At 44.0% G+C, this 230,686-nt stretch carries 243 protein-coding genes, 2 pseudogenes and 2 riboswitches (2 of these 247 only partly in view); of the genes and pseudogenes, 173 read left to right on the forward strand and 72 right to left on the reverse strand.

Features of this window, described 5'->3' with window-relative positions:
* On the forward strand, positions 1-1,232 hold the 3' portion of the coding sequence (locus LG330_RS02465; RefSeq protein WP_404407140.1) for a YdiU family protein. Its footprint begins 217 nt before the window's first position; only the last 1,232 of its 1,449 coding nucleotides appear in the window; its start codon lies off the left edge, out of view; its stop codon occupies positions 1,230-1,232.
* A 218-nt stretch (positions 1,233-1,450) separates the two neighbouring features.
* On the opposite strand, the gene LG330_RS02470 is transcribed toward LG330_RS02465, so the two are convergent.
* Positions 1,451-1,987: a TetR/AcrR family transcriptional regulator gene (locus LG330_RS02470; protein ID WP_404407141.1), complete on the reverse strand. Its 537-nt coding sequence runs from the start codon at positions 1,985-1,987 to the stop codon at positions 1,451-1,453.
* Positions 1,988-2,104: 117 nt separating this feature from the next.
* Between LG330_RS02470 and LG330_RS02475 the strand changes: the two genes are divergently transcribed.
* Positions 2,105-3,583 carry an MDR family MFS transporter gene (locus tag LG330_RS02475; RefSeq protein WP_404407142.1) on the forward strand — a complete coding sequence of 493 codons (1,479 nt, stop codon included), beginning with the start codon at positions 2,105-2,107 and terminating at the stop codon, positions 3,581-3,583.
* 45 nt (positions 3,584-3,628) lie between these two features.
* Here LG330_RS02475 and ltaE read toward each other — a convergent pair whose 3' ends face one another.
* A complete protein-coding gene (gene ltaE / locus LG330_RS02480) occupies positions 3,629-4,651 on the reverse strand; it encodes a low-specificity L-threonine aldolase (protein ID WP_404407143.1) in 1,023 nt (340 codons plus the stop codon).
* 151 nt (positions 4,652-4,802) lie between these two features.
* Between ltaE and LG330_RS02485 the strand changes: the two genes are divergently transcribed.
* The 6 genes from LG330_RS02485 to LG330_RS02510 all read left to right on the forward strand — a co-directional run bounded on the left by LG330_RS02485 (position 4,803) and on the right by LG330_RS02510 (position 7,915).
* Positions 4,803-5,837, forward strand: coding sequence for a DUF2332 domain-containing protein (locus LG330_RS02485; RefSeq protein ID WP_404407144.1), 1,035 nt, complete (start codon positions 4,803-4,805; stop codon positions 5,835-5,837).
* A 46-nt stretch (positions 5,838-5,883) separates the two neighbouring features.
* On the forward strand, positions 5,884-6,099 hold the full coding sequence (locus LG330_RS02490; RefSeq protein WP_404407145.1) for a hypothetical protein: 216 nt from the start codon (positions 5,884-5,886) through the stop codon (positions 6,097-6,099).
* Positions 6,100-6,118: 19 nt separating this feature from the next.
* Positions 6,119-6,286, forward strand: a complete 168-nt coding sequence (locus tag LG330_RS02495; protein WP_404407146.1) for a hypothetical protein — start codon at positions 6,119-6,121, stop codon at positions 6,284-6,286.
* Positions 6,286-6,726: a DUF1801 domain-containing protein gene (locus tag LG330_RS02500; RefSeq protein WP_404407147.1), complete on the forward strand. Its 441-nt coding sequence runs from the start codon at positions 6,286-6,288 to the stop codon at positions 6,724-6,726. Before LG330_RS02495 ends, LG330_RS02500 begins: the two co-directional genes overlap by 1 nt.
* Entirely contained in the window at positions 6,723-7,112 is a 390-nt protein-coding gene (locus LG330_RS02505) for an RDD family protein (RefSeq protein WP_404407148.1), read from the forward strand. The genes LG330_RS02500 and LG330_RS02505 overlap by 4 nt, the downstream gene beginning before the upstream one ends.
* A 101-nt stretch (positions 7,113-7,213) precedes the next feature.
* The gene (locus LG330_RS02510; protein ID WP_404407149.1) at positions 7,214-7,915 is read left to right on the forward strand and encodes a GDSL-type esterase/lipase family protein; all 702 of its coding nucleotides are present in this window, start codon (positions 7,214-7,216) and stop codon (positions 7,913-7,915) included.
* Positions 7,916-8,114: 199 nt separating this feature from the next.
* On the opposite strand, the gene LG330_RS02515 is transcribed toward LG330_RS02510, so the two are convergent.
* The gene (locus LG330_RS02515) at positions 8,115-8,684 is read right to left on the reverse strand and encodes a hypothetical protein (RefSeq protein ID WP_404407150.1); all 570 of its coding nucleotides are present in this window, start codon (positions 8,682-8,684) and stop codon (positions 8,115-8,117) included.
* Between the two features lie 166 nt (positions 8,685-8,850).
* On the opposite strand from LG330_RS02515, the gene LG330_RS02520 reads away from it, so the two are divergent.
* Both LG330_RS02520 and LG330_RS02525 read left to right on the forward strand, forming a co-directional pair.
* Positions 8,851-9,678 (forward strand): phosphatidate cytidylyltransferase, encoded by an 828-nt coding sequence (locus LG330_RS02520; protein WP_404407151.1) that lies wholly within the window; start codon positions 8,851-8,853, stop codon positions 9,676-9,678.
* Between the two features lie 98 nt (positions 9,679-9,776).
* Positions 9,777-10,202 carry a DUF5392 family protein gene (locus tag LG330_RS02525; protein WP_404407152.1) on the forward strand — a complete coding sequence of 142 codons (426 nt, stop codon included), beginning with the start codon at positions 9,777-9,779 and terminating at the stop codon, positions 10,200-10,202.
* Between the two features lie 266 nt (positions 10,203-10,468).
* On the opposite strand, the gene LG330_RS02530 is transcribed toward LG330_RS02525, so the two are convergent.
* Positions 10,469-11,602, reverse strand: coding sequence for a M14 family metallopeptidase (locus LG330_RS02530; RefSeq protein WP_404407153.1), 1,134 nt, complete (start codon positions 11,600-11,602; stop codon positions 10,469-10,471).
* 82 nt (positions 11,603-11,684) lie between these two features.
* Positions 11,685-11,966, reverse strand: a complete 282-nt coding sequence (locus LG330_RS02535; protein ID WP_404407154.1) for a hypothetical protein — start codon at positions 11,964-11,966, stop codon at positions 11,685-11,687.
* 125 nt (positions 11,967-12,091) lie between these two features.
* Here LG330_RS02535 and LG330_RS02540 point away from each other — a divergent pair, with 125 nt between their 5' ends.
* Together LG330_RS02540 and LG330_RS02545 are read left to right on the forward strand one after the other, a co-directional pair.
* The gene (locus LG330_RS02540) at positions 12,092-12,304 is read left to right on the forward strand and encodes a hypothetical protein (protein WP_404407155.1); all 213 of its coding nucleotides are present in this window, start codon (positions 12,092-12,094) and stop codon (positions 12,302-12,304) included.
* A complete protein-coding gene (locus LG330_RS02545; protein WP_404407156.1) occupies positions 12,301-12,921 on the forward strand; it encodes a pyridoxamine 5'-phosphate oxidase family protein in 621 nt (206 codons plus the stop codon). The genes LG330_RS02540 and LG330_RS02545 overlap by 4 nt, the downstream gene beginning before the upstream one ends.
* 270 nt (positions 12,922-13,191) lie before the next feature.
* Here the strand turns inward: LG330_RS02545 and LG330_RS02550 are convergent, their stop codons facing one another.
* Positions 13,192-14,076 (reverse strand): LysR family transcriptional regulator, encoded by an 885-nt coding sequence (locus tag LG330_RS02550; protein ID WP_404407157.1) that lies wholly within the window; start codon positions 14,074-14,076, stop codon positions 13,192-13,194.
* Positions 14,077-14,177: 101 nt separating this feature from the next.
* Here LG330_RS02550 and LG330_RS02555 point away from each other — a divergent pair, with 101 nt between their 5' ends.
* The 4 genes from LG330_RS02555 to LG330_RS02570 all read left to right on the forward strand — a co-directional run bounded on the left by LG330_RS02555 (position 14,178) and on the right by LG330_RS02570 (position 18,148).
* Positions 14,178-15,170: a YeiH family protein gene (locus LG330_RS02555; RefSeq protein ID WP_404407158.1), complete on the forward strand. Its 993-nt coding sequence runs from the start codon at positions 14,178-14,180 to the stop codon at positions 15,168-15,170.
* Positions 15,171-15,255: 85 nt separating this feature from the next.
* Complete coding sequence (locus LG330_RS02560; RefSeq protein WP_404407159.1) at positions 15,256-16,041, forward strand: nucleotidyltransferase domain-containing protein; 786 nt, start codon at positions 15,256-15,258, stop codon at positions 16,039-16,041.
* Positions 16,038-16,508, forward strand: coding sequence for a GNAT family N-acetyltransferase (locus LG330_RS02565; protein WP_404407160.1), 471 nt, complete (start codon positions 16,038-16,040; stop codon positions 16,506-16,508). The genes LG330_RS02560 and LG330_RS02565 overlap by 4 nt, the downstream gene beginning before the upstream one ends.
* Positions 16,509-16,597: 89 nt before the next feature.
* Positions 16,598-18,148, forward strand: coding sequence for a flotillin family protein (locus LG330_RS02570; protein ID WP_404407161.1), 1,551 nt, complete (start codon positions 16,598-16,600; stop codon positions 18,146-18,148).
* A gap of 44 nt (positions 18,149-18,192) precedes the next feature.
* Here LG330_RS02570 and LG330_RS02575 read toward each other — a convergent pair whose 3' ends face one another.
* Both LG330_RS02575 and LG330_RS02580 read right to left on the reverse strand, forming a co-directional pair.
* A complete protein-coding gene (locus tag LG330_RS02575; RefSeq protein ID WP_404407162.1) occupies positions 18,193-18,480 on the reverse strand; it encodes a hypothetical protein in 288 nt (95 codons plus the stop codon).
* Positions 18,481-18,582: 102 nt separating this feature from the next.
* Positions 18,583-19,182, reverse strand: a complete 600-nt coding sequence (locus LG330_RS02580) for a hypothetical protein (protein WP_404407163.1) — start codon at positions 19,180-19,182, stop codon at positions 18,583-18,585.
* A 385-nt stretch (positions 19,183-19,567) separates the two neighbouring features.
* Here LG330_RS02580 and LG330_RS02585 point away from each other — a divergent pair, with 385 nt between their 5' ends.
* The gene (locus LG330_RS02585; protein WP_404407164.1) at positions 19,568-21,238 is read left to right on the forward strand and encodes an SLC13 family permease; all 1,671 of its coding nucleotides are present in this window, start codon (positions 19,568-19,570) and stop codon (positions 21,236-21,238) included.
* Positions 21,239-21,306: 68 nt separating this feature from the next.
* On the opposite strand, the gene LG330_RS02590 is transcribed toward LG330_RS02585, so the two are convergent.
* Positions 21,307-22,877 (reverse strand): IS3 family transposase gene (locus tag LG330_RS02590; RefSeq protein ID WP_404403530.1). Its coding sequence is split into 2 segments (ribosomal slippage): positions 21,307-22,214 and positions 22,214-22,877, totalling 1,572 coding nucleotides; the frame shifts between segments, so codons are not numbered across the junction.
* A 130-nt stretch (positions 22,878-23,007) separates the two neighbouring features.
* Here LG330_RS02590 and LG330_RS02595 point away from each other — a divergent pair.
* Positions 23,008-23,556 (forward strand): GNAT family N-acetyltransferase, encoded by a 549-nt coding sequence (locus LG330_RS02595; RefSeq protein WP_404407165.1) that lies wholly within the window; start codon positions 23,008-23,010, stop codon positions 23,554-23,556.
* Positions 23,557-23,849: 293 nt separating this feature from the next.
* Positions 23,850-24,482, forward strand: coding sequence for a sodium:solute symporter family transporter (locus LG330_RS02600; RefSeq protein WP_404407166.1), 633 nt, complete (start codon positions 23,850-23,852; stop codon positions 24,480-24,482).
* Here the strand turns inward: LG330_RS02600 and LG330_RS02605 are convergent.
* Positions 24,431-25,189 carry an STAS domain-containing protein gene (locus LG330_RS02605; protein ID WP_404407167.1) on the reverse strand — a complete coding sequence of 253 codons (759 nt, stop codon included), beginning with the start codon at positions 25,187-25,189 and terminating at the stop codon, positions 24,431-24,433. The genes LG330_RS02600 and LG330_RS02605 overlap by 52 nt on opposite strands.
* Positions 25,190-25,454: 265 nt before the next feature.
* Here LG330_RS02605 and LG330_RS02610 point away from each other — a divergent pair, with 265 nt between their 5' ends.
* The 4 genes from LG330_RS02610 (at position 25,455) to LG330_RS02625 (ending at position 30,766) form a co-directional block, all read left to right on the forward strand.
* Complete coding sequence (locus LG330_RS02610; protein ID WP_404407168.1) at positions 25,455-26,906, forward strand: PTS mannitol transporter subunit IICB; 1,452 nt, start codon at positions 25,455-25,457, stop codon at positions 26,904-26,906.
* 199 nt (positions 26,907-27,105) lie between these two features.
* Positions 27,106-29,199 (forward strand): BglG family transcription antiterminator, encoded by a 2,094-nt coding sequence (locus tag LG330_RS02615; RefSeq protein ID WP_404409474.1) that lies wholly within the window; start codon positions 27,106-27,108, stop codon positions 29,197-29,199.
* Positions 29,196-29,627, forward strand: coding sequence for a PTS sugar transporter subunit IIA (locus LG330_RS02620; RefSeq protein WP_404407169.1), 432 nt, complete (start codon positions 29,196-29,198; stop codon positions 29,625-29,627). Before LG330_RS02615 ends, LG330_RS02620 begins: the two co-directional genes overlap by 4 nt.
* A complete protein-coding gene (locus tag LG330_RS02625) occupies positions 29,627-30,766 on the forward strand; it encodes a mannitol-1-phosphate 5-dehydrogenase (RefSeq protein ID WP_404407170.1) in 1,140 nt (379 codons plus the stop codon). Before LG330_RS02620 ends, LG330_RS02625 begins: the two co-directional genes overlap by 1 nt.
* 211 nt (positions 30,767-30,977) lie before the next feature.
* Here the strand turns inward: LG330_RS02625 and LG330_RS02630 are convergent, their stop codons facing one another.
* Positions 30,978-31,628 carry an SDR family NAD(P)-dependent oxidoreductase gene (locus LG330_RS02630; protein ID WP_404407171.1) on the reverse strand — a complete coding sequence of 217 codons (651 nt, stop codon included), beginning with the start codon at positions 31,626-31,628 and terminating at the stop codon, positions 30,978-30,980.
* Positions 31,629-31,909: 281 nt separating this feature from the next.
* On the opposite strand from LG330_RS02630, the gene LG330_RS02635 reads away from it, so the two are divergent.
* The 5 genes from LG330_RS02635 to LG330_RS02655 all read left to right on the forward strand — a co-directional run bounded on the left by LG330_RS02635 (position 31,910) and on the right by LG330_RS02655 (position 36,123).
* Positions 31,910-32,266 carry a DUF4870 domain-containing protein gene (locus LG330_RS02635; RefSeq protein WP_404407172.1) on the forward strand — a complete coding sequence of 119 codons (357 nt, stop codon included), beginning with the start codon at positions 31,910-31,912 and terminating at the stop codon, positions 32,264-32,266.
* A 569-nt stretch (positions 32,267-32,835) separates the two neighbouring features.
* On the forward strand, positions 32,836-33,645 hold the full coding sequence (locus tag LG330_RS02640) for an alpha/beta fold hydrolase (RefSeq protein ID WP_404407173.1): 810 nt from the start codon (positions 32,836-32,838) through the stop codon (positions 33,643-33,645).
* A 16-nt stretch (positions 33,646-33,661) separates the two neighbouring features.
* Positions 33,662-34,612 carry a diguanylate cyclase gene (locus LG330_RS02645; protein WP_404407174.1) on the forward strand — a complete coding sequence of 317 codons (951 nt, stop codon included), beginning with the start codon at positions 33,662-33,664 and terminating at the stop codon, positions 34,610-34,612.
* A 99-nt stretch (positions 34,613-34,711) separates the two neighbouring features.
* Positions 34,712-35,548, forward strand: coding sequence for a VOC family protein (locus tag LG330_RS02650; RefSeq protein WP_404407175.1), 837 nt, complete (start codon positions 34,712-34,714; stop codon positions 35,546-35,548).
* Positions 35,549-35,610: 62 nt separating this feature from the next.
* The gene (locus LG330_RS02655) at positions 35,611-36,123 is read left to right on the forward strand and encodes a methylated-DNA--[protein]-cysteine S-methyltransferase (protein ID WP_404407176.1); all 513 of its coding nucleotides are present in this window, start codon (positions 35,611-35,613) and stop codon (positions 36,121-36,123) included.
* A 27-nt stretch (positions 36,124-36,150) separates the two neighbouring features.
* Here LG330_RS02655 and LG330_RS02660 read toward each other — a convergent pair whose 3' ends face one another.
* Entirely contained in the window at positions 36,151-36,411 is a 261-nt protein-coding gene (locus LG330_RS02660) for a GlsB/YeaQ/YmgE family stress response membrane protein (RefSeq protein WP_404407177.1), read from the reverse strand.
* Positions 36,412-36,598: 187 nt separating this feature from the next.
* On the opposite strand from LG330_RS02660, the gene LG330_RS02665 reads away from it, so the two are divergent.
* Positions 36,599-37,444 carry a GNAT family N-acetyltransferase gene (locus LG330_RS02665; protein ID WP_404407178.1) on the forward strand — a complete coding sequence of 282 codons (846 nt, stop codon included), beginning with the start codon at positions 36,599-36,601 and terminating at the stop codon, positions 37,442-37,444.
* A gap of 46 nt (positions 37,445-37,490) precedes the next feature.
* On the opposite strand, the gene LG330_RS02670 is transcribed toward LG330_RS02665, so the two are convergent.
* Both LG330_RS02670 and LG330_RS02675 read right to left on the reverse strand, forming a co-directional pair.
* Positions 37,491-37,724 carry a hypothetical protein gene (locus LG330_RS02670; protein WP_404407179.1) on the reverse strand — a complete coding sequence of 78 codons (234 nt, stop codon included), beginning with the start codon at positions 37,722-37,724 and terminating at the stop codon, positions 37,491-37,493.
* Between the two features lie 108 nt (positions 37,725-37,832).
* Positions 37,833-38,093, reverse strand: a complete 261-nt coding sequence (locus LG330_RS02675; RefSeq protein ID WP_404407180.1) for a hypothetical protein — start codon at positions 38,091-38,093, stop codon at positions 37,833-37,835.
* A 263-nt stretch (positions 38,094-38,356) separates the two neighbouring features.
* Between LG330_RS02675 and LG330_RS02680 the strand changes: the two genes are divergently transcribed.
* Positions 38,357-39,595, forward strand: coding sequence for a Bcr/CflA family multidrug efflux MFS transporter (locus LG330_RS02680; protein ID WP_404407181.1), 1,239 nt, complete (start codon positions 38,357-38,359; stop codon positions 39,593-39,595).
* Positions 39,596-39,619: 24 nt separating this feature from the next.
* Here the strand turns inward: LG330_RS02680 and LG330_RS02685 are convergent, their stop codons facing one another.
* Both LG330_RS02685 and LG330_RS02690 read right to left on the reverse strand, forming a co-directional pair.
* A complete protein-coding gene (locus LG330_RS02685; RefSeq protein ID WP_404407182.1) occupies positions 39,620-39,997 on the reverse strand; it encodes a VOC family protein in 378 nt (125 codons plus the stop codon).
* On the reverse strand, positions 39,994-40,182 hold the full coding sequence (locus LG330_RS02690) for a hypothetical protein (RefSeq protein WP_404407183.1): 189 nt from the start codon (positions 40,180-40,182) through the stop codon (positions 39,994-39,996). Before LG330_RS02690 ends, LG330_RS02685 begins: the two co-directional genes overlap by 4 nt.
* 281 nt (positions 40,183-40,463) lie before the next feature.
* On the opposite strand from LG330_RS02690, the gene LG330_RS02695 reads away from it, so the two are divergent.
* Complete coding sequence (locus tag LG330_RS02695) at positions 40,464-41,006, forward strand: isochorismatase family cysteine hydrolase (RefSeq protein WP_404407184.1); 543 nt, start codon at positions 40,464-40,466, stop codon at positions 41,004-41,006.
* A gap of 5 nt (positions 41,007-41,011) precedes the next feature.
* Positions 41,012-41,194, forward strand: coding sequence for a DUF6366 family protein (locus LG330_RS02700; protein WP_404407185.1), 183 nt, complete (start codon positions 41,012-41,014; stop codon positions 41,192-41,194).
* 48 nt (positions 41,195-41,242) lie between these two features.
* Here LG330_RS02700 and LG330_RS02705 read toward each other — a convergent pair whose 3' ends face one another.
* A complete protein-coding gene (locus tag LG330_RS02705; protein ID WP_404407186.1) occupies positions 41,243-41,902 on the reverse strand; it encodes a haloacid dehalogenase type II in 660 nt (219 codons plus the stop codon).
* Between the two features lie 124 nt (positions 41,903-42,026).
* Between LG330_RS02705 and LG330_RS02710 the strand changes: the two genes are divergently transcribed.
* Positions 42,027-42,431 carry a hypothetical protein gene (locus tag LG330_RS02710; RefSeq protein WP_404407187.1) on the forward strand — a complete coding sequence of 135 codons (405 nt, stop codon included), beginning with the start codon at positions 42,027-42,029 and terminating at the stop codon, positions 42,429-42,431.
* A gap of 223 nt (positions 42,432-42,654) precedes the next feature.
* Here the strand turns inward: LG330_RS02710 and LG330_RS02715 are convergent, their stop codons facing one another.
* On the reverse strand, positions 42,655-42,846 hold the full coding sequence (locus tag LG330_RS02715) for a hypothetical protein (RefSeq protein WP_404407188.1): 192 nt from the start codon (positions 42,844-42,846) through the stop codon (positions 42,655-42,657).
* Between the two features lie 272 nt (positions 42,847-43,118).
* Here LG330_RS02715 and LG330_RS02720 point away from each other — a divergent pair, with 272 nt between their 5' ends.
* The 18 genes from LG330_RS02720 (at position 43,119) to LG330_RS02805 (ending at position 58,831) form a co-directional block, all read left to right on the forward strand.
* The gene (locus LG330_RS02720; RefSeq protein ID WP_404407189.1) at positions 43,119-44,141 is read left to right on the forward strand and encodes a hypothetical protein; all 1,023 of its coding nucleotides are present in this window, start codon (positions 43,119-43,121) and stop codon (positions 44,139-44,141) included.
* Positions 44,134-44,826, forward strand: a complete 693-nt coding sequence (locus tag LG330_RS02725; protein WP_404407190.1) for a DUF2306 domain-containing protein — start codon at positions 44,134-44,136, stop codon at positions 44,824-44,826. Before LG330_RS02720 ends, LG330_RS02725 begins: the two co-directional genes overlap by 8 nt.
* A gap of 41 nt (positions 44,827-44,867) precedes the next feature.
* On the forward strand, positions 44,868-45,890 hold the full coding sequence (locus tag LG330_RS02730; RefSeq protein ID WP_404407191.1) for a phosphotransferase enzyme family protein: 1,023 nt from the start codon (positions 44,868-44,870) through the stop codon (positions 45,888-45,890).
* A 78-nt stretch (positions 45,891-45,968) separates the two neighbouring features.
* A complete protein-coding gene (locus tag LG330_RS02735) occupies positions 45,969-46,481 on the forward strand; it encodes a divergent PAP2 family protein (protein ID WP_404407192.1) in 513 nt (170 codons plus the stop codon).
* Between the two features lie 146 nt (positions 46,482-46,627).
* Positions 46,628-47,068: a MarR family winged helix-turn-helix transcriptional regulator gene (locus LG330_RS02740; protein WP_404407193.1), complete on the forward strand. Its 441-nt coding sequence runs from the start codon at positions 46,628-46,630 to the stop codon at positions 47,066-47,068.
* 152 nt (positions 47,069-47,220) lie between these two features.
* Positions 47,221-48,174, forward strand: coding sequence for an ABC transporter permease (locus tag LG330_RS02745; RefSeq protein WP_404407194.1), 954 nt, complete (start codon positions 47,221-47,223; stop codon positions 48,172-48,174).
* A gap of 13 nt (positions 48,175-48,187) precedes the next feature.
* Positions 48,188-49,108, forward strand: coding sequence for an iron chelate uptake ABC transporter family permease subunit (locus LG330_RS02750; RefSeq protein WP_404409476.1), 921 nt, complete (start codon positions 48,188-48,190; stop codon positions 49,106-49,108).
* The gene (locus tag LG330_RS02755) at positions 49,109-49,867 is read left to right on the forward strand and encodes an ABC transporter ATP-binding protein (RefSeq protein WP_404407195.1); all 759 of its coding nucleotides are present in this window, start codon (positions 49,109-49,111) and stop codon (positions 49,865-49,867) included.
* Positions 49,868-49,882: 15 nt separating this feature from the next.
* On the forward strand, positions 49,883-50,821 hold the full coding sequence (locus tag LG330_RS02760; RefSeq protein WP_404407196.1) for a siderophore ABC transporter substrate-binding protein: 939 nt from the start codon (positions 49,883-49,885) through the stop codon (positions 50,819-50,821).
* A gap of 113 nt (positions 50,822-50,934) precedes the next feature.
* Complete coding sequence (locus tag LG330_RS02765) at positions 50,935-51,768, forward strand: SDR family oxidoreductase (RefSeq protein ID WP_404407197.1); 834 nt, start codon at positions 50,935-50,937, stop codon at positions 51,766-51,768.
* A gap of 327 nt (positions 51,769-52,095) precedes the next feature.
* Positions 52,096-52,947, forward strand: a complete 852-nt coding sequence (locus LG330_RS02770; RefSeq protein WP_404407198.1) for a MurR/RpiR family transcriptional regulator — start codon at positions 52,096-52,098, stop codon at positions 52,945-52,947.
* 48 nt (positions 52,948-52,995) lie between these two features.
* A complete protein-coding gene (locus LG330_RS02775; RefSeq protein WP_404407199.1) occupies positions 52,996-53,838 on the forward strand; it encodes a transporter substrate-binding domain-containing protein in 843 nt (280 codons plus the stop codon).
* A 26-nt stretch (positions 53,839-53,864) separates the two neighbouring features.
* Positions 53,865-54,533, forward strand: a complete 669-nt coding sequence (locus LG330_RS02780; protein ID WP_404407200.1) for an amino acid ABC transporter permease — start codon at positions 53,865-53,867, stop codon at positions 54,531-54,533.
* Between the two features lie 12 nt (positions 54,534-54,545).
* Positions 54,546-55,268 (forward strand): amino acid ABC transporter ATP-binding protein, encoded by a 723-nt coding sequence (locus tag LG330_RS02785; protein ID WP_404407201.1) that lies wholly within the window; start codon positions 54,546-54,548, stop codon positions 55,266-55,268.
* A gap of 322 nt (positions 55,269-55,590) precedes the next feature.
* Positions 55,591-56,268, forward strand: coding sequence for a response regulator transcription factor (locus tag LG330_RS02790; RefSeq protein WP_404407202.1), 678 nt, complete (start codon positions 55,591-55,593; stop codon positions 56,266-56,268).
* Positions 56,265-57,641 carry a sensor histidine kinase gene (locus LG330_RS02795; protein WP_404407203.1) on the forward strand — a complete coding sequence of 459 codons (1,377 nt, stop codon included), beginning with the start codon at positions 56,265-56,267 and terminating at the stop codon, positions 57,639-57,641. Before LG330_RS02790 ends, LG330_RS02795 begins: the two co-directional genes overlap by 4 nt.
* The gene (locus LG330_RS02800) at positions 57,638-58,192 is read left to right on the forward strand and encodes an SCO family protein (RefSeq protein WP_404407204.1); all 555 of its coding nucleotides are present in this window, start codon (positions 57,638-57,640) and stop codon (positions 58,190-58,192) included. Before LG330_RS02795 ends, LG330_RS02800 begins: the two co-directional genes overlap by 4 nt.
* A gap of 96 nt (positions 58,193-58,288) precedes the next feature.
* On the forward strand, positions 58,289-58,831 hold the full coding sequence (locus LG330_RS02805) for a FixH family protein (RefSeq protein WP_404407205.1): 543 nt from the start codon (positions 58,289-58,291) through the stop codon (positions 58,829-58,831).
* A 43-nt stretch (positions 58,832-58,874) separates the two neighbouring features.
* Here LG330_RS02805 and mbcS read toward each other — a convergent pair whose 3' ends face one another.
* Positions 58,875-60,458 (reverse strand): acyl-CoA synthetase MbcS, encoded by a 1,584-nt coding sequence (gene mbcS, locus LG330_RS02810; protein WP_404407206.1) that lies wholly within the window; start codon positions 60,456-60,458, stop codon positions 58,875-58,877.
* A 211-nt stretch (positions 60,459-60,669) separates the two neighbouring features.
* Between mbcS and LG330_RS02815 the strand changes: the two genes are divergently transcribed.
* The 6 genes from LG330_RS02815 to ftsW all read left to right on the forward strand — a co-directional run bounded on the left by LG330_RS02815 (position 60,670) and on the right by ftsW (position 68,036).
* Complete coding sequence (locus LG330_RS02815; RefSeq protein WP_404407207.1) at positions 60,670-61,212, forward strand: sigma-70 family RNA polymerase sigma factor; 543 nt, start codon at positions 60,670-60,672, stop codon at positions 61,210-61,212.
* On the forward strand, positions 61,205-62,266 hold the full coding sequence (locus tag LG330_RS02820) for a hypothetical protein (RefSeq protein WP_404407208.1): 1,062 nt from the start codon (positions 61,205-61,207) through the stop codon (positions 62,264-62,266). Before LG330_RS02815 ends, LG330_RS02820 begins: the two co-directional genes overlap by 8 nt.
* Positions 62,267-62,350: 84 nt before the next feature.
* The gene (locus LG330_RS02825) at positions 62,351-62,980 is read left to right on the forward strand and encodes a YitT family protein (protein WP_404407209.1); all 630 of its coding nucleotides are present in this window, start codon (positions 62,351-62,353) and stop codon (positions 62,978-62,980) included.
* 277 nt (positions 62,981-63,257) lie between these two features.
* Positions 63,258-64,358: an S-layer homology domain-containing protein gene (locus LG330_RS02830; protein WP_404407210.1), complete on the forward strand. Its 1,101-nt coding sequence runs from the start codon at positions 63,258-63,260 to the stop codon at positions 64,356-64,358.
* A gap of 136 nt (positions 64,359-64,494) precedes the next feature.
* Positions 64,495-66,795 (forward strand): EAL domain-containing protein, encoded by a 2,301-nt coding sequence (locus LG330_RS02835; protein ID WP_404407211.1) that lies wholly within the window; start codon positions 64,495-64,497, stop codon positions 66,793-66,795.
* A gap of 107 nt (positions 66,796-66,902) precedes the next feature.
* Entirely contained in the window at positions 66,903-68,036 is a 1,134-nt protein-coding gene (gene ftsW, locus LG330_RS02840) for a putative lipid II flippase FtsW (protein WP_404407212.1), read from the forward strand.
* 64 nt (positions 68,037-68,100) lie between these two features.
* Here ftsW and LG330_RS02845 read toward each other — a convergent pair whose 3' ends face one another.
* The 6 genes from LG330_RS02845 to LG330_RS02870 all read right to left on the reverse strand — a co-directional run bounded on the left by LG330_RS02845 (position 68,101) and on the right by LG330_RS02870 (position 74,702).
* Positions 68,101-69,435 carry an ABC transporter permease gene (locus LG330_RS02845; protein WP_404407213.1) on the reverse strand — a complete coding sequence of 445 codons (1,335 nt, stop codon included), beginning with the start codon at positions 69,433-69,435 and terminating at the stop codon, positions 68,101-68,103.
* Positions 69,432-70,124: an ABC transporter ATP-binding protein gene (locus tag LG330_RS02850; protein WP_404407214.1), complete on the reverse strand. Its 693-nt coding sequence runs from the start codon at positions 70,122-70,124 to the stop codon at positions 69,432-69,434. Before LG330_RS02850 ends, LG330_RS02845 begins: the two co-directional genes overlap by 4 nt.
* Positions 70,125-70,195: 71 nt before the next feature.
* Positions 70,196-72,184 carry a DUF6449 domain-containing protein gene (locus tag LG330_RS02855; RefSeq protein WP_404407215.1) on the reverse strand — a complete coding sequence of 663 codons (1,989 nt, stop codon included), beginning with the start codon at positions 72,182-72,184 and terminating at the stop codon, positions 70,196-70,198.
* Positions 72,156-73,061, reverse strand: a complete 906-nt coding sequence (locus tag LG330_RS02860; protein WP_404407216.1) for an ABC transporter ATP-binding protein — start codon at positions 73,059-73,061, stop codon at positions 72,156-72,158. The genes LG330_RS02855 and LG330_RS02860 overlap by 29 nt, the downstream gene beginning before the upstream one ends.
* Positions 73,058-73,441 (reverse strand): GntR family transcriptional regulator, encoded by a 384-nt coding sequence (locus tag LG330_RS02865; protein WP_404407217.1) that lies wholly within the window; start codon positions 73,439-73,441, stop codon positions 73,058-73,060. The genes LG330_RS02860 and LG330_RS02865 overlap by 4 nt, the downstream gene beginning before the upstream one ends.
* Positions 73,442-73,721: 280 nt before the next feature.
* A complete protein-coding gene (locus LG330_RS02870) occupies positions 73,722-74,702 on the reverse strand; it encodes a nuclease-related domain-containing protein (RefSeq protein ID WP_404407218.1) in 981 nt (326 codons plus the stop codon).
* A gap of 307 nt (positions 74,703-75,009) precedes the next feature.
* On the opposite strand from LG330_RS02870, the gene LG330_RS02875 reads away from it, so the two are divergent.
* The 5 genes from LG330_RS02875 to LG330_RS02895 all read left to right on the forward strand — a co-directional run bounded on the left by LG330_RS02875 (position 75,010) and on the right by LG330_RS02895 (position 79,261).
* Positions 75,010-76,488: a glycoside hydrolase family 32 protein gene (locus LG330_RS02875; RefSeq protein WP_404407219.1), complete on the forward strand. Its 1,479-nt coding sequence runs from the start codon at positions 75,010-75,012 to the stop codon at positions 76,486-76,488.
* Positions 76,489-77,100, forward strand: a complete 612-nt coding sequence (locus LG330_RS02880; protein ID WP_404407220.1) for a flavin reductase family protein — start codon at positions 76,489-76,491, stop codon at positions 77,098-77,100.
* Between the two features lie 308 nt (positions 77,101-77,408).
* The gene (locus LG330_RS02885) at positions 77,409-77,612 is read left to right on the forward strand and encodes a helix-turn-helix transcriptional regulator (protein ID WP_404409478.1); all 204 of its coding nucleotides are present in this window, start codon (positions 77,409-77,411) and stop codon (positions 77,610-77,612) included.
* The gene (locus LG330_RS02890; RefSeq protein WP_404407221.1) at positions 77,609-78,205 is read left to right on the forward strand and encodes a hypothetical protein; all 597 of its coding nucleotides are present in this window, start codon (positions 77,609-77,611) and stop codon (positions 78,203-78,205) included. Before LG330_RS02885 ends, LG330_RS02890 begins: the two co-directional genes overlap by 4 nt.
* An 87-nt stretch (positions 78,206-78,292) precedes the next feature.
* Complete coding sequence (locus LG330_RS02895) at positions 78,293-79,261, forward strand: phosphotransferase (RefSeq protein WP_404407222.1); 969 nt, start codon at positions 78,293-78,295, stop codon at positions 79,259-79,261.
* 126 nt (positions 79,262-79,387) lie between these two features.
* On the opposite strand, the gene LG330_RS02900 is transcribed toward LG330_RS02895, so the two are convergent.
* The 4 genes from LG330_RS02900 to LG330_RS02915 are packed head-to-tail and all read right to left on the reverse strand — an operon-like array spanning position 79,388 to position 83,199.
* Positions 79,388-80,395 (reverse strand): FecCD family ABC transporter permease, encoded by a 1,008-nt coding sequence (locus tag LG330_RS02900; protein ID WP_404407223.1) that lies wholly within the window; start codon positions 80,393-80,395, stop codon positions 79,388-79,390.
* Positions 80,392-81,390 carry a FecCD family ABC transporter permease gene (locus LG330_RS02905; protein WP_404407224.1) on the reverse strand — a complete coding sequence of 333 codons (999 nt, stop codon included), beginning with the start codon at positions 81,388-81,390 and terminating at the stop codon, positions 80,392-80,394. The genes LG330_RS02900 and LG330_RS02905 overlap by 4 nt, the downstream gene beginning before the upstream one ends.
* Before the next feature lie 54 nt (positions 81,391-81,444).
* On the reverse strand, positions 81,445-82,368 hold the full coding sequence (locus LG330_RS02910; protein WP_404409480.1) for an iron-hydroxamate ABC transporter substrate-binding protein: 924 nt from the start codon (positions 82,366-82,368) through the stop codon (positions 81,445-81,447).
* Positions 82,369-82,389: 21 nt separating this feature from the next.
* Positions 82,390-83,199: an ABC transporter ATP-binding protein gene (locus LG330_RS02915; RefSeq protein ID WP_404407226.1), complete on the reverse strand. Its 810-nt coding sequence runs from the start codon at positions 83,197-83,199 to the stop codon at positions 82,390-82,392.
* A 201-nt stretch (positions 83,200-83,400) separates the two neighbouring features.
* Between LG330_RS02915 and LG330_RS02920 the strand changes: the two genes are divergently transcribed.
* On the forward strand, positions 83,401-84,444 hold the full coding sequence (locus tag LG330_RS02920; protein WP_404409482.1) for an NAD(P)/FAD-dependent oxidoreductase: 1,044 nt from the start codon (positions 83,401-83,403) through the stop codon (positions 84,442-84,444).
* Between the two features lie 338 nt (positions 84,445-84,782).
* On the opposite strand, the gene LG330_RS02925 is transcribed toward LG330_RS02920, so the two are convergent.
* Entirely contained in the window at positions 84,783-84,974 is a 192-nt protein-coding gene (locus LG330_RS02925; protein ID WP_404407228.1) for a hypothetical protein, read from the reverse strand.
* A 135-nt stretch (positions 84,975-85,109) separates the two neighbouring features.
* Here LG330_RS02925 and LG330_RS02930 point away from each other — a divergent pair, with 135 nt between their 5' ends.
* The 3 genes from LG330_RS02930 (at position 85,110) to LG330_RS02940 (ending at position 86,436) form a co-directional block, all read left to right on the forward strand.
* Positions 85,110-85,952: a putative RNA methyltransferase gene (locus LG330_RS02930; protein ID WP_404407230.1), complete on the forward strand. Its 843-nt coding sequence runs from the start codon at positions 85,110-85,112 to the stop codon at positions 85,950-85,952.
* Between the two features lie 104 nt (positions 85,953-86,056).
* On the forward strand, positions 86,057-86,248 hold the full coding sequence (locus tag LG330_RS02935) for a hypothetical protein (protein WP_404407232.1): 192 nt from the start codon (positions 86,057-86,059) through the stop codon (positions 86,246-86,248).
* Positions 86,248-86,436 carry a hypothetical protein gene (locus LG330_RS02940; protein ID WP_404407234.1) on the forward strand — a complete coding sequence of 63 codons (189 nt, stop codon included), beginning with the start codon at positions 86,248-86,250 and terminating at the stop codon, positions 86,434-86,436. The genes LG330_RS02935 and LG330_RS02940 overlap by 1 nt, the downstream gene beginning before the upstream one ends.
* A 613-nt stretch (positions 86,437-87,049) precedes the next feature.
* Here LG330_RS02940 and LG330_RS02945 read toward each other — a convergent pair.
* From LG330_RS02945 to hmpA, 4 genes are all read right to left on the reverse strand, one after another.
* Positions 87,050-87,214, reverse strand: a complete 165-nt coding sequence (locus LG330_RS02945; protein ID WP_404407235.1) for a YvrJ family protein — start codon at positions 87,212-87,214, stop codon at positions 87,050-87,052.
* A 63-nt stretch (positions 87,215-87,277) separates the two neighbouring features.
* On the reverse strand, positions 87,278-87,499 hold the full coding sequence (locus LG330_RS02950; protein WP_404407237.1) for a DUF2922 domain-containing protein: 222 nt from the start codon (positions 87,497-87,499) through the stop codon (positions 87,278-87,280).
* A gap of 33 nt (positions 87,500-87,532) precedes the next feature.
* Positions 87,533-87,751, reverse strand: coding sequence for a DUF1659 domain-containing protein (locus tag LG330_RS02955; protein ID WP_039807028.1), 219 nt, complete (start codon positions 87,749-87,751; stop codon positions 87,533-87,535).
* 261 nt (positions 87,752-88,012) lie between these two features.
* A complete protein-coding gene (gene hmpA, locus LG330_RS02960; protein WP_404407239.1) occupies positions 88,013-89,218 on the reverse strand; it encodes an NO-inducible flavohemoprotein in 1,206 nt (401 codons plus the stop codon).
* A 178-nt stretch (positions 89,219-89,396) separates the two neighbouring features.
* Between hmpA and LG330_RS02965 the strand changes: the two genes are divergently transcribed.
* From LG330_RS02965 to LG330_RS02985, 6 genes and pseudogenes are all read left to right on the forward strand, one after another.
* On the forward strand, positions 89,397-89,834 hold the full coding sequence (locus tag LG330_RS02965) for an Rrf2 family transcriptional regulator (protein ID WP_039807032.1): 438 nt from the start codon (positions 89,397-89,399) through the stop codon (positions 89,832-89,834).
* 113 nt (positions 89,835-89,947) lie between these two features.
* Positions 89,948-90,103: a hypothetical protein gene (locus LG330_RS02970; RefSeq protein WP_404407241.1), complete on the forward strand. Its 156-nt coding sequence runs from the start codon at positions 89,948-89,950 to the stop codon at positions 90,101-90,103.
* Positions 90,060-90,425: pseudogene (locus LG330_RS18540) on the forward strand (protoglobin domain-containing protein); the annotation flags it as partial. The gene LG330_RS02970 and the pseudogene LG330_RS18540, both read left to right, overlap by 44 nt.
* 21 nt (positions 90,426-90,446) lie before the next feature.
* Positions 90,447-91,242, forward strand: a pseudogene (locus LG330_RS02975) (methyl-accepting chemotaxis protein).
* 168 nt (positions 91,243-91,410) lie between these two features.
* Complete coding sequence (locus tag LG330_RS02980) at positions 91,411-92,853, forward strand: NAD(P)H-binding protein (protein ID WP_404407243.1); 1,443 nt, start codon at positions 91,411-91,413, stop codon at positions 92,851-92,853.
* An 11-nt stretch (positions 92,854-92,864) separates the two neighbouring features.
* Positions 92,865-93,065, forward strand: a complete 201-nt coding sequence (locus LG330_RS02985; RefSeq protein ID WP_404407245.1) for a hypothetical protein — start codon at positions 92,865-92,867, stop codon at positions 93,063-93,065.
* Here LG330_RS02985 and LG330_RS02990 read toward each other — a convergent pair.
* From LG330_RS02990 to LG330_RS03020, 7 genes are all read right to left on the reverse strand, one after another.
* Complete coding sequence (locus tag LG330_RS02990) at positions 93,046-94,203, reverse strand: SidA/IucD/PvdA family monooxygenase (RefSeq protein WP_404407246.1); 1,158 nt, start codon at positions 94,201-94,203, stop codon at positions 93,046-93,048. The two genes, LG330_RS02985 and LG330_RS02990, sit on opposite strands and share 20 nt — an antisense overlap.
* A 16-nt stretch (positions 94,204-94,219) precedes the next feature.
* Positions 94,220-94,567 (reverse strand): hypothetical protein, encoded by a 348-nt coding sequence (locus LG330_RS02995; RefSeq protein WP_404407248.1) that lies wholly within the window; start codon positions 94,565-94,567, stop codon positions 94,220-94,222.
* 12 nt (positions 94,568-94,579) lie between these two features.
* Entirely contained in the window at positions 94,580-94,849 is a 270-nt protein-coding gene (rpsN, locus tag LG330_RS03000; RefSeq protein WP_404407250.1) for a 30S ribosomal protein S14, read from the reverse strand.
* A gap of 115 nt (positions 94,850-94,964) precedes the next feature.
* Entirely contained in the window at positions 94,965-95,330 is a 366-nt protein-coding gene (locus tag LG330_RS03005; protein WP_404407252.1) for a YidH family protein, read from the reverse strand.
* A gap of 92 nt (positions 95,331-95,422) precedes the next feature.
* Entirely contained in the window at positions 95,423-95,803 is a 381-nt protein-coding gene (locus tag LG330_RS03010) for a hypothetical protein (RefSeq protein ID WP_404407253.1), read from the reverse strand.
* A 123-nt stretch (positions 95,804-95,926) separates the two neighbouring features.
* The gene (locus LG330_RS03015) at positions 95,927-97,054 is read right to left on the reverse strand and encodes an NADH-dependent flavin oxidoreductase (protein ID WP_404407255.1); all 1,128 of its coding nucleotides are present in this window, start codon (positions 97,052-97,054) and stop codon (positions 95,927-95,929) included.
* A 101-nt stretch (positions 97,055-97,155) separates the two neighbouring features.
* Complete coding sequence (locus LG330_RS03020) at positions 97,156-98,100, reverse strand: M23 family metallopeptidase (protein ID WP_404407257.1); 945 nt, start codon at positions 98,098-98,100, stop codon at positions 97,156-97,158.
* A gap of 427 nt (positions 98,101-98,527) precedes the next feature.
* On the opposite strand from LG330_RS03020, the gene LG330_RS03025 reads away from it, so the two are divergent.
* From LG330_RS03025 to LG330_RS03055, 7 genes are all read left to right on the forward strand, one after another.
* Positions 98,528-99,571 (forward strand): fatty acid desaturase, encoded by a 1,044-nt coding sequence (locus tag LG330_RS03025; protein WP_404407258.1) that lies wholly within the window; start codon positions 98,528-98,530, stop codon positions 99,569-99,571.
* 122 nt (positions 99,572-99,693) lie between these two features.
* Positions 99,694-100,827: a sensor histidine kinase gene (locus LG330_RS03030; RefSeq protein ID WP_404407260.1), complete on the forward strand. Its 1,134-nt coding sequence runs from the start codon at positions 99,694-99,696 to the stop codon at positions 100,825-100,827.
* Positions 100,824-101,423 carry a response regulator gene (locus LG330_RS03035; protein WP_404407262.1) on the forward strand — a complete coding sequence of 200 codons (600 nt, stop codon included), beginning with the start codon at positions 100,824-100,826 and terminating at the stop codon, positions 101,421-101,423. Before LG330_RS03030 ends, LG330_RS03035 begins: the two co-directional genes overlap by 4 nt.
* Positions 101,424-101,752: 329 nt before the next feature.
* Positions 101,753-103,474, forward strand: coding sequence for a thiol reductant ABC exporter subunit CydD (cydD, locus tag LG330_RS03040; protein ID WP_404407264.1), 1,722 nt, complete (start codon positions 101,753-101,755; stop codon positions 103,472-103,474).
* On the forward strand, positions 103,467-105,179 hold the full coding sequence (gene cydC, locus LG330_RS03045; protein WP_404407266.1) for a thiol reductant ABC exporter subunit CydC: 1,713 nt from the start codon (positions 103,467-103,469) through the stop codon (positions 105,177-105,179). The genes cydD and cydC overlap by 8 nt, the downstream gene beginning before the upstream one ends.
* Before the next feature lie 272 nt (positions 105,180-105,451).
* Positions 105,452-107,605, forward strand: coding sequence for an ATP-dependent helicase (locus tag LG330_RS03050; protein ID WP_404407268.1), 2,154 nt, complete (start codon positions 105,452-105,454; stop codon positions 107,603-107,605).
* A 209-nt stretch (positions 107,606-107,814) separates the two neighbouring features.
* Positions 107,815-108,639 (forward strand): GNAT family N-acetyltransferase, encoded by an 825-nt coding sequence (locus LG330_RS03055; protein ID WP_404407270.1) that lies wholly within the window; start codon positions 107,815-107,817, stop codon positions 108,637-108,639.
* A gap of 37 nt (positions 108,640-108,676) precedes the next feature.
* On the opposite strand, the gene LG330_RS03060 is transcribed toward LG330_RS03055, so the two are convergent.
* Complete coding sequence (locus tag LG330_RS03060) at positions 108,677-110,101, reverse strand: NAD-dependent succinate-semialdehyde dehydrogenase (RefSeq protein ID WP_404407272.1); 1,425 nt, start codon at positions 110,099-110,101, stop codon at positions 108,677-108,679.
* A 109-nt stretch (positions 110,102-110,210) separates the two neighbouring features.
* Here LG330_RS03060 and LG330_RS03065 point away from each other — a divergent pair, with 109 nt between their 5' ends.
* The 6 genes from LG330_RS03065 (at position 110,211) to LG330_RS03090 (ending at position 116,646) form a co-directional block, all read left to right on the forward strand.
* The gene (locus tag LG330_RS03065; protein WP_404407274.1) at positions 110,211-110,855 is read left to right on the forward strand and encodes an MOSC domain-containing protein; all 645 of its coding nucleotides are present in this window, start codon (positions 110,211-110,213) and stop codon (positions 110,853-110,855) included.
* Between the two features lie 16 nt (positions 110,856-110,871).
* A complete protein-coding gene (locus tag LG330_RS03070) occupies positions 110,872-111,786 on the forward strand; it encodes a DMT family transporter (RefSeq protein WP_404407275.1) in 915 nt (304 codons plus the stop codon).
* 76 nt (positions 111,787-111,862) lie between these two features.
* Positions 111,863-112,087 (forward strand): hypothetical protein, encoded by a 225-nt coding sequence (locus tag LG330_RS03075; RefSeq protein WP_404407277.1) that lies wholly within the window; start codon positions 111,863-111,865, stop codon positions 112,085-112,087.
* Positions 112,088-112,207: 120 nt separating this feature from the next.
* Positions 112,208-114,070, forward strand: a complete 1,863-nt coding sequence (locus LG330_RS03080; RefSeq protein WP_404407279.1) for an LTA synthase family protein — start codon at positions 112,208-112,210, stop codon at positions 114,068-114,070.
* A 15-nt stretch (positions 114,071-114,085) separates the two neighbouring features.
* Positions 114,086-114,928, forward strand: coding sequence for a DUF1206 domain-containing protein (locus tag LG330_RS03085; protein WP_404407281.1), 843 nt, complete (start codon positions 114,086-114,088; stop codon positions 114,926-114,928).
* Between the two features lie 338 nt (positions 114,929-115,266).
* Positions 115,267-116,646 carry a Glu/Leu/Phe/Val dehydrogenase gene (locus LG330_RS03090; protein WP_404407283.1) on the forward strand — a complete coding sequence of 460 codons (1,380 nt, stop codon included), beginning with the start codon at positions 115,267-115,269 and terminating at the stop codon, positions 116,644-116,646.
* 157 nt (positions 116,647-116,803) lie between these two features.
* On the opposite strand, the gene LG330_RS03095 is transcribed toward LG330_RS03090, so the two are convergent.
* Positions 116,804-118,069: a S8 family peptidase gene (locus LG330_RS03095; protein ID WP_404407285.1), complete on the reverse strand. Its 1,266-nt coding sequence runs from the start codon at positions 118,067-118,069 to the stop codon at positions 116,804-116,806.
* 387 nt (positions 118,070-118,456) lie between these two features.
* Between LG330_RS03095 and LG330_RS03100 the strand changes: the two genes are divergently transcribed.
* Complete coding sequence (locus LG330_RS03100) at positions 118,457-118,972, forward strand: DUF1648 domain-containing protein (RefSeq protein ID WP_404407287.1); 516 nt, start codon at positions 118,457-118,459, stop codon at positions 118,970-118,972.
* Between the two features lie 334 nt (positions 118,973-119,306).
* Here LG330_RS03100 and LG330_RS03105 read toward each other — a convergent pair whose 3' ends face one another.
* From LG330_RS03105 to LG330_RS03115, 3 genes are all read right to left on the reverse strand, one after another.
* Positions 119,307-120,419 (reverse strand): RNA-guided endonuclease TnpB family protein, encoded by a 1,113-nt coding sequence (locus tag LG330_RS03105; protein ID WP_404407289.1) that lies wholly within the window; start codon positions 120,417-120,419, stop codon positions 119,307-119,309.
* An 11-nt stretch (positions 120,420-120,430) separates the two neighbouring features.
* Positions 120,431-120,829 (reverse strand): IS200/IS605 family transposase, encoded by a 399-nt coding sequence (tnpA, locus tag LG330_RS03110; RefSeq protein WP_404407291.1) that lies wholly within the window; start codon positions 120,827-120,829, stop codon positions 120,431-120,433.
* Between the two features lie 202 nt (positions 120,830-121,031).
* Complete coding sequence (locus LG330_RS03115; RefSeq protein ID WP_404407293.1) at positions 121,032-121,466, reverse strand: peptidylprolyl isomerase; 435 nt, start codon at positions 121,464-121,466, stop codon at positions 121,032-121,034.
* 139 nt (positions 121,467-121,605) lie between these two features.
* On the opposite strand from LG330_RS03115, the gene LG330_RS03120 reads away from it, so the two are divergent.
* The 8 genes from LG330_RS03120 to LG330_RS03155 all read left to right on the forward strand — a co-directional run bounded on the left by LG330_RS03120 (position 121,606) and on the right by LG330_RS03155 (position 129,737).
* Positions 121,606-122,529 carry a proline dehydrogenase family protein gene (locus LG330_RS03120; RefSeq protein ID WP_404407294.1) on the forward strand — a complete coding sequence of 308 codons (924 nt, stop codon included), beginning with the start codon at positions 121,606-121,608 and terminating at the stop codon, positions 122,527-122,529.
* Between the two features lie 56 nt (positions 122,530-122,585).
* Positions 122,586-123,134, forward strand: coding sequence for a superoxide dismutase family protein (locus LG330_RS03125; protein ID WP_404407296.1), 549 nt, complete (start codon positions 122,586-122,588; stop codon positions 123,132-123,134).
* Between the two features lie 350 nt (positions 123,135-123,484).
* Positions 123,485-124,471 (forward strand): LacI family DNA-binding transcriptional regulator, encoded by a 987-nt coding sequence (locus tag LG330_RS03130; RefSeq protein WP_404407297.1) that lies wholly within the window; start codon positions 123,485-123,487, stop codon positions 124,469-124,471.
* A 152-nt stretch (positions 124,472-124,623) separates the two neighbouring features.
* On the forward strand, positions 124,624-126,057 hold the full coding sequence (locus tag LG330_RS03135; protein WP_404407299.1) for a PTS transporter subunit EIIC: 1,434 nt from the start codon (positions 124,624-124,626) through the stop codon (positions 126,055-126,057).
* A gap of 13 nt (positions 126,058-126,070) precedes the next feature.
* Positions 126,071-127,537: a glycoside hydrolase family 32 protein gene (locus LG330_RS03140; RefSeq protein WP_404407301.1), complete on the forward strand. Its 1,467-nt coding sequence runs from the start codon at positions 126,071-126,073 to the stop codon at positions 127,535-127,537.
* A 158-nt stretch (positions 127,538-127,695) separates the two neighbouring features.
* A complete protein-coding gene (locus LG330_RS03145; RefSeq protein WP_404407303.1) occupies positions 127,696-128,178 on the forward strand; it encodes a DUF4306 domain-containing protein in 483 nt (160 codons plus the stop codon).
* Between the two features lie 107 nt (positions 128,179-128,285).
* Positions 128,286-128,732, forward strand: coding sequence for a DUF4385 domain-containing protein (locus LG330_RS03150; RefSeq protein WP_404407305.1), 447 nt, complete (start codon positions 128,286-128,288; stop codon positions 128,730-128,732).
* 123 nt (positions 128,733-128,855) lie between these two features.
* Positions 128,856-129,737 carry an EAL domain-containing protein gene (locus LG330_RS03155; protein ID WP_404407307.1) on the forward strand — a complete coding sequence of 294 codons (882 nt, stop codon included), beginning with the start codon at positions 128,856-128,858 and terminating at the stop codon, positions 129,735-129,737.
* Positions 129,738-129,775: 38 nt separating this feature from the next.
* Here LG330_RS03155 and LG330_RS03160 read toward each other — a convergent pair whose 3' ends face one another.
* On the reverse strand, positions 129,776-130,120 hold the full coding sequence (locus tag LG330_RS03160) for a DUF3307 domain-containing protein (protein ID WP_404407309.1): 345 nt from the start codon (positions 130,118-130,120) through the stop codon (positions 129,776-129,778).
* Positions 130,121-130,225: 105 nt separating this feature from the next.
* On the opposite strand from LG330_RS03160, the gene LG330_RS03165 reads away from it, so the two are divergent.
* The 8 genes from LG330_RS03165 (at position 130,226) to LG330_RS03200 (ending at position 139,419) form a co-directional block, all read left to right on the forward strand.
* Positions 130,226-131,356 carry an HD domain-containing phosphohydrolase gene (locus tag LG330_RS03165; RefSeq protein ID WP_404407311.1) on the forward strand — a complete coding sequence of 377 codons (1,131 nt, stop codon included), beginning with the start codon at positions 130,226-130,228 and terminating at the stop codon, positions 131,354-131,356.
* 12 nt (positions 131,357-131,368) lie between these two features.
* On the forward strand, positions 131,369-133,213 hold the full coding sequence (locus LG330_RS03170; RefSeq protein WP_404407313.1) for an adenylate/guanylate cyclase domain-containing protein: 1,845 nt from the start codon (positions 131,369-131,371) through the stop codon (positions 133,211-133,213).
* On the forward strand, positions 133,210-133,578 hold the full coding sequence (locus LG330_RS03175) for a response regulator transcription factor (protein WP_404407315.1): 369 nt from the start codon (positions 133,210-133,212) through the stop codon (positions 133,576-133,578). Before LG330_RS03170 ends, LG330_RS03175 begins: the two co-directional genes overlap by 4 nt.
* A gap of 3 nt (positions 133,579-133,581) precedes the next feature.
* Entirely contained in the window at positions 133,582-136,341 is a 2,760-nt protein-coding gene (locus LG330_RS03180; RefSeq protein WP_404407317.1) for an ATP-binding protein, read from the forward strand.
* A gap of 132 nt (positions 136,342-136,473) precedes the next feature.
* Positions 136,474-137,436, forward strand: coding sequence for an acetamidase/formamidase family protein (locus LG330_RS03185; protein ID WP_404407319.1), 963 nt, complete (start codon positions 136,474-136,476; stop codon positions 137,434-137,436).
* Between the two features lie 221 nt (positions 137,437-137,657).
* Entirely contained in the window at positions 137,658-137,936 is a 279-nt protein-coding gene (locus LG330_RS03190) for a hypothetical protein (RefSeq protein ID WP_404407320.1), read from the forward strand.
* Entirely contained in the window at positions 137,905-138,462 is a 558-nt protein-coding gene (locus LG330_RS03195; protein ID WP_404407322.1) for a GNAT family N-acetyltransferase, read from the forward strand. The genes LG330_RS03190 and LG330_RS03195 overlap by 32 nt, the downstream gene beginning before the upstream one ends.
* A complete protein-coding gene (locus LG330_RS03200; RefSeq protein WP_404407324.1) occupies positions 138,463-139,419 on the forward strand; it encodes a Gfo/Idh/MocA family protein in 957 nt (318 codons plus the stop codon).
* 20 nt (positions 139,420-139,439) lie between these two features.
* On the opposite strand, the gene LG330_RS03205 is transcribed toward LG330_RS03200, so the two are convergent.
* Positions 139,440-140,309, reverse strand: a complete 870-nt coding sequence (locus LG330_RS03205) for an EamA family transporter (RefSeq protein ID WP_404407326.1) — start codon at positions 140,307-140,309, stop codon at positions 139,440-139,442.
* 69 nt (positions 140,310-140,378) lie between these two features.
* Here LG330_RS03205 and LG330_RS03210 point away from each other — a divergent pair, with 69 nt between their 5' ends.
* Positions 140,379-140,918 carry a GNAT family N-acetyltransferase gene (locus LG330_RS03210; protein WP_404407328.1) on the forward strand — a complete coding sequence of 180 codons (540 nt, stop codon included), beginning with the start codon at positions 140,379-140,381 and terminating at the stop codon, positions 140,916-140,918.
* A 9-nt stretch (positions 140,919-140,927) separates the two neighbouring features.
* Here LG330_RS03210 and LG330_RS03215 read toward each other — a convergent pair whose 3' ends face one another.
* A complete protein-coding gene (locus LG330_RS03215) occupies positions 140,928-141,302 on the reverse strand; it encodes a hypothetical protein (protein WP_404407330.1) in 375 nt (124 codons plus the stop codon).
* Positions 141,303-141,432: 130 nt separating this feature from the next.
* On the opposite strand from LG330_RS03215, the gene LG330_RS03220 reads away from it, so the two are divergent.
* Positions 141,433-141,804: a sulfurtransferase gene (locus LG330_RS03220; protein ID WP_404407331.1), complete on the forward strand. Its 372-nt coding sequence runs from the start codon at positions 141,433-141,435 to the stop codon at positions 141,802-141,804.
* 1 nt (position 141,805) lies between these two features.
* Positions 141,806-142,102 carry a rhodanese-like domain-containing protein gene (locus LG330_RS03225; protein WP_404407333.1) on the forward strand — a complete coding sequence of 99 codons (297 nt, stop codon included), beginning with the start codon at positions 141,806-141,808 and terminating at the stop codon, positions 142,100-142,102.
* A 148-nt stretch (positions 142,103-142,250) separates the two neighbouring features.
* Here LG330_RS03225 and LG330_RS03230 read toward each other — a convergent pair whose 3' ends face one another.
* Together LG330_RS03230 and LG330_RS03235 are read right to left on the reverse strand one after the other, a co-directional pair.
* On the reverse strand, positions 142,251-143,207 hold the full coding sequence (locus LG330_RS03230) for a D-2-hydroxyacid dehydrogenase (RefSeq protein WP_404407335.1): 957 nt from the start codon (positions 143,205-143,207) through the stop codon (positions 142,251-142,253).
* A gap of 11 nt (positions 143,208-143,218) precedes the next feature.
* Positions 143,219-143,725, reverse strand: coding sequence for a metallophosphoesterase family protein (locus LG330_RS03235; RefSeq protein ID WP_404407337.1), 507 nt, complete (start codon positions 143,723-143,725; stop codon positions 143,219-143,221).
* A 73-nt stretch (positions 143,726-143,798) separates the two neighbouring features.
* Between LG330_RS03235 and LG330_RS03240 the strand changes: the two genes are divergently transcribed.
* Together LG330_RS03240 and LG330_RS03245 are read left to right on the forward strand one after the other, a co-directional pair.
* Positions 143,799-144,518, forward strand: a complete 720-nt coding sequence (locus LG330_RS03240; protein ID WP_404407339.1) for a GNAT family N-acetyltransferase — start codon at positions 143,799-143,801, stop codon at positions 144,516-144,518.
* Positions 144,519-144,587: 69 nt separating this feature from the next.
* A complete protein-coding gene (locus LG330_RS03245; protein WP_404407341.1) occupies positions 144,588-145,136 on the forward strand; it encodes a YtxH domain-containing protein in 549 nt (182 codons plus the stop codon).
* Between the two features lie 134 nt (positions 145,137-145,270).
* On the opposite strand, the gene chrA is transcribed toward LG330_RS03245, so the two are convergent.
* The 3 genes from chrA to LG330_RS03260 all read right to left on the reverse strand — a co-directional run bounded on the left by chrA (position 145,271) and on the right by LG330_RS03260 (position 147,467).
* Complete coding sequence (gene chrA / locus LG330_RS03250) at positions 145,271-146,440, reverse strand: chromate efflux transporter (protein WP_404407342.1); 1,170 nt, start codon at positions 146,438-146,440, stop codon at positions 145,271-145,273.
* A 13-nt stretch (positions 146,441-146,453) separates the two neighbouring features.
* Positions 146,454-146,762, reverse strand: coding sequence for a PadR family transcriptional regulator (locus LG330_RS03255; RefSeq protein WP_404407344.1), 309 nt, complete (start codon positions 146,760-146,762; stop codon positions 146,454-146,456).
* A gap of 393 nt (positions 146,763-147,155) precedes the next feature.
* Positions 147,156-147,467, reverse strand: coding sequence for a DUF3243 domain-containing protein (locus LG330_RS03260; protein WP_404407345.1), 312 nt, complete (start codon positions 147,465-147,467; stop codon positions 147,156-147,158).
* A 174-nt stretch (positions 147,468-147,641) separates the two neighbouring features.
* On the opposite strand from LG330_RS03260, the gene LG330_RS03265 reads away from it, so the two are divergent.
* Both LG330_RS03265 and LG330_RS03270 read left to right on the forward strand, forming a co-directional pair.
* Positions 147,642-148,664 carry a ThiF family adenylyltransferase gene (locus LG330_RS03265; RefSeq protein WP_404407347.1) on the forward strand — a complete coding sequence of 341 codons (1,023 nt, stop codon included), beginning with the start codon at positions 147,642-147,644 and terminating at the stop codon, positions 148,662-148,664.
* A 254-nt stretch (positions 148,665-148,918) separates the two neighbouring features.
* A complete protein-coding gene (locus tag LG330_RS03270) occupies positions 148,919-150,103 on the forward strand; it encodes an MFS transporter (RefSeq protein ID WP_404409484.1) in 1,185 nt (394 codons plus the stop codon).
* Here LG330_RS03270 and moaC read toward each other — a convergent pair.
* Positions 150,100-150,600, reverse strand: coding sequence for a cyclic pyranopterin monophosphate synthase MoaC (gene moaC, locus LG330_RS03275; RefSeq protein ID WP_404407349.1), 501 nt, complete (start codon positions 150,598-150,600; stop codon positions 150,100-150,102). The two genes, LG330_RS03270 and moaC, sit on opposite strands and share 4 nt — an antisense overlap.
* A gap of 60 nt (positions 150,601-150,660) precedes the next feature.
* Between moaC and glp the strand changes: the two genes are divergently transcribed.
* The 11 genes from glp (at position 150,661) to fdhD (ending at position 161,412) form a co-directional block, all read left to right on the forward strand.
* Positions 150,661-151,917, forward strand: a complete 1,257-nt coding sequence (gene glp / locus LG330_RS03280; RefSeq protein ID WP_404407351.1) for a gephyrin-like molybdotransferase Glp — start codon at positions 150,661-150,663, stop codon at positions 151,915-151,917.
* Positions 151,911-152,426, forward strand: coding sequence for a molybdopterin-guanine dinucleotide biosynthesis protein B (gene mobB, locus LG330_RS03285; protein WP_404407353.1), 516 nt, complete (start codon positions 151,911-151,913; stop codon positions 152,424-152,426). Before glp ends, mobB begins: the two co-directional genes overlap by 7 nt.
* Entirely contained in the window at positions 152,419-152,868 is a 450-nt protein-coding gene (locus LG330_RS03290; RefSeq protein WP_404407355.1) for a molybdenum cofactor biosynthesis protein MoaE, read from the forward strand. Before mobB ends, LG330_RS03290 begins: the two co-directional genes overlap by 8 nt.
* Complete coding sequence (locus LG330_RS03295) at positions 152,865-153,095, forward strand: MoaD/ThiS family protein (RefSeq protein WP_404407357.1); 231 nt, start codon at positions 152,865-152,867, stop codon at positions 153,093-153,095. The genes LG330_RS03290 and LG330_RS03295 overlap by 4 nt, the downstream gene beginning before the upstream one ends.
* Positions 153,092-153,700, forward strand: coding sequence for a molybdenum cofactor guanylyltransferase (locus LG330_RS03300; RefSeq protein WP_404407359.1), 609 nt, complete (start codon positions 153,092-153,094; stop codon positions 153,698-153,700). Before LG330_RS03295 ends, LG330_RS03300 begins: the two co-directional genes overlap by 4 nt.
* Complete coding sequence (gene moaA / locus LG330_RS03305; RefSeq protein WP_404407361.1) at positions 153,687-154,694, forward strand: GTP 3',8-cyclase MoaA; 1,008 nt, start codon at positions 153,687-153,689, stop codon at positions 154,692-154,694. Before LG330_RS03300 ends, moaA begins: the two co-directional genes overlap by 14 nt.
* Before the next feature lie 15 nt (positions 154,695-154,709).
* Positions 154,710-155,216: a molybdenum cofactor biosynthesis protein B gene (locus LG330_RS03310; RefSeq protein WP_404407363.1), complete on the forward strand. Its 507-nt coding sequence runs from the start codon at positions 154,710-154,712 to the stop codon at positions 155,214-155,216.
* 336 nt (positions 155,217-155,552) lie between these two features.
* Positions 155,553-158,516: a formate dehydrogenase subunit alpha gene (gene fdhF, locus LG330_RS03315; RefSeq protein ID WP_404407365.1), complete on the forward strand. Its 2,964-nt coding sequence runs from the start codon at positions 155,553-155,555 to the stop codon at positions 158,514-158,516.
* A complete protein-coding gene (locus LG330_RS03320; RefSeq protein ID WP_404407367.1) occupies positions 158,509-159,216 on the forward strand; it encodes a DUF1641 domain-containing protein in 708 nt (235 codons plus the stop codon). The genes fdhF and LG330_RS03320 overlap by 8 nt, the downstream gene beginning before the upstream one ends.
* Before the next feature lie 49 nt (positions 159,217-159,265).
* Entirely contained in the window at positions 159,266-160,540 is a 1,275-nt protein-coding gene (locus tag LG330_RS03325) for an OFA family MFS transporter (RefSeq protein ID WP_404407369.1), read from the forward strand.
* A gap of 59 nt (positions 160,541-160,599) precedes the next feature.
* Positions 160,600-161,412 (forward strand): formate dehydrogenase accessory sulfurtransferase FdhD, encoded by an 813-nt coding sequence (gene fdhD / locus LG330_RS03330; protein ID WP_404407371.1) that lies wholly within the window; start codon positions 160,600-160,602, stop codon positions 161,410-161,412.
* A gap of 35 nt (positions 161,413-161,447) precedes the next feature.
* Here the strand turns inward: fdhD and LG330_RS03335 are convergent, their stop codons facing one another.
* Positions 161,448-161,834, reverse strand: coding sequence for a sporulation protein (locus LG330_RS03335; RefSeq protein WP_404407373.1), 387 nt, complete (start codon positions 161,832-161,834; stop codon positions 161,448-161,450).
* A 47-nt stretch (positions 161,835-161,881) separates the two neighbouring features.
* A complete protein-coding gene (locus LG330_RS03340; RefSeq protein WP_404407375.1) occupies positions 161,882-163,099 on the reverse strand; it encodes an MFS transporter in 1,218 nt (405 codons plus the stop codon).
* A gap of 148 nt (positions 163,100-163,247) precedes the next feature.
* Here LG330_RS03340 and LG330_RS03345 point away from each other — a divergent pair, with 148 nt between their 5' ends.
* From LG330_RS03345 to LG330_RS03385, 9 genes are all read left to right on the forward strand, one after another.
* A complete protein-coding gene (locus tag LG330_RS03345; protein WP_404407377.1) occupies positions 163,248-164,060 on the forward strand; it encodes an STAS domain-containing protein in 813 nt (270 codons plus the stop codon).
* Between the two features lie 455 nt (positions 164,061-164,515).
* Positions 164,516-164,779 (forward strand): metal-sensitive transcriptional regulator, encoded by a 264-nt coding sequence (locus LG330_RS03350; RefSeq protein WP_404407379.1) that lies wholly within the window; start codon positions 164,516-164,518, stop codon positions 164,777-164,779.
* Between the two features lie 57 nt (positions 164,780-164,836).
* Positions 164,837-165,313 carry a DsrE/DsrF/DrsH-like family protein gene (locus tag LG330_RS03355; protein WP_404407381.1) on the forward strand — a complete coding sequence of 159 codons (477 nt, stop codon included), beginning with the start codon at positions 164,837-164,839 and terminating at the stop codon, positions 165,311-165,313.
* A 30-nt stretch (positions 165,314-165,343) separates the two neighbouring features.
* On the forward strand, positions 165,344-166,123 hold the full coding sequence (locus tag LG330_RS03360; RefSeq protein WP_404407383.1) for a sulfite exporter TauE/SafE family protein: 780 nt from the start codon (positions 165,344-165,346) through the stop codon (positions 166,121-166,123).
* 544 nt (positions 166,124-166,667) lie between these two features.
* Positions 166,668-168,233, forward strand: a complete 1,566-nt coding sequence (abc-f, locus tag LG330_RS03365; RefSeq protein ID WP_404407385.1) for a ribosomal protection-like ABC-F family protein — start codon at positions 166,668-166,670, stop codon at positions 168,231-168,233.
* Between the two features lie 57 nt (positions 168,234-168,290).
* The gene (locus LG330_RS03370) at positions 168,291-168,674 is read left to right on the forward strand and encodes a DUF302 domain-containing protein (RefSeq protein WP_404407387.1); all 384 of its coding nucleotides are present in this window, start codon (positions 168,291-168,293) and stop codon (positions 168,672-168,674) included.
* Between the two features lie 62 nt (positions 168,675-168,736).
* Entirely contained in the window at positions 168,737-169,228 is a 492-nt protein-coding gene (locus tag LG330_RS03375) for a GNAT family N-acetyltransferase (RefSeq protein ID WP_404407389.1), read from the forward strand.
* Positions 169,229-169,275: 47 nt separating this feature from the next.
* A complete protein-coding gene (gene asnB / locus LG330_RS03380) occupies positions 169,276-171,111 on the forward strand; it encodes an asparagine synthase (glutamine-hydrolyzing) (protein ID WP_404407391.1) in 1,836 nt (611 codons plus the stop codon).
* A gap of 50 nt (positions 171,112-171,161) precedes the next feature.
* A complete protein-coding gene (locus tag LG330_RS03385) occupies positions 171,162-171,329 on the forward strand; it encodes a hypothetical protein (protein WP_404407393.1) in 168 nt (55 codons plus the stop codon).
* Between the two features lie 75 nt (positions 171,330-171,404).
* Here LG330_RS03385 and LG330_RS03390 read toward each other — a convergent pair whose 3' ends face one another.
* Positions 171,405-171,896 (reverse strand): GNAT family N-acetyltransferase, encoded by a 492-nt coding sequence (locus tag LG330_RS03390; RefSeq protein ID WP_404407395.1) that lies wholly within the window; start codon positions 171,894-171,896, stop codon positions 171,405-171,407.
* A 124-nt stretch (positions 171,897-172,020) separates the two neighbouring features.
* On the opposite strand from LG330_RS03390, the gene LG330_RS03395 reads away from it, so the two are divergent.
* From LG330_RS03395 to LG330_RS03405, 3 genes are all read left to right on the forward strand, one after another.
* The gene (locus tag LG330_RS03395; protein ID WP_404407397.1) at positions 172,021-172,386 is read left to right on the forward strand and encodes a VOC family protein; all 366 of its coding nucleotides are present in this window, start codon (positions 172,021-172,023) and stop codon (positions 172,384-172,386) included.
* Between the two features lie 115 nt (positions 172,387-172,501).
* Entirely contained in the window at positions 172,502-174,016 is a 1,515-nt protein-coding gene (locus LG330_RS03400) for a UDP-N-acetylmuramoyl-L-alanyl-D-glutamate--2,6-diaminopimelate ligase (RefSeq protein WP_404407399.1), read from the forward strand.
* Positions 174,017-174,124: 108 nt separating this feature from the next.
* Positions 174,125-174,757, forward strand: coding sequence for an HAD family hydrolase (locus tag LG330_RS03405; protein WP_404407401.1), 633 nt, complete (start codon positions 174,125-174,127; stop codon positions 174,755-174,757).
* 265 nt (positions 174,758-175,022) lie between these two features.
* On the opposite strand, the gene LG330_RS03410 is transcribed toward LG330_RS03405, so the two are convergent.
* Genes LG330_RS03410 through LG330_RS03420 form a run of 3 tightly spaced genes read right to left on the reverse strand, consistent with a single transcriptional unit; the run spans position 175,023 to position 176,902 of the window.
* A complete protein-coding gene (locus tag LG330_RS03410; RefSeq protein WP_404407403.1) occupies positions 175,023-175,562 on the reverse strand; it encodes a M15 family metallopeptidase in 540 nt (179 codons plus the stop codon).
* On the reverse strand, positions 175,559-176,392 hold the full coding sequence (nei, locus tag LG330_RS03415; RefSeq protein WP_404407405.1) for an endonuclease VIII: 834 nt from the start codon (positions 176,390-176,392) through the stop codon (positions 175,559-175,561). Before nei ends, LG330_RS03410 begins: the two co-directional genes overlap by 4 nt.
* A 30-nt stretch (positions 176,393-176,422) precedes the next feature.
* On the reverse strand, positions 176,423-176,902 hold the full coding sequence (locus LG330_RS03420; protein WP_404407407.1) for a hypothetical protein: 480 nt from the start codon (positions 176,900-176,902) through the stop codon (positions 176,423-176,425).
* A gap of 148 nt (positions 176,903-177,050) precedes the next feature.
* Between LG330_RS03420 and LG330_RS03425 the strand changes: the two genes are divergently transcribed.
* The 6 genes from LG330_RS03425 to LG330_RS03450 all read left to right on the forward strand — a co-directional run bounded on the left by LG330_RS03425 (position 177,051) and on the right by LG330_RS03450 (position 183,193).
* Positions 177,051-177,977: an AEC family transporter gene (locus LG330_RS03425; protein ID WP_404407409.1), complete on the forward strand. Its 927-nt coding sequence runs from the start codon at positions 177,051-177,053 to the stop codon at positions 177,975-177,977.
* Positions 177,978-178,036: 59 nt separating this feature from the next.
* Positions 178,037-179,065: a lactonase family protein gene (locus tag LG330_RS03430; RefSeq protein WP_404407411.1), complete on the forward strand. Its 1,029-nt coding sequence runs from the start codon at positions 178,037-178,039 to the stop codon at positions 179,063-179,065.
* 586 nt (positions 179,066-179,651) lie between these two features.
* Entirely contained in the window at positions 179,652-180,032 is a 381-nt protein-coding gene (locus tag LG330_RS03435; RefSeq protein WP_404407413.1) for a hypothetical protein, read from the forward strand.
* Positions 180,033-180,186: 154 nt separating this feature from the next.
* Positions 180,187-181,122, forward strand: a complete 936-nt coding sequence (locus tag LG330_RS03440; RefSeq protein WP_404407415.1) for a manganese-dependent inorganic pyrophosphatase — start codon at positions 180,187-180,189, stop codon at positions 181,120-181,122.
* Positions 181,123-181,292: 170 nt separating this feature from the next.
* Complete coding sequence (locus LG330_RS03445; RefSeq protein ID WP_404407417.1) at positions 181,293-181,955, forward strand: uracil-DNA glycosylase; 663 nt, start codon at positions 181,293-181,295, stop codon at positions 181,953-181,955.
* Between the two features lie 236 nt (positions 181,956-182,191).
* On the forward strand, positions 182,192-183,193 hold the full coding sequence (locus tag LG330_RS03450; RefSeq protein WP_404407419.1) for a sodium:calcium antiporter: 1,002 nt from the start codon (positions 182,192-182,194) through the stop codon (positions 183,191-183,193).
* A gap of 40 nt (positions 183,194-183,233) precedes the next feature.
* Here the strand turns inward: LG330_RS03450 and LG330_RS03455 are convergent, their stop codons facing one another.
* The 3 genes from LG330_RS03455 to LG330_RS03465 all read right to left on the reverse strand — a co-directional run bounded on the left by LG330_RS03455 (position 183,234) and on the right by LG330_RS03465 (position 186,210).
* Positions 183,234-183,911, reverse strand: a complete 678-nt coding sequence (locus tag LG330_RS03455) for an amino acid ABC transporter permease (protein ID WP_404407421.1) — start codon at positions 183,909-183,911, stop codon at positions 183,234-183,236.
* 25 nt (positions 183,912-183,936) lie between these two features.
* A complete protein-coding gene (locus LG330_RS03460; RefSeq protein ID WP_404409486.1) occupies positions 183,937-184,776 on the reverse strand; it encodes a transporter substrate-binding domain-containing protein in 840 nt (279 codons plus the stop codon).
* Between the two features lie 444 nt (positions 184,777-185,220).
* A complete protein-coding gene (locus tag LG330_RS03465) occupies positions 185,221-186,210 on the reverse strand; it encodes a Gfo/Idh/MocA family protein (protein WP_404407423.1) in 990 nt (329 codons plus the stop codon).
* A gap of 192 nt (positions 186,211-186,402) precedes the next feature.
* Here LG330_RS03465 and LG330_RS03470 point away from each other — a divergent pair, with 192 nt between their 5' ends.
* The 18 genes from LG330_RS03470 to LG330_RS03555 all read left to right on the forward strand — a co-directional run bounded on the left by LG330_RS03470 (position 186,403) and on the right by LG330_RS03555 (position 203,124).
* Positions 186,403-187,035, forward strand: coding sequence for a FusB/FusC family EF-G-binding protein (locus tag LG330_RS03470; protein WP_404407425.1), 633 nt, complete (start codon positions 186,403-186,405; stop codon positions 187,033-187,035).
* Positions 187,036-187,070: 35 nt separating this feature from the next.
* Positions 187,071-188,060: a DUF4003 family protein gene (locus tag LG330_RS03475; protein ID WP_404407427.1), complete on the forward strand. Its 990-nt coding sequence runs from the start codon at positions 187,071-187,073 to the stop codon at positions 188,058-188,060.
* Between the two features lie 31 nt (positions 188,061-188,091).
* On the forward strand, positions 188,092-188,796 hold the full coding sequence (locus tag LG330_RS03480) for a type 1 glutamine amidotransferase (protein WP_404407429.1): 705 nt from the start codon (positions 188,092-188,094) through the stop codon (positions 188,794-188,796).
* Between the two features lie 544 nt (positions 188,797-189,340).
* Positions 189,341-189,438, forward strand: a riboswitch (SAM riboswitch).
* A 77-nt stretch (positions 189,439-189,515) separates the two neighbouring features.
* On the forward strand, positions 189,516-190,631 hold the full coding sequence (locus tag LG330_RS03485; RefSeq protein WP_404407431.1) for a methionine biosynthesis PLP-dependent protein: 1,116 nt from the start codon (positions 189,516-189,518) through the stop codon (positions 190,629-190,631).
* On the forward strand, positions 190,628-191,797 hold the full coding sequence (gene metC / locus LG330_RS03490; protein WP_404407433.1) for a cystathionine beta-lyase: 1,170 nt from the start codon (positions 190,628-190,630) through the stop codon (positions 191,795-191,797). Before LG330_RS03485 ends, metC begins: the two co-directional genes overlap by 4 nt.
* 94 nt (positions 191,798-191,891) lie before the next feature.
* Positions 191,892-192,689, forward strand: a complete 798-nt coding sequence (locus tag LG330_RS03495) for an SDR family NAD(P)-dependent oxidoreductase (RefSeq protein ID WP_404407435.1) — start codon at positions 191,892-191,894, stop codon at positions 192,687-192,689.
* Positions 192,690-192,702: 13 nt separating this feature from the next.
* Positions 192,703-193,890 carry a cation:proton antiporter gene (locus LG330_RS03500; RefSeq protein ID WP_404407437.1) on the forward strand — a complete coding sequence of 396 codons (1,188 nt, stop codon included), beginning with the start codon at positions 192,703-192,705 and terminating at the stop codon, positions 193,888-193,890.
* A 288-nt stretch (positions 193,891-194,178) separates the two neighbouring features.
* Entirely contained in the window at positions 194,179-194,562 is a 384-nt protein-coding gene (locus LG330_RS03505; RefSeq protein WP_404407439.1) for a GntR family transcriptional regulator, read from the forward strand.
* Positions 194,559-195,464, forward strand: coding sequence for an ATP-binding cassette domain-containing protein (locus tag LG330_RS03510; protein WP_404407441.1), 906 nt, complete (start codon positions 194,559-194,561; stop codon positions 195,462-195,464). The genes LG330_RS03505 and LG330_RS03510 overlap by 4 nt, the downstream gene beginning before the upstream one ends.
* Complete coding sequence (locus tag LG330_RS03515) at positions 195,436-195,591, forward strand: hypothetical protein (RefSeq protein WP_404407443.1); 156 nt, start codon at positions 195,436-195,438, stop codon at positions 195,589-195,591. The genes LG330_RS03510 and LG330_RS03515 overlap by 29 nt, the downstream gene beginning before the upstream one ends.
* 4 nt (positions 195,592-195,595) lie before the next feature.
* On the forward strand, positions 195,596-196,177 hold the full coding sequence (locus LG330_RS03520; RefSeq protein ID WP_404407445.1) for a hypothetical protein: 582 nt from the start codon (positions 195,596-195,598) through the stop codon (positions 196,175-196,177).
* Positions 196,174-196,914, forward strand: coding sequence for a hypothetical protein (locus LG330_RS03525; RefSeq protein ID WP_404407446.1), 741 nt, complete (start codon positions 196,174-196,176; stop codon positions 196,912-196,914). The genes LG330_RS03520 and LG330_RS03525 overlap by 4 nt, the downstream gene beginning before the upstream one ends.
* A gap of 92 nt (positions 196,915-197,006) precedes the next feature.
* A riboswitch (SAM riboswitch) is annotated at positions 197,007-197,123 on the forward strand.
* Between the two features lie 114 nt (positions 197,124-197,237).
* Entirely contained in the window at positions 197,238-198,539 is a 1,302-nt protein-coding gene (locus tag LG330_RS03530; protein ID WP_404407448.1) for an O-acetylhomoserine aminocarboxypropyltransferase/cysteine synthase family protein, read from the forward strand.
* A 13-nt stretch (positions 198,540-198,552) separates the two neighbouring features.
* The gene (locus LG330_RS03535) at positions 198,553-199,623 is read left to right on the forward strand and encodes a homoserine O-acetyltransferase (protein WP_404407450.1); all 1,071 of its coding nucleotides are present in this window, start codon (positions 198,553-198,555) and stop codon (positions 199,621-199,623) included.
* A 52-nt stretch (positions 199,624-199,675) separates the two neighbouring features.
* The gene (locus LG330_RS03540; protein WP_404407451.1) at positions 199,676-200,650 is read left to right on the forward strand and encodes an aliphatic sulfonate ABC transporter substrate-binding protein; all 975 of its coding nucleotides are present in this window, start codon (positions 199,676-199,678) and stop codon (positions 200,648-200,650) included.
* Positions 200,651-200,663: 13 nt separating this feature from the next.
* Positions 200,664-201,437: an ABC transporter permease gene (locus LG330_RS03545; protein ID WP_404407453.1), complete on the forward strand. Its 774-nt coding sequence runs from the start codon at positions 200,664-200,666 to the stop codon at positions 201,435-201,437.
* 14 nt (positions 201,438-201,451) lie between these two features.
* Positions 201,452-202,189, forward strand: a complete 738-nt coding sequence (locus tag LG330_RS03550; RefSeq protein WP_404407455.1) for an ABC transporter ATP-binding protein — start codon at positions 201,452-201,454, stop codon at positions 202,187-202,189.
* Between the two features lie 77 nt (positions 202,190-202,266).
* Positions 202,267-203,124 (forward strand): dimethylarginine dimethylaminohydrolase family protein, encoded by an 858-nt coding sequence (locus LG330_RS03555; protein WP_404407456.1) that lies wholly within the window; start codon positions 202,267-202,269, stop codon positions 203,122-203,124.
* 39 nt (positions 203,125-203,163) lie between these two features.
* On the opposite strand, the gene LG330_RS03560 is transcribed toward LG330_RS03555, so the two are convergent.
* A complete protein-coding gene (locus tag LG330_RS03560) occupies positions 203,164-203,295 on the reverse strand; it encodes a hypothetical protein (protein WP_404407458.1) in 132 nt (43 codons plus the stop codon).
* Between the two features lie 358 nt (positions 203,296-203,653).
* On the opposite strand from LG330_RS03560, the gene LG330_RS03565 reads away from it, so the two are divergent.
* On the forward strand, positions 203,654-205,237 hold the full coding sequence (locus LG330_RS03565; protein WP_404407460.1) for a long-chain-fatty-acid--CoA ligase: 1,584 nt from the start codon (positions 203,654-203,656) through the stop codon (positions 205,235-205,237).
* Positions 205,238-205,840: 603 nt separating this feature from the next.
* Here the strand turns inward: LG330_RS03565 and LG330_RS03570 are convergent.
* Positions 205,841-206,380: a YceI family protein gene (locus LG330_RS03570; RefSeq protein ID WP_404407462.1), complete on the reverse strand. Its 540-nt coding sequence runs from the start codon at positions 206,378-206,380 to the stop codon at positions 205,841-205,843.
* A gap of 233 nt (positions 206,381-206,613) precedes the next feature.
* Between LG330_RS03570 and LG330_RS03575 the strand changes: the two genes are divergently transcribed.
* Both LG330_RS03575 and LG330_RS03580 read left to right on the forward strand, forming a co-directional pair.
* On the forward strand, positions 206,614-207,720 hold the full coding sequence (locus LG330_RS03575; RefSeq protein ID WP_404407464.1) for an FxLYD domain-containing protein: 1,107 nt from the start codon (positions 206,614-206,616) through the stop codon (positions 207,718-207,720).
* Between the two features lie 9 nt (positions 207,721-207,729).
* Entirely contained in the window at positions 207,730-208,875 is a 1,146-nt protein-coding gene (locus LG330_RS03580; RefSeq protein ID WP_404407466.1) for a S1C family serine protease, read from the forward strand.
* 237 nt (positions 208,876-209,112) lie between these two features.
* Here LG330_RS03580 and LG330_RS03585 read toward each other — a convergent pair whose 3' ends face one another.
* Both LG330_RS03585 and LG330_RS03590 read right to left on the reverse strand, forming a co-directional pair.
* Positions 209,113-209,427, reverse strand: a complete 315-nt coding sequence (locus LG330_RS03585; RefSeq protein ID WP_404407467.1) for a winged helix-turn-helix transcriptional regulator — start codon at positions 209,425-209,427, stop codon at positions 209,113-209,115.
* Between the two features lie 66 nt (positions 209,428-209,493).
* Positions 209,494-210,408: a ketopantoate reductase family protein gene (locus tag LG330_RS03590; protein WP_404407469.1), complete on the reverse strand. Its 915-nt coding sequence runs from the start codon at positions 210,406-210,408 to the stop codon at positions 209,494-209,496.
* A 168-nt stretch (positions 210,409-210,576) separates the two neighbouring features.
* On the opposite strand from LG330_RS03590, the gene LG330_RS03595 reads away from it, so the two are divergent.
* The 7 genes from LG330_RS03595 (at position 210,577) to LG330_RS03625 (ending at position 219,584) form a co-directional block, all read left to right on the forward strand.
* Complete coding sequence (locus LG330_RS03595) at positions 210,577-212,079, forward strand: methyl-accepting chemotaxis protein (protein ID WP_404407471.1); 1,503 nt, start codon at positions 210,577-210,579, stop codon at positions 212,077-212,079.
* 78 nt (positions 212,080-212,157) lie between these two features.
* Positions 212,158-213,096: a DUF1002 domain-containing protein gene (locus LG330_RS03600; RefSeq protein WP_404407473.1), complete on the forward strand. Its 939-nt coding sequence runs from the start codon at positions 212,158-212,160 to the stop codon at positions 213,094-213,096.
* 445 nt (positions 213,097-213,541) lie between these two features.
* Positions 213,542-214,561, forward strand: coding sequence for an ABC transporter ATP-binding protein (locus LG330_RS03605; RefSeq protein WP_404407474.1), 1,020 nt, complete (start codon positions 213,542-213,544; stop codon positions 214,559-214,561).
* Positions 214,533-215,561, forward strand: a complete 1,029-nt coding sequence (locus LG330_RS03610) for an ABC transporter ATP-binding protein (protein ID WP_404407476.1) — start codon at positions 214,533-214,535, stop codon at positions 215,559-215,561. Before LG330_RS03605 ends, LG330_RS03610 begins: the two co-directional genes overlap by 29 nt.
* The gene (locus tag LG330_RS03615) at positions 215,554-217,194 is read left to right on the forward strand and encodes an ABC transporter substrate-binding protein (protein WP_404407477.1); all 1,641 of its coding nucleotides are present in this window, start codon (positions 215,554-215,556) and stop codon (positions 217,192-217,194) included. The genes LG330_RS03610 and LG330_RS03615 overlap by 8 nt, the downstream gene beginning before the upstream one ends.
* A 457-nt stretch (positions 217,195-217,651) precedes the next feature.
* Positions 217,652-218,656: an ABC transporter permease gene (locus LG330_RS03620; RefSeq protein ID WP_404407479.1), complete on the forward strand. Its 1,005-nt coding sequence runs from the start codon at positions 217,652-217,654 to the stop codon at positions 218,654-218,656.
* Positions 218,657-218,687: 31 nt separating this feature from the next.
* Positions 218,688-219,584: an ABC transporter permease gene (locus LG330_RS03625; protein ID WP_322422202.1), complete on the forward strand. Its 897-nt coding sequence runs from the start codon at positions 218,688-218,690 to the stop codon at positions 219,582-219,584.
* Between the two features lie 37 nt (positions 219,585-219,621).
* Here the strand turns inward: LG330_RS03625 and mscL are convergent, their stop codons facing one another.
* The 3 genes from mscL to LG330_RS03640 form a co-directional block, all read right to left on the reverse strand.
* Positions 219,622-220,002, reverse strand: a complete 381-nt coding sequence (mscL, locus tag LG330_RS03630) for a large-conductance mechanosensitive channel protein MscL (RefSeq protein WP_404409488.1) — start codon at positions 220,000-220,002, stop codon at positions 219,622-219,624.
* A gap of 90 nt (positions 220,003-220,092) precedes the next feature.
* Positions 220,093-220,887, reverse strand: a complete 795-nt coding sequence (locus LG330_RS03635) for an alpha/beta fold hydrolase (RefSeq protein ID WP_404407481.1) — start codon at positions 220,885-220,887, stop codon at positions 220,093-220,095.
* A 67-nt stretch (positions 220,888-220,954) separates the two neighbouring features.
* A complete protein-coding gene (locus LG330_RS03640; RefSeq protein WP_404407483.1) occupies positions 220,955-221,299 on the reverse strand; it encodes a CHY zinc finger protein in 345 nt (114 codons plus the stop codon).
* Between the two features lie 374 nt (positions 221,300-221,673).
* Between LG330_RS03640 and LG330_RS03645 the strand changes: the two genes are divergently transcribed.
* From LG330_RS03645 to LG330_RS03670, 6 genes are all read left to right on the forward strand, one after another.
* Positions 221,674-223,434, forward strand: coding sequence for a LytS/YhcK type 5TM receptor domain-containing protein (locus LG330_RS03645; protein WP_404407485.1), 1,761 nt, complete (start codon positions 221,674-221,676; stop codon positions 223,432-223,434).
* Between the two features lie 2 nt (positions 223,435-223,436).
* Positions 223,437-224,156 (forward strand): LytR/AlgR family response regulator transcription factor, encoded by a 720-nt coding sequence (locus LG330_RS03650; protein WP_404407487.1) that lies wholly within the window; start codon positions 223,437-223,439, stop codon positions 224,154-224,156.
* Between the two features lie 138 nt (positions 224,157-224,294).
* Positions 224,295-225,752: a carbon starvation protein A gene (locus tag LG330_RS03655; protein WP_404407489.1), complete on the forward strand. Its 1,458-nt coding sequence runs from the start codon at positions 224,295-224,297 to the stop codon at positions 225,750-225,752.
* Positions 225,753-225,915: 163 nt separating this feature from the next.
* On the forward strand, positions 225,916-226,470 hold the full coding sequence (locus LG330_RS03660) for a methyltransferase family protein (protein WP_404407491.1): 555 nt from the start codon (positions 225,916-225,918) through the stop codon (positions 226,468-226,470).
* Positions 226,471-226,487: 17 nt separating this feature from the next.
* Positions 226,488-227,987 carry a phytoene desaturase family protein gene (locus LG330_RS03665; RefSeq protein WP_404407492.1) on the forward strand — a complete coding sequence of 500 codons (1,500 nt, stop codon included), beginning with the start codon at positions 226,488-226,490 and terminating at the stop codon, positions 227,985-227,987.
* Between the two features lie 252 nt (positions 227,988-228,239).
* Complete coding sequence (locus tag LG330_RS03670; protein WP_404407494.1) at positions 228,240-228,722, forward strand: hypothetical protein; 483 nt, start codon at positions 228,240-228,242, stop codon at positions 228,720-228,722.
* Between the two features lie 49 nt (positions 228,723-228,771).
* Here the strand turns inward: LG330_RS03670 and LG330_RS03675 are convergent, their stop codons facing one another.
* Complete coding sequence (locus tag LG330_RS03675) at positions 228,772-230,337, reverse strand: BCCT family transporter (RefSeq protein WP_404407495.1); 1,566 nt, start codon at positions 230,335-230,337, stop codon at positions 228,772-228,774.
* Between the two features lie 150 nt (positions 230,338-230,487).
* Here LG330_RS03675 and LG330_RS03680 point away from each other — a divergent pair, with 150 nt between their 5' ends.
* Positions 230,488-230,686: the 5' end (the start) of a class I SAM-dependent methyltransferase gene (locus LG330_RS03680; RefSeq protein ID WP_404407497.1), read on the forward strand. The gene runs 410 nt beyond the window's last position; the window shows 199 of its 609 coding nt (coding positions 1-199); its start codon is at positions 230,488-230,490; the stop codon falls past the right edge of the window.

Below are 230,686 nucleotides of genomic sequence, written 5' to 3' on the forward strand. Positions count from 1 at the left end.
TCGCACAGGCATATGCAGGACACCAGTTTGGACAGTTCACCATGCTTGGAGACGGTCGTGCATTATTATTTGGAGAGCAGATCACCCCGGCTGGAGAGCGGAAAGATATTCAGCTGAAAGGGTCGGGACGCACTAAATTCTCACGCGGTGGTGACGGACGGGCGGCGCTTGGACCGATGCTCCGCGAGTATATTATCAGTGAAGCCATGCACGGTCTCGGCATTCCAACGAGCCGAAGCCTTGCAGTGACGCTGACCGGTGAAACAGTTATGCGCGAGCGGTTGCTGACAGGTGCAGTTATGACGCGTGTAGCATCAAGCCATTTGCGTGTGGGTACGTTCGAATATGCAGTCAGACTGACGGAGACTGACAATGTTAAAGCGCTCGCAGATTATGCGATTGAGCGTCATTATCCGAAGGTGCTGGACACTGACAATCCATACCTCGGCCTGCTGAAGGAAGTCATGAAAAATCAGGCTGAACTCATTGCGAAATGGCAGCTTGTCGGCTTTATTCATGGCGTAATGAATACAGATAACATGACAATCAGCGGTGAATCCATTGATTATGGACCTTGTGCCTTTATGAATGAAAACGATCCGTCAACAGTATTCAGCTCAATTGATGTGCAAGGGCGATACGCATACGGAAATCAGCCGCATATTGGCGGTTGGAATCTTGCAAGGTTTGCAGAAAGTCTTGTACCGGTGATGCATGATGATCAGGAAAAAGCGATTGAGCTTGCTCAGAATGAAATGAATCAGTATAAGGATCTTTATTTTAACGCGTGGCACAGTGGTATGCTTAAAAAGCTTGGACTGTTAAGCAAAGAAGCTGATGATGAGAAGCTGATTGAGCAGCTGCTGAACCTGATGCACAAAAACAAAGCTGATTTTACGAATACATTCAGAAAACTGACGCTCGGTGAAGTGCCGATTGCCGGTGAAGAATTTGCTGATTGGCTGAAGCGCTGGAATGAGCGTCTTGAGCGTCAGGAGGCGTCACCGGAAGAAGTTAGTAATTTGATGAAGCAGCATAATCCAAATGTGATCCCGCGTAATCACCGCGTGGAAGAAGCGATTGCGGCTGCTGTTGAGCGTGAGGATTTGAGCGTGCTGAACCGCCTGCTTAATGTATTGCGGGACCCTTACGCGTATAGCGATGATCAGGCGCCTTATTGTTCGGGACCGGATCCGGATGCAGGACCTTACCGGACTTTTTGTGGAACGTAATAGAAATACACGAAAAAAGCTGCCTTTAGCGGGGCAGCTTTTTCGTGGAGATAGGAGGCAGGATGGCGAGTCTTTTGTCACGATCTGCGGAACAGGGGTGGTAATTTCATGGACTACCTTGAAAATGTCCTGAACTATGCCATTAATCTCCTGAACACCTCACGTAATCTCCTGAACCTCCAGCATCATTTCATGAACCAACCAACCTCCCCAACACCTCACCCCATCAACCGCTCAAAATAAACATCCATCTCCTCGGCCGTATAAGCCTTATCCTGTCTGAGCCACCACATATGGAGCATCGCAATCGTCCCTGAGTGGAATTCTGCATACATATCAAGCGGCACATCCAGTTTACCCGCTTCAGCGCTTAACAAAATCAGGTCCCGCTCAATATTCTTCTTAAAGGACTGCTGCAGCCGATTAGCCAGATACACATCATTCTGGTTTGCTAAAAACACATGCTCAAGCTCTTCAAGATAGTCAAGCTTCTGCATCATCGTAAAGGGCTTTGTCAGCCTGAGTGCTCTCTCAGACTCATCCAGCCTGTCATCAAGTCTTCCAAGCTCTACAATAAATAAGTCATATTTGTCTGTGTAATGAGAGTAGAACGTCGACCGGTGAACCATTGCATCTTCACAGATCTTCTGGACGGTGACATCTTCAAAGGTCATACCTGGTTTATTCAGTAAACGGATCAGGGAATCAAACAGCAGTTTCCTCGTTCTCTTCACTCGCAAATCTTCTTTTTTCATAGACATTTCTCCTACACTGTCGTTTATCTGTACATTATAGGTAAATTGATCATACAAAACCAGTAAAGAATCCTATATGATAAACTCTGTGATTTTTATATAGAAAGGATGATTCGAATGACAGAATCTTTTCAGCATATAAGAAAAGGTCCTATGGTAGCGGTTATGCTGATGGGTGCCTTTTTTGCATTACTAAATGAAACGCTGCTTGCAACGGCGCTGCCTGAGATTATGGTGCATTTTGATATTGGTGCGCATCAGGTACAGTGGCTGACGACAGCATTTCTGCTGACAAACGGAATCATGATTCCAATCTCAGCGTTTTTCATCGGTAAATTTACAACGAGGCAGATTTTCATCACAGCGATTACAGTATTTACGTTTGGTACGGCAGTCGCTGCTTTTTCCGATTCGTTCGCACTGCTGCTTGTCGCAAGAATTGTGCAGGCGATGGGTTCAGGTGTCATGATGCCCCTGATGATGACGGTGCTTTTAAATATCTTCCCGGTTGAAAAGCGTGGAACGGCAATGGGGCTGATGGGGCTTGTGATCTCATTTGCACCGGCGATCGGACCAACATTGTCCGGTTTACTGATAGAATATTATAACTGGCGGATGCTGTTCTACGCGGTGCTTCCAATTGCAATACTCACATGGATTATGGCGTTTATCTTTATTAAAAACGTGACGGAGCAGACGAACCCGCGTGTGGATGTTATCTCAATTGTGATGTCATCACTCGGTTTCGGCGGATTATTGTACGGTTTCAGTACAGGATCTGAGCGCGGATGGGATGATGCACTTGTCATTTCATGTGTAGCTGGCGGATTCCTGATTATCGGGTTATTCGTATGGCGTCAGCTTAGACTCCAGACACCTCTACTTGAATTCAGAGTATTTAAGAATAGAGATTTCTCGATTGGTTTGGTGGTTTCAGTATTTGTCATCATTGCGATGATCAGTGCGGAGACGATTCTGCCAATGTATATGCAAACCGCAAGAGGGCTGAGTGCGCTAGATTCAGGGCTCATGCTCCTGCCAGGGGCCATTGTAATCGGGATTATGTCCCCGATTACAGGGATTTTGTTTGATAAATTTGGTGTGAAAAAGCTTGCGATTCCGGGCATGCTGATTGTCGTTGTGACGACATTTTTCTTTACAACGCTTGATGCAACGACTTCAGTTACTACGATCACCATTGTATATGCGATCCGTATGTTTGGATTATCGTTTGGGATGATGCCTGTGATGACGCACGCATTAAACCAGATTCCTGCAAAGCTGAATGCTCATGGTTCAGCAATGGCAAACACAATGCAGCAGGTAGGCGCTGCGATCGGAACGGCGATTCTGATTACGATTATGACTCAGGCTTCACTTAACTTTGAGCCTGATATGTCCAATTATGCAGAGCTTGGCGCTGAACAGCTTGAAGCAGCAGTATCAGCTGATGCATTGTATTCCGGATACGGGCTGACATTTACAGTTGCAACCGGTATGGCGCTGATTGGCGCGGTGCTTGTGTTATTTTTAAAAGAGAGAAGAAAAGATGCTGTAAAAGCGGAGTCTGTTGAAGAAGAAAGAATGACTTCCTAATAAAAAGGTGTCCGGCGCTGAGAAATGCCGGACACCTTTTTAAAGTTATGCGCTCATGATTTTCTGAACCACTTTTAACGTCTTATCAATGTCTTCTTCTGCCACCCCGTTGTTCGTTACAAACCTGACAATGCCAGGCCCAAAGCCGCCTGCAATAATCCCATTTTCTTTCAAGTGCTCAAGAAATACTGCCGTTTCAATCCCTGAATCTGAAAGGTTCATCAGGATAATGTTTGTTTCCACTTCATTATCAATGACAACCCCTTTAATATTCAGGAGGCCATCTGCCAGTTTCTTTGCATTGGCGTTATCGTCTTTCAGGCGTTCTGCATTCTCAAGCGCAATTATCCCCGGTGCTGCGATCACGCCGACCTGTCTAAGCCCTCCGCCAAGGCGCTTACGCCATTTACGTGCATGTTGTATAAACTCATGTGACCCGGCAATAATGGAGCCTACCGGTGCACCAAGTCCTTTTGATAAGCAAAATTGAACGGTGTCAGTGTATTGCGCGTATTCTTTTACAGAAATCCCGGTTGCAGCCTGGGCGTTAAAGAGGCGTGCACCATCTAAATGAACCGGGACCTGATGCTTTTGCGCAATTTTATGAACGTCCTTCATATTTTCAAGCGGCAGGACTGCACCGCCCGCTTTATTATGTGTATTTTCAAGTGTAATCAATCCCGTCTCAGGTTCATGAATATCCGCACCGCGAATTGCAGCTTCAACCTCGGCCGGGTTCATTGCACCGCGTGCCCCTTTAAGTGTTTTGATCTGAACACCGGCAAGCGCGGACATTGCAGCGGCTTCATATAAAAACAGGTGAGCCTGTGATTCCATAATGACTTCCTGTCCCTGTCTGCAGTGAACGAGCCCGGCAATCTGATTTCCCTGAGTACCGCTTGTCACAAATAGCGCATTTTCTTTTCCAAGCACTTCAGCTGCCAATCTTTCTAAACGGTTAACTGTCGGATCCTCACCGTATACATCATCACCAACCTCAGCATCATACATTGCTTTTCGCATTCTTTCATTCGGTTTTGTCACAGTGTCACTTCGTAAATCAATCATCTGTATCCCTCCTGAAACGTGGTCTCTGTTTTTTAGCATACGCTGTTGGTTCAGTACGGGCAAGCAAACGAAATGTGAATTTCCATATGCAGGATTTTACACATGCTGTATAGAAGAAGACACTTTAACAGGGGGAAAGGGGAGGATACATATGAACAGTCAATTATCACAGGCATTTAAACAGTTTGCCATTGAACAATGTGAAGGATCAAGCCCTTTTTACAAAGCATTATCGTTAAATATCGCAGAAGATTCAGAGCTTCTTCAAATCTGTCAGGATGCCAGAGAGGGTCAGCCTGTACCCAATCTTCTTTTTGGTGCAGTGCAGTATTTGCTGATGAAGGAGCCTCATCATGTTTTGAGAGCCTTTTATCCGAGTTTGACGGAAAAGCCGGAAACAGGTCAGTCTCCTTTTCCAGCCTTTAAAGAATTCGTGCTGACCCATCATGAGCAGATCCGTGATTTGTTAAAAACGCGCCGTGTTCAGACGAATGAAGTGAGAAGGTGCGCTTATTTATATCCTGTCTTTGTCTCTTTATATCGGGAAGTTAAAAAGCCGCTGTCACTGATTGAAATTGGAACGAGTGCAGGTCTTCAGCTGTTATGGGATCAGTATGCTTACTCGTATGGTGAAGCGCTATATGGAAATCAGGCTTCAATGCTGACTTTATCAGCTGAAGTCAGAAATGGCCGCCTGCCTGATTTATCAGCAGGCATCCCACCGGTCAAAAGCCGGATTGGCGTTGATCTGAATATTAGTGATCTCACGAATGAAGATGATCGTCTCTGGTTAAAAGCGCTGATTTGGCCTGAGCATCATGACAGAAGGAGAAACTTTGATCAGTCTTCTGTCATTCTAAGAGAAAACCCGCCACAGCTCATAGAGGGTAATGGAGTCGACTTACTGCCTGAGCTCGCTAATCAGACAGAGCAGGATACGCTGCTTTGTGTTTTTCACACGCATGTAGCGAACCAAATGCCGGCACATGTAAGAGAAGACTTGATGGAAAAAGTTGAAGCGCTTGGTGACATGAGAGATACAGCACATATGTTTAATAACATCACAGACGGGAAGCTGCGAGTGGATCTGTATGTGGATGGGCGCTGTAAGAGATACGTAGTCGGGGAGACAGATGGACACGGCAGATGGTTTGAATGGCGCGAGGGAAAATGGCAGGGGAGCTGAATCTTTTTCAGTGCCGCGTCGTATATGAATGTAGGAGTGATCACGAATGCGTGCTTTAGTTCTGATTGTTGGCGGAATCCTGTTTATTGGTTTGGCAGGAGTACTGGTTTATTTTTCATATTTTCACGAAAGGATCGGTCCTGTTGGCAATGGCTTGGTAATGCTCTTTTTGCTGCTTGTAACAATCGCTGCAGCTTTAACTGGGCTGGCGTCTCTTTATATAGGCAGCTCTTTGTTGATGCAAAAAAGAAAAGCGAAATAGTCAGGGGTGTTCTTTTGAAATGAAAAAATTTGAATACCGGATTGAGTACATTGAAGTAAGGTCAAATTACCGGGAAGAGATAGAGCGCTATATCATTAATATGCTCAATAAAATGGGCAGCGAAGGCTGGGAGCTTGCAGGCGTAAACGGGACCATGCTTTATTTTAAGCGGGAGGTGCAGGGGTAGTGGCATATGAACAAAAAACGAAAGAACACGATGGCAGTGTAATTGAATTTATTGAAGCAGTGGACTCTCCTAAAAAGCGGGAAGATGCATACAGGCTGCTTGAGATCTTCGAGGAAACCTCAGGCTATGAAGCGAAAATGTGGGGACCAAGCATCATTGGTTTCGGTTCTTATCATTACAAGTATCCAACCGGTCACGAAGGTGATGCCCCGCTTGTAGGCTTTTCACCGAGGAAGGCAAAGATCAGCTTGTATTTTGCCACAGGAGATGCTGAGCGTGAGGTGCTGCTGAAGGATTTCGGGAAGCATACTTCGGGTAAAGCATGTGTGTATATTAATAAGCTTGATGATGTACATACGGACGTGCTGAGGGATTTAATCCGACAGTCCATTGAATTTTTACAAAAAACGTATCCGGCGGAAGGAGCAGATCAAACATGAATGAGGTAACAAAAAGACGACTGAAAGCCATTTTAATCGACTTAGCGGTATCAAGTGCTGTCACAGCAGGTGTTGAATATGCTTTAAGAAAGAAAATCAAAAATGAAGCCTTCCATGCATTAGTCACACCAACTGCAGTGATGTGGGGACTTGAACTCGCTCAGCTGAAGAGCTGCGGACAGACAGTCGGCTACCGTGCAATGGGGCTGAAGCTTGAAAGTGAAGACGGGTTCCCGCTAACGACTGAACAGCTGTTAAAGCGGATGGCATACCGTGATACTGTGGGTGGATTCAAATATTTTAAAGACAAAGAGGCGTATGAAGGTATTGATGGCAGAAGCATGGCGCATGACCGATATGCAGCTGTTGTTGTAAACGAGAAATAAGGTAATCAGACCCGCTTAATATAACGTTTTAATGACAAAACGAGTCAACGCGTTTGATCAGAGCCTCCCGGGGAATCCATAGTCCTTAGGAGGTCTTTTATATGAATAAAGTGAAAATATCGATCCTAGCACTGATTGTGCTTGCAGCAGGTGCCGGCGGACTATGGATATATGATTACAATACACCTGAACGCGGCGAGGAACTTGTGGCACTTGGAGATTCCTTAACCTACGGGATTGGTGACCATTCAGGCGCTGGGTATGCAGAAAATCTTGAAGAAGTCGTGAATAAACATCGCGATGAACCGCTGACAGTCTATAATTATGGAATACCGGGTCAGCAGACAGATGGATTGCTTGCCCAGCTTGAGGATGAGGAAGTGAAAGCCACGCTGAAAAACGCAGAGTATTTTACTGTATTTATCGGCACAAATGATTTGATCAAAACAAACGGTGGTGACCTGAATCCTTTATATGATGATCGTATTCAGACGGGTAAAGAGGATTATGAAAATAACCTTGAAGAGATCTTATCAATCATTCGTGAAGAGAATCCGGAAGCGCCGATTTTGTTTTTAGGACTGTTCAATCCCTATCCTGAAAACGAGGAAATTCAGCAGATTATAAATGACTGGAATGACTTAAGCAAAAGTATGGTGGAGGAATATCCACGCGTGAAATTTATCGCAACAGATGGCATACTGAAAGAGAAAAGCACAGAGTATTTCAGCGATGCCCTTCATCCGAATAAAAAAGGGTATGAACTGATTACGAAAAGAATGATTGAAGAATATGATTTTTAAAAGAAAAGATTGGGTTGGAATTGATATTTAAACCATCTCTAGATAGAAACTCATCTTAGTGTAGCGGAGTGTAAGGCGGTGACTCCGGGACGATTAGAGGGAAGCTGAGACCCCGCAAGGCTTGCCTGAGGAGGCTCAGCAACCTCCGTCCGGAAAGCGTCCGCCTGAAGCGCAGCGAAACGATTGAAGAGGCTGAACATTATATTAATGTCCCAGCCTCTTTTTTACGTCCGGATACAGGCTCATAAGCAGTCAGCAGTCCTTCATAAATTAACACTGTCTTTTCAGATTTCCTGAAGTCATCCGGTTCAACAAGTGCAGGAAGCTTATCCCAGAGTTTCACGCCTGCCCGGTGCAGAATCTCTGCAACAAATTGCGAGCAGAAGTAAGAGCCATGCGGTTCAAACGGCTCTTTAAAAGCCACACCGAACACACCAAGCAAATTATAAATCGTTTTGCGGTCCTTTTTTTGAAATAAACGAATCATTCTGGTGATTTTTTCGTATTGACGGGTAGTGATGGTCATTTCATATACAGCACAGGTGGTGTGAGGGAACTTTTTATAGGTGCCCTTCAGCACATTTTCCTGGACGAAACCACCATTAAAGGGGTTATTAGGATTTTTGCGGCCAAAGCTATATAATTGAATCAGCTCCCGGTCTAAAGAAAGGGAAGAATGATTGTAAGGCGCTTTTGTATAGCGTTTAATCGTTTTGGTAAAAGCGGTGCCGGTGTCTGTTAGTAGTATATAAATCTTTTGATCATCCAAAGAAGTTGTCACTCCCTTCAGGAAAGTTGAGGTGAAGCAGTTGAATGATGTGTTGCATTACATATATTTTATTTTCTTACTACTTATTTCGGTGAGTCTCGTTGTTTCAGTTATAACATACTTTCATAAAAGGAAAAATAAGGGCAGCGATAAATATGATGAATTAATGATCAGAACAAAGCTGTGGTGGGGTATGGCGATTATCTTTGTGCTTTCAATGGCTTTCCACCCGACGGTCTCGCTGATCTCACTGATGCTCTTATGCTTCCTGGCACTTCGTGAGTATTTTTCAATGCTTGAAACGAGGAAGCAGGATAGAAGAATTTTCATCTGGGCTTACCTTGCAATACCGTTAAACTTTTTCTGGATTTATATCGGCTGGTATGGCATGTTTATTGTTTTTATTCCAATCTATGTATTCTTATTCCTGCCGCTCGTAAGGATCTTCAGAAATGGCAGCGCCGGCTTTTTAAAATCTGTCAGCATGACGCAGTGGGGGCTGATGCTGCTTGTATTTGGAATCAGTCATCTTGCGCTCTTTGCGATGATGCCTGAGATTACAAGACATGACGTACGGATTGCTGAGCAGTACGGGGCATTGATGGTGCTCTATTTAGTCCCGCTCACGCAGGCAAATGACGTTATTCATTTACTTGTATCGAAGAAATTCGGTAAAAAGAAAGTATTGGCCTCCGCCAATCCTGATCTGACGTGGGAAGGGTTTATTGCAGGGATAGCGGGAACCGTTCTGTTATCTGTCATCATCGCCCCCTACATCACACCAATGTCACTCAGCTTCAGTATCTTTTCAGGTCTGCTCATTGCCGTAACAGGGTTCTTTGGAACAGTTGTGATGGCTGTGCTGAAACGCAACTTCTTTTTGAAAGAAACAGTGAATGGACGGGTAATTGAAAGTAAGACAATAAACAAGGTTGATAGCCTGACGTATACAGCGCCTGTGTTTTTTCATATGGTTTATTATTATATTTTTTAAGGCAGAAGAGCAGCTTTAAAAAGACAGCTATTTTGACGTTAAACAATAGAAAAAAGTATAATTAAAATATGATATTAGACAAGACAGGAGGGGTAAGCATGATGGATAAAAAGCTTGAGCAATACCCACCGTATATTCAGCAGGAATTATCCAAGCTGAATGACAAAATAGAGCCAATCACAAAACAGTTTTTAAAATACAGACTTTGGGGCACACCGCTTGTGATCGTATCTGTACTGAACCTGTTTTTAATCATACTGCCGTTTGGCGTATCAAGTGAAATTATACCGGCAGTTCTCCTGTTTGCTGTACTTGGCGCGGTTGGAATGGCATTGTCAAAAGAAGCGAAGTTAAAGCGCACGGAAGTCGTGAACCAGACTCAGGACTTTATGCTGAAGAGAATCGCAGAGAGCGATAGTGATTATAAGGATGAATACCTGAAACGTGTGAGAAATAATGCGTTGCAGGGTGTTGATCTGTTTATTGAGTTTTTACAGAAAGAACGGAGAGGAAACTGGGGGTAGAGGCTGATCATTGCATGTGACCCGAAATGGTGCGGATGTGACCTTAAATCGGCTTGAATGTGATCCGAAAATTTCATGATGTGACCCGAAAATGCAGGTTGAGCGGGAATCTGACCTGAGACTGGTTGAATGTGACCCGGAATTTTCCGGATGTGACCCTAATTTCAGCGAACGTAATCCGAAAAGCACACTCCAGGCCCACACCGAAAAGCTATCTCTAATCAAAAAAGGGTTTCCCCAACAATCCGGGGAAACCCTTTTTCACATTAGCCACTAATCGTAAACAGTCCTTCATTCTGCAGCAGACTCTTCATCGCTTTACGCCCTTCAGTTAAAACAGCCAGGCGCCATTCCTGATCTTCCGGGTAAAACATGGCTTTAAACTCATCAAGAATTGCCTGTCTGTCTTTTTCCTCCACGGCACCATCATGATGAAGTCTGTTCTCCAAAATGATCGTCATAAATTCACGCAAAGAAGCACTCATACTCGTTCCGAATGTACCGAACTCAAACAACGCTGAGAACAGATACGTATCCGGATAATGACGGTTTTTCATCGCATGAAAATGATGCGTTGAATCACCTTTTGTCACTTCTGGCGTGAACTGATTAATGTTTTTCATGCCATACGTGTTTTTCAGCTCTTTTAACGTCCGGCCGTCATCTTCACTCATCACCATGGTGACTTCATTTGTCGGTCCCAGCGCTGTATGCCAGTCCATGTGTATGACTCGCGGATATTCATATAGCAGCTTTTCCTGAATCGCCTGGAGAAACTGGGCGTTTTCCTCTTTTTCCTTACCGCCATAATAGACGCCTGTCGGAAATTCGTATTGGCCCATTCCTTTTGCTGTCGTAAGTCCGTTGTAACCTTCAGACACGAGTCCCTTTGCAAGTTTCGTCTGCAGGTCAATCCTTGCGAGACGGTAATTATCGATAATCCCGTTTGGCAGGAATACCTTCATTACATTTTCATAGTGTTCATTTACATCCTGCGGTACCTGTTCAGGGTCAACAAGATAGTTGCGGTTCAGGTCCACATTATTTTCTGTTACACGGCGGAAATTCCGCATGCCCCATGGATTCACAGCATGAATCAGACAGATGCCTGTGCGCTTCGGATCCATCTGATTCGCCATTTCCTGCACAAATACATCAAGCATCACAGCACCTGCATAGCCTTCAATCCCGTGCTCGCCGGCCGTCATCAGTAATACTCTTTCGTTCGTTTCTGTGCCTGGTGAATAAATCATATCAATTGTATTATCCTCTTCTTTACCAATCGGCCGCGTTGTCAGCTCTGCGTCAGGCCAATACAATCTGATTTTATCAAGATTGCTCCGAAAGGTTTCTCTGGATTGCTCATATGTATCCGGAAAATACTCATCAATGGTTTTCATGGTCTGCATCCTCTCCTGTAAAAGTTTATTATTTCCTGCTTTCCACTTTTCAGGATTTATAAACCACGGTACTGATGCAGACTCAGAAAGTCAGCGCAGGAATGACGAGGAAGTAAATTAACACCGTTACATAAAATATAGAGGGTAACAGCGTTAAAATCATGCCAATTACTTTGGTTTTGTTAAAAAACATCAGAATGGCGCCAATCAGCCAGACTGCGATAAATGTAAGAAATCCGGGAACGGGAAACAACTCATTTTCATAGTTTTCCCCGATAGCGCCTGAAGCTAAAAATAACGTCACCGGTACTGTGATGATCCCCGTTAATACAATATGAATCCAACGGAAAATTGAATAACTCATAGTCCGCTCCTTTTACATGTTTTCTTCTATTATTCACCGGATCCCTGTTATTGTAAATGAAGAGGCCCTGTATTTGGTGAAACTTAAATATATCAAGTACGTAATATAACAAAGGGGTGATCAGCATGAAAAAATATTTAATCTTTATAGGCAGTTTAATTCTTTTACTTGCTGCTTATCAAATCGGAACAGGCTTTTGGCTGACCTTTACATATGAACCTGGTTCAGGAACCCAGTCGATCGCTGAAAATATGCCGTTTGTGAATAGTCTTGTTGTACTGGTTTCAGCTAGTGCTGCATTTCTGCTTTCACAAAAAGTGGGGAGAAGAACAGCATGATCGGAGATATTCAAACAGAAGAACAATTGAGAGCATACTTAGGTGAGCCCAGCCAGCTTGTGCAAAATAAAGTGATTGACCACCTTGATGAGCATTGTCGCGCGTTTATCAGCAGGTCACCATTTTTGACCATTTCTACAGCTGATGAAACTGGATATTGTGATGCTTCCCCAAGAGGAGACGCACCGGGCTTTGTGGTCGTTGAGGATGATCAACACCTGCTGATTCCGGAGCGGCCGGGAAATAAGCGGGCGGATTCGCTATCTAACCTGCTGAAAAATCCACGTGTTGGATTGCTGTTTATGATTCCAGGTCTGGGAGAAACGCTCAGGGTCAATGGAGAAGCGGTTCTTGTAACAGATCCGGCTGTGCTTGAGAAGATGGCTGTAAATGGAAAGAATCCTCTTCTTGCCATTCGGATCCAGGTAGATGAATGCTTTATTCACTGTGCAAAAGCTTTCATTAGATCAGGTCTGTGGAAGCCTGAATCCTGGCTTGAAAAGGACAAACTTCCAAAGCCCGCTAAAATGATTCAGGCGCATGCAAAGCTGCCTGATCTGACTGAAAAAAGCGTGGAAGAGAAACTGAAAAACAGTTATGAGAATAAGCTGTATTAAAAGGTGAGCAGGCGGGATGCCTGCTTATTTTTTTATGGTATGTTACTGATGCTATTGTTCGCAAACACCGGGGGGCCGATAATTGGATCAAATCTCGAGATATATGTATCAGCGACTGAATTAATTGAATTATCCATTGGAGTAATTCAACCAGCGCCGATTTGAGTGTAGGTAATTGATACACCGCGACGAATAATTGACTCGCCATGGATCCACGATTGTATCACCGCCAGCCATAATTGAACGCTACGCCACTCGAAGCCCTCCTGGTCAGAAACAAAACTTACTAAACTTTCTCATAAGCAACCGCAAAAACTCCTGCAGGGCTTTCGTCTGAAAAGCCGACACACGAACCGTAGAGAACGTCCGCTTATACGGAAGTCCATCAACCTTAATCACTTTAAGTGTCCCGTACTCGATCTCTTTTTGAATCGCAAGCTTTGATAGCAATGTCAGACCGAGCCCGGATTCTACTGCCTGCTTGATCGCCTGTGTGCTGCTGAATGTCAGCATGCGTGCCGGTGTCATGCCGAGCTGTCTGAAAACAACTTCAGCTGCCTCTCGTGTTCCGGAACCGTGTTCTCTGCACACCCATAATTGTTCAGCCAGTTCAGCAGGATCCGCGGAATCAGTCTGCCTGTCAGCCGCTCCAACAACAACCATTTCATCCTCGGCAAATGCTTCAATGGTAAGAGATCTGCTTTCTTTTACATGACCTTCGACAATCCCGATATCGAGCTGATTGTTTTTCACGAACTCAACAATATGTGCTGTATTTCCGATTGTGACAACGGGTTCAACCTCAGGGAAAAGCTGATGAAGCTTTGCGATGAGCAGGGGCAGGGCGTATTCACCAAATGTGTAGCTTGCTCCGATCTTAAGTGGACCTGCTGCATGATTTGTCAAATCATCAACGATTCGCTGCATCCGGCCGTAAAGATTCTTGATTTCAATGCAATGCTGATAGACGACTTTACCAGCCTGATTAAGACGGACATATTTATTTGTCCGCTCAAGTAGTGTAGCGCCGATCTCTTTTTCAAATGATTTGATATGCTGACTGACTGCTGATTGTGTCAGGTGAAGTTGTTTTGCTGCCTGTGAAAAGCTCTGGTGTTCTGCAACAGCAATAAATACAGCGAGCTGCTGATCCATATCGGCCACATCCTTTTATCAGTAATACTTATAGTTATCATAATTATAATTAATTTTTCTAATCATACAACCAGGCGTATAGTATAGACTGGGGTGAGATGATGAATGTGTCTTCAAAAACAGCCTGGCTAACGGGCGTGTTATTTACATTTTTAATTGCGGGTCTCGGATATTTTCTGGCGATGGTGCCAGGGTTTGACCGTGCAGGACAGCTTGCAGCAGCCATTGTCCTCGCGGTATTTTACAGGCAGATCTTCGGGTATCCCGATAAATTAAGAAATGGGATTACCTTTTCAACTAAACGGCTGCTTCGTGCAGCGATTGTTTTATATGGATTGAAGTTAAATATAGAAATCGTACTGCAGGACGGATTTGGTTTGCTGCTAAGGGATGCAGCAGTCATCGTTTTTGCGATCGCAGCAACGGTCTGGCTTGCGAAGGTCTTTAAAGCAGATAAAGCGATCTCGATGCTTGTTGCTGTAGGAACCGGCGTGTGCGGAGCGGCAGCGATTGCGGCAGTTGCACCGATTTTAAAAGTGAAAGAAAAAGATACGGCGATGAGTGTGGGCATCATTGCGCTGCTTGGAACGATATTTGCGATTATTTATACGTTATTACGTCCAGTTTTGCCGTTATCGGATATTGAATACGGGATGTGGGCAGGACTCAGTCTTCACGAGGTAGCCCATGTGGCACTTGCAGGAGAGCCGGCAGGGGAAGATGGTCTTGCAATGGCGCTTCTCGCAAAGCTTGGGAGAGTATTTTTACTGATTCCGCTGTGCTTTATTCTGATGTACTGGATGAACCGGAAGTCAGCGGATTCTGCTGAAGCAAAAGTCAGCTTTCCATGGTTTCTGATTGGATTTTTATTAATGAGTATTGCTGGAACATATATAATTGGGCCTGTCATTCCGATCTCCACCGAAATACTTGAGTTTGTTTCAGGTCTTACAACATGGCTGCTCACAGCGGCAATGGTCGGTCTTGGGCTCAATGTAAGCCTGCAGGATATCCGCAGCCGTGCTATGAAGCCATTTTTAATTATTTTGGCTGTGTCTGTCGTGTTATCAGTATGGACGTTTTTTGTTGTTTAAACTTAAAAAAGGTAGTAGTTGGAAACCCTGTTCGTTACAATATACTGAACAGGGTTTTTATTTTGTTTGAAAGGCAGTGGGGGAAATGAATGTTCAGATGGAAGCAGCTGAAAAAATAACTGAATCTTTAAAAAAAGACCCTTTAGTTAAAGCAGTTGTGCTGAAGGGTTCGCTTGGGAGAAAGGAAGGCGATGAGTTTTCGGATCTGGATTTGTATTGCTTTGTGGATCCGGAGCATAAGGATGAATTTTTATTAAGAAGAGTGGAACACCTGGCAGTTTACAGGCCTATGCTTTTTCACGAAAGTCTATTTATTATTGCACCACAGATTATCACGGTTTACGACAACCTGCTGCATGTGGATCTTTTTACCGTCACTGAAGAAACGTTTAAAACAACCGATTATTTTACGGTTTTACATGATCCGGAAAACCTGCTGGAACAGTTTAAAGCTAAGCAGCATCTTACTTTGTCGGATGAAGAAGTAGAGATGCAGGCATTTGATATAGGATGGTTTTTATTTCAGTACCGGAAAGCGTGGAATAGAGGAAATGATATATGGGCTGTAGAGGCACTTCACTTGATGACGAAGTATCTGACGCGTGTACTGTTACATCGATACGCACCGCATCGCGCGCAGCTTGGCATGAAGGATGCGATGAGGTCACTGCCGGCGGAGCCTTTGCGTGCACTAACAGAAATATTGGAAACCATTACGCCTGAAAACCATGAGCGGGCCATGCGTAAGACCATTGAACTGTTAAAGGCTGAATCTCTCTGGCTTAAAGAAGCGCTTGGAGAAGAGTCTAAGGCATATCCATTTATTAAAAAGATGATTGAAGTGCTCGATGGGGAGCGTGTCAGCAGTTGACCAGGGTTGCACTGAAGCATTATTCAGACGGCTATCAGGAAGAGCTGACAAATTTTCTTCTATCAAAAGAGCAGGAGCAATTTACAACACTCCCGGCAGATCAATTGGTGCGTCTTACCGAGGAACAGACGCCGGTTGTGATCACGGCAGATCAGAAAGCAGTCGGCTTTTTCGTAATGGAGCAGTCCGAGCGCTTGAAGCATTATACGGACAATGAATGTGCGTATTTGCTGGCGTCCCTGTCCATTACCAAGAGCCATCAGGGAAAGGGCTATGCGAGACAGGCAATGGAGCTGCTGCCTGAATGGGTTGGAAAAGAGTTTCCTGCATGCAATGAAATTGTGCTTTCAGTTAACCTGAAGAATAGTGCTGCATTCAGGCTGTATGAACGAACAGGGTTTGAAGACACCGGCAGGAGAATAACGGGGCCTGTTGGAGAGCAGCGTGTGATGAGTTTGAAATTATAATATGATCATTTTCGCTAAAAATGGAACCACTTCTCTATTCAACCGTACATATAGTTAGAACATTCAAATTTTATTAGGGAGGATACATAATGGAATTATTTGCAGCATTATCGATTATTATTACAATTTTGATCGTGCTGGCGATCGCGGGAGCAGTTGTATTCATTTATTACAAAATCCGCTACCGGACAGCACGTTCAAATCAGGCGCTGATTATTACAGGGCCGAAGCTTGGGGATCCGAAAAAGGAAACGAATATATTTACAGACAATGAAGGACGTTCGATGAAAATTATCCGTGGTGGCGGACACCTGCTGCGTATGCATCAGACAGCTACACCGGTTGAATTGACATCATTCCAGCTGAAGCTGACGACACCGCGTGTTTATACAAATGGCGGAGTACCAATTGTCGCTGATGCTGTAGCGATGGTAAAGGTCGCTGATACACTAAAGGGGATTGCAAACTATGCGGAGCAGTTCCTTGGAAAGAAATCTGAAGAGCTTGAGGATGAAATCGCAGAAGTATTGAGTGCCAATCTTCGTGCGATCCTGTCTAAAATGACAGTTGAGCAGATCAATGAAGATCGTGAATCATTTAACAAACAGGTAACTGAAGTCGCACAGAAGCAGCTTGATGATATGGGATTCCGTATCACATCACTCGGGCTGACTGACCTGCGTGATGCTGACAGTGAGAATGGATACTTAGAAAACCTTGGACGTCCGCGTATCGCAGAGGTCCGGAAGCTTGCTGAAATTGCTGAAGCCAACTCTGAAAAAGAAACGCGTATCCAGCGTGCCAATTCAGATAAGGAAGCGAAGGAACAGGAGTATATGCGTCAGACTGAAATTGCTGCAGCGCAGAAGGATAAAGATCTGAAAGATGCAGCCATCAAAGAAGAAACAGAACGTGCTCGTGCGAAATCAGAGCAATCTTATACGCTCGAAAAAGCCAAGCTTGATAAGGAAGTTCAGCAGGAAGAATTAATGCTGATTGCGAAGCGTAAAGAAGAAGAGCTGCGCATCCAGCAGGTGGAACGTTCACGTCAGGTAGATATTGAAGAGGAAGAAAATAAGATCCGTAAAGCAAAAGCGGATGCCGACTACTACTCTGTTACGCGTCAGGCAGAAGCAGATGCAAGAAAAGCGGAAATCGACGGGGAAGCAAAAGCCCACATTAAACGTGAAGAAGGTCTTGCAGAGGCGCAGGTTATTTTAGAGCGCGGTAAAGCAGAAGCAGAGTCAAGACGACTGCTGACTGAGGCAATTGCTGAACATGGCGAAGTGATTCTTGCAGAGAAGCTGATTGAAATGCTGCCAATCTTTGCAGAGAAGGTTGCAAAACCGATGGAAAATATCGATTCAGTTAAAATTCTGGATACAGGGGGCGGCAATGGGGTTTCCTCTTACGGCAAGAGCGTGACGCAGACAATGATTGAGATCCAGGAGCCGTTAAAAGAACTGACTGGCATTGATGTATCCAAGCTGTTATCAGATATGGTGAACCGTGGTAACACGCATACAGTGGTGACCAATCAGGGTGAAAATCAGACAGCTTCAGAGGCTGCACCGGCTAAAGAAACAAATCAGACAACTGAAAAACCGTCTTCAGATGGATCAACTTCTTCTGAAGAATAAGCGTGTTAGAAGCAGTCTCATCGTGAGGCTGCTTTTTCATGGTTCTAAACAGGTTCCCTTCTGACCTTTTTTAGATATGCTATCACCGTTGTTTTCAGAGAAGCATAGGAACCAACCGCTGCATATCCATAAAACCAACCCATGAAAATACCTGCCAGCAGACTCTCACGGTGGCTGATAAAAATAGAAATTGACATTCCAAAAACTAATGCAATAAAAGGAACTGCAGGCTTTGAGAGTCTGAAAAATCTTTTTGTCAGTTGTGTCAAAATCATAATAACCGGAACTGCAATGACGGCGTCCCAAAAGTTTGTGTGGATCTCAGGAAACATACTCACGGCCTTTTTAGGATTCGTATGGAGTAATTTTATCTAACCTAAACATAAAAAATGCCGCGCTGCATCAGGCAGTCAGGCGGCAGGTACCTATACAAATTAATGATCTTCCTTCACAAAAAACAACACCAGCACCGACCCTGCAATCGGAATCCACGCCAGACCTTTTCTCTTTGCATCAGGGTAAAACCTGTGAATCGCATATACAGATAACCACCATAAAATAAACCAGTCCACCGTCATCACTGATACCAGACTGGACTCCATAAAGGCTTCACTGTACCCGGCGAGAGATACCCCCTGTAAAAGAGTAAGCAGATTACCAATAAAGATAATCAGCAAAAGGATCAGCCAGATTTTTGACCGCAGAATGCGCAGGATCCATCCCTGCGTTCTCAAATCCCGTTTTTTCGGCCGGTCGCCGAATGCAAACCATGGTAGCAGGGCAAACGCACCACCGGCAAATGCTGCGAGCGAAAACGGCCATGCAGGCCACTTCTGACGGTCATTGCGTAACAAAATTGTAAGAAAAACCAATGGGAAAATACCTAATGAGTTAAAAATCGTGAGGACAAGCGGATCAATGGCATCCAGGTTTCCTGAGAATACCTGCTCTATCACCGGGTCAGAACCTTCAGAGCCGGGAGCCAGGAAAACCGCATATACTAAGAGCAATAACCAGATCACGATAAATTTCATCTCATCACCTCTTTTTCATATCATACTTGAAAGAAGTGAAAGGAGGCGAACAATAGGCGGTTAATAGAATAGAAAAAATCCTTCCGCAAAAGCGAACGGATGTTAGATTAGCCACATTGAAAATTGTCCGTCAGCATATACATCAGCGTTTACACATAAAAGCCATTCTAAGTCCCATGCTGATTGAAATGAATCGAAAATCTGCTGCTGAGCCAACGCGCTCAGTAAAAATCAGAAAATGGATGAAAGACAATCTGCTAGTCAGATGAATACAGACTAGTTAAAAAGTCTACTTTTAGGGTTGACAGGCATATTTCCTTACTCCTCCTAAAATCATGTTATAATGCTATGAATGAAAGCGTTTTAATGACTAGGGGTGATGTGAATGGAAAATGTTAAACGATTATGGCAAAGGTCATGGGACAGTCATGACCGAATCAAAGAGCTGATGCTTTTTAAGCCGAATATGGGGCAGGATGGTCCAACAAGTGATGATCCTGACAGAATGGCAAAGGCTTCAGGAAAATTAACCGGCACGTACAGACAGCCTTCACCTGAGAAAAGAGATTTTTCTACAAAACAGAAGGTGGGTCTCTTTTTAGGGCCGCTGCTGTTTGTGATGCTGATGATGTTCTTTAACCCGGACGGTCTGGCGCCGGAAGCGAAAGGGGTACTTGCGGGAACTGTCTGGATTGCAACCTGGTGGATTACAGAAGCTATTCCGATTCCCGCGACTTCTCTATTACCGGTTATTCTGTTTCCGCTTGCTGCAGGAGTAGGAGTGGGGGAGGTTACACCGAATTATGGAGATCCACTCGTGTTTTTATTTCTTGGGGGATTTATTATTTCTTTAGCCCTCGAAAGGTGGAATCTTCATAAAAGGATTGCACTTAGTATCATTTCATTCGTTGGTACAAGTACAAGCGGCATTATGCTTGGCTTCATGGCAGCGACCGGCTTTCTTTCTATGTGGATTTCAAATACTGCAACAGCCATGATGATGGTACCGATCGGGACAGCGATCATTTTCCAGATGTCTTCATTAATCAGTGAAGGATCTGTTAAGAACGCTGAAGGTGAAAAGGATAAGTTTGCAAAAGGCTTAATGATTGCGATCGCTTTTTCAGCATCTATCGGAGGAATTGCAACGATTATCGGGACGCCGCCTAATACGATTCTGGCTGCTCAGCTGAGAGCAATCTATGATATTGACCTGTCATTTGCCCAGTGGATGCTCTTTGGTGTTCCATTTGCAGTGATCATGATTTTATTTGCCTGGGTTTACCTGATCAAATTTGCTTTTCCAATGGAGCTAAAAAACATTCCAGGAGGAAAAGAGGTTATTAAAAAAGAACGAGCTGCACTTGGGAAAATGAGTGCTGATGAAAAACTGGTTGCAGTTGTGTTTGGTGCGACTGCACTGGCATGGATTTTACGCTCATTTGTCCTGCAGGAATATGTAAGTCCTGCAATTGACGATACAATGATTGCCATTACAGGAGCACTCGTCTTGTTCCTGATTCCATCTTTTCAGTATCAGGGCGTTAAACTGATGAACTGGGAGACGGCGAAGAATGTGCCGTGGGGAATTCTGCTTCTCTTTGGAGGCGGCCTTGCGATTGCAGGAGGCTTCGGTGCAACCGGACTTGATGTTTGGATCGGTGAACAGCTCACAGTGCTGCAGGGTGTTCAGTTTATAGTGATCATTGCCGTTGTGTCACTGGTGGTTGTGTTCCTGACGGAGATTACATCCAATACAGCGTCAGCTACCATGCTGATGCCGATTATGGCAGCACTCGCAGTCGCTGTGGATGTTCACCCGTTTGCTGTAATGGTACCTGCAGCTGTTGCTGCTTCATGTGCATTTATGCTGCCGGTCGCAACCCCGCCGAATGCAGTTGTATTTGGATCAGGGTACCTGAAAATGATTGATATGGTAAGAGCGGGTATCTGGATGAACTTTGCTGCCACAATTGCACTGGTTGCATTTGTCATCCTGCTGCTGCCACTTGTCTTTGGGATCGACCTGACGTCATTCCCGGACGCATTGAGATAAAATAACAGCTGTCCTGAGAATGAACTGCGCCCTGTCAAGTAGACAGTAAAAAAGAAAAAAGGTTAGAACTACGCTACGGCCTGGTATCGATACTCCATCGGTGCCAGGTTGTTTAATTTTTCTTGATAACGTCCCTCGTTGTAAAATCGCATATATTGATCGATGTCGTTGACTAATTCTTCATAGCTCTTGTACGGTTTCAATGCATATTTCTCGCATTTGAAGTGACCGAAGAAGCTCTCTATCGGCGCGTTGTCGATACACTTCCCGACACGGGACATACTCCGCGTGATCCCTGCCTCTGTCGTGATGTAGCGATATTCTTTCGATGTATACTGCGACCCTCGGTCACTATGGAGTAGAGGCATTGCGTCTGGGTTCGCTTCGATGGCCGCCTTCAGCGTATCCATCACCAAAGGGTTGTTGTTGAAGTGACCGATCTTATAGGCTACGACAGACCCGTCGTACAAGTCCTTGATCACACTTAAATAAGCCTTGTGCCCAAGACCGTAATGGAGGTGTGTGATGTCCGTCACCCATTTCTGATTGGGCTGGCTCGCTGTGAACGCGCGATTCAAGATGTTGTCCTCGATGTTGACGTAGCTGGTCTTCGTACAGTAGCCGTTCGACCGGCGGATAAAGGATTTCAGGTCGAGCTTGATCATCAGACGACGGATCCGTTTGCGATTGTACTGCTTCTTGAACTGACGGTTGATGAACAAGGTGATCCGTCGGTAGCCTAGGATCCCTTGATGTTTGTTGAACATCTTCTTGATCTCCCCGAGTAGCCATTCATTTTCTTCCTCTTGGTCAGTCGGTGTATGGTTCAGCCATTTGTAGTAACCGGATCGCGACACGCCGACCAGCTGGCAAAGCAGTTGAATCGGTGTCTTCGTCTCCTCATGGTAATCATGGATCGCCTGGAACCGATGTAGATGACTGCCTATTCGCGCATTCTGTCCCTCCTTTCGATCTCCTTCAGCTTTTTTAAGAGGCCGTTCTCCGCCTCAAGGTATTGATTGCGATGGTCCAGTTCTTTGATGCGGAGCTTCAGTTTCTCTACTTCTGTCAGGTCCGGCTTAGACTCCAGGGATTTCCCGCGGCGATCGTGAAGTGCCGTCTCTCCGTCAGCCTGATATTTCCGTACCCATCCATAGACCTGTTGATACGAAACCTGATATCTCTCCGCAGCCCCGTGATAGTCAAGGTCGTGGGCGATTGCGAATTGGACGATCTCTATCCGTTCCTCAAATGTCGTCTTTCGTCCTCTGTTCATCTCTCTACTTCCTTTACTAGTGGATTTTATATCTTTTCCACTAGTGTAACGCTTTATCCACCTTCGTAAAACAGAGGAGGTTGAGATGTTGAAACGAGCACAGGTCTCACTGAGGCTACCGTGACCCGCCAGATAATAGTCCACTGCCTGTCGTTTCAATTCTTGGGAGTACTCTTTCCAGGTCTTCGATTCCTTTAATCCGTCGATTCCATCAGATTGATATCTACGGACCCACTCTCGGATGGTCGTCTGGGCAACACTGAATTCCTTAGAGACCACATTCGTCGGCTTCTTCTCATCTAAGACACATAACACCACTTTCAATCTTTCATCTAACATATGATTAGTTACTCGTTTAGACATAAAAATGCCCCCTTCATAGTAGTAGAGAATTTTTATTATTTCTCTGTCTACTTTGAAGGGAGCATATCAGAATACTGTCAGGCAGCTTTTTTGTATAATAGTATTAACACGATAAAAGCAGGGTGAAAATATGAATATCAGACCGCTACAGGAAAACGATCTATCGTCACTCGATGATATGATCCTGAAATGCCAGACAGCATTAATTTCAAATGAGAATGTAACAGACAAAGAATGGCTGATCGAAAAAGAAACAGAGCGTTTACGTAAAGTTGCAAGAAGAATCCTTCTATCTGATAAGGAAACCATGTTCGTAGCTGTAAAAGGCGGTCAGGTGCTTGGAACGATTGCCTGCATGACTCCTGGAGAGTTGATTACATGCGGTCTGGAACCTGAGGATGGGGTTTATGAAGTTGGCAGTATATACATACATCCTGATGATCAGCGTAAAGGAATTGGCCATGCACTTCTGCAGCATACACAGAGATGGCTGCTTGAAAAAGGTCATTCGAAATTTTATCTGGATGCCGGATTTGTCAGCTCTCAGACCTATTGGAAAAAGCGGCTTGGTGAGCCTGATATTTTGCTTGAGGATTACTGGGGCGGCGGTTTTAACCATATGATCTGGATTGGAAAATTAAAAAAATTAAAAAAATCTGTCACTCGTATAGACAAATGATTGCAAAATTTTCAGATACATTATAGAATCATAGAAATGGCTGGTGCTCTATTATGGAGCAGTGGCCATTTTTTATTTCCTTCTAAAAACCCCCTCATATTAAAGATTTCTGAAATAACAGTTCGTTTATCTATTATAAGTTAATAACCTTACAAACCCTTTGGTCTGATCATCTTTTCTGTTAGTTGGAAAGCAGTGATTGTATACATTCAAAACATCTTTGTTTTAGCAATATAATGTTCAAAGTTAAGTTTTCCAAAAAATTTAAAATAATGATTGACGGTGTTATTCCTTTGATTACGATTATTTATGGTACCAGTCTCAGACGGATGGGGGCATTTTCACCAACTCATTTTATCCGTAACCGCTATGGCGTGAAAGCATCGATTATTGCTGCTTTATTTATGATTCTTGTTTCAATCATGTATGCACTCGGTCAGATGACCGGGATTGCTGTTACATTTGAAACGCTGCTTGGAATTCCTTATATGACGGGGCTGATTGTTGGCGGTCTGATTATTGTCGGATATGTAACCATTGGTGGTATGGCTGGTGCGACAAATAACGCAGCGATTCAGATGGTGATTATCGCACTGATGTTTATCGTGCCGCTTGCAGCAATCATGAAGGCAGTAGGAGGCAGCGGATGGTATTTTCCGCCACTGCTTTATGCAGATATGGTCCCTGCGATGATGGATGCAGTGCCAACCTTCTTTGACTATCAATTTTCACCTAAATGGTATTTTGCGATCATTCCGGCCCTGACAATTGGAGCGCTTGGACTGCCTCACCTGGCCATGCGTGTGTATACTGCATCCAGCTTAAAAAGTGCGCGTTCAGCAATGGTATGGTTTGTGCCGGCAGCTTTTTATGATCACTTTTCGAGCGAGATAATGTATTGCAGCCCCTCGTATACACTTTTATAGATCTTCACTCTCCGCCCGAGACCAGTCATCTGAACGGCGAGTGATGGCGGCACACCTACAATCATACACTCCGTTCCGATCAGTCGCAGGCAATCAATCAGCTTCTGGAACTGGACGGTTGTGCTGTTTTCTTCATCGAAATGAATTTTGTTTACATTGATCAATGCATAATTAATTTGATGTGCTGCACATTCCTGCAGAACATCACTAACCAGCGCATCAAAGCGTTCATGATTAAATGTTCCGATTAATGGGAGCGCAATCGCATTATGCCAGACTCTCATAATGGGAGTCGATAAGTCTTTGATCAGCTTCTCTTTAGTGGCATCTTCTTCAGCTTTAGTTGTAACGTCCATTAACATAATGACGTAACCCTGCAGCATCTCATCAAGGTAAAGGGGCGTAATTACGATATCTGTCACGACGACCTCTTTAATTGTAATTCTTGCACGATGCGTATGGGTGATCTGCTGCATAACCCGCTGCTGGTAGCCCGGCTGTGTATGAAACAGGTCCATATTTTTGCCAATCATTTCCTGGCTGCCTGAAAGTCCATACAGTCTGGCCACATCATCTAAAAGATCAGCAGCTTTTTTGTTCATCCATTGTATGTGATAAGTGGGATCAGCCAGCAGAATGGTTTCTCCGATACTGTCCAGCGCATGCAGCGGGGATATGGTTTCAGGTATCGTTCCATATACAGTCATCATCTTCTCTCCATCCATTATTATATCGAGATTATTATACGCTACCTTGATCAATATGCATAAGTTAATATCGCACCCTACTCATTCTTCTTAAGACTTCCCCATAAAAAGAGATTTTCCTTCTTTTAAATCACTGTTAATTAAAAAATGTCCACCTTACGTATGACAAAGTTGAATTTTCTATTCATTGTTTTGTGTAAGTAAGCGCTTTATTATTAAATTAACAACATTACCTAAGCCAAAAAATATTAAGGAGGAAAACAAAATGGCGGAAAATAAGTCAGGTATTAAAGCAAAGATTCAGAAGTTTGGTTCCTACCTAAGTGGTATGATTATGCCGAATATGGGTGCCTTCATCGCCTGGGGGTTAATTACGGCATTGTTCATTCCGACCGGATGGCTGCCAAATGAAGATTTAGCGACTGTCGTCGGTCCAATGATTAATTATCTTCTTCCATTACTCATCGGTTTCACTGGTGGACACATGGTCTACGGTATTCGCGGTGGGGTGCTCGGTGCAACTGCAACAATCGGTGCCATCGTCGGAACAGATATTCCAATGTTCCTCGGAGCGATGATGCTCGGACCGCTTGGTGGTTTCCTGATCAAACAGGTGGATAGACTGTTTGAAGGAAAAGTAAAACAAGGTTTTGAAATGCTGATCAATAACTTTACAGCAGGTATTCTTGGCGCAATACTTACACTAATTGCTTACACAGGTGTTGGTCCAGTTGTACAGGGACTGAATCAGGTAATGGCTGCGGGTGTTCAGGTGATCGTGAATGCGAACCTGTTGCCACTGGCGAGTGTGTTTGTAGAACCTGCGAAAGTGCTGTTTTTAAATAATGCAATTAACCACGGAATTCTCGGACCGCTTGCACTGGATCAGGCAGCGGATGCAGGTAAATCAATCCTGTTCATGGTTGAATCAAACCCTGGACCAGGTCTTGGAATCCTGCTTGCTTATATGGTTTTTGGAAAGGGTATGGCAAGAGTATCAGCTTCAGGAGCTGGTGTGATCCACTTCCTTGGAGGAATTCACGAGATCTATTTCCCTTATATTCTAATGAAGCCGATCTTAATTATTGCAGCAATCCTCGGTGGTGCAACTGGTATCATGACATTCACATTATTTGATGTAGGACTTGTTGCAACACCATCACCAGGTAGTATTTTCGCTTATCTTGCAATGACACCACGTGGAGATTATCTTGGTATGTTAGCAGGCGTATTTGCAGCAACTGCAGTATCATTTGCTTCAGCAGGCTTTCTGTTAAAGTTCACTAAGTCTACTGAAGAAGATGGTGCACTGACAGAAGCAACTGAACGTATGCAGGAAATGAAAGGTAAAAAGAGCCAGGCTGCTTCTCATTTAACTGGAGGAGCTCAGGAGCCGGTAGCTGCTGATACTTCACTTGCAGGACTTGGCGAGGTAAAGAAAGTCATCTTCGCATGTGATGCCGGAATGGGCTCAAGTGCAATGGGTGCTTCACTGCTCAGAAATAAATTCAAGAAAGCAGAGATCGATATCCCGGTTTCAAATACTGCAATCAATCAGATCCCGGATGATGCAGATATCGTCATTACCCACAAGGACTTAACTGACCGGGCAAGAGATAAGCGTCCAGACGCAAGGCACATTTCAGTCGATAACTTCCTTGGCAGTCCAAAGTATGATGAACTGGTAAACGAATTAAAGAAGAATGAATCTGCTTAATTAATCAATAGTTTTAAAAGTAGCATGATTGATCCTGTACAGCTGACGATTGGAGAGTAAGGGGGCGACTCCTGTGGCAGGAAGGGTCAGGTGAGACAGAGCATGGCTCAGCGCCTGGCCATGGAAAGCGTCCCCCTGAAGCGGAAATCGACAGCCAATTTAAAAGAGCTTATTCAAAAGGAGGTGCCTGGGCGTGTACATGACAGGAAGAGAACGCAAAATGCTTCATATACTGCTGACCGCTCAGCACCAGTATACGACGCTTACAGAGCTTGCTGACCATCTTCAGGTGAGTCAGCGGACTGTCCAGCGTGAGATTCAGAAGCTTGAAGATATCTGTAATCATTTTAACCTGAAAATTGATAAACTGGCAGGAAGGGGCATGAGACTCACTGGTGACAGCGCAGATTTCGAAAAACTGGAATCTGCGCTGCTCCAGGTTCCTTCGTCAGAGCTTGATCCCGGAGAAAGAAAAATCCTGCTGCTTCATTATCTGATGAAAGAGAATTCAGTCGTAAAGCAGTCCGGCCTTGCAAGTGAATTCCAGATGACAAATGCTGCACTCAGCCAGCTGCTTGATGAACTGGAAGAGTTTCTGAATCCTTACGGGGTGACGATTATCCGGAGAAGAGGGTATGGCATTGAGCTGTCCGGTGATGAAAAAGCAAAGCGGCGATCACTTGCAAACTTAATGATGGAGGAGCTTGAGAGCTCGTCCATTTATTCAATTCACGAAGGCCAGCTTTTCAACCAGCGGACGCTTGATCACCGTGTTTTTTCAATTGTATCGAAAGAAGAGTTTGATCAGGTCGACAGGCTGATCAAATCAGAAATCAGTGAGCTTCCGTATCCATTAACAGACAGTGCCTACGTGTCATTACTGCTGCATATCTGCTTATCACTGGAGCGGATTCGTGCTGGTGCGACAGTTGAACATCAAGAGAAGCTGCTGGGTGAGTTAAAGCAGCTGCAGGAATATGAGGTTGCAAAAAGAATAACACACGTGATTTCAGATGCATTCAACCTCGAAATAGAAGAACAGGAAGTCGGCTATATCACGATTCATTTAAAAACAGCGAAGCGGCGCTTCCAGGAGCAGTTTGTTGATCAGCTGACTGATCCCGAGCTCGCAGTAACGGTGCATCAGCTCGTCCGTGCCATTTCTGACCGGATGAATGTGAATCTGATTGATGACCCTGATCTGATAGAGGGGCTGATCGCCCATATTGAACCGGGCATCCAGCGTGCGAAGGAAAAGAATTATACCTATAATCCGCTCACGAAAAGAATCAAAAAAGAATACCCGGAGCTGTTTGAAGCAGTCAGAGCAGGTCTGACAGAGGTGCTGCCAGCCTATGAATTTCCTGACGGTGAGATTGCATTTCTCGCGCTTCATTTCGGCTCAGCCCTTGAAGGCGTCACAGGGCCGGATTCATTAAATGTATTAGTCGTCTGCGCAAGCGGAATAGGAACTTCCAAGATGATTGGCAGCAGGCTCAATAAAGAGTTCGATGAATTCAAATCCATCACACTCTCAAGTATCAGTGAAGTAGAGAAGCATCTTGAAGAAACGCATTACGATCTGATTGTCTCAACAGTTGGCCTGAGTGGACTGGCAGAGGATTATCTGCTCGTCAATCCACTGCTGCCACAGCAGGATGCAGACCGGATCAGGACAGCGATCCAGACAATAAAGCCAATGAAAAAACCTTCAGCGCTGAAGCAAAAGCCGGATGATCCAGTCCCGTTTTTACACAGGCTGAAGCTGATGAATCAATACGCAACCTCAGTCGAACAAATTTTGAGACAGTTCAGGATTGAAACGGTTGATCTTAATAAAAAATTCGAAAAAGTATTAAGTAAAATAGATGCATCACTTTATGAAGAAGAGTTGATTCATAAAAAGGGGGCTGTCGCAAAAAGTCTGGCTGAGCGGGAATCACTCGGAGGGATGGCGATACCTGATACAGGCCTCGCCCTTTACCATTGCAGAGATCAGGCAGTGCGGCAGCCGGTCTTCAGGCTTTATGATCTGACATCGCTCTATATGTTAAAAGGGATGGACGGGGAGCCAACAGAAGTCAGCCGGTTAATTCTGATGATTTCACCTGCAGATCCGGACCATAAAGGTGCTGAGGTACTAAGCTCAATCAGCGGAAGCCTGGTTGAAGAGGCATATACGATGCACCTGATCAGAAACGGTAACCAGCAGGAAGTCTTTCAATTCCTGCAAAAAACACTGAACCAGTTTTACACAATAAAATCACATCAACTAATGGAGGGTTCATCATGAGTGAAATTTTTAAAAAGGAAAACATCTATTTAAATGAAAGTGCATCTTCTAAGACAGAAGCGATTGAAAAAGCAGGTCAAGTTCTCGCTGAAAAAGGCTATGTTGATGCTAATTACATCACAAGTATGCTTGAACGTGAACAGATTTCTACTACTTATATCGGTAATAAAATTGCGATTCCGCACGGTACTGAAGACTCTAAAAAGCTTGTAAAACAGTCCGGTATTTCAGTGCTTCAGCTCCCTCAAGGTGTCATGTTTGATGATAATGAAGTTAATATCGTCGTAGGGATTGCAGGAAAAGACGGCGAGCACCTTGAGATTCTGTCTAAAATCGCGATTACATGCTCAGAGGAAGAAAACGTGGAACGCCTGATCAATGCAAAATCAGAAGAGGAGATCATCGCCATTTTCGAGGAGGCAGAATAATGAAGGCTGTACATTTTGGAGCGGGTAATATCGGCCGCGGCTTCATTGGCGCTATTCTTCAGCAATCCGGCTATGAAGTGACATTTATCGACGTGAACGCTGAACTTATTGACCGACTGAATCAGGACAAGGCTTATGACGTGGTGCTTGCAGACGAAACGAAGGAATCATTTACTGTCACCGGCGTGAGCGGGATTAACAGTAAAGAACACCCTGAGCATGCGGCAGCTGCACTGGCTGAAGCAGACCTCGTCACAGCATCAGTCGGACCGCACGTCCTTCCTTTTATCGCGCCTGTGATCGCGAAAGGACTCAGTGCAAGAGAAGCAGGATCTGAAGTAAATGTGATTGCATGTGAAAACATGATTGGAGGAAGCGACCAGCTGAAAAGCGAAGTGGAAAAGCATCTGTCAGAAGATGAGGCGGCACGTGTATTCGCTGCATCAGGTTTCCCAAATTCAGCCGTTGACCGGATTGTCCCGATTCAGCATCACGATAATCCATTAACAATTGAAGTCGAACGCTATTTTGAATGGGTGATTGAAACAGCAAACCTGAAAGGCAGCAAGCCGGAATTAACAGGCGCGCTTTTTGTAGAGGACCTTGTACCGTTTATAGAAAGAAAGCTGCTGACCGTTAATACAGGTCACGCTTCAATCGCTTATAACGGCTTACTGAAAGGGTATAAAACCGTTAAAGAAGCAATGGACGACCAGGAAATTATAGACGTTCTTGAAGGTGTGCTGAGTGAAACGAGTACATTTTTAACAGGAAAGTTTGATCTTGATAAAGAACAGCATCAGATGTATGTCAGAAAAATTATTGAACGCTACAAGAACCCTTATATTTCAGATGGCCTTGACCGTGTAGGGCGGGCGCCATTGAGAAAGCTTTCAGCAGGAGACCGCCTGACATACCCGGCAGTCGGACTGGACAGGCAAAACATCGTGCCCGTGCATCTTGAAAAAACCATTGCAGCAGCGCTCACATTTAATATGTCAGAAGACCCCGAAGCCGTTCAGCTGCAGGAATGGATCTCACAGGATGGCCCGGCAGCAGCACTTGAAAAAGCCTCTGGCATTCAGGCAGGCAGCAGCATGAGTAAACGCATTATTCAGTATTATGAACAGGTGAAATAAGTGAGAAGACAGCATTGATGGGGTGCTGTCTTTTTTTGTTGAGCTCAGCAGGCAGTCTGCTGGATACAGGGGGGACGGAGGTCACTGTATCAATTATGCAGAATATGGGATAATGATACAGCAACCTCCGTCCCCGCTGTATCGCGCAGGTGAAAAAAATCATTACGTAAAAAAGCCGGTCTAGTGACCGGTTTTTCGTATATTGGCATATCTAATCTCTGTCAAATGTCCATTCGTCCTGATCGCGTTTTTCAGTCATTTCAACCAGCTTTTCAGCAATATTGTCAGGTGGAAAATGCGTGCCTTCTTTAACAAGTCCGTTAATCGTCAAAGTTCCGGCATAGATATTCTTTCCTTTCAATTCCTGGTGAATTGATATGGCCAGCGCTCTGAGTGCGGCTTTTCCGATTGAAACGGAAGTGAACTTTTTCATCGGCTTTACGCCAAGACCGCCGCCTGTAAACAGGATGGAGCTTCCTTCATTTAAAAAAGGTAGAACTGATTGATAAGCAACCAGTGCGCCAATCACATCCACCTGCAGATCACTGGCAAATTCAATTGGATCCATTTCTGAAGGGAGTTCATTTCTAAAAGTAAAGGCGTTATAAAGCAGTGCATCAATGCGGCCGAATGTATCATAGGTGAACTGGATTGCTTTTCTGATGCTTTCATTTGCAAGGACATTCCCCTGAACGGCGATGGCTTCAATGCCTTCCTGATTCAGTTCTTCAGTATAAATGTTAAGTTTTTCTTCATTGCGTGCGATCAACGCGACTGCATATCCATTTTGACCGAATTTCCTTGCTGCACTCAGACCGATACCGGGGCCCGCGCCAATGATACAAATCACTTTTTCCGCCATGATGTTCATCTCCTTCAGATGTCAAAAAACAAAAATTTCCTCTTGATCTGACTTTAGCACCTGCGGGATAGGGGGGCAATTTTGGGTGTGTCGTGAAGTGTGCCTATCAGGTGAAAATGCTCATCAAACTAAGAATAAAGTCATAAAATCATGTAAAATTCGACCTTGTTCGATCGGGTTCGCATTGACGAACAGAACAGCCTGTTTTATAATTAAAGACAGAATATTTAGTTAATTTATGCAGCGCTCATTCTAAGCCCAAATCGAAAGGAGAGGGAATTGTGGTACAGGGCACGCCGGGCATGAAGAAATCATCAACTGGTCTCCAGGAAAACGTGGGTGGTTTACTGGCTTATCTGGTAGGTTTTATCAGTGGAATTGTGTTGCTGTTAGTGGAAAAGGAAAATGAAACAATCAGGTTTCATGCGATGCAGTCGATCATTGTGTTTGGTGCAATTTTCATTTTGAGTATTGTGCTCAACTTTATTCCGGTTATCGGGTTTATTATTAGTCTGCTGATCGGTCCAGTAGCGCTTGTGCTTTGGCTTTTATTAATGTTTAAAGCTTACCAGGGAGAGCGTTATCATTTACCGATGGCGGGGAAAATGGCTGAGGATCAGATACGCAAAATGCATTAAAATCTCCTATTTATAGTACCTTCTATGGAAGGTACTATTTTTTCCATGTTTTCACAAAAATGATACAGTAGTCCATCCGACTGTTCCAAACGCTGATGCTGCAGTGAGAGCGATTTCTAATGGCTCTATCAATGATGCGGATATTTCTTTATGAGATACACTTGCAACGCAGCAGACGCGACCTTATGAAAGTGAATAATTAGAAGAAAAAAAGGGTGCGACATAAGTTGTCTCACCCTTTTTTCCGTTCCGCTGCGCTTCAGGCGGACGCTTTCCAGACGGTTGATGCTGAGCCTTCTTAAACTTCATCTAATCCCTCCAGAAATATGTAATAACAAATCTCTTATATGATTTGTTGCTATACGTTTCGGTTTGCGAAAATATTCTATGGGGGTGAATTTAGTATTTTTTTCTATTCATTCCAAGTTAAGAGATTTATCAATAAATTAATTGATTAAAACATGTGTGATTGGTGATTTACATATTCTTAAAATTAAGCGGATATAGTAAAATAGTATTAAGGAAGACAAATGTAAATGATGGATGAGCGATAAAAGGAGTGGTTCATGATGAATACAGATATCTTAAAAAGGAATCATGTCAGAGTGACCGGAAAAGGCAGGCAGCCAATTGTGTTCGCACACGGTTTTGGCAGTAGTCAGGTGGCATGGGAGCAGGTCGTGCAGGTATTTGGAGAAGACTACAAAGTCATTTTGTTTGATTATGTCGGCTCCGGAAATGCGGATAAAAGTGCGTATTCATCTGAACGTTATCACTCGCTTCATGGCTATGCAGAGGGTATGATTGAGGTTTGTAAAGCGCTCAATTTGAAAGATGTGATTGTCGTTGGTCATTCTGTCAGCGGGATGATCAGCATGCTCGCAGCCGGGAAGGAACCTGGCTTATTCAGACAGCTGATGATGCTTGCGGCTTCCCCGAGATATTTGAATGATACGGGATATCATGGAGGATTTGATCAGGAAAACATCGACGGCATGCTTGATATGATGGAGAAGAATTTCAATGAATGGGCGAAGTATCTTGCGCCTGTTGCGTCAAAAAATGAAGATCGTCCGGAACTTGCATTAGATTTTGAAAAACAGCTCTTATCAAACGATCAGACGATTGCAAGAGAGTTTGCTGAAGCGACATTCCTGGTTGATCTGCGTGAGGAGCTCAAGTACACAGAAGTTCCTGTGGTCGTGATGCAGCCGAGCGACGATACGGTTGTGCCGCATGAAGCTGCTCTATATCTGGCAGAAGAGTTTCCTGAGAGTGAGCTTGTGATACTGAAAGCAACAGGTCATAACCCTCATATCAGCCATCCGGAAGAAGTGGTAAAATATATTAAAAAGTATATTGCAGTAGAGGCGGTATAACGCAGGGGGGATGAGCATGGATACGCAGCTTTATTACGCACCATGCGGTTACATCATAACAGAGCTCGACGGGAGAATCCTCGAGGCAAATGAAATGATTAGTAATCTTGTTGGAGAAAGCAGCAGAGATTTGAAGCAGCGTCATGTAACATCATTATTCACGATGCCTTCAAGAATGTACTTTCAGACTTATTTTTCACCAATTATGTCAACACACAAAAAAGTGGAAGAAATGTACCTGACACTTCAAACGGCTGACGGACAAGTGCCTGTTCTGATGAATGCGCAGGAAAGAGATGATCAGTACGAATATGTATTTGTGAAAATGCAAACGAGAGACGATTTTGAAAATGAATTGATCTCAGCGAAACGCCAGGTAGAAAAGATTCTTGAAGATACAGATTATGCAAATGGAGAGTTACAGAAACTCCTTACTGAACTTGAGTATAAAAGAGAAGAAATTACGAAAGCTAACTCAAGGCTTGAGAATCTTGCAATGATTGATCCGCTAACAAGTGTGAAGAACAGGCGTTATTACGAAGACGTGCTGACAGCATTTTTAATCAGATTTAAAAGTGAGGATTTCACTTTTTCATATTTAATTTTAGACATTGATCACTTTAAAAACGTGAATGATCAGTATGGACATGCTGCAGGGGATCAGGTACTTCAGGAGCTTGCCAGGAGACTTGAGCAGGAAATTAGAAAAGAAGATGTGCTTGTCCGTTTTGGCGGAGAGGAATTTGTCATTCTGCTGACGGATATCAATGAAAGACTTGCATTGAAAATTGCAGATAGAATACGTGGCAATATTGAGAATAGCGAGTGGCCACACTGTCAGATCACCGTTTCGATTGGTGTGTCAGGTGTAAAACCGGCAGATACGAAGGATACAATCTTTAAGCGGGCAGATGAAGCGCTCTACTTCTCAAAGAAGAATGGACGGAATCGTGCCACATTAAATTAATGATGTTCTGTAGAAGAAAGCAGGAGAATCATCTTGCTTTCTTTTAGTTTGTAAAATATAATTAGTTACATAAAGTAACTGAAAGAGAGGAGTATCATCATGACATTTCATTCACCACCGGCAACCTTCGTGGAAGAGGTAGCGATTAACGTAACGGATCTTGGACGATCAGTTCAATTTTATACAGATATCATCGGATTTAAAGTGCTGTCAGAGAAGCAGGATGAAGTTCAACTGACAGCTGACTGTTGTACGTCTCTTCTGAAGCTGATCGAGCCTGAAGGCGCACGCTCAAAAGAACCACGTACAACAGGGCTTTATCATTTTGCAATTCTTTTGCCGACGAGAGGAGACCTTGCAGCAATCATTGAACATTTAGCTGCTCATAAAATTCAGCTTGGCGCATCAGATCATCTTGTCAGTGAAGCACTGTATTTATCAGATCCTGATGGCAATGGGATTGAAATATACAGGGACCGCGGGGAGGAAGAATGGGAGTGGAGTCAGGATGAGGTCAAAATGACTGTGGACCCACTTGATTTTGAAGCAGTACTTGGAGCGGAGCACGGTCACTTCCATCAGCTTCCTGAAGATACGAAAATGGGGCATATCCATCTTCACGTTGCGTCATTATCTGAAGCGGAAGCATTTTACCGCAAGCTTGGCTTTGAACCGGTATGCCGCTACGGTCAGCAGGCACTGTTTATTTCAACGGAAAAGTACCATCACCATATCGGCTTAAACATCTGGAATGGTGCAGGGGCACCGCCACCATCTGAAAAATCTGCAGGTCTTGTGCATTATACACTGATCTATCCAGATGAATCTTCACTTCAATCAGCAGTGAAAAACGCTGGCGCAAAGCAGGTAAATGAAGGATGGTTCGTACAGGATCCTTCAAGAAATGGCATTCTATTAAAAACAGCTTCTTCATGAGGCTGTTTTTTCATGGGAAAGTCCCATGTATAATAGTATAAAAAAGCGCAGGTGAATGAACCATGAAAACAATTTACTGGTCAGAGTTTAATAAGGGAAAAGATACTTATCAACTTGCCGCTACTGAAGGAAAAGTCTGTTATATCGGAGGACCTAAAGAAGGTTATGCAGTGCTTGAGAAGTGGACAGCAAAACAGTACAAGGGTGCGATGTTAATTGAAAGCACTGCAGAGATGCAGCCTTTTATTCATGAATTTGAAGCTTATTTTACCGGAGAAAAAAGAACTTTTGAGATGCCAATCGAGCCTAAAGGAACCCCTTTTCAGCAGGAGGTCTGGGAAGCACTGCTTGAAATTCCTTACGGAGAAACGAGAACCTATGCTGATATTGCAGCACGCGTAGGCAGACCAAAGGCCTTTCGGGCAGTCGGCACAGCGATCGGGGCGAACCCGCTGTTAGTCGTTGTTCCATGTCACCGCGTCATTGCTAAGAATGGCGGGCTCGGCGGGTTTAGTGCAGGCCTTGATGTGAAAAGAGTGCTTCATCAGGTGGAAGGCATTCAAATAAATGCATAATAAAAAAGCTGGCCTCAGCCAGCTTTTTTATTTTTTCTTCGCAGCTCTCAAAATCAGACTTAGTAAGAATACAAAAATAATTGCACCAATCAGTGCCGGAATAATATGAATACCTGCAATCTCTGGTCCGAAATTACTGAATCCGCCAAGCAGTTCGCCTGCGATCCATGATCCGATAATACCCGCAATAATATTTCCAATGCAGCCCATTGGTACATCCTTACCAAGAATCAGCCCGGCAAGCCAGCCGATTAGCCCACCTACAATTAAGTAAAGTATAAATCCCATTGTCATTCTCCTTTCCTGCACATCATCTTTTTTATACATACCCATTTAAAGAAATGAATATGTATAAGGGGGAGAAAAAAGGTCGGTTTTTATTTTCTGTAAGCGGATGGAAAGTGTCTGCATACACGTTTTGAAATCGTCTATGTTAGGATAGATGCAATCATATCTTTAAAAGAGGAGTATTAGGATGAAAGAATTAACTACTGATCAGTTTTATATAGTCATACCTCTTTTATCAGATGAAGGTTCTGTAGAAGTCAGAGCGGTGATAGAAGGCGTGAACGAGGGAAGGGTGTTTGTGGATCAGGTACAGGAACCGGCCTCTGCTGTTGTGTGGCTTGGGAATCTGGATGGCATTTTTGTGCTCGGTGAAGAAAGAAACCCCCTCTTCATATCGAAGCTCAGAGAATGCATTGATCTGGTGATTGGGCCTGCTTCAATCGCTGCCGGTGTGCATGAGGCTGAAGTGTTGTCCTATCACCCTAACTGGGATTTAGTACTTGATGACGTTTTTGGTGACCGGACGAATGAAAAGTGGGAGCAGTTCATTTACCGTTATCCTGCAAAAACCTGTAAAGCGCCTGAATGTCCGGAAGGCTTCCGGGTCGTTCCAATTGAAAAAGCGCTGACACAGGCAAGCAGCTTCAGTCAGTCATGTATTCTGGAGAAGATCTATACCTTCTGGTCTTCAGAAGAAGACTTTTATGAAAATGGTCTTGGGGTTTGTGTGATGAAGGGTCGTGAACTTGCCTCAATCTGTATGACGGGATTTCGTGCAGGAAATGTGCATGCGATCGATATTGAGACTTACAAGGCTTTTAAGAAAAGAGGACTTGGTACGATTGCAGCTAAAGCTTTTGTAAAAGAGTGCCTGGCGCATGACGCGGTGCCTTACTGGGACTGTGCTGCTGATAACGTGCCATCAGTCAGAACGGCTGAAAAAGCAGGCTTTCTGCTGCAGGGCATTTACAGAGGGATTGCATTTGAATTTGACCCTAAGCGGGTATTTCAGGTCAATACAAGACAGCAATAAAAAGAACTGCTTCTGATAAGGAGCAGTTCTTTTCTTATGAATGTAATTACCACTGCTGATAATAGTATGGGTACCCTCCATAATAGCCGCCATAAGGTGGGAATAGGGTACTTGCAAGCAGACCGCCCGCTAAACCGCCAAGAAAAGGTGCTCCCCAGTAAGGCCGCGGGCGTGGGCGGTAATAATTCGGTCTTCCATACGGACGTGGTCTGCCATAATAATTTCTTTCCTCATGAGCCATACGTTCAAAATCTGCAGGATGAATAAAATGCGGGTTCATGATCTTCCTCCTTAAGTCGAATTCTCTATATCATACGCGGAGGAAAACAGGTGGCATGGGTAATCATCATGAATCCATCAAAAAAACCGTGCCTATGCACGGTTTGGGTTATGATGCTAAATAAATAATGCTAAGACCAATTGCTGTCGTAATTAAGAAGCTGACATTACCAAGCATAAGCATGCTTTTGTTAGCGCCGGCTCTTTGTATATATGCTTTCACATAATCTGTTATGACCCAAAAGAAAAACAGGAATGAAATCGCAAAAATTTTCGGTTTTGGCGTTTCGTTTAAAATCAGATAGTAGCCAAGGACGCCAGCAAGAATAAGTCCGACATTGATCATAATAAAGTGTTTTGTATTTTTCACGGCGTGTATCCTTTCCTTTGACTGTTATTCAAAAGAATAACTGAAACATTATTATACGCCTGAATTTTATGAAGGACAAGGTGCTGAAGTAACTAAAGAGCTGTTTTAGAGGGATTCTGCTAAATTGTTCAATTTTGATTTTTGAAATCACAGAGTTTTATAGGATGACTCGCTCAATGTAAATTTGTAAAAGTTGATTCTCTTGTATAGGTAAGTTTGCAGAAGAGGTGTATAATAGGCATCATGTTTCGGAGATCGAATAAATGAAAGGTCTGATCATGATGAATACACTATCCGGTTCAAAACGGACGCGGCTCGCATTGATGCTTGGTGCACTTGGTGCGATGGGTCCTTTAACAATTGATATGTATCTGCCTGCCTTCCCAACGATTGCAGCAGATTTAATGACAAGTGCATCTTCTGTACAGCTCAGTCTGACCGCCTGTCTGCTCGGACTTGGTCTCGGGCAGTTAATTAATGGCCCGTTAAGTGACGTACATGGAAGAAAGAAGCCACTTGTGATTGCACTGATGGCTTATGCGATTGCCTCATTTGCCATTGCATTTTCACCAAATATATATGTGCTGATCGCACTGAGATTTCTGCAGGGGTTCTCTGCTTCAGCGGGCATTGTGATCTCCCGTGCGATTGTCAGAGATTCATATAGCGGGAGAGAACTGACCAAGTTTTTTGCACTCTTAATGCTGATCAGTAATCTGGCGCCGATCTTAGCGCCGATTGTCGGCAGTACCATTTTGCTGTTCACTGACTGGAATGGCATTTTTATCGTCTTAAGCGTAGTGGGATTATTGTTGTTTGCACTCATTACAATGCGTATGGAAGAAACATTGTCTGAAACATCAAGAGTACCGAGCAATATTGGTGCGACAGTGAAAAACTTTAAGTCATTGATTACAAATCAACAGTTCCTTGGCTACTCACTCGCACAGGGCTTTATGATCGCAGGGGTATTTGCTTATGTATCAGGCACACCGTTTGTCTATCAGAACATTTACGGATTTTCAGAGCAGGAATTCAGTTATTTGTTCGCGCTTAACGGAATCGGGCTGATTATTGGTACACAATCTGTCGGCCGGATGTCTCATAGATTTTCAGAAAGACAATTCCTGTTTTATGGTTTATCGCAGGCTGTAACGGCAGGAGCAGTTCTGACCATTACGGTTCTGCTGGATGGACCATTCTTCTTTGTGGCACTGCCATTGTTTTTCTTTGTTATGTCAATTGGAATGGTTGCTACGGCTTCCTTTTCATTGGCTATGCAGACGCAGGGACATATTGCAGGAAGCGCATCTGCATTTCTTGGAATGCTGCCGCTTGTCCTTGGTTCACTGGCTGCGCCACTGGTTGGTATCGCAGGGGAATACTCTGCCGTACCGATGGGCTTAATTATTTTAAGTGCAAGTCTGCTCGCACTTGTTGCGTACTTTGGACTGGCGCGCCGTGCTGAGAAGAAGGCGGATGAATTGTTTAGAGAAAGATAGGATGTAAAACCAAAAACCATCTGCCTAACCATTGGGCAGATGGTTTTTCTTCATTTCACAGAGTTCATGAACGTTTCCAAAAGGATCGGTGAAAGCAGCGTATTTACTGAAATCATTTTCATTGGGAACGGTATGTAAAAATATAACACCCTTACTCATTAACCTTGCCATGTCATTCTCGATATCCTGTGTTTCAAATACAAAAACAGTTCTGGCTTCTCTGGAATAATCACCCGGAGAAGTATCACGATCTGCCAGATAAAAATGAACTTTTGTACCTTCTGTCATCATTTCGAGATGATAGGAATCTTCTTTCACTAACGTCCATTTTAAAACATCACTATAAAATGATTTTGCAATTTGAAAATCAGTAACGAAGACCGTCAGCATATGAAGTTTCATGTAGCAGCCTTCTTTCTTCGTTCTGCATTTCTAACAGTCGCAAACGTAATCATGGCTCCTAAAAATAAAATCGTATTGATCGTCATGACAATTCCATCATAGGCACCATCAAATACGGAAAGATTGATAAGAAAAGAAAAATGCATGAATGTGATCAGTACAATCAGTATGTTCAATGGATTCATTCTTTCACATCCTTTCCAGGCTTAATACGTACAGTGTAGCATGACTATCAAACCATTTTCACTATGCTTATGGTTTAGTTAAATGCCAGTGTTGTTTCTGCACAGCTGGTGATTCTCGCTGCAGGGGACGACTCCTGCGGGCTCACTGTCCGGCCGCGGAATGCGTCTCCTTTTAGTGGAAATCATCAGCCAACTTATTGGAAGTCATATTTAATAGATTCATATTTCGTGTTTATTATAAGCACCTAAGTGAAATATTGGTAATAAGGAGTGAGGATAAAATGAAGAAAACCGCTTTGTTACTAATAGATATGATGAATCACATGGAATTTGAAGGAGGAGAGGACCTGCTGAAAAACACGATGCCGATGGTTGATCGCCTCGTTGCGCTAAAAAAACGTGTGAAGGAAAAGGATATCCCTGTTATCTATGTGAATGATAACTTTGATCACTGGCAGGACAATACAGATGCTGTAGTAGAGGAATGTCTGAACTCAAAAGGGAAGCCTGTAGTAGAAAAAATACGGCCTGAAGATGACGATTATTTTATTATCAAACCTAAGCACTCAGGATTCTTTGGAACACAACTCGATATTCTGTTAAAACAGCTTGAAGTTGAGCGGGTCATTATTGCCGGTGTCGCAACTGATATATGTGTCCTTTTTACAGCAAATGATGCACATATGCGTGAATATGAAATCTGTGTGCCGGAAGATTGCTCAGCAGCAGAAACACAGGAAGCACATGACAGCGCAATGAGAATCATTGAACAATCACTTGATGGCGATATACGTGCGGGTGAAAAAATCCCGATTGGGGAGTGAATACAATGGAAAATGAAACAGCGAAAGAAAAACGCGAACGACTTCAGCGTGAAGAGCTGAACCCTGAGACAAACACAACGACAGAAGCGCCATCAGAAAGGCCCGGCAGAACAGGAATTGGAGCAAAAGGTTATCTGATCATGCTGGCAGTTGTTATCGTTGCAGCCATCATCTATCTGCTGGTGTGAAATTTCAGATAAAGAACCCGCGCGAAAGCTGGCTTCACGCGGGTTCTTTTACCATTTCAATATGCCGCTTAAATCCTTATAAACTGCTTCAGGCGCCAATTGCAATTCCTCTACAGGAAGCCCGCTCCGGTTAATCCATGCAGTGTGAAAGCCAAAGCTCTTAGCCCCTGAAATGTCCCATCCGTTTGAAGACATAAATAAGACCTCTTCACGTTTTACCCCTGCTTTTTCAAGCGCATATGCATAAGCAGCAGGTGATGGTTTATACTGCTTGATCTCATCAGCACTAATCGCATCAGTAAATAGAGATTTCAGTCCTGAAAAATCCATCAGCGGGTCCAGCATATTTTCAGACCCGTTTGAGAGCACAATCAGTTCTTTACCCTGCAATTGCTGCAATACTTCTTCAACCTCATCATAATGCTTTAGCTGACGGTATTGCTCGAGCATATGCTCCACCTGGCTCTCATCAATGGACTGGCCGTTTTCTTTCACCGCATAAACTAATGAATCCCGCGTAACCTGGTCAAACGGCTTGTAGCGGCCCATTACCTGCCTGAGGAAAAAATACTCAACCTGTTTTTTTCGCCATGTCTGACTGATTGCTTCGCCATGGTCAGGGAAAAGTTCCTCTAATTCCTTCATGACTGAGTGAACATCAAATAGCGTGCCATAAGCATCAAATATGTAAGCTTTTATGTCCGGCATCCTGTATCATCTCCTTCCCATATATTTGCCCGATGATCAACTAAAATAACCCAAAAGTCCTGCAACTTTTTAAAACTTCATTCGTCTGTTAATTGAAGAAAAATTTTCAAGGAGAGCATCCATCATGAGAAAACCCGTCATCATCGCACTCGTCTTGTTTTTTGGTCTTGCAGGTATGATTTTCGCATCTAATCAGTTTGAAAAAAGCCGTGTTGCTACTGTTCAGCTTTGGGACGAAGACTTGCAGGTATATGAGGAAGTATCTATGGTGCTGAATGATCAACAGCAAAAAGATCTCAGAGCGGTGTTAAACAGCTCTGATTATAAACCCCGCCAATCCGAGATGGCCGTTGTCGCGGATATGAAAATTACATTTACATACGACGATCAGCGCAACGAAAGTATTTATCTGTGGAAAGAAAGCGGACAGTTCACAAGATTCACAAGTTCAGAAAAAGAAGGAACATTCATTCTGAAAGATTCTGAAGCGAAAAGGACAGTTGAAGAAATCCTGACACGCCAGGAGTGAAAGAGATGACCGCAGCTCAAAAAGGCATAACACCATTCGGTCTGACAATATTATCCGGGAAATATGAAAGTAAATAATCTGTTTTTGAGCGAAAGAAAATCCTGAATCACTCCGATTCAGGATTTTTTTCTTGATCTTTTTCGCCCATAAATTTCAGGGCAATTGCTGCGAATACATCACCTAAAATGGTGAATAAAGCGGCCACAATAAAACCTCCAATATGTCACACTGTATTTTCTTCATCATCACTGGACTGCTTATCAGCATACTGCCAGAGGAAGTAGACAATCCATGCTGCAATGACTGGTGACATGGCCAGCAGGCTTCTGCTTTCAGGCAATATGTAGAGCAGTACAATACTAAGAATAAACGTCGGGAGTACGAGCATCAGATATTTCACTTTAGGATCCATCATCATGTTTCCTCCTCTTGAATAAAATTATTATAACATTTTGACAATAGAATTTCGAATGGAAGCGTTTTCTTTTTCAGGTAGGCGCTTGGTGGTTCGGAGGTTGAGTAGGTGTGTTCGGAGAAAAACAGGTCATGTTCGAAAGTAATTCAGCCATGATCGGCGTATTATGTAATTTGACCTATTCTTCTATCAGGAAATCCAGAAATTAAATTCCTTTTTTAAACAATAAATGGTTAAATAGAATTATATAAACGATTCAGGAGATGACCTCAATGGTCTTGCGTCAAACACGTTTTTCAAAACCGGCACTCGCAATATTATTTTTTCTGATTACAACCAATATCATGCTTTATCAGCCTGCTATCCAAAGGAAATTATCTATTTCCCTTGAGCGTGGTGTCGTACTGGGTTCCATGATTGATTTACTAGTTGTGATGCCATTACTTGCATTTGCAGCATTCCGCATCGAAAAGAAGCATGTGATCGGAGTTTTACTATTAGGATTACTTATGGTCAAACTGCTTGTTCCTGCTTCTTTTCAGGAGATGGTCACCCCGGTTTTTTACACAGGGTTAGCTTTTGAAGGGCTATTATTAGCAGCTGAACTTAGTATTTTAATTCTTGTTTTATGGAAGCTGCCCATAATTAAGGAAAGTGTTCGGCAAGCGGAAGCTCCTCTTCTTTTTGCAGCTGTCCATGCAGTCTCAAAAAATCTTGGTCATTCATTTATTTTGCGTGTATTTGTGCACGAATTTCTCATTTTCTATTACGCGATTGCGGGCTTTTGGAAGAAGCCGTACAGTCATGCCGGTACAGTGACGATGCATAAAAAAACGAGCGTGATCGCTATTCACTTGATGCTCATTCACGCGATTATTCTTGAAACAATTGGTCTTCACTGGTGGCTGCACAGCAAGTGGCCTATTCTCTCTTTTGTCCTGCTCTTACTGAATGTCTACTCAATTCTTTTATTTCTGGCGGAGATGCAGATTGCCCGCTTAGTACCATTTGAAATTAAAAACGGAAAACTCTATGCTGCGCAGGGGATCCGCCAGCAGCTGACAGCTGAAGTTTCAAATATTGATTACGTTGAATGGACAGAAGTGACTCACAAGGACACACCATTGTTTGCTTATCAGGATTTTGAAAAGCCTGTTCCTCAGTTCACGATTTACTTTAAGGAGCCAGTTGAAATGAAACTCTTTTACGGAAAGACGAAAATGATTACCATAGCATCTTTTTGTGTAGATGAACCTGAAAAAGTAAAACAATTAATGGAGCGGTACCATGTTTAAAATTATTCTGATCCTGCATATTATCGGAGGTTTTACAGCGCTCGCAGTGTTTTTGATTCCGCTTGTTACGAAAAAAGGCGGGCGTATTCACCGGGTTTCAGGATGGATTTTCACTGCTGGTATGGCCATTGTCTCAATCAGTGCATTCTATATGGGAATCGCGAGGCTGTTAGACCCGTTATCTGATTCATCATTAAGGGCTTTTTCTATCTTCTTGTTATTTATCGCGGTACTGAGCAGTTCAACTGCCTGGTATGGGTTACGGGTGCTTCGTTTTAAAAAGCGTCGTACACGTCACAGAGCGTTTGTAGATTTTGCTTTTTCATTTGGATTACTGCTCTCAGCCGGGGCTGTATCGATCTATGGTTCTTCAACCGGAGATCCGCTGCTCAGCTGGTTTCCACTGCTTGGGATTGCGCTTGCAGTGATCCAGCTGAAGTACTGGCTGAGCAAGCCGTCCGAGCGGATGCACTGGTGGTATGAACATATAGGAGGCATGATGGGCTGCTCAATCTCAACAGTCACAGCTTTCACGGTTTTTGGTGCACCGCGTCTTTTGCAGGTGGAGTCTGTCAGTCTGTTATTATGGTTTTTACCAACAATCCTTTTAACGCCAGTCATCATTGCATTTACTGTGTACTATAAAAAGAAATTCGCTCCCCGTCCCGGGACGGAGGCAGCCTGAAAAGAGATCCTGTACACTTTGATTAAAAAATGGAGGCAATCATGGAACAGTCAGTTGAACGATTATTTTCACAGAAACGACTATCAGAAGCAGCATCACGTTTTCAGGCAGACGCCAGTAAGGCTAAGAACCTGAACGGCTTTGAGAACTATGTCTATGAGGTTTACAAAAGCGGAAAGCCCTACGTACTCAGACTGACCCACTCATCTCACAGAACAATATCAGAGGTTGAAAGTGAACTCATCTGGATTAATGACCTTCACAGCAGGGGCATCAATGTTTCTCTTGTGAATCAGTCAGTGAACGGAAATCTGGTGGAAGCGATTGAAGCAGAGGATACATACTTTTATGCCTGCCTGTTTAACAAAGCACCCGGTGCATCAGTCAAAATGGATGATTCGTTCTTTGACGTTCCTCTTTTTGAAAAGTGGGGAGAGATCACAGGTGAATTACATACAGCAGCGAAGGATTTTGACACGGCACGCATTGACCGTCCGCACTGGTATGATGATGATCTGATTGAGCTTGAAAAGTATCTTTCAGAACAGGATCAGCAAATCATAGAAGGAAACCGTGAACTCGTTAATCAAATCAGGCAGCTTCCTGACCAGAAGGCTGTCTACGGCTTAATCCACTCTGATATTCATATGGGTAATTTCTTTGTGCACGAAGGAGAGCTACACTTATTTGATTTTGATGACACCATGTATTTTCATTACATCAGTGATATCGCGATCCCGCTCTATTACATGACGCTCTGGAAAAACAGAGAGCTGCCGCTTGAAGAGCGATCGGCACAGGGAGAAATATTCCTGAAAGCTTTTCTGAAAGGGTACACACGAAAAAGTGGGATTAGCCAGGAGTGGATTGAAAGGCTGCCGCTGTTTTTGAAAATGAGGGATTATACACTGTATGGGGTTTTTCATAAGCAGGTGGACCTTGAAAAGGCGAGTGAGCGTGAGCAGGCGCTTGTGAAAAGTCTGCGTGAGCGTTTAATCAGCGGAGAGCCGATTGTAGAATTGGATTATGTGAAAATTTTTAACGAGGTTGGCCAGGAAGTCTGACTGAGAATAGAATATTTCTCCTCAATAAGGGTATGGTTACTAACAGAATCCATACATATCTGACAGGAGGAGAAGTTGATGAACAGAGGCGTTGTGACTTCATTATCAGCGATTGGGATTGCCCAGGCGCTAAAAATTGTTACGCATAAGAAACTAACAGGGAAATGGGAATTGAAGCCGCTTGTACAGACTGGCGGCATGCCAAGTTCTCACTCAGCGGGGGTTGCTTCGCTGGCGGCATATGTGGCTGCAAACAGAGGAACCAGACATATTGAAACCGCCCTGGCCATTGTCTTTGGAACCATTGTGATGTATGACGCACAGGGTGTAAGAAGGCATACAGGTGAAATTGCGAGACTGGTGAATGACCTAGAGGATCATTTTGAAATTATTTCAGACGATTACCCAAGTCTTCAATTTGAAAAGCGTGAGAAAGAGCTGAAGGAACTGCTTGGTCACCAGCCGCTAGAAGTGCTGGCTGGAGGGATCTTTGGTGTGCTTTACGGGGTGGCTTCAGCTAAGCTTGAAGACCGTAAGTTTAAAAAAGAAGAGCCAAAACCAATGATCGCCCGTGATTTTAAAAACGAATAACGTCAGCTCCGCAGCGATAGTTGTTTATAGTAAACAGCATATTCGCTGCGGTTTTTGTATTTTTACAAATATTTATCAAAAATCTACTTGCACTGAGAACGATTTTCATTTACTATCAGATGTGGGAAGGCAAAAGGATGGATTTTATGAATGGCAAACAATATTTCCTCAACGATTCTCTGGGCTATAAGCTGTTTCATGCTTCGAGACTCATGAACAGCCGGTTAAACCGGAATTTTAAAGAAAATGGTTTTAACCTTACATATGAACAATGGCAGATTCTTACGCGGCTTTATGAGCGGGATGGTCAGACACAAAATGACCTTGCAGCTCAAAACGAAAGAGATCAGGCGAGTGTATCGAGGCTGATCGATAACCTGGTTAAGCGTGGTTATGTGAAAAGGGAGGTTCACCTGTCGGACCGGCGTGTGAATAAGATCTCACTAACTGCAGAGGCGCAGCGCGTACAAAAAGATCTTGAGGCATTAGCAAAGAAAACCATCGCCCAGGCATCAGACGGACTATCTGAAAAAGAGCTTGCACAGATTTTATCAGCGCTTGATAAAATCAGATCAAATTTGGCATGAGCTTTTTTGCGTCAAACACTTGTTGGAACAAGTATTATTTTTGCTGCATTAGTTGTCTAAACAAGTATTTGACGGAGAGAAGACTCTCTCTTTTTTTAGACTACAGTGAGAATAATTATCATTTTCACTTTAAAGAAAGTCGGGTTCCAATCATGAAAAAACGATATCTGGCCAGTGCACTCGTTCTTTTCGCTGTAGGATCTCTGTTTGTCGGGGTTTCATCTATTTCCCCAATGGATTTATTTGATTTGTCAGAGGAACAGCTGCACGTTTTATGGAACAGCCGTCTGCCGCGTTTAATGAGTATATTGCTTGCGGGAGCGGGGATGAGTGTGTGCGGGCTGATTATGCAGCAGCTCTCACGTAATAAATTTGTATCACCAACGACTGCGGGGACAATGGACTCTGCAAGACTCGGTGTGCTGGTATCACTCATGTTATTTACCAGTGCATCACCATTGTTAAAAATGAGTATCGCATTCCTTTTTGCTTTACTCGGCACGTTTATATTTATGAAAATTTTAGACCGTATTAAGTTCAAGGATGTCATTTTCGTACCGCTCGTCGGTTTGATGTTCGGGAATATTATCAGCTCGATTACAACCTTTTTCGCTTATGAGCGGGATCTCATTCAGAATATGTCTGCCTGGATGCAGGGCGACTTTTCGCTAATCGTGACCGGCCGCTATGAACTGATGTTTTTAAGTATTCCTTTCATGATTGCCGCATACATATTTGCAAATAAGTTCACGATTGCAGGAATGGGTGAGGACTTTGCAGTCAGCCTCGGGTTGAAATACAGAACGGTTGTCAATACAGGCCTTGTGCTTGTTGCCTTTGTTACTTCATCTGTCTTGCTGACAGTCGGGATGATTCCTTTTCTTGGACTGGTTGTACCGAATATTGTCAGTCTCTATCAGGGGGATAACCTGAAAAAGAATCTGCCTCATACAGCAATGCTCGGGGCACTATTCGTTCTTGTCTGTGACATTCTCGGACGAATTGTCATTTACCCGTATGAACTGCCGATTAACCTGACCGTTGGTGTACTTGGTAGCGGAATCTTTGCGTGGCTGCTGATAAGGAGGCGATCACGTGAAGCATAAACTAATTCTCACAATGCTGGGTATCCTTGCTGTCACGATGATTGTCATTTATATGACGATCGCATCAGGCGGCAACTGGGATTATATCCTGCCGCGCCGTGGAATGAAGGTGCTTGCGATGGTCATTACAGCAACTACAATTGGAATTTCAACTGTCATGTTCCAGACCATGACTAATAACAGGATTCTCACCCCGAGCATTATGGGGATGGATTCACTTTATATGCTGCTTCAGACAGCACTTGTTTTTATTGTCGGGTCAGGCAGTGCGCTCATTATGACCCGCAATTTGAATTTTGTCGTATCCGTCCTGCTCATGATGGGTTTTGCCATGCTGCTATATAAGCTGTTGTTCAAAAAGGAAGGATCAAACCTGTTTTTCCTTTTGCTGCTCGGGCTGATCTTTGGAACATTTTTCTCAAGCATTTCAACCTTTATGCAGGTGCTGATTGATCCAAATGAGTTTCTGATGATCCAGGACCGGATGTTTGCAAGCTTCAACAATGTCAGCGCTGATCTTGTATGGGTGGCACTCGGCTGTATTGCAGCAACAGTGATCTGGATGTGGAAGGATCTAAAATATCTCGATGTCCTGTCACTAGGACGTGACCAGGCACTGAACCTGGGTGTGGATTATGAGCGTGTTGTCAGAAAGCTGTTTTTAGTGACTGCTGTGTTTGTTGCAATTTCCACTGCACTTGTCGGGCCAATTTTATTCCTCGGGCTGCTCGTTGCCAACGTCACGTATGAAGTCATGAAAACCTATCGTCACTCCTATCTGATGACTGCTTCTGCTTTAATCGGCATTATCGCAGTGATCGGCGGTCAGCTGCTTGTAGAAAGAGTGTTCAGCTTTACAACGACACTCAGCGTCATCGTGAACTTCATCGGTGGTGTGTACTTTTTATACTTACTATTAAGGGAGCGATCTTAAATGGTTTCAGCCAGTAATGTAGTGAAATTTTTCGGTAAAAAGAAAGTCGTACAGGACGTCTCAATTCAGGTCGAAAAAGGAAAAATCACCTCTCTGATCGGTCCAAACGGTGCCGGTAAAAGTACATTGCTATCGATCGTCAGCAGACTGATGACGTCTGATGCAGGTGAAGTTAAAATCGATGAGCTGGATGTCGCTAAATGCCGCGGCAGTGAGCTTGCAAAAAAGGTATCAATCTTAAAACAGGCCAACCATATGACACTGAAATTAACCGTCAGGGAGCTTGTCTCATTTGGACGATTTCCCTACTCACAGGGCAAGCTGACAGCTGAAGATGAACGCTTTGTGGACGAAGCAATTGCATATATGCAGCTTGAAGACATGCAGCACTCCTACCTGGATGAGCTGAGCGGTGGACAGAAGCAGCGTGCGTTTCTCGCGATGGTGATTGCACAGGATACAGAATATATCCTGCTTGATGAACCCCTCAACAACCTTGACATGAAGCATGCGGTTCAAATGATGAAGGTGCTCCGCCGCCTGGTTGATGAGCTGGGTAAAACGGTGGTCATCGTAATTCATGACATCAACTTTGCCTCCTGCTACTCAGACAATATTATTGCGATGAAAAACGGCCGCGTGGCCAGGGAAGGTACAGTCAATGACATCATCAAACCGTGTGTACTGAAAGAAATTTACGATATGGATATTAATATAGAAGATGTAAATGAAAATAAAATCTGCGTGTATTACGCTTAAAAGGACGGATCAGATATGAAAAAACTACTATTTCCAGTCATCGCAGGTGCACTCGTACTTGGTGCCTGCGGATCAGAAGAAAATGCTGAAACAACAACCGGCTCCGCAGCTGAAAAAGAAGAAATGACCATCACGCACTTATTAGGTGAAACTACAGTCGAAAAGAGTCCCGAATCAGTTGTCGTTTTTGACTTCGGCACACTTGATACACTTGATGCTCTCGGCGTTGAAGTGGAAGGTGTCCCTCAGACTAACATTCCATCTTACCTTTCAAAATACGAGGGAGATGACTATGAAAACGCAGGCGGACTGAAAGAGCCTGATTTTGAAGCGATCAATGCAATGGATCCTGATCTGATCATCATCTCAGGACGCCAGGCAGATCTTTATGAAGAATTCGAAGTGATCGCACCGACGATCTATATGGGCGTTGACACTGAAAACTATATGGAATCATTCGAGGAAAACGTCAATACACTGGCGGAGCTTTTCGAAAAAGAAGAAGCAGCTTCTGAAAAGCTTAACGAAATTAACGCGTCAATAGATGAATTAAATGAACAGGTCACTTCTCAGGACCTTGAAGCATTGGTGACACTTGCAAACGATGGGAAAATCAGTGCATATGGTGCAGGCTCGCGTTTTGGCATCATCCATGATGTATTCGGCTTTACCCCTGCAGATGAAACGATTGAAGTATCCACACACGGTCAGAGTATTTCATATGAATACATTGTCGAAGAAGATCCACAGTATATCTTTGTAGTAGACCGCGGCGCAGCAGTCGGCGGGGAATCGTCAGCGAAGCAGGTTGTTGAGAATGAATTCATCGAAGGCACACAGGCCTACGAGAACGGCAACATCATCTACCTTGATCCAAACTACTGGTACCTGTCAGGCGGCGGATTAGTGTCCGTTCAGGAAATGGTAAACGAAATTCAGTCAGGTATTGAATAAATCAGTCAGCTCCTCTGCAATGCAGGGGAGTTTTATCGTGGGTTCAAAAAAGATTCCACCTGAGATCTCTGTTATACTGAACAAAACTTTCAACGCTAAAGGAGTGTCTACATATGAAAACAGCATTAGTTACAGGAGCCAACTCAGGTATGGGGCTCACAACAACAGTTGAACTCGTAAAGCAGGGCTATCACGTGGTCATGATGTGCCGCAACACGCGCCGCGGAAAAGTGGCGTGGATCTCAGCGAAAGAGCAGACACGCTCAGAGGAACTGACATTAATGCAATGTGACCTCAGCAACCTTGAAAGCATCAGAACTTTTGCAGAGGAGTTCAAAAAGAAATTTTCGAAACTGGACGTTCTTGTTAATAATGCAGGGGTAGTTTCTTTAAAACGCAGGCTGACAGACGACGGCTTTGAATCACATCTTGGTGTAAACCACCTCGGTCATTTCCTCCTGACCAATCTGCTGCTGGATGAACTGAAAGCCGCGGAGCAGGGCAGAGTCGTAACAGTCAGCTCAGGCGCGCATAAATGGGGCAAAATCGATTTTGACGATCCTCATTTTGAAAAGGGCTATAACGTTGCAAAAGCATACGGTCGTTCAAAGCTTGCTAACATTCTTTTCACAAAAGCACTGGCAAAGCGTCTTGAAGGCACTGCTGTAACAGCCAATGCCGTGCACCCGGGCGCAGTTTCAACGAATATCGGCATTGACCGGAAAACTGAGTTCGGTAAAAGTGTGCATAAGGTGCTGAAGCCGTTTTTCCAGACAGCTGAAGAAGGCGCCGCAACAGCTGTATACCTTGCTGCAGCGCCGGAACTTTCGGAGGTCAGCGGGAAGTACTTTTACCAGATGGAAGAGATCGATGTGTCAGAGGACGCGTCAAATGAATGGCTGGCTGAAGAACTGTGGGGCTGGAGTGAGGAACGCGTGGGATTGTAAATAAGTTTGAGTGACCCCGTCTGTGTGGTGCAGGCGGGTTTTTCTTGTGTGTGGGAGGCGGCCGCGGAGTGAGTGAAAAGTCCCGAAGTGTCGAACAACCGGTGTTTTGTGTCGAAGTAGACTATTTAAAACGCGAACAATAGGGAGTGAACGTCGAACATTCATTATTTCCCATCGAACTTTAACTATTTCCCATCGAACCCCATGCTCTATTAGTCGATAACCCGATAAATTCAGAAAATTCCCCCAACACACTTGCAGGAATTCCTGCAAAAAGTTACAATGTAACTAGTTTATTGGTGCAAATCATTTTTTGGAGGCTATGAAATGCAGGATATACTGCAAAAATTAGAAAATTCTTATTCGAAACTAAGTGCAGGACAAAAGAAAGTAGCTCAATTATTTTTCGACAACCCGAGCGTCATTGCTTTTTCATCTGCACTGGAAGTAGGAAAAATGGTCAACGTGAGCGAATCGACTGTCATTCGTTTGACTCAGAAGATTGGGTATAAAGGTTATCCGGAAGCACAGCATCAGATTCAGCGAAAGCTTGCTGAAGAGCGTTTTTATGCCGACCAGAGTGGTCAGACAGAGAACCGGAGTGAGGATCAGGCATTTTTACACAGTCTGCTTGATGCGGATATTGCAAATATTGAAAAGCTCAAGCAATCACTGAAGGAAGAAGACCTGCTGAGGGTAGTTGATATCATCAGTCATGCGAAAAAAGTGTACGTAACGAGTAACCTTTTCAGCTACGGTCTTGGACATTTATTTACCCAGTGGATGAGTATGGTGCTTGATAACACTGAGATGCTGATGCAGGGTGATGTGCAGTATTATCAACAGCTGTCAAAAATGGATGAGTCGAATGTTGTCATTGTCCTCGCATACCCCCGCTACACAAAAAATATTATTGAGACCGTCAAAACCGCTAAATCCCAGGGTGCAACAGTGATTTCGATTACTGATTCAAAGGACTCTCCGGTTGCAGACCACTCAGATATTTTACTGGAAGCGGCAATGAATGCGAATTTGAGAATTGATTCATTTACTGCAGTAGTGGCATTATTAACCTCCATTATGAGATTTGTATCAGTAAAAGAGCATGAGAAAGTCAGTGCGAACTTAGAACGTGTTGAGAAAATGTACGAGAAAAAAGAAATTTTTTACCGTGACTAAAGGTTTTTAACCTTTAAAAATAAAACACAAAAAAGGGGAGCATTACTTATGAAAAAGAAGGTATTGTTTGGTTTATCATTATCAGCAGCAATGGTACTGGCAGCATGTGGAAGCGATGATTCAGCTGAAGATTCAGGTAACGCAGAAGGAGGGTCATCTGAAGCAGGCAGTGAATTCAATCTGCTTGAAGAGGGGCAATTAACGTGGGCATCAAGCGGGCTTTACAAGCCATTCAACTACGAAGAAGGTGGAGAGCTGAAGGGCTTTGACGTTGAAATCGGTTATGCGTTAGCTGAGAAAATGGGTCTCGAACCAAATCCGATTACAACACCTTGGGAAACGATTCTGCAGGGACTTACAAGTAACCGTTTTGATGCGATCATCGGCAGTATGGCGATTACCAATGAGCGTGCAGAACAGGTAGATTTCTCGGATCCCTATTATTACTCAGGCGGGATGATCTTTGTCAATGAAAACAATAGTGACATCACGTCGCCAGAAGACCTTGAAGGCAAGACAATCGGTGTAGTTGCACAGAGTACGTATGACGAAGCTGCACAGGAATACACAGATAACATTCAATACTATAACAGTGATGTTGTAGCACTGAATGATTTAACGATTGAAGGGCGACTTGATGCCGTTATTACAGCTGACGTAGTTGGTTATGAAGCGCAGGCACAGGGGCTTGAGATCAAAGAAGTCGGTGACCCGCTTTGGATTGAAAAAGCAGCTGTAGCTGTTAATAAAGATAATGAAGCACTACTTGAAGCGATCAATGAAGCTTTAGCTGAGATCGTTGAAGATGGTACGTATGATGAGATCTCAAATGATCTATTTGGACGTAACCTGTTAGAAACAGAAACTGAAGGCATTGAAATCTTAGAATAAGTCCATGAGAGTAGGAAGGTGTTAGTATGCCAGAGTTATTTGGAACACTCATTGATGTGTTTACAAGAACGCTTTCCGGCTTTTTGGACGCCACTGTCATTACCCTTCAATTAACAGCAGTCGGGGTTATCCTCGGCTGTCTGTTGGGGTTATTCTTTGCGCTTCTGAAATTGTCGAAAGCAAAACCGCTTCAAATGATCGCAAACTTTTATATTACTGTGATTCGCGGGACACCGCTGATCGTACAGATTATGTTTTTATATTTTGGAATCACTGAAATCATTACACTGTCCAACTTTTGGGCAGGGGCAATCGCGCTTGGTGTGCACAATGGTGCCTATATCGCGGAAATTTTTCGTGGCGCAATTCAGGGTGTGGATAAAGGACAGACTGAAGCCAGCTTCTCGCTTGGTATGACGAAGTCCCAGACGATGAAAAGAATCGTCTTCCCCCAGGCCCTGCGCCGCTCAATTCCACCGCTTGGCAACCAGTTCATCATTGCGCTGAAGGACTCTTCTCTTGTGTATGTCATTGGGGTAGCTGAATTATTCTCTCTCGCAAACAGAGAAGCTGCCCAGTCCTTCCAGCCGTTTGAAACCTATTTAATCGTCGGACTGTATTACTTAGTCCTCGTTATGATCTTCACATACCTGCTGAGATGGTATGAAAATAAACTCGATTTTGATAAAGACTAAGGAGGGTCGCATATGATTAAAGCGAAAAATATTCATAAATCATTTGGTGACCTCGAAGTATTAAAAGGCATTGATCTTGAAGTCCAGCCATCAGAAGTGGTTGTACTGGTCGGCGTCAGCGGATCCGGTAAAAGTACACTGCTGCGCTGCTTCAACTTTCTTGAAATGATCAATGACGGTGAAATTACGATTGATGGCACCACCGTGAATCATAAAAAAGACAACCTTTCAAAAGTCCGCGCAGAGGTCGGCATGGTGTTCCAGCATTTTAACCTGTTTCCTCATAAAACGGTGCTTGAAAATATCATCGAGGCGCCAATGCAGGTGAAGAAAAAGAAGAAGGATGCTGCAATCAAGCATGCCAAAGAGCTGTTGGCTAAAGTCGGGCTGTCAGACAAAGCTGATGTCTATCCAAATAAGCTCTCAGGTGGTCAAAAGCAGCGTGTGGCAATAGCGCGGTCGCTTGCGATGGAGCCTAAAGTGATGCTGTTTGACGAACCGACGTCAGCACTTGACCCTGAGCTTGTTACTGAAGTGCTTCAGGTTATGAAAAACCTCGCTGAAGAAGGCATGACAATGGTTGTTGTCACCCATGAAATGCGCTTTGCGCGCGAGGTGGCAGACAGAATTATTATGCTCGATCAAGGTGTGATCATCGAGTCGGCTGATCCGAAGACGTTTTTTGAGAATCCGACTAATGAACGGACGAAGCAGTTTATTCAGCTGGTAGAATAGAATAAAGTAAGTATAGTGAGGGCCGCTGCGCGGAGTCAGGATTTCTGGCTTTGTGTGGTGGTTTTTTCGTGATAGATGGATGGGTGAAAAGTACCGAAGTGTCGAACAATCGGTGTTTTATGCCGAACAATCCGTTTGAACGTCGAACGTGACTGTATCAAAAGCGAACATATATAATTTCCCATCGAAGTCAGGAAATTTCCCGTCGAACCAACCTTTCACCCCAACCGCCATCCCCACCAAAAACCCCAACTTCACTCAAACTTCACACAAAACTGATACAATAGCGTTATCATTTTAACTAAAGCAGGTGAATCAACAGATGTCCGGCTATAAAGTGTTAATCGTTGAAGATGAGCAGCCGATGAGAGAGCTGATTGCTTCTTTTTTAATAGAAGAACATTATGAAGTCGTCCAGGCGGCAAACGGGGTTGAAGCGTTGCAGCTTTTTAGGCGTGAGCAGCCGGATGTGATGGTTGTGGACATTATGATGCCGTTTATGGACGGCTTTGAGCTGCTTGAGGAAGTCAGAAAGGTGTCTGATCTCCCATTTATTTTCCTGTCTGCCAGAGGGGAAGAGCTGGATAAAGTGAAGGGACTGCGGCTTGGAGCAGACGATTACATGGTAAAACCGTTTCATTCAGGTGAGCTGATCGCAAGAATTGAGACAGTGATCAGACGCGCGGGCGGCAAGCAGTCATCGCAAACGATAACGTCAGGCTCTCTGACACTTGACCTTGATTATATGGAAGCAAAAATTGCGGGCAGACTTGTCACGCTGACCCGAAAAGAGTTCCGCCTGCTCGAGCTTTTAATAAAACATGAAAACCACACAGTGACCAGATCAAGAATGATGGAGCTGATCTGGGGGCCTGATTACCCGGGTTCTGAGCGGACAGTGGATACACATATGAAAACGCTACGGATGAAGCTGCCAGAAGAGAGCGGACGGATAAAGACGGTACGCGGTGTCGGGTACCGGTTGGAGGCGCCAAAGTGACATTTAGCAGAAAGATCCTACTATTACTGATTGGAAGCATTGGAATTACGCTGCTGGCAGCCTTCATTTTCCTTCACTTCACTTATCGTGACCTTTATTTATCAACGGTAAGAGAATCTGTTGAGTCGCAGGGACAGCGGACTGCCGCTCACTATCATTCTGGTGAGCTGACTGAAGAGATTATTGAAAAGATTCACTGGTACAATGTGGTGTCAGAATATGAAGTGGTTGTGGCAGATGATCTGGATGAGCTGAATCGTCTATTTCCATATGAAATAGATGATGAAATGCTTGTAGAGGCGTCTGATCGGGACGCCTTGCTCGCGGGTCAGTCGATGATGAAAGAAGGGTACGTTGATCATTATGGACGTCAGGTAATTGGCGGTGTACACCCGATTACAGACGGTACTTCAACGGCAGGGTATGTGTATATTTTCGTGCCGCTTGAAGGGCTTGCGCAGGTGTTTGGCAGCAGTATTCCTTTGTTAATTGGCGTTGGGGTATTGTTTTTCATTATTCTCAGCCTGCTTGTCGGCAGAATCCGGCAGTCGCTTTTCAGACCGCTTGCCTCGATTGAATCTTTTTCGAAAAAAGTGTCAGAGGGAGAGTATGAGAACCGGCTTGAAGTCAGACAGATGGATGAGATCGGACAGGTATCGGCTGCGCTCAATCAGATGAGTGAGGCGCTGCAGCATCAGGAGGACCGGCAAAAGGAGTTTCTCGCTGATATCATGCACGAAGTCAGGACGCCGCTCACTTACATCCAGGGCTATACAGAGCAGCTGAAAAAATCTGATCAGGATAAAGAGATCATCCTGTCAACAATCGAAAGTGAAGTGCAGCGGGTGAATTCTCTGCTATCCGATCTGGTTGAGCTGAACCGCCTGCAGGAAGGGTATGCGGAGTTTGACAGGCAGCCGATTGCAGCAGCAGACCTCCTATATGAGACAGTACAGGTTTTTTCATTACCGGCTAAAGATAGATCGCTCACTTTTAAAATAGAAGCGGATGAAGAGCTTGTGATGATACAGGATACGAAAAGGCTGCAGCAGATTTTTTATAATCTGATTGAAAATGCGGTGAAGTATGCGCCGGCGGGTTCGGTCATTACGCTTACGTTAAAAGAAACAAATCAGCAAATGAGACTGTCAGTGGAGAATGACTCAACCCTTTCAGCGAAGGAAAAAGAGCGGATCGGAGAACGTTTTTATAGAGCGGACCGGGACCGCAACCGTCAGACAGGCGGCACAGGTCTTGGGCTCGCAATTGTAAAAGAGCTTGTCAGACTGATGGACGGTGAATTTAAGATAGACCTGAATACACATGCATTTAAAATAGATATTAAAATGCCGAAAGAAGGACAGACCGTATGAAAAAATGGATGTTACTAATCGCAGTTTCTTTACTGCTTGCAGCTTGCGGCAGTGAGCCGGATGGGCCTCCTGTGAGCGGATTTACTTATACAGATCAGCATGGGGAAGAATTCAGCAGCAGTGAGCTTGAAGGCAAAGTATGGATTGCGGATTTTATTTTTACAAATTGTGATACCGTGTGTCCGCCTATGACTTATAAAATGGCTGACATTCAGTCTACCCTGAAAGAACAGGGGCTTGAAGCTGAGATTGTATCATTCAGCGTGGACCCTGAAGTGGATACGCCTGACAAGCTGGCTGAGTTTTTAGCTCAGTTTACAGAGGACGACAGCAACTGGCATATGTTAACCGGCTATGGGCAGGAGGAGATTGAAACTTTTGCGCGTGAGGAGTTTCAATCACTTGTAAATAAACCTGAGGACGCAGATCAGGTCCTGCATGGGGTTACGTTTTATGTAATGGATCAGGAAGGCAGAATCTTCAGCGAGTACAATTTTACCGAGGAAGGCGTTGTCGGTAAAATTACGGATGATGTAGAGGCATTACAGTAAGGCTGTGAATAAAATGTGAAGGTTAGGGCGACTTCACCTTCATTTCACATAAGGTGTTTATACTAAAGCTATTGTTGATGTAAAGGAGAAACGGATATGAAAAAATGGATGATCGGATTAGCAGCAGCAATGATGCTTGCTGCGTGTTCTCAGGAAGAGGAGCAGACGTCTTCGGATGAAATGCCGCAAATGGTAGAGGTTGAGATCTCAGTGCCTGAAGATGCGGTGCCTGGAGAAGAAACAGTCGTGCAGGCCGAAGTAACGCAGGGCGGGGAAGCGGTTGAAGATGCACATGAAGTATTGTTTGAGATCTGGAATGACGCTACCGGAACTGAAAGTGAGCGTGTAGAGGGTACGCATACTGAAAACGGGGTCTATGAAGTTACTTATACATTTGAAGAAAGCGTCTATACCGTTCAGGCACATACAACTGCGCGTGATATGCACGTCATGCCAAAGACACAGTTCCACGTAGGCGAGCCGACTGACGAACAGATTGCAGCGGCTGAAGAGAATGCTGAGAATCAGGAAAGCAGTCATATGGATAGCGATGAGGATCATGACCATTCTGAAGAAGACCACAGTCATGATGAAGAGGATCATAGCCACGACGAAGAAGAAGGTCACGACGGTCATTAAAAAAATGCCTGGTACGCAGCAATTGCTGCGTACCAGGCATTTTTTATGATTTATGCTGTTCCTTCTCTCTCAATTCAATTCTGCGGATCTTTCCTGAAGTCGTCTTCGGAAGCTCGGCAATAAATTCGATTTGTCTCGGATATTTATATGGTGCTGTCATATCTTTTGTATGATTCTGCAGCTCTTTTACAAGTGCCTCATCACCAGTGGCATCATCATCTCTTAGCACCACATATGCTTTTACGATGCTGCCGCGGATCTCATCCGGTGCTGCAACCACTGCACATTCACGAACAGCCGGATGCTTCAGCAGGGCATCTTCTACTTCAAATGGTCCGATCGTATAGCCTGAGCTGATAATAATGTCATCACTGCGGCCTTCGAACCAGAAGTAGCCATCCTCATCGCGGGATGCCTGGTCGCCTGTTAAATACCAGTCACCTCTGTAAGCGGCCTGTGTACGCTCATGGTCTTGATAGTATTCAGTGAAAAGGGCAGGGCAGTCTTTATGAACCGCAATATCCCCAACTTCTCCAGTCTTGGTCGGCTGACCATGCTCATCAATGATTTCAACGTTATTGCCAGGTGTCGGCTTACCCATTGAACCGGGCTTTACTTCCATACCTTGAAGTGTTCCGACAAGCAGTGTGTTCTCTGTTTGTCCGTAGCCGTCACGTACAATGACGTTAAAAGCGTTCTTGAATGCTTCAATAACAGGGCGGTTCAGTGGTTCACCTGCTGATACAGCGCTGCGCAGCTCAGGCAGGTTATATGAGCCTAAGTTTTCAAGCTTTGCCATCAGGCGGTATTCAGTTGGTGTACAGCAAAGCACGTTAATCTTTTCTTTTTCAAGGTATTCCATATAGGTTTCAGCATTAAAGCCTCCGTGGTAAACGAATGCTGTAGCACCAAGTGTAATCGTCGATAGGAATGGACTCCAGATCCACTTCTGCCAGCCCGGTGCCGCAGTCGCCCAGACAAGATCGCCTTCCTGTACGCCAAGCCACTCTTTTGCAGCAGTACGCACATGAGCATAACCCCATGCATGTGTATGGATAACCCCTTTAGGATTACCCGTCGTCCCTGATGTATAAGGAAGAAACGCTGTATCGTGGCGTGAAGTCGGCTCGCCGTCATAGTCAGTCGCCTGCTCACCGGCAAGTGATTCAAGCGACTCCCAGCCGCTTTCAGTGCCGCCGACGATGAATTTATTATGTAATGCATGAAGATCTTCATCAATTGCATTTACCTCTGAAGTTGTCTCATGAAATGCAATGACCCCTTTTGCATCTGAATGCTTCATGCGGTAAGCAAGGTCCTTTTTACGCAGCATCTCAGAGCAAGGAATCGCAATGATGCCGGCTTTCAGACACGCCAGATAGCTCATATAAGCTTCCGGAATACGCGGTAAAATGATCAATACTTTATCACCCTTCGTAATCCCTTTGCTTTTCAGCGCAAGTGCAAACTGATTCGTACGTTCTACGAGTTCCTTGTAAGAAACGTCACGTCTGTTCTGCCTGTCATCAAGCCATTTGATCGCAATTCTCTGATCATCTGATGCGAACTGATCCAGTTCTTTTGCGATGTTGTACTGCTCCGGTGCGATTAAATTTTCAGCATTCATACCCATTCCCCCGATCGTTATTCTCTGTTGTGTTTGGCGATTGAACGCTCGCTCAGCGCACGTTTTTACTCTGATTATTGTAAACGTTTACAAAAACATCCGTCAAGATCGTATTGGGAATTTTCAAGCAAATCACATCTGTAAAATAAATGAATCAGTGTTAAAATAACGATCGTCTAACTAGTAACAATTTAAAAGAGGAAGTGAGTGAATGGATCATTCTTCTGTCAGAAAACGCGATGGCTTAGAAGCCGTAATGAACGAATACGGCACAGCAGTCAAGCGGTTTATCTATACATACGTGAAGAATTGGGAGACAGCAGGCGACCTCTCCCAGGACGTTTTCGTCACCGTCTATGAAAAGTGGGAAACGTTCGAAGGCAGGTCGTCTATGAAAACGTGGATTTTTAAAATTGCAGCAAATAAAGCAAAGGATCACCTGAAAAGCTGGAATCACAGGAAAGTCAGTCTGTTCGAACACTCATTTGAAAATGAAAAAGCAAACCGGCTGTCACTTGAAGAAGAGGCTGTACTGAAGGAAGAGAAGCAGCACCTTTTAGCGATGATGATGGAAATGCCGGTGAAATACCGCGAACTCTTACTCCTTCACTTTGAACACGAACTGTCCTATCAGGAAATCTCGGATATTTGCAGCTTACCGGTTCCAACAGTCAAAACGCGTATCAGACGTGGTAGTGAAAAGTTGAGAAAATCCTACGTATACCAGGAGAGGAGGGGAACTGGTCATGAGTAAACATAAGTTTCCGGATCGACTGAACTGGCCTGATCAATCAGAATTTTCAAGTGAAGATAGGAATGCAGTGTGGGATAAGATTAAGCACAATGAGAAAAAGCGGTCAGCAAAATGGCTGCCTTACAGTCTGTCTGCCGTTGCAGCGGCTGCAGCGATCTTTTTAATCGTGCAGATCACGGGGGTGGAAGAGCAGGCGCCTGTGGATCAGCTAGAAGAAGTTGATAAGGTTGAAGAGGGCATAGAGGAAAGCGTTAATCCAGTTGAAGAACAGGAAGTTGATTTGAGAGATTTTGAAATTGGTGATGAATTAAAAGGATGGACTGTTACAGATATATATTCTTCTGAAGATAATGATGGGTATTCTTATGTAAAGTTTGATAAAACAGTTGATCTGACAGGGATTATCCAACCATATCCTGAAGATGCGTCCTGGCCAATATTTGTCCCTGATTCATCTGGAAGTGAGATATTTCCAATTGATTTAGAAGAGAGTCAGCTTAGATTGCAGAGAAGATTGAGTTTCTATGAAAATTACTTTGAATTTGAAGGTACGTCAAATGAGAGTGTGAAGCTGCGATTCAATGGTATATATATTTACTTTGATCGTGAAACAGGTGAGCATAATTCAGAAGCGCTTTTAGAAGTGCCTATTGGACCTCCGTACTTGCAGTTTGATGAAAGTTCTATTAAGGAGAAACCACTTTTTGATGGTGTTACAAATTCTTTGGAGATAGCAGACAAAGTAATAAATAACGAACTATTGCCGCATGAGCTCACCCCTTCAGAAATCGTAACTATATTGGATGGAATAGGTTATTACAATCAGAAGATTTTCTTTGCGACTGAGGAATTGCATGAAACATATCAATTGGTAGGAGAAAAGATATCACCTACGGGTCAAGGGTTACCTAAAGAAGCTTTGGTAATTGAGGTAACATTAAGTGAAGATCAGGTATATATAGGGATGATTAATGCCGGACAGCAATTAACAGAGTTATTTAGGTTTGAAAAACAGGAGAATATGTGGAAGATTACTTATCTTCACGAGGATTAATAGAAGAGAAAATCTTTTAGTGGTACGGACCTCTTCTCCGTGTTAAGATATTCTGGTAGATCTATAAGAAGAAGAGGTGCAATCTTGAAAAAAGGTTTTATTATAGGGATTTTTTATCTGCTTGGATTACTGCTGCTGTCATTTGGAATCAGTATGATGATCGTTGCGGATCTTGGCGTTGGACCATGGGATGCATTGTATGTTGGATTATCTGAAACAATCGGTTTTACGGTTGGGACCTGGGTGTTTATACTTGGAATCATTTTGATTCTGTTAAATGGATATTTGATGAAGAAAATGCCGGACTTTCTGGCGATTATTACGATTTTCCTGATCGGGGTATTTATGGACTTCTGGCTGCTTGTGGCATTTGCAGGAGTTGACGCATTGTCAATGCCGATCAGAGCAATGATGCTGGTTGCGGGTGTATTAATGATCGCGCTTGGTATCACATTCTATCTTCAGGCGAACTTCGCAAGAAACCCGATTGACAGCCTGATGATGGCAATTAAAATGCGTACAGGTAAAAGCCTGGCATTCTCAAAAACAATTATGGAAGTCAGCGTGCTGGTTATCGCATTCTTATTCGGCGGACCAATCGGACTCGGTACAGTGATTGTGGCATTTGGTATCGGAACACTGATCCAGCTATTCATCACGCCGGTTACAAATACACGTAAACGACTGACGAATGAAACGGAAGTTGTGCTTTAAAATCATGCCAAAACCTGATTTTAATAAACACTAAGTTTAGCGGAGCGTAAGGCGGCGACTCCGGGACGATTAGTTGGAAGCTGAGACCCCACAGCCGAAGGCGAGGAGGCTCAGCAACAACCGTCCGGAAAGCGTCCGCCTGAAGCGCAGCGAAACGTTTTAAAGAAGAGATGGGACACAATTGTCTCATCTTTTTTCATGCAATAAAAATTTTGAAAATTCAAATTTTTATGTGCTGAAAATGTTATAATAATGAACAAAAGGAGGCGTATTTCCCATGAAAAAGTTCGGGATTTTAGCAGCGGCTTCCATTCTGTTATTTTTACTTTTTCCTAACCAGGCAAAGGGGGTTGTGTCATTCGATGATGTGCCGATGGATCACCCGTTTGTATGGGAAATTATCTACCTTCATGAACAGGTGATCATCGACGGGTATCCTGATGGAACGTTCAGACCTGCGAACAATGTCACACGGTCACAGGCAATGAAAATGATTGGGGAGGGGATTTATCTTTACAAGGAGCAGCGGCCGACACCATTTAGCGATGTGCCCGCAGATGCTTATTATTCAGGTTACGTGATGTCAGCCCATGAGCTAGGCTATATTAATGGTTACAGTGACGGTACCTTCAGACCGCATAATCATCTGACAAGAGGGCAGGCAGCTTTAATTTTCGCCCGCGCATTTAAATGGGCAAAAGCATCAGCCTCAGAATTCAGTGATGTATCAGGTGACAGTGAGATGGCCAGAGCAATTGCCAAGATGAAAGAGCATGGTGTAACAACAGGTTATCCGGACGGTACTTTCAAGCCTTATCAGAATATTACCCGCGGTCAATTTGCTGCTTTTCTTGCCCGTGCGCTTGAGCCGACATTTGTTCCGCAATATGAAGCGCTGCTGGATACTGCAAATGACATTCTTGTTCACCTACAAAATGAAGAATTTGGTGAACTCCCTGCTTATATGGGAGAAGGGTCACTTACGTTTTGTCCTTATGCAGGAAATTGTATTGACCACGGAGGTGTGCAATTCACTGCAGCAGAGCTCGATGGTTTTATGGATGACCCGACCGTATATGACTGGGGAGATCAGGATGGATCAGGATTTCCAATTGAACTGACTCCGGCAGCCTATTACGATGAGTGGCTGATGGATGCAACATATGAAGAAAAATACCGGTATGACCGCTCAAAACATTTTTCAACACAGGAGCTGATCAGACAAAAGTACCCTGCAGGAAGAGTAGTAGAATATTACTTTGAAGGCACTGAAGAATTTGACTATATGGACTGGCAAAGTCTGAATCTTGTCTTTGAGAAAAACAGCAGTGGTGAATGGAAACTGATTGCAATCATTAACGACCGCTGGACGATTTGAAGAATATAAGAATGTTAAAGCCTGGTACAACTTTGTATCAGGTTTTTTTACAGTTATTTGTTATTGACTAAATATTCACATCACGTAAAATAAATACAAAGTACTATTTTTAGCTCGTAGGATTGGGGGTGGGAGGATGAAGCTTCAAACACAGACATTAGTCGTGATTATAGGCAGTATGTTTTTATTTTTAATTCTGCTGACCACATTGATTCGACCGATGTTGTTGTCAGACGCATTGGCTATGGATGAAGAAAGCATGTATAAGGATATGGAGCGGATTGAGAATGCGATCCGGCTGGAGCAGGACCTCCTCACCCGTCTGAATCAGGACTGGGCGCAATGGGATGATATGTACGAGTTTGCCACTGGAGAAAGGCAGGATTTTGTTGCTTCAAATGTAGATGAAAATACATTCATGAACAACCGGATCTGGCGCATGATCATTGTCAGTGAGGAGGATGAGGTGTTGCTGGACCGGAGTTATGGTTTAAGCGAAGAAGCAGACCAGCTTAGTGAACAGTTAAATCGTCTGACCCCCTCATTAAATAATTATCTGATCGGTGCTGAAGATTCATTTTTTATTGCATCTGTTCAGCGGATCCTGCCTACATCAGGGATTGGTGATGCTGCAGGAAAGGTTATTCTGGTGCGGGATATCAGTGGGAACTATATTAAGCGGCTTGGGTATGACCTGTCTCTTGATCTGACTGCAAATACCGGAGCGGGAGTTGAGGAAAACAGGTTTGTCAGAACGGTCAGTGAAGAGCGGATGGAGGGTCAGCTGACGATTCAGAGTACCAATGGAGACAGTCATTTGATTTTAACAATCGATAAGCCCCGCAGCTATTATTTGTCTAAAAGAGACGTCATTACAAATTTCGTTTTATATCTACTCGTACTATTAGCGGTTATTGCAATTGTGTTGTACTTCATGCTCGACAGACTGATGATTTCAAGAGTAACAAGTCTGTCAAAGCAATTAAACCAGATACGACAGACGAGAGAGATCAGTTCCAGAGTAAAGTGGAAGCTGCATAATGGGGATGAAATCCATCATCTTGGCCAGTCGATCAACGGCATGCTCGATTCCGCTGAAGAGTCTCACAGAGAAATCACTGACATGGCGCTTCATGATCAGTTAACCGGACTGCTGAATCGTTATGGCGTTATCGAAGCATTTCACAGATTAACGGATCATAAGGAAACGCATATTGCCTTTATGTTTTTTGACCTCGATGGATTCAAAAGGATCAATGACTCCCTCGGACATAAAATGGGAGACACGCTGTTAAGAAAAGTAGCGAACCGTCTGACTGAATTTGTTGATCATGAAAACGAAGTGATCGCAAGGATGGGAGGGGATGAATTCCTGTTGCTTGTACACAGTCCGGATCCTGAGCACCTGCAGCAGCGTGCGGCATATATGGTGCGGGAACTGAAGCAGAATTATAAACTGAGTGAGATCAAGACATTTGTCACATCCAGCGTAGGAGTCGCAGTCTACCCGGATGATGGGGAATCGTTTGATGAAGTATTGCAGGCTGCGGATATCGCTATGTATGAAGCAAAGCGGAAAGGGAAGAATCAGGTCGTCTACTACCACAGTCTTGCAGAGGATCTGGAATACAAAAACACCCTGACACTTGAGAATGATCTGAAGTTTGCGCTGAAAAATGGTGAGCTTTATTTAGATTATCAGCCGATCTATACAGGCTTTAAAGAGAGCATGACAGGTGTGGAAGCGCTGATCAGATGGGATCATCCTGTAAAAGGAAGGATTCCTCCTAACGTGTTTATTCCGATTGCTGAAAATGGAAGCTTTATCAGTGATATTGGAGAATGGGTGCTTGAAGAAAGTATTAAGCAGTCGGTGAAATGGCGTGAAAGTGGTCTTGGTCAGATCGGCGTCGCTGTAAATGTATCCAAGATGCAGATGAGAAACAAGAACCGCTTCCTTGAGAAAATGGATCTGTTACTTGAACAGTACCAATTCCCACCGGAACAGCTGCAGATTGAAATTACAGAAAGTGATATTTTCTTTTTCGACGGTGAGATTATTGAGTTCGCTAAAGAGCTGCGGGAAAAGGGCGTCAGAGTCGCACTTGATGACTTTGGAGTAGGGACCTCGACCTTATTTAATCTGAAAAATATGCCTGTCAATGTTGTCAAAATAGACCGATCATTTATTCAGCATGTGCCTTCAGAGGAATTTGATTGCAAGCTGTTAAAGGGGCTTTATCAGGTGCTTGAAGGAATCGGGATGTATGTGATTACAGAAGGTGTGGAAACAGCGGAACAGGCTGAGTTTATCAGACATCACAGCAACTCAAAAATTCAGGGCTATTACTTCGGCAGACCGATGAAACCGGAACAGATTGCACTATTAATGCAGCAGGAATTAGCTTATCAGCAGACAGCTTCTGATCGAAAATGATCAGAGGCTGTTTTTGTATCCAAATGCCTGAATCGAAGAAAAAGTGTAACTTTCCTGATCCTCACACGCACTAATGACTTTATGCCACTGTATTTGAGGAGAGGACCATGAAGAAGCTTTTACATTCATTTCATTTACCATTATTAATTTTCACCATCGGACTTGCTTCTTTCGGTCTTGTAATGGTCTATAGTGCAAGTTATTTTGTTGCACTCGAATCTACCGGGGATGCTGCTTCATTTGCAAAAAGGCAGGGATTATGGTTTGTGCTGGGGCTTGGCGTATTTTTCTTTGTTTCTATGTTCAAGTTCACTGCTTATAAAAAACTGATGCCGGTCATTTTAGCGGTCACGATTTTTGCATTGTTGCTGATCTTTATTCCCGGTATAGGAACTGAAAGGAATCAGGCGCTGCGCTGGATCTCAATCGGGCCGCTTGTCATTCAGCCATCTGAGCTCGCAAAAATCGCCATTCCTTTATACGTGAGTTTTTTACTGGTACATAAGAAAGATCAGTTACATGATTTTAAGAAAAGTATTTTACCTTCTATGATTATCGTGCTGATGATTGCATTTTTAATTATGCTGCAGCCGGATCTTGGAACGGTCATTTCACTTGCGGCAGGGTACCTTGCGTTATTGATTGCTGCCCAGGTGCCGATCAGGTATCTACTGTTATTTGGAGCAGGGGGTGTGCTGTCAGTCACCATTCTGGCCATTACAAGTCCGTATAGACTTGAACGGTTAACAAGCTTCAGGGCGCCATTTGATGATCCGGACGGGGCAGGTTATCAGCTGATTCAATCGTGGACTGCAATGGCAAACGGCGGCTTTACAGGGGCAGGCTTTGGGGAAAGTGTGATGAAGCTTGGCTATCTGCCTGAATCACATACGGATTTTATTATCGCGATTATTGCTGAAGAGTTCGGTTTTATCGGAACGGGCGGTGTTATTATCGCGTTTGCAGCTTTCCTTGTGATCGGATTCTCTATTGCAATGAAATCAACACATCCTGTTGGGCGAATTCTCGGAATCGGCATTACGATTCAGATTTCCACTCAGGCGATTATGAATCTTGCCGCAGCAGGCGGTATCATGCCGATCACAGGCATCCCGCTGCCGCTTGTCAGTTATGGCGGCAGCTCACTGCTGATTACCATGACGCTGCTCGGTATTTTAATGAACATTCATAGAATGACTTATAACCGGCAGGTAAGGGAAGAAGTTCAGGAAGCTGCTTAGGTCGACTAAAAAACGAGGCTGATGTTCCCCTGGAAAAAGGGGAATGACAGCCTCGTTTGTTTTACTATACTTCACGCCGCATCGCCTTCAATACGTCAATCTCAGTCGCACGCTTCGCCGGTCTTAAGCCGGAAAGCATTGTCACTGCCAGACAGATCACGACCGCAATCAGCACAAGGCTGAACGGAATCGATGAAAACTGCAGTCCGGCAGGTAGTTCTTCCTCAAAAGCAGCTTCAAGAATCATCGGCAGCGCCAGGTTGACACCGATACTGATGACATATGAGACTGCAATTCCAATCACCGCACCAACAAGCCCGATATACGTGCTCTCAAGGAGGAAGATTCTCTTGATGACTTTAGGGCTCGCACCAATTGCCTTCATAATCCCAATGTCAGGCGCGCGTTCTGTTACAGCCATTGTCATCGTATTGAAAATCCCGATTGATGCGATCAGTATCGCAATTGTACCGATAAAGATCAGACCGGCTTTTGCAATATTAAACAGCGTATTGATCTGACCCATTTCACTGACAATCGAATAGACGAAATATCCTTCTTCTTCTAGAGAAGTCATTACGCTTTTAACGGCTTCAAGATCATCTGCATAGACAGTCGCACTGTCATAGCCGGTATCTTCCTCCGCTTCAGCAGGGTCAGTCAGCATCGCTTTTGACGTGCCGGTAATGCCTTCAAGCTCGGCAAGCTTTTCATCAGTGATGTATACGCTCTGATCCCATGCCCACTCACGGCCCGGCTTTTCAAGCACGCCGGTCACTGTCACAGGAACCGTTTCAGTGATTTCCTCGCCATCTTCCATTCTTTTGAACTCAAGATCGAAACTCTGACCGATGATATCACCTGAAAAGCGCTGCTCAGGGATGAGGTGACCGTCTTCACCGTATTCCGCTTCTTCGGGGTTAATATCATCTTTCATCAAATTTAATGCAAAATGGTAGCCGACAGCGACTTCATCTCTTGCTTCCGGAACTGCGCCTTCACTTAATTCAATCCCGGCGTTATCCATTGAGGGGAAGTGGCTTTGAATGGTCTGTGTATTGATTTCATAACCTTCTGTTACATAGCGTGTTTCCTGTCTGATCTGTTTCTGACGTGTAACAGCATTCACGCCATCCAGCGTTTCAATCTCTTCAACATCTTCATTCGTCAGACTCTCTGCATTCCCATTCCCAGCGTCTTTACCTGCAACTTCAATCTGCGTAACATCAGGGGACTCGATTGTATCTTTGATGACCGTATCGTGCAGCCCGAACGCAACCGAGGCAAGTACGATCAGGAACGCTACACTCATCGCAGATGCAAGGATCGTCATAAATACACGCATTCGGTTTTTCTTCATATTCTGCCTGATAAAACGGAACTGATCCTTCAGCTTCATACGAACACCCCGCTTCGAATCAGCTCACCATCAGCGATTTCAATCGTCCGGTCGCCGATCTTTGCCACTTCATCATCGTGCGTGATAATGACAAACGTGATGCCGCGCTCTTTATTCAGCTTTTTAATAAATGCCAGCAGATCCGCTTCCGTTTCACTATCGAGACTGCCAGTCGGCTCATCCGCTAAAATCAGCGGCGGCTCAAGAATCAGCGCTCGTGCAATACTGACCCGCTGCTGCTGACCGCCTGAAAGTTCACTTGGATAATGATCCTTAAAGTTTTCGAGTCCGACAGTCTTTAGCATTTCAAGCGTCATCTGCTTTCTTGCCTGTTCAGACATTCCTTTTAAAATCAGCGGCAGCTCTACATTTTCATAGGCTGTCATACTCGGAATCAGCTGGAAGCTCTGAAAAATAAAGCCCATATTTTTCAGCCTGAAATCTGCAAATTCCTCTTCTGTAAATTCACTGACCTTTTCATCTAAAATGACAATTTCACCCTCAGAAGGACGGATGAAGCCGCTGATTAGATTTAATAATGTAGATTTACCTGAGCCGCTGCGGCCGATGATCGATACAATCTCACCTTCAGCTACGTGAAAGGAAATATCCTTCAATACATCAAGCCGTGATTGCTGACCCTTTTTACCCAGTGTGAAATGGTGGCTGACCTGGTTAATTTCGATCATAATAAAACTCCTTTTTCTCATTTTTGGCATAAATAAAGAAGGGATCCTGAAAACAGATCCCTTTCATTCAATTAGTCGAACTGTCTTGTGATAAATTCCGGTGCTTCAGACTCATTAATACCGAGGAAGCTGTAGCCGTCATTTACACGGTAGAAAATCACATAATCTCCGTAGCTATTGGAATCGCCAAGATCAAATAGTTCTTCGATTTGCTCCTGATCTGTGATTGTGATCATCGGAACATCTAACTCCTCCGGTGAGATTCTGTTTTCATATACAACGGTATCTACTTCCCGGAAAAATTCGTCGCCTTCAGATTTAGCAACCGTCACTTCTTCAAGGTTCTCAGGAAGAAACAGTGCATCACCGTAGCCGTTCTCATCCATCCACTCAATCGTATTCTCGTGGTCTTTTGTAATCCCTGCATGATAATCATATGGCAGGTTCATAGAGAACTGGAGTTCACCTGCAGACTGTGGACTCCAGTCAAGTGCCAGTTCCTCAGAAGGGAGAACCTCAAGATCAGCTTTCATTGCAGCGATCAGGCTTTCCATCTCTTCTTCATCGGCGATTCTGATTGGCTCGCCATTAGCATTTGAATAGAACAAAATATAGTTTAAATCATCTCTTTTTGTCGCTAAATACACTGGATCATACGCTTCTTTAAACGCCTGCGTACTTCTTAATTCAAGCGTCACTTCTTTTAAGAAGTCGTGGTTCACATTGTATTCTCTTGATAAAGTGCTGCCGTCTTCAAGCGTATAATCGATCGTCACCGAGCTCCAGTCACCTGATAATCTGTTGTACGTGTGATCAACAAGCTGATCGTGAACAGCAGTCACCATTTCAATCGCTTCAGGATCACTTAACGAAGGTGCCTGCATCCCTTCAATGTGCATATAGTTATTTCGTGAATTCGGACTCATAATTTCTACAGATTCAACTGCACTTGCTTCAGGCACCTTATTTTCATAAAAACCGGCTACAAGGTTTACCGGGATAATCAGCAGCGTAATCATGACGCCGTACAGGACAAATCCCTTCCACGGCCAAGATAGGCGCAGCGTTTTCTGAAGGATCATCTGTAATACGGTGTAGGCAATAAACGCACCAAGCACATACCCGACAACCGTCCACATAAAGCTGCCCTGCTGAATTTCTGTAAAATAAAAGCCTGAGATCAGCATGACAAACAGTGTCAGGCTATAGAGGAACACATAGCGGAAAAACGGAAACACAATCGTCTGATCAGTCGCTTCAGAAGGCCGCTTCGCATAAGCAAAGTAAGAGAAGGCTACAAGCGCAGCAGCAATTAGTGTATAGACCAGATACTCAAGGAGGCTGAATGGCGTCTGTGTTAATTCAATCAGTCTGCCAAAGAAAATCCCGTTCGTCAGCAGCGTTTCAGTATAAGTCGTCAGTGCCAGACCCTGCACGTAGTACTGCAGATTCGTCAGCGCAAGCAGAATAATCAGTGCCGGTACAATAATGACTGTATACGTCAGCGCCCCGTGCAGCAGCGCGTTCCCAACAAAAATCCCAATTGCAACTGTCAGAATAAACATAAACAGCATAATCAGATAAGACAGCCCGATCCAGCTGAAAATATCAGAAATCGCATAGAACTGATCAGTCAGGAAAGGATACAGTACAGCTGTCAGAATCCCTGTAATCACAAGCGGTACAAATAGCGTAATCGCCCCTGTAATATACACATTCGTCAGGATCGTTCCTCTTTTAAAAGGAAGACTGTGGAAGAAATCCGTTGCTGATTTATTCGTCATAAAGTTCAGCAGAATAATCCCGATCAGTACTGGAAATGAGCAGAATGCCATCAGCTGGAAAGGGAGGGAGAAGTCCATTAGTGGATTCAATACATCTCCATACATACTTGAATATCCTGCATAGAACTGATCATTTCTGAATGTCATTTCACGAATAAACATACTGAGCGGCAGCATAATCGCAAGCGCGAGTGATAAGAATACACCGATCCATGTAATTGCCCGCAGCTGCTGTCTGAACAGCCCTTTATTCCACAATAAGATTCCGGATTTCATAGCCAACACCTCCCAGCTCATAAATAAAGATTTCTTCAAGCGTCAACGGCAGCAGATCAAATATCGCCGGGTTGAAGCTTTTTACATAAGGTAGAATTTCTTCTTCGCGCCCTTTTACTATAATCAGCAGTACACTGCCGCGCTTCTCATAGTGCAGCACATCAAGGCCGCTCAGGAATGCATCTTTTTCAGGCAGCTGCTTAAAAGCGATCTGAAGCTTATGAATATCTGTCTTCAATTCATCCAGATCCCGTTCAAATAACAGTCCGCCATTATGCATAATCCCAACGTAATCACAGAAATCCTCCATCTCACGCAGATTATGCGAAGACACAATCAGCGTCAGCCCACGGTCCGCCACATCCTGCAAAATCGCATTCTTCATCTGCTGGCGTACAACCGGATCCAGCCCATCAAACGGCTCATCTAAAATCAGGACATCCGGCATTGCAGACAGGGTGAGGATAAATGAAGCCTGGCGCTGCATTCCTTTAGACATTCTCGTCAGCTTCTTATCAGGATTCATTCTGAAATGCTTAGTCAGCTGTTGAAACCTTTTTTCATTCCAGCGCGCATACACTTCTTTATAAAAGCCCGCCATATCATTCAAAGAAGTCTGGTGCAAAAAGTGCGGCTGATCCGGGATAAACAGCACATGCTGCTTTGTTTCGGGTGTTTCAAAAACCGCCTTATCAGCAATTTTTACTTCACCACTATCATATTTGTAAATGCCGGCAAGTATTTTAAGGAGGGTCGTTTTACCGGCACCGTTTGATCCGAGCAGTCCATAAATAGATCCCTTTTTCACATGGAGTGTGAGATTCTCAACAGCCTGCAGATCATCAAAACGCTTATTAACTGCGGTTGCCTGAATCATTTGTCACCCTCCCTTTCCGCCACTTCAATTTTTTGAATCAGATGAATGAGATCATCCTTCGATCCGCCCAAAAATAAAAACTCACTCACTATTTTTTCTAAGTCCTGTCTCAGCATCTCCAATCTCTCCTCATTCCCCTCATTCTGTAACGGTGCCACAAAACTGCCTTTTCCAGGAACGGAATAAATAAATCCCTCGCGCTCAAGCTCACGGTAAGCTTTCTGTATCGTATTCGGATTAATCGTCAATTCCTGTGCCAGACTCCTGACAGACGGCAACTGCTCATCCTGCTGCAGCAAATCCCGAATCATCAGCGTCTTCAGCTGATCCATCAACTGCTCATAAATCGGCACCCGGCTGCGCGTATCCAACGTAAACATCCGCACCCTCCTCCAAATATTAGTGTATTATCTGTACTACTTATTGTAATACGGTTGATACGCTTGGTCAATAGGGGGTTGGAAATATTTTTAAGCCTTTGATGCAGTTGGGAAACTGGGGGTTTGTTTGTGGGTTCGATGTTCAACATAGTGTGTTCGAGGGTAAACTGCGGGTGTTCAACGTTCATCGCCACATGTTCGACACTAAATTACAGTGGTTCAACACTAAATGGTGAACGTTCGCCACTTCGGGTATATTGACTCATAAAAAAAGCACCAATTAATTGGCGCGAAAGGGTTTCTTCATACGGTAAAATCTCTTACTTGTCTTATGGAACGGCTCCAGGCCGGCATTAATCATCAGGATTCTTGCTGTTCCGGGGCGTGCTAACTTCAATATTATGCGTGCCTGCTTATTCGCAATAGAATCAGATACAAAAGTGAGGTAAACAAATAGAGTATTCATATACGTCTCATCGTCAGGCTCTCCGCACACTGAGCAACGAAAGCGCCGTCCTGACCAAATACAGAACAACTCAGAACAATGATTACACCATACGCCGGGGATCAGCTGACTTTGATGAATATTGAACCTGTTGAAAGTATGGTAGATTTTTTCATTCACTGTATATGTTTTTAGTGATTCTGCAAGTTCAAGTAATGCATACGGATTCATTTTCCGGGGAAGGTTCGCCTCGCACAGTGTTCTCAATTTCATTGTAAATCTCTCAACGCGGCAAATTTCTTTAGGCAGAAGTGTCCTAGAACCGACAGCTTCTAAATGGACGCTGGGATGTGTGAATGGGATTAAAGAATAAATGGGGAGGTCAATGTTCATTTTTTTCAAAATCTTAGATAAACCTTTTTGGTGTCTTTCTGTTTGAAGTGAAGGGTGAGTGGAAGTAAAAATAGAGCCATCGGGTTCATGACGATACATCTGTTCGTTTTCCAGATCCAGCTTTACGTGTCCTTTTAAGTGCTTTGTTTCGATCGTTAATGCAAAAGAGGGTGTTAACACTAAGTGGTCGATTTGAATTGTTTCACCGTCATAAGGGAAAATCAGATTTAAACCAATCAGAAATTCATCAGATCCAAAAGGGAGCAGTAGTTGATCAATACGTTTTTCACCAAATTCACCAGCTCTGATGATAGAAGATTCTTTTAAAAGGGCGGCTTTAGCGGGATGATCATCCGGCAAATGTCTTGAGAGAAGTTCATAGGCATGCGCACGGATTGAGGGTTTTCTTTCATAAAAAATCAATAGTACTTCCTCCAATTCTATTTAGTTTCAACAAGCATATATGATTCTTATGCTAATTACACGAGTTTTTTAAAAGTATCATTGGATGTACTTTGTTGGGTAAATATACCCGAAGTGTTGAAGTTTAATTTTAAGCGTCGAACATTGAGCGATGAGTGGCGAAGATGGAGTGGTGAACGTCGAACATCGTGTGTTAAGTGGCGAACAGCCCATGTTAAAGACGGAACCCCCAACCCAACCCCCAATTTCCCAACTGCATCCCACTAAGTGCTAAAATAAACTCAACAACCCGAAAGCAGGTGACGTAATGGAGAAGGAGATTCAAATTGCAGAGGCGTCGATTCAGGAGAAGGAGCAGGAAGCGCGGGCGCATCACTGGTATCCGCGGTTTCATGTGGCGCCGCGGGCGTATTGGATGAATGATCCGAATGGTTTTTCTTATTTTAATGGAGAGTATCATTTGTTTTATCAGCATCATCCGTTTTCACCGGAGTGGGGGCCGATGCATTGGGGACATGCGGTGAGCAGGGACCTGGTGAATTGGGAGCACCTTCCTGTGGCGCTTGCACCGAGTTTGCGGGACGATGCGGATGGATGTTTTTCGGGCAGCGCGATTGAGGTGGATGGAAAGCTGGTTGCGATGTATACGGGAAATGTGTGGACAGGTCCGGATCATGATACGGATCTGAAGCAGGTGCAGATGATTGCGGAAAGCAGTGACGGCATTCATTTTACAAAATGGGAGAAGCCCGTGATCACTGAGGTACCTGAAGGAGATATTCACCCATTCCATTTCAGGGATCCGAAGGTGTGGAAACGTGATGGTACATATTACTGTGTGCTTGGGTCGAGGACGAAGGATCATATGGGACAGGTGCTCCTTTACAAGTCCAATGATCTTAAAAGCTGGGATTTCGTAGCCGTTTCAGCGAAAAAAGAAGAGAATGGAGGATTCATGTGGGAGTGTCCGGACTTCTTTCATTTAGGGGAGAAGGACGTTCTTGTGATGTCGCCTCAGGGCGTGAAGCCTGAAGGTGACAAATTTCATAATCTCCACCAGGCAGTTTATGTCCTTGGTGAGCTGGACTATGAAACCGGGAAATTTACACATGAAGATTTTCATATGCTGGATGCAGGTTTTGATTTTTATGCGCCTCAGACACTTGAAGATCCTGAAGGCAGGCGCGTGATGATCGGCTGGATGGATATGTGGGAGAGCGAGATGCCAACGCAGGCGCATGGATTCTGCGGGGCGATGACAATTCCGCGTGTGCTTGTGCCTGACGGTGAACGCCTGCTCGTTCAGCCGCTGCCGGAACTTGCTGAACTGAGAAAAGAAGAAATGTACGTTGAAAATGAACCCATTTCATCTAAACAAACGTTTGATTCAATCAGCGGCACATGCCTTGAGATGAAGCTTGAAGTCAATGTGAAGGATGCTGACGCGTTTAACGTAAACTTCCGTTGCGGCAATGACGAGAAAACGGTTCTGAAATGGTCCAGACAGGAATCAGCAGTCACACTCGACCGTACTGCATCCGGTGCAGGGGTCAGCGGGACGAGAACAGTGGAAGTGAAGGAGCAGGACCGCTTAACGCTCCATTTCTTCCTTGATCAGTCATCTGCAGAAATCTTTATCAATAACGGTGAGGCTGTGATGACGGCACGGATTTATCCGGACGAGACGTCAGACGGAATTGAGTTTGAAGCAGGTGGTGAGGCTGTGATTGAGCGGCTTTGGAAGTGGGATTTGAATTCAGCTTTTTCATCAAAAGGAGGAATTTAATTGTTATCCATCAACCCTGAAAACCAATCAGAACGCGACAACTATAAACTTCTGACAGGCGGAATCATTCCCCGTCCAATCGCGTTTGTCACGACTGAGTCTGAGACTGGCGTGCTGAATGCAGCGCCATTTAGTTATTTTAATATTGTATCTGCTGACCCGCCGATGATCTCGGTGTCAGTTCAGCGAAAAGCCGGTGAGCAGAAAGATACGGCACGAAACGCTGAGTTTAAAAAAGAATTTGTCGTCCATGTTGTGGATGAATCGAACGTGGAAAAGGTGAATCAGACGTCAGCCAACTTGCCGGCTGATGAGAGTGAAGTTGAACTGGCCGGACTGACCCCTGTTGAAAGTGAAGTGGTGAGTGTGCCTGGTCTGGAGGAGTCCAGATTCAGAATGGAATGTGTCCTGGAGCAGAACGTCCAGCTGGGCGGACATGATGGAAAGCCTGCCGCAGACTTGCTGATCGGTCGGATTGTGCGGTTTCATATTGATGAAGCGATTTATGAAAAGGGACGTATCCATGCCGATAAGCTGATGGCTGTGAGCAGGCTCGCCGGTAGTAATTACGCGAAGTTGGGTGAAGTATTTTCGCTGGAGAGACCGAAATAATAGTATTGATGATGACCGGGGAGCGGGGTGCTTGCCGGTTTTTTTGTGTTTTTTGGAAAAGTGATTTATAGGTCTTTTTACACGATACGTCGAACAAGACTGATTGAGCGTTGAACTATAGTCGCTGAGTGTCGAAACTTTCTGTTTGAGTGTCGAACAACATTGCTTAAACGTCGAACACCACATGTTTTGCGTTGAAACCACTCACCAGCAAGTTAATAGAACCAACTAAATGTAAAACCAACTTTACAAAATGACAAGTCTACTTAACAATTTAACTAACATATATTGGAGGAGATTAAATGGCGATCAGGAATCGGGTGAAGGAGCTCCGTGCGAGGGATGGACTGACGCAGGGCGATCTCGCTAAGAAAATTGGTGTCACTAGGCAGACGATTGTGTCGCTTGAAAAGGGGAGTTATACGCCATCACTTCTGCTCGCGTTAAATATTGCAGAAGTGTTTGGAGAACCGGTGGAAGCTATTTTCACAAAAGAGGAGGAAGTTCAGTGAAACGGGTTTTGATTGAAACGATATGCAGTGTCATTTTTTACGTGTTGCTCGCGGTAGCGGTTAGCAGTACGATTCATACGATGAAGGAAATTGATGATGGATATGAGGCGATTGCCGTTGATGACGTACTTGGAAAGTCTGTAGGAGTATCAACTGAGATGACAATCGGGTCTTCAGGGATCAACTTTGAGGCCGTGCAGGAAGTCACGGACGAGGAATCCGGAGAGACAGCGTTTGAAACAGTCAATGTATCAATGAGTCCCATTCCATGGCTGCTTTTGTTTATTTTCACGATTCCATGGATGATCTACAGCTATAAAACACGCGACCGCTCCAGATCGTTCAATGCATTTGCGATGAATATGACAGAATTTCAGGAATCAGATGAGCGGGAGATTCAGATTACACGGAGTGCAACGAAGGCTGCGTATAAATCAGTGGGGGTCGCTGTTCCACTTTTAATTGCAACAATGGTAATTCAGCCGTTCCTGTGGGACACACTGCCGGCATATCCTGTATATCTGCTTGCAGCAGCGATCATCATCCCAACCTTTGTATACGGTCTTGTCTGGATAAAAGAATACAAAAGGTAAAAAGTTGAGTGTGATTTATAAGAAGGAAGGATTTTTGACGAAAATCTAGAATAACTAAGGTATTACGTCTGAAAGGATTGAGTCAATATGATCCACATCAAACATTCACTGATCGGAGAACAAACGATACAAGATCTGGCTCATGATTATGATCTTCCACACGTCACGGAATGTCTGTTTTTAGCGCGCGGTCTGAACGATACGTATGTGCTGAAAACAAATGAAGATAATTATATTTTCCGCGTGTACCGTAAAGGGTGGCGTGAAGAGGATGCGATTTTATTCGAGCTTGAAGCGATCGAGTTTGCTCAACATGAAGGCATTCATTCATCCGTTCCTGTAAAACGGAAAGACGGGCATTATTTAACTAAAATTGAAGCGCCTGAAGGAACGCGTTTTGGCGTTATGTTTACTTATTCTAAAGGAGAACGTCCTGAAATTACGGAAGAAAACAGCGGCAGAATCGGCCGTGCGCTCGCAAATTTACACAATGCAACGGACAGATTCAAGCCGACTTACAGCAGAGGGTACGAACTGAACGTGAATCATTTATTAAAAGCGCCTGTTGCAATTATTATGAAGCGGCTTGGTCATGCGCTCACTGAAGAGCAGGAGACGTTGCTGCACGAAGTGGTCAGTAAGGTAAAGGAAGTGGCTGAAAATAAAGAGCTTTCCTATGGATTCTGTCACGGCGACTTCCATAATTTTAACTTCCATTTACATGATGGAAATCTAGAAGCGTTCGATTATGACTGCTGTGGTACAGGGTACCGGGCTTACGACCTGGCTGTATTCTGGTGGAACCTTAAAAATAATTATCCGCAGCAGGAAAAGACGTGCTGGCGCTCATTTTTAAATGGATATGAGAGTGTGCGGAAGATAGATGAAGTCGACAAAAAGGCTCTTCCATACTTTGTAGCTGCCCGCCGGATCTGGTTTATGGGTGTGCTCGCTGCAAATGAAGATGTCTGGGGTCGTGCGTGGATTAATGAACAGAATATGAATCACTTTTTCGGTCAGCTTGCATCAGATGTGCGAGGATTCAAGAGTGAATAGATGAAAACCCGCTGGATGGACCAGCGGGTTTTCATCTTTAGATATGCCAGGTGGAGGGGGAGGTCTTTTTACATGATTCTGAGAACCATCGAGATTTTTCTAAGAACCACCACCAACAACCAATAATCACTTCTTCAACAGCAGCCACACAAAGTAAGGAGCCCCAATAATCGCCACAATCACCCCTGCAGGAACACCGCCAGGCTCAATAATGTTACGCCCGATTGTATCAGCGACAAGCAGCAGCCAGCCGCCGATCAGCATAGCGAGCGGAATAAATAGCTGGTTACGCGGACCGACAAGTGATTTTGCAATGTGCGGTGCCATCAAACCGACAAACGCGATGCCGCCGGTGACTGATACTGCTGCTGCAGCAAGTGCCACGGCAGCGAGCATCAGAATGATCCGATCTTTATTCACGCCGACACCAGCGCCGACAGCCACCGGTTCACTTAAATTTAGAATGTTAAGCTTCTGCGCACTGAACAAAACAAACGGAATCAGCACAAGGAGCCATGGAACCATTGCCCACACAAACGGCCAGTCAGTTCCCCAGACACTTCCCGCCAGCCACGAAGCGATGAAGTCTACTTTTTGGCGGTCAGTAGAAGAGATCAGGACAACCATCAGCCCTGAGAGCGCCATCGAAAAGCCAACACCCACAAGGATTAGGCGAATCGGCTGAAGCCCTGTGCTTTTCTCGTATGCAAATAAATAGATCAATATAGCAGTAACGAGTGCCCCTGCAAATGCAACAGCAGGAATCATATAAGCAAATGAATCTGCTTCAAGCGGTGCGTACAAAAAAAATACAGCGACTGCAGCCCCGGCACCGGAGTTGATTCCGATAATTCCCGGGTCTGCGAGGTCATTACGCGTGATACTTTGTAAAACTGAACCGGAAACAGCGAGCGCCATCCCTGCAAGCAGCGTGATCAGCATACGCGGCAGTCTCAGTTCAAATAACACAAACTCATCCTTGAATTCCCCCTGGCCAAGCAGGGTAGGGAGGATACGACTGTAGGAAACCGATGAGTAGCCGAAGCCGATACTGACAATCATCGTCAGCACAACAATCAAAATAAAAGTAATCATTAAGATTCTCTGTTTTTTCAAAAGCTGCGGATCAATCATGCAGACATCGACACTCCTTTCCGTACAACGTATAAGAAGAAAGGAAGGCCAAGCATCGCAACAATTGCGGCTACAGGCGTTTCAAACGGCGCATTAATCAGCCGGCCGAATGTATCGGCAAACAGCATGAACGAGCCGCCGATCAGCACGCACATCGGTAAAATAAAGCGGTAATCCGTTCCGACAATCGCGCGTACAATGTGAGGGACAAGCAGCCCTGCAAATGCAATATTACCTGCAAGTGCAACGGCAGAGCCTGCAAGAAGCACAGTTAACACGAAAAACACTGCTTTTACCTGACCTGTTTTAGAGCCGAGTCCAACAGCGACTTCCTCGCTCAGACTGAGGATCGTCAGCTGTTTTGAGAATAAAACCGCAGCAATCATACCACCTGCAGTAATCGGAATCAGCAGTTCAAGCTGTGTCCAGGTGGTGCCGATCAGTCCGCCGGCAGTCCACTGGGCCACATTTTGAGAAAGCCTGAATGTCAGTGCAATCCCTTCTGAAATCGCAAAAAGAAACGCTGATACAGCAGCACCTGCAAGAACGACACGGATCGGTGAAAAGCCGCCGCGTTTCAATGAAGCAATCCCGAAAACCAATCCGGCTCCGACAGCAGCTCCGATAAAGCAGGCAATGATAATCCCCATATAATTAATCCCCGGTATAAAAGCAAAAGCAGCTGCAAGCGCAGCATTAGCACCGGCAGTTAAGCCGAGCAGACCAGGGTCCGCCAGTGGGTTTCTCGTCATTCCCTGCATAATTGCACCTGATACAGCGAGAGAGGCGCCAACGACAACAGCTGCAACTTCGCGCGGAAACCGGATTTCAATTAATACAAGGGAGGTGGCACTGCGATCTCCTGTGAAGGCAGCACGGAATACATCCCTAAGTGTTGTATCTGCAGCCCCAAATGTGACGGCTACTGTAAACATTGCGATCAGGAATATACCTGCAATGATAAATCTGAGCCCGATCGATTTTTTCTTATCCATTGAATTCACTCATTTCATGCGAAAAAAGGCTGCAGCATCTGCAGCCTTTTCCGGTCATTCATTACCTAAGAAGTTTTCCTCGAAGAATTCCAGCTGATATTCAAGCGTAATCGGATCGTTGAAATAGAACTTTTCAGCATCTGCTACAAACGCATTTCCATTTTGAACAGCAGGAATGTTTTTATACGTTTCTGTCTCCATAAATGAGTTATCAGCATCAGCAACGCGGCTGACGATCAGATAATCACCGACAAAATCAGGCAGTACTTCTGAAGATAAAGTATAGTAGCCAGGCTCAAGCGCTTCTTCCTGTACTTTTTCAGGCATGTTCAGACCCATTTCCTGATACAGAATTTCTGTACCGCGTGCCCAGTTATCGCCGAATACATAAAGCTGCTTATCAAAGTTTTCGATGACAGTAACTGTTGCATTCTCACCGATTTCAGCTTTGATTTCTTCACCTGTTTCAGCAGCACGCTGCTTGAAATCTTCTACCCATTCAGTTGCTTCTTCTTCTTTATTCAGTACTTTTCCAATTTCAATATGCTGCTCAAGGTAATCCAGTGCACCGTATGTAAAGGTCACAGTTGGTGCGATTTCACTGATCTGATCAAGGTTTGGTTCACTTGCAAGTCCGATAATTAAATCAGGCTCAAGCTCAATGATTTTCTCAATATTTTCAGCAGATACTTCTTCAGCGTCTCCGAAGTCATAGTTAGGACTTGAAGCAGACCATGAATCAACACCGACAATATCGTCATCAAGGTGAAGGACATTTCCTGCATATGTGGATAACACGACGATTCTTTCAGGATCAGCCGGCACCTCTACAGGACCGTTTTCAGACTCATACGTAATCGTTTCTTCTGCTGAAGAACCTTCAGCAGGCTCTGTGTTTTCAGAAGCTGAATCCTCGTCAGATCCGCAGGCTGCAAGTGCAAATGCAGCGATTGTAAATGGTAAAAGTGTTTTCTTCAGGCTTTTCATGTTCATTCTCCTCTATTGGTTCACTGCGATCTTTTCAGCAGCTTTCACTAAGTTATAAGTCAGACACATTGGTTTATTTGTAACAGGGTCGCGACCGATTGTTGCATCTATATTGAATACTTTTCTCAGGACATCAGGCTGGATGATTTCTTCACAGGTACCGGTTTTAACGATTTCACCGTCTTTCAGCGCAATGAGGTAATCTGCAAAGCGTGCAGCCTGATTCAGGTCATGAAGGACCATAATGATTGTGCGTCCCTGTTCCACGTTCAGGCGCTGCAGCAACTCAAGCACTTCAAGCTGGTGGGCCATATCAAGGTAGGTTGTCGGCTCATCCAGGAAAATAATATCTGTTTCCTGAGCGAGTGCCATCGCAATCCAGACGCGCTGGCGCTGACCACCTGATAGGGAATCGACGGCACGGTGCTTAAATTCAATCGTATCGGTGACCTCAAGTGCCCAGTTCACAATTTCAATATCTCTTTTCGTTAACCTGCCAAGGCCTTTCTGATGAGGGAAGCGGCCGTATGAGACAAGTTCTCCTGCAGTTAATCCGGCAGCGCTTTCAGGTGTTTGCGGAAGGATCGCCATTTTCTTTGCCAGTGCTTTTGTACCTTCCTCTGAAATCGGCTTACCATCTAAAATCGCATTTCCTGACTGATGGTTGATGATACGGGTCATTGCTTTTAAAAGTGTTGATTTACCGCAGCCGTTTGCACCAATAATTGTCGTGATTTTCCGGTCAGGAATCTCTATGCTCAAATCTTTTACGATTGTTTTCTCGCCATAACCGATTGATAAGTCCTGTGTATATAGACGCATATAAAGGTGCCTCCTATTTAATACGTATGATAATGATTCTCACTAGCAACAATCCAACTATAATCACCTGCTACAAAATTGTCAATGTCATTTCTGTGAAGCATATGCTACAATAATCAGAGAATTATAAATGAGAATGAGAATCATTAACTTATACATCAACGTTCACGGGAGATTTCAACTTGAAAATCAGGAGTGAAGATCATGGAGAAAAAAATATTTGACGTGACAATTATCGGTGGAGGTCCTGCGGGATTATACTCAGCATTTTACAGCGGGCTGCGTGGAATGACAGCGAAAATTCTTGAGTATCAGCCGCATTTAGGCGGAAAAGTAAACGTGTATCCGGAGAAAATGATCTGGGATGCAGGGGGCATGCCGCCTGTTACAGGTGCAAAAATGGTGGAGCAGATGGTCGAACAGGGACTCACATTTAACCCGGAAGTTCATTTGAATGAAAAAGTTGAGTCCATCAGTAAAAATGAAAACGGTCACTTTATCGTAAAAGCTGCGAGTGGAAATGTACATATTTCTAAAACGGTCATCGTAGCGGTCGGAAGTGGAATTTTAAATCCACAAAAGCTGCAGATCGAAGGGGCAGAGCGTTTTGAAGTATCCAATCTTCATTACACAGTGCAGTCGCTGAAGAAGTTTAAAAATAAGACGGTCCTGATCTCAGGTGGCGGAAATACAGCAATTGACTGGGCGAATGAGCTTGAGCCGGTTGCGAAAAAAGTATATATCACACACCGCAGCTGTAACTTCAAGGGGCATGAATCGCAAATCGGTCAGCTGATGAACAGCACAGCTGAATGTCTGTTGAATACACAGATCACGAAGCTGCATGCAAATGAGGCACACGATGCAATTGACCGTGTAGAGCTGACGCACAGCATTACCAATGAGTCGAGTTCACTTGAAGTGGATGATGTCATTATCAATCACGGCTATGAAATTGATGCTTCACTCATTAAAAACAGTGAACTGCCAATCCAGATGGTCGACGAGTATTTCATTAAAACGGAGTCCGGAGGAGGTTCAAGTGTGCCGGGTCTTTATGCTGCAGGGGATATTTCGAAGCATGATGGCAAGCTGAATCTGCTGATGGGTGCCTTCCATGATGCAGCGAATGCAGTGAACCAGGCGAAGCGTTACATTACGCCTGATGCAGGAGCAGCTGCGATGGTTTCTTCACATAATGATGTATTTAAGGAAAAGAACCGTGAACTGGTGAAAAATATATAGGTTGATGAAGAGGCTGGGACATATATTTGTCTTGGCCTTTTTAATCGTTTCGCTGCGCTACACTGGACTTTCGATAATCAGAAACCTGTTTTATCAATTATAATTTAAGTTAAACATGTAATTATCCACAATCCCTCCACCAAAAACCCGAATATTCAAGTCATCCACATGTGGATAAAGTAAAGAGGTTTCACTTGTTTTTTCAAGGATTTTTGGTGGATATGTGCATAACAGGTGTGAATAACTGATGAGCCTGTGCATAATAATATTCGTCTGATCCCAGAATTTATCTCTCATACATAAAAAATTGCCTGAAGAAAGCTCTTCAGGCAATTTTTTTAAATGCTGTTATTCTTGCTGATCCCGGAATCGTCCCGTACAAGGCCTTTCGTTTTTGCTTCGTGCAGCTGAGTTTTCAGTAGTGGATCATCGTGTTCATGATTGTTATAGTTATCTTTTTCATCTTTACCAGTCATCTTGTTCAGCACGTCTTTAACCTTTTCGCCGAAATCCTGATGCTTGTTTTCCATTGTGAAACACTCCTTAGGATTTTGCTTTTCATTTACCCGCTCAGCGGTTCGACAAACATTTGTCACATTTGAAATGAAGAAAACATTTCTGTCGCTTTTTGTTATGATAAAGAAAAATTGATCGGAGCGTTTTGTATGAAATTAAAGAAGAGGGAAGCAGCTGCAATCAGGTTCAGAGAGCAATTTCCGCATCTGCTGTGTCCTGTATGCGGGGAAAAGCTTGGTGTGGAAGAACTGATACTGGTCTGCGTGCACAACCATCAGTTTGATATTGCCAGGAATGGCTCGCTTCATCTATTAACGAAAAATATTAAAACGAAGTATACGAAGGATCTGTTTGAGGCGCGACATTATTTCATGTATGAAGCAGCGTTTTTTGAGCCTGCGATTGATGAGGTTATTACGTATTTGAGAACGAAGAAGCCCGGCGTCATTCTTGATGCGGGCTGTGGTGAAGGGACTCATTTAGCTCAAACGGTTGAGTCACTTGACGGCTTTACAGGCGTTGGGGTTGATCTTGCGAAAGACGGAATCCAGACTGCAGCGCGTTTTTATGAACAGGCGTTATGGGTTACGGCTGACCTTGCAAAGGCGCCGGTAGAAAGCGGGTCAGTGGATTATCTACTGAATATATTGTCACCGGCAAATTACCGTGAATTTGCCAGACTGTTAAAAGAGGATGGGGAAGTCATTAAAATTGTTCCGCGCTCCGGTTATTTACAGGAGCTGCGACGGCACTATTTTGGCAGCGGATATGAAAATGATGAAACAGTTTCTACGTTTTATGAGCAGTTCGATGTAATTGAAAAGATGACTGTGACAGTCGTTCAGCGGCTTGATCAGCAGGCGATCACAGCGCTGGTTCATATGACACCGCTCAGCTGGCGTGCTGAGCCTGAAAAAGTGGCATCTTTTAAAGCTTTGACCCAAACGGATATGACGCTTGATGTGGAAATATTAATCGGGCGGAATAAATGAAATGAATCAAAACCTTGAACAATTACAGGAGTGAGCACTTTTTTGCGTGAATCTGTGTCATACTGTATCTATCTGAAAAAGCTGATTAAAAAGGAGCGTCAACATTGTCATTTGTGATCCGTTTTGTTATTTACACAGCCATTTATTTTGTATTCTCAGCGCTATGGGACCTTGCACTTGCTGATCAGATTAACTGGGGACCAAACGCAGTCCAGTCTGTGATGTTTGGATTCTTCTTTACGATGTTAATGTGGTATTTTGAGGTTAAAAGACGTAAGAAGGAGCAGCAATCGTAATGAAAAAACGCGCAATGGGCGTCTTCATTGTTGTTTTCAGTCTGCTTGGTATTTTTGATCTGATTCAAAATGGAGAAGTGTTATTTCTCGTGAATATTGTTGCGGCTGCAGCTTTCGCATTTGCTTATTACCTGCTCTGGAAAAAGATGGGCTGGTATAAAGCGCCCGGGGAAAATAAAAGAACCTGAAACGGCTTTCCGTTTCAGGTTCTTTTAATGTCCAGCTCCAGGCGCTAGCTCCTCGGGTCACAAGCCACGCATCGGTAAACGGGAAAGGTCACCCGTTTTCCGCTCCGCGTCTTATGCCCGTCGCAGCTGAACGAGCGCCTTCCGCTTTTCGATGGTGTCCAGCTTCAGCAGGCAGGTCCTCGAGTCATAAGCCACCTTGAGAAAATGGGAAAGGTCACCCATTTCTCTCAGGTCGCCTTATGCTTGTCGGGTCTGAGCAAGGCGCTTCCGCTTTTCTTCTTGTCCAGCTTCAGAAGGCAGGTCCTCGAGTCATAAGCCACAATGAGAAAATGGGAAAGGTCGCCCATTTCTCTCATTGCGTCTTATGCTTGTCGGACCTAAACGCCTTCTTACGCTTTTCTTTTTGTCCAGCTTCAGGCGCTAGCTCCTCGGGTCATAAGCCACGCATCGGTAAACGGGAAAGGTCACCCGTTTTCCGCTCCGCGTCTTATGCCCGTCGCAGCTGAACGAGCGCCTTCCGCTTTTCGATGGTGTCCAGCTTCAGCAGGCAGGTCCTCGAGTCATAAGCCACCTTGAGTAAATGGGAAAGGTCACCCATTTCTCTCAAGGCGTCTTATGCTTGTCGGACCTGAACGCCTGCTTCCGCTTTTCTGTGTTCAGTTAATCCGTGAATGGATTGGATCACTGCTTCAAGCTTGGCTTCAATCCGGTGAAGTAAATACAGCGTCACAATGATTGGGAAACCAACATCACTGATAAAAGAAATCCACTGCTCCATTCCTTCAGCTCCTTTCGCAAAATTGAAAAGACGATCAGCCCTGAAGCCGACCGCCTTTTCTGATTAAACGCCTAATTCAACTGCTTCAACGCCTCTTGATACAACGCGTGCGCTCTTGATGCCTGTAAGCGCGCCTGATGGAGAGATAAACAGATTCTCATCAATCACCGCCTGCATCGCAGCCTGAACTGCTGCCGGATCAACCGGCTCAAGCGGGTTATCGACTGTTAAAGAAGCGTTTTTGCCTTCTTCAGTGATAAATACAAGTTCTAGTGTTTTATTCATGTAAGTTCCTCCTTTCTAAATTGATTTTGCTAATTAGATCGTTACAGCACCTGTTTCGATGTGGCCGATCTCAATAAGTGGGTAGCCTGATAGAGAAGCAAGTGCGACTGAAGTGTTATACATCTGTTCTGCCGATGCATTCAGGCGGACTCTGCTGTATGTCTTACGTTTTGTAAATGGCTTACCTGCTTCGTTCAGTCCTGCATCAAACAGCAGGCTGATTCTGACGTTGTCTGTAGTTACGCTTGGCATGCTGATCACCTCCTTTCACTCACTAGATCGTAAGTGGAGGGGGAAAGGGATACCCCTTTTTAAAAAAGTTGTCGGGTTTGGGAGAGGACGGGATAGCTTTCGGGTCAGATCGGGGAAATTTCGGGTCAGGTCCGGCATTTTTGAGGTCACATCGATCCATTTTCGCGTCACATCAGACAAATTCACGGTCACATCCACTCACCACGATCAAGCCACGCAAAAAAGCCCCCGCAACACGAGGGCTTTCACGTTCAACATCATTTACACAGTCTGCTCAGTCTTAATCGCCATCGCAGGACCGAAGAATTCGAAGTTAATCTTTTCAGCAGGCACACCGATTGAAGTCAACGATTGAATCACGGCCTCCATAAATGGAACCGGGCCGCATACGAAGAATTCACCTTCAAGGTTTGCTGCCTGCTTTAATACTTCAGCATTGATAAACCCTGTGAAGTCTCCATCAAGTCCTTCCTGTTCGTAGACAATATAACTTTTTCCGTTAGAAAGCTTTGATACGGTGTCTTGAACGTCCTCACCAAAAGCGCGAACGTCCTGATTACGTGCAGCATGGATAAAGGTAACTGGCCGATCTGCGTTTTTTTCAGCGATTGATTTTAGCATCGTATACATTGGTGTGATTCCAACACCGCCGCTGATCAAAGTAAGCGGGTGTTCCTCGTGAATATTGCAGAAGAAATCTCCTGCAGGTACGCTCAGTTCAAGAGTATCTCCTTCTTTTAACTCGTCATGAAGGAATGTTGATACGCGTCCATTTGGATCCATCTCTGCTTCTTTTTTAACAGAAATTCTGTAATAGTCAGGTGTATAGGCAGTAGACAGGCTGTATTGACGGTTCAGCAGATACTCATCACCCGGAATTTTCGTGCGGATCGTGACATACTGTCCAGGCTTAAATGCAGGCAGATTTTCTCCGTCAGCAGGCTTCAGGTAAAAAGAAGTAATTAATGAGCTTTCCTGTTCTCTTTTAGCAATGATAAAGTCTTTAAAACCTTCCCAGCCTCCGTCAGCTGAAGCGGCTTCATCATACATTTCCTCCTCGATTGAAATGAATGCATCTGCAATGACACCGTATGCTTCACCCCATGCCTGCAGGATCTCGTCAGTTGCGGCATCACCAAGTACGTCTTTGATCGCCTTCAGCAGATACTCTCCTACGATCGGATAGTGCTCTGGCAATACGCCGAGACTGCGGTGTTTGTGGGCGATTTTTTTAACGGCAGGAATAATGGCTTCAAGCTGATCAATATGAACAGCAGCTGCATATACCGTATTAGCAAGCGCTGTCTGCTGGCGTCCCTGCTTTTGATTTGCATGGTTAAAAATATTTAGCAACTCAGGGTGCGCTTCGAACAGCATTGAATAAAAACGGGTTGTGATTTCAGTTCCTTTTACTTCAAGTGCAGGGACAGTGGCTTTTACCGTATCGATTGTCTGTTGAGATAGCATGTAATCAATCACTCCATTAAAGATGTATTTTTAATATATCTTAATGATAAGGCATCTAATTTTAAAAGCAATATAGAAAATACATCTTTAATAAAATAGACACATCTAATCTTTCGTTTTGGCAGTCATGTGTCTTTATATGTATAATTAAATCTTAATCATAGATAGGGTGAGGTTAATGAAATTAACTTTATATACAGATTACTCTCTGCGCGTGCTGATCTATCTTGGCGCAAAAGAAGAGGGAGAGCTCTCTAACATTCAGGAAATCGCTGATGCTTATCAGATCTCGAAAAATCATCTGATGAAAGTCACACATGAGCTCGGCAAGCTGGGCCTCATTGAAACGATTAGGGGGAGAAAGGGCGGGATCCGCCTTGCAAAAAAACCTGAAGAGATCAATGTAGGAAAAGTGGTCAGAAAAACAGAGGATCATTTTGAACTGGTCGAATGCTTTCAGCCCGGCGGAGGAAATTGTGTCATTTCCCCGGTATGCGGACTAAAGCACGCACTTGCAAAAGCGTTGCAGGCTTATTTAAAAGTACTGGATGAATATACACTTGCTGATCTCGTGCATAATCCACTCGAGCTGCGCAGCCTTTTTCAGAATGATTAATAGACAAAGTCTCTTTTATGAGGCTTTGTTTTTTTATGATAAATAGGGTATAGGAATAAAGAATTATTATATAATAAAAGGACTATTATCATAATATAAGTGAGGGTATATGAATGCTAACATTTAAAAGAAAAGAAATTTCCCATTACAACGCGCCAATGACTTATCCTGCAAAAGGAGAGATTGCCAATACAAAACGAGAGTTCGCAGACAGACTATTTTTATATGGGATTCAAACAGGAACACGTGCAAAAGCTGCAGGAGCTTAGTCCTGTCATCACTTTCATTCTGGATGATATTCTGGAAAATGTGCTCGACCATTTAATGAAAAGCCCGGAGATGGCAAAGATTGCTTCAGAATCATCAACACGTGAACGCTTGAAAAAGGTATTTGCCGACTACTTCAGAAGCTTACTCAGCGGAAAACTGGATGATGAGTATTTTGCGATGCGTAAAAGAATGGGAGAAACACACAACAGATTCGGTGTACCGGTTACATGGTTTCTTGCAACCTATGCATCTTTCCAGACACTGCTTATTCCAAAAGTAGTAGAGAAGCTTCAAAAGGACCCTGACGAGCTGCAAAAATCACTTTTAGCGATTACACATGTGATGAACCTTGATTCACAGCTTGTAACAGACCATTATATGACGATCAGAATGAACGCGCTTGAAGAAGCCAATCAGCGTAATGAACAGCTGCAAATGGAGATTGCTTCTGTCAGCCAGGAAGTTGCAGCCTCTGTAACACAGGCTGAGCATACGGTGATCAGAACAAGTGAAAGTGCAGCGCAAATTTTAGAAGAAACCGGTCAGACAGAGAAGTCCAGCAAAAACCTTGTAGGTCTGGCAAAAGATAATGCAAAGCTGATGAATGAAATGGAAAGACAATTTGTTCAGTCTGCTGAAAAGGTAGGATTGTCAGTAGAAGGGATGAACAATTTAAAAAATACCTCTGAAGAAATTATAAAAATGACGCAGGGCATTGAAGCCATCGCTGACCAGACAAACCTGCTGGCATTAAACGCCTCCATTGAAGCGGCAAGAGCGGGCGAACACGGAAGGCTTTGCGGTTGTAGCAAGTGAGGTCAGAAAGCTTGCTGAAAATGCAAAGGCACTGAGCGGTCAAATTAATGGATTGATTGATCAAAACAATAAAGGCATTCAATCCCTCGTTGTACAGATGAAGGAACTTAATGAGGAAAACCATGCTTCACAGGATAATGTGAAACGGGTCAAAACCGGATTAACAACCTTCCAGGTGGAGATGGAAAACTACCTTGAGATGTTCGGCCGCAACAAAAAAGACCTTGAAACAATCGTAACCTCTATTCAGGAGATCAACGAAACAACAACCGGACTTTCATTGGCAACAGAACAGCTTGTGAAGAAGGCAGAGCTTAAATAAAAATAATTCTACTCTATGTGAAAACATAGTGCAGCGAAACGGTTAAAGACTGAGACACCTTCGTCCCGGTCTTTTTTCTATGCAAAAAAGCATCTGCTCTTGATTGTTAGTACCTGGATATTACCGGGTATACATATTAGATATGACGAATAAAAGGAGAGCGATTTTATGGGAAACAACAGACCGGTCGTTGCACTGACAGGGGCAACAGGTTATATAGGCGGAAACCTGCTTGAGCAGATTCAGGAAAAAGCAGATGTGATTGCCCTTTCAAGAAGCGGTGATGATAAAGAAAATACAGAACGTGTTACCTGGCGTTCTGCTGACTTCTTTTCGATGAAGGATGCTGAAAAAGCGCTTGAGGGAGCAGATTATGCGATTTACCTTATTCATTCCATGAAGCCTGCAGCTAAATTAACACAGGCGAAATTTGAGGATATGGACCTGATTCTGGCAGATAACTTTGCTCGTGCAGCGAAAAAGCAGGGAGTAAAGCAGATTATTTACCTGAGCGGGATTGTTCCTCAGAATGAAGAGCGCAATAAATTGAGCCGGCATTTACGCAGCCGTCTTGAAGTGGAAAAGGTACTTCGTGCATATGGAACGCCCGTTACGACCATTCGTGCGGGACTGATTGTCGGGCCAAAAGGATCTTCCTTCCCGATCTTATCCAAGCTCGCAAAAAGACTTCCATTTATGCTGCTGCCAAAATGGACACGTACCAAAACACATACAATTGCCCTGAAAGATGTGGTGGGGTCATTGAGTAAAAGTGTAGGTAATAAGGAAGTGGAGGACCGGTCAATTGATGTCGGAGGACCGGAAGTCATGACATATAAAGATATGATGATTCAGACTGCTGAAGTGATGGGCAAGAAACCGAGAGTGATCGATGTTCCGTTAATGACGGTCAATTTGTCGCGTTTATGGGTCATGCTTGTGACAGGCGCTTCTAAGGAGATGGTTTATCCACTGGTGGAAAGCCTTCAGCATCCAATGGTAGCTAAAAATAAAGTTGAAGGAATCAGTGACGGTCAGATCTCTTTTAAAGAAGCTGTTAAAACTGCTTTAAAAGAGGAAGAGGAATCATCAGGTGCACCGGATTATCTGAAACCTGATCCAATTGGAAAAGATGTCCGCTCTGTTCAGCGCGTCATGCTGCCGGAAGGTAAAAATGCAGAGTGGGCTGGTGAGGAATATATGGACTGGCTGGCTACGTTTGCGAAGCCGCTTCTGTGGACAGAGGTCGATTCTCATAAAAAGGGTCAGGTGTTTCTGCTCAGCAAAAATAAGCCTTTACTTGAGCTGTCATATGCCCCTGAGGAAAGCGATCAGTACAGGGCACTCTATAAAATAACAGGCGGCCGGTTTGCTTCGGTCACAGAAAACAGCCGTGGAAGAATTGAGTTCAGACAGATTCCTGACACGCAGGAATGTATCATTGCAATTCACGAATATGAACCAGCGATGCCATGGTTTATCTATAAATATACCCAGGCCAACGTACACCAGATTGTCATGTACCTATTTAAAAAGCATCTGGAAAGATTGATGAAAAGTGCACGTCACCATGAGGATTCCGGTGCTGAAAAAGAAGTCGTGGAAGCATAGGAGGGATTCAAATGTTCAAGCAGGGGTGGAAGCTCGTTTTGCTCATTATCTCAATCTTCTTCTTTTTCCTGGCAGCAGTCAGCCTGCTTTTAACCAGTGCAGAAGAGACCGCGTTTTTAGGCGGTGTATTCGGAACCAATATTCTGCTTAGTATCGCATTATTGTTTATGATTCTCTATATTGCTGCCAGGTTTAGAAGAAAGCTGCTGTGATTCGATCTGCAGCTTTCATTGCCCCAATCACATTTCTTGAAGAAGGACCAAGCTCAAGTTCAGCAAGTGGTCCCGAGACAAATAAATGATCGCACCACTCAAGCTGGTGATTGACAAGAGGGAATCCGCAGTGTGCGCACTGCAGGTTCTCTTTTTTGATTAGGTTAGCCAGAAAATCAGCAGACATGACATCAGGGGCAAACCCTGTTGCAAAATAAATCGTTCTGACCTTCAGCTGTTTTCCAGACTGAGTGATCAGAATAAACTGATTGTTCTTATACTCAATATCTACGATTTCATCAATCAAAAGACGATAGGCATCTTTTTTTCTGAAGTGATGAAGCTTTTGATTCAGCTCAGCTGGTATTGATCCTTTATGTCTTGTCTGCTGGATCGTCCGCCGCTTTTCCTCTGCGTTCATTTTACTGAAGCCATCCATATATTTTGGCCCGAGCCAACCAGGGTCACTGTCAAAGTCGTGCACCCTGTAACCGTGTCTGGTGATCTGAGTAACCTGCCCCGGAGATTGTTTAGACAGCTTAATCGTTAAATGGGCGGCGCTGATTCCACCGCCAACCACTGCTATCGGACCTTCTGGTGCTGCTTTTCTGTTATCAAAGACATGTGAGACTCGGGAAGGAGCCAGTTTTTTAGCTTTGTGACCCCATTCAGGTAAAAACAGCCGACGGTTTATCCCGGTTGCGATCACAAGGTTTTTTGTATAAAACCGGTCACCTTTTTTTGTCTGAACCATCCAGTGATCGCTTTCTCTGACGACTATGCTCATTAAACCAGTATGCCAGCTTTTACATAATGCAGTCTCCTCTATGACACGATCACAATGCTCGTTAAACAGATGAAGGGACGGCCGGCTGTATGGACCGTAAAAGTCGGTTTCAGTGCCGGCTTGTTTTCCATATTGCTTCAGGCTGAATGGTTTAATGTCCAGATGGTGGACCCCGGGTGAGCGCAGGTAGGGCATATCGATAAACGCTGTACGCTCCTTCCAGTCAGCAAGCGGCTCAGGGTTGGGATCAATGATTTTTAGTTGATCCGGCTTTATGATGTTTTGTTTTATAAGATGTGCAGCGATCGTACAGCCATGTATACCGCCCCCGGCAATCAGCCATTCAAACATGTTCTCACCTCTACCTCTATACAGTCAGCAGAAAATACTGGGAAGTGACAGCACCCGGGTGTCGCTTAACAGGTGTTTTCTCTTCCCACTTCAGACGTTTTAATTTCTGGTTAATCTGTTCATCAATATGAATTTCAATCTTTTTCATCCGCATTATGACCTGTTCAAAGGTCAGATCGAACTGCTGAGCTGCAAGTGTATGTGGGGAATGCTGTACAAGCTTTTGAAGAAACTCTTCTTTTGTTTCACATTGAGCAGCAATCTCTTCTTCAGCTTCAGTAACAAATGTATATAATGATTGATCAAAAGGAGAGAGGGATCGTACACAATCTCTCTCCAGAATCTCCAGTAAATAAGGGTTCATCAGACACACTCCTTACCAGCTTGATTTTTTAACCCCGGGTACCTGACCTTTGTGGGCATACTCTCGAAAAGCAATTCTGGACATTTTGAACTTTCTCATGAACCCGCGTGGACGGCCTGTTACTTCACAGCGACTCTTCAGTCTTGATGGAGCTGAATCTCTTGGAAGTTTTGCTAGCGCCGCGTAGTCACCGGCTTCTTTTAATTCTCTTCTTCTCTCTGCATATTTTTCAACAAGTGCCTGACGCTTTTTTTCCTTTACTACTTTTGATTTTTTAGCCATTGATAAAATCTCCTTTTTAAATCGTAACGATTACGTTTTATAAATGTAAGTTAATCATATCCTAAAATCGATTGCAAGCATAAAAAAATACCCTTTTTAAAAAGGGCAGAAGCAGTTAGAGGCTGAACACAAAATAAATCGCAAACAAAATCGCTACAATCAGCACGAATACGCCAAGCAAAATCACTGTATATCTTGAAGAATGGAATGATTGATTATTAATCGATCTAGCATTTTTAAAGTAAGAAATCATGGCAAGAATAATCGTTAGGATGCCGAGAAATACTGAAAAGAAGCCGATAAAGTTTATAAAGGAATCTGTGTTATAAGCGCCGGAGGTTTCAATTGTGTAGTGAAGGTTCGTGACCAGAAATCCGATTCCGATCAGTGCGATAGCAGTTCTGATCCAGGCAAGCATCGTCCGTTCATTGGCAAGGTGCTGCTGAATCAGTATTTTTTCAATATCAGGATCTTTAGCCATAAGGTCACCTCTTTTAATAGACTCAGTTAGTAAGATTCCCTTTTTAGCAATTAAAAAACAAAAACTCCTGCCTCAAAAGACAGGAGCATCCTTTATTCCTCATGCTTCATAAATGCCAGAAGTGCAAAGAGGAAAAAACTAGCCAGCAGTGTAACACCGCCGCCGATATATACGATAAAGTAAAATGGCTGTGGTACGTTGAAAATATCCAGGATCATTCCGGATGTTAATCCGATGGTTCCGATGATCGCAGTATACACGTGAGCAGTTGCAAGTTTTACTGACATGGGCTTAAATACACGGTAGTAGACCGCCCATGAGAATAATGACAGCCAGCCGACAACGAGGATGTGGGCGTGAGCTGCTCTGAAGGCATAGTCATAAGAGCCTGCCATGTGTCCACCAATCCCGGCACCGATTAAGCCGAAGATTGCGGCTGTTTTTAACAGTAAGTTACTGTGTTTTTTGTGCATGAAATTCCGCTCCTTTTTACATCATCATCCTCTTATTCTAACGGGAATCAGCAGCGGGTGCTATGAATCTATATGACAAATTAAAGAAAAATCCCCACTCCGGGTAAGAGTAGGGATGAGTCATTATGCGTTTTGGTGTTCCTTTACAGGGAACCAGCCTTTAGTATTTACAATTGCCTGCCATAGTGGTTCAGGGACAGTGAGTGTTTCACGGTCATCTACTGACAGTGATGTTCTGATCTCACTTTCACGTCCTGCTTCAACCTTCTGAATCCATTGCGGCTCTACAATGATTTCACGGCCGAGCGCGATAAGCGGCACGCCGCCTTCCATTGCTTTTTCCACATCATCTGGCGTATGAAGTGATCCAACGCCAATGATTGGCAGTTTGTCGCCGACGCGGTCCTGGATCAGCTGAACGCGTGATGCTGTATCAGAATCATCGCGCATTGATCCCTGATGGAAGTCCTGAACAGATACATGCAGGTAGTGAAGGTCTTCCTGTGCAAGACGATCTGTAAATGTCAGCGTGTCTTCCATTGTGATACCAGGCTCTTCACGTTCTTCAGGTGACAGACGATACCCAACGATAAATGATTCATCGCCGAACGCTTTTACCGTTTTATTTACTTCATCAATGACTGCAAGCGGGAATGTCATACGCTTTTCAACAGATCCGCCCCATTTATCTTCGCGTCTGTTCGAATGAGGTGAGAAGAACTGCTGAATCAGGTACGTATTTGCTCCGTGAATTTCCACGCCATCAAATCCTGCTTCGATTGCACGGCGTGTTGCATCACCAAATGCCTTAATGATTGTTTCAATTTCATCATTTGTTAGCTCGCGTGGTGTCATTGCCCCTTCACGTACAGGTGCTACAGCACTTGCACTTACTGTCTGATTGTCAGGAAGCAGTTCAGGCGGTGACATTCTGCCAGCATGGAAGATTTGTAAAATGGCTTTTGCTCCTTCACCTTTAATCGTATGAGCAAGCTTTTTAAGACCTGGGATCAGATCATCGCGGTGTGCACCAATTTCACCATGGAAGCCTTTGCCGTCATCCGTTACATTGGCTACTGCAGTCAGGACTGCCCCAACGCCGCCGGAACGGACGCGGTAATATTCAATCTCCTCGTCAGTAACTTCACCGTTATCCTTTGAAGAAAAGTTTGTCATAGGCGCCATCAGCACTCTATTTTTAAGCGTAATTCCATTTTTAAATGTAAATGATTCTAAGAATTTTTTAGTCATGATACTTTTCCTCCTTCATCGATCGAAAATGTCATGTCACGAGATCCATTATAATCGGTCTTTCGGGTAACTAAAAGAAACCTGCTCAGGTAATGTGCAGGTCAGCTTGATTCCCATTTTCTAAGAGAAGGAGTTGGATCGTATGCCCATTGATTTTTTCCATTATCAATATACAATCCGTAATGCAGATGCGGAGGGAATTTGCCACTCGTTCCTTCTTTTCCATAACCGGAGCTTCCGACGTAGCCAATCAGGTCACCGGCCTTTACAATGTCACCCTGCTTCAGCCCTTTTTTAAAGCTGGAGAGGTGAGCGTAATAGTGATAAACGTTGTGAATGTCTCTAAGTCCAATCCGCCATCCTCCATAATCGTTCCATCCGAGCGCTTCAATCTTTCCGTAAGTCGTGGCTAACACAGGCGTTCCGTAGCCTGCAAAAATATCAGTTCCTTCGTGCATTCTCCGTCCACCCCAGCCCCTTTTGCCACCCCAGGTAGATCTGTAGCTGTATAAATAATCTTTTTGCAGCGGAAACACATGGGTGTAAAGGTCGAGCGTGTTAAATTGCTGATATAGCTCAGCGATGGTCATGATCTGACTGACGGATTCTTTTCTTTCATAGTAAGCATTTAAAGCATCCTTAAAAGAACCATAGCTGTTAATATAATCTGCTAATGATCCGAAAATATCCTCTGGGTCGTTCGGGTCAGCCTTGCCGTCCCCGTTTGCATCCTGTCCGATTCCTCCAAAAAACCCGATGAAATAGGGTGACAGATTTGATTGATCGGGATGAAGCGGACCGAACCACCGATCCTCAGGGATGGTAAGAGCAAGCGGACCCTCTTTTTTCTCAATGTCCTGTCGGAGCGGCTGAATATTCCGCTCAAACTGATCAATCGCTGCAAGATAATACCACGGCACGCCCTGGTGATGATAGGCAGTGTAATAAGTCAAACGTTCGTTTAAAAGTGTCTGCCGGTTTTCCTCAGCCATTGCTGTTGAATAAAATAGCAAGAAGCTAAACGCAGCAGCTAAAAAAGTCTTCATATGGCTCACCTCGGAAGTAGTATATGCAATTGAGGTGAATTCAAGCGTGTTTTTTGCTTTAGGTTTGCGATGTTAGGGGTTGGGAGGATGTCGCTGTTTTTAGTAGAGATGTAGGAGTTTTGTTCGGAGTTTTCATGATACACATAGGGAGTTGCAGCAATCACGTGCTCAAGTTGTAGCAATCTTCACCGGTGTTGTTGCGATACACCAGGGTAGTGGTAGCAATCACATGCCAGCTTGTAGCAATTAGCTGGAGAAATTTGCTGTGTTGGTATATTTCCGCGTCTTATGCTTGTCGGGTCTGTTCAAGGCGCTTCCGCTTTTCGATATATGACAAGTGTCATATGTTATTCCTTACACTCATGACTTATTTTGTTTCGGGGAAAGCTTTATGATGAGGTCATAAGAGTTACAAAAGGAGGAAAACATGAGTAAACAAAAAACAGCAGAGCTGCGTAAAAGTGTCTCTCCTTACGAAAAAGCAGATATGAAAGCAAGTATTAGACAAATGATTAACACGATACCGCCATTTTTTATTTTATGGTTTCTGGCGTACCAGAGTCTTGAGATTTCTTACTTCTTAACATTAGGTCTTGGCATTGTTGCGGCAGGGTTTGTCGTGCGAATCTTTATTATTTTCCATGATTGCTGTCACGGATCATTTTTCAAAAATAAAAAACTGAATAACCTTGTTGGGACATTATCCGGGATTGTGACGATGTTCCCGTATGAAAAGTGGAAGCGTGAGCATTCGATTCACCATGCGACAAGTGGTAATCTTGATAAGCGCGGAACTGGCGATATCTGGATTATGACAGTGGAAGAGTATAAAAAAGCTTCACGGAAAGAGCGTCTTTCTTACAGAATGTATCGTAACCCGCTTGTGATGTTTGGACTCGGACCGATTTATCTGTTCCTTGTGACAAACCGTATGAATAGAAAAGATGCGCGTAAAAAAGAGCGTAAGAACACATATATTACCAATGCGTCAATTGTTGTTTTATACACGGGTATGATTTTATGGCTTGGCTGGGAAGCCTTCCTTCTTGTACATGGTCCAATCATGTTTATCTCAGGGTTCCTTGGGATCTGGCTGTTTTATGTACAGCACCAGTTCGAGGATTCTTATTTCGAGGATGAATCTGAATGGGATTATGTGAAGGCTGCTGTAGACGGAAGCTCTTTTTACAAGCTGCCACGTGTGCTTCAGTGGGTGACTGGTAATATTGGTTATCATCACGTACACCATTTAAGCCCGAGAGTACCGAACTATCATCTTGAAAAAGCGCATGAATCAACACCGCCGCTTCATCAGGCGACCACGATTACAATGCGTTCAAGTTTGGAATCAATTAAATTCCGACTGTATGATGAATCACGTAAAACATTTGTCAGCTTCAGCGAAGTGAAGAGACAGATTAAAAAAGAAAAAATGTCGATTGAACTTCGCCGCATGCAGACGAGATCTTAAATTGAAGCGCCTGGAGGGTTTATGACCTTTCGGGCGTTTTTTCAATTGTGCGGGCGCAGACGTTTCTTCTGATCTGGCTTTCATCCGTGCTATACTAAAATCGAGAGAAAGGCGGAATGCTTGTGCAGAAATGGTATAATATTTTCCCGCAAAATACAGGCTTGAATATATATATTTGGATTATCTTTTGTATGCTGCCTTTTTATTTTATTTTCAGGTCGTCCGGCTGGGTGGAAATTTCAGCCGGCGTCGCGATGATTCTGGTGTTTTTTGCAGCTTACCGCCTCACTTATTTAACAAAGGGCTGGGTGAACTACGTCTGGGTGGGGATTGCGATTGCGATCAGTATTGCGATGACGATTCTGTTTGGATTCGTGTACTTTGCGATTTTCCTGTCATTTATGATCGCAAGCGTCCAGCATAAAGTAGGATTTTTCACACTGTATGGCATTCTTGTCGGTTCTACAGTGATCACCGTCAACATTGCATTCTTTACGCAGGATCAGCTGTTTTTCACGCAGTTTCCATTCGTACTGATCAGTGTGATTGGTGTGATTTTGCTGCCGCTTAATTCTTACAACAGAATGAAAAGAGAGAAGCTTGAAGGGCAGCTTGAATATGCACAAAAGCGGATTTCAGATCTGATGGTCATGGAAGAACGTCAGCGGATTGCCAGAGATCTGCATGACACGCTTGGGCAGAAGCTCTCGCTGATCGGTCTGAAGAGTGATCTCGCTGCCAAGTTAATTACGGCAAATCCTGAAGGTGCTAAAAGTGAGCTGAACGATATCAATCAGACAGCGCGGACTGCACTAAAAGAAGTGCGTGAGCTGGTATCAGATATGCGCGGAACGAAGCTTGATGAAGAGGTTACCCATATCCGTGAACTGCTTCACGTGGCACAGATTAAACCTGAAGTAAAAGGTAATCCGGTGCTTGAGAATGTACCGCTTTTAGTGGAAAATGTAGTGAGCATGTGTTTGAAAGAAGCTGTAACCAACGTTGTAAAGCACAGCAGCGCCACGCGTTGTAAAGTCATGATTGAACAGCTTCCTAAAGAATTAAAAGTGACTGTTGAAGATAATGGGAAGGGCTTTACGCTCGACCGTTCAATAGAAGGAAACGGGCTAAGGGGCATGAGAGAGCGCCTGGAGTTTGTAAATGGAACGCTTGATGTAGAAAGCGGACTCGGTACAACCATTACGATTTGTGTGCCGACGATCCTGAAGCAGGTGTCTAAGGAGGAAGCGCTATGATAAAAATTGTGTTAGCTGAAGATCAGACAATGCTGCTAGGAGCGCTTGGCTCCCTGCTTGATCTTGAAGAGGATATTGAAGTGATCGGAAAAGCAAAAAACGGTGAAGAAGCCGTTGAAGTGGTCAAGTCACTGAAGCCGGACATTTGTGTTATGGATATTGAAATGCCACTGAAAACAGGTCTTGATGCAGCTGAAGAACTAAAAGATGAACCTTGTAAAATCATTATCCTGACAACCTTTGCAAGACCGGGCTATTTTGAAAGAGCCAGGAATGCAGGTGTTAGTGGCTATTTGCTGAAAGACAGCCCAAGTGAGGAACTGGCGCGTTCGATCCGTACCATTATGGACGGGCGCAGAATCTACGCCCCTGAACTCGTTGATATGGCATTAACAGAAGCCAATCCGCTGACAGAGCGCGAACGCGAAGTTATGGAACTCATCGCAGAAGGAAAAACAACGAAGGAAATCGCAGGTACACTCTATATCACGAACGGCACCGTCCGAAACTATATCTCAGTCATACTAGACAAGCTGGAAGTCTCAAACCGAATCGAAGCCATCTCCCGCTTCAGAGAGAAGGGCTGGTTTAAGTAATATCATTTGTTCCAGTGTAAAAGAAATAGTATTGTATTGTTCACTTCAGAGGTGAGCGAAGCGTAAGGCGGCGACTCCAGTGGGAGTAGACGGACAGGTGAGACCCCGCAAGGCGAAGCCTGAGGAGGCTCACCGCCGTCCCCACGGAAAGCGTCCGCCTGAAGCGCAGCGAACCGGTTACTATCACCATCATCAATTCCTACATACAAATGTGCTCAAACAATCCTAACACATGAAAAATCACGTATAATCATATATAATAAAAATAAATCTATATGTGAAATAATTCACAATATCGTCAATAATTAATGATCGGAGAGATTTGATCTATGAATCAACTTTCGCAATATGCGAAGCAATATAGAGGCACACAACTGCTGATGGTCCTGATCGCCCTTTTGACAGGAACTAGTATCATAGCACAAGCCTACTTTATCGTCAGAATTGTAGACGAAGTATTTTTAAAAGGGGCAGCCCTTACTGACGTTGCGCCGCTTTTCGGCTGGCTTGCCGCTTCACTCATTGCACGTGCCATGCTGACTTATGCAAGCGGTCGTACAGGCGCATGGCTTGCTGCAAAGGTCAAGCAGACAATCCGTGAAAAGCTGCTTGAAAAGTATGCCGGAAACCCGGTGCAGGCTTCACTTCAGGGACAGTCTGGACGCAAAGTCAGTGTGCTGATGGACGCAGTCGATGAGGTCGACAGTTATTTCAGTAAGTATATACCGCAGCTCACTTTAACGGCATTTATTCCGCTGATGATTATTATCACAGCGTTTTGGCAGGACTGGATTACCGGAACAGTGTTACTCGTGTCAGCGCCATTTATTCCATTGTTTTTTATCATCATCGGAATTAAAACGCAAAAGAAGTCTGAGGAGCAGCTTGAGCAGCTCTCAGCCTTTTCAGGGACATTCCTTGATACGCTTCAGGGGCTGACAACATTGAAGCTGTTTGGACAAGCGAAAAAGCAGCGGGATACAATCGAAGACAGCAGTCTGAAGTTCAGGGATGCAACGCTTGAAGTGCTGAAGATTGCCTTTATCTCGTCTCTTGCACTTGAATATATTTCAATGCTTGGTGTGGGGCTTGTCGCACTCGAACTTGGACTGAGACTGATTTACTTTGAGAGTGTCACATTTTTCACAGCATTTTTCATGCTTGTGTTGGCACCCGAATTTTACGTAGCGATCAGAGAGCTTGGAAATGCATTTCACACAGGACGCGGCAGTATCGGTGCTGCTAAATTGATTGATGAAGAGCTGTCAAAGGAAGAAGACCGTGTGAACTGGGGCAGCGAAAAGCTGTCAAACACGCAGCCGCCGCACATTCAATTTGACCAGACTGTTTTTCAATACAGCAAGGAAGGGTTTGGCCTCGGACCATTGCAGGCCGATATTAAACCTTATGAAAACATTGCGCTGATCGGAAAAAGCGGGTCAGGAAAGTCCACCGCACTGAATCTGCTCAGCGGGCTGATTGCACCAACATCAGGAGCCGTCAAAATAAATGGGAAAGATCTTTCCGATTATGAGGAAGAAAGCTGGTTTGATCAGCTCAGCTACATTTCACAGCAGCCGTTTATTTTCTCAGGAACGCTCGCTGATAATATTGCAATCGGCAGTAAAAAAGAGGCAACGCGGTCAGAGATAGAAGCTGCTGCTGAAAAAGCAGGCTTAACGCCGCTGATCGAAGCGCTCCAAAAAGGACTTGATACACCGGTTGGAGAAGGCGGAAGAGGACTTTCAGGCGGAGAGAAGCAGCGTCTTGCACTTGCGAGAGCGTTCCTTAAACAGCCTTCAGTCATTCTATTTGATGAACCGACAACAGGCCTTGATTTGAAAACAGAGCAGATTTTGACTGCTTCTATGGAAAAGCTGTCAAAGGGTGCAACAGTGATCACCGTTGCCCACAGACTCTATACGATCAGAAATGCTGACCAGATTCTGATGCTCGAAGACGGGCAGCTTAAAGTAAAGGGACAGCATCGCGAATTATTATCAGAGCCTGCCTATCAGGAAATGGTACAGGGAGGTGGCACAGATGCGTGAGCTTAGTATTGTATTAAGGCAAATTGCAGCTGAAAAGAAAAATGTCTGGTACTCCGTTCTGTTCGGTTATGTGGGCGGGGTGACGGCAGCGGGTCTTTTTGCAGCGAGTGGGTTTTTAATTTCTGAAGCTGCATTGATGCCCCCGGTCTATACGCTCACTTTACTGATTGCTTTTATTAAGGTGTTTGGTCTGGTGAAGGCCGGATCGAAGTATGGTGAACGGATGGTTTCTCACCGTGCGACATTTAACATTCTGGCCGGAATCCGCGTCCGCTTTTTTGAAAAGCTTGAACCGCTGGCCCCCGGTATTTTTCAGAAATTCAGAAGCGGTGATTTACTGGCGAGGATTACAGGTGACGTAGAAAGTCTGCAGAACTTCTTTTTACGCGTCTATTACCCGCCGATTGTATTGATCTTTGTATTCTTAAGTGCCATGCTTTTCACCACTTTTTATTCATTCTGGTTCCCGTTGATCTTTGCAGCAGGACTACTGTTAACAGGACTTTTGATTCCGGCAGCATTTGCAATGCGCAGACAGAAGATTGAAGAGAAAGTGAGAGAATCGCGTGCTGCACTTTCAACGGATACAGCTGAAGTACTTTACGGTTTCAGGGATTTAAAGATTTATCAGCAGCTTGACGAAAAGGGCGCATCACTTCACAAATCATCAGCTGCCTATATCGCGAATCAGGAGAAAAGCAGCAGTCAGAGTATGTTTAACCAGTCTGTCAATCAGGCAGCAGGACTGTTAATCTCATGGGTTGTACTTGCTGCAGGTGTCTATCTCGTGCAGCAGGAGCAGCTTGATGGGGTATTCCTTGCAATGCTTGTCATGCTGTCGCTGAATATTTTTGAAAATGCAGCACCAATGGCTGTGCTGCCACCGCATTTAGAAGACAGCAGAAAAGCTTCGTCACGTTTAAATGAAGTAACAGATATGGAACCTGTCACTGCATCAGAACCGTATGAAACACTCACGGATGAAGCGCCGGCGATCTCCTTCCAATCAGTTTCCTATACGCATGAAGGAGAGGAAAGGCCGGCAGTTGATGAAACTTCCTTTGAGATAAAAGCGGGTTCAAAAACAGCGATCGTCGGGGCAAGCGGCTCCGGTAAGTCAACGATCTTCCAGCTCCTGCTCGGCGTACTCAGAACGAATGACGGCGACATTACGCTCCAGGACCGGCCAATCCGTCATATTAAATCTGAAGACATCTGGGAAAAAGCAAATGTTGTCATGCAGGAAAATCACTTTTTCTTCGGAACGATCAGAGATAACCTTCACATCGCAAGAGAAGGGCTGACGGATGAAGAAATGCTGTGGGTGCTTGAAAAGGTTAAACTTTCAAGGTTCACACTTGATGACCCTGTACTCGAAAAAGGGGAGAACCTGTCGGGCGGAGAACGTCAGCGTCTGGCGATTGCACGGGCACTGCTCAGAAAACGCAGTTTATGGCTGTTTGATGAGCCGCTCAGCTCCATTGACAATGTGACGTCCGCTGAGATCATGCGTTACCTTGAAGAGCGCACAGAAGACGCGACAGTTTGCCTGATCAGCCACCAGCTGAATGGTCTCGAGAAAATGGACCAGATTATTGTGATGGACGGCGGGCGAATCACTGAAAAAGGGTCATACGAAGAATTAATGGCTGCCCGCGGTATGTTTTATGAAATGAAGAAAATTGAACAGGAAATTTTAGTGTAGAAAGCCGCCGATGAGGCGGTTTTTCTTTTTAGATCGTGTGGTGCAGGGCAAGGGCGGATGTCGGTGTTTTTGCTCGAGATGTAGTAATCCGGCCCGGAGTTGCCCTGATCCACCCGGGAAGTTGTCTCAATTTGCCGCCGGGATGTAGCAATACCGCCAAATGAATGACATATCCTCATCTGAACCAGGCTCAACATGACCAACTCCCCCTGCTCAAAATGCAAAATCAATGGTACGATAACCGTAGAATAGTTTACAGGAGACGAACAGACATGGCAGATTATTTTACTAGAAAAAAGCGTGAGATTGGCGTCAATCTGAATGAAGTGCAAAAGCAGGCTGTTCTCCATGGGAACGGTCCGCTTCTTCTGCTTGCCTCACCGGGGTCAGGTAAGACCACCACCATTATGATGCGGATCGGTCATCTCATTGAAGAACGCGGAATAGATCCTGCGCGGATTAAAGGTGTAACATTCAGTAAAGCGGCTGCCGATGACATGAAGCAGCGCTACAAAAGAATGTTTCCCACGTTGCCGGAAGTGGATTTTTCAACGATTCACAGCCTTGCCTTTGCAGTAGTGCGTGATTACCTCAGAAAAGAACATAAAGCCTGGCAGCTGATTGAGGGGCCGGTTGAAGATCCATCAGATTATACAGCGAATAAAAAGCTGCTGCTGCGCACATTGTTCCAGCGTTTTAATAAGGAAGCGATGACAGATGATCAGCTTGAGGAAATGTCCAATTATATCAGCCTGATTAAAAACAAGCTGCTTCCGAGAAAAAAGTGGAGCTCAGTTTTGTGTGAAGTGACAAACGCTGAACAGATTGCAGCCGAATATGAAGAAATCAAACGGAAAGATCCTGGGAAGCTGCTGCTTGATTATGATGATATGCTTACACTTGCGCTTGAAGCTTTTGAAAATGATCGAAAGCTTTTGAAAAAGTATCAGCAGCGGTATGATCACCTGCTGACAGATGAGAGTCAGGATACGTCACTCGTTCAGCATGCGATCGTTGAAAAGCTGGTTGAGCCTCATCAGAATCTGTGTGTCGTAGCGGATGACGACCAGTCGATCTATACGTGGCGGGCAGCAGAACCGCAGTATTTGCTTGATTTTAAAAAGGTTTATCCTAAAGCTGAAATTCTGATGATGGAGCAGAATTACCGTTCAACGCCTGAAATCGTAAACGCAGCAAACGAATTTATTAAACGGAATAAAAACCGTTATGAAAAGAACATGTTTACTGAAAACGCAGAAGGTGAACCTGTCAGTATTAAGGTGTTCCCTGACTATGAAGATCAGGCAGCATACTTAGCGCAGGAGCTTTCAAAGCTTGATGATTACAGGGATGCAGCTGTGTTATACAGAACGAACAGTTCATCTATTCTGATTATGAATGAGCTCGAGCGTGCGCGGATCCCATTTTATATGAAGGATTCAGATGTACGGTTTTTCAGCCACTGGATTGTAGAGGATATCCTTAATTTTATGCGCCTTACATTTAACAACAGCCGTACGGACCTTTTTGAGAAAATCTCAATGAAGTGCCTGGGCTATGTGACGAGACAGCAGCTGTTTGAGCTGAAAAAACAGCCGGAGGAAGGCAGTGTGTTTGACCGCCTGCTCAACCTCAGCTCGCTCAAAGATTATCAGCGAAAACAGATTAATGGACTGAAGCGGGCTTTTGAAAGAATGGAAGGCGGGGAACCTTACCGAGTGATTCGTCTGATCAGAGAGCAGGCAGGCTATGACCGTGCGCTTGAAAAAATGAGTGAAAACCTTGGCTTTTCGATCGAGTATTTACATGATGTGCTTTCAACACTTGAACAGATTTCACAAAAGGAAACAGGCATGGTTGCTTTTGCAAATCGCCTGAAGCAGCTGGAATCATTGCTGAAAACATCGAAGTTTAATAAACACGAAAATGCCGTTACACTTTCAACGCTCCACAGCTCTAAAGGTTTGGAGTTCAAAAAAGTGTATATGCTGGATCTGATTGCTGATGTGATTCCGTCTAAAAATGATGTGAAGGAACAGGAAAAGGGGAATAAGGATCCGATGGAAGAGGCTGCTCGCCTGTTTTACGTTGGTATGACGCGGGCTGAAAAGGAGCTTGAGCTGCTTTCCTACAGAAACAGAGCAGGCAGTAAAACGAATCCCTCACCATTTTTGCTGAGAGTCAACAAAATTATTAATCCGACTGAACAACAGCAGGTGGATGAGAGCAGAATTCCGCAAAATCCGAATGCTTTAAGAAGAGTATCTGACCTGGAAGTCGGTCGGAAAGTAAAGCACCGTGTATTTGGTACAGGGCGTATCGAAGGGTTCTCAGAGGATGGTCTTGAAATTAAATTTTCCAAAGGCACAAAGCGTCTGGCGCTGGACCTGTGCCTGACGATGGGATTGCTGGAGCCCGCTGAATAAAAGGACTGTCACCACACGACAGTCCTTTTTTCAATCTTTGCAGGAAATCACAGCAGGTAAATGGAAGATATAAGGGAGGGGTGAGAGCATGCGTGAAATAGTCGGAAAGTGTACTAGATGTGGAAAAACGGTGTATTGTGCGGATGGCTTCCTGGATGGAATTTATCATGAGAAGGACCTTTACTGTCATCCATGCTGGGAGGAAATGAATGATGAAGACAGCTGAACAGGCAGCAAAAAAAATTGCTGCAGCGAATAAAGAAGCTTCTCAATACGTCGGGTATTGCGGAACGGAAGCAGAAGAAATTGAAAAGACAATGAATGAAGAAATTGCAGAAGAACATATTTACTGGTCAGGAGAGGACCTTTTAATACTTGATTATGAGGATGGAGCGGGTGAAATGTGGGGGCCGTTTATTGATAGCAGCGCGCCTGACTGGTCACAAAGAGCAAACCGTCTGATGAATATGATCCCTGCAGAGACAGTACTTTATGGCTTTTACGGTCATGAAAATATCCGGGCAATCGAATGGATGCGAAGTCTCGGTGCTGAGCTAAAAGGGGAAGAAGTCATATTAAAGGCCAGCAGGTTCACGCCTGAAAAAAATGAAGGATCAATTCAGATCAAAACATTATCAGATCAGGAGTTCAATGAGTTCGAGAGCCTGCACAATCAGGTGTTCCCGGAGACATACTATGACGCAGAAACCATCCTGAAAAGAACCAATCCAAATCGCCCATTACTCGCAGCACTCGATGCCGGACAGTTGATCGGCTATATTTATGCTGAGTCAGATCCTGAATTTGGTGAAGCATCAGTGGAATACCTGGCAGTAAATGAAGCTGCGAGAGGAAAAGGAGCTGGCTACACACTGCTCAGAACCGCTATGCAAAAGCTGTTTGAAGAACAGCAGGTAAAAGAAATCAGCCTCTGCGTCAGCAAATCCAACCAAACCGCCATCAGACTTTACCAGCGGGCGGGGTTTTATATTGAAAAAGAACTGTTGTATTTTAAGAAGGATTTATCTATTTAAAAAGGTGAGGCGAAATTCGCCCCACCTTTAAAATCTTCTATTCATCCATCCCAACTGAAATGAACTTCGTCTCAAGAAACTCCTCAATGCCCTGATGACCACCCTCACGACCAAGCCCGCTCTGCTTAAACCCGCCAAACGGTGCTTCCGGAGCAGAAGGCAGACCATCATTTAAACCGACAATCCCAAATTCAAGCTGTTCACTGATTCGAATTCCCTTTGAAATATTTTCAGTGAACACATAGGCTGCAAGCCCGTAAATAGAATCATTCGCGCGCTCTATCGCTTCATCTTCCGTTTTAAAAGTCGTGATCGGTGCAACCGGTCCAAAGGTTTCTTCCTTCATACACAGCATGTCGTCTGTCACACCGGATAATACAGTCTGTTTGAAGAACAGTCCGTCGCGCAGCTCTCCGCCGGTTTCAACTGATGCGCCTTTTTCTTTCGCATCTTCAATATGCTTTTGCACCTTTTCAACTGCATCCTCGTCAATCAGCGGTCCAAGGTCCACGCCTTCTTCAAGCCCGTCTCCAAGTCGCATTGCTTCAACTTTTTCAGTAAAACGTTTTGTGAATGCGCCGGCAATCTTCTCGTGCACATAGATCCGGTTTGCGGAGACGCATGTCTGACCTGCGTTTCTGAATTTCGTCGCAATGACGCCGTCTACTGCTTTTTCAAGGTTAGCATCATCCATGACGATGGTAGGTGCGTGACCGCCGAGCTCCAGCGAGATTTTCTTCATTGTATCTGCTGCGCCTTTCATGAGTGTTTTACCAACTTCAGTTGATCCTGTAAATGTCAGCTTTCTGACACGTGTATCCTTAAGCCATGCTTCACTGATATCTGATGACTTTCCTGTTACGACATTTAATACGCCATCCGGAATCCCTGCTTCTTTCGCCAGCTGCACAAGACGGAATGCTGTCAGCGGTGTGGCGGTAGCAGGTTTAATTACAGCAGTACAGCCTGTAGCGAGTGCCGGTGCTACTTTTCGAGTAATCATCGCTGCCGGGAAATTCCATGGCGTAATGACAGCTGTAACGCCGACAGGCTGCTTATGAACGAATAGTCGTCTGTCACCTTTTGAAGATGGAATCGTTTCACCGTATACGCGCTTTCCTTCTTCTGCAAACCATTTAATAAATCCGTTCGCATACGAGATTTCTCCTGCAGCTTCCTTCAGCGGTTTGCCCTGTTCAATGGTCATTAAGCGGGCCAGTTCATCTGTATGTTCATCGATTAAATCAGCCCACTTCATTAATAGCGCACTGCGTTCGTACGTGTTGCGTTGTGACCAGTCTTTAAATGCATGATGTGCTGCATCTACTGCCTTTTTAGCCTCTTCAGTTCCGCCTTTAGGGACAGTTGCAATGGCTTCAGTCGTTGCCGGGTTGATTACATCAATTGTTTCGAGATCCTGTCCGGCTTCCTGACCATTAATAATAAGGTGATATGTATCCATATTAATCACTCCTGAATGTTTGATTTACTCTATCTCTACCCTGTTCATTTTCAGTTCAATCTAAAAGTGGGGTATACTATATATATTTGCTACACATGGGGAGGAAGCAATGGCTACTTACAATGTACGTGCGATCCATACTGCTAAAATTAAGGAACTGACATTTGGACGAAAAACATTTCCGAGTGCGCTCTTAAAGCAGCCGATCCAAAAAGAAATGTTTTTAACTTATACAGGTCTTGCTGAAGACGAGCAGACGCCTGAACACCACGGCGGAACTGAAAAAGCGCTTTGTTTATATCCGCATGACCATTACCCGTTTTGGGATGGGTGGATGGAGATACATGATGGGGCTGCGCTTTTTGGAGAGAATATTACCACTGAAGGGATACATGAACGCAACACGCATATCGGTGACAGGTTTGAATTTGGAGAAGCGGTGATTGAGGTTACAGAACCCAGACAGCCCTGCTTTAAAATCGCCGCCAGATACAATAAGCCTGAACTGATTGTCCGGATGAGGGAATCAGGCTTTACAGGCTTTTACTTCCGCGTATTAAAAGAGGGGTACATAAAGCCGGGGGATAAGTTGATATTGCTTGAACGCGATCCGGCCGGGGTGACGGTACAGGATGTGAACGAGCTGTTGTTTTCATCTGCCCCGACTGTTGAACACTACAATAGTGTGCTCGAAGCCGAGGCACTCTCAAAAACATTAATACCAAAACTAATTCAAAAACGTAATCAATTATAAGAAATCAGGTGAAATTGTGACACAATCCAATGCGTATATATGGCTCGTGTCCATTATGGTGGCATGGGGACTGAATGTAGTTGCCCTGAAAGTGTTAGTGGACGAATTTTCCCCGGTGGCAATGACTTCAATGCGCATTCTGACTGCCGGTGCTGTTGTGCTTTCAGTGATCGCACTGCAAAAGCAGCCGGTCATGCCAGGCGTAAAAAATATAGGCGTTATCCTGTTGATCAGCCTTTTTAATATTGTTGGCCATCATTATTTTTTATCAGTCGGACTAAAAGGGACGACTGCTGTTAATACCGGTCTGATTCTCGGTCTGATTCCGATTCTGACTGCCATTGCAGCAGTTGTATTCCTAAGAGCAAGACTGACATTGCTGAAATTTTTTGGGATTATTATCGGCTTTGCAGGTGTTTTTCTCGTCATGGCAGCAGGCAGCAGTGGAGATATTCAGGTAGCACCCGGTGACTGGTACATTTTGATGGCTGCAGTGACGCAGGCAATCAGCTTTGTTTTGATAAAAAAGATTTCAACTGACCTTAACGTGTTTGTCCTGACTGGCTGGATGATGGTGTTTGGGGCGGTTATGCTTGCTGTAATCAGTCTGTTGACAGAGCCGGGTGGTTACCAGACGTTAATGCAGGGTGAAGCATATCACTACATGATCTTTTTCAGTTCAGCCTTTATCGCCACAGGTATAGGACATATGATTTACAATAACGCAATTCGATTAATCGGACCGAGTGAATCGGCTGTATTTACCAATTTGAATTTACTGTTTTCAATTACAGGTGCCGCACTTCTTTTAGGTGAACCGATCTACTTGGGACAGATTGCCGGTTTTACACTGATTGTAGCGGGCGTGCTTGGAGGCAGTGGTTTTATGGATCATTGGTTCCAGAAAAAAAACATCCCGAAGCCAAGGTGAAAAAATCTCCCATACCAGCGAGCTATTCGGTGAATTAAAATCCACAATTGGCCGTGTATCCGATCAGGTTGAAAGTGTGACAGGCTCAATAAATGAAGTCATTCAGTCCACACAGGTCATGAATTCGTCTATTGAAAGCATTGCCTCTGTATCAGAAGAATCTGCAGCCGGCATTGAAGAAGTATCAGCCACTTCCCAGCAGTCTAGCGCTTCGATGGAGGAAGTCAACCGTAGTGCGCGTTCTCTCAAGGAGGAAGCAGTTCAGCTAAACGATTTGCTGAAGCAGTTTAAATTAGCGTAATAAAATATATGAAAAAAGCCGTTCAGATCTGAGCGGCTTTTTTCTGTAAAATTCCATATTTCATGCAGGTTACAACTACTTTACAGAGGGTAAAGGATAACACAGAAGGGAGGTCGTACATTGAAAAAGATATGGCTGATGTATGGAGACTATCTAGTTTTTATACTTGTATTATTAGTAAAAATGATCATCGTAGGACCTGCTACAGGAACTTACTTTGGTGTGAATTTATTTTTTGTCAGTCTTGGTGCAATTATACTTATTTCATTTTGGTCTCTGTGGATTTCGCCACGTATCAGAAGATGGATTTTATTTTATCTGAGTATACTAATGACGGTTTTGATTGCGTCTAATATATGGTACTACCGTTATTTCACCGACCTTTTATCCGTCGCATTAATCATTCAGATCCCTCAGATGGGTGCAGTTGGCGGCGGTCTTGAGGATTTGATTTATCCGGCAGATTTTCTGCTGTTTGCAGATATATTTATATGGGCGGCTTTATTATTGAAGGACAGAAAAAGAACGTTTTCTGACTATCCGGCTAAAAGAAGATCGAAGGCGGCTTTAATCGCTGCTGTGTCAGGAACTGTGCTGTTTTTTACACCGCTGGCAGTGAATGCGGCTGACCGGGATGAATGGCTCGTACAGGATTCATTAGGTAATATGCGGAATTACTTTAAGCTCGGGATGATTGGTCACCACATACTTGATATCGGAAGGGAACTGGATGATCAATTCATTGAAGAAAAAACGCTGAACCCTTCTCAGTTAAGCGAAATGCAGCGTTTCTTTGACAGTAATCGTGGATCAGCAGGTGAGACCCCTGTTGAAGGTAAGCCTAATGTCATTGTGATTCAGCTGGAATCATTTCAACATTCAGTGATTGATCAGGAAATTGATGGCCAGGAGATCACACCGTTTCTAAATGATTTTAAAGAAGAAGTCATGTATTTTCCTAACTTTTATCATCAGACACATCAGGGAAGAACATCCGATGCTGAATTTATCCTGAACACTTCGTTTTATCCAATGAAGGCGGGGTCAGTTTATACAAGATATCCCGATCATTCTTACGATTCACTGCCTGAAAAGATGGAATCCGCAGGCTATGAAACTGCGGCTTTTCATGCGTTTGAAAGAACATTCTGGAACCGCGATGAAGTATATGAAAACTTCGGATTTGATCATTTTTACAGTATTGAGGATTTTCCTGAAGGTGATGTGATCGGTCTGACATTGAATGATGAAGATTTCTTTTTATCCTCAGTCGACCGCATGCTTGAAATGCAGGATCCTTTTTATGCATTTTTAGTGGCATTAACAAGCCATACACCATATGATTTTCCCGAAAATAAAAAAGAACTGAAGCTTGATAGTCTGGAAGAAGAAATTATTCAGAATTACTATCATAATATTCATTTTGTCGATCGGGCATTTGGTTCAATGGTTGAAAAGCTGAAAGATGAAGGGATCTGGGATGATGCACTAGTCGTAGCTTATGGTGATCATGACAGCGGCCTGCAGGAGCCGGGGAGAGATATGGCTGAAATGGCTGAAGCAGAAACGACTGTTGATTACTTAAATCTTGGAAGAAAGGTTCCTTTATTCATGAAGCTGCCGGGAATGGATGAGGGCAGCGTGATAGAACAGACTGGCGGTCAGGTGGATATTGCGCCAACCATTTTATCCTTACTGGGATTGGACAAAGGGTATATGATGGGGCATTCTCTGCTGAGTGAAGATCCAAGGCTAACAGTATTCAGAGAAGGATCATTTGTTTATGACGGTTATTATTATAAAGCGGACCTCACCAGTGAGCGGGAAAATGGAGAATGTTATAACCTCGAAACAGAGGAGATGGCAGATCAATCAAATTGTTCACAGATGCTGTATGAAGCAGCTTCACATTTGAGAATGTCAGATACGATTATTAAGAAAAACGGTGTTGGTCAGCTTCAGGGACAAACGATAGAAGAATAGAAGGAGAGGAACATTATGAGTCAGTTGACAATGAAATCAAATGAAGCTTCAGAAGAGGTGAAACCATGGGTCCGACGGATGGGCAGATTTGGTTATATGTCTAAAGGAGCAGTGTACGGAATTGTTGGTATTCTTGCCTTACTTGCCGCGCTCGGTGTTGGGGGCGGGGAGACGACTGATACATCGGGTGCCATGCAGCAGGTTGCCTCACTGCCATTTGGAGAGATTCTGCTCTGGATTGTTGGCATCGGGTTATTCTTCTATGTCCTGTGGGAAATCGTGCGTGCCATATTTGATCCACAGCGTAAAGGAAATGACGCAAAAGGAATTGCGACAAGACTCGCTTATGCAGTCAGTGGGGTGATCTATGCCGGACTTGCACTGTCTGCCATACAGATTGCGATGAATGCAAGAAGTGGAGGAGGGAATTCTGAGCAGACCATTTCCGCGATGCTTCTTGGACAGCCTTTCGGACAGTGGCTTGTAGGTATATTGGGTGCAGGTGTTATTGTATTTGGTCTCTATAACATATATACAGGGTATAAAGAGAAGTTTATGAGCAAGCTGATCATAAAGGATATGAGTGAAAGTGAGAAAAAGCTGGCGCGTAAATCCGGAAAAATCGGACTGATTGCCCGCGGAGTCGTATTATCTATGGTAGGCTTCTTCTTCATTCAAACAGCAATGTCTGCGAACCCTGACGAATCAAAAGGACTGGATGGTGCACTCGGAGAAATCGCCTCCCAGGCATATGGTCAGGTACTACTTGGCCTTGCAGCCCTCGGACTGATTCTCTATGCAGTATACGAAATCATTCGCGGACGCTATGCAAGAATGAACTTTGGTAAGGGTGAATAGAAAAGCGCAGGCGCCTTGGTCAGACCCGACAAGCATAAGACGACCTGAGAGAAATGGGTGACCTTCCCCATTTTCTCAGGGTGGCTTATGACTCGAGGGTCTAGGCGCTGAAGCTGGACAAGAAGAAAAGCGTAAGCGCCTTGGTCAGACCCGACAAGCATAAGACGACCTGAGAGAAATGGGTGACCTTCCCCATTTTCTCAGGGTGGCTTATGACTCGAGGGTCTAGGTGCTGAAGCTGGACAAAATATCTACCTTCACCTTCGCATCACTTTACATCACCATGCAACTTAAGGTACCGTCATAATAGAGTCATAACATTTCAAGGGGGAATGGATATGCAATACCAGACAAGAGCAATCGTACAGGAATCGCTTGATGCATTAATGGATGACAAGATGTTTTTAACTGATCTTCAAAATGGACCAAGAAAGAAAGCGTTCTCATCTCTCGGAGCGGTCTTATCCACTCCAAACAAAATACATAAATCTTTTCTCAGAATCGTATTGGAAAAGGGTGAGATTGTCCGTATTCCGGCCTTCAGAGTTCAGCATAATAATGCGATGGGACCGTACAAGGGTGGGATCAGGTTTCATGAATCTGTAAACGAAGAAGAAGTAATTAACCTTGCTTTTCTAATGACCCTGAAAAATTCACTTCATGATGTTCCATTTGGTGGAGGGAAAGGTGGAGTAGTTGTTAATCCACGTGAATTTTCTCCAAAGGAATTGAATCTGATTTCTAAAAAATACGTCCAGTACTTTGCGGATGTCATAGGTCCTGATAAAGATATCCCGGCTCCTGATATGGGTAGCGGTGAACGTGAAATGGACTGGATGATGGGTGAGTACAAAAATATTAAGCCGGGTCAGCCTTACAGAGGGAGCTTTACCGGTAAAAGTGTGATTAACGGTGGCTCCCTTGGCAGACGTGAAGCAACGGGCAAAGGCGTATACTTTACATTCCGCTACCTCATGTCTGACTTTATCAAAAAGCAAAAGTCATGGCTTGAAAAAACCGGAAGTCCCTATGCTAAAACAGCACTGGACCTTTATGAAAAACCTTTGAAGGTCGCTGTGCAGGGGTTTGGTAATGTAGGTTCAGTTACTGCGCTGGAAGCTCATCAGTGCCAGCAGCTCCAGAATAAAGTAATTGCGGTAAGCGATCGGAACTGCACACTCTATAATGAAGATGGACTGAATATCCCGGCGCTTGTATCTTTTACGGAAACTAACCAGGGGGACCTTCCGCACACTGAAGATCAGCTGAGCGAAAGCGGCATTAAAGCTGAAATTCTTCATCGGGATGAAGTGCTGACAATGGACGTTGACGTATTAATGCTGGCAGCACTTGAAGAACAGGTTCATAACGGAAACAAAGAAAACATTAAAGCAAGAGTGATCGTAGAAGGTGCAAACGCCCCTGTAACGGCTGAAGCAGATAATTACCTGAACGAAAAAGGAGTGATCATCGTTCCGGATATTCTCGCCAATGCCGGCGGTGTAATTGTTTCCTATTTCGAATGGCTGCAGGGAAGAGAAACACAATTCTATTCAGAAGAACAGATCTACAAAAAGCTTTACGATAAAATGCAGGGAACGATGGAAACCATTCTCCCTAAATACTTTGGAGACCCGCATTCTCTACGTGAAAACTGCTATATCCATTCAGTCATGAAGCTTTCAACGATTCTTTATAAGCAGGGGAAACTGTTTTAAACAATAAAAAAAGGGCTGTCCTATGAAGCGATTCTGCTTCGTTTGGACAGCCTTTAAAATATGTGTAAAGGGGGTGAATTAGAGTGTTGCTATGCTGAATTTGGCAAACGCGAGGGGCAACCCGCTATATGCCTGACCTGTTTTCCGTACAGATCAATTAGTTTACTTTTGCAAAACCGAAACCTGAAGCGTAATCATCGCCATAACCAGCGCCGTATCCGCCAAGGATATCGTTAGCAGCTGCACGGTTTTGAAGGAGTGTACGCAGTTGCGTATGAGAGTAACCAGGGTTGGCAGCCCATACCTTTGCAGCAAGACCTGCTACGTGCGGTGTAGCCATTGATGTACCACTGATTGTGTTATAACCGCCACCAGGCCATGTTGAGTAAATTGAAGCACCTGGAGCTGAAATTTCAACGTCACCCTGCTGGATTACATAATCACCATCAGTTGCAGCGTATCCACGAGAAGAGAAATCTGCTACTCGGTATGTACCGTTTTGCTGACGATTTTCAAGAGCAGCTACTGCGATTGCATTTGTCAGTGCACCAGGATATCCGATAGAGCCCTGGTTTGGACCTGAGTTACCAGCAGCAGCAACAACTAGTACGCCTTTGCTGTAAGCATAGTTGACTGCATTTGTGATCAGTGAATCCTGACCTGCAGAACCAAGAGACATATTGATGACTGTTTTAGTTCTTGTAGCTGAAGCCTGGTCAGCTGCATGACGGATCGCCGCTGCGATATCATCTGAGTAACCTGATCCATTGTCACCTAACACTTTGTAAGCCCATAGATCTGAATCCGGAGCAACGCCGTAAATACCGGCTTTATCGCTACCGCCATCTGCAAGAGCAGAACCGGCTACGTGTGTACCGTGACCGTTTGCATCATTACAAGCGCCGTTTACAAGCGGCGTCGGCTGTGTGAAATCCTTACACTGTTCTACAGTGTTAACAAGATCATAGTGGCTTGTGAAAACACCTGTATCAAGTACTGCGATATTTACACCCGCACCACCTGAAGTAGTTGTCTGGTTAGGATTATTGTAAATCGCTTTAATTCCCCATGGTGTTTGCTGAGTCGGATACTCCCCAGCCATTGTTTCATACTCGCTTGCACGAACATCCGTTTCAAGCTGTAATTCCTGAACCTTTGTTACTTTAATATTTTTATTCTTCTGGAGTGCGTTGAACTGCTTTTCATTCATTTCAGTAGAAAAGCCGTTTTCGCTTAGTTCCCAGCGTGGTTCATACTTTTCTTTCAGAGACTGCTTTGCGTTCATTGCAGAAGGACCAGTTGCTTCTACATAGACTCTGAATGTTTCCTGACCGCGTTCCTGATCAGGTGCAGCGCCTGCAACTGAAGGAACTGATAAGCTTGCTGCAAGTAATAGACTCATAAGCATACTTCTTTTCTTCATTCTCCCGACTCCTTTTTTTCGTAATATTTTGTGAACAATTTCATCCTATCAGAGAAATCCGATGTTGTTTATCGGGAAAATTTTCTCGTATTCTGATACATGCTGAGGGTATTTTAAATAGATTAAGTGACCAAAATGTATAGTTTTTATGTAATTAAATCCATTATTTTTAAAATATAATGTCTATATCGATCTGAATTTACATAAAATAACCTTTATTTTTTGGGAAAATGTCGATAAAAAAGAAAAAAACGCTGAATATTCATTCATAAAAATATCGGGAATCGAAGGATTTGAGATTAAAATCTTTCATTTTAAAGCAAATGGGAACGTTCTTTAAGCATAATCGTATAATAGAGTAAGAGGATTTAAAGAGGGGGGATTAACTTGTTTCACACTAACAGGCCTGTGATTGAAGTCGAAAAGCCAATTTGGGCAAAAGCTTTCAGTCTGATTTCATTGATTTTATTAATTGCAGCCTCTATCTATCTGGCTTTGTCCTGGAATGACCTGTCTGATGTAATACCGATCCATTTTAATGCAGCGGGTGAAGCGGATGGCTATGGCGGTAAATGGAGTGCAATCATGCTGCCGGTAATCGGTTTTGTCATGTGGGGAGGTTTAACTGCGCTTGAAAGGGTGCCTCACACCTATAACTACTTGGGGAAGATCACAGAAGAAAACGCTGAAAAGCAGTATCTGAACGGTGTATTAATGATGAATGTCATCAAGAACCTCTGCGTGTTATTATTTGCTTATATTACATATGAATTGACTTTGATCGGCACTGGAGGAAATGCAAACCTGACAGCAGGAGTCATGCCTGTTTTTCTGACTTTGCTTTTCGTTTCCATGGGGTGGTTCATTTACAGGTCGATTAAGTTATCCAGCTTCAGGCGCTAGCTCTTCGGGACATAAGCCACACAGCGATAAAGGGAAAGATCGCCCTTTTTCGTTCCGCGCCTTACGCTTTTATTTGAGGAGGGGATCATTTGTTATTCAGCTTTTTCGGTGGAAGTTATGTGCCTGACTGGTTTTATATTGTTGCAGGTGTTTTAATGATTCTCTTTATGATATTAGTGTATTGGTGGACAGACACAGAGTGAACTACTCCCACCACTTACCACCCCTACGGGTCGCTTGAAGTGGGGGCTTCTCGACTTATCGTTGCTTTTATTAGCCAACGAAAAATGACCGAGCTAACCCTCTTGTTCCAAGAGTTTGTATCTCTTATTATTTAGACACTAGCTAATAAGAGAATGCCTTGTTTTTTTATATTGAGTGCTGAATTGACATCTCTGTCGAGATTTAGACCACACGAACAAGCGTACGTTCGAATGTTCATAGGCATTGGTCGGGTATTGCCACAATTCGAACAAGTTTTTGTAGAAGGGAACCATTTATCTATTTTGATCAGTTGTTTTCCTTGTTCTTTTAGCTTGTATTGTAAGAAGGAGATGAACATCCCCCAACCATTGTCAGCTACACTTTTGCCGAATTTTAGTGATTGTGACATCCCTTTCATGTCTAGGTTTTCAATGATGACGGCATCATAGGTAGTCACCAATTCTTTAGACTTGTGGTGGAGAAAATTCTTGCGTTGATTGGCGACTTTTTCTTGAATTTTGGCAACCCTGATGCGTTGTTTATTCCATTTCGAAGAACCTTTCTTTTTGCGAGAAAGTTTGCGTTGCTCTTTGGCTAGTTTTTCAAGCATTTGTCGATAGAATTTAGGGTAATTGGCTTTCTCACCCTCACTGTCAACAAACAATCCATGCATCGTAAAATCTAATCCAACCACATTTTGAATGTCTTTGGCTTCGATCTCCTTTTCGTACTCTGTCAAAATAGAAACATAATATTTCCCCGATGCAGTCATAGATAGGGTGCAAGATTTAATAATATATTCCGAAGGAATTGCTCGATGTTGTTTGATTTTGACATTTTTAAGTTTAGGTAACTTGATATGACCATCCAACAGCTCGATATTACCGTTTACGACATTGGTTGTGTAGCTTTGTTTATGTCGCTTTTGTTTGAATTTCGGAAACTTGGCATTCCCTTTGAAGAAGGCTTTATATGCCTTATCTAAATTTAATTGTGCGTTCGCCAACGCTAGTGAGTCTACTTCCTTTAGCCATTCATACTCCTTTTTGTACTTGGCAGGGGTGGGGTGTTTTACTGATTTCAATGCTTCTTTATCATCTTTTAGGTTTTCATAGGTTTCTTTTCGTTCAGCTAACATTTTGTTGTAGACAAAACGAACACAACCAAATGTTTTACGGATAATCAAAGACTGTTCCTCTGTTGGGTACAAACGAAATTTATACGCTTTGTTTTGTTTAGCCATATCGAATCACCTCACTTTATCCCTTGATTTTCGATATATTTTTTAACTACCTCAATAGGCGAACCACCAGTGGTCAACAAACAAAAACTCCTTGACCAAAACATTTCTTTCCATAGTTTCTTTCGTACAAAAGGAAATTCTTTTTTGATCAGCCTTGAACTGGCACTTTTGTATGCATTGATGAACTTTGATAGTTCAGTATTAGGATGAGCTTTGAACAAAATATGAACGTGGTCAACATCGTGATTCCATTCCACCAAAGTGATGTTGTATTTCTTACCCAAGGATATAAACTTTTCTTTTGAATAATCTGAAATGTTGTCATCAATGACTTTCCTTCTATATTTCACAACCAATACCAAATGATAATACATTAAGAACACTGAATGATTATTACTATCTAAATTCATTATTATATCAGCCCTTATACGTTATAAGACTGATTATACCATATTAACATAAAAGACAGAAAATTCTGGCTATTATCCAACCGAAATTCATCTCCCCCTTACCGTTGGGCTACGCCCTTCACACGCTTGAAGAGGGAGACTTCTTTCGAAAATTCGTTAAAAAAACCGCTCCGGGATCCCGGAGCGGTTTTGCTTTGATTGATTAGCCGTTTACACGAATTTCGTTAATGCCAGCGCCTTGTTCCATACCTTGTGCATGCTCAAGACCTTCAGTCACTTTACCGAACACTGTGTGCACGCCATCTAAATGAGGCTGTGCTTCATGTACGATGAAGAACTGGCTGCCACCAGTATCTTTACCAGCGTGTGCCATTGATAGAGAACCCGGCTGGTGACGGTGCGGATTGCCTTCAGTTTCACATTTGATTGTGTAACCGGGGCCGCCAGTACCGTTTTTATTCGGGCATCCGCCCTGACTTACGAAACCTGGAATCACGCGGTGGAAGTTAAGACCATCGTAAAATCCTTCGTTTGCAAGCTTTTCGAAGTTTTCAACTGTGCCCGGTGCTTCTTCCGGATAAAGTTCAAAAGAAAGTTTATGTCCATTCGTTAAATCAATATAACCTGTCTTTGCCATCGTTAAGCACTCCTTTAATGTTTAGTCCAATCCCTATTTTATCACGCAGTGCCTTTAAAGGAAAATTTCACACCTGATAGTTTTTATAGAAGTAATTAGGGAATTAAGAAAGGACTTACTGAATAAAGGAGGCTATATCATGATCATTGTAACTGCATTGAATCAATTTTTTACGACGCTTGCTTACAATCAGCTATTCATAGATATTTCAAGGAAAGTCGGGATGGATCTCGGCGGCTCACATTTTGTCGGTGGTGAAAAAACCGCTGATATGGTTAAACAGGTTAAAAAGCTTAACAGTAATGGTATTGGCGCAACGATTGACTGTCTTGGTGAATTTGTAAAGACAGAAGAGGATACACGGAAATATGTCGACAACTGCTTCAAAGCGATTCATGCGATCAGAGATGAGCAGCTGAATGCACAGATCTCACTGAAGCTTTTCAGTGTAGGGCTTGAAGTGAGTAAAGACACAGCTGTGGGTAATATGAATGAAATTTTAACAGAAGCAAAAAAATATGATGTATTTGTCACGATTAATATGGAAGAATACAAAAACTGTGAAGACATTATTTCCGTTTTTGAAACGCTGAAGGAAAAGCACGATAACGTAGGCATTGCACTGCAGGCGAACCTTTTCAGAACAGAAACGGATGTTGAAAGGTTGGACCGCTTCTCACCGGCGATCCGATTTGTTAAAGGAGCCTATATCGAGTCCCGTGACGTGGATATTAACAATAAATCCTACGTGGATGAGAACTATAAGAAGCTTGTTAAAAAGCATCTGCTGAAAGGAAACTACACGCAGGTAGCAACGCACGATAATGATATGATCGATTTCGTAAAGGATCTTGTAAAAGAGCATGATATTCCGAAAGATCAATTTGAGTTCCAGATGCTGCAGGGCATGAGAGAAGAAAAGCAAAAAGAACTCGCTGAAGAAGGCTGGAATATGGTTGTGTACGTTCCGTTTGGGAAAGACTGGTACACTTATTTTATGAAGCGGCTGGCGGAACGTCCGGCTAATATCGGTTTTACACTCATGTCTATGGCAAGAAGATAGTTTAATTTTGGTGAAAATGGGACAGCCTATTCATTAAGAATAGGAGGTCCTTTTTGATGAAAATGTACACGATTGGTCTTGTCATCAGTTTTTTTGCAGCTGCACTCGGCGGATGTCAGATGCTTCAGGAAAGTACAGTTCCTGTTACTGCAGTTCCGGCAATCGAAGCAAAAATGGTAGACAGTGATGGTAAAAATATTGGGACAGCAGTACTCAAGGAAGAGAAGGAGGGCGTATTGATTCAGCTCTCTGTCAAAGGACTCGAACCGGGAGAGAAAGCAGTCCATATTCATGAAACCGGTGTATGTACACCACCTGAATTTGAATCTGCAGGCGGCCACTTTAATCCAGCAGGAAAACAGCATGGATTTAACAACCCAAAAGGTTATCACGCAGGTGATCTGCCAAATCTTAAAGTCGAATCGGATGGAAGCATTGACCTTGAACTAATGGTAAAAGAACTGACGCTTGAAAAAGACAGTGAGTTTTCACTGCTTGATGAAGATGGCAGTGCAATTGTGATTCACGAAGGTCCGGATGATTATCAGACAGATCCTGCCGGGAATTCGGGTGCAAGGGTTGCGTGTGGAGAGATTAATGGATAGCAGCGGGGATGGAAGATGGCACTTTGTGTCGTCTTCTTTTTAGTGTTCTGAGCCAGAGCGTTCAAATAAATGTGGAGGTGTCGCAATTAATCAGAGTGGTGATTCAATTACTGGTACACCTGATCCAATTAACCGGTATGGAAAGCGGCTGTGATTCAATTCTGGTGAGAGGTCATTCGAAAAAAGCATGAGGTGTATCAATTACCCGCCGCCATGATCCAATTAACCATACCCACCATACCCAGACCACAGTGAGGTCCTCTATGAAGTATAGCTCCGTCCAGACCCACTTACCTAAATCACCGTTTTCCGTTATGCTTAATCCAAAGACACGATACGGAGAGGATTCTATGAAAGTCACGATCAATGAAATTGCAAAAGAAGCGGGCGTTGCAAAAAGCACGGTTTCCCGTTATTTAAACGGGGGCCGGATCAGTCAGAAAACGAGCGATAAAATCAGGCGCATCATAGAAGAACATAACTATGAGCCGAATTCATTCGCCAGAAGTCTGAAGTCCAAAAAAACCGGATTTGTAGGCGTAGTTGCACCTGCTTTAGACTCGTTCGTCACGTCCAAAATTCTAATCAGAATGGACGAAGAACTGCGGGAGCGTGGTTATACGACATTAATCAGCAACACCAGCCACAGCATTGAAAGAGAAATTGAAAGCCTGCAGAACCTTCAGCGTCAAAAGGTAGACGGAATGATCCTGTTTGCAACTGAGCTGACACCTGCACATTTTGAGCTGATTGAAACGCTGACTGTACCGCTGCTTGTGATCGGTCAGGAGACAGACCGCACGCACTGCATTGTTTTTGATGATTATCAGGCGGGTTATAAAATGGGGGAATACATGGCTCTAGCCGGGCATAAAAACATTTCATATATCGGTGTAGACGAAACGGATATTGCTGTCGGTCAGCGCAGAAGAAAAGGAATTGAAGATGGCTGCACGGAAAATGGTGCGGAGCCAATCCAATTTTTTAAAAGCGGCTTTGATTTTGACAGTGCTATGCTTGCAGCAGAAAAATGTCTGCGGAATTCACAGGCGTCTGCCATCATTTGCGCAACAGACACGATTGCTTTAGGTGCAATGAGGGTCATCAGGGAAAAGGGATATCGTATTCCTGAAGATCTATCAATCAGCGGGTTCGGTGGATATACAGTATCGAAAATGATTCATCCATCGCTAGTGACAGTAGAGTTTGACTATCTGGAAACCGGCAGGATGGCAGCTGCAACGATTGTTAACCTGATGCAGTCAGATGAAGTGGATCAGCTTCAAAGGCCGCATTTTACAATCCGAAAAGGTGAAAGTGTAAAAGGGAAAAAATAGCGCTTACAAAAAGTCTTGCATTTTTAGATATTCTGTTTTAAACTCAAATTATAGAACCGGTTCCACAACAATCGGTTCTTATAAAAAGACTGAAAATGGAACCGGTTCCACGATTTTTACATAAAACCGGCTCTGTCGAAAGGAGAAACTTCATGAGTGGAAAGCTTCAGAAATATGAACCAACCGTCAAAGAAGTCATTCGTCTCATAGGCGGCAAAGAAAATATCCAGGGAGCTGCACATTGTGCGACGCGACTACGGATTGTTACAGATGATCAGGACAAAATTTCAATCAAAGATATAGAACAGCTTGAATTTGTTAAAGGGGCATTCATTGCCGGAGATCAGCTTCAGATTATTTTTGGGGCTGGTACAGTAAACGATGTTTATAAAGTATTCCAGCAGCAGGCCGGAATGGATGATATGTCACTCAGTGATGTAAAAGGCGCATCCGCTAAAAAGCAAAATGCTTTTCAGCGTGGGATTAAAGCGTTATCAGATGTATTTGTTCAGATTATCCCCGGGCTGTTAGCAGCTGCATTATTAATGGGGATTACAGGGCTGCTCAGCCAGCCGGGTGTGTTTGGAGAACAGTCTGTTGTTGAGATGTATCCTTCAATTACAGGGCTTAACCGATTTATTCAGGTGATGTCGACAGGGATCTTTACGATTCTGCCGTTACTCGTTGTGTGGTCTGCCACAAAGAGGTTTGGGGGTAACCCTGTTTTAGGACTTGTGATTGGAGCAATTATGCTTCATCCGGACCTTGGAAATGCCTTTGATGTGGCGAGTGGTGCTGTTGATGCTGAAATGATCAACATCTTAGGCTTAAATATTGAGCTTGTTGGATTCCAGGGAGGAATTATTGTTGCCCTGTTGATGGGACTTGTTGTAGCGAAGCTGGATAACTTCTTCACTCGTGTTGTTCCTGACATGATTAAGTTATTCCTGGTACCGTTTTTAACTGTTACATTATCAGGTTTATTGTTATTTATTATCGTTGGACCGATCGGCCGTTTACTTGCAGAAGGATTAACATCAAGCCTGCTGTGGGGAACTGAAAACCTTGGCGTTGTTGGGTTTGTTATATTTGCGGGTATCCAGCAGGTTGTCGTAATTACTGGTCTGCACCACGTCATTGGTGCAGTGGAAGCGCAGCTGATCGCAGATACAGGCTTGAACTTTATTATGCCGCTGATGTCTGTCGCACTGATGGGACAGGGTGGTGCAGTGCTTGGTTACCTTTACCTGCGCTGGCACGATAAGAAAGCACGTCAGATTGGTATTTCTTCATTTGGATCAATTTTATTCGGAATTTCAGAGCCCGCATTGTTCGGGATTAACGTACGCTATAAATTCCCGCTGATTGCAGGCTGTCTTGCAAGTGCGATTGCCGGTGCTTATGTATTCTTCCTGAATATTAACGCACTCGGTTTCGGTGCAACAGCAGTACCGGGGATTGCGATTATTTCAACTACTGGCGGAGGCCACCTTCATTATGTAATTGCCAATGTAGCAGCACTTGCATTAGGTGCAGTATTTACAGCTGCATATGGAAAGGTGAAAAACCCAAGCTTTGACGTCTAAGAGGAGGACCAGTATGACCCGCTATTTTGAACCGAAATATAGAACAATTTTAGATGCTGAAGATGGAGAGCTTGAAGCGTTAAAAGCGCAGTCAGCTCAAGATGAGTGGAAGCCGTCCTTTCACATTCACCCTCAATATGGATTATTAAATGACCCGAATGGCCTTGCCTGGTTTAAAGGGAAATACCACGTATTTTATCAGTGGTATCCTTACGGGGCTTATCACGGAATGAAGCACTGGGCACACGTATCTTCAAAGGATCTTGCCCATTTTGACAGGCACGACACTGCAATTACACCTGTAGAGGATTATGAATCACATGGCGCGTATTCCGGCGCCTCTCTTCAGGTAGGTGACGAACTGTATTTATACTATACGGGTAATGTGAAGTATGGTGCAGAAGCAAGAGATGCTCATCAGTGTCTGGCGATCATGAATGAGAACGGCGAGATCCGGAAGTATGAGCACAATCCGTTAATTAAAAGTGTGCCTAAGGGTTATACAGGTCATGTAAGGGATCCGAAGGTATTTGAAAAAAACGGGCAGTATTATATGCTGCTAGGTGCACAGCGGGATGATCAGACCGGCGCTATTATCGTCTACCGCTCCCCTGACGCGCTGAACTGGACTTTCCTTGGTGAGCTTACAGTTGATATTGACCTTGCAGGTTATATGTGGGAATGTCCGGATTACTTTGAAGTCGATGGAAAAGACTTTCTGATCTTTTCACCGCAGGGAATTGAGCCTGAGGGAGAGAACTACCATAACGTCTTCAATACCATCTATGCAGCCGGGACGCTTAGTATAGAAGGTTTATCGTTCCGGGTGGATGAATATCATGAGCTTGATAAGGGTTTTGATTTCTATGCGCCGCAAAGCTTCGATGCAGATGGAAAGCGTCTGTTATACGGCTGGGCAGGTGTCGGGGAAGTAGAATTTCCGACTGACAAAAATAAGTGGGCACACTGCCTGACACTGCCGCGTGAATTAGTGCGGAAAGGCAACCGTCTTCTGCAGCGTCCAGCTGAAGCTCTAGAGCTTTTAAAAGGATCATCTGTTGCTGAAGGGGAGTTGTCGTCCGGTTCAGCCGGTATTGATCTTGCAGGCTTTAAAGCCTGGAGAGCAAAGCTTAAAATTGAGCAGGCAACTGACTTGCAGCTTGAAATGTTTGTCTCTGAAAATGAAAAGTTTACAATCACGTATGATCGGGCTGCTAAAAAAGTGATCACTGATCGTTCTGGAATGGTACATGTGACTGAACCGCAGTATGGGGCAACGAGAGAAGTAACACTTACAGAGAATCTATTTAACCTGGATATCATCGTTGACCATAGTATCGCTGAGATCTTTATCAATGACGGTGAAGCTGCTTTTACGTGCAGAGTATTCCCGTTAACAGAGGATAAACAGCTGAAAGTTACATCAGATATGGATATTTATTATGAAATCCATGAGATGAATCGCGGTATTGATGAATAATTTGATAGAGTCAAAGGCGGAAAATCCAATTGGGTTTTCCGTCTTTTTTCATTTGGAAAAAATGTCTGTTTACTGTGAAAGGAGGAGGAAATATATGTTACTGTTATAAGTAACATATACAACACAAGGTAAGGATATTTACGAGAGGAGAGATGAACTTGAAATGGTTCTCAGTGCAATTGAGCATAGCCATTACATTACTTGTCATTGCAACAGCAGGCACGTGGTATGAGGGCAGTGCGATCCGCGACCGTTCTTTTGAATGGGCTTATTCAACACCTGTTTCCCATATGATTCATGGAGAAATCCTGAATGTCAGACAAATTTCACAGCTTGACCACTTTGTCTACGCTGCAAAATTCCACCCGTTTCTCCCATTCATGATGATCATCAGTGCGTTATATATCGCTCTCTTAATTACTTATCGAATCGTACAGCATGATCTGAAGAAATGGATGATGGGTCTTGGGTTATCAGCAGCTGTTTTCATCATTGCCGGCAGTACACTCGCTGGTTCACCAACAGCAGGTGGCAATCTGTTCTTTTATTTCTTTATAGGATCAGGTGTAATTAGTTTGACAGGGGCTATCCTGTGTCTTGCTGTTCTGAACAGGTCTTACACAAAAGAAATCATCAGTTAAATCATTTTAGTGATGGAGAAGTACTGTTCAGGTGCTTCTTTTTCTTATGAGAATTTCCGTTATCAGATCCGTCAGTCGGGTATGGTGTACAAAGGAGGCTGATAAACATGGCATTTGATTATGATCTTGATTTTGACAACATTAACTTCAGAGAGCAGCCTGAACAATACAGAGTTGGCCGCGGTGAACAGGGCGTTCTTCTTGTAGAACCATATAAGGGAGAGATTTTACCTCACTGGCGGTTTAAAACACCTGACATTGCAAAGGAATCCTCTGAGAAAATCTATGAAATGTATTTAGATTATAAAGAAAAAGAAGACTTTGTCGGAATGGACATGGCACGCAAATTCCTGCAGATGGGCTATACGCGTTCAAGACGATATGCAAATTATAAGGGTGGGAAAAAGTACGATAAAAGCGGTGAAATCAATGATCGGGACATTGATGAGGAGAAGGCGGAGTCTGCTTCAATCTTTGAAAAAAAGTGGATTCAGGTTCGTGAGGATGAAGAATATCTGGCAATGAAAAAAGAGCATCAGAAGAAATACGGCTGATTGAAGTATTGAGAATAAAGTCCTGTTTTCTATTATTATAAAATTCTGAAAAAATAGTATGAAATATTCATGTGGTGCGTTATAATGAATATAAATATTTCGGTTGCTTAAGGGGTGTTACAATTGAATATCGCTTATTTCTCTCCAAGAGATACTGTAGTGAAGGCAAATAAAAATACACCGTTTTCTCCTGATGGAAAAAGGGGTGCAAATTCACCTGCTTCAGTCTCTGCATTAAAGCTGTCATTCAGTGACGAAGTCAAAAGAGCCATGAGGGCAGATGAGTTCAAGCTTTATTATCAGCCGCAGATCAATGTAAAAACCGGCGAATTATTTGGAGCTGAAGCACTGATCAGATGGCATCATCCGGACAGAGGTGTGTTATATCCCGATAGCTTTATTCCTCAGGCGGAATATTCAGGGCAGATTATTGATATTGAGAGATGGACACTTGGCCGCCTGTTCAGGCAGCAATCAGAATGGCAGGAGCGGGGAGAGAAGCTGACTAATATTGCTTTAAATATTTCGGGCAATCATTTTGTTCATGGTTCACTTGTGACTGAGACGGCTCATTTAACGCATAGTTATCAGGTTGATCCTGCTTTTATCACGCTTGAACTGACAGAAAGAATGAATACAGAGCTTGATATATGGGTTTCCCAGGTCAGCATGCTTCAGGATATTGGAATCAAAATATCTGTTGATGACTTTGGCACCGGGTTCAATACAATGGCTCATTTAGTTGAAGTGGATGTGGATTTTCTTAAAATTGACCAGTCATTTATCAAAAAGATGGCTTTAAATAACAGAGCACTTAAAGTTGTTCAGTCACTTGTACAAATGGCTGAAACTCTTGGTGCCGTCCCGGTAGCTGAAGGGATTGAATCCAGAGAAACGCTTGAGCTGTATCAGCAGACTGGCGGAGAGGTTGTTCAGGGCTATCATTACAGTCAGGCGATACCGGCAGAGGAGTTCCAGCATAAATATTTGTCAATCATAAAATAACGCTTATTGTCCTCTGGACAATGAAGCGTTTTTTTAAATCAGATCAATAAAGCAATGGCCAGCACAATTAAATGAAAGATTTGGTCTACCACTATTGTCAGCCATTTTTTTTCACTCGGTGGCGGGCTCATGATATGTTCGACCCACCATTGTACAATAAATTGTTTATCAATGAGAACATGTGTGAAGAAGACGAACAGAATAGCAATGAACGACAGACCACCGAATGCAAAAAATGCAATCATTGCAACGGTTACTGTATACACAGAGCAGTGTGTAATCAGGGCTGGCCAGCTATTTTTTTTACGTCCGGCCATCCAGCTTGTCTGAAATAAATAGTCCCCAATGAGATGGGAAAGAAATAAATAAGAAAATGGCGTCATTTTTCACCCCTTATAGTTCTTTAGTTCTATTCTTACGTTTGATATAATTAATATATCATAGAATATAGAAAGAAAATGATAAATCGTTAAAAGGGGACAGCGGGTATGAAAAAAAATTATGAGTCGTCAATTGACCTCCCTGCAGAAGAACTGCTGAAAATTATTTTTGAATTTGCTTCAAAACTCGCGCATGAAAATGATCTGGATCAGCTCCATTTATTAATGGCTGAAATGGGGAAAAGCCTGACACTTGCAGACCGCTGTACGCTTTGGATTGCAGATCATTCAGAGGGGAAATTGTGGACAAAGATTGCGCATGGAATTGACAGAATTGAAATTCCGATTGATTCAGGTCTTGTAGGTGCAGCTTATCATTCAGGTGAATCGATTTCGATTAAAGATGCATATACAGATAAACGGTTTAATCCTGCTGTTGATCTGAAAACGGGGTACCGGACATATTCGGTTTTGTGTATTCCCATCCGCAATGCAGAACAGGACATTGTCGGGGTTTATCAGGCAGTCAATAAGCAAAGTTCTCCTTCCTGTTTCACTGAAAAAGACAAAACTTATTTATCCCTCGCCGCTACTTATACAGGTCAGTCAATGGAAAAAGCAATATTATACTCTGAGCTGATCGAATCCCAGAAAGAAATGATCCTGACAATGGGGAATATTGGTGAAAGCCGTTCCCGGGAAACCGGTCAACACGTTAAACGGGTTGCAGCCTATTCATATCTGATTGCAAAAGGAAGCGGGCTCTCAGAAGAGGAATCGCGTCTGATTGAGCTTGCTAGTCCAATGCATGATATTGGAAAAGTAGCCACCCCAGATGCCATTCTAAATAAACCAGGTAAATTAACCGATATAGAATTTAAAATAATGAAAGAACATGCTGAAACAGGCTACAACATATTTAAGAAATCCAAAAGAAAAATCCTTCAGGCTGCTGCATTAATTGCAAGGGATCACCATGAAAAATGGGATGGATCAGGTTATCCTGCAGGCCGCAGCGGAGAGAGCATTCATCTCTATGGCAGAATCGTTGCGATTGCTGATGTTTTTGATGCATTAGGTTCTGAAAGACCGTACAAATCGGCATGGCCGACAAACAGGATCTTGGAGTTGATCCGGTCTGAAAAAGGAAAGCACTTTGATCCTGCACTGGTTGATGCGTTTTTTGACAATCTGTCAGCCATTCAAGACATCAAAAAACAGTACGCTGATCAAATATAAGCGAGGGATGACATGAAAGAAAAACTGTATGTTTTCAAAAGAGAGTACCCGGTACCAAGGCAGAAGGCATGGGAGCTTTTAGCTGACACTGAACATCTGAATCGTGTATCGGGTCTATTTCCAGTAGATTTTTCAGATCCTGCATTTAAAGATCAGAAGCTGTTCCGGTATGCCCATGCAAAAGCGATGGGAATCGTGCCTCTGAAATGGAGAGAACATCCTTTTGAATGGGTGAAAGAAGAGGTCTATTCTGTAGAACGGCGTTATGAAAGTGGACCAATCAAACTCCTGTTATGGGAGGTTGCAATGCAGGATTCAGAGACCCCGCTTGCTGACGGCACTTTCGGGACAATCGTGACAGGGACAGCAAGATTTACGCCTGCAAATATACTTGGTCATGCTGCAATTCCGCTTGCCGGTCTCAAATCGATTAAAGAAATTATGAAATATCTTGATAAATATCTCGAATCAAATGAGCGTAGCAATTATGAAGTTTTGCCTGTAAAGTCAGCACCGTCAATTGATCAGGAACGTCTGAAAGGGTTGTCAGCTCAGCTGTCAATGATACATTCTCAAGCTGATCAGACTGCACAGCTGTGCCATCATCTTCAATCGGCAGGTGATGATGAAATACTACACATGCGCCCTTATGTACTGGCTGACAAGTGGCAGTTTTCACGCAAAGAAATACTTGAGCTGTTTCTTCATGCAGTAAAAGTAGGGCTGCTGCAACAGGAATGGCACTTAATGTGTCCGAACTGCCGCGTATCCAAATCGACAGTCTCTTCTATGAAGGAAATAAAAGATCAGGTACACTGCGACCTTTGCGGGATTAATTATGAAATGAGCTTTAATCAATATATTGAAATGCAATTTTCTGTTCACCCCTCTGTAAGGAAAGCATCAGATCAAACGTTTTGCCTGACCGGGCCTGCTAAATCGCCACATGTCCTGGCTCAGAGGCGGATCGCACCAGGCGAGCAGGTGAAAATGCAGTATCCTCCTGCTGAAGGAAGCACAAGAGTCAGACTGTTAAAGCATAATGCCGTCATGGCGCAGGATATATCTGCAGAAAGTCAGACATACCGTTTTGATGGAGAAAGATGGAGCAGTCCAATAGCCTCTGTCAAATCCTCAGGAGGGGAACTGGCGATCTTTAATCAATCCAGTGAGGAAATTATTGCTGTCTATGAAACGACAGATTGGAATGAACAGGCGGTAACGGCTGCGGAGATAACATCTCTTCAATTATACAGAGACTTGTTCTCTTCAGAAGTTCTATCGCCGGATCAGCAGATTGGTGTTCAGTCTATGACAGTCCTCTTCAGTGATTTAAAAGCTTCTACAGCTTTATATGAAAAAGAGGGGGATGCAAAGGCTTATTACCAGGTAAGTGAACATTTCAGATACTTAAAATCACATATAAAAGTCCATAACGGGACTGTCGTGAAGACAATAGGGGATGCGGTTATGGCGGTATTTTACCGGGAAGAAGATGCGTGTTCAGCAGCCTTTGACATTCAGGAAGGGCTGGATCAGTTTAACCGCGATCAGCATATGCAGCTGACGATCAAGCTGGGCCTGACAACGGGACCGGTCATAGCAGTAAATGCCAATGATCTTCTGGACTATTTCGGAAAAACCGTCAACCTGGCAGCAAGAATACAGCAGAAAAGTAAAGGAAACGACGTGTTAATGCTGAATGATGACTATGAAAGAATGAATCTGGATGGCTATGAGTTTGAGGTTGTGAGAGAAGCTGCCGAACTTGCCGGTACATCGAGCATTCATCAACTGGTCCGCATTAACAGCATTATGAAGCGGGACAGGCAAACTAAAGAGGAGGTAATCAGTTGAACAAATTATTAATTGCAGACGATGAAGAAATTCTGAGAATGCTGATAGAGGATACGCTTGAAGATCTTGATATTGAAATAGATACTGCAGTGGACGGAAATGAAGCGTATCAGAAGCTAGCCAGCGGAGAATATAAATTTGTTATTCTCGATTACATGATGCCTGGCCTCTCAGGGCGTGAGGTACTTGAACAGTTAAACCAGGATATTAAAGATGACCTGCAGATTCTTATGCTGACTGCTAAGACGCAAAAGGAAGATCAGGAAGCGCTGAAAGCTGCAGGGGCTGATCATTTTATGGCGAAGCCTTTCAGTCCAGTTGAGCTGAGTGATTTTGTCGAGACGATGATTAAGGGTCACAGTTAAACAATGAAAACGCTGAGAAGTAAATACCTACTGATTGCAATCGGTGCTTTCATTACTGTCATGATCAGCTTTATTATTGCCGGGTTCTTTATCTATCAGCAACAGGAAGAGTTGCTTGATGAACAGCAGGCAATTTATGAAAAACAGGAAGCAGCATCTGAATTATCGGATGCATTAAATGACGTATTTTTCAGAGCTCGTGGCGTTTATGCATTTCAATCTGCACTTGAGCGTGAACGCCTGACTGAAGCCCTGAACAGATATCAGTCGGCTATTGACCGTTACAGCAGTATGGAATTAACGGGACAGGAGGAGCTGCTGATCAGTGATTTAACCCGGTTTATGGATGACTATGTAACTAACAGTCTTCCAACTGCGATTGCATTTGCGGACGCTGGTGATTTTGAGGGGCTGCGTGAGTTTTCTCAGTCAGGATTAAATATTTCTGTAAATGATTTTGTCAGTTACACAAAAGAAGTAGAAAGAGAGTCTGAGGAGCGCCTGGATGTAGTGTCTACACAATCAATTGAAAGTATGTTCTCGTCATTTCTGCTGTCACTATTGATTACAGGCATTCTGATGTTAGTCATGATTGTCATCCTGTGGAGATTAATTGCGTCTATGATCAGGCCGATTGAGAAATTACACATGGCTGCCACTGATATTCAGGAAGGCAGGAAGCCGGATATTGAAAAGTCTGACCGTAATGATGAACTCGGTGTACTTACCTCCAGCTTTATCGATATGACAGCTTTTCTCCAGCTTAATGAAGAGGAGCTTCATGCTCAAAATGAAGAGCTGATGGCTCAGCAGGAAGCAATGCATGAGCAGCAGGATCAGCTGGCTGCAACCCTTCTTGAGACGCAGGAAACAAAAGGGCGGCTAGAGCTTTTTAATGATCTGAACCGTGTATTATCAAGTACTTCAAACCGCTATAAGTTCCTTGATGAGATGATTCAGTATATGAACAGACTATATGCATTTGACCAGATGATGATGTATATGGCAGACCGCTCTGCCTACTCAGCAATGAACGTATCAACTGAAAAAATACATCAGATCCTTAATGCACCACTTCGTCAGGATGAAAGTGGCTTGAGGGTGCGTAAAAGGCTGGCGAGACCTGAAGAGGACAGCCTGGACTCTGCTAAAAGCTTCGTTTATGACCTGACAGCTGAAATTACCGGCGCTTCAGGAGAACTGATCGGGATCTTCAGAGCAAACCGGTTTGGCAGGCCTTTTGAAGAAAATGAATGCGAGGAAATCGAGGGGCTTGTTCAGCGTATGTCGATCGCATTTGAAAGGCTACTTGCGTTTGATGAGATTAAATACTCCAAAGAATTAACGCAGGATATGCTTGATAATATGACTGAAGGGCTGCAGCTTGTAAATCCTGAAAGATGGCTGGTTCAGCATAATCAAGCGTTATGCAGGCTGTTTGAAGTCGAACCATCCAAAGATGAAAAGATTGTATGCGATGAGTGGCTCGTAAGAATGATTTCACGTGTGAATGAAGAAGAGGAGATGCGCGCGTTCTTTGAAGCTGCAATTGAGTCAGCATTTGAAGGCACGCGCTCGATCAGGTATACGCTCAAAACTGAAGATGATTCATTAAAGGTATTCGATGTATATGGCATGTCTGTATACCGGGATAGACAGTGGACCGGAACGATCTTTGTACATCGTGATATTACAAAAGATTATGAAGTCGATAAAATGAAGTCAGAGCTTGTGAGTACAGTCAGTCATGAGCTGAGAACACCGCTTTCGAGTGTACTTGGGTTTGCAGAGCTTCTGTTAACAAAAGAAATGAAGCCTGAAAAGCAAAAGCGTTATATTGAGACCATTCATAAGGAAGCAAAAAGGCTGACTAATCTGATTAATGATTTCCTGGACCTTCAGCGGATGGAGTCCGGGAAGCAGGATTATCATATGGAAGAAATTAAAATGAATGAGCTTGTCATGGAAGTGCTTGAAAAAGTAAATATACCATCGTCTCATGCGCTGGTTATCAGAGATGAGATGGAAAACAGCATGATTAAAGGTGACAGGGAACGACTCACGCAGGTCATGACCAACCTGTTAAATAATGCAATTAAATTTTCACCGCAGGGTGGGGATATCACTGTGAGACTCTGTGCTGATCAGGGGAAGGCATCAATCATTGTAGAAGATCAGGGAATTGGTATTCCTTCAGAGGAAGTTGATAAGCTGTTCCAGAAATTCAAGCGAATTGATAACGGTGAAAACCGGAAGATTGGCGGCACAGGTCTCGGACTTGCTATTTGTAAAGAGATTGTGGAAAAGCATATGGGTAACATTTTTGTGAGAAGCGAAGAGGGTGAAGGCTCTGCATTTCACGTTGAGCTCCCATTGATAAAAGAAAATCAGAGTTATACGATTGCTGCTGAAGATACCATTCTTGTGCTTGAGGATGATCCAAGTCTGGCGCTTTTAATTGCAGATGAGCTAAAGTCCAGCGGTTTTTCCGTTGTGCATCATTTTCAGCCGGATCGTGCGGTTGAAGCATTGGCGAATCAAACCTTCACAGGGGTAATTGTTGATATCATGCTAGGAGAGCATCTGAATGGCTGGGATGTAATTGAACAAATCCGGCAGCAGCCAGGCAATGAAACCCTGCCAATTGTTGTTTCTTCTGCCCTGGATGCAGACCTTGAAAAAGTCCAGCGGTACGATGTCACACAATACCTCACAAAGCCGTACCCACCGGAAAAGCTTTCTGAAGTATTTAAGAAAAAATAATGTAATTAGTACGCCGGCTTAATCTTGAGCCGGCGTTTTTTAAATCAATATTTTAAAGAATATTCAGTTTACCTTTTTCAATTCCTGCCTGTTTCACGTACAATGGAAGAAACGGACAGCTGGAGGAATTACATGGCGACACATCACATAGAAGCATCAGACAGCGTACTTCACGGTTCGTTCAGCCCGGAGCACAAGCCGGTACTGACCATTGAAAATGGAGACAGCGTGACGCTGAACACGATCGGACTTGAATGGGGATTGAAAAATAAAGACGGCAGTTCAATGTCATTCCGCTCCCGCACAAAGGAGAAAAAGCCGGGGCATCCGCTTGTTGGTCCTATATACATAAATGGCGCTAAGCCTGGCATGATGATTGCGGTCAGAGTCAATAAAATTATCCCTGGGTGGTACGGGTGGAACGTTGGAGGCGGCGTTGAATCCTGGCAGAATCAGCAGGCGGATATTTCCTTTGAAGAGAGAACAACGTTAAATTGGGTACTCGATGCTGAGGCAATGACCGGTAAGACAACGATTGGCACAAGGGAATTTCAGGTACCGCTTTCTCCATTTATGGGGGTAATGGCAACTGCACCTGCTGAAAAAGGGATTCATTCAACGATCCCGCCGCGCTACTGCGGAGGTAACATTGACTGCAAAGAGCTGGTTGAAGGAAGCACAATTTATTTGCCGGTTGCAGTAGAGGGAGCACTCTTTTCTACAGGGGACGGTCATGCAGCACAGGGAGACGGCGAGATTTCAGGCACAGCCATTGAATGCCCGATGGATGAAGTCAGTCTGACTTTCACGCTGTTTGAAAATCAAACCATCAGCGGACCGCGTGCAGATACTCCATCAGGCTGGCTGACATTTGGTTTTGATGAGGATCTGAATAAAGCTGCCGGAATGGCGCTGAAAGAAATGGTGGATCTGATGCAGGAGCGTTTTCAAGTGAGCAGAGAAGAAGCAATTGCGCTTGGCAGTACAGTTGTTGATCTGCGGATCACCCAGGTTGTGAATCAGGTAAAGGGTGTACATGCAGTGCTGCCTCACGGGGTATTAGACGTAAAAGCAAGTGACCACGCAATTAAATAATGATTTTAAAGAAAAGCTATGTTATAGATGATTGTTTTTTCTGGACAGCTGGTGATTGGAGCGGAAGGGGGCGACTCCTGCGGAAAAACGATCGTGAAAGACCCCGGAAGGCAGTGGTTTTCTGCCTGAGGAGGCTTGAGCGTTCGTCCGCGGAAAGCGTCCCCCTGAAGCGGAAATCAACAGCCAACTTTAACAAAGTTTTAAGAAAAAGGGGAATGGCGATGCAGGTCAGACAAATGCAAAAGGATGAACACGGATTCTTTTTGGACATGCTGTATGAGTCAATTTATATCCTGTCAGATAAGCCTTCAAAAGAAGCGTTATTATCATCAGACGGTATGAAAAAGTACCACGAAAACTGGGGCAGACCTGGAGATGAAGTGCTTGTAGCAGAAGAAGATGGCGAGCTGCTCGGAGCGGTCTGGTACCGCCAATTCACTAAAGACAATCCCGGCTACGGTTTTGTGAGTGCTGACGTACCTGATTGGCATGGCGGTTAAAGCATCTGCAAGAGGGAAAGGGATCGGCAGAAAGCTGCTTGAAGAAATCATTGCACATGCGATGACGCAAGGGTATGAAGCGTTATCGCTCAGTGTAGATCCATTTAATCATGCTGCATATAAGCTTTATAAAAGCGTTGGTTTTAATAAAACCGGAACATCCGGTACCTCAGTGACGATGCTGGTTTCGCTGACAGTAGCGGATCAGAGAATCAGAGGATTGAATCAGACTGCTGCACTGAATCACAACATGTCAGAAGGGCAGAAGCAGTCAAGAAAGAACAAGCTGCTTGTTGGAATGGTCAGTCTATTCGCCGGGGTTTTACTGCTTGCTGCTTCATGGATCACTTCAGCTATTTATGCTTCCGGTGTTACGGAGTGGTCTACAAGCTACGGCAGATTCTATACAGCCATGTTTGAAACAAGTGGCATACCACTTTTACTTAGTCTGATCCTTGTGTTATATGGAATTGTGCTGATCGCTGCGGAAGCAGGGATCTGGCAGTCAGAGAAAGGGGAATATTAAATGATCAAAGTAGCAATGTTAAGCCGTTGGCACGTTCATGCGGATGATTACATAAAGGAAGCTTTAAATCACCCTGATATTGAAGTGGCGGCTATATGGGATGAAGATCAGAGCAGAGGGGAAGCCTGGGCGGAGGAGCAGGGCATTCCATTTATAGCGGAGCTTGAAGATGTATTATCAGATCCGGAAATTAAAGGTGTGATTGTAGATACGCCAACAAAGATGCATAAAGAAATCATTGAAAAAGCAGCGGCGCATGGAAAGCACATCTTTTCTGAAAAGGTGCTTGGCCTGACAGGACAGGAGTGTGAAGACATCTTTCATGCGGTTGATCAGGCAGGTGTGCACTTAATGCTTTCTCTGCCAAGGCTTTCAGCAGATTATTACCTTCTCGGACAACAGCTCGCAGACGAAGGAAAGCTCGGGAAAATCTCATCTGTCAGATGCCGGGTTGCTCATGATGGTGCTGTACCGAAAGACGGCGGAAATGGATGGCTGCCGCCTCATTTCCTAAAGCAGGAAGGAACAGCCGGGGGCTCTCTGATTGACCTTGGCGCACACCCGATTTACCTTGCTAACCGTCTGTGCGGTGAGCCGGTTGAAGTAAAAGCAATGTTTCAGCATGTATACGTGCATGAAGTGGATGATCAGTCAGCGGTGCTCGTGAGATATGAAAGCGGTCAGATGGCGGTGCTTGAGACAGGATTTGTGACAAGCGGGTTATTCCAGCTGGAGATCCATGGCTCAGAGGGTATTTATCTGGTTGAGGATAAAGCAGCAAGGTATAAGACCCTTGAAACAGGCGGTGAATGGAAGGTAGCAGCGCTGCCAGAAGGGCTTCCGAGCGCGATGGAGCAATGGGTAGCTCAGGTTGAAAAAGGCCAGATGCCATTTATCACAAGACAGGATATGCGCAGACTCACAAAAGTGAATGAGCTCGCCTATCAGCAGAGTTAATCAGACAGAAGCAAGGCTTATTATATCCTTGCTTCTGTTTTTCGTTTGAACGACAGGATAACAATGGACATCATTAACAGCAAAACGCCTGTCCAGGAAAGCAGTGATAGTGTTTCGCCAACAAGGATGACGCCTAAAAGAGCAGCTGTCATCGGTTCTGCAAGCGACAGGGTAACGGCAGTGGACGATTTAATACCTGTCAGCCCTCTTGCAAACAGCAGGTAAGCGAATGCAGTTGCAATAATGCCGATATAAAGGCCTGTTCCAATTCCTTCAGGCGTTGCAATCCAGCTCAGGTCAAAGAAGAAAAGAGCTGGCGACAGAATGAGCGCAGCAAGTGTGAATACAACTGCAGTGACAGTGTCAGGAGGATGTGTATTCAACAGCTCCTTGCTGACAATTGTATAAGTCGCAAAGGCTGTTCCAGCACCAAGTGCCAGCAGCATACCGATCGGATCAACCGTAATGGCTTCAGGGTTTGCAAATAATAAAATACACCCTGTAATGGCAGTCATTGTGGCAATCCACCATTTACGGTCAGGAATTCTTTTATACAACATCCATTCAAGCAGTCCTGCAATAACCGGTGCAGAGCCGATAGCCGTCACGGTTCCGACTGCGACACCTGTCATCAGCACCGCTGAAAAAAAGAATGGCTGGTAAAACGCCATGCATAATGCTGCAGCAATCAGTGACTGTAATGGCCAGCCGGACAAAGAGAAATTTCTCTGCAGCATTGAAAACAATAGTAGTGCCCCGCCGCCAATACATAATCTGAAAGCGCCAAACGCAACGGGGTGCGTACCTTCAGGCGCAAATGATTGAGCTGTTCCGGTCGTTCCCCAAAGGACAGCAGCAAATAATACAAAAAGAATAGAAGCAGATCTCATCAAACTCACCCGGATTTCCTTTTCCTCTCAGTATACGGGACATTGAGCCGATCTGTAAGAGGTGATTGAATGAAAATTGAAATGGAAAGAATCACATTAAGACCCTTCATAAAAGAAGATTTTGAAGAATATAAAAAGCAGATCAGCAGCAGAAAGCCTGCTCAGCATCAATATGATGAGGGTTATATTGACCTCAGGGGGTTTACCGCTGAACAATTTGAAGAGAAAATGATCCGCTTTAATAAATGGGCGGAAGACGATCATATTTATGTATTTGCAATACTCAGGAATGAGGATCAGGCAATACTTGGTCACGTTGATATGCTGATTTTACAGCGGGATGAGACACAATGGGCTTCAGGCGGTTACGCACTGAACAACCAGTTTTGGGGACAGGGTTATGGAACTGAGAGCCTCAGAGGACTGATCCGCATGGCTTTTGAAAAGCTGAACCTGCACAGACTGGAAGCTCAGATTAATCTCGATAATACAGCCTCAATCAAAACAGCAGAAAAAGCAGGCATGGCATACGAGTGTACGCGAAAAAAGTTCATTCATGAGAACGGGGAATGGACAGATCATTTAATTTACGTGATCTATGCAGATTGAAAAAAGCGCCTACGCGGCGCTTTTTTCTCTGTCTTTCTTATTTTTTCGAGTTCTTTTAACATCAAGCCAGATCCCGAGGGCAATAGCAATCCATAAAAATGGCTGATCAATGCTGAGCGGGGTATCGGTTTCTCCTCCGATCAGCTGCAAAAAGACAACCAGCACTGAAAAATAGATCGTGACCGGCAGACCGACCAGTTCGTCACGCTTTGAAGCTTTCGGGTCAAAGGTTACAATAGATACGGCTAAAAAGATGAAGAACAAAATAAACAGTACGCCGGATGTTAAAAATGGTGTGACATCCGGAAAGAAAAATCGCACAAATACCATTGAAAGCGCAGCAAGTGCGAGGATTGAGCTAATTCGGTTTATCCATAATTTCATCGTTCGTCCTCCTGGCATTTCTGTATTTAGTATAGAAGAAAAAAGGGTCAATACGCAAAAACTTTTCGCTTGACTATATGCCCCTGGGGGTATATTATAATCAATGTAAACTTTAAGAGGTGGTGTTGGAGTGGAATTTTTACTCATTACAGCAATCGTCATTGCACTTATTTCAATTTATAAACGCTATGCTCCGTTAAATGGTGTTGAATGTGTACCTGAAGATCAGATGGTTCAGTCTAATGTCATCGTCGATCTGAGACCATACAATGATTCAACCGTAAAAAGATACTCACCGTTTCAGCATATTCCCTACGCATATCTCAAACGATTTTATAAAGAATTGCCAAAAGAAAATATTCATGTCATTGCTTCAGACCAGGTAGACCTGAAGCTTGGCATCCGGTTTTTAAAAAGTAAAGGCTATCAGGTAAATAAAATGACCTTACTTCAACAGCCACAGGCTGGCATCGTCAAACTTAAAAAATGTGGAGGTTATTAAAATGAAATCAATTATGCCAACAGAAGTAGAACAAAAGTTGAATGGAAACGAAGAACTTCATATTCTGGATGTAAGAGAAGCAGAAGAAGTGAAGGGCGGGAAGATCCCAGGCGCAATGAATATCCCGCTCGGCCTGCTTGAATTCCGTAAGCAGGAGCTTGATAAATCCAGGGAATATATCGTAGTCTGTGCGTCAGGCGGCCGCAGTACAATGGGCACGCAGTACCTTGAAGGTCAGGGTTATAACGTGACGAATATGTCAGGCGGAATGATGAACTGGCAGGGGAAAACTGAATAATTTTGATTAAAAGCCCGAGACAAAATGTTTCGGGCTTTTAATCGTTTCACTGCGCTTCAGGCGGACGCTTTCCGCTCCGTTACACTAAAGTTAATTCATTAAGCGGTATTCAATTTTGACAATAAGATTTTAATAACTTTAATTGTTTCTAATACCCCTTCTTATAATCCACTTCATTCACACTCAGTTTTTTATCTTCTGTAAAGGACTTCAGGTTAGGAATCAGTATATCCTTAATCACACGGTCGTTGTAGTATTCGGTTGACCCTGCAGTGTGCGGTGTAATGATGACGTTATCCATTTCCCACAGCGGGCTTTCTTCAGGCAGTGGCTCTGTTGCAAATACATCGAGTCCGGCGCCAGCGATTTTACCATCTTTCAGCGCTTGAATCATCGCTTCTTCATCAATAATTTCCCCCCGGCCAATATTGACCAGAAAGCTTTCAGATTTCATCCTGTTAAAAGTTTCTTCAGTGAAGAGATTGTTCGTTTCTTTTGTCAGTGGCAGTGTAATCACGACATAATCACATTCAGGCAGAATGTCATGAAGCTGATCGAGCTTATACATCTGATCAAAGTACTGTTCTTTTTCACCGCTTCTGCGGAATCCGGCAACTTCCATTCCAAATGCTTTTGCAATCTTTGCCGTTTCTTTCCCAATGGCTCCGGCTCCTAAAAGGGCAAGCTTCTTCCCATGTAGCTCAAGCTTTAGACCTGCATGATGCCATTTTTTCTCCTGCTGCTGGCGGGTGTATGTATGAATATGTCTTGTCCAGCCAAGCATCATGGCAAAGATCGTTTCAGCAATCGGGAAGGCGTGCACGCCGTTTGCACTGGTCAGTTTAATATTGTGCTTTTCAAAATCTTCAAGTGGATGGCTGTCAATGCCGGCACTCCATGATTGAACCCACTCAAGGTTTTCAGCCTGATCGAGGTAAGGGGTCATTGCTTTTTTCCAGCCTGCTACAATGGATGCATTTTTCATATGAGGACCCCATTGTTCTTCATCTTTTCCCGTTACAATTGTCCAGTCTGGCGCGGCTTCTTTTGCTGCAGTTAGCAATTCCTCTTCAAGGTCATGCGCAATAATCAGTTTTTTCTCCATTTTAATTCCTCCTAAGTTTTGCTGTCATAATAGATAAATTCCACATTTAATGTCTCTTCAACCGTCAATACAACAAAAGAAAATTGCTTTTGCCTCCTTTTATCCGTCGGCGAGCCCGGATTCAATACCTGAAGCCCGTCGGTTGTTTTAAAAGATGGGATATGGGAGTGCCCGTAGATCAGCAGATCAATCTGATCGTTTGCGAAAGCGGCAATTGCTCTTTTTTCAGTAGTCATTCCTTTTCCATGTCCATGAACCAGGCCAATTTTATATGATCCTGCTTCTATTATCTGCTTTTCAGGAAGTGTCTTGATTAATTCTTCATGATCAGCATTACCGTACACACCTTTAACTGGAGCAAACTGTTCGAGTTCATGAAGAACATCAATGGTGTTAAAGTCCCCTGTATGCAGAATTAGTTCAGCAGACACTAATTCTTTTAATAGACGGGGTGGAAGAGACTTAGCCATCCGGGGCATATGCGTGTCTGACAGTACAATGATTTTCAAATCTTTCACACCTTTGATTTTTACGTGTTAAACTAACATTAATTATCAATCAATTCAGATGGAACGTAAAGGAGATCAACTTATGGAGTTATATCAGGGAGAAGCTGTCCGGAAAACTGACAACGTAAAAGTAAATTACGTGATGCGACAGCTAACAGACAATCAATTTGATGAATTCAAATCATTTCAGCATAAAATTGTGGACGGGCTTGAAGACCAGGTAACGCTTCAGCCGCTTACAAATGAAGAAATTCAATATATATTAGGTGAAGGCGGTATTCTCATCGGTGTATATGTCGAGGAGGAGCTGATTGCAGTTCGTGCACTGCTTTTTCCTGGCGATGATGAAGAAAATCTCGGCCGGGATCTTGGCCTTTCATATGAAGAACAGATGAAGGTTGTACATCAGGAAATATCACTCGTGGATCCGGATTACCGCGGCAATGGTCTGCAGCAGACAATGGCTAAAGTCATCATGCAGGAGCTCAAATTCACAAATCCATTTTTTGAACACGTATGCTGTACAGTCTCACCGGAAAACCTTCCAAGCATGCGTGATAAGTTCAGACAGGAAATGGTTGTTGTCGATGTGAAAAACAAATACGGTAATATGCCGCGATATATTTTTTATAAACCGCTTCAGCAAAAGCTTTTTGTCGATAAAGATTCATATATTTTTGTCAGAACAGATAAAACTAAAAGACAAAAAGATTTTATGGCTTCAGGCTACGTCGGCGTTGGAATCAGCAGAACTGAACTCGGCGTATGGCTTGCCATGGCAAGGCTGAAAGAATCAGTCTGAATGTTTAAATGAATATGAGAAGGGTAGACTTCTAAATATACAAAAACTTCTTTAGGAGGCTATTTAATCATGGCGCAAAATTATAATACAAAAAATGAAGGCAGCAGCAAATTATTTATGGGTGTATTAGTCGGTGCGGCAGTTGGCGCAGCAATCGCACTTCTGGACACAAACACAAGGGATCAGGTGAAAACGGGAAGTAAAAACATCGGTTCATCTACGAGTGGTTTCGTACGCAACGTAAAAGACAATCCTGGAGAATTCAAAAATGATCTTTCGGGACGCTTCCAATCAGCTGTATCTACACTGAAAAACGCAATGAATGAAGCGCAGTCTCTATACGAAAAAGTTAACGAAGACGTTGTGCCACAAGTGGAATCAATCCGCGAAAGCGCATCTGAAATCGTCGAATCAGCAAAAGAAGCAACAGAAGATGCTAAAGACATCGGCGGTCAGGTTGCAGATGCCAGCTCTGAAGTCAAAGAAGGCGTTTCTTCTCAGGCGGGTTCAACAGAGTCATCAAACGATTCAGTTGTCCAGCTGAATAAAAAGAGTCAAAACACAGTAGACGCAACACCTCAGGGAGATATTCCGGGCGAAGTTGGTCGCGATAAATAATGAACCGCCTAAAAAAAGGAACCGCTGAGGCGGTTCCTTTTTTTAGGCGGTTCATTGGGGACGGAGTTCAGTGCGCCACAATTAGAATCATTATAAAAATGAATCAGCTAACTCCGTCCCCGGTGTGCCATTCCCTACAAAAACAACAACCCTGCAACAGCCCCGGTCAACACGACTACCCACGGAGGCAGCTTCCAGAACACCAGCATACTGAACAGGAAGGCAGCTAGCACAAAGTGGATCGGCTCTAAAATTGAGCTTGTCCAGATTGGGAAGTAGAAGGCAGAGATTAGTATGCCGACTACTGCTGCGTTGACGCCCATGAAGGCAGCTTTCATTTTTGGGTTTGTTCTAAGAGCATTCCAGAACGGGAGTGCACCCAGAATTAACAGGAATGCCGGAAGGAAGATCGCTGCAGTTGCGAGCAGTCCGCCCTGCCAGCCGCCAATGACTGCACCGATATAGGCAGCAAAAGTGAACAATGGGCCTGGAACTGCCTGTGCAGCACCATAGCCGGCAAGGAATTCTTCTTCGGTGAGCCAGCCTGTTGGAACAAATTCACGCTCCAGTAAAGGAAGGACAACGTGTCCTCCACCGAATACGAGTGAACCTGAACGGTAAAAGCTGTCGAACATTGCAATCCAGTTTGCGTTCGTTATTTCCCGGGCAATAGGAAGAATGGCAAGAAGTGCAAAAAACAGTATCAAAAAGACTGCACCAAGCTTTTTAGATACCGGAAAAGTAAATGACGGGTTTTTTTCCGACGTATCTCCTTTAAAAAGAAAGAACCCGGCAATTCCGGCGATGATAATGACTACGACCTGACTAATTGTTGTCTGCCACAGCAATGTGACAGAGAGCGCGAGCAGTGCCATCGCTTTTCGCTGAAGGTCAGGCGTCAGATTCTTTGTCATACCTATAATGGCATGCGCCACAACTGCTACAGCAACGATTTTCAGTCCCTGAAGCCAGCCTGCATCTGCAACATCAAAGCTTGATACAATCATAGCGAAAATGATCAGAACGATGACTGAAGGCATTGTAAACCCGATAAAAGAAACGAGTCCTCCGAGCAGTCCGCCTCTCATCACACCGATACCGATTCCAACCTGGGAACTTGCAGGCCCCGGCAGGAATTGACTCAGTGCGACAAGGTCAGCATATGTTTTATCCGACATCCATTTTCTTCTTTCGATATATTCATCTCTGAAATAACCGAGGTGAGCGATCGGCCCGCCGAATGAGGTTAATCCAAGACGGAGTGAAACAAGTAAAATTTCAAGTAATGATCCTTGTCTTTTCATTTGAATCTCCCTTCTAATCTTTGATTTCCTTAAAGAGTTCGTACGCTTTACTACGCGCTTCTTTTAACACTTCTTCACCGCGGGCAGTCGCCGTATAGTATTTTCTAATATGACCATCAACTTTCCGCTCTTCTTTTAGTAGAAGGCCGTCTGCTTCCATTGAATGAAGAATAGGATAGAGTGTGCCGGCACTGATTTCATAGCCGTGCTCACGCAGCTCCTCAGTCATCCATGCACCATATATAGGATGCTCGAGTGCATGGTGAAGAATATGGATCTGAATAAATCCAAGAAACAGTTTTCGCAGTATTTTGTCATCCATACGCATGTCCCCTTTAGTGAAATCGTATTTCGATATCGTAAACCGATATTAAAATTTTAGCAGGGGTATGAGTGGTTGTGAAGGGATTGGTGTGGTTCTTAACATTAAATTTACAAAGTAATGTTTTGAGATGGCGGGTGAGCGTTGACAGGTAATTGAATCATCCTGGTCGATATATGGATGATGGCTTAAATTAATTGGTTCGTCCCGGTAAATAATTGAACGAAAGAGTGGCGATCGGGAATTTTTTGTATCAGCGCATGTGTTATATGGGACACCGCCTGACTTAATTGAATCATCTATATTAGTAATTGAACGCCCAGCTGCCAGCCGCAATGCCGAATATTATCAAAACAAAAAAAGCCCCCGCACTTACGCGGAGGCCGAAATTCTTTATTCGTTAGTTGATTGTGCCAGTCTCACTAACAGATGCGCGAGCTGGTGACGCTGATCTTTATCACCAAGCTTCCAGAGTTCCTGTAGAAGCTTTTCTTCACGGTTACGGGGTTCTTCATTTTTAGCCAGGTAATCTCCGACTCTTTCAGCACCCTTTGCAAGTGCTTCTTCGCCGAGGCCAAGTTTTTCACCTTTAGATACCTGATCACCTAAGTAATCTTTAAAGCGGTCAAAGCTCTGTAAAATCTCTTCTTTCTTTTCAGGCTCAGTCTGACGTGCTTCTTTTTCTACTTTGTTTTCGATATCCATGATAAAACCTCCTGAAAAAATTACTTGATGTTCTAGTAGATGGTTTCCCGGATTATATTCTTTTAAACATTTAAAAAATAGGAATTATATGAATTCTTAAGCCATTACCTTGTCGGGACATGCAATAACTGCTATCTTAGTAAAAAACTAATTTAAATGAAGGGGGCGGATCAGTTGCAGCAGGACCGATATTCACGACAGGAGCTTTTTAAGCCGATCGGGTCTCCCGGCCAGGAAGAACTCAGCCGGAAGCATGTACTCGTTATCGGCGCTGGTGCGCTCGGAACAGGGGCTTCAGAAGCGCTGGTAAGAGCCGGTGTTGGGAAAATAACTATTATTGACAGAGACTACGTTGAATGGAGTAACCTTCAGCGTCAGTCATTATATAGCGAGGAAGATGCGCGCAGAAAAATGCCTAAAGCGATTGCTGCAAAATACAGGCTTGAACAGGTGAACAGCTATGTGGAAATACAGGCAATCGTAGCGGACATTACGTACGAGGACCTGCTGAAATATGCAGAAAAAAGCGACTTAATGATCGATGCAACCGATAACTTTGAAACGAGATTTGTCATTAATGACGTTGCTCAAAAGTTGGCGCTGCCCTGGATTTATGGTGCCTGTGTCGGCAGTACGGGGATGAGCTTTACTGTGGTACCTGGTGTCACGCCATGCTTCAACTGTCTTTGGGAAACAACGCCACCAACAGGGCAGACATGTGATACTGCAGGCATTATCAGTCCGGCTGTGATGATGGTGACAGCGCACCAGACAGCGGATGCATTGAAAATCCTGACAGGGAATGCTGACGCACTCAGTGGAAAGCTCGTGACATTTGATGTTTGGCAAAACGATTATCAGGCGGTAGGCGTGTCGAGGCTAAAGAAAACAGAGTGTCCTTCTTGCGGGGAAAACCCCACTTATCCATATTTATCTATGGAAACAGCAATGAAGACAGCTGTTTTATGCGGACGGGATACCGTACAGATCAGACCTGCTGAGAAAAAAAGTGTAGATCTTGGGGATTTACATACGATCTTTTCAACACAGGGACTTCCTGTTCAGTACAACCAGTTTTTAATCAGTATCACTTTTGATCCTTACAGAATGGTGATCTTTAAGGATGGGCGCGTACTGATTCACGGTACGAGTGACAAGGGAGAAGCTAAAAAAGTCTATCATAAAGTCTTTAACTGAAAAAAGCGGGTTCCCAAATGTTTCTGAGGGAATCCGCCTTTTTATTATGGTTTTAAAAGTGCTGAGTTTTCACAAAACAATTAAGGGAATGGTAAGATTAATTAAGTATGAAAAATATATCATTAAAATCCATCAATATATTTGCACAGCTGATGATTGAAGTGGAAGGGGCGACTCCTGTGGCAGGAAGGGACGTGTGAGACCGAGCATGGCGAAGCCTGCGGGCTCACCGCCCGGCCACGGAAAGCGTCGCCCTGAAGCGGAAATCAGCAGCCAGCGTTAATGATGCTAAGCAGAAAGAAGATATGACCATGACCAAGATCATTTACTTTATCATTATCGTGACATTTATCGATACATTCATTCAGCTTCCGGTCATGACACCTTACGCAATCAGTCTCGGTGCTTCAGAGACGATGGCCGGTTTGATTATTGCTGTGTATTCAGCATTGAATGTCGTCGGGAATATAGCGGGCGGTTATGCAGTGGACCGATATGGCAGAAAGCCGGTTCTGGTGATTGGAACAGTGCTTTCCGCTGCGGTTCTCTTATTTTATCCGCTGGCACAGGACGCGGGTCAGCTGCTTTTAGTCAGAGCGGTTCACGGGGTCGTAAGCGGTCTGTTGATCCCATGTGTATTTGCGATTGCCGGTGACTATGCGGCGAAAAGAAGTACAAAGCCGATGGCGTATATTGGTGCCGGAATCGGAAGTGCAGCGATTTTAGGACCTGCAGCGGGCGGGATTCTTGCAGCCAGCAGTTTAACGGATGCGGTCTTTTATTCAGTGGCCGTTCTTTTTGCAATCTGTATCTGGCTTACAGTGAAGTATGTATCTGAGTCTTTCAGGGAAAGAGAGAGAAGAGTGGTTACAGGGGCGCCGATTATGGAGCTATTGAAGCATAAAAAGCTGCAGCAGGCATCACTTGCAGCATTTGCGCTGATGGTTAGTAACGGCACGCTTGCATTTGCACTCCCATTAAAAGCGGAGGATCTCGGACTGACGCAAGCCTCTGCCGGCATTTGGTTAAGTATATTCGGTGTCACAGCAGTCATTATTTTCGTGACAAAGCTCAATAAAATTTATGACCTTTATACGTCAGAAAAGCTGACAGCAACTGGATTGATTACAATTGGTCTGATACTCGGGCTGATTCAGTGGATCACGCTGCCTGTAGTCATTCCGGGCCTGATGTTCATATACGGGATTGGATTCGCTTTAATTTTTCCATCGATGAATCAGATGGTGACGGATATGTCCAATAAGGCAACAAGAGGCAAGGCGTTTGGGATTTTTTATTCTTTCTTTTCAGCGGGTGTCGTAGCGGGGTCAAGTTTAGCCGGCTTTGTCAGCGAAAAAGCAGGCCTGCCATTTACAGGCGGCGCTGCTTTGATTCTGACAGTCAGTCTGATCTTTATGGCGATTGGCCGGCTGCGTTAAAGTTTCACCTCAGGGCTTCTGTCCCGCTTGAAGTCCCCGTTTTTTCCACCGGTCTTCTCAGCAAGGAAAGTTGGACCGATCACCATGCCTTTATCAGAAGCCTTACACATATCATAGATCGTGAGTGCGCACACGGAAGCAGCGGTGAGTGCTTCCATCTCAACGCCTGTGCTGCCTTTTGTTTTGACTGAAGCTGAAATTTTCAGCTCATAGTGGGAAGTGATATCCCATTCAAAAGAAAGGTCAATGCCGCTTAAAGAAAGCGGATGACACATTGGAATGATGGTTGACGTTTGCTTGGCGGCCATAATACCGGCTACCTGCGCAACGGCAAGCACATCGCCTTTTTTGGATGTACCGTTTTGAATATGCTGGTAGATTTCTTCATTTACAACAATACTTGAATGCGCCACTGCAATTCTGACGGTTTCCTGCTTTTCTGAAATATCGACCATTCTGGCGCGACCCTGGTCATTAAAATGTGTTAAATCTGACACTGCTATCACCTCATCTAATTAATACACTCATTGTAGCACGACCTGAAAGGAGTAGATAAAATGGTAGAACAACGTAAGCCGATTCCCGTTGCTGAGGCTGTTCAGCGTGTGATCGAAAAAGAAGTCTTATCTAAAACTGAAAAAGTACATATAGAGAAAGCGCTTGGCAGAAGACTGGCTGAAGATCTAATCGCAACCCATCCGGTGCCGCCTTTTGATCGGTCACCCTATGATGGATTCGCCGTCCGTTCAGCGGATACTGAAAAAGCTTCAAGGGAGAACCCGCTGGATTTCAGCGTAACTGAAACGATTGGTGCAGGAGCTGTGCAGAGTGTACCGGTCGGAGCGTTTGAAGCAGCCCGTATTATGACAGGGGCAATGATGCCTGCTGAGTGCGATGCAGTGGTCATGCTTGAGCTGACGTCAGAGCCTGAACCAGGGGTCATGCGAATCAAGCGTTCTTTTAAAAAAGGCGATAATATTTCTTTTCAGGGTGAGGATGCAAAAGAAGGCACCGTACTTGTGGAGAAGGGCGCTCTTATTAACCCGGGCACGATTGCGCTGCTTGCAACCTTTGGATACGAATACGTCACAGTTGCTGCTAAACCTGTTGTCGGTGTACTTGCGACCGGGTCGGAGTTGCTTGAAGTAAACGAACCGCTTGAGCCCGGGAAAATCAGAAACAGTAATGCACTGATGGCAGCCGCTCAAATCGAAAGAGCCGGAGCGCAAGTGAAAATGCTCGGGAAACTTTCCGACGACCTTGAAGCGTGCTATCAGTCGGTAAAAGAAGCAATGCAGGAAGTGGACATTCTGATCACGACAGGCGGCGTATCTGTCGGTGACTTTGACTTTCTGCCGGAAGTCTATAAACGCCTTGAAGCAGAGGTGCTATTTAATAAAGTTGCGATGCGCCCGGGAAGCGTGACGACGGTTGCCCATAAAGACGGACAGTTTTTATTCGGGCTCTCTGGAAATCCTTCCGCCTGCTACGTCGGGTTTGAGCTCTTTACAAGACCGGTGATCCAGCAGATGCTTGGGAATCCAAAGCCGCACCTGCCTTTAGAAGATGCAGTGCTTGGGGCGGATTTCACAAAGCCGAATCCATTCACGCGTTTTGTCAGAGGGACGCTTTCAATCAAAAACGGCCGGCTTGAAGCAAGTCCATCCGGATTTAATAAATCAAGTGCAGTCAGTTCACTTGCTGCAACGAATTGCCTGATCGTCCTGCCTGGCGGAACAAGAGGGTTTACAGCAGGTGATCATGTAAAAGTGGCACTTCTTGAAACAGCTGAAAGCAGTGAAATGCCTTGGTAAAGCCAATTTTACAAGTTGTTGGCTATCAGAACAGCGGTAAGACGACTGTGATGAACCATTTAGTGAAGGCGGCTGAAGCGAGCGGTTTAAAAGCAGGGACGATTAAACATCATGGTCATGGCGGCAAACCTGACTACCAGGATTCTGAAAAAGACAGCAGCCGTCACTTTCAGGCAGGTGCTGCAATCAGCGCAGTAGAGGGCGACGGAGCGGTTGTGATAGAGTCGGAGAGCGGGTTGTCAGATTTAGAGAATCTGCTCACTTTTTACAGCACCCTCCCCCTTCATGTTATCCTTATAGAAGGATATAAAAGAGAGTCTTACAGTAAAGTAATTGTCATTCGAGACGAAGAAGATAGCGCACTGCTGGACCAGTGCGAAAATATAGAAGCCGTTATTACTGAATTACCGATTGACCGTCTGGATCTGAGCGTATTTACATTTCAGGACGTAAAAGGTTATACAGACTGGTTTAAAAACTGGTTAAAGGAAGGTGAAAGCGATGTTTGAAGTTACATCTGAGCCGCTGTCAATTGAAGCGATCTCACAGAAAGTAGTCCGTCCTGAGGCGGGAGCAGTCGTGACATTTACAGGAACAGTCAGAGAGTTCACTAAGGGAAAACGTACGCTGTACCTGACCTATGAAGCCTATGCTTCTATGGCAGAAAAACAGCTTAGAAGAATTGGAGATGAAATCGCTTCACGCTGGCCTGACGCTGTAACAGCGATTTCCCACAGAACCGGAAAACTTGGAATCTCTGATATTGCAGTCGTGATCGCCGTTTCCACACCTCATAGAAAAGATGCATACGAGGCAAATGAATATGCGATTGAACGGATTAAGCAGATCGTACCTATTTGGAAAAAAGAGAAGTGGGAAGACGGTGAAGAGTGGATTGGTGATCAGCTTGAAACCAGTGCCGGGATCCCTGAGAAGGAGGAAATTAAATGATTAAGGTAAACTGTTTTGCTCATCTGAAGGAGCTTGCAGGTGGTAACCATATAGAGATTGACCGTAAAGAAATGACAGTAAAAGAACTGCTTGAAGAAGTACAAAAGCAGTATCATATTCAGTCTGACAGTATTTTAGTGGCAATCAATGAGGAGTATGCGCTTCCTGAAGACCAGGTGACAGAGCGTGACACGGTGGCCCTGATCCCTCCGGTAAGCGGTGGATGAGGGTACTTGGAGCTGTCATGGCCGGCGGCGAGTCGCGGCGATTTGGTCGTCCGAAGGCCTTTGCCACATGGGGTGACAGCCGTTTTTATGAAAGGGCTGTGAAAGCACTTGAGCCTGTGTGTGAGGAAGTCGTGCTGTCTGTCAGAGAAGACCAGCTGAATGATTTTCATGACTTTACAGGAAAGCTCGTGACAGACCTTGCGCCGTATAAATCGTGCGGTCCATTAGGCGGATTATATGCCCTTATGTCACAAACAGATGCTGACGTCTTAGTCACGCTGCCATGTGATATGCCACTATTTGAGAAAGAGGACGCTGAAAAACTGCTCCATGCGTTTGCAAAGCATCAGGCACTTGTGCCGTCAGTTAATGGCAGGCTGCAGCCGCTATCAGCAATTTACTCATATAGCTGTATGCCGGTTATTAAAGCGCAGCTTGAAGAAGAAAACTTCCGCATGAGAAGTTTTTATGATCAGATTGACTGGATGGAAGTTCCGCATAACAAACTCGGAATCAGTGAAGAAGCCTTCAGTAACATTAATGACCAGGAGGCATACAGGCAACTGATCCAAGCACAGAGGAGGACAACGGATGGAACCGATTAAAGATTTTTATCAGCGGCCGCTGCATGATATCCGGATTTCCGTTACAGACCAGTGTAACTTCCGGTGCGGATACTGTATGCCGGCAGAAATATTTGGACCTGATTTTGCTTTTATGCCAAAAGAGCAGTATCTGACTTTTGAGGAGATTGAAAAGCTTGTCAGAGCCATGAGTGAAATGGGTGTTGAAAAGGTCAGACTGACAGGGGGAGAACCGCTCCTCAGAAAAGATCTGCCTGAACTGATTGAAAAACTGACTGCAATTGAAGGGATTAAAGATATTGCACTCACAACAAATGCAATGATGCTGCCAAAGCTTGCAGGAAAGCTGAAGGCTGCCGGACTGCAGCGTGTGAATATCAGTATGGATGCTATTGAAGAAGACGTATTTAAAAAAATGAATGGTAGAAACGTCAGCACAAAGCCTGTGATTAAAGGAATCGATGCAGCACTTGAAGCAGGACTTGAAGTGAAAATTAATATGGTCGTGCAAAAAGGTGTAAATGACGATCAGATTCTTCCAATGGCGCGCTACTTTAAGGAACGCGGCATTATGCTCAGATTCATTGAATTTATGGATGTCGGCAGCACAAACGGCTGGAAAATGTCATCTGTCGTTACAAAAAAAGAAATCATCGATCTGTTAAATGAAGAATTCGAAGTGGAGCCTGCCGACCCGAATTATTATGGAGAAGTGGCTGACCGTTATATTTATAAAGGAACGGATACCGAAGTCGGTGTGATCTCATCTGTATCAGATTCATTCTGCTCAACCTGTACGCGTGCAAGGCTGTCAGCAGACGGTAAAATGTATACGTGCCTTTTTGCAACACAGGGGCATGATCTGAAAGAAGCTGTACAGACGAAAAATCACAGTGAACTGGTTGAAGCAGTATCGTCAATCTGGCGCGTGAGAAAAGACCGCTATTCTGACGAAAGAACGGAAGAAACAGCGAAAAACCGCCCTAAGATTGAGATGTCTTATATTGGTGGCTAGAGGAGCTGAAATCATTTGCATGAAGAACATAAAAAACAGGCACCACGCTCAGTTGCCTGTAAAATCATCACAGTGAGTGATACGAGAACAGAAGAAACAGATAAAAGCGGTAAAAAAATGAAAGAGATGCTTCAGGCATCCGGTCATGCAATTGCTGCTTATGAAATCGTCACAGATGAAATCATCCTGATTCAGCAGGCGGTGAAGGCTGGACTCATGGATGACGGAATTCAGGCGGTATTAATTAATGGCGGAACCGGGCTCGCTGCACGGGATGTCACCATTGAAGCAGTGACCCCTCTATTTGAAAAAGAGATCACAGGCTTTGGTGAACTGTTCAGGTTTCTAAGCTATACCGAGGATATCGGTTCAGCAGCGATGATGTCGCGAGCGGTAGCAGGAGTTGCCGGCAGAACCGCTGTATTCTCAACGCCCGGCTCAACCGGTGCAGTGAAGCTTGCGATGGAAAAGCTGATCCTGCCTGAGCTTGGTCATGTGATACGTGAATTGAATAAGGACTAAAGTGAAACCGTGGCCCGAGGCTGCGGTTTTTTCTTTTCGGGGAAGTTGTCGCTGTTTTGTTCAAGGTGGTAGCAATCCGCGCTTGAGTTGTATCGATACACCCGGGAGCTTGTCCCAATACCCCGGGCGTGCGGTATCAATCTGGACTGAACTTGCACGAAACCTCATCCCCCGATCCCAATGCCTAAACCAAAAAATTTGTCTGAAATATGTCTTTTTTTAGAAAATCTAGTTTTACGAAACATTCAATAGGGTATTAATGAGGAGGTGCGAAAACTGAATATTTCTAAAAAAACTGCTTTCTGAGCAGAAATCCAATACGGGGGAGAGATCGATGTGTCAGGTCAAATTAACGTAACGATTAACGGCAAACCGGCTGTTATCAGTGAACATTTGTCTGCAATGCAGGCATTAGAGGATCACCAGACTGAAGTGCCGTCTGTTTGTTATCACCCGAGTCTCGGTGCAATTGAGACATGTGATACGTGTATTGTGAAAGTGAATGGTGAGTTTGTCCGTTCATGCTCTACACAGCTGAAAGAAGGAGACGCAATTGATGGCGTGTCAGCTGATGTTAAAGAAGCGCAGATCGTCGGAATGGACAGGATCCTCAGAAATCACGAGCTGTATTGTACAGTCTGTGATTACAACAATGGTACGTGCGAAATACATAACACCGTCAAGGACATGAAAGTCAATCACCAGAGCATGCCATTTGAAGACAAGCCTTATGAAGTAGATGATTCAAACCCGTTTTACCGCTATGACCCGGACCAGTGTATTTTATGCGGACGATGCGTGGAGGCGTGTCAGGATGTTCAGGTAACTGAAACACTGACAATTGACTGGACACTGAAAAAGCCACGTGTCATCTGGGATAAAAACTCTAAAATCAATGAATCTTCATGTGTATCATGCGGTCATTGTTCAACAGTCTGCCCATGTAATGCAATGATGGAAAAAGGGATGGAAGGCGAAGCGGGATTCCTGACGGGTCTTGCGAAAAACACCCTTCGTCCGATGATTGAAATTACGAAAAATGTAGAAACAGGCTACGGTTCAATCCTTGCCATTTCAGATGCGGAATCAGCCATGCGTGAAGACCGGATTAAAAAGACGAAAACAGTCTGCACATACTGTGGTGTCGGCTGCAGCTTTGATATCTGGACAAAAGACCGTAAAATCCTTAAAGTCGAACCTTCTGTTGATGCACCTGCAAACGGCATCTCTACTTGTGTGAAGGGTAAATTCGGCTGGGATTTCGTAAACAGTGAATCAAGAATTACGAAACCTTTAATCCGTGAAGGCGATGCATTCAGAGAAGCTGAATGGGATGAAGCACTGAACCTGGTTGTTTCAAAAATGAAAGAACATAAACAAAAGAGTGGCCCAGATTCAATGGCTTTTATCAGTTCTTCTAAGTGTACAAATGAAGAATCATATGTGATGCAGAAGCTTGCGCGTGGTGTCATCGGTACAAATAACGTGGATAACTGTTCAAGATACTGCCAGACACCTGCAACGATGGGGCTGTTCAGAACAGTCGGTCATGGTGGTGACTCAGGTTCAATTACTGATATTGCAAAGGCTGGACTTGTGCTGATTGTCGGATCAAATACGTCTGAATCTCATCCGGTTCTCGCTACACGTGTCAAACGTGCTCATAAGCTGCACGGTCAAAGACTGCTCGTTTCAGATATCAGAAAGCATGAAATGGCAGAACGCGCGGATCTGTTCTTCCAGCCAAAGCCTGGATCTGACCTAGTCTGGCTCTCAGCGGTGACGAAGTATATCGTTGATCAGGGCTGGGCGGACGAATCATTCCTGAATAACCGTGTAAACGGACTTCAGGAATACGTCGAGAGTCTGGAGAAATTCACATTGGATTACGCTTCAGAAGCAACCGGTCTGTCAAAAGAGACGCTGATCCAGATTGCTGAAGAAGTGCACAATGCGAAAACAACATCAGTCCTTTGGGCAATGGGTGTAACGCAGCACACAGGCGGAAGTGATACAAGTACAGCAATTTCTAATCTGCTGTTGATCACGGGTAACTATGGAAAGCCTGGCGCAGGAAGCTATCCGCTGCGCGGTCACAACAACGTACAGGGTGCCAGTGATTTTGGTAGTATGCCGGACCGTTTCCCAGGTTACGAAAAAGTTGCAGATGATGAGGTCAGATCGAAGTATGAAAAAGCATGGAACACAAAGATTCCTGCTGAACCAGGATTGAACAATCACGAAATGATCGATGCCGTCCATGAAGGCAGCCTGAAGATGATGTATCTGAAGGGTGAAGACATGGGAATTGTCGATTCTAATATCAACTATGTGCACGAAGCATTTGAAAAGCTAGATTTCTTTGTTGTACAGGATATCTTCCTTTCAAAGACGGCTGAGTTTGCAGACGTTGTTCTGCCGGCAAGTCCAAGTCTTGAAAAGGATGGCACATTTACAAATACAGAAAGACGTGTGCAGCGTCTGTATCAGGCACTCGAGCCGCTTGGTGATTCAAAACCTGACTGGGAAATTATTCAGGAACTTGCAAAACGTCTTGGTGATGATTGGAACTTCACACACCCAAGTGAAATCATGGAAGAAGCTGCTTCTCTTGCACCGCTTTATGCCGGTGTAACGTATGAGCGTCTTGAAGGCTATAAGAGTCTTCAGTGGCCGGTTGCTGCTGATGGTACTGACTCGCCGCTTCTATTCCTTGAAGACTTCCCGTTTCCGGATGGAAAGGCAAGACTGTTCCCGGTGGACTGGACGAAGCCGCTTGAATTTGATGAAGAATATGATCTTCATGTCAACAACGGCCGTCTGCTTGAACATTTCCATGAAGGTAATATGACATACAAGTCAGAAGGAATTTCTTCTAAGACACCGCAAGTGTTCCTTGAAGTGTCTGAAGAGCTCGCAAAAGAACGCGGACTCGAAGATGGCACACTTGTCAGACTGACGTCACCATATGGCGCAGTGAAGGTTGAATGTCTTGTAACTGACCGTGTGAAAGGGAAAGAAGTGTATCTCCCAATGAATGATAATGGGGAAGGTGCAATTAACTATCTGACCAGTTCACAGGCAGATAAAGATACTGATACGCCTGCTTACAAGGAAATCAGCGCGAAAATGGAAATCCTGAAGCCGAAAGGTGAAAGACCAATTCCTAGAACGAATCACAGAAACGGAAATCCTCAGCCGCAGCTTGGCGTCAGGGTGGATAAAAAGTGGGCACGTAAAGACTATGTGTTCCCTGGAGACCTTGTGAAACTTCGAAAGGAGGCGTCTAAGCGTGGCTAAAGCGACGAAAGTAATCCATCGTATGGAAATCAGTGAAGAAGAAATCCGACAGCGTGATTTTGAAGAAATCAAAACAAGACTCCTTGAAAATAAGGAAGCAATTCATGAGATTTTCGACATGATTGAGCACCTTCAAAAAAGAGGGGTGCTTGATATGGGCACCTCACTATTCGCTGAAGGTGACAAAGTACTTGATGTGATTGTAAAAACACTCGATTCAAAGGAAACAACAAACAGTATTAAAAACCTGCTGCTGATGGTAGGAACATTAGGCACACTGAACATGCAGCAGCTTGAACCACTGATTCTGAAAGTGAACGCAGGGATTGCCAAAGTAGCAGAGCTGGATGAAAAGCGTGAACAGGAGGGGTACTTCACCCTTCTGCGCTCGCTGAATGATCCGGAGGTAAAGCGCGCAATGGCAGTAGGAGCAGCGTTTTTAAAAGGGCTTGGTGTGAAGCAGGATGATTATGAAAGAACCACGCAGAAGCCTGAGGATCAGAAAATAAAAGAAGATCATGAATCAAAAGAAAAAGAGGACTGGAATGGTGATATTTTTACCACAGAATATCATGAGCTTAATGGTGGCCCGTCTCCTGTCAAAAATGAATCACGTTCCTCCAGTAAGAGCAGCTGGCTTGTGCCGGCAGGACTTGCTCTGGCAGCAATTCCGCTCTATTTCTTAAACAAAAAATCATAATTCAAACCCCGGGCACTCAAGCCCGGGGACAAAATGAGGGGGAACAACAATGGCTGAAAAAAAGCTTAAAAACCGCTGGCTGATTGCTGCGTCAGCGGTAGGTATTCATATTTCAATCGGTTCTGTATATTCATGGAGTGTATTTTCAAACCCATTAAATGAAAAGCATGGATGGGCAGCAAGTGATATTGCCCTGATCTTTAGTATCGCAATCTTATTTTTAGGTCTTTCAGCTGCTTTTATGGGGCACTTTGTTGAAAAGCATGGTCCAAGAAAATCCGGGATGATCGCAGCGATCAGTTTTGGACTCGGGATGATCGGGTCAGGATTTGCAGATGGAATCGGAAATCTGTACTTGCTGTATTTCTTTTATGGTGTACTTGGTGGTATTGGACTGGGGATCGGTTATATTACACCGGTTTCTACTTTGGTTAAATGGTTCCCGGACAGACGTGGACTGGCAACTGGTCTCGCCATCATGGGATTTGGTTTTGCTTCAATGATTGCAAGTCCGGTGATTGAAGCGTTAATTAACAACATTGGAATCTCAGGTACATTTTATTTGCTTGGTGCCATCTATTTTGTAATCATGTTCAGTTCTTCTCTCTATCTTGAGAAGCCGCCTGCAGATTATGTGCCTAAAGGTATGACGCAGGAGGAAAAGAAAGAAAAACAGGAAAACAAAGATACCGGAGACCTTGCTCAGCTGACAGCAAATGAAGCTGTTAAGACAGTCCGTTTCTGGGCACTTTGGATTATGCTTTTTATCAATGTGACTTGTGGGATCGCCATTATCGCAGTAGCATCTCCAATGGCTCAATCCATTGCAGGTATGACTGCGGGCGCTGCAGCAGTCATGGTAGGAATCATGGGTGTATTTAATGGTCTTGGCCGTCTTGGTTGGGCTTCAGCTTCAGATTATATCGGCCGTCCAAATACTTATACAGCATTTTTCGTGTTACAAATTGCAGCATTTGTTCTATTACCAAACGTAACAAATGCGCTTATTTTCCAGATTTTAATTTTCGTTATACTGTCTTGTTATGGTGGAGGTTTTGCTTCAATTCCTGCATTCATTGGAGACCTGTTTGGTACAAAACAACTTGGTGCAATTCACGGCTATATTTTAACAGCCTGGGCTGCAGCGGGACTTGTCGGACCGAGTGTTGTAACGAGAATTGAAGAAGCAACGAACAGCTATGCTCTGACGATGTATATTTTTACAGGTGCATTCGTCGTCGCATTAATTGTATCGCTGTTGATTCGTGTAAATATTAAGAAAATACGTGAAGAAAATGCTGCACCGGCTGAAGCAACAAGCTGATGCTGTCAGTCCGGGCTGCCAAAGCCCGGACTTTTCTTACTTGAAAGGGAGGATGCCGGATGAGTGCTGATTCCGTGAAAAAAAGAAAGATTTTAAAAGTAACAGATGGTGAGGCGGCTTGGGTGGAAGATTCAATCGTCACTGAGCAGGTGCTGACCATCAAACTGAATGGAGAGGAATTTGTCACTGTTGTCTGTTCTCCTGAATATATGGAAGATCTTGCTGTAGGATACCTGACAGCAGAGGGTGTCATCCGTTCAGCAAAAGATATCAGCTCAGTCAGGCTGGATCCAAAAGGCGGATTCATTCATGTAACAGCTGAACACCTCAATCCGCTCTATGGCTCACTGCAAAATAAGCGTTACATTACATCATGCTGCGGAGGAAGCCGTCAGGGGTTTGTTTTTGCCAGTGATGCAATGACGGCAAAAACAATGACGGAGCAAAGTGTGAAACTAAAACCTGAACAATGTTTCAATCTAATGCAAAAGCTGCAGCATTCCGCTGACACTTTTAAAGAAACAGGAGGCGTGCATAATGCGGCCTTATGCACTGAAGATGACATTGTCTTGAGCAGGATGGATATCGGTCGTCATAATGCGCTCGATAAAATATACGGTCACTGCCTGCGCAACGATATTTCTGTGAAGAATAAAGTCATCGTCTTCAGCGGCAGACTGTCTTCTGAAATCCTTCTCAAGGTTGCAAAGATTGGCTGTGAGATGGTCATCTCAAAATCAGCCCCAACTGAACGCGCACTGGATCTAGCCGAAGAACTGAATATGACCACCGTCGGCTTTGTCAGAGGAAATTCGTTTAATGTGTATACATGTCCTGAGAGAATTAAATTAAAAGAAGCGCCGGTTTATTAAAAAAGGTTGTCCAGTCATTGGACAACCTTTTTACATTATTCCGCCTTCAATTCATCATGGTCAATATACTGTACCTGATCTTCAAAAATCAGCTTTGTTCTGAAGCGGTAGCGGCACTGATCACTTTTGTCTTTTAAATGCTCAGGAATCGTATAAGAAAAAGGAATCTCCCTGAAAAAGTCACGGTCAATTTCCTTAGACATATAAATCGTTGTTGCAATTTCAACAGGTTTTTCATTTAAATGTTTTGGGTCAAACGCCATCAAGTCACATTCAAGACGAGATACTTTCTTACGCTTTTTCGGGCCCTGTAAATAAAACGTACCTGTAATAAGAGAACCTGGAATCAGTACATCCTGATCTAATACCAGATCAACCTTTCCCTTACCCGGAGATAACATATTGGCCAGCTTCTTAATCACGGTGTCACATCCTTTGAATACTATACGAATGATCTGCCTTACAGGTTTCACTTAATCATACCACCGGGTGTTGCTGCAAGCTTTTCACTGTTTTGCAGTCTGATAAACCTGATATAAAATACCCCGGTCATGATCAGTGAGAACAGTCCAAATATAATCACCATATAAGCAAGACCAATTAAATCAAGGAATAGCCCTGTCATGAGCAGGACAACCTGAAAAACGATCCGGTCAAGCATATTTCTAAACGAAAAGAATCTGCCGTGAAACTCTTTTGGAATTCGTGTCTGAAAAATCGTAGCGGCTGTAGGGAAAAAACAGCCGACTGCAAAACCAAATATAATAAATGCAAGAATCGTCAGGAACGGAATGTCAGCGAAAAACAAAATCAGCTGGGAAAGTCCGATGACGAAAGAAAAAGTAAATAAGATGCTGTAAGGAGAAAAGGCTTCTCCAAGCTTTTTAATGACAAAAGCACCTGCCATAAAAGCAATTCCCTCTGCAGTGTAAATCCAGCCTTTTATTGCAGAGCTGTCCTGAATCTCACTGATATTGATGACAACCAGATTAAACCCGCCAATAAAAAGCAGTGGAACGAGTGTTAAGATCAGCGTCATCATCACAATTGGTAATCCTTTGATGATTGGGAATACCTCTTTAAATCCTGCACTTCGCTTACCTTCAGAAGGCAGTTGCGCCGGCTGATGCTCTTCAATGACAAGCAGCCAGGTTAGCCCGAATAAGACGAGATAGGAAACGAGTGAGAAAATGTAAACGGTTGATAAAGGCAGCTGGACGACCAGCACGCCTGCGATTGCAGTACCCAGCACCCTGGATAATGTAGCAACATTCATATGAATACCATTCAGCTGAAGCAGATCTCTTTCCTTAACGACAAGCGGCAAAGCTGCCTGGAGTGCAGGGAAATAAAACGCTGCAGCGACCTGAATAAAAATTAAAAAGACAATCATCCAGATAATTGAATCCTGCTGGATGGCAATCAACATGAAAATCACACTGAATGCCCTGACAAACCCTGAAGCGAGCATGACTGTTTTTTTACGCAGCTGATCAATCAATCTGCCGGCAAGAGGGCCAATTAGTATACTCGCTAAAAGTCCTGCCCCAAGGATCAGTGATTTTACAAAGTCAGACGGGACCTTTTCCTGCATAAATTCCAAGTTTCCAATAATACCGAGCCACAATCCGACCCCTGCAATAAACTCACCTGCAAGCAGGATCCACACATTACGATTACGAAGCATAACGAACCTTCTTTCTGATCTATACCCTATGTAAAAAAGTATGGGGTAAACTATTTCGTTTGTCTATATAATAATTAGCATTTACTTTTCAGTTAAAATAAGAGAACATTATATGTAAAGATTCGACAACACCAGGGGGGAATAGTGAATGAAAGCTTATGAGAAACTTGGTTCGTACATACTTGAAAACAGACACGAATTAGCATTAAAGCTTGATGGGGGAAGTCCTGATTTGTTACTGTCGAAAAACGATGAAAAAAAACTAATCGACCTTCAAAGCGATCTGATTTCTTATATTGGCACAGCTATTCAGCGTAATGATGCTTCAGGTCTTGAGAATCAGGTGGTTGACTGGGCCAGAAAAACGGGAGAGTCAGCCGTTCAAAGAGGCATTGATCTTGATGATGGGCTCAGCATTCTTTCCCAGCTGAGAATGCTCGTCTGGGAACTGATGTCAGAAAAACAGAATGAATTCAACTTTACTGCTGAAGAAATTACAGCAATTAACTATAATATTGAACCTGTTATCAATAAAGCCGGCAGGGAATTCTGCATGACGTATGTCGAAGACTACCGGAAGTACATGAAAAAAGCTCAAAGCAGCGTCATGGAATATTCAGTGCCAGTCGTCGGATTAAACGACCATGTTGCTATCCTTCCATTGATCGGTGAACTTGATGATGACCGCGCAAAAATATTAAAAGATGTGGCACTTCATAAATGTATAGAATTGCGCAATTCCATTTTAATTCTCGATTTGTCAGGCGTTCCAACAGTAGACACCATGGTGGCAAACGAACTGTCCCAGGTCATTGATTCACTCAAACTGATCGGCGTCAAAACCATCCTGACTGGACTACGCCCCGAAATCGCCCAGGCCGTCGTAGAAATCGGAATCAAATTCGAAGGCATGACGATACGTAAAAACTTAAAAACTGCGATAGAAGGATTATCGATCTAACTGATTAAGAGCCTGGGACATTGTCCCAGGCTCTTAAATCATTTTGCTGCACTTCACTGGGGTTTTTATGTGTATGATCATCATTGGTTCAGCTACTATAATGGACTTTGAAAATCTACCTTTTTGAGAAGGGATACAAAAAGTTCATTTTTTACGTAAGACAATATTTATATTAAAACCTCAGCGCAGCGAAACGTAAGGCGGCGACTCCGGGACGATTAGAGGGAAGCTGAGACCCCGCAAGGCGAAGCCTGAGGAGGCTCAGCAACCTCCGTCCGGAAAGCGTCCGCCTGAAGTGAAGCGTAGCGATTCTGAAAGTCCAGACACCTTTTGTCATGAGCTATTTTATTCGAAAAAAGAACAGAAAAAGTCAATCACACTTCTTGACTTTATACCCCATTGGGTATATTATGAGTCATGTAATCAATAATGAACAAGCAAGGGAGGTTCACTTCATGGATTACTCAAAGCAATCTGTTCACCGGTTAAAAAGAGTAGAAGGTCAGCTTCGCGGCGTACTTGCAATGATGGAAGATGAAAAAGATTGTAAGGGTGTGATCACACAGCTGTCAGCAATCCGCACAGCCATTGACCGGACAATTGGATTAGTCGTAAGTGAAAACCTGGTATTGTGCGTCAGAGAAGCGAGAGATGACGATGAGCGCGAACCGGATGACGTAATCAAGGAAGCGGTGAACCTGCTTGTGAAAAGCAGGTAATTTTTTTGAAGAATAAAATACCCTATGGGGTAATAAATTTTAGGAGGATTATGATTCATGGAAAAGAAAAGAACAACGATTGTCTTATTCAGTGGTGACTATGATAAAGCGATGGCTGCTTATATTATTGCAAACGGAGCAGCAGCTTACGATCACGAAGTAACAATTTTTCATACATTCTGGGGACTGAACGCACTTCGTAAAGACGGAGATGTTGAAGTTCGAAAGAGCGTCATGGAAAAAATGTTTGGCAAAATGATGCCAAAGGGTGCAGATAAAATGGGACTGTCAAAAATGAATTTTGGCGGTCTTGGACAAAAAATGATTAAAGGCGTTATGAAAAAGCACAATGCAATGGAGCTGCCTAACCTGATTGAAATGGCCCAGGAACAGGATGTAAAGCTTGTAGCATGCACAATGACAATGGATCTATTAGGTCTTCACAAAGAAGAGCTGCTTGAAGAAATAGAATATGCAGGCGTTGCAGCTTACCTGGCAGATGCAGAAGACGGAAATGTGAATCTGTTTATCTAATCCTTAAAGGGCAGCCGGGAGGTGTAAGGTTTGAGTATTGAATTATTTATCGTATTATTTCTAATCGGATTTGTAGGTTCTTATATTTCCGGTATGCTGGGCATTGGAGGATCGATCATTAAATATCCGATGCTGCTTTATATTCCGCCGTTATTTGGTCTTGCGGCTTTTTCTGCGCACGAGGTGGCGGGGATCTCAGCTGTTCAGGTGTTCTTCGCTACAATTGGCGGCGTATGGGCATATCGTAAAGGCGGATACCTGAACAAGACACTTATCACTTATATGGGGGTCAGTGTGTTGATTGGAAGTCTGATTGGCGGTTTCGGTTCAGATGCGATGTCTGAAGCAACGATCAACACAGTGTATGGTGTACTGGCACTGATTGCAGCAGGCATGATGTTTGTTCCTAAAAAGGGCCGGGAGGATATTCCTTTTGATCAGATTACCTTTAACAAATGGCTTGCAGCAATTTTAGCATTTATCGTAGGGGTCAGCGCAGGGATTGTTGGTGCAGCAGGGGCGTTTTTACTCGTGCCGATTATGCTGGTTATACTGAAGATTCCAACGCGCGTAACGATTGCTTCTTCACTTGCGATCACGTTTATTGCGTCAATCGGAACGACAATTGGTAAAGTGACAACAGGTCAGGTTGATTATGTTCCTGCACTTGTCATGGTAGTAGCCAGCCTGATCGCAGCGCCTCTTGGTGCAAAGCTGGGTAAAAATTTGAATACAAAAATACTTCAGATTCTGCTGGCGTTGATTATTTTAGCGACTGCCATTAAAATCTGGCTGGATATTCTAATGTAAAACGGTCTGGTGACTCTGGAATTTTATATTCCGGGGAAGCCGGGCTTTTTTTTTGCGGAAAATGGGAGTGTAGTTATGTAGGTCAAATGGCATGATTTTATGAACTGTCTTGTTAATCTCGGGGAACACCATTGAAATCTCCTGAACACTAGAGTTAATCTTCTGAACCAACAAAGTAATTTCGTGAACAAACACTGAAATCTCCTGAACCCCCCGCCGTCCGCCGCCATCCGAAAACCTCTTGACAAAAAATAACTGTTTCCCATAAGATAAAGCTAACAAACAACGGAAGGGTGACCCGGGAGAATGTGGAACTAATTCTATTTTTGAAAACACAGATGAATGCAGTGATGATAGACAAACGCAACCAGTCTGTCTTCGTACTGATCATCCGTTTTCCAAATAGGATTAGGCATTTCTCATCGGGTTTATACGTTTCACGGCAGCTGCCGTGGTCTATTTGCGTACACCCATGCCTCCTATTCGGTAAACGGATAGGGGGCATTTTTTTGTCCCCGTCATGATGAAAACAGGGGATGATTTTATGACAATACTTTGCCAGCTTAAAGATATCAGTTATTCAGTCAGGGAAAGAGAGCTATTTCAGATAAATGAACTCGAAATCAGAAAAGGAGACAGGATCGGGTTAGTTGGAAAAAATGGATCAGGTAAATCCACGCTTTTACATCTGATCAGCGGACAGCTGAAACCGGACGCAGGAGAGATCTTCAGAAATGGGCATATCACACTTCTTCCACAGTTAAAAAATACAGACACCTTTCAAAGCGGTGGGGAAGTGACACAGGATTACATTAATCAGGCATTTGCAGAGGATCCTGAATTACTGCTTGCCGATGAACCGACTACAAACCTTGATGTAGAACGCGTGCGGACGCTTGAGCAGCATCTGAAACGCTTTAAGGGATCGATGGTGCTGGTTTCGCATGACCGGACATTTCTGGACCTGCTTTGTACAAAAATCTGGGAAATCAGCGACGGCAGCCTGAAGGAGTACAAAGGTAATTATCAGGATTACGCTGATCAGAAGCAGCTCGAAATAAGGCAGGCAGAAGCTGCACATGAACAGTATGAGCGGAAGAAAAAACAGCTTGAAGATCCCATCGAAGAAAAGGAGAAGCGTGCAAAACGTGCAACAAAAAAACCGACCGATGGTACAGCTTCAGTCGCTAAAAACGCAAAGCCTTACTTTGCAAAAAAGCAGAAAAAGCTCAGGCAGACTGCAAAGGCCCTTGAAACAAGGCTTGGGCAGATGGAAAAGGTGGAGCGCCCGAAAGAAGCGCCGCCAATTAAAATGACGCTGCCGAATGAATCTGATATGAAGGGAAGACCAATTATCCGATTTGAAGAACAAACCGTGAAAGCAGGCAGTAAAACACTTTTTGATCTTCAGCCTTTTTATCTGAAGGGTGGTCAGAAAACAGCGCTGATCGGCGGTAACGGGACCGGTAAAACAACATTGATCAAATTGATTCTTGCAAGGCATGAAGGGGTCACCGTTTCACCGGCAGTTAAATTCGGTTATTTCAGTCAGAACCTTGATATCCTGAAAGCAGATAAAACGATTCTTGAAAATGTGATGGAGGATGCCATTCAGACAGAAGACATCGTCAGAACCATTCTGGCACGTCTTCACTTTTACAGAGATGATGTTTTCAAGCCGGTTCACGTACTTTCAGGCGGTGAGCGGGTAAAGGTGGCGTTTGCCAAAATATTTGTGAGTGATTTAAATGTACTCATTATGGATGAGCCGACTAATTTCCTTGATATTGATGCGGTTGAAGCGCTGGAGGGACTGCTAAATGAGTATCGGGGAACAGTATTATTTATTTCTCACGACCGGAAAATGGTCGCAAAGCTTGCGGAAAGAGTGCTGGAAATCAAAAATGGTAAGCTTACTATTTTTGATGGGAATCTGCAGGAGTACACGCAGCATGAACCGAAAGAACAGAATGTCACCTCGGATGAGTTATTAAAAGTAGAGACAAAAATCACTGAAGTGTTAAGCCGTCTCAGCATAGAGCCGAGCGAGGAACTGGACCGGGAATTTCAGCAGCTGCTACGTAAAAAGCGTGCCCTGATTTCTGATTAAATGATACGTATCCGGGTATTGTAAAGATGTGACTTACATTCAGAAAGGGGTAATATCATGTTTCATTACACAGTGGAAACAAAGCAGTCAGTGGAAGAGGCAATGACAACACTTGAGAACAATCTGAAAGAGGAGCAATTCGGGGTTCTATGGCAGTTTGACATTAAAAACAAGCTGCAGGAAAAAGGGCTGGATTTTGACCAGACGTTCCATGTGCTTGAAGTGTGTAACCCTAAAGAAGCAAAAAATGTACTTGAACAGAACCTGCTCGCAGGCTATTTTCTGCCATGTAAAATGGTTGTGTACGATGAGAATGGCACAACCAAAATAGGAATGCCAAAACCGACCTCCCTGATCCAGATGGTGGAGGATGAAGAAATCAAAACACTCGCAGCAGATATTGAAGAAAGACTAATCGGGTGTATGGATAAGAGTGTATAAAACAGAACAAAGGGACGGCAGCGCTCTTTTTGCGCTGCCTGTTTTAATGGGGGAAGTATTGAATGAAAAGTCAAATAAGATTATTAATGGCAGAGGAATCAATGGTAAAGGAGCTGACATCTTTATCTTCAGAAGTGTTCAGACAGGAAGCCGAAAGATGGCTCGCTGCTGGAGAAAAAGATGCGAATATACAGCCGCCGGGATATGATTCAGAAGATATGATGGCTTACATGGTGACACACCTTGATACATATGGGATATACGAAGGTGACCGCTTAATTGGCGGAGCGGTTTTGACTATTCCTGCTTCCGGTTATGCGAGGATCGACCGGGTTTTTATACACCCCGGTCTTCAGGGGAAGGGTTATGGCAAAGCAGCCATTGAGCGGGTCGTTGAAGATATCAAACAGTCTAAAGAGGATCGTCATACAACGCTGACACTTTCTTATGAGCCGGAAAATACATTTGCGAGAGACCTGTATACAAAAATAGGCTTTAAAGAAGTGGCGGGTTTTATGGTTGATGGTGAACAGGTAGCCCGCTATTCGTTCTAACTCGCTTTTACGGGGCATATAATGCCTGGTGAAAGGCGGTGGGGTTTATGTGTGGCATTACTGGCTGGATCAGCTGGAAACGTCCGCTGACAAGTGAATGGGAAACGATTGAAAAGATGGTCAGGACCCTTCACAAAAGAGGTCCTGATGCTTTTGGCATCAAATCCATGCATCATGCTTTATTCGGTCACACCCGGCTGACGGTTATTGATCCTGCAGGCGGAGCACAGCCGATGAATATTAGAACGGAGTCGGGAGAATACACATTAATTTACAACGGTGAGCTATACAACACAGATGAAATCAGAGATGAATTAAAAAGGAGGGGTCACTCATTTTCATCGAGATCTGATACGGAGGTTGTACTAAGATCTTATATTGAGTGGAGAGAGGGCTGTCCGGAACGCTTTAACGGAATATTCGCTTTTGCGGTTTGGGATCACAAGCGTGAAGAGTGCTTTGGGGCACGTGACAGACTTGGGGTAAAGCCGTTTTTTTATGCGGAAAAAAAAGGAGAGCTGATCTTTGGTTCAGAACTGAAAGCCATCCTCGCACACCCTGACCAGCAGGCAATCATCACGCTTGAAGGGCTGCAGGAATTATTAAGTATGGGGCCGTCGCGCAAACCTGGAAGTGGTGTCTTTAAAGGAATTGATGAACTCAGACCCGCTTATGCATTTAAATATACAAGGTCCGGCTTTAAAAAGTGGCGCTATTGGAATGTAAAAAGCGAGAATCATCCGCACACCGAACAGGAAACAGCTGTTTACTTGCGGGAGATTTTTGAAGATACAGTCAGCAGGCAGCTTGTTTCTGATAAGCCGATCTGTACATTTTTATCAGGCGGGGTAGATTCAAGTGCCATCAGCGCTGCAGCCGCTCTACAGTTGAGTGAAAAGCTTCATACCTGCTCGATCAGTTATGAGGAAAATGATCTGCACTACCAGCCTGACCTTTTTAAGCCGAGTGATGACGGACCCTGGATTCAAAAAATGTCGGCACACCTTACTTCTATTCACCATGATCAGGTGATTTCGCAGGCAGAACTTGCCGGCAGGTTAAAGGATGCAGTGCGTGCCCGCGATCTTCCGGGAATGGCTGACATTGATTCATCCTTACTATGGTTTTGTGAGCAGATCAAAAAGGACTTTACGGTTGCGCTCAGCGGGGAATGCGCAGACGAAATCTTTGGCGGGTACCCATGGTTTCAGCAGGAAAAGCTACTCAATCAGGAAGGTTTTCCATGGATCACCTCTGTAAAGGAAAGAGAGGCGTTTATGCTCCCTGCATGGCATAAGAAGCTTGAACTTGGGCAATATCTGCTCGAACAAAGCCGCGCCATCAGAACAGAAACACCACAGCAGGACGGGGAAACAGCGCTCACACAAAAACGAAGGGAAATGGCTTATCTGAACATGATCAGCTTTATGACCACACTGCTCGACCGTAAAGACCGCATGAGTATGGCGGCAGGTCTTGAAGTGCGTGTCCCATTTGCCGACCACAGAATTGTGGAGTACGCATGGAATATTCCCTGGAGGATGAAGCAGCTCGGCGGCCGGGAAAAAGGGATTCTGCGTAAAGCACTCGAAGGTCTGTTACCTGACGAAGTACTCTACCGTAAAAAGAGCCCCTATCCAAAAACATATCACCCTGCATATACGGAAGCAGTTAAGACATTGCTTGAGGATCGGATTGCGAAAAGCAGCTCGGTTTTGCCTGAACTATTCGAGCGCAGCAAATTGGAGGAGTTGATTCGGACAGACGGTGCTTCATTCAAAGTGCCTTGGTTCGGCCAGCTGATGAAAGGACCTCAGCTGATCGCATATCTCGTGCAGCTTGATGAGTGGTTTGAGATGTACGGAGTTAAAATTGATGTGTAAACATGTGAAAAGCGGAAGCGCTGTGCTTCCGCTTTTTCAGGTTGTTAAAGATGCGTGGTGCGGTGGGCCGGGCGCGTTTAATTATGTCTGGAGATGATGGAATAAATTCATTTGCTGATACAATTATGCCGGTTGGCGTAACAATTATCTTGTGCCGGCCGGGGCATGTATCAATTAATTTTAAAGATGAATCAATTATCTATAGTGCTGATACATAAAACCCAGAAGGTGATGCAATTAATTGGTCGTATCCGCGTCGCTGTATAACAATAACACCGTCCCACTTCCACACATCACTCCAAAATCAACTGATAAAAATGCACATCCTGCCATTCTCCAAACTTATAACCCGCCTCTTTAAAATTACCGATAAACTCAAAACCAAATCGTTCATGCAGGCGTACACTGACTTCGTTTCCGCCCGTGATTCCGCTGATAATTGTGTGAAAACCGCGTTTTTTCCCATCCTCAATTAACACATTCATCATTTTCTTTCCAAGTCCATTGCCCTGAAAGCGTGGAGATAAGTAAATAGACAACTCAACCGTGTCTTTATAAGCCTCTTTATCGCGAAATGGACTCAGACTCCCATAGCCCGCAACTTCACCATCGATCTCTGCTGTAAAGAGCGGGTAGCGGTCCTGGTAGCGGCTGAACCAGTCTGTACGCTGCTCAATTGTATGTGGATTTAAATCAAAGGTTGCGACGGTTTCAAGCACCGCCTGATTGTAAATGTCGTTCATCGCCGGAATATCGGCTGCCTTGGATTTTCTGATGACTGTCATAATACCCTCCCGAATTTCACTTTTTTCTCTATCTTAAAACACTTCGCGAAAATTGAACAGATGTGCAGGGGAAACTGATGTCTGTAAGGAAATGGTAGTGTACAAATTTAAAGGAGGAATTCATATGAAAAATCCTATTCAGCTTAAAATTGGTGCAACATTTTTACCCGTAAAAGATGTTGAAACAGCACGGGACTGGTACTGTAACTTGCTAAGTATTGAGCCGACAGATGAGATTGTTAATGGACATTTATACGTCCTCAGACTGCAGGATGGTCACAATCTCGTGCTGGATCAGAAAATTTACAAAAAGCACCGCAGGCACCGGGCACCATTATTTCACTTTAATACAATCGATATTCAGGCAAGCTATGCGTATGTTCAGGATTTTGAAGCAGATAATATTGGGGAGGTCGAATTTGGGGAGTTCTTTACGTTTGAAGATCCTGATGGAAATGTATTGATGATATGCGAATGTGACAATGGCTAAGACCCCACTATTTCACAATTAGCGCATCCATAGAACTAAATATAAGCATACATGCATTTTCTGTCGAAATTAGGGGAAAGGATTGGTATCAGAATAAAGGGACAGGGGATGACACATGCTTATTCATTTAAATGAGTTAACGTTTATAACTGCTTATTATAACGATCCGGTAAAGCAGATAACGCATATTAGTTACGACTCCAGACAGGCAATAAAGGACAGCGTATTCTTCTGTCTGAAAGGTGAAAATTCAAATGGTCATAACCATTTGGAAGAAGCCATATCAAACGGAGCTTCAGTTATTATTGGAACGGATAAAGAACTGATTGAAAATGCAGCAGCCCGTTATCCAGACTGTTCATTTGCTGTTGTTGCAGATGACCGGGAAGCGCTGGCTCAGTTTGCGATTCATTTTTATGGTCAGCCTGATCGTAAAATCAAAACGATTGGTGTGACAGGTACAAATGGAAAAACAACTGTCGCTGCATTTGTAAAATCACTGCTGACGCAATGCGGGATTAATACGGGTTCGATTGGCACTAACGGCATTTTTGCCGCTCATGAAGAAATTATTTATAAAAAGAGCACGCCTACCACACCTGAAGCGTCAGATCTGCACGCTATTTTTAATGAGCTGATTAAAAGACAGGATGATGCAGTGGTCATGGAGGTTTCTTCAATTGCCATTGATCAAAGAAGAGTGGCGGGAATAGAATTTGATACCGCGATTCACACGAATATATCCACTGAGCACCTTGAATACCATAAAACCTTCGCAAATTACAAAGAAGCGAAAATGAAGCTGTTTGATCAGGCACACACGGCCGTCGTCAATATCGATGATGAGATGGGAAGAGATCTTGTCGCAAGGTTTAAAGGAGAACTGATCACCTGCAGTCTGGACCGTCATTCAGGAGCTGATCTGATTGCTGACAATTGCCACGTTTCTCAGGAAGGCACGATGTTTGAGCTGATCGTAAATGGTCAGTCTTATCTGGTGAATTCATCTGTCTACGGTAATTACAATGTGCACAATCTGCTGAGCGCAATCGGTACAGCGCTGCATCGTGGTCTGCAGCTTGATCAGGTAATTCCTGTATTGAAAAATATCGAAAATCCAAAGGGACGCTTTCAGGTGATCGAAGAATACGGCGGTCGTAAAATCATCATTGATTACGCACACACACCGGTCGCTTTAAACAGTCTGCTGATCGAGGCGAAAAAGCTGCCGCATAACAAAATGATCGCGATGATCGCAGGAATCGGTATACGTGATTTTAATAAAATGCCTAAAATGGCTGAAACTGCTGAAGGACAGGCTGACAGCATTGTCGTAACCGTTGATCACCCCGGTGACCATGATCCGGAAAAGGTAGTCAATCAGGTCATGAGCGGATTCAAAAAACCTTATGATCAGTCAATTAACACCTCTTTAACGAGAAAAGAAGGTGTGCTAAAGTCACTTTCCCAATCAGAAGAAGGTGATCTGATTTTATTAACGAGCGGCTGTATTAATGGCGCTCAAATTGTAAAGGGTGAATATATTCCTCACTCGGATGAAGACATTATCCGTGATTATTTTAAACGACTGGAAAAAACAAAAGTTCCAGGAATGGAGCAATGTAAATAATCAGGTCAAATGATATTGGGAAGTATTGTGAACATTCGCTCATTTTTTTCCTTCTCATCAAAAGTATGTAATAATAATGATAAATGACTTAAACAGGAGGATAAGAATGTGGCGCTGATATTATTTGATCTTGATGGAACCATCATCGATTCAACAGAGTATTTACTTCAGGCCCTGCATCTGGCAGTAGAAGATATGCCGCATATTCAGGAGCCGTCTAAAGAAACGCTTCAGTCTGCTTACGGTTTGACTGGAAATGCCTTTTGGGCAAAAGTTGTACCGGACGCTTCTCCCCAGGAAATTACGATCATCAGAAGGCGGAGAAGCGAATTCCTTGATCAGTTGGTAAAGGGAAAAGATCTCTTATTCCCGGGCGTTAAAGAAACGCTGCATCAGCTTAAGGAAGATGGCCATACGCTTTCAACTGCCTCAAACTGCGGTACGCACTACCTTGATATGGTCCTTGATTCCCAGGATATCAGACAGTACTTTTCAGAACCGATTTGTCTGGGTACGATTCATGGGGAGAAGAAGGGTGATGTCCTGGCTGTGCACTTTGAAAAGTTTGGAAAGTCAGAAGCAGCCTATCTGGTAGGAGATCGTTATTCTGATATAGAAGCTGCAAAAGAGCACGGGATCCCTGTGATCTACTGTACATATGGATTTGGCACCGATGAAGAAGCTGCTCAGGCAGATTACCGGATCAGCAGTATTGATGAGGTTCGTTCGATTGTTAGTTGAAAAAAAGCGGTCATTCCAGCTGGTGGAATGACCGCTTTTTTGTATGGATGAAGAGAAGCTGATAGGTTATTTCTATCAGCTTTGACGTTTAATCTATGACCTTTGGGTTAATTGCGTCATCTCTCTTGTTAATTAAACTTTTCTCTGTATCGGCCGGATATATCTATAATCTTTCTACTTTTATCTATGACCTTTCAGATGATTTCCATCACCTTTTTACTTATTCAAACGCCTAGCCATACCACGCTCCCATTTCGATTTTCCTTCAATACACAACAGGCCCCTCATCAGGCCGTTTCCCGCGCTTCAACTCGCGGATCGATAACCCGAACCGCATTTCAAAGTGTGGATAATCTTTAAAACCTCTAAAATCGCCGCCCCAGGTGAAGCCCAGTTCCTTGGCAATCTCCACTACTTCCATCCAGTCTGATTCACCATTTGCGTTCCCGTCATACTCTAGGTCCCAAATGACATCGTCCTCAATCTGAAGGGCGAAATCAATGGCGAGACCGTAGTTATGATAGGACTCGCCGCCTTGTGCGTAAGACACAATATTACCTTCTCGTGTTCTGCCCTGTGCGTAAATTTCATCCTGTTCTTCAAAGGATCTGAATCCGTCTGTAATGACAATCTGGATGTCCTGTTCAAACGCTCTCTGAACCAGCTCATCGCTTTTTTCCTGAACAACTGGGTGTAATCCCTGTGGCAGGGGGCGGTTGCGTAATTCTTCACGGTGCTCAAGTTCTTTATAGAACAGCCAACAGCCAATCGCTGCAATAAACAAAAACAAAATTAGTTTTTTCAATGTGTATCCTCGATCCTTTGACAGGTTGGACAATAATATAGTCTTCTTGAAGCGGCAACAATCTTTTCGATCGGGGTCCCATCAATCCGGCAGGACTGGCCTGCACGGTTAAATACCCAGTGTCTGTACTGCGGACGTCTTTTCCCTTCAGCTTTCAGACGGTTTGCAAGTTCAATGTCATTTGTAATACCACCTGTCTCGTATGATTGAACAGACAGCTGAATAATCGCGTCAGCCGCCGCCTGTATTTGCTCATCTGAACAGTCTTTTGGGCGGAGAGATGGATGTATTCCTGCTTTATATAAAATTTCGCTGCGCAGATAATTCCCGTTGCCTGCAACGAAGCCCTGATCAAGCAAAAGAGCCGTCCATCTTCTACCGCAGAATTTCTTACTGTTAATGCGTTCAATCAGCTGTTCAGGCGTCACTGAATCATTTAATACATCAGGACCTGCACGCTGAATAAACGGATGCAGGTGCACTTCCTCATCCCGCATCACTTCGATATCTGATGAACTGTACAACAGAGCAGATTTCTTTTCGTTATGAACGGCAAATCTGAGCTGCCTGTTCGTCTTTGGATAGTTGTAGGCGTTCCTGATCACCCATTTGCCGTAGAGCTGATTGTGGCTGTAAACGGTATAGCCGTTTGAAAAACGGATTAGCATTGCTTTACCGACAGTATCCACTTTTAATACGTCGGCCCCTGTGAAAAAATCTTCATAATCTTTCAGTTGTTCAAAAGCAAAGTGAACCTCCATGATTTTTCTGCCTTTTAATGCTTTTTCAACCTGATCAGCTGCACGTCTGATTTCAGGACCTTCCGGCATAGTTCATCTTCCTTTTTAAAAGCAGATTCGTTAATTCTCCAGCTGTAATTCTTCCCCATATCTCATAATTCGATAGGCGGCATAGCCATCACTGAATTTCCCGTTGCCAAAGTTAACTGGCAGGAGTGAAAAAGCAGCGAAGTATAATGAAAAATAGGAGTATTGATAAAAGAAAATATCCGGTCCAATGATGTCCTGCATAATTGAAATGTTAATCAGTAAAATAGAACCGAAATTAAAAATAACGCCCCCCAGATGGACTAGGGTATTTGTGAAGCGATTATTATATTTCAATGACGTATATTTACAAAATGAATCAAGAAAGTAAATACTGTGAATACTGATTCCGCCGAATTTAACCAGACATTTCCCTCTTCCTAAAGCGAAATTGGATGTGCCGCCAAAAATTCTGGCGAAAAACGCATGCCCCAGCTGATGTACAAGAGAAACGGTTGGAAACACAATTAAGAATGACCATAAAAAGGTCCATATATCTTTAAGTTGAAACATTTTAGCACCTCTAACATTATTTTTCATGTATTGTCTAGACATGTTTCCCGGGATATGATTCAGTAAACCTAAATGAAAGAATCAATTGGACAGAAGGGAAACAGTAGCGTACGATTGAAAAAATTGAATGTTAAAGGAAGATTAAGGAATGGACATCCAAACAGTTGTTTCGACGATCATTGTGATGGGTCTGATGATTGCAACAGGGTCATTATTTGCTCTCAGGGTCAACGTCACGAGTGAAGTGAAATCAGTACTCATACTATTAATATTAAATATTGCAGTCCCGGCTGTCATCTTAAATGGTGTTTTCAGTGTGGACCTGACAGGAGATGCTTTAGGAGAAGCCGGTTTAATTTTTGGAATATCAATTGTTTACCATACTGGTGCGCTTGTTTTCGTTAAAATTCTAACTGTTTTATTAAAAATACGCTCGATGTTTGGTAAAAAAATGATGATTCTTGGCGCGCTTGGTAATACGGGATTTCTCGGTATTCCGCTGGCTGCGACGATTTTTGGTCCGGCGGGTGGATTTCTTGCAGCCATTTTTGATGCGGGACTATCCCTGACCGTCTATACAGTTGTCATTTATCTGCTTCAGGCGGAAGGGAAATTTCATATCAGTCAGCTGAAGGCGGTTATTAATATGCCGGTTATTTCCATCGTCATCGGGATGATTGTTGCGCTCAGCGGATTCAGACCGCCTGGCATGATGATTCAGTTTGTTGAAATGCTTGCAGCACTTGCAGCCCCAATGGCCATGCTTTATGTTGGGATGCTGCTGCCTCCACTGATTAAAAGAGGAAGAAAAGTGCTTTTTCCGATGCTCTGGTTTCCGGTTACCGTCAGACTGTTGGTCATTCCACTGATCGTGATGCTGATTTTATCTCTGTTTTCATTTACAGGATGGACTGCCCAGCTGATTGTCCTGCAGACAGCCATGCCTGCAGCAATGATCACAGCCGTGCTATTTTCTAAATTTACGAGTGAAGAGGAAACAGCAATCGTTACGATCTTTGCTTCAACATTGCTGAGTCTGGTGACAATTCCATTCATCGCATGGCTCTTAATTTGATTTTTGGGTTTCTCTCGTTGAAAATAAGGAAAGATACTATTATGAGAGGAGCGATGATGATGACAAAATATAAAGGTTTCATTGGTACATACACCAAGAAGTCCAGCAAAGGTGTATATGAGATTGAGCTTGATACTGAAAAGGAAGAGTTGACGGTAAAAGGGGTGGCTGCTGAAAGTAAAAACCCTACCTATGTCAATATGGATGCAGAACAGGAGTACCTGTATACAGTTGCACCAGGTGGCATGGCGTCATATGAAATTGGGGATTCTTTATCCTCTATCGCTCATGTGGATGAAAGGGATGGATCACCTTGTCACGTAAGCGTCAGCCCGGACGGTGAATTTGCGGCATCAGCTACTTACCTTGATGGCACGATTGCACTATTCAACCGTGATAAAGAGACTGGTAAAGTGACTGAGCAGCTTTCATTGATCCAGCATGAAGGTGGAGGACCTCATGAGCGCCAGGATGCAGCACATGCCCATTTCAGTGGTTTTACACCGGATGGTAAATATCTTGTGGCAGTTGACCTTGGAACTGATGAAATCATTTCTTATACCTATCAGAGCGGTGAGTTAAAGCAGGCTTCTGTTTTTAATGCAGAACCGGGAGCGGGTCCCAGACACCTGACATTCCACCCTGAAAAGCCCCTTGCTTACGTGATGACTGAGCTGAGCAATGAAGTACTTGTGCTGGCTTATGACAGCTCTAACGGTGCTTTCAGACAGCTTCAGACAATCCCTGCGATCCCTGGTGATTTCAATGAAAACAGTCAGGGCAGCGCCATTCATATTTCTTCTGACGGCCGCTTCATTTACGCTGGTAACAGAGGGCATAACTCGATTGCTGTCTTTGCAGCGGATGAAGAGAATGGCGAGCTGACGCATATTGAATACGTGGAAACAGAAGGTAACTGGCCGAGAGATTTCGTATTGGACCCATCTGAATCCTTTGTTGTTGCAGCGAATCAGGAAAGTGACACACTCGTATTGTTAAAGCGCGACAAAGAAACCGGCCGCCTGACAAGCACTGGTGTAAAAGTCGAAGTGCCTGAGCCTGTCTGTGTGAAATTCAAATCAAAATAAAAATTTATTTTCCTCTGAAAAACTGCAGCCTGTATTGAGCTGCAGTTTTTCAATAGTAAATATTTTTGTCAATTTAAAGCTTTATTAAAGTCCATGATTGTTTTTTTACAGCTGATGATGGAAGCGCAAGGGGCGACTCCTGTGGAAAAACGGTCAAGATGCCGCAGAGCAGTGATCTTCTGCTCGTCCTGAACGGTCATCCGCGGAAAGCGCCCCCTGAATTGGAAATCATCAGCCAGTTTTTAGAAAGTCTAATTACAGCAAACAACATTTACTGTAAATGAATGATGTATAAAAAATAATTCTTTCTATAATATGTGGCTAATTTTAGATTACAATTTGTAAATCTCTACGTTACGCTAGGAAAAAGATTGAAAAATACAAAAAAAAATATATATAATAAAATCCTATTAGAATAAGGGATTCAGACAATATTGGCGTTTGTGGATAAAATTTCTAATTGACAAAACTACCTGTCTATCCATTATACTGAAAAAGTCCTCTGAACTTTTCATTTTATTGGTAATGAATGGGTCTGAGTAGAAAATTATACATATAGAACAAGAGAGAGAGGGTCTGCAAAAGAATGAGGATTACGATTGACCTTAAAGTAGTGCATGTAAAACCCCGGGTTAAGTCACATTTATCTAACGTTGTTCATTTCGTTGATGCTGCTAATAACCGTTTTATCTGGACGACAGCTGTGGATAAGGGTTTGACAGAAGGCGAAAAAGTAAAAGCACAAATCAGTGTGAACGAAGAGCTTTACGATGAAGACGGAAAATACGTCAGAATCAGTCACGTGGCCATTCTGGAAAGTATTTCCGACCTTAGCGCAACCACTTACACCAAGAAGCCATTCAGCATCATGGACCGTCCTGTTAAAAAAGAGGAAAAGAAAAGGGTGCCAGATCAGGAGCTGCTAAATAATATCGAGAAGACACTGGAGCTGCTAAGAAAAAAATAACGGCTATTTTTTTGCTGTTACATTTAGTAACTCGAAAGAAAAGGGCGCTAGTGCGCTCTTTTTTGCGTTGAGTCTGAATAATACTTCAATCACTGACGTAAAATTGGTAGAATAGAAGAGGCGTTTAAAATCACTCGAATAAAGGAGTAATCTTATGACTAAAGCATTGGTTTTTGGACATAAAAGTCCTGATACAGATACAATTACAGCGGCAATTGCCTATGCGCATTTAAAAAATGAAATCGGTATGGAAGCTGAGGCAGTGCGCCTTGGTGAAATCAACGGAGAAACGGCTTATGCACTTGAACAGTTCAATGCAGAAGCACCACGTCTGATTGAAAAAGCGGCAGGAGAAACAGACCGTGTGATTCTTGTTGATCACAACGAACGTCAGCAGAGCGTAAATGATATTGATGATGTAAGAGTTATTGAAGTCATCGACCATCACAGAATTGCTAACTTCGAAACAAGTGATCCTGTCTATTTCCGTGCAGAACCGGTTGGCTGCACAGCAACGATCCTACTCAAACTTTATAAAGAGCATGGCGTGGAGATTCCTAAAAACATTGCCGGCTTAATGCTGTCTGCTATCATCTCAGATTCACTCCTGTTCAAATCACCAACATGCACAGAAGAAGATGTCCAAGCAGCTAAAGAGCTTGAAGCCATTGCAGGTGTTAACACTGAGGAATATGGTCTTGAAATGCTGAAAGCCGGAGCAGATCTGAGCGGCAAAACAGCTGAAGAGTTAATCACAATTGATGCAAAAGTATTCGAAATGGGTGGTCAGCATGTTAAAATTGCACAAGTAAATGCAGTGGACCCGCAGGACATCCTGAGCCGTCAGGAAGAGATCGAAAAAGCTGTTGAAGCTGCAATCGAAGAAGAAAAACTTGCTTTATTCACAGTAGCAGTGACTGATATTCTGAACAGCAACTCTACCATTATCGTAAAGGGTTCTCATGTTTCACTTGTTGAAAAAGCATTCAACGTAACATTATCCAACCACACAGCGCTGCTTGAAGGCGTCGTATCACGTAAAAAACAAATTGTCCCTGTTCTTACAGAGACATTTAACGAAGAAGTTTAATATAATTGAAGTAGCCTGGGATTATGCTTCTCAGGTTATTTTTTAAATCGTTTCGCTGCGCTTCAGGCGGACGCTTTCTGCAGCCGGGCGACGCTCCTGATACCCGCAATTTATAAATGAGTTTTATGAAGAAACAATCAAGGGAATGAAAAAGCATGGAGGTGCTTTTCATGAGAATACCTGAATCACTCGCAAAACAGGGGAAAGAAAGAATAAAAGACTATCCCGTAGAAGGATTTGTCTACGGAGAAGGACCTGATCATCCCGTCATCATGCTCGTAGGTGAAGCACCGGGGGAAACCGAAATACATAATGGGATTCCATTCAGCGGAAGGGCTGGAAAAGAGTTGATGCAGTCACTTGAATTCCTCGGCCTCACGAGGGATGACGTCTATATTACGAGTGCTGTGAGAAGCCGCCCGTACAAATGGGGTCAAAAGAAAGACCGCAGCAGTGGAGAGATGATCGACAGGAAATATAACCGCACACCAACCGCCAGGGAGATCATAGCGCATGCGCCAATATTGGATTATGAAGTAAAACATGTAAACCCCCCACTGATTGTGACACTTGGAAATATCGGACTTCAAAGACTGGCCGGTAAAGATAAAAAGGTTACACAGGTACACGGACAGCTGTTAAAGCAGCCGGTTCAATTTTTAGAGAACCTGGATGACAGCCAATATAAATGGACAGAAGAAACCTATGAAATCTTCCCGACTTTTCATCCGGCAGCCATCTTTTATAACCGGAGTCTGGAAGAAAAGCTGAAAGAAGATTTGGAGAAGCTGAAAAAACTGATTGAGGAACGGGGACTGAAGCAAAAGAATTAGCTTAACAGGTTTCAAAGTATGCAAGCTATGGTATATTAGTAGAAACGAATAAGTCCCTAAAAAGGGGAGTAGCGACCTTAACGGGTCAATGAATCGTCATTACGGCAGGTTGACTGCTCGGTTCATTGAGCTCTGTAAACAGAACAGAGTACGCAAGACCTTTTTATGAGTACTCAAATTGATGAGCGCTCATAAAAGGGTCTTTTTTCGTTAACAGTATTTGAGGAGGAATTTCTTTGGTTTTTGTATGGTTTTTATTAGCTGCAGTCGTAACCGTATATGCGGCAATTAAATTATCGACATATGCAGATGTGATCAGCACAAAGACAGCGATGGGCGGCATGCTTGTCGGAACGCTGCTTTTAGCTGGTGCGACATCTTTACCGGAAGTGACCACAAGTTTATCCGCTGTAGTCATTGATAACCCGGATATTGCAATCGGAAATATGCTTGGGTCAAACCTGTTCAACCTATTTATTATTGCAGGCTTCGATTTGTTTTTCCGGAAAAAGCGTCTGTTTTTAGATGCGAGTAATAGTCATTTGCATACAGCAAGCCTCGGGCTGCTGCTGACTGTGCTGACGTTAGTTGCGCTTTATCTGAGAATTGATACCACATTTTTAGGGATCGGAATTGATGCGTTTATCATTGCCGGCGCTTATATAATTGGGATGATTATCATCAGTAAGCTGCCTGAAAATAGCGGCGGCGTTGAGCCGGCAGTTCCGGTTGAAGAAGATAAAGAAGTGGCAGCAAGCTTTTCAATGAGTGTGAAGCATGCTGTGATTGGATTTATCATTGCTGCACTTGTCATCATGGGCGCGGGTACAGTACTGTCGATCATGGGTGATGAGATTGCTGTTGTCACAGGACTTGGATCAAGCTTTGTCGGAAGTTTTCTAATTGCTGCGACCACGTCACTGCCTGAAGCTGTTGCTGTCTTTGTTGCACTGCGCCTGAAGAATGTGAACCTTGCGCTTGGATCTATTCTCGGAAGTAACATTTTCAACATGCTGATCATTGCAGGATCGGATATTTTCTACCGCGGGGGATCCATTTTATCCGCTGTGTCAGATTCTCACATTTATACTGCGATTGGTGTGACAGTTCTTTCAATCATTGTAATGTTCTCAGTTGTTAAGAAAAAGGCAAGCTCTACGTTTACGTATATCCTGCCTTCACTGTTAATTATCATTGGATACTTTGTTGTATCTTATCTGATTTTCACAGGTTCATAAGAAAAGCTCGCTGGATCAATGATTCCAGCGAGCTTTTTTTCTATAAGTATTCTTCATATCGTTTCTCCAGATAATTCTGGAACACTGTCATCAGTGAACAAATACCCCAGTAGATCAGCGCAACCACAATATACATTGTCATAAAATCAAATTCACGGCCGCCGACGATACGGGCGCGCTGGAAAATTTCCGGCACTGTAATGATGGCTGCGAGTGAAGTTGCTTTAATAATATCCAGATACACATTTGCAAGTGGCGGCGTTGCTGTTCTGATCGACTGTGGCAGAATAATGCCGTACATCGTCTGCCAATAAGTGAGTCCCAGTGCTTTAGAAGATTCCCACTGACCTTTATCCACTGAAGACAAGGATGACCTGATGATTTCCGCAATGTAGGCTGCACTGTTGATACTGAATGCAATCAAAGCAGCGTATAAAGCAGGAATCTGTACCCCGATCACCGGCATACCGAAATATAAGAGAAACAAAATAACAAGAATCGGCACGCCGCGCATAAAGGAAATATACGTACGTGCGGGCCAGCGCAGGACACTGAATTTAGATGTTCTCGCCAGCGCGATAAAAAAGCCAAGAACCAGACCGGCCGCCATACTGACAATAGAGATCAGCAGTGTATAACCGATACCTGACATGACAAAGGGAAGAGATTCCCAGGCCAGCTCAGGATCAAATAGTAAGTCCCAGCGGATTCCGTCCATAGCGACCGCTCCTTTCACTTAATGACTATTCTTCAAAATCAATATCAGGCTGCTGTGTAACATCTTCGCCAGCGAAGAACTGTCCTGAGATCTCAGAGATCGTTCCATCTTCAAGCATCTCTTCAAGAGTAGTATTCACCTGATCAATTAGCTCTTCATTATCTTTATTCATCACCAGACCTACTTCAGACGGGCTGTACTGCAGTTCAGGGTGAATGACAATGCCTAAGTCAGGAAATGCCTCAAGTGCAAGTGTCTGCAGGTAATAGTCATTTAAAATCACATCCGTGTTACCAACTGATACATCACGAAGATACTGTTCGTTTGTCGCATTATCATAGATGACTTCTTCAGCACCGTATTCACGTGCAAGATCCATATAAACTGAAGTGGCTGCACCTGCAGCGCGTTTGCCTTCTAAGTCTTCAAAAGTTTCAATCCCTGAAAGGTCATCTTCACGTACAATGGCTGTTCCGTATGAATATTTAATTGGTGTAGAAAAAGCGAACTGTTCAGCTCTTTCTTCAGTGATTTCAATATCATTTGATGCAAGATCAACCTGACCTGTATTAACAGCTGTCAGCATGCCGTCAAATCCGATTTCTTCCCACTCAACTTCAAGATCAAGACGGTTAGCAAGCTCTTTTACCACTTCCACTTCAAAACCAGTCAGCTCATCTGTTTCATCATCATAATATGAAGTCGGGAAAAGTGTTCCTGAAGTCGCAACCTTCAGTACGCCTTCCTCCTGAATGTCATCCCATGCAGTTGTTTCCTCAGATGCTGAATCATCAGAACCACAACCCGCAAGAACTGCTGCAGCTAAAAGAGCGGCAGAGATGGTACGAATATTTAACTTCTTTATATTCACGTTCGTAATCCTCCTTAAAATTAATCCTTTAAAAACATAGCATTTTAACAAATATGACACAAGGGTTAAATCGGCAGGAAATATCCGGATAGCGCTTACATAATAGGGGTATCTGAATTCAGAGGATTATGAGGAAAGTGTGAATGTAAAATTTGTTACATAAGAATTTGTGAGGTACTGATAGGTGAGGGCGTTCAATTACAGTCGGAGATGATTCAATTATGCTACCCGCTGATTCAATAAGTGAGAGGAATGTATCATTAAAAGCCAATCTGGTGATGACTGATTCAATGATCAGAAGAGATGTGCCAATTATCCAGACAGCTGAACCAATTAACTTTGTCTATGATTCAATGAACTCACGCCATTCCCTTACTGCGTGCGCCAAAAATCAAAAGAGCAATGGACGCCACCATCCACTGCTCCTTACTAAACCACTTATTCACCATCAAGCGCATCAAGCGGATAAACAATTCCCTGCTGCTTTCTGATCTGCTCCATCAGTTCAACCGTCCGAAGTGAAATATCGTGTGTATTAATGTCCGACTCGATTTTACCGGCATGCGCTGTTTTTATAAACTCTTCTATTTCATAAGACATTGAAGGCTTTAACTGCTCAACCGAGTGATCAATGGCGCCATCTCTCGTCAAAAGCGTCACTTTACCGGGTGAGCTGATGCGGTCGATGTGAATAGCGCCTTTTTCACCGGCAATTTCACTCGGAAGAAAGCTGTCAGCGATTTTGGAGTAACCCGCTGTGACATTCATTCCTTCATAAGATAAAAGGACTGCACCCTGACCATCCACGCCTGTATGAAGCACCGTGCTGTCTGACTGGATAGCATCAGGTGGACCGAAAAGTGAAATAATCGGATAGAGGGTATAAACACCAAGATCCATTAGAGAACCATTTGCCATATCAGGCTTAAAAGCATTCAGAATCTCGCCAGCTTTAAATTTGTCATAGCGGGAAGAATACTGACCATATTGAAAGCGGACCTGTCTGATGGTCCCGATCTCAGGCAGCAGTTCTTTTACCCGCTGAAAATTAGGCATTGATGTCGATTTCATTGCTTCCATCAGCAATACCTGATGTGTTTTTGAAGCTTCGATCATTTTTTCAGCAAGTACCTTCGTGGCAGTCAACGGCTTTTCGCAAAGGACCGGGATCCCTTTTTCAAGGCAGGTGATCACCTGCTCGTGATGAACAGCATTCGGTGTCGCAAGGTAGACCGCGTCGATTTCCCCGCCCTCACACATTTCCTCAAGAGATGTATATGCATGAGTCAGCTCGTGCTTTTTTGCATATGCCAGTGCTGTTTCTTTTTTTCGTGAGCAGACAGCCGTTATACTCGCCCCGTCTGCAGCAAGTGCTGCTTCTATAAAAGTATCTGTTATCCAATTCGTCCCTGTAACGCCAAATCTCATGACTCATCAATCCTTTTCATATCGTTTGCTCTCAGTGTACATACTAAAAGCAGAATATGCCAGTGCATAAAGAATGCGTCAAAATGTTCAAATTGGGGTATATGTATAAAGAGGTAAGCAATTCGTGAAACCATTTCAGTATTTATCCAGTATATAAAGTATAAGTTCAATTGAAGTAAAGGGGCTTTACAAATGGAGCAATTTATCTCTAATGAACAATTTAACGTGATAAAATCTCAGATTATCGGGATGCAGAGACAGGCAAATGTGACGTCTGATGAAGGTGTGAAGACTGCTGTGAAGGAAGCGGCAGAAGCAAAAGTACATGACGTGTTTGATCAGTTAACACAGGATCAGCAGAAGCTGATTTCAGGTGTTGCCTCACTTGATACAGAAGAGGAACGGACAAAATTCCTGAAGGACCTGACACCTTACAGAAAATCATTCCCGGAAGTGACACCGGCTGATTTACGCGGACTTTTTCCAAAGGTGAAAAAGCTTCATATCCCGAACCTTGAATCATTTGATTTCAGGGCACTGACCTATCTCGGATGGAAAGATATCGGGCAAAGTAAGCAGTATTTTGTGTATGTGCAAAACGGTGAATTAACAGGCATTCAGGGCAGGTATGTGATCTCAGCTCGTAAAGGGATCTGCAGTCTCTGCAATCGCTACGGTGATGTTGCGATGACAAGTATTCAAAATAAGCCCAAAGAATCAGAGGGCTTAAGATCTTATGGACAGTATATTTGTTATGACAGTAAAGAATGTAACCAGGCGATTCAGGACTCATCGCAGCTCGAAGCCTTTCTTGGACAGGTATGATAAAAAGTACACAATAAGTCAAAAGGGTGATTTGTATGGACACAAATGAACAAATCAAAAAATATCTCACAATTTATGAACAGCTCAGGAAGAAATACCGGTGGCGCGTAAACAGTACCTCGCTGATGATGCTCGCGGGTCAGCTTGCAACTGCTGAGAAGCCGTTTGAATTGAGCAGGCTGATCTCTTTGAATGAAAAAATTAAGAAAGAATCCAGTCAATTTTCTTATATTCAGTCAGCAGATCTGAGGCTGATGCTGACTGGACTGCTTGTATCAAATTTTGATGAGCCGAAAAATTCGTTTGATGACATGATGCTTGTCTACGAAAAATTGATAGAATCAGGTTTTTCAAGAAGTCCGCATGCTTATATTGCAGCCTACGCTTTATATGTATCGCTTGATTCCGTTACGGAAGAAGAGATAGACGAGCATGTAAAACGTGCTAAAAGCATGTACAGCGGAATGAAAAAGCAGCACTTCTTCTTAACGTCCCATGAAGATTACCCGCTCTCAGTGCTTCTCGCTGAAGAAGAGGGGGAAGAGGAAGAACTGCTTGATGATATGGCTTATTACTATGACCAGCTGCATATTGTACTGGCTAAAGGCAACAACCGTCAGTTCTTATCACAAATCCTTACATACGGGCGGCAGGATAACAGACAGCTGCTCGTACAAAATACAGTCACGTGGCTTGATGATCTTAAGACAAACAAGATCAAATTGCGTGGCAATCACTTGCCAATTGTCGGCGTATTGGCCCTTGCCGGCACACCTTCAGCACTGCTGAGTGAAGTAAAAGAAACCTATGATCAGCTGATCAGTATTAAAAGTTTTAAATGGCACAAAGACCTGTGCTTTATGACAGCTGTGCGGTTTGTTCTGCAAAAGAAAGTCAAGGAAAATAATGTGCTTGATGTCGGTCTTGCATCAACGATCGAATCTATCCTGCAGGCTCAGCAGGCTGCAGTACTCGCTGCCATGTCAGCCGGTGCTGCTGCATCAGCAAGTTCATCCAATCATTAATGGCTAAGGTCATGGGAAAGAGGAATGTAATATGAGATTTATTTGTCTGCAGCATATCTGGTACGACAACGCAGGTTACCTGGAAGAGTGGGTAAAAGCCTGGGGCTGTGAGCTTCATTATATAGATGCAAAAAAACCGGATGATTATCCTGTCCTGAAGGATAACGATGTGCTGGTTGTTTTAGGAGGTCCAAACAGCGTACAGGAGCTCCCTGAAACTGACTGGATGCAAAAAGAGGTTGATTATATTGAAAAAGCAATTAATGAAGAACGAAAAATCATAGGCATCTGTCTTGGTTCACAAATGATTGCACATATTCTCGGAACCGAAGTATCAACTCTTCCTAAGTATGAAATGGGGTGGGCAGAACTGAATTGGCACAATTCATTTCTGGAAGACTTTGAAGTGGGTCAGCTTAACATCCCGATGTTCCACTGGCACAGTGATATTTACGATCTGCCAAAAGGAACAAAACCGGTTGGGAAATCTGAAATTACCCCGGTACAGGGATTTTATACTGATCATATTCTGGCATTTCAATTTCACCCTGAAATGACGGTGGAAGGTATTCAGAACCTGATTGATCATGATGATCAGGAGATTGAAGAACGTGATAAAACAGTCGACATGGAAGGACCGAGAGCGGATCCGGGCTACGTCGAACAAAGTCATAACCGCTTTCAGCCGATCCTTGAGAAATTTCTAAATGTTCATGGTGAAAAAAAGATTGATTAAACACTGGACAAAGATTTGAATTGTGTATACAATAATAATGAGATTCATTCTCAATTGAAAAATCAAACGTCGCACTTATTATAAATGCCTGTAAACAGTCGTTTCGCACCGGCTTTTTACACTGTAGGCAATCAAGCGACACCCCCTCCCTTAGCTGCACGCTGTCTGACACCAGCGTGCGGTTTTTATGAGGTTGTAGTGGTGGGAGATGCTTGAAAAAAGAGTGGAAGGGCAGCGCGGTTTTCAGTTCATATCCGGAAAATTTCGGGTCAGTTACTGAGAATCCCGGTTCAGGTTCCCGGAATCCCCGGTCACATTGATTTCAAAGCCAGTGATTTCGAATCACATTCATCATTTGTTGGGTCACGTCCGTCCAATCCCGGGTCGTATACTCCTAATCTCAGGCCACATCGGTCTCCATCGCCCCTCTCGCGTCCCGGCAACAAATCCATACCACTTTTCCAAATTCTTTTCTGAAAAATCTTGCACATTTACTCAATATGATGTAGTCTATACAACAACTATTATTTTCAGACAATTTCATAACTTATCAAGAGAAGTGGAGGGACTGGCCCTTTGAAACTTCAGCAACCGGCAGTGCACGGTGCTAATTCCAGCAGGCGATCTGCCTGAAGATAAGAAGAACGTATTCAAAGACCTTCTCTTATCAGAAGGTCTTTTCCTGTATATACAGAACGATTTTGAAGGAGCTGCTTTTTATGACATCAATCCAAACCATCCTTGCTCAGCTTGGAAACAGAAGTGAAGAATCAACCGGAACCGTAAATCCACCGATTTATTTATCAACAGCCTACAGACATGAGGGGCTCGGACAATCAACCGGCTATGATTATACGAGAACGAAGAATCCGACAAGAGCCATCCTTGAAGAAGGGATTGCAGCACTTGAAGGCGCGGACCAGGGATTTGCTACAAGTTCAGGGATGGCAGCCGTACAGCTGGTACTGTCTTTATATAAACCGGGAGATACAATCCTTGCCTCTGATGACCTATATGGAGGCACTTACCGCTTATTTGATCATTACAGCGAGCATTATGGCATAGAGTTCGTATATGTTGATACAAACAATCCTGATGAACTCCTGCAGGCCTGTACGGAGCGGGTGAAGGCCGTCTTTGTGGAGACGCCGACAAACCCGCTGATGAAAATAACCGATATCAGGCAGGTTGCTGATTTTGCTCATGACAAGGATATTCACCTGATTGTGGACAATACCTTTTTAACGCCATACCTGCAGCGGCCGATTGAACTTGGCGCAGATATTGTCATTCACAGCGCAACAAAATACCTCGGTGGTCACAATGACGTACTGGCAGGTCTGGTTGCCGCTAGAGGTGATACGATTTGTGAAAAGCTTTTTGCGATTCACAACGGAGCCGGAGCGGTTCTCTCGCCAATAGACTCATGGCTGTTAATCCGGGGAATGAAGACACTTGCGCTCAGGATGGACCGTCATCAGACGAATGCTGCTGCAGTGGCAGCCTTTCTTGAAACGCAGCCGCAGGTCACAGACGTCATTTACCCGGGAATCGGCGGGATGGTTTCATTCAGACTGGAGCGCCCGGAGTGGATTGATCCATTTTTAAGATCAATTAATGTGATTTCATTTGCTGAAAGTCTTGGCGGTGTTGAAAGCTTTATTACGTATCCTGCGACCCAGACCCATGCGGATATTCCTGAAGCAGAGCGTGAGGATAAAGGGATCTGCAGCAGGTTACTGCGTTTCTCTGTTGGCATTGAACAGCCTGACGACTTAATTACTGATCTGAAACAGGCGCTTGAAGCAGCCGGAAAAGGAGGAGATCATGTATGACACATCATTTTGATACAAAACTATTGCATCAGCCATCATATATCGATAAGCAGACAGGGGCTGTGAATGTTCCCTTACACTATTCCTCGACTTACCATCAGCAGTCGATTGATGAATTCGGTCCTTATGATTACAGCCGTTCAGGAAACCCGACGCGCGGTGCACTTGAAGATACAATTGCTGATCTGGAAAATGGTCACTCAGGCTTTGCTTTTGCATCAGGCATGGCTGCGATCTCTTCTGCCTTTATGCTGCTTTCTGCAGGCGATCATGTACTCGTCTCAAAGGATGTCTACGGGGGAACGTACCGGATGATTACAGAAGTACTGACGCGCTTTAATATCGATCACTCATTTATTGATATGACTGACCTTGATGAAACAGCGCGCAATGTTCAGCCGAACACAAAAGTAATCTACGTGGAGACGCCATCCAATCCAACGCTCAACATAACGGATATTGAAGGCGTGGCAAAAGTGGCAAAAGCACACGGGTGTCTGACATTTGTAGATAATACGTTCATGACGCCGCTTTATCAGAAACCGCTTGATCTTGGTGCGGATGTCGTCCTGCACAGTGCAACAAAGTTTCTGTCAGGTCACAGTGATGTCGTGGCAGGGCTTGCCGCTGTAAAAGATGAGGAGATTGCTGCTCAGCTGAAATTCATTCAGAATTCATTTGGCTCAATCCTGGGTGTTCAGGACAGCTGGCTGCTGCTGCGCGGATTAAAAACACTCAGCGTCAGACTGAAGCAGTCATCTGATTCTGCGAGAGAGATTGCGCAATTTCTTCATCACCACCCGCTGATTGATGAAGTTTATTACCCGGGCTTTTCATTTCACGCAGGGTATCATATCCACCAGCGACAGTCGACGGGAGCGGGGGCTGTGCTGTCATTCAGATTGCCTGACAAAAAAAGTGCAGGCGTACTAGTGGAAGCAATGAAAATTCCAGTATTTGCAGTCAGTCTCGGGGCTGTGGAATCAATCCTCTCTTATCCGGCCACCATGAGCCACGCTGCAATGCCGCAGTCAGAGCGTGAATCACGCGGCATCACATCAGGCCTCCTGCGCCTCTCAGTCGGCTTGGAAGACACTGAAGACCTCCTCGCTGACCTGCGCCAGGCACTCGACAAAGTAGGGGCGTATCAGACGCTTGAGGTATAACAAATACAACTGCACCTTTAAATTGGGTGCAGTTTTTGTTTGCCTTCAATAATCAGTGGTAAAGACTTCTAAATACTTTTTAGGAGGATGACCAATGATTTTTGCACAGGATGGAATGAAAGATCAGCATATTTTAGTAACAGGCGCAACAGGCGGAATCGGCTGGTATACAGTCATAGAAGCTCTGAAGACAGGTGCCGCAGTCACAGCTGCCGGGCGTAATGAAGATAAACTGGGTGACCTGAAAAAAGAATGCCAGGAAGCAGGAATCGAAGCGAAACTGCTGATTGTCTCGGCAGATCTGAACGAATCTGAAGATAGAGAAAGACTGCTTCAAAAAGCAAAAGAGCATGCAGGACCGGTTACGGGACTCGTCAATTCAGCCGGCATTTCAGGAGGAGGACCAGTTGAAGATCTGTCTGAAGACGATATGCGAAAGGTAATGGAGCTGAACTACTTTTCAACAGTTGCACTCACGCAGCTCGTCTACCCTGAAATGAAAAATGCGGAGGCAGGTGCTGTCGTCAATGTATCTTCACTGTCGGGTCTTCGAGCCACACACGGAAATACTGCCTATGCCGCATCAAAATTTGCAGTGATTGCATTTACACAGGCGTTTGCCCATGAAGCAGCAGAGTTTGGAGTCCGGGTCAATGCAGTATGCCCGGGGTTTGTCGATACAGAGATGGGGCGTAATGCAATTCGCAAAAAAGGAAAGCGTGCAGGACGTTCATTTGAAGATCAGCTGAAAATTGTAGAAGAAGGCTTGCCTTCAGGACGTATCACACAGCCTGAGGAAGTGGCAAGAACGATTTTGTTTTTACTGTCTGATGCTGCTGAAAATATCATTGGGGAATCACTCAAAATCTCAGGTGGAGCAGTCATGAGATAAGGAGGTGGGACAGATGGAGCCGGTTCAGATTGTTGTTCTCTTATTGATCGGCTATATCGTCTTTACAATTGATAAACGGACGCAGGTATTCCCAAGGCCGCCTGTCTTAGTTGGAATCGGCATGCTGCTTTACTTTGTGCCCTTTTTTGAAGGGATTGAGCTGTCAGAAACAGTCCTTTATGAAATGATACTGCCGGCGCTGCTTTTTATTTCAGCATACAAGTTTTCAGTAGGTGCGCTGAAGACAAACAGCTGGGCGATCTCCATTCTGAGTACGGTTGGTCTGGTCCTGACGGTGCTTGGACTTGGAGGGGTCGTATATATGATTGCGGGGTTATTTGTGTCATTAGATTTTACAGAGGCATTGCTCATAGCAGCTGTTCTCACGCCAACTGATCCAGTCTCCGTCACATCGATTTTACATAAGTCTCTTGATAATGAAAAAGTCGGTGACATCGTAGAAGGAGAGTCGCTGATCAATGACGGGACAAGCTATGTGATATTCGCTACTCTCCTTTCAATTCATCAGGGACATGAAAGCTTTTCATTTTTCTCATTTATGGGCGAATTCTTATATGTTGCGATTGGCGGTGCGCTGATCGGTATTGTGTTCGGCTGGCTCGTCAGCAGGGCAGTTCATTTTACACACCATCAAGAGTATCAGGTGATGCTGAGTATCATTATGGCTTACGGCTTATTTTTGCTGGCAGAATCATTTGGTATTTCAGGTGTGCTGGCAACAGTTGCAGCGGGTTTAATGCTTTCCTGGGAATTTAACCGTATCAATAAAGAGGATCACTACCGCGAATCACTGGATCGATTCTGGGATGTAATCGAGCCTACGCTTCTTTCACTGGTCTTCTTATTGATCGGAATGACAGCCGTTGACTATTTAAAATGGGAATGGTTTGGAATTGCAGCCATTGTATTTATCCTGTCACTTGTGATCAGAACGTTGATCGTCGTGCTAACCGTCCAAAGCGTGCCCCCGATTAAAAAGAGTTTGTCCTGGCAGGAATCGCTGCTGATCTCTTTTGGCGGGGTGAAAGGGACGATGTCAGTTGTACTGCTGTTACTGCTTGACGCATCAGACGCAGGAGAAACAGGTACAGTCATGGCCATTTCCTTTATAGCTGTTTTACTGTCTTTATTGATTCAAAGTGTCGGTGTTCACCCCTTGGCAAAGCTCTTAAAGTCATAGCGTTTTGAAAACTGCACAGAAATTGTGCAGTTTTTTGTTGTGTAAATGAGGCGGGTCTTATGTCATGAAGCTGCGAACCACCAATGTTTTTCTAGGAACAACTCGTTTATTCTGAGGACACCAGTTGTTTTTCTAAGAACGCTCCCATATTTTCTCCGAACATGCCTTACCTTTCTAAGGACCATCCCAACAAAATATTCCAAACGCCTATTGCCGAAGATTACAAAATAGTATATAGTACATTACAACAGTAATGTACTATATCAGATGAAGGAGGTGACTGAGCTAATGCTGAATGCAGACAGTACGAAACCGATTTATATACAAATTGCCGAATGGCTTGAAACGGAAATTCTACATGAAAGATTTAAAGAGCATGAAAAGATGTTTTCGCAATACCAGCTGGCTGACCAGTTCAATATCAACCCGGCGACAGCTGCAAAGGGGCTCACAATACTTGCGGATGCAGGGATTTTATATAAGAAAAGGGGACTTGGCATGTTCGTGACAGAAGAGGCGGCAGAACAGATCCGCCACAGAAGAATCAATGAAACATTAGCAGCGCTTGTGTCAGATGTTGTAGCGGAAGCAGAACATCTGAACGTTAAAGAGCAGGACCTGATCCATATGATTCAGCTGGAGCAAAGTCGCCGGAAAGGGGAAACGTCATGACGGTTATTGAATGCAGGCATCTTGAGAAACGATACAAAAGCGGTGCCGGTGTGAAAGATGCTGATTTCATCATTCAGGAAAATACGATCACAGGCATTGTAGGAAGAAACGGATCCGGTAAAACAACCCTGATGAAAACGATCGCCGGTTACTTAAAAAAGACTGGAGGGGAAATCAGTGTGTTCGGTGAAACACCATTTAACAGCCTGAAAGTATCTGCCAACAGCATGTACCTGGATGAATACAACGTGTTTTCAACTGCACTGACGACAAAGGAAATCCTTCATCATCACGGCCGCTTTTACCCAAACTGGGATGCTGACCTAGCCAAAAAGCTTGCAGATTATTTTGCAATTCCAATGAATGTCGGCACGGATTATTTGTCAAAGGGACAGAAAAATACGTTCTTTGGCATCCTCGGTCTCGCAGCACGCTGTCCGCTGACGATCTTTGATGAACCGACAACAGGGATGGATGCTTCAGTCAGAAAAGATTTCTACCGCGCTTTGCTGAAGGATTACCTGGCGCATCCGAGAACGATTCTGATCTCAAGTCATCACCTCGATGAAATTGATGAGCTGATTGAAGACCTCCTTTTGATCGACGGTGGGAGAAGCATTCTTCACCTCCCGATCGAAGAGGTGAAAGAGTATGCGATGGCGGTTTCAGGTTCGGCCGTCCAGGTGAGGAACTGGTCAGAGCAGCAGGAGATTATTGCGCGTCTTGAAGAAAAAGGCGGATTCTCAACAGTCATTGTGAAAAATCATTTTACAGCCGCTGAGAAGGCAGCTGCACGTGATCTCAGGTTTACACCGGTATCTGCAAGTGATTTGTGTGTGTACCTGACGAGAAGAAATATAGGGGGGATTGATGATGTCTTTAGCAACAGTCAGCACGGGTGATGTGATTCGTCAGCAGGTGATCTATAAGTGGTATTCCTATACAGATCTGTTGCGCAGTCTGGTCCTTCTGCAGGTCATTGCAATTGTTTTCTCTGCACTCGGGACAGGGGGGGGGGAGCACGTCTGATGATATGTTTTCACTTGAAGTAACGACTTACTCTACAAACGTTGTATTTGTATTTACAGTGTTCTGGCTGCTTGTCACACCTGCAATGATTACTTCAAAAAATTATTTATATGAGGATTTTTCTTTTGTCACAACCCGTTTGATCACACAGATTTCAAATGCTATTTTCTTCACTGCAGTGACACTGATCGCCACAATTTTTACTGTGATGAGCGGGTACCTGATTTACATGATTATGTCTCTGGTACGTCCTGCGCAATACTTCCCGGGACTATCGACAATCGGATCACCTGGAGAGCTTTTCATTACAGGCGCAGGAATGTTTGGGTATTACTTAATGGCTGTTGCAATTGGCTCTTTATTTGGGACGTTATTAAAAATCAGCAAGTTGTTTTTCGTGCTGATCCCTGCAGTTTTGTTCTTTCCAGTATTTTTACAAACGTATGTACTCAATGAATGGCTCTTTAGCTTCTACGTTCAGGAAAGCTCCTTGCTGATCTTTCTGGTAAAGGCAATTGCAACTGCGCTTATTCTATACAGTCTAGCTATATTTCTGATTAATAAAAGAGAGGTGAGAGAGGCATGACGTTTCTTGTTCAGATAGTTCCAATTGCGCTCATGCTGATCATTTTAACGCTCTTTTTTAAAAGAAGAGAGCAGCTCAAGCCGAAAAAACCAAGAAAATCCCTGAGCCGTCTGCTGCGTACCCGCATGCTGTATTTTATCTATGCAGGCGTTCTGCTTCTAGCAATGGCAGCCTATTATATTTTGCCTGAGCCGGCGGAAGGTGTAGGTAAAGCAGTGCCTGAAGAGGAATCGCTCAACTACTATGTCGACCTGTATGACCCTGCTCAGCAAAACCGTTTTGACGAGATCGATCCGGAATTCCTGGTGGAACAAAAACAGTATGACTTTTCAGGAGACCGGCTGAATATACCGGCACCGATGTATGGCTCATCCTATGGAGATACGCTATTTGCCGTTACCAAAGATGAAGAAGTTGATGGTGAAGTTCTGATCGATATGTATGAAACACCTGTTGTATTAAATGGTTTTGATATTACAGATGCCATTAATAGAGCAGAAGTGAAAATTGCTTATGATACCTTGAATGTGGAAACACCGGTGGGGAGTGACCGTTTAAAGTTTAACCAGTTTAATCCGCCCGCGCCCGCTCAACAGTTCTTAAAAGGAGAGCGTGCAGATCTTGCTTCAGGTTTCAGCTTTGCATATGGAATACATGTAATCCATCTGCGTGTACCTGCACATATTGAAATCGAGTATGCGCCTGAGGCAAATGTAGTTGAATTCACCGCCCAATAAAATTAATATTCAGAAAAAGGTTGACTTCTTTTTTCAGACTCTTTATAATCCTCAACAAGAGCAAAACACAACATGTACTTACAACTTTATAACTCTTATCCAGAGTGGCGGAGGGACTAGGCCCTGCGATGCCCGGCAACCAACGTATCAAATCCTGATACGGAAAGGTGCTAATTCCTACAGATCTGAAAAGGTCTGAAAGATAAGAGGAGGATATATAACCCTCTTCTTATGAAGGGGGTTTTTTATTTTCCCCTTTCACCTTCATTCAGTTAATACTTCACTGCAAACATCCATCAACCCATTAAAGGAGAGATTTACTCATGACAAACAATCAGCCGCAATACAATATTGAGACACTATTACTTCACGGTGCAACAGAATCAGATCCGACAACGAACTCAAGAGCGATTCCGATCTATCAGACAACATCTTATACATTTGACAGCGCGGAGCATGCGCAGAATTTATTTTCACTTGCTGAAGAAGGAAATATATATACGCGAATCGGGAATCCAACGGTTGCTGCTTTTGAAAACCGGATTGCGCTTTTAGAAGGCGGGGTTGGTGCAGTCGCAACAGCATCAGGCATGGCAGCAATCACGTATGCAGTGCTGAACCTGGCAGGCGCAGGAGATGAAATTGTCGCAGCCGCAAACCTTTACGGGGGCACGTACAACCTTTTCGCACAAACGCTTCCAAGGTACGGTGTGAACGTGAAATTCGTAGATGGCACTGACCCTGAAAACTTCAGGAAAGCAATTGGACCGAAAACGAAGGCTGTATTTGCAGAAGTGATTGGAAATCCAAGTCTGCATGTGCTTGATACTGAAGGCGTAGCGAAAGTCGCACATGAAGAAGGTGTGCCACTGATTGTAGACAGTACATTTGCAACGCCATATCTGAATAAGCCGATTGAACACGGCGCAGACATTGTTGTCCATTCAGCTACAAAATGGATTGGCGGCCACGGCACAACGATTGGCGGTGTCGTTGTAGATGCTGGCACATTCAATTACGATAACGGACGCTTCCCGGATTTTACTACGCCGGACCCAAGCTATAACGGATTACGCTTTGTAGACCTTGAAGCTGCAGCATTTATCGCAAAGCTGCGCGTGAACCTGCTGCGTGATACAGGTGCATGCCTCAGTCCTCAAAATGCATTTTATTTACTGCAGGGACTTGAGACGCTGCATCTGAGAGTGGAGCGTCATGTGGAGAACGCCTTGAAGGTCGCTGAGTATCTTGATCAGCACCCTTCAGTTGACTGGGTAGAGTATCCGGGTCTTGAAAGCCACTCATCATATGCGGCTGCGAAAAAGTATCTGCCGAAGGGTGCAGGTTCGATTATCGTATTTGGCATTAAGGGCGGACGTGAGGCAGGCAGAAAAGTGATTGACCATACGCAGCTCTGGTCACACGTAGCGAACGTCGGTGATGCAAAGTCATTAATTATTCATCCTGCTTCAACCACACACGCACAGCTGTCAGGAGAAGACCTTGAAGCATCAGGTGTAAAAGAAGAGCAAATCAGATTATCAGTGGGAATTGAGTCAATAGAAGATCTGATTAACGATTTGAATCAGGCGATTGAAAAAGCGGCAGTACCCGCGCATTTGTAAGGGAGGAATCAGGATGGGAGAGACATTAACTGAGAAGGTCATGCATCGTGAAGGAACAGTCGATATCGGTTCTTTGATACTTGAATCCGGAAAAGTGATTGATGATGTCTCTCTCCGCTACGAGCGGTCAGGAGATCCGTCGTTACCCGTGATCCTGATCTGTCACGCACTGACCGGAACGCACCAATCGGTTGGAACAGCACAGGAACCTGGCTGGTGGCGTGGATTTGCCGGTGAACATGCTTATATTGATTTAACAAAATTTCAGGTGATCACATTTAACGTGCTTGGTGGTTGCAGCGGTTCTACCGGTCCTGACTCGCTTAATCCATACGGTGAAAAGTACCGCACTGATTTTCCATTTATCACTGTAAAAGATATGGTGAACGCACAATATCAGGCCTGTCTGAAGCTTGGTATTACGAAGCTCCACGGTGTCATCGGCGGATCACTCGGCGGTATGCAGACGCTTGAATGGTGCATCAGCTATCCGGATTTTATGGATAAAGCCGTACTGCTTGCAGCGACTCCATCGTTAAGCGATTACGGGATTGCCTTTAACCGGATTGGCATCCATGCCATTGAAAACGACCCATCCTGGAATAACGGTCAGTATGAAAAACCGTCAGATGTAAAAGGATTTGAGGTTGCCAGAATGGTTGGCCTTGTTACTTACAGAAGTCCTTACCTGTTTACAGGCAGATTCAACAGAGAGGAAAAAGATGTAGAGGAGGAGCAGCCATTTTATCAGGTGGAGTCCTACTTGAAATATCAGGGTGAAAAAATCACGAAACGATTTGATCCGAACAGCTACCTGACCCTGTTATATGCCATGAATCATCACGATATCAGCAGGCATCACGGCACTATACAGGAGGCAGCAGAGAAAATTAAATCGAAGCTGCTCGGCATCGGTTTTAAAGGGGATTTACTTTATCCACCAAATGAAATTGAGCAGTTCATCAGCTATGTACCTGAAGCTGACTTTCACGAGGTTGATACAGATTTTGGACACGACGGATTTCTCGTTGAATTTGAAAAATGGGGACAGCTCGTCAAACATCATTTTGAAATTGGACAGTGAAAGCTGTCCGTTTCTTTTAACAACAATTCTGAGTAAACAGGGAGGAATATAAATGAATAAATTAAATGCACTTATCTTATCATCAGCAGCAATCGGGGTCCTCGCTGGATGCTCAGCAAACGCCAGTTCAGATGAACAGCCGGAGAAAATTACGCTTGATTATGCATACTATTCTCCAACGAGTCTGGTACTGAAAGAGCAGGGGCTTGTAGAAGAAGCACTTGCTGATGAAGGAATTGAAGTAGAGTGGGTGCTCAGTCAGGGAAGCAATAAGGCACTCGAATTTTTAAACTCAAGAAGTGTTGATTTCGGTTCAACGGCAGGAGCAGCAGCACTGATCGCAAAATCAAATGGCTCTCCTGTGGAATCAGTTTACTTATATGCAAAGCCTGAATGGACGGCACTTGTCGCAGCCGAAGGATCGGACATTCAATCAGTAGAAGACTTAAAAGGAAAGAAAGTAGCCGCAACGCTTGGAACAGACCCTTACATATTCCTCCTTCGGGCACTTGAAGAAGCAGGGGTATCCTCAGATGAAGTGGAAATTGTGAACCTTCAGCACCCGGATGGCGCAAACGCATTATCTTCAGACCAGGTTGATGCATGGGCCGGACTGGATCCGCATATGGCAAGAACAGAGCTGGATACGAATGCTGAACTCATTTATCGCAATCCTGACTTTAATACGTATGGCACACTGAATGTCAGGTCAGAATTTGCTGAAGACTTCCCGGAAATTGTAGAAGAAGTCATTGCTCAATATGAAGCAGCACGTGAATGGACGATCGCCAACCCGGATGCTGCGGCACAAATTCTTGCTGAAGAAGCTGAAATGAACCTTGATGTGGCAAAAGCGAGTCTTGCCCGCAATGACTTTTCAAATCCGGTCATTGGAGATGAACATACTGAAGCGCTGATTGCAGCGGGTGAAGTGCTGCGCCAGGAGGAAGTCATTGATCAGGATGCAGATATTGAAGCGCTCGTTAATGAATTATTAAATCCTTCATTTACAGAAAGTCTGGAGTAAAGGAGGGAACGGCATGAAAAATAAATTGAACCTCATTGGACTCGGTCTGATTCTGCCAGTTGTTCTGGTTGCTGTATGGGAAGCAGCTGCCCGGCTTGGGTGGATTGAATCCTATTTGCTGCCGGCTCCGACAGTTGTGGTGACATCAATTATTGAAATGGCACAGGAAGGCACACTTTGGGCTCATGTTTCCATCACACTATACAGGGTTGGTGCAGGATTTCTGATTGGAACCGCAGCGGCACTGTTAGTCGGTGCAGCAGTCGGCTATTTTAAACAGGCAGAAAGACTGCTCGATCCAATCCTTCAGGCGTTCAGATCCATCCCGTCTCTTGCCTGGGTCCCATTATTTCTACTTTGGATGGGGATTGGTGAGCCTTCTAAAGTGACGTTAATCGCAGTCGGCGTATTCTTCCCGGTTTATTTAAATATCGTATCCGGTATTCAGGGGGTCGACAGAAAGCTGATAGAAGTAGGGAAAGTCTATCGATTCAGCTCACTGCAACTGGTCAGAAGAATTATTCTTCCAGCATCACTGCCATCATTTCTGGTAGGGATCAGAAGCGGACTTGGCTTAGGATGGATGTTTGTCGTAGCGGCAGAACTGCTTGGTGCAAGCGAGGGACTTGGTTATCTGCTGGTACTCGGACAGAATACATCATCGCCAGAGTTAATCATCGCAAGCATTATTTTATTTGCCGCACTCGGTAAAGGGACAGATGCTCTGCTCAAAGGAATTGAAGCAAAGTCCTTGAAGTGGCAGGATAACCTGCAAAATGCTCAGTAAAAGAGGTGACTGCATTGTTAACAGTTAAAAAAGCATCCCGTTTATTTAAAAACGGGACAGCGGGATTTAAGCATATATCCTTCACTGTTCAAAAAGGTGAAATTGTCGGTATTCTCGGAACGAGCGGCTGCGGTAAAAGTACGCTGCTGCGCGTACTGTCAGGACTCGAACAGGCATACAGCGGGACGATTCATTTAAATGACGGTAGTGGAAAAGGGGCCGGCGTTATTTTTCAGGAACCCCGGCTGATGCCGTGGCTTTCAGTAGAAGATAACGTGTTATTTGGATTTAAAAACCCTGCGAAATATCGTGAGCAGGCGGCACATTACCTGTCACTTGTAGGGTTAAGTGAATTTTCAAAAGCACTCCCCCGGGATCTGTCAGGCGGAATGGCCCAGCGTACAGCCATTGCGCGTGCACTTGCTTCAAAGCCGTCAGTACTTTTACTCGACGAACCATTCAGTGCACTTGATGCATTTACGAAAATGCAGCTGCAGGACTTGCTGCTCGATATCTGGGAAGAAGAAAAAACCACAATGGTCATGGTCACCCATGATATAGATGAAGCGCTACATGTGTGTGACAGAATCCTTGTGCTCAGCGGACAGCCGGGGGAAGTCGCGGCAGAGATCAAAATCAGCCAGCCGAAACCGAGAAGCAGAAGTGACTTAAGCCTTGCTTCTTATAAAGAAAAAATATTTTCGATCCTTGAAAACAGTCACACCGGGCTTCAAAAGTATTCAGTGCGATAAATTGCATAAAAACCTCCGTTTATTTTTGCTGTAAAAAAGGAATAACATACAAAAAGAGTAAAACGGAGGACTGGAACATGTTAATGGAACGAAAAGAAAATCATAACCAGGCCGGCTGTCAAAATGAATTCGGCCCACTTGAACGTGTACTTGTCTGTCCGCCTGCCTTCATGAAAATTGAAGAGGCAATTAATGAAACGCAAAAACATTTTCTAAAAGATAATATAGACCGCGAAAAAGCAATGGAGCAGCACCGCAATTTCATTCAGCTTCTTCATGAACACGGAGCGGATATCGTACAGCTTCCACCGCTTGCCGTGTACCCTGAACAGGTCTTCACCCGTGATATCGGCTTTACAATTGGTGATACAGTTTTCATTTCAACAATGGGGACCGAAATGCGCAGCGGAGAAGATAAGATTTTACAGGAGTGGCTGCAGGAATCTAAAATGAAATTTGAGAAAATCAGTTCACCTTCAATTGAAGGTGGAGACGTCATTACAGATGGTAAAAAAATCTGGATCGGAATCAGCAGCAGAACGACTGAAACTGCTGTCGAGGAACTTCGTAAAAAGCTTCCTGAACACGACATCACTGCAGTTCCATTTGATTCACAGTATCTGCACCTGGATTGTCTGTTCAACATTATTTCACCTGAAGAGGCGCTTATCTACAGACCTGCTTTTACGGATGAAATGATTGAGCAGTTTGCAGCACATTATGAACTGATTGACGTAACAGATGATGAACAGTTCACGATGGGACCTAACGTTCTCAGCATCGGACACGATAAAATTATCAGTCTGCCAGTGAACAAGGACATCAATAAGAAATTAAGAAGATTCGGCTATGATGTAATCGAATGTGATATATCAGAAATTATTAAATCAGGCGGCTCTTTCAGATGCTGCACGCTGCCTGTTAATAGAACCTAAAAATACCGGGCTGCCCGCTAATGGGCAGCCCGGTATTTTTTAGTTTTTATCTTTTTTATCTTCGTCGTCATCGTCCTTTTTACGATCAACGGTCCCCTGCTCAAACATATCCTGGATTTTTTCTTCTGCGTCGTTATTATTTTGTTCTTTCTTATTATCTTTATCTGCCATTTCTATCATCTCCTTAGATTTGTATATTACATATAGTTCCCGCCTGACAATGAATTAATCATATATAGAGGATGATTTGTCTTCTTAGCTATTTTAATTGAATTATTTAACTCAGCTGAGGATTGGAGGGGAGAGCGTAGACTCCCGCCCCAGGAAGGGACAGGTGAGACCATTCATGCGAAGCATGTAGGGGCTCACCGCCCGGGGGCAGGAAAGCGCAGCTCTCCCCGGAAATTCTCAGCGGTTCCGATATATATTTAATGGATAAAATACCTGAAAGTTCTGTCAATAATTGATTTACATTTTGAAAACGTATACAATACACCCATATTTAAGTTCAAACAAAGGGGATGTAAGCATGCATGTGCCATTAATTTTGACAGATTTTCTGGATAGGGCAGTCACGCTTTACGGTGATAAAACTGCAGTGATTGATGGGGATCGCGAACTGACTTACAAAGAAGTTGAAAAAAGAGTCAACCGTCTGTCACGCGGATTGAGAAGTCTGGATATTAAAAAAGGGGATAAAGTAGCTTACTTAACACCAAATTCGCTTGAAATGTATGAAGGTTTTTACGGCATTTATCAGACGGGTGCCATTATGACATCACTCAATACCCGTCTGAGACCTGACGATTATCTATTTATTTTAAATCACAGTGAAAGTAAAGTGCTATTTGCAGATGCAGAATTGTACAGATTAGTAGAGCCGATCAGAGATCAGCTTGAAAGCGTTCATACCATTGTGGTTCAGGGAGGATCTGCTGAAGGGTGCATTGATTATGAAGAATGGCTGATGACATTTACAGAAGAGTCATTTGACAGAGAGCCACTTGAAGAAACAGATATTGCATCCCTTTTATATACGAGCGGTACAACCGGTGATCCGAAAGGCGTTCTACTGTCTCACCGCTCAAACTATCTGCACGCAATGTCTACCATGCACCATCTGCGTGTGAGCGACCGTGATACGTTGCTGCATGTGCTGCCGATGTTTCACGTGAACGGTTGGGGCTCTCCATTTTATTATACGGCAAACGGGGCCACACAGGTCATGCAGCGAAAGGTTGATCCAAAGCAAATGCTTGAGCGCGTTGAAAAGCATAAAGTGACGATTATGCATATGGCGCCGACTGTGCTCAACATGGTGCTGCAGGAATCACAGCATACAAAATCAACATTTGATCATCCGCTTAGAATCGTGATCGCCGGTTCTGCACCACCGCCAGCATTTATCAGAAAGGTGGAAGAGGAGCTCGGCTGGGAATTCATCCATGTGTATGGGATGACAGAGATCTCCCCGCTTGTCACAACCTCACAGCCACGGGTTAATACACCGGCTGAAGATGAAAGTGCTTATGCAAGGTTAAAAGCCAAAACCGGTTATGAGCTGGTCGGTACAAAGGTCCGGGTGTTTGATGAAAATGGAGAAGAAGTGCCTCATGACGGGACAACCATTGGTGAAATAGCCGTCCGTTCCAACAATGTAATGGAGGGCTACTATAAAAACCCTGTAGCCACATCCGCTACAATCCGGGACGGGTGGCTGTACACTGGTGATATGGCAGTGATCGATGACCAGGGTTACATGGAAATCGTCGATCGCAAAAAAGACGTGATCATCAGCGGCGGAGAAAATATTTCTTCTATTGAAGTCGAAGCTGCACTATATGAACATCCAGACATTATGGAAGCCGCAGTCATTGCCGTACCGCATGAAAAATGGGGTGAAGTGCCACACGCAGTCGTCGTGAAACGGCCAGGCGCTGAGCTCACTGAAGAAGATATTGTAGCCTTTGCTAACGAAAAGCTTGCACGCTTTAAAATTCCAAAGAGCTTCAGCTTTGCAGAAGAGCTGCCAAAGACCGCCTCGGGTAAAATTCAGAAGGTTGTGCTGAGGAAGGAATTCTGGAAGGATAAAGAAGGGAAGATGATTAACTAGTATGGAGGACCGCTGGAGCCTGGGCTTTGGCGGTTTTTTCCTTTACGAGGGGCTCTAGTATAGGCAATTTATCAGCCAGCGTTCGGTGTTCAAATATGTGCCGAGGTGAATCGATTATGCTGAGTGGTGAGCCAATTATCAGGAGTGGTGATACAATTATGGGCAGATAAAAAAGCGCTGTATCAATTATCTGCAGTGCTGAACCAATTATGAACAGTGATGATTCAAATATCTGTCCCGATGAATCAATTAATGATTGTGATCAAGCCAGTTGCTGACGCGCTTACTGTGTCCATAAATCATTTCAATACAAAAACCCGCTGAGCTAGGCCTCAGCGGGTTTGTTTTATTTACATGATGTCCAGCTCCAGCAGGCAGATCCTCGAGTCATAAGCCACAAAGTGATAAAGGGAAAGTTCGCCCTTTTTCACTTTGCGTCTTATGCTTGTCGGACCTAACCGCCTGCTTCCGCTTTTCTATATTGTCCAGCTTCAGGCGCTAACTCCTCGGGACATAAGCCACGCATCGGTAAACGGGAAAGTTCACCCGTTTTCCGATCCGCGTCTTATGCCTGTCGGAGCTGACCAAGCGCCTTCCGCTTTTCTATGCTTCCTGTGCCTGAATCTGTAAATTAATCTTAATATCTTCCCCTACAAGAACGCCGCCAGTTTCAAGTGTCTGGTTCCAAGTAAGGCCGTAGTTTTTACGGTTGATTTTGCCGTCTGCAGTGAAGCCGACTTTCTGATTGCCCCATGGATCCTGACCTGAACCTTCGTATTCCACTTTGAATGTTTCCTGACGAGTCACATCTTTAATTGTTACGTCACCAGTCATTTCGTACTCATCTTCACCAGTCTTTTTAATGTTAGTAGAACGGAAAGTGATTTCAGGGTATGTTTCAACCTCGAAGAAATCAGCTGAGCGCAGGTGGTTGTCACGGTCCTGGCTGCGTGTGTCAATGCTGTTTACTTTGATTGTAAAGCTTACGTCTGCGCCAGTCAGATCCTGTGGATCAGCTGAAACTTCTGCGCTGAATTCATGGAAAGTTCCTTTAACCTTTGAAATCATCATGTGCTTAACTGAGAAATCTACACTTGAGTGTGCTGTATCTACTGCCCATTTTTTTGCTGTTGTGTTTGTCATAATAAAATTCCTCCTAATTTTAGAGTTACTTTTTGTAACTCGGTTGTTATTTGTGATTATTTTATCTCGAATTCGAGATAATGTCAACAACTTATTTTGATTTTTTTTCGTCATTAAATTCGTTGGAACACTTCTTTTTTTAAAAAATTGCAGATTTTTAGCAAATTGTCTCATTTAGAGTGAAATAAAGGAAGAAAGGGTAGTACAATAGATAAGGAAAGGGGAATGCATCGATGAAAAAAGATCAGTCAGAAAACAAAACATCGTCCAGATCTCCTTCTAAAGACTTCAGTGAAAGAAAAAGGGTGTTAACACCTTTCCGATTCTTTTTAATTGTTGCGATGATCAGTATCGTATCCCTGGGAAGTGTTTTTGGATATGAAATCTGGACTAATCAGAAAGTGACAGAATGGAAATCTGCAGGAGAGAATGCTGCTTTTTATAAAAACTGGGGTGAGGCGGAGCAGTATCTTGCGAGAGCTGCGAATGCCAGACCCGAATATGATTCTTTACGTGATAGTCTGAGAGCGGTCAGACAGGCTGAGTCTTTTGAAAAGCAGGTAACAAAGCTTGAAGATCAGCTCGAAAATGGGAACTATGCAAATATACAGGATGAAATTGAAAACCTGACCTTGAAAATGAAGGAAAATCAGAACGAGCTGTTGTTTGCTGAACAACAGCGCATGATTGATATAAAAGAAAAAGCTTTACTACTTTCAATAAGAGACGACTTGAATGAAGAGCTGTCAATCCAATCGCTTGCTGGTAAGCTGCTTGAAGTAAGTGAAATTGATGAGGAAGGTGCCTCAGAGCTTGAGAATCAAATTGTTGATCAGATTGCATCACTGTCAATCAGAGATGCTTCTGAAGAACTTTCGCTTTATCATTTCTCTGAAGCGCTGGATATTGTCGAGATTGGACTTGGCTATGCACCTGACCACGAGCAGTTACAATCATTTGAAGAAGAAATTAAAGCCCAGCGAAATGCTTATCAGGAAGAAGAATATACGCGTCTTGCTGAAGCGATGAAGGAAGCAGAGAGACAGGATCATTTTAACCGGACAGAGGCAGTTTCTGTAGAAGACTGGGAAGTGTCTGCAGAAGACGAGTTGATCAAGCTGACCGGTGCAGTGAAAAATAATGGCTCACGGCCAATCAGCTGGATTGAAATTTCCTGGAGTGTATTCGATGAAGGTGGAAATGTTGTTGCTGAAAGCCTAACGGTTGTGGATCCTGAATACCTTGTACCTGAGGGCACGGGCAATTTTACAGATGAAATTGAAGTAAGTGAAACATATGAAAAAGTGGAAATCGAATCAATTACATGGTATTTAGAATAGAGGTGAAGTATGAATAAAAAATGGACCGCGAGTCTCGTTGCGTCAATTTTAATGATTGGATTGACGCTTTGGGGCGGAGTGGCGCTTAAACAATACGTATCAGGCTCTATTAAGCAGGAGCCTTCTTATTTAATAACAGGAGGGCTGGATGCAGATAAGGAAGATTTCCTCAGTCAGCTTTCGATGACAAGGGAGGAAGCGCTTTTTGAAGCCCAGCAAAAGGTTATACAGATTGAGACACCGATTGGCTCGATCGGTTCAGGTTTTATTTATAATAATGAAGGGGCGATCGTAACCAATGCCCACGTTGTTGCCAACGCCTCGGAAGTCACTGTGATCACGGCGGATTCTGCACGATATACAGGTTATGTTAAAGGAATCAGTGAAACAACAGATGTTGCTTTAATTCAAGTGGATGAGCTTTCAGGGAGAGAGCCGATGCAGCTTGAGACTGAAAAAGAGGCACAACTGCTCGACCAGGTGCTTGCGCTCGGGAGTCCGCTTGGATTTCAAAACACAGTGACTTCAGGTGTAGTTGACGGAACGAACCGTTCGTTTGTCATCGAGCCTTTTAAATATGAAAATATTGATCAGTTTACTGCGGCGATTTCTCCAGGCAACAGTGGGGGACCTTTACTGAATGCAGACTCGATGAAAGTAATCGGGCTGAATTCAGCAGAAGAACCTGACCAGAACCTTGGCTACAGCATTCCAATCGCAGATGTAGTAGACCTGATAGATAGCTGGATTGCTGAACCGATGGAGGAGCTTCCAACCTTCGATCAATATGCTGATCAGCCCGCAGATGCAATTACGCCTACAATGGAAGAACAGGCCGCGTATATAGCCCAGTATTATCTCTCAAGCATTGAGTTTGGTGATTACGTGACCGCTTATTCTTTATTAAGCGTCTCAGTACAGGAAGAATTCACGTTTGCAGTATTTAAGGATCAGTTCCAAAACCTTTTATCCATTTCCCTTAAATCCTCTGATGCATTTGTTGTATCAGGTGACGTAGAAGTAAGGGCATCAGTTGAAAAAGAAGAACTGATTAACAATACACCTGAAAAAACCTTATTCAACTACCGCTTCCTGATCACAGAAGAAAATGGACAATACAAAATCAAGAGACTGGAATCGTCTGAGGAAGAGTAAACAGGCATCTTGACAATTTTGGAGTATTAAAGTGATGATCCTTAATTTATTTACACAAATCGAGTGCAGCGAAGCGTAGGGCGGCGACTCCACCGGGATGTGACGGACAGCTGAGACCCCGCAAGGCGAAGCCTGAGGAGGCTCAGCGCCGTCCCCGGGGAAAGCGTCCGCCCGAAGCGCAGCGAAACGATTGTAAAACACAAAAATGCCGGAACAACTAAATGTTCCGGCATTTTACTATTTAGCCATCCATTGGTCTGCCCAATGTTGTATCTCATCTAAAATAGGAGTAAGCGATTCACCCTTATCAGACAATTTATATTCAATCCGCACTGGCGTTTCCGGGTATACTTCACGTACAACGAGACCGTGCTCTTCCAGTTCCTTCAGACGTTCAGTTAAAATTTTATTGCTGATATGAGGGATCGGCTCTGCAATTTCCGAAAAGCGTTTCGGTCCATCAGCAAGTACACGAATAATCACACCGTTCCAGCGCTTGCCCAGAATTTGAAAAGCTTGTTCGAACTTCGGACATAGTGACATCGCAGCCATTACATTCCCTCCTTCTCACTGTATAGTCAATCTATTATACAGCAGGATTGCGCAATTCGCCACCGATCAGGATTGTAAAGACTCATAGATCTTCACATGTGCAAATGCGGCTTCAAGAATCGGGGTATCAATCCTGTTTTCTTTTCCTTTTTCAAGCAGCCATCCCTGCAGGTGAGAGGTTTCTGTCTGCAGTCCTTTTTCCATATCACGGAGCATAGAAGATTTCATTTCTTCTTTCATTTCCTGCATTTTCGTCATCTGCAACTCAGGAAGCCCGTCAGCAATTGGAGCGTCGATGGATTTCATCACAGCTGAGATTTCATTCAATAATCTCTCGAGAGTCAGTTTTGCTGCCGGAATTTGGACTGTCGGCCCAACAGGTGACCTCATCAAAGTGGTGATGCCGGACATGGCAGTAATAAATGAGTACTTATGCCACATATCCTGCATGATCTTCTCACTGAGCGTAAAGCCTGCATTCCCCCCTTCAAAGGACTCCTTCAGCTTTACGATCCGTTCGGATTGACTGCCGTCTCTTTCACCGTATATAAGGTCATGAATCGGACTTGATTGAATGATATGTCCTTCTTCATTCAGCGTGGTTTCGATAAAGCACAGCCCGCCAATGACCCGGTCACCGAAGACTTCAATTAATGGATCCATATGGGCAATCCCGTTTAACAGGGGCAGAATCATGGTGGTCTGGTCAACAAAAGGCTGAATATCTTTTATCACTTCTTCTAGATGATAGGCTTTCGTTGTAATGATAATCACATCATAAGTCTGCCCGCGATCTTCTTTAGTAATGAGTGCCGGTTTACCCGTGTAATTTCCATGGGGGCTTTCGATGATCAGCCCGATTTTTTCGAGCTGCTGTTTCCTTTTTTCCCGGACAAGAAAGGTAACTTCCTGACCTTTTTCCATCAGCCTGCCACCAAAATAGCCGCCGATACCGCCGGCTCCTGCAATCAGAATGTTCATGAACTGTACCTCCTCTAATATTCTTTTTCTATCATACGCTATCTTAAAGTTAAATTCGAAAAAAAGTATTCTTATTATACTGAAAATTGTTAAAAATTTCTTTTCATTTAGGATGAACCTCACTATAATGATGGTGTTGGCTTATATACATATGGGGGGGATTACGAAATGATCGGGAAAGGGAATCGTTTTGAAAAGGAGAATAAGCTTTCAGGTCTGTTAAGCAGAATTTTTTTAGTATCCGCTGTGTTAATGCTGGTTAACATGATTGCGCAGGTGATCATGTATGGGGTGCCGGAACTGACACTGATGAATGTTTTGTATAATACTCAATTTTTACTGCTTGTCATACCTGCTGTGTATTACAAAATGTCAGGTGAAGCAAAGTATTTTAAGGAATTGTCTGTTCTGGCAACGCTGCTTTTAGCGTTTATCTTTTATGCAAACGCGTGGGTGAATGTGCCGTATTTCTGGTTTGTTCCGCTCGGTATTGCAGCTGTCTATGCAGATGCGAAACTGATGAAGCAGTCATTGATTGCGACGGCTTTTTTACTTGCAGCAGCTCAGTTTGTTCATCTATACTTTGCTGAACCAATGATCGTGGAAACTTCTTTAGAGTACGCGATCCTGACAGGTGCTTATCATATTGTTCAATATGTACCGATTGCGATTATTTTATTGTACGCAGTAAAAAGAGCCAGTCTGAAAAATGATCAGAGCGTTGAACTGCAGGATCAGCTGAAGGCTGTATTAGTCAGTGTGGAAACGACAGCAGACCGGTTGGATCAGATGGTTAATCAGCTGACTACTCAGCTTGAAGACTCGTCACAATCAGTCACTTCAGTCAGCAGACAGCTTACCATGATGGAAGAAGCATCATCAAAATATAAACAATCCTCTGCAGCGGCTGAAGAAAACGTATCAGGCATCGTCACGCAGGTGTCAGATGTTTCTATCAGGTCTGAAGAGATGAATAAATTAACTGATGAAGTCATTCTTGCTGCAGAAGAAAATAAAGAGAACTTAAAGTCTACAATCAGCCAGATGGAGCAGGTGCAGCAGCAATCAGGTTATTCGGCAGAGACTGTTCAGGTGCTTGATGAAAAAACAAAGCAAATAGATGCTGCGCTGGATCAGATCACGGGTATTGCAGAGCAGACGAATTTACTTGCCCTGAATGCCTCAATTGAAGCTGCAAGAGCAGGCGAGCATGGAAAAGGGTTTGCAATCGTTGCAGATGAAGTCAGGAAGCTTGCTGAACAGTCCGCTTCAGTTTCTGTAAATATCAGAAAGGTTGTAAATGAAATATCATCCGCGAAAGAAGAAGTTGCCGCATCACTCATGGAAACCAGAAGTAAAATGGACGGCAGTATGGATGCGATCAATCAGACATCAGATGTATTTGAAATATTGATTAAAAAGCAGGAACAGTTAAAAGAACAATTCAGACTCATTCTTGAAGCGGCTAGACTTTCATCAGAGGGCGGCGCAGCAGTACAACAAACGATGAGGATGATGCAGCAGCATGCAGCTGACAATGATCATGGGATTGAGGATATTGTCAGTGCAGTCCATGAGCTTGAGTCAACATTTGATGAAATTGCCCAATTTGCACATGCTGTTAAAGACCAGGCAGGGTATCTGACTGAAGACCTGAAAAAAACATCTTGAAACCTTTTGGAGATTTTAACGTCTATTAGATGCAGAGGAAATTTCTTCTGAACTGAAAACAAAAGGAGAATGAACATCATGAAACAATTAATAACAGCTATACTCGCGATCATATTAATCATTCCGGCCTTTGGTACAGCGAGTGCCTCAGATCATAATACAGACGAAGGAATAGATGAAAGATTCGGTCTGCCGATCCTTGTACTCGGTGGAAATCTGGATGACAATCAAAAGCAGGAAGTAAGAGATATGCTTGGCGTGACTGATCCTGAATCAGTAGAAGAAGTTGTGGTAACAGGAGAAGACCTTGTCAGATACATTGAGGGTGAAGACAGTCGTGCGCGCATGTTTTCTTCAGCTAAGATTACACGTGAAGATGAAGGGCATGGACTGATCATTGAAAGAGTCAATCCTGAAAACATTACGCAGGTAACAGACACAATGTATGCAAACGCACTGCTGACAGCAGGAATTGAAAATGCGACAGTTGAAATTGCGTCTCCCGTAAAGGTTAGCGGTCATTCTGCACTTACAGGGATTTATAAAGCATATGAAGTTAGCGGTGAAGAGCTTGACACAGCTCGTCTTGAAGTGGCAAACGATGAATTGAATCTCGCAACTGACCTTGCAGAAGAAGAAGGCATTGATCAGGAAAAAGTCAGTGAACTATTGACTGAAATCAAACAGGCGATTGCAGAGCAAAACCCTGCTACGCGTGAAGATGTAGAGCAGATTATTAACGAACAACTGTCTAATCTCGAGATCAATCTGAGTGAAGAAGATCGTCAGCGTCTGACAGATCTGTTTGAACAGATGCGCAACCTGAACATAAACTTTGATAACGTATCTGAGCAGCTGAATGACCTTTCAACAGCCATTCAGGACCGCTTAAGCGATGTAGTAAATGACGAAGGCTTCTGGCAGGGTGTCAGAGACTTCTTCCAGGGATTAATTGATGCAATCTCAGGCTTATTCGGAGGATCTGAAGAAGAACCAATTAATGAATCACAGCAATAATGAGAAGGGCTCCAGGGATTTCCGGGAGCCTTTTTTTGTGCATAAATATCAAATTTGAACAGAATGTACAAAACGACATGTCAAGCAGCAAAATTAAATCTTTTTCCTGTATAGTCATGCGAAGGGAATAAATATACTTAATAGATTATAAATATAAAATTATTTGAATAAAATGTAGAGCTGAATGTGAAATGTTTCACGGGTGTAAATAGTGTGATGAAAGCTTATTGTAAATAGTGTAAAGACACCTGATGTAATTCCAATAAAACTGATAGGGATAACAAATAAATGCATCTAAATTACTGCAAATTTATTCAATTTGACTAAAAAATGACGATTGTCTATTGAAATCTTTCTGTAACATCGTATAATAAGTCTTATCAAAATTCAGAAAACTAAGTATATTAGAAAAATAAAAGAACGTGTCATTTTGAGGGGGATCATAATGAAGACTCAGGAGAAGGTACTGGATGTGAAAGGTCTCCGCGTATCGTTTTTTACAGACGAGGGAGAAGTACCTGCAGTAGACGATATTGATTTTTATGTCCGCGAGGGTGAGGTTCTTGGCATTGTAGGAGAATCGGGATGCGGAAAAAGCGTGACTTCCCTGTCAGTCATGGGGCTCATTCCAACTCCACCGGGGAAAATCATCGGCGGTGAGATAAAGTTAAACGGCGAAGAGTTGACCACAGCTTCTGAAAAAAGAATGAGGCAGATCAGGGGAAACGATGTGGCAATGATCTTTCAGGAGCCAATGACATCTTTGAATCCACTTTTCACAATCGGCAGCCAGCTGATGGATGCAATGCTTATACATAAAATGGGGAACAAAAAACAGGCAAAACAAAGATCGATAGAAATGCTGAAGCTTGTCGGACTGCCGCGGGCTGAGGAGCTGATGAATGATTACCCTCACCAGCTTTCAGGGGGGATGCGTCAGCGTGTCATGATTGCGATGGCAATGGTATGTAATCCAAGGCTTCTGATTGCAGATGAACCAACAACGGCGCTTGACGTGACGATCCAGGCTCAGATTCTAAAACTAATGAAGGATCTGAATGAAAAAATGAATACTGCGATTATGATGATTACACATGACCTTGGAGTAGTAGCTGAGACATGTGAACGGATTGTCGTTATGTATGCAGGAAAGGTTGTGGAAACCGGACCGGTCGTTGAGATCTTTAAAGACCCACAGCACCCTTATACGAGAGGGCTGATTCAGTCAGTCCCTGATATGCGTCACAAGAAGCAGCGATTATATTCAATTCCCGGGAACGTACCAAAGCCGGGATCGATTTTGCAGGGCTGCCGTTTTGCAGACCGCTGCGAATTTGCTTTTGACCGCTGCAGGCAGGAAGATCCTCCTTTATACAATACAGCAGAGGGACATTCGACAAGATGTTTCCTATTTGACGAGAAGGAGGAAACGGTTCATGACAACAGAAACACTGTTAAAAGTTGAAAACCTAAAAAAGCATTTCCCGATCCGGGGCGGTATTCTCGGCAAAGAAGTAGGATCTGTTAAAGCGGTGGAAGGCGTTTCATTTGAAGTGAAAAAAGGAGAAACGCTTGGCATTGTAGGAGAATCAGGCTGTGGTAAATCGACAACCGGTCGGATGCTGCTGAGACTGATCGAACCGACAGACGGCAAAGTCTACTTTGAAGGACAGGATGTAACAAAGCTCAGCGCTGGTGATATGAGAAAGCTGAGACGGGATATGCAGATGGTGTTTCAGGATCCTTTTGCATCACTGAACCCGAGGCACACTGTGGAAAAAATTCTTGAAGAGCCTTTAAAGGTTCACGGGATCGGCACGCCAAAAGAACGTAAGCAGAAGGTACGTGAGCTTTTAGAGATTGTCGGCTTAAGCAGCTACCATGCGAAGCGTTATCCACACCAGTTCAGTGGCGGTCAGCGTCAGAGAATTGGCATTGCGCGTGCACTCATGACACAGCCTAAATTAATTATCGCAGATGAACCTGTATCTGCACTGGATGTATCCATTCAGTCACAGGTACTGAACCTGATGCAGGATCTGCAAAAAGAATTCCAGCTGACGTATATTGTGATCGCTCATGATCTCGGTGTCGTTCGCCATATAAGTGACCGTGTAGGTGTGATGTATCTTGGCCGTATGGCTGAGTTGACAGACAGTGAAAAGCTGTATGACAAACCGCTCCACCCATATACACAGGCGCTGTTATCAGCGGTTCCGATTCCGGATCCGTTGTATCAGAAAGATGCAGTCGTGCTTGAAGGGGATATTCCGAGTCCATCGAACCCGCCTTCAGGCTGCGCATTCCACACAAGATGTCCTTTTAAAATGGATGTCTGCTCGCAAAAAGTTCCTGAACTGAGGGAACATGAACCTGGACATTACGTTGCCTGTCATTTATATACAGAAGAAGGCAGTGCAGCGGGTCAAAATAAACAACTACTTGAGGAGGGAAATCATGAATAAGAAAGCCTGGTTATTGTTTTTTGTACTATTACTTACAGTTTCAACAGCATTGTTTGGATGCTCGAGCGATGATGGTTCATCGGATGACGGCGGTTCAGGTAATGACGGCGGCGATGCAGCTGAAGAATCAAATGGGGACGCTCAGGATACGTTAGTATTCGGACGTGGGGGAGACTCTGTAGCCCTTGATCCGATCACGGTGACAGATGGAGAGTCATTCAAAGTAACAAAGAATATTTTTGAACAGCTTGTTGAGTTTGGAGAGCAGGACACTGAAATTAATCCTGGTCTTGCTGAAGAGTGGGAAGTTTCAGAAGATGGATTAACGTATACATTTATGCTGCGTGAAGGCGTAACGTTCCATGATGGAGAAGCTTTCAATGCAGATGCAGTTGTAGCGAACTTTGATCGCTGGGCAAGTGGAACAGAAGATAAGTTCTACTACTACAAGTCTATGTTTGGCGGATTTGGTGATGAAGAAGGTCACGTGATCGAATCAGTTACTGCAGTAGACGAGTCTACTGTTGAAATTAAGCTGAAGCGTCCACAGGCACCATTCCTTAAGAATCTTGCAATGAGCCCGTTTGGACTTGTATCACCGAAAGCAATTTCTGACATGAGTGAAGATGAGCTTGCTGAAAATCCTGTAGGTACAGGCCCATTCAAGTTTGTTGAGTGGAGAAGAAACGAGCGTATCGTGCTTGAAAAGAACGAAGACTATTGGAATTCTGAATATCCGAAAGTAAATCAGGTAATCTTCCGTTCGATTCCTGAAAACTCTGCACGTCTTAACGCACTTATGAGCGGTGAGATTGATCTTGCAGACGGAATCAACCCAAGTGATGCTGCACAAATCGAAGGAGATGAAAATCTTCAGCTGTTTGAGCGTCCTTCTATGAACATTGGGTACCTTGGGCTTACAGCTACACGTGAGCCATTTGATGATCCAAAAGTACGTCAGGCGATGAACCACGCGATTGACCGTCAGGCAATTGTTGATGCATTCTTCGAAGGACGCGCTGAAGTAGCGAAAAACCCAATGCCACCAGTAATTGCTGGTTACAATGACGACATTGAAGGCTATGAGTATGATCCTGAAAAAGCGAAAGAACTTCTTGAAGAAGCGGGTCTTGGCGATGGGTTTGATATGGAGCTTTGGGCAATGCCTGTTCCACGTCCTTACATGCCAGATGGTCAGAAGGTAGCTGAAGCAATTCAGAGCAACCTCGCTGAAGTTGGAATCAATGCTGAAATCGTTACTTACGAGTGGGCGACTTATCTTGAAAAAGCACGTCTTGGAGAAGCAGACGCATTCCTTCTTGGATGGACTGGGGATAACGGTGACGCTGATAATTTCCTTTATGTTCTTCTTGATCAGGACAACATCGGAAGCAACAACTACACTTACTATGAAAACCAGGAAGTACACGATCTGTTAATCGAAGCACAGTCTGAAGTTGACGAAGATACACGTAATCAGCTTTACATGGAAGCGCAGGAGCTGATTCATGAAGATGCACCATGGGTACCACTTGCACACTCTACGCCTCTAATGGCTGGAAGTGCAAACCTTCAGGGCTTCATGGCTCACCCAACAGGTTCTGACTGGTTACACACAGTTTCATTCGAATAATCCTGTAATACCTTTTGAAGGGGAAGGTGAACATTCGCCATTCCCTTTTCTTATGTAAGGTATTCTGGAAATTGGCGGTTGATTAAAGCTTCAGGCGGACGCTTTTCGTGGCCGGGCGGTGAGCCAGCAGACTTCGCCATAAGCCTCACTTGTCCCTTCCTGCCACAGGAGTCGCCGCCTTACGCTTCAATCAACCACTGTGCAGAAACATTAATTGACTTTATTAAAGTAATTCAAATCAACAAAGTAATCGCACAAACCAGCTGCCCCTTGGAGTATAGGACGTAGACTCCTGCACCAGGGAAGGGCAGGCGAGACCCCGGAAATGCGTAGCATTGAGGAGGCTCGGCGCCCGGGTGCGGAAAGCGAAGTCCTGTACGGAAAGGGGCAGCGGTCTTTTTTAAAATTTGTTTTACATACTAAAAACATCACGTTGAACTTTGAGGGGTGAGTGAATATGCTCCAGTATATTATCAGAAGACTGCTGCAGCTAATTCCAGTATTACTTGGAATGACATTTATCGTCTTCCTGATTATCCGCGCAATCCCCGGAGATCCTGCACTTGTCATCCTTGGACAGCAAGCGACTGAAGAGGCCGTCGCGGCACTCAGAGAATCTCTGGGACTGGATAATCCATGGTACGTTCAGTACTTTCAATACCTTGGAAATTTAATGACGGGTGATCTTGGGGAATCCATTCGTACAAGAACACCTGTAAATGAAGAAATCTGGCCTTATCTGGCTACTACTTTTGAACTTTCATTTTTTGCAATTTTAATTGCTGTCATCATTGGAGTGAACGCAGGAATTATTTCTGCCTGGTTCCAGAACTCATGGTTTGACTATACAGCAATGGTACTGGCGCTTGTTGGTGTATCCATGCCGATCTTCTGGCTTGGTCTGATGATGCAGTATCAATTTTCGCTGCAATGGGACTGGTTCCCGACCACCGGACGTGAAGATGTTCGTAATCCGGTCAATGCGATCACAAACCTTTACTTACTCGATACATTAATTCAGGGACGCTTTGATCAATTTGTTGACGTGTTACGTCATTTAATTATGCCGGGGCTTGCGCTGGCTACGATTCCAATGGCAATCATTGCCCGTATGACACGATCAAGCATGCTTGAAGTAATGAAATCTGATTACATTCGTACTGCACGTGCGAAGGGTGAGAAAATGTTCTGGGTTGTGTATAAACACTCTTTAAAAAATGCAGTGATTCCTGTCCTGACAGTAATCGGTCTGCAGACGGGGCTGTTACTTGGAGGAGCGATTCTGACTGAAACGATTTTCGGATTACCGGGAGTTGGACGGTATATTTACGAAGGGATTTCTTCCCGTGATTATCCTGTCATTCAGTCCGGTATTTTAATCGTTGCCTTTATCTTCGTCATGATCAACCTGATAGTAGATATTCTCTACTCAATCATTGATCCGCGGATTCGCTATAACTAAAGGATGCTAGACAGGAGAGGAGTGACCGGATATGGGTGAACCGGCTCGAAAGTTGGAACCGGCAAATAAGCCGCCTCAGGAGGAGACAGTATCTCCGTGGAAAGAGGCATGGAGAAAGTTCAGGAAAAATAAAATTGCACTGGTGGGTACCAGTATTGTCTTTTTCTTTATTTTAGTAGCGCTTTTTGCACCACTGATTGCACCGCAGGGAATCAATGAACAGGACCTGCCAAACAGACTGCAGCCACCGTCAGCAGATTTCTGGTTTGGAACAGATGACTTTGGACGTGATATCTTTTCACGTGTTGTGTATGGAGCAAGGCTTTCTCTGACAGTAGGATTTCTTGCAGTAGTAGGCTCAGCAATTGTCGGCAGTATGCTTGGCATCATTGCAGGTTATTACGGTAAATGGGTGGATACAATCATCTCACGTTTATTTGATATTATGCTTGCGTTCCCAAGTATTCTATTAGCGATTGCGGTCGTATCAATCCTTGGACCTTCACTGCGTAACGCGTTAATTGCGATTGCCATTATTAATATTCCAAACTTCGGGCGCCTGATCAGATCGCGCGTACTAAGTGTAAAAGAAGAGGAATATATTATGGCAGCAAAAGCGATTGGTATGAGTGACCGGCGGATTCTGTTTTCACATGTTCTGCCTAACTCAATGACTCCGATTATCGTTCAGGGCTCGCTCGCTGTTGCGACAGCGATTCTTGAAGCTGCAGCACTTGGCTTCCTTGGACTTGGTGCACAGATTCCGGAGCCTGAGTGGGGCGCCATGCTTGCAGCGTCAAGAGCACTGCTCGTACAGGCACCATGGACGCTGTTCTTCCCTGGACTTGCAATAATGCTTGCTGTACTCGGATTTAACTTAATGGGTGACGGATTGCGTGACGCACTTGATCCGAAAATGAAGACATAAAAAATTCCGCCGGAACCCCGGCGGAATTTTTTGCCTTTTATATTCTTTCTTTTTTCAGCAGGTCTCTAATTTCAGCCAGCAGTTCTGTCTGAGGATCAATGACCGGTGTATTCTCTTCTTCAGCTTCTTCCTTACGTTTAAATCGGTTGATCAGCTTTACAAACAGGAAGATCGCAAAAGCGACGATGATAAAATCAATGACTGCCTGAATAAAGATACCGTATGTAACCTCAGCGTTTCCAACTGTAACAGCGAGCGCTGAAAAGTTGACGCCACCCAGAATAATTCCAACAATCGGCATAATAATATTTTCTACAAGAGCAGTAACAATTTTTCCGAAAGCGGCACCGAGGACAACTGCAATGGCAAGTTCAAGGACATTTCCACGCATTGCAAACTCTCTGAATTCCTTCATCATATTACGCATTTCTCTGTTCACCTTCCTTTTTTGCTTATTATAACCCAATAGCCGGTAGAGTCATAGAAAAAGAAAAAACCGGCTGAACGATCAGCCGGTTACAGAAAAAGTTTCTTCCTGTTGTTTAATATACTCGATTGTGCGTTCATTGAATTCCTGAGGCTGATCAATATTACAGACGTGACCAGACTTGCGGATTGTTACATAGTTCAGTGAAGGATCTCTTTTTACAAGTGCTTCTACAGGAGCTCTGAAAAGATAATCTTCCTGACCCATCACAAAGAAAGTAGGAACGCCTTTATGGTCAAGCTGCAATTTCGCCAGATAAGGGTTGATCATTCTGGTTAATGAAAACCACTTAATAAACTCTTTCTGACACATCTTTTTTGCTGAGTTGACAAAAGCAAGACGTGATTCTTCATGGTCTCTGTTTGGCATAATGATCCATGCGAACAGCTTATAAAGAAGCATGTAAGGAACAAAACGCTTAGCCGTGCGACCGACCCAAAGCAAAAACTTTGTGCGGATATCAAGCTGGATAATCGCACCGCATAACGTCTGGGAGCGCACATACTGCGTGTATTCACTCGTAATCGTCTGAACCACGATTGTCCCGAGTGAGATCCCGATAAAATGCGAATGCTTGATTTTTTCTGCATCCAGTACATCAATCACTTCTTTTGCAATATCTTTAAATGTATCACCTTTTCTCCAGCGTCCCCGCTCAGACTGACCGTGTCCCCGGAGATCGATAACAAGTACATTAAAATGTTTTCTATATTCTTTAACCTGTTTGAACCAGATGCTTGAACTGCCTCCCGCGCCGTGAATGAATGTCACCCAGGGGAGGGACTGCTGTGAAAAATATGTTCGATAATGTAGCAAAGGGGCAACTCCTCTACAGACTTTTTCTTCTATAATATAAACACATTATGACTCTCATAATCAACCATTAAGAGGTTTCAAAGTATAGGTGTTTGTGCAGACTGCACCCCGGATTGAAGGCTGAACTGCAGGATGGACAGCTTGAATCTGATGAAAGATAGTCATGAATCGTCAGTTCAGTTCCACACTTTCCGCACAGAATTGCTTTTTCATCAAAACATTCAGCCGGCCATACCTGTCTATTTCCACAGCCGCTTTCCTCATGACAGCTGACACAGGGGAAGTACTGGCCGCAGCAGTAAAATTTGATCGCTATAATATCTCTTTCACTATGATAATGCGCACATCTCGTCTCGGAATCAGTAAGTGCACCGTACACTTGATGACCGTGAATAAATTGTGTCGGATTCATAAATTCACCTCGATAACTTTAGCTTACCATATGGAGCATTCTATTTTTATAGGCTTTGTGGAAGTTGGCTGGTGATTTCCGCTCCAGGGGACGCTTTCCGCGGCCGGGCGGTGAGCCCGCAGGCTTCGCCATGCTCGGTCTCACACGTCCCTTCCTGCCGCAGGAGTCGCCCCTTACGCTCCAATCACCAGCTGTAGAAGAAAAATAATTGACTTTTACAAATTGTCTTATAAAAGAGATATCTATATTTTTTGAGAGTTAAATCGTAGCAGATTATTAAGAATACGTTGTTGAAGTCACTAGTTAATATTAAAAAAGCCAAGCACTCAAAAAGGTGATATGATAGCGTTAACAAAAATTCAGAAGGTGATCTTATGCTTGTACTCGCAATGCTTGAAAGACTCGGTATTATCGTAACGGTTGCTTTCCTGCTGACGAGACTGCCGTTTTTCAGAAGGCTGTTTGACGCGCAGCTGCAAATTAACTTCAGGCAGCGGCTGCTGTTAGTCGTTGTGTTCGGCTGCTTTGGTATTATTGGAACGTATACAGGCATTGTTGTAAACCCTATTGATGATTCGATGTACAGGTGGACAACTGTATTAAATGAAGATGAGGCACTCGCAAACTCAAGAGTGCTTGGTGTCGTCGTAGCAGGTCTGCTTGGTGGCTGGAGAATCGGAGTGGGTGCAGGCATGATTGCAGGTGTTCACCGCTTTTTCCTCGGTGGTTTTACAGGTTTTGCATGTGGACTCGCAACCATTGTTGCAGGGGTGATTGCCGGCATTATTTCTAAAAAACAGAAGAAAAACCGGATTGTCACGCCGCAGGTTGCATTTATCGTAGGAGCATCAGCAGAAGCAGTTCAGATGTTAATCATTCTTGGGATTGCGCGTCCGTTTGATCTGGCGCTTGCACTTGTGCAGGACATTGGACTGCCAATGATTATTGCCAATGGAATCGGAACAGCACTATTTGTACTCATTATACGCAGTGTCATTCAGGAAGAAGAGCGGATGGGAGCTGTCCAGTCTCAAAAGGCACTCAGAATCGCAAATCTCACACTGACACATATGAGAAAAGGGTTAACGCCTGTGTCAGCTGGTGAAGTATGCGCGATTCTTTACAAAGAGATTCCTTCTTTAGCCGTAGCGATTACGGACCGGAATAAGATCCTTTCTCATATTGGCAATGGGCTTGACCACCATGGCACAGGGGAAGAGATCCGGACGGAAGCAACGAAATATGTGATTGAATCAGGTCAGGGGGTCACTGTCGGAAAAGAATCCATTCAGTGTGAAAATCCGGACTGTATGCTGCAGGCCGCTGTCATTGCACCGCTGAAAAGAAAGGATCAGACAATCGGAACGCTGAAGGTCTATTTTTCTTCAGAGCGAATGATCTCGCCGATTATGCTTGAACTGATCAGGGGATTATCGACATTGCTAAGCCACCAGCTTGAAATTGCAGACGGGGAAAAGCACAAAGAGCTTGCCAGGGAATCAGAAATAAAAATGCTGCAGGCACAGGTCAGCCCACATTTCTTATTTAATGCGCTTAATACAATCGTTTCTTTGATCAGAACGAATCCTGACTATGCGAGAAAGCTGTTAATTTCCCTTTCAGCATTTTTCAGGCAGAATCTGGCGGGTACAACGCGTCAGGTTTCAACGCTGAGTGAAGAGGTTGAGCATGTGAAATCATATTTATCCATTGAGGAAGCAAGGTTTCATGACCGGCTGGATGTCTATTATGAAATTGAAGATGAAGCACTTTTGGCGGCAGTACCGCCGCTTACACTTCAGCCGCTCGTTGAAAATGCCGTTAAGCATGGATTAAAGGGGAAAAGTGAAGACGGTAAATTGATTGTCAGAGCAAATAAAAAAGAAAACCGGATTAAAATAGAGGTTGAAGATAACGGTGAAGGAATTGAATCAGCCAGAATTACTTCGCTTCTTGAAAGTCCGGTTACATCAGAAAAAGGAACAGGGATCGGTCTGTATAATCTGAATGAACGCCTGGTTAAAATGATAGATGAAAAATCCAGGCTGTCGATTCAATCAGGGAAAGGGAAAGGCACATTAATCAGCTTTTCGGTCCCGTGCCCGAATGCGAAGCGTCTGGAAGAGGTGATGTAACAATGGAGATACGTGCAGTGATTATTGATGATGAGCCGCTTAGCAGACAGGAACTGCTCCATCTTTTATCAGAGCACCCTGATATTCAGGTGATTGGGGAGGCGCAGTCTGCTGAAAAAGCAATGGAGATGATCCTGACAAAAGAACCGGACGTATTGTTTCTGGATATTGAAATGACCGGCATGAATGGCGTAGAGCTTGCAGAAACACTTCAGAATATGAAAAAACCGCCGGCGATTATATTTGCAACAGCCTATCAGGATTATGCCGTAAAAGCTTTCCGTGTTGAAGCGGTGGATTATTTACTAAAACCATTCGACGAAAAGCAGCTGGCGCAGGCGGTTAATCGACTGAAAATGAGGTTGAAACCGGCTGAAGTAAAACCACCGTCTACAGGCAGACTGGCTGTTCAGAGTGAGGACCGGATTATTTATCTGGAGCCCGATGAACTTCTGTACGTATATAGAGAAGGGCGTGATACGTTTCTAGTCAGTGAAAAAGGAATGTATCCGACTAAATTATCGCTTAAAGAACTAGAGCAGAAGCTGAAATATTACTCATTTTTCCGGGTGCATAAAGGCTACCTTGTGAATATCAAAAAAGTTGAAGAGCTCGTCTCATGGAGTACCAATGTATTTGAATTGAAAGTAAGAAATAGTCAAAAGCTGATTCCAGTCAGTAGAAATTATGTAAAAGAGTTACGGGAAACGCTTGAACTGTGAAGAATCTCTTCATACAGTTCAGGCGTTTATTTTTACTTTTCAGTCTGAAATAATGTCACGTTAACCGATTCTTATCCAAAAAATGAATGAAGGCGATAAAATGTAAGCGGATACAAAATAGATGAGGGGGAAACATAAATGGTTACATTTCTCGTCGCAATTGCCATATTAATTGTTGGGTATTTTACGTACGGAAAGTTTGTAGAGAAAGTATTCGGGGTGAAAGAAGAACGGATGACACCAGCTTATGCAAATGCTGATGGTGTGGATTACGTACCAATGGATACAAAAAGAAATTCAATGATTCAATTACTGAATATTGCAGGCGTTGGTCCGATCTTTGGACCGATCATGGGGGCGCTTTACGGACCTGTTGCATTTTTGTGGATTGTATTCGGCTGTATTTTCGCTGGAGCGGTTCATGATTATTTAACAGGGATGATCTCGATCAGAAACAAAGGGGCCCACCTGCCTGAACTTGCGGGTAAGTTTTTAGGAAAAGCTTTCAGACATGTGGTAAATGCATTTTCAATCCTTTTACTGGTGCTTGTCGGAACAGTATTTGTGACGGCACCGGCAGCATTAATTGCAGACATTTCACCAGCTTGGATTACAATGGGCGCAATTATCGTCTGCATCTTCCTGTATTATATTGTCGCAACACTGCTTCCGGTTGATAAAATCATCGGACGTCTATATCCGATTTTTGGGGCACTGCTTTTGATCAGTGCAATCGGAATTGGTGGTGCACTGGTCGTTCAGGGGCATCCTATTCCTGAAATGACTTTTGAGAACATGCATCCGGCCGGACTGGCAGTATTTCCACTGTTATTCTTAACAATTTCATGCGGGGCACTGTCAGGCTTCCATGCAACACAGTCACCAATCATTTCAAGAACAACACAAAAAGAGGGCCAGGGAAGAAAAATCTTCTACGGCATGATGATTTTAGAGGGTATTATCGCAATGATCTGGGCAGCTGCCGGTATGGCGCTGTTTAACGGAGCAGACCTGAATGAAATTCTGGCTGCGGGCGGACCTGCTGCAGTCGTTAGAGAAGTATCGATTACAACACTTGGTGCAATTGGCGGAACACTTGCTATTATCGGGGTTATCATCCTTCCGATCACATCAGGCGATACTGCCTTCAGAAGTGCGCGTATGATTATTGCGGATTATATTAAAGTGGGGCAGAAGAAGATGTCAAACCGTCTGTGGATCGCAGTAACACTATTTGTGATTTCAGTCGTACTGACACAGGTTGATTTCAATCTGCTGTGGAGATATTTCTCCTGGGCGAACCAGTCAACCGCAATGATTGCCTTATGGGTAGGTGCCATGTATCTGGCACTGCAACGTAAAAACTTCTGGATTGCAGCAGTTCCGGCAGCATTTATCACGATGGCAACATTCACTTACATTTTGAACGCAGAAATTGGCTTCCGACTGCCGATCGAATGGGCATATGCAGGCGCTGCACTCATTACAGCAGCATCAATTGCAGCCTTCTTTTATACAGTTAAAGCCCGTCTTGCTGCAAGCGATTCAGGGCTCCGTCCAATCGTTGTGGACGAAGACCTCGAGCAGTCAGCATAATAAGTAAAATATTAATATAGAAGTAAACCTTCTTTTATCAATAAGAAGGTTTTTTTCTGTTCAAAATAGGAAATAACAGCTATATAAGTGCCTATTATTCATTGTTTTAGTTCAGAAAATTCTATATATTCAATAGAAGCAATGAAAGCGGAAGGAGAATCCGATGTCTCTAGCTGAATGGATATTTATCATTGTCAGTATCATATGGATTGGGGAATTTATATTCTTCCGCAATCGTGGCCCCGGAGAAGGCGATCCGCTTGAACAGAAATCCTTTTACTACATTCTCTTAAGTCTCCTTGGCATGATCGGACTTGCGCTGATTCTCCAGGAACTGAGAGGGTCCGGGGGAGAAACTTTTGTTACCTGGACAGGTTTGATTCTATTTGCAGCAGGTGTAGGTTTCAGGTACTGGGGCATCCTTCATCTGAAATCCCAGTTTACACGTCATGTAACGGTCAGGGAAGGGGACCAGATTGTCAGTACAGGTCCCTACAGCAAGCTGCGGCATCCGCTTTATACCGGTCTTTTTTTTATTGGGACAGGCATGACGCTATTTTTTGCCAGCATTATCGCAACACTTGCAGGAGCAGTTCTTCTGACGGTAACACTGTTAATCCGGATCCGCTATGAAGAGAAATTGCTGATTTCAAAGTTCGGTCCGGAATACGAAGAATGGATGAAGCGCAGATACAGGCTGATTCCGTTTATATACTGAAAAAAGGGAGTGGAAGTATGAAGAAAAAAGCAATCGTAGTTGGAGCAGGACTTGCTGGCATGTCAGCAGCAATTCGCCTTGCAGGTGACGGGTATGACGTAAAGATCCTTGAGAAAAACAGTAATGTGGGTGGCAAGCTGAACAAAAGAGAAGGAAAAGGATTCAGCTTTGATACAGGACCATCAATTCTGACAATGCCCTGGGTACTTGAGCAGCTGTTCTCAAGCGTTCATAGAAGAGTAGAGGATTACATAACAATTGAAAGAGTCGAGCCGCAGTGGCGCACCTTCTTTGAAGACGGAACGAAAATCGATGTAACAAGTGACCTGCCTGATATGCTTGAAGAAATGAAAAAGGTCTCCGGTGACACGTCCGCTAAGCTGACAGAGCTGATTCATTATGCTGAAAATATGTATGAGCTCTGTATGAAGAGCTTTTACAAATACAGCCTTGCTGACTTGAAGGACCTGAAGCAGCATCATACGTTAAAAGAACTGATGGCGATGGATCCATTAAATACAGTGGCAGACGGGACAAAAAAGCGCCTGAACAATAAATATCTAGAGCAGATGTTTAACTTCTTCGTCATGTATGTAGGGTCAAACCCTTACCATGCACCAGCGATTTTAAATCAGCTGATCTATGTGCAGCTCGGTCTTGGTATTCATTATGTAAAAGGCGGTATGTACAATATCGCTGAAGGAATGAAGAAACTGTTGAATGAGCTGCGTGTAGACATTCAGCTGAACACACCTGTTGATCACCTTGTGATTGAGGGCAAAGAGGTAACAGGCATCCGTACAGCCGACGGTACCCTTCATGAAGCGGATATTGTCGTATCCAACCTTGAAGCCATCCCTGCCTACCGAAACCTTGTGCCACGTAAGGAAGGTAAGAAGGAAGCGAAGAAGCTGAACAAAAAGTTTGTTCCAAGTGTATCGGGACTTGTCCTGCTACTTGGTGTAGACCGCGAGTTTACAGACCTGAAGCATCATAACTTCTTCTTCTCGGAAAATCCTGAGAAAGAGTTCCATGATATTTTTGAAAAAGGAATCCCTTCTGACGATCCAACCGTTTATATCGGAATCTCTGCACGCTCTGATGAAACACAGGCGCCAAAAGGCAAGGATAATCTGTTCGTACTGACTCATGTTCCACCTTTGAAAGAAGGAGAGCAGGGCAAATATGACTGGTCAGAATATCGTGAGCTTGTTATTGATAAGCTTGAAAGAAACGGGATGAAGGGACTTAGAGAATCAATTGAGTTCGAATACCGTTTCACACCTGAAGACCTTGAAGAGCTATATGGACCAAATGGCGGCTCAATCTATGGCGTTGCTTCAGATAAGAAAAAGAACGGCGGCTTTAAGATCCCTGCCAAAAGTGAGCTTTATAATAATCTCTACTTTGTTGGCGGCTCAACTCACCCGGGTGGCGGCGTGCCAATGGTGACACTATCAGGCCAGCTGACAGCTGATCTGATCAAAGAGCACGAAACGCAAAAACAGCCTTCGTAATAAACTGAAGTTGAAAAACTGTCTGTGATAACAGTGGAAACTGATATGGCAGACAGTTTTTTTCAATTAGTTATGTTAAAGCTGATTGTTGTTTTTGCATAACTGCTGATTGAAGCGTCCCTTCTCTCGCTGCAATCAACAGACAACTTTAATAAAGGTTTTCAATTAAAGAGAAAATATATTAAAAGGAAACAGGATTTTCCAATCGGTTGGAGAATATAAGTTGAAAAGGGCTTAGGGGATGATTCCAGTATGAGATTAAAAAAATCTGCCAAAATCGGACTAACTGTTATTTCACTTACCACCGCAGCGATTATAGCGGTGAATATCTTTGCTTCAATTCCTGAATATAACGCGAACAGTGCTTCAGCCTATTTAAAAAAAGAACTGGCTTTCGTGAACAATCAGGGGGAAGTAACTGATTCATATAAAGTCTACGGTGGAAATGAAGAAGAACTGTATATCTGGTATGCCTTTGAAGAGTTTCTGCCTGAAGAAAACGATACAGGTTCAGGCGCGTCGCTTGCTGTAAAGTTGCTGATGGAAAACGGAAGAATAACTGGACATGAAGTGCCTGAGGAAGGGGAACTATATGAAGACAGTATGAAGGAGTTGTTTCCGTGGCACGTCAGATGGCGTATGCCGAGTGGTGACGTCCCTTCATCAATAGAGAAGGAAATAGACATAAAGCAGGCACGCATGCTGGCAGCGCTTGAGGAAGCTGAAGAAGAATAATGATCATAGAAAAAATGCCGGGGGATATGTGCCCCGGCATTTTTAAATACTACTTCTCTTCACGTGCTTTTCTTTCCGCCTTCAATTGTTTGGCTGTCTTCAATTTAGGACGCGGAAATTCTTTTCGCAGTAAGGTAAACAATGTAATTATCATAAAGATTAAGATGATTGTAAATGGCAGGGCGGACACAAGTGAGGCTGTCTGCAGCCCTTCAAGTCCGCTGGCAACTAGCAGAACCGCTGAGATGGAACCAAGCAGCACGCCCCATACGATACGTACAACTAAAGGTGGGTTCAGTCCGCCACTCGTTGTCATACTACTGATAATATAAGTAGCAGAGTCTGCTGAAGTGATCAGGAAGGTCAGAATCAGCAGAACCGAAAGCACTGATAATACAGTTGAAAACGGTAATTGATCAAATGTTGAGAACAATGCACTCGTCACATCGTTATTAACAGCTTCTGCAATAGAAGTACCCTGGAATAAATCAAGGTGCAGTGCAGTACCACCGAATACAGCAATCCACAAGATTGCAATCGCCGGAGGAACAATCAGTACGCCAACAACAAACTCCCGGATCGTACGCCCTCTTGATACACGTGCAATGAATGCACCGACAAACGGTGACCATGCAATTACCCATGCCCAGTAGAAGATTGTCCAGTCGCGGACCCAGGTACCCTCTACATACGGCTGAAGACGGAGGCTGTAACGGACAAAGTTTGTAATGTAATCTCCAAGCCCAAGTACGAATGTTTCCAAAATAAATATAGTCGGTCCAACAAAGAATACAAATAACATCAGTACAAGTGCTGCACCGAGGTTGATATTGCTCAGCCATTTAATCCCCTTATCAATCCCGGTTGTTGTTGAAAGCAGGAATAATGCAGTTAACACTAAAGTAATCATCACTTGTACAAAAGCATTGTTTGGAATATCAAACACACTGTTCAATCCGCCGTTGATTTGTAATATTCCAAGCCCAAGTGATGTTGCAACTCCCATTACAGTTGCAATAACTGCAAGAATATCGATCGTCTGGTTCAGAGGCTGCTTCATTTTTCCTTCTTTAATCATTGGTGAAAGACTGGTTGAAATTAAACCATTTGTTTTTCTGCGGAACTGGAAGTATGCAATGATTAAGCCAACAATTGCAAACGTTGACCACTGACTGATACCCCAGTGGAAAAATGAATACGCCATTGAAAGTCTTGCAGCTTCCTCAGTTAATGGCTCCACTCCAGCTTCTGGAGAGGTGTAAAAATGGCTCATTGGCTCTGCGATTCCCCAAAATACAAGGCTCACACCAAATCCTGCTGAGAATAACATCCCGATCCAGGTGAAAAACGGATAATCCGGGCGTTCGTCATCTTCACCAAGCCTGACACGTCCATATCGGCTTAAGGCAAGGAAAATTAAAAATATTACAAAGAAGAATACTGCTAACAAATAAAGCCACCCAAACGATTGGGTTGTGAATCCGAATGCAGCATTCGCACCTGCGGCAAACTGGTTAGGTAAGAATGCTCCAATCAGCACAAGTGCAGCAATGATTGCAGCGGATATGTAAAATACCCTTCCAAGCGGTTTTCTTACTTCTTTCTCTTTTTTCATGTTGTCTCCTTTCGAATGTCCTGGTTATTTTGATCCGCCTTAGTGCTTAATTCCCTATATCTAAAATGACTAAACAGCTTATTGAAAAGTTTAAAATGGTGAAAAACAGTAAAAAGTAACTGTACAACATAAATGAGGCAGGTGCGGAAAATGACAGTTCCATTTTTTAAGCAGTTCAGCCACCCGGAGGGCAAAGCAGGAAAAGTGGCTGGTTTCATCATGTCAAAAGAAAACCGAAAACTCAACCGTTGGGCATCTGGTTGTCTGGATCTGCATCCCAGTGAACATGTCCTCGAAATTGGATTTGGCCCAGGGGTGTGCCTTGAGAATATTTTGAAAAAAGGGGTCA

This window comes from Jeotgalibacillus malaysiensis, from assembly GCF_044789845.1.
Taxonomy (GTDB): Bacteria; Bacillota; Bacilli; order Bacillales; family Jeotgalibacillaceae; genus Jeotgalibacillus; species Jeotgalibacillus malaysiensis_A.

Bases quoted from the DNA above. Each gene is read 5' to 3' on its own strand.
- LG330_RS02855 (WP_404407215.1), bottom strand. From the start codon at position 72,184: ATGAAATCCGGAATCTTATTGTGGAATAAAGGGCTGTTCAGACAGCAG.
- LG330_RS02815 (WP_404407207.1), top strand. From the start codon at position 60,670: ATGGATCATTCTTCTGTCAGAAAACGCGATGGCTTAGAAGCCGTAATG.
- LG330_RS03135 (WP_404407299.1), top strand. From the start codon at position 124,624: ATGAGTGGAAAGCTTCAGAAATATGAACCAACCGTCAAAGAAGTCATT.
- LG330_RS03190 (WP_404407320.1), top strand. From the start codon at position 137,658: ATGCAGGTCAGACAAATGCAAAAGGATGAACACGGATTCTTTTTGGAC.
- LG330_RS02510 (WP_404407149.1), top strand. From the start codon at position 7,214: ATGAATAAAGTGAAAATATCGATCCTAGCACTGATTGTGCTTGCAGCA.
- LG330_RS03435 (WP_404407413.1), top strand. From the start codon at position 179,652: ATGAGGATTACGATTGACCTTAAAGTAGTGCATGTAAAACCCCGGGTT.
- LG330_RS02655 (WP_404407176.1), top strand. From the start codon at position 35,611: ATGAAAACAATTTACTGGTCAGAGTTTAATAAGGGAAAAGATACTTAT.
- moaA (WP_404407361.1), top strand. From the start codon at position 153,687: ATGGAACCGATTAAAGATTTTTATCAGCGGCCGCTGCATGATATCCGG.
- tnpA (WP_404407291.1), bottom strand. From the start codon at position 120,829: ATGAATTTAGATAGTAATAATCATTCAGTGTTCTTAATGTATTATCAT.
- LG330_RS03675 (WP_404407495.1), bottom strand. From the start codon at position 230,337: ATGAAAAAAGAGAAAGAAGTAAGAAAACCGCTTGGAAGGGTATTTTAC.
- LG330_RS02605 (WP_404407167.1), bottom strand. From the start codon at position 25,189: ATGACTGTATATGGAACGATACCTGAAACCATATCCCCGCTGCATGCG.
- asnB (WP_404407391.1), top strand. From the start codon at position 169,276: ATGTGTGGCATTACTGGCTGGATCAGCTGGAAACGTCCGCTGACAAGT.
- LG330_RS02620 (WP_404407169.1), top strand. From the start codon at position 29,196: ATGAGTGAAATTTTTAAAAAGGAAAACATCTATTTAAATGAAAGTGCA.
- LG330_RS02615 (WP_404409474.1), top strand. From the start codon at position 27,106: ATGACAGGAAGAGAACGCAAAATGCTTCATATACTGCTGACCGCTCAG.
- LG330_RS03255 (WP_404407344.1), bottom strand. From the start codon at position 146,762: ATGGATGACAAAATACTGCGAAAACTGTTTCTTGGATTTATTCAGATC.
- LG330_RS02720 (WP_404407189.1), top strand. From the start codon at position 43,119: ATGGTCTTGCGTCAAACACGTTTTTCAAAACCGGCACTCGCAATATTA.
- LG330_RS03105 (WP_404407289.1), bottom strand. From the start codon at position 120,419: ATGGCTAAACAAAACAAAGCGTATAAATTTCGTTTGTACCCAACAGAG.
- LG330_RS02905 (WP_404407224.1), bottom strand. From the start codon at position 81,390: ATGGATAAGAAAAAATCGATCGGGCTCAGATTTATCATTGCAGGTATA.
- LG330_RS03185 (WP_404407319.1), top strand. From the start codon at position 136,474: ATGGCGACACATCACATAGAAGCATCAGACAGCGTACTTCACGGTTCG.
- LG330_RS03035 (WP_404407262.1), top strand. From the start codon at position 100,824: ATGATAAAAATTGTGTTAGCTGAAGATCAGACAATGCTGCTAGGAGCG.
- LG330_RS02745 (WP_404407194.1), top strand. From the start codon at position 47,221: ATGAAAAAACGATATCTGGCCAGTGCACTCGTTCTTTTCGCTGTAGGA.
- LG330_RS02715 (WP_404407188.1), bottom strand. From the start codon at position 42,846: ATGATGGATCCTAAAGTGAAATATCTGATGCTCGTACTCCCGACGTTT.
- LG330_RS02585 (WP_404407164.1), top strand. From the start codon at position 19,568: ATGGAAAATGTTAAACGATTATGGCAAAGGTCATGGGACAGTCATGAC.
- LG330_RS03610 (WP_404407476.1), top strand. From the start codon at position 214,533: ATGACAACAGAAACACTGTTAAAAGTTGAAAACCTAAAAAAGCATTTC.
- LG330_RS03065 (WP_404407274.1), top strand. From the start codon at position 110,211: ATGGCTACTTACAATGTACGTGCGATCCATACTGCTAAAATTAAGGAA.
- LG330_RS03485 (WP_404407431.1), top strand. From the start codon at position 189,516: ATGACATCAATCCAAACCATCCTTGCTCAGCTTGGAAACAGAAGTGAA.
- LG330_RS02525 (WP_404407152.1), top strand. From the start codon at position 9,777: ATGATGGATAAAAAGCTTGAGCAATACCCACCGTATATTCAGCAGGAA.
- LG330_RS02860 (WP_404407216.1), bottom strand. From the start codon at position 73,061: ATGATTCAGGCAACCGCAGTTAATAAGCGTTTTGATGATCTGCAGGCT.
- LG330_RS02475 (WP_404407142.1), top strand. From the start codon at position 2,105: ATGACAGAATCTTTTCAGCATATAAGAAAAGGTCCTATGGTAGCGGTT.
- LG330_RS02530 (WP_404407153.1), bottom strand. From the start codon at position 11,602: ATGAAAACCATTGATGAGTATTTTCCGGATACATATGAGCAATCCAGA.
- LG330_RS02470 (WP_404407141.1), bottom strand. From the start codon at position 1,987: ATGAAAAAAGAAGATTTGCGAGTGAAGAGAACGAGGAAACTGCTGTTT.
- LG330_RS03005 (WP_404407252.1), bottom strand. From the start codon at position 95,330: ATGGCTAAAGATCCTGATATTGAAAAAATACTGATTCAGCAGCACCTT.
- LG330_RS03010 (WP_404407253.1), bottom strand. From the start codon at position 95,803: ATGCACAAAAAACACAGTAACTTACTGTTAAAAACAGCCGCAATCTTC.
- LG330_RS02630 (WP_404407171.1), bottom strand. From the start codon at position 31,628: ATGGCGGAAAAAGTGATTTGTATCATTGGCGCGGGCCCCGGTATCGGT.
- LG330_RS02555 (WP_404407158.1), top strand. From the start codon at position 14,178: ATGAATGTGTCTTCAAAAACAGCCTGGCTAACGGGCGTGTTATTTACA.
- LG330_RS02695 (WP_404407184.1), top strand. From the start codon at position 40,464: ATGAAGAAAACCGCTTTGTTACTAATAGATATGATGAATCACATGGAA.
- LG330_RS02610 (WP_404407168.1), top strand. From the start codon at position 25,455: ATGGCGGAAAATAAGTCAGGTATTAAAGCAAAGATTCAGAAGTTTGGT.
- ftsW (WP_404407212.1), top strand. From the start codon at position 66,903: ATGAAGAAGCTTTTACATTCATTTCATTTACCATTATTAATTTTCACC.
- LG330_RS02930 (WP_404407230.1), top strand. From the start codon at position 85,110: ATGAAATTAAAGAAGAGGGAAGCAGCTGCAATCAGGTTCAGAGAGCAA.
- LG330_RS02900 (WP_404407223.1), bottom strand. From the start codon at position 80,395: ATGATTGATCCGCAGCTTTTGAAAAAACAGAGAATCTTAATGATTACT.
- LG330_RS03370 (WP_404407387.1), top strand. From the start codon at position 168,291: ATGTTTCATTACACAGTGGAAACAAAGCAGTCAGTGGAAGAGGCAATG.
- LG330_RS02785 (WP_404407201.1), top strand. From the start codon at position 54,546: ATGATTAAAGCGAAAAATATTCATAAATCATTTGGTGACCTCGAAGTA.
- LG330_RS02740 (WP_404407193.1), top strand. From the start codon at position 46,628: ATGAATGGCAAACAATATTTCCTCAACGATTCTCTGGGCTATAAGCTG.
- LG330_RS03050 (WP_404407268.1), top strand. From the start codon at position 105,452: ATGGCAGATTATTTTACTAGAAAAAAGCGTGAGATTGGCGTCAATCTG.
- ltaE (WP_404407143.1), bottom strand. From the start codon at position 4,651: ATGATTGATTTACGAAGTGACACTGTGACAAAACCGAATGAAAGAATG.
- LG330_RS03200 (WP_404407324.1), top strand. From the start codon at position 138,463: ATGATCAAAGTAGCAATGTTAAGCCGTTGGCACGTTCATGCGGATGAT.
- LG330_RS03225 (WP_404407333.1), top strand. From the start codon at position 141,806: ATGAAATCAATTATGCCAACAGAAGTAGAACAAAAGTTGAATGGAAAC.
- LG330_RS03015 (WP_404407255.1), bottom strand. From the start codon at position 97,054: ATGACTAAAAAATTCTTAGAATCATTTACATTTAAAAATGGAATTACG.
- LG330_RS03130 (WP_404407297.1), top strand. From the start codon at position 123,485: ATGAAAGTCACGATCAATGAAATTGCAAAAGAAGCGGGCGTTGCAAAA.
- LG330_RS03355 (WP_404407381.1), top strand. From the start codon at position 164,837: ATGGAAAAGAAAAGAACAACGATTGTCTTATTCAGTGGTGACTATGAT.
- LG330_RS02670 (WP_404407179.1), bottom strand. From the start codon at position 37,724: ATGAACCCGCATTTTATTCATCCTGCAGATTTTGAACGTATGGCTCAT.
- LG330_RS02490 (WP_404407145.1), top strand. From the start codon at position 5,884: ATGCGTGCTTTAGTTCTGATTGTTGGCGGAATCCTGTTTATTGGTTTG.
- LG330_RS03520 (WP_404407445.1), top strand. From the start codon at position 195,596: ATGTTTTCACTTGAAGTAACGACTTACTCTACAAACGTTGTATTTGTA.
- LG330_RS03430 (WP_404407411.1), top strand. From the start codon at position 178,037: ATGACAAAATATAAAGGTTTCATTGGTACATACACCAAGAAGTCCAGC.
- abc-f (WP_404407385.1), top strand. From the start codon at position 166,668: ATGACAATACTTTGCCAGCTTAAAGATATCAGTTATTCAGTCAGGGAA.
- LG330_RS02580 (WP_404407163.1), bottom strand. From the start codon at position 19,182: ATGAAATTTATCGTGATCTGGTTATTGCTCTTAGTATATGCGGTTTTC.
- LG330_RS03230 (WP_404407335.1), bottom strand. From the start codon at position 143,207: ATGGAGAAAAAACTGATTATTGCGCATGACCTTGAAGAGGAATTGCTA.
- nei (WP_404407405.1), bottom strand. From the start codon at position 176,392: ATGCCGGAAGGTCCTGAAATCAGACGTGCAGCTGATCAGGTTGAAAAA.
- LG330_RS02820 (WP_404407208.1), top strand. From the start codon at position 61,205: ATGAGTAAACATAAGTTTCCGGATCGACTGAACTGGCCTGATCAATCA.
- cydD (WP_404407264.1), top strand. From the start codon at position 101,753: ATGAATCAACTTTCGCAATATGCGAAGCAATATAGAGGCACACAACTG.
- LG330_RS03585 (WP_404407467.1), bottom strand. From the start codon at position 209,427: ATGGCTGCGATGTCACTATGTCCGAAGTTCGAACAAGCTTTTCAAATT.
- LG330_RS02595 (WP_404407165.1), top strand. From the start codon at position 23,008: ATGAATATCAGACCGCTACAGGAAAACGATCTATCGTCACTCGATGAT.
- LG330_RS02835 (WP_404407211.1), top strand. From the start codon at position 64,495: ATGAAGCTTCAAACACAGACATTAGTCGTGATTATAGGCAGTATGTTT.
- LG330_RS02685 (WP_404407182.1), bottom strand. From the start codon at position 39,997: ATGAAACTTCATATGCTGACGGTCTTCGTTACTGATTTTCAAATTGCA.
- LG330_RS03615 (WP_404407477.1), top strand. From the start codon at position 215,554: ATGAATAAGAAAGCCTGGTTATTGTTTTTTGTACTATTACTTACAGTT.
- LG330_RS03400 (WP_404407399.1), top strand. From the start codon at position 172,502: ATGCTTATTCATTTAAATGAGTTAACGTTTATAACTGCTTATTATAAC.
- LG330_RS03210 (WP_404407328.1), top strand. From the start codon at position 140,379: ATGAAAATTGAAATGGAAAGAATCACATTAAGACCCTTCATAAAAGAA.
- LG330_RS02995 (WP_404407248.1), bottom strand. From the start codon at position 94,567: ATGAACCCTTATTTACTGGAGATTCTGGAGAGAGATTGTGTACGATCC.
- LG330_RS03085 (WP_404407281.1), top strand. From the start codon at position 114,086: ATGAGTCAGTTGACAATGAAATCAAATGAAGCTTCAGAAGAGGTGAAA.
- LG330_RS02665 (WP_404407178.1), top strand. From the start codon at position 36,599: ATGAAAGAATTAACTACTGATCAGTTTTATATAGTCATACCTCTTTTA.
- LG330_RS03300 (WP_404407359.1), top strand. From the start codon at position 153,092: ATGAGGGTACTTGGAGCTGTCATGGCCGGCGGCGAGTCGCGGCGATTT.
- LG330_RS03245 (WP_404407341.1), top strand. From the start codon at position 144,588: ATGGCGCAAAATTATAATACAAAAAATGAAGGCAGCAGCAAATTATTT.
- LG330_RS03480 (WP_404407429.1), top strand. From the start codon at position 188,092: ATGAGATTTATTTGTCTGCAGCATATCTGGTACGACAACGCAGGTTAC.
- mbcS (WP_404407206.1), bottom strand. From the start codon at position 60,458: ATGAATGCTGAAAATTTAATCGCACCGGAGCAGTACAACATCGCAAAA.
- LG330_RS03465 (WP_404407423.1), bottom strand. From the start codon at position 186,210: ATGAGATTTGGCGTTACAGGGACGAATTGGATAACAGATACTTTTATA.
- LG330_RS03470 (WP_404407425.1), top strand. From the start codon at position 186,403: ATGGAGCAATTTATCTCTAATGAACAATTTAACGTGATAAAATCTCAG.
- LG330_RS03060 (WP_404407272.1), bottom strand. From the start codon at position 110,101: ATGGATACATATCACCTTATTATTAATGGTCAGGAAGCCGGACAGGAT.
- LG330_RS03290 (WP_404407355.1), top strand. From the start codon at position 152,419: ATGTTTGAAGTTACATCTGAGCCGCTGTCAATTGAAGCGATCTCACAG.
- LG330_RS02690 (WP_404407183.1), bottom strand. From the start codon at position 40,182: ATGAATCCATTGAACATACTGATTGTACTGATCACATTCATGCATTTT.
- LG330_RS02660 (WP_404407177.1), bottom strand. From the start codon at position 36,411: ATGGGATTTATACTTTACTTAATTGTAGGTGGGCTAATCGGCTGGCTT.
- LG330_RS03525 (WP_404407446.1), top strand. From the start codon at position 196,174: ATGACGTTTCTTGTTCAGATAGTTCCAATTGCGCTCATGCTGATCATT.
- LG330_RS03560 (WP_404407458.1), bottom strand. From the start codon at position 203,295: ATGGCAGATAAAGATAATAAGAAAGAACAAAATAATAACGACGCAGAA.
- LG330_RS03390 (WP_404407395.1), bottom strand. From the start codon at position 171,896: ATGACAGTCATCAGAAAATCCAAGGCAGCCGATATTCCGGCGATGAAC.
- LG330_RS02545 (WP_404407156.1), top strand. From the start codon at position 12,301: ATGATCGGAGATATTCAAACAGAAGAACAATTGAGAGCATACTTAGGT.
- LG330_RS03240 (WP_404407339.1), top strand. From the start codon at position 143,799: ATGGAGTTATATCAGGGAGAAGCTGTCCGGAAAACTGACAACGTAAAA.
- LG330_RS03650 (WP_404407487.1), top strand. From the start codon at position 223,437: ATGGAGATACGTGCAGTGATTATTGATGATGAGCCGCTTAGCAGACAG.
- LG330_RS03345 (WP_404407377.1), top strand. From the start codon at position 163,248: ATGAAAGCTTATGAGAAACTTGGTTCGTACATACTTGAAAACAGACAC.
- LG330_RS03505 (WP_404407439.1), top strand. From the start codon at position 194,179: ATGCTGAATGCAGACAGTACGAAACCGATTTATATACAAATTGCCGAA.
- LG330_RS03530 (WP_404407448.1), top strand. From the start codon at position 197,238: ATGACAAACAATCAGCCGCAATACAATATTGAGACACTATTACTTCAC.
- LG330_RS02990 (WP_404407246.1), bottom strand. From the start codon at position 94,203: ATGTTTGAATGGCTGATTGCCGGGGGCGGTATACATGGCTGTACGATC.
- LG330_RS03025 (WP_404407258.1), top strand. From the start codon at position 98,528: ATGAGTAAACAAAAAACAGCAGAGCTGCGTAAAAGTGTCTCTCCTTAC.
- LG330_RS02950 (WP_404407237.1), bottom strand. From the start codon at position 87,499: ATGAATAAAACACTAGAACTTGTATTTATCACTGAAGAAGGCAAAAAC.
- LG330_RS03545 (WP_404407453.1), top strand. From the start codon at position 200,664: ATGAAAAATAAATTGAACCTCATTGGACTCGGTCTGATTCTGCCAGTT.
- LG330_RS02980 (WP_404407243.1), top strand. From the start codon at position 91,411: ATGGGAAACAACAGACCGGTCGTTGCACTGACAGGGGCAACAGGTTAT.
- LG330_RS03055 (WP_404407270.1), top strand. From the start codon at position 107,815: ATGATGAAGACAGCTGAACAGGCAGCAAAAAAAATTGCTGCAGCGAAT.
- LG330_RS03140 (WP_404407301.1), top strand. From the start codon at position 126,071: ATGACCCGCTATTTTGAACCGAAATATAGAACAATTTTAGATGCTGAA.
- LG330_RS02790 (WP_404407202.1), top strand. From the start codon at position 55,591: ATGTCCGGCTATAAAGTGTTAATCGTTGAAGATGAGCAGCCGATGAGA.
- LG330_RS02875 (WP_404407219.1), top strand. From the start codon at position 75,010: ATGGAGAAGGAGATTCAAATTGCAGAGGCGTCGATTCAGGAGAAGGAG.
- LG330_RS02805 (WP_404407205.1), top strand. From the start codon at position 58,289: ATGAAAAAATGGATGATCGGATTAGCAGCAGCAATGATGCTTGCTGCG.
- LG330_RS03605 (WP_404407474.1), top strand. From the start codon at position 213,542: ATGAAGACTCAGGAGAAGGTACTGGATGTGAAAGGTCTCCGCGTATCG.
- LG330_RS02645 (WP_404407174.1), top strand. From the start codon at position 33,662: ATGGATACGCAGCTTTATTACGCACCATGCGGTTACATCATAACAGAG.
- LG330_RS03455 (WP_404407421.1), bottom strand. From the start codon at position 183,911: ATGGACGGAATCCGCTGGGACTTACTATTTGATCCTGAGCTGGCCTGG.
- LG330_RS03340 (WP_404407375.1), bottom strand. From the start codon at position 163,099: ATGCTTCGTAATCGTAATGTGTGGATCCTGCTTGCAGGTGAGTTTATT.
- LG330_RS03655 (WP_404407489.1), top strand. From the start codon at position 224,295: ATGGTTACATTTCTCGTCGCAATTGCCATATTAATTGTTGGGTATTTT.
- LG330_RS02915 (WP_404407226.1), bottom strand. From the start codon at position 83,199: ATGCGTCTATATACACAGGACTTATCAATCGGTTATGGCGAGAAAACA.
- LG330_RS03660 (WP_404407491.1), top strand. From the start codon at position 225,916: ATGTCTCTAGCTGAATGGATATTTATCATTGTCAGTATCATATGGATT.
- LG330_RS02775 (WP_404407199.1), top strand. From the start codon at position 52,996: ATGAAAAAGAAGGTATTGTTTGGTTTATCATTATCAGCAGCAATGGTA.
- LG330_RS03600 (WP_404407473.1), top strand. From the start codon at position 212,158: ATGAAACAATTAATAACAGCTATACTCGCGATCATATTAATCATTCCG.
- LG330_RS02940 (WP_404407234.1), top strand. From the start codon at position 86,248: ATGAAAAAACGCGCAATGGGCGTCTTCATTGTTGTTTTCAGTCTGCTT.
- LG330_RS03295 (WP_404407357.1), top strand. From the start codon at position 152,865: ATGATTAAGGTAAACTGTTTTGCTCATCTGAAGGAGCTTGCAGGTGGT.
- LG330_RS02750 (WP_404409476.1), top strand. From the start codon at position 48,188: ATGCTGGGTATCCTTGCTGTCACGATGATTGTCATTTATATGACGATC.
- LG330_RS03020 (WP_404407257.1), bottom strand. From the start codon at position 98,100: ATGAAGACTTTTTTAGCTGCTGCGTTTAGCTTCTTGCTATTTTATTCA.
- LG330_RS03580 (WP_404407466.1), top strand. From the start codon at position 207,730: ATGAATAAAAAATGGACCGCGAGTCTCGTTGCGTCAATTTTAATGATT.
- LG330_RS02535 (WP_404407154.1), bottom strand. From the start codon at position 11,966: ATGAGTTATTCAATTTTCCGTTGGATTCATATTGTATTAACGGGGATC.
- LG330_RS02505 (WP_404407148.1), top strand. From the start codon at position 6,723: ATGAATGAGGTAACAAAAAGACGACTGAAAGCCATTTTAATCGACTTA.
- LG330_RS02570 (WP_404407161.1), top strand. From the start codon at position 16,598: ATGGAATTATTTGCAGCATTATCGATTATTATTACAATTTTGATCGTG.
- LG330_RS03180 (WP_404407317.1), top strand. From the start codon at position 133,582: ATGAAAACGCTGAGAAGTAAATACCTACTGATTGCAATCGGTGCTTTC.
- LG330_RS03625 (WP_322422202.1), top strand. From the start codon at position 218,688: ATGGGTGAACCGGCTCGAAAGTTGGAACCGGCAAATAAGCCGCCTCAG.
- LG330_RS03665 (WP_404407492.1), top strand. From the start codon at position 226,488: ATGAAGAAAAAAGCAATCGTAGTTGGAGCAGGACTTGCTGGCATGTCA.
- LG330_RS03420 (WP_404407407.1), bottom strand. From the start codon at position 176,902: ATGTTTCAACTTAAAGATATATGGACCTTTTTATGGTCATTCTTAATT.
- LG330_RS02640 (WP_404407173.1), top strand. From the start codon at position 32,836: ATGAATACAGATATCTTAAAAAGGAATCATGTCAGAGTGACCGGAAAA.
- LG330_RS03385 (WP_404407393.1), top strand. From the start codon at position 171,162: ATGCGTGGTGCGGTGGGCCGGGCGCGTTTAATTATGTCTGGAGATGAT.
- LG330_RS03500 (WP_404407437.1), top strand. From the start codon at position 192,703: ATGGAGCCGGTTCAGATTGTTGTTCTCTTATTGATCGGCTATATCGTC.
- chrA (WP_404407342.1), bottom strand. From the start codon at position 146,440: ATGAAAAGACAAGGATCATTACTTGAAATTTTACTTGTTTCACTCCGT.
- LG330_RS02970 (WP_404407241.1), top strand. From the start codon at position 89,948: ATGCTAACATTTAAAAGAAAAGAAATTTCCCATTACAACGCGCCAATG.
- LG330_RS02780 (WP_404407200.1), top strand. From the start codon at position 53,865: ATGCCAGAGTTATTTGGAACACTCATTGATGTGTTTACAAGAACGCTT.
- LG330_RS02730 (WP_404407191.1), top strand. From the start codon at position 44,868: ATGGAACAGTCAGTTGAACGATTATTTTCACAGAAACGACTATCAGAA.
- LG330_RS02520 (WP_404407151.1), top strand. From the start codon at position 8,851: ATGATCAGAACAAAGCTGTGGTGGGGTATGGCGATTATCTTTGTGCTT.
- cydC (WP_404407266.1), top strand. From the start codon at position 103,467: ATGCGTGAGCTTAGTATTGTATTAAGGCAAATTGCAGCTGAAAAGAAA.
- LG330_RS03540 (WP_404407451.1), top strand. From the start codon at position 199,676: ATGAATAAATTAAATGCACTTATCTTATCATCAGCAGCAATCGGGGTC.
- LG330_RS02560 (WP_404407159.1), top strand. From the start codon at position 15,256: ATGAATGTTCAGATGGAAGCAGCTGAAAAAATAACTGAATCTTTAAAA.
- LG330_RS03115 (WP_404407293.1), bottom strand. From the start codon at position 121,466: ATGGCAAAGACAGGTTATATTGATTTAACGAATGGACATAAACTTTCT.
- LG330_RS03170 (WP_404407313.1), top strand. From the start codon at position 131,369: ATGAAAGAAAAACTGTATGTTTTCAAAAGAGAGTACCCGGTACCAAGG.
- hmpA (WP_404407239.1), bottom strand. From the start codon at position 89,218: ATGCTATCTCAACAGACAATCGATACGGTAAAAGCCACTGTCCCTGCA.
- LG330_RS03645 (WP_404407485.1), top strand. From the start codon at position 221,674: ATGCTTGTACTCGCAATGCTTGAAAGACTCGGTATTATCGTAACGGTT.
- LG330_RS02770 (WP_404407198.1), top strand. From the start codon at position 52,096: ATGCAGGATATACTGCAAAAATTAGAAAATTCTTATTCGAAACTAAGT.
- LG330_RS02895 (WP_404407222.1), top strand. From the start codon at position 78,293: ATGATCCACATCAAACATTCACTGATCGGAGAACAAACGATACAAGAT.
- LG330_RS02850 (WP_404407214.1), bottom strand. From the start codon at position 70,124: ATGATCGAAATTAACCAGGTCAGCCACCATTTCACACTGGGTAAAAAG.
- LG330_RS03215 (WP_404407330.1), bottom strand. From the start codon at position 141,302: ATGAAATTATGGATAAACCGAATTAGCTCAATCCTCGCACTTGCTGCG.
- LG330_RS03260 (WP_404407345.1), bottom strand. From the start codon at position 147,467: ATGGATATCGAAAACAAAGTAGAAAAAGAAGCACGTCAGACTGAGCCT.
- LG330_RS03670 (WP_404407494.1), top strand. From the start codon at position 228,240: ATGAGATTAAAAAAATCTGCCAAAATCGGACTAACTGTTATTTCACTT.
- LG330_RS03150 (WP_404407305.1), top strand. From the start codon at position 128,286: ATGGCATTTGATTATGATCTTGATTTTGACAACATTAACTTCAGAGAG.
- LG330_RS02735 (WP_404407192.1), top strand. From the start codon at position 45,969: ATGAACAGAGGCGTTGTGACTTCATTATCAGCGATTGGGATTGCCCAG.
- LG330_RS02765 (WP_404407197.1), top strand. From the start codon at position 50,935: ATGAAAACAGCATTAGTTACAGGAGCCAACTCAGGTATGGGGCTCACA.
- LG330_RS03555 (WP_404407456.1), top strand. From the start codon at position 202,267: ATGTTAATGGAACGAAAAGAAAATCATAACCAGGCCGGCTGTCAAAAT.
- LG330_RS02955 (WP_039807028.1), bottom strand. From the start codon at position 87,751: ATGCCAAGCGTAACTACAGACAACGTCAGAATCAGCCTGCTGTTTGAT.
- LG330_RS03090 (WP_404407283.1), top strand. From the start codon at position 115,267: ATGCAATACCAGACAAGAGCAATCGTACAGGAATCGCTTGATGCATTA.
- LG330_RS03165 (WP_404407311.1), top strand. From the start codon at position 130,226: ATGAAAAAAAATTATGAGTCGTCAATTGACCTCCCTGCAGAAGAACTG.
- LG330_RS03350 (WP_404407379.1), top strand. From the start codon at position 164,516: ATGGATTACTCAAAGCAATCTGTTCACCGGTTAAAAAGAGTAGAAGGT.
- LG330_RS02625 (WP_404407170.1), top strand. From the start codon at position 29,627: ATGAAGGCTGTACATTTTGGAGCGGGTAATATCGGCCGCGGCTTCATT.
- LG330_RS03440 (WP_404407415.1), top strand. From the start codon at position 180,187: ATGACTAAAGCATTGGTTTTTGGACATAAAAGTCCTGATACAGATACA.
- LG330_RS02710 (WP_404407187.1), top strand. From the start codon at position 42,027: ATGAGAAAACCCGTCATCATCGCACTCGTCTTGTTTTTTGGTCTTGCA.
- LG330_RS02680 (WP_404407181.1), top strand. From the start codon at position 38,357: ATGAAAGGTCTGATCATGATGAATACACTATCCGGTTCAAAACGGACG.
- LG330_RS03570 (WP_404407462.1), bottom strand. From the start codon at position 206,380: ATGACAAACACAACAGCAAAAAAATGGGCAGTAGATACAGCACACTCA.
- LG330_RS03120 (WP_404407294.1), top strand. From the start codon at position 121,606: ATGATCATTGTAACTGCATTGAATCAATTTTTTACGACGCTTGCTTAC.
- LG330_RS03475 (WP_404407427.1), top strand. From the start codon at position 187,071: ATGGACACAAATGAACAAATCAAAAAATATCTCACAATTTATGAACAG.
- mscL (WP_404409488.1), bottom strand. From the start codon at position 220,002: ATGATGAAGGAATTCAGAGAGTTTGCAATGCGTGGAAATGTCCTTGAA.
- LG330_RS02755 (WP_404407195.1), top strand. From the start codon at position 49,109: ATGGTTTCAGCCAGTAATGTAGTGAAATTTTTCGGTAAAAAGAAAGTC.
- LG330_RS02800 (WP_404407204.1), top strand. From the start codon at position 57,638: ATGAAAAAATGGATGTTACTAATCGCAGTTTCTTTACTGCTTGCAGCT.
- LG330_RS02830 (WP_404407210.1), top strand. From the start codon at position 63,258: ATGAAAAAGTTCGGGATTTTAGCAGCGGCTTCCATTCTGTTATTTTTA.
- LG330_RS03205 (WP_404407326.1), bottom strand. From the start codon at position 140,309: ATGAGATCTGCTTCTATTCTTTTTGTATTATTTGCTGCTGTCCTTTGG.
- LG330_RS03510 (WP_404407441.1), top strand. From the start codon at position 194,559: ATGACGGTTATTGAATGCAGGCATCTTGAGAAACGATACAAAAGCGGT.
- LG330_RS03620 (WP_404407479.1), top strand. From the start codon at position 217,652: ATGCTCCAGTATATTATCAGAAGACTGCTGCAGCTAATTCCAGTATTA.
- LG330_RS03495 (WP_404407435.1), top strand. From the start codon at position 191,892: ATGATTTTTGCACAGGATGGAATGAAAGATCAGCATATTTTAGTAACA.
- LG330_RS02705 (WP_404407186.1), bottom strand. From the start codon at position 41,902: ATGCCGGACATAAAAGCTTACATATTTGATGCTTATGGCACGCTATTT.
- LG330_RS03445 (WP_404407417.1), top strand. From the start codon at position 181,293: ATGAGAATACCTGAATCACTCGCAAAACAGGGGAAAGAAAGAATAAAA.
- LG330_RS02700 (WP_404407185.1), top strand. From the start codon at position 41,012: ATGGAAAATGAAACAGCGAAAGAAAAACGCGAACGACTTCAGCGTGAA.
- LG330_RS02540 (WP_404407155.1), top strand. From the start codon at position 12,092: ATGAAAAAATATTTAATCTTTATAGGCAGTTTAATTCTTTTACTTGCT.
- LG330_RS03640 (WP_404407483.1), bottom strand. From the start codon at position 221,299: ATGAATCCGACACAATTTATTCACGGTCATCAAGTGTACGGTGCACTT.
- LG330_RS03160 (WP_404407309.1), bottom strand. From the start codon at position 130,120: ATGACGCCATTTTCTTATTTATTTCTTTCCCATCTCATTGGGGACTAT.
- LG330_RS03395 (WP_404407397.1), top strand. From the start codon at position 172,021: ATGAAAAATCCTATTCAGCTTAAAATTGGTGCAACATTTTTACCCGTA.
- LG330_RS02725 (WP_404407190.1), top strand. From the start codon at position 44,134: ATGTTTAAAATTATTCTGATCCTGCATATTATCGGAGGTTTTACAGCG.
- glp (WP_404407351.1), top strand. From the start codon at position 150,661: ATGGTAGAACAACGTAAGCCGATTCCCGTTGCTGAGGCTGTTCAGCGT.
- LG330_RS02550 (WP_404407157.1), bottom strand. From the start codon at position 14,076: ATGGATCAGCAGCTCGCTGTATTTATTGCTGTTGCAGAACACCAGAGC.
- LG330_RS03590 (WP_404407469.1), bottom strand. From the start codon at position 210,408: ATGAACATTCTGATTGCAGGAGCCGGCGGTATCGGCGGCTATTTTGGT.
- LG330_RS02965 (WP_039807032.1), top strand. From the start codon at position 89,397: ATGAAATTAACTTTATATACAGATTACTCTCTGCGCGTGCTGATCTAT.
- LG330_RS02650 (WP_404407175.1), top strand. From the start codon at position 34,712: ATGACATTTCATTCACCACCGGCAACCTTCGTGGAAGAGGTAGCGATT.
- LG330_RS02845 (WP_404407213.1), bottom strand. From the start codon at position 69,435: ATGAAGCTGAAGGATCAGTTCCGTTTTATCAGGCAGAATATGAAGAAA.
- LG330_RS03095 (WP_404407285.1), bottom strand. From the start codon at position 118,069: ATGAAGAAAAGAAGTATGCTTATGAGTCTATTACTTGCAGCAAGCTTA.
- LG330_RS02575 (WP_404407162.1), bottom strand. From the start codon at position 18,480: ATGTTTCCTGAGATCCACACAAACTTTTGGGACGCCGTCATTGCAGTT.
- LG330_RS02760 (WP_404407196.1), top strand. From the start codon at position 49,883: ATGAAAAAACTACTATTTCCAGTCATCGCAGGTGCACTCGTACTTGGT.
- LG330_RS03595 (WP_404407471.1), top strand. From the start codon at position 210,577: ATGATCGGGAAAGGGAATCGTTTTGAAAAGGAGAATAAGCTTTCAGGT.
- LG330_RS03325 (WP_404407369.1), top strand. From the start codon at position 159,266: ATGGCTGAAAAAAAGCTTAAAAACCGCTGGCTGATTGCTGCGTCAGCG.
- LG330_RS03535 (WP_404407450.1), top strand. From the start codon at position 198,553: ATGGGAGAGACATTAACTGAGAAGGTCATGCATCGTGAAGGAACAGTC.
- LG330_RS02485 (WP_404407144.1), top strand. From the start codon at position 4,803: ATGAACAGTCAATTATCACAGGCATTTAAACAGTTTGCCATTGAACAA.
- LG330_RS03515 (WP_404407443.1), top strand. From the start codon at position 195,436: ATGTCTTTAGCAACAGTCAGCACGGGTGATGTGATTCGTCAGCAGGTG.
- LG330_RS02945 (WP_404407235.1), bottom strand. From the start codon at position 87,214: ATGGAGCAGTGGATTTCTTTTATCAGTGATGTTGGTTTCCCAATCATT.
- LG330_RS02925 (WP_404407228.1), bottom strand. From the start codon at position 84,974: ATGGAAAACAAGCATCAGGATTTCGGCGAAAAGGTTAAAGACGTGCTG.
- rpsN (WP_404407250.1), bottom strand. From the start codon at position 94,849: ATGGCTAAAAAATCAAAAGTAGTAAAGGAAAAAAAGCGTCAGGCACTT.
- fdhD (WP_404407371.1), top strand. From the start codon at position 160,600: ATGAGTGCTGATTCCGTGAAAAAAAGAAAGATTTTAAAAGTAACAGAT.
- LG330_RS03575 (WP_404407464.1), top strand. From the start codon at position 206,614: ATGAAAAAAGATCAGTCAGAAAACAAAACATCGTCCAGATCTCCTTCT.
- LG330_RS02495 (WP_404407146.1), top strand. From the start codon at position 6,119: ATGAAAAAATTTGAATACCGGATTGAGTACATTGAAGTAAGGTCAAAT.
- metC (WP_404407433.1), top strand. From the start codon at position 190,628: ATGACACATCATTTTGATACAAAACTATTGCATCAGCCATCATATATC.
- LG330_RS03425 (WP_404407409.1), top strand. From the start codon at position 177,051: ATGGACATCCAAACAGTTGTTTCGACGATCATTGTGATGGGTCTGATG.
- LG330_RS03125 (WP_404407296.1), top strand. From the start codon at position 122,586: ATGAAAATGTACACGATTGGTCTTGTCATCAGTTTTTTTGCAGCTGCA.
- LG330_RS02865 (WP_404407217.1), bottom strand. From the start codon at position 73,441: ATGTTTACGTTGGATACGCGCAGCCGGGTGCCGATTTATGAGCAGTTG.
- LG330_RS03375 (WP_404407389.1), top strand. From the start codon at position 168,737: ATGAAAAGTCAAATAAGATTATTAATGGCAGAGGAATCAATGGTAAAG.
- LG330_RS02985 (WP_404407245.1), top strand. From the start codon at position 92,865: ATGTTCAAGCAGGGGTGGAAGCTCGTTTTGCTCATTATCTCAATCTTC.
- LG330_RS03565 (WP_404407460.1), top strand. From the start codon at position 203,654: ATGCATGTGCCATTAATTTTGACAGATTTTCTGGATAGGGCAGTCACG.